At 56.8% G+C, this 226,488-nt stretch carries 220 protein-coding genes, 1 tRNA gene, 2 other RNA genes and 1 pseudogene (1 of these 224 running past the window's edge); 151 read left to right on the top strand and 73 right to left on the bottom strand.

Annotation, left to right across the window (positions count from 1 at the left end):
* Positions 1-138: 138 nt before the first annotated feature.
* A complete protein-coding gene (locus ACO0LO_RS02140; protein ID WP_422962540.1) occupies positions 139-531 on the bottom strand; it encodes a hypothetical protein in 393 nt (130 codons plus the stop codon).
* 245 nt (positions 532-776) lie between these two features.
* On the opposite strand from ACO0LO_RS02140, the gene ACO0LO_RS02135 reads away from it, so the two are divergent.
* The 4 genes from ACO0LO_RS02135 to ACO0LO_RS02120 all read left to right on the top strand — a co-directional run bounded on the left by ACO0LO_RS02135 (position 777) and on the right by ACO0LO_RS02120 (position 3,070).
* Positions 777-956, top strand: coding sequence for a hypothetical protein (locus ACO0LO_RS02135; RefSeq protein WP_422962539.1), 180 nt, complete (start codon positions 777-779; stop codon positions 954-956).
* Positions 957-1,144: 188 nt separating this feature from the next.
* Positions 1,145-1,627: a hypothetical protein gene (locus ACO0LO_RS02130; RefSeq protein WP_422962538.1), complete on the top strand. Its 483-nt coding sequence runs from the start codon at positions 1,145-1,147 to the stop codon at positions 1,625-1,627.
* Between the two features lie 193 nt (positions 1,628-1,820).
* Positions 1,821-2,405, top strand: a complete 585-nt coding sequence (locus ACO0LO_RS02125) for a DUF4142 domain-containing protein (RefSeq protein WP_422962537.1) — start codon at positions 1,821-1,823, stop codon at positions 2,403-2,405.
* A 197-nt stretch (positions 2,406-2,602) separates the two neighbouring features.
* A complete protein-coding gene (locus ACO0LO_RS02120) occupies positions 2,603-3,070 on the top strand; it encodes a hemerythrin domain-containing protein (RefSeq protein ID WP_422962536.1) in 468 nt (155 codons plus the stop codon).
* Between the two features lie 288 nt (positions 3,071-3,358).
* On the opposite strand, the gene ACO0LO_RS02115 is transcribed toward ACO0LO_RS02120, so the two are convergent.
* From ACO0LO_RS02115 to ACO0LO_RS02095, 5 genes are all read right to left on the bottom strand, one after another.
* A complete protein-coding gene (locus ACO0LO_RS02115; protein ID WP_422962535.1) occupies positions 3,359-3,496 on the bottom strand; it encodes a hypothetical protein in 138 nt (45 codons plus the stop codon).
* 57 nt (positions 3,497-3,553) lie between these two features.
* Entirely contained in the window at positions 3,554-3,952 is a 399-nt protein-coding gene (locus tag ACO0LO_RS02110) for a hypothetical protein (protein WP_422962534.1), read from the bottom strand.
* Positions 3,953-4,203: 251 nt separating this feature from the next.
* A complete protein-coding gene (locus tag ACO0LO_RS02105) occupies positions 4,204-6,414 on the bottom strand; it encodes a xanthine dehydrogenase family protein molybdopterin-binding subunit (protein ID WP_422962533.1) in 2,211 nt (736 codons plus the stop codon).
* A complete protein-coding gene (locus tag ACO0LO_RS02100) occupies positions 6,411-7,409 on the bottom strand; it encodes an FAD binding domain-containing protein (protein ID WP_422962532.1) in 999 nt (332 codons plus the stop codon). Before ACO0LO_RS02100 ends, ACO0LO_RS02105 begins: the two co-directional genes overlap by 4 nt.
* A gap of 50 nt (positions 7,410-7,459) precedes the next feature.
* Complete coding sequence (locus tag ACO0LO_RS02095) at positions 7,460-8,203, bottom strand: 2Fe-2S iron-sulfur cluster-binding protein (RefSeq protein ID WP_422962531.1); 744 nt, start codon at positions 8,201-8,203, stop codon at positions 7,460-7,462.
* Between the two features lie 405 nt (positions 8,204-8,608).
* Between ACO0LO_RS02095 and ACO0LO_RS02090 the strand changes: the two genes are divergently transcribed.
* Positions 8,609-8,737 carry a hypothetical protein gene (locus tag ACO0LO_RS02090; protein ID WP_422962530.1) on the top strand — a complete coding sequence of 43 codons (129 nt, stop codon included), beginning with the start codon at positions 8,609-8,611 and terminating at the stop codon, positions 8,735-8,737.
* Positions 8,738-8,825: 88 nt separating this feature from the next.
* On the opposite strand, the gene ACO0LO_RS02085 is transcribed toward ACO0LO_RS02090, so the two are convergent.
* A complete protein-coding gene (locus tag ACO0LO_RS02085; protein WP_422962529.1) occupies positions 8,826-9,398 on the bottom strand; it encodes a hypothetical protein in 573 nt (190 codons plus the stop codon).
* 212 nt (positions 9,399-9,610) lie between these two features.
* Between ACO0LO_RS02085 and ACO0LO_RS02080 the strand changes: the two genes are divergently transcribed.
* From ACO0LO_RS02080 to ACO0LO_RS02035, 10 genes are all read left to right on the top strand, one after another.
* The gene (locus ACO0LO_RS02080) at positions 9,611-10,714 is read left to right on the top strand and encodes a substrate-binding protein (protein WP_422962813.1); all 1,104 of its coding nucleotides are present in this window, start codon (positions 9,611-9,613) and stop codon (positions 10,712-10,714) included.
* A 178-nt stretch (positions 10,715-10,892) separates the two neighbouring features.
* On the top strand, positions 10,893-11,726 hold the full coding sequence (locus tag ACO0LO_RS02075; RefSeq protein WP_422962812.1) for a branched-chain amino acid ABC transporter permease: 834 nt from the start codon (positions 10,893-10,895) through the stop codon (positions 11,724-11,726).
* Complete coding sequence (locus ACO0LO_RS02070) at positions 11,719-13,533, top strand: ABC transporter permease subunit (protein ID WP_422962528.1); 1,815 nt, start codon at positions 11,719-11,721, stop codon at positions 13,531-13,533. The genes ACO0LO_RS02075 and ACO0LO_RS02070 overlap by 8 nt, the downstream gene beginning before the upstream one ends.
* Positions 13,530-14,243 carry an ABC transporter ATP-binding protein gene (locus tag ACO0LO_RS02065; RefSeq protein ID WP_422962527.1) on the top strand — a complete coding sequence of 238 codons (714 nt, stop codon included), beginning with the start codon at positions 13,530-13,532 and terminating at the stop codon, positions 14,241-14,243. The genes ACO0LO_RS02070 and ACO0LO_RS02065 overlap by 4 nt, the downstream gene beginning before the upstream one ends.
* A gap of 31 nt (positions 14,244-14,274) precedes the next feature.
* Positions 14,275-15,186: a DUF1028 domain-containing protein gene (locus ACO0LO_RS02060; protein WP_422962526.1), complete on the top strand. Its 912-nt coding sequence runs from the start codon at positions 14,275-14,277 to the stop codon at positions 15,184-15,186.
* Positions 15,183-16,622: an amidase gene (locus ACO0LO_RS02055; protein ID WP_422962525.1), complete on the top strand. Its 1,440-nt coding sequence runs from the start codon at positions 15,183-15,185 to the stop codon at positions 16,620-16,622. The genes ACO0LO_RS02060 and ACO0LO_RS02055 overlap by 4 nt, the downstream gene beginning before the upstream one ends.
* On the top strand, positions 16,615-17,490 hold the full coding sequence (locus ACO0LO_RS02050) for a nitrilase family protein (RefSeq protein ID WP_422962524.1): 876 nt from the start codon (positions 16,615-16,617) through the stop codon (positions 17,488-17,490). The genes ACO0LO_RS02055 and ACO0LO_RS02050 overlap by 8 nt, the downstream gene beginning before the upstream one ends.
* Positions 17,491-17,495: 5 nt before the next feature.
* On the top strand, positions 17,496-18,107 hold the full coding sequence (locus ACO0LO_RS02045; protein WP_422962523.1) for a cupin domain-containing protein: 612 nt from the start codon (positions 17,496-17,498) through the stop codon (positions 18,105-18,107).
* Positions 18,108-18,800: 693 nt separating this feature from the next.
* Positions 18,801-19,502, top strand: coding sequence for a DUF2252 family protein (locus tag ACO0LO_RS02040; RefSeq protein WP_422962522.1), 702 nt, complete (start codon positions 18,801-18,803; stop codon positions 19,500-19,502).
* Between the two features lie 174 nt (positions 19,503-19,676).
* Positions 19,677-21,335: a methyl-accepting chemotaxis protein gene (locus tag ACO0LO_RS02035; RefSeq protein WP_422962521.1), complete on the top strand. Its 1,659-nt coding sequence runs from the start codon at positions 19,677-19,679 to the stop codon at positions 21,333-21,335.
* A 119-nt stretch (positions 21,336-21,454) separates the two neighbouring features.
* Here ACO0LO_RS02035 and ACO0LO_RS02030 read toward each other — a convergent pair whose 3' ends face one another.
* From ACO0LO_RS02030 to ACO0LO_RS01990, 9 genes are all read right to left on the bottom strand, one after another.
* On the bottom strand, positions 21,455-22,222 hold the full coding sequence (locus ACO0LO_RS02030) for a GGDEF domain-containing protein (RefSeq protein WP_422962520.1): 768 nt from the start codon (positions 22,220-22,222) through the stop codon (positions 21,455-21,457).
* Complete coding sequence (locus tag ACO0LO_RS02025) at positions 22,222-22,611, bottom strand: DUF1987 domain-containing protein (protein ID WP_422962519.1); 390 nt, start codon at positions 22,609-22,611, stop codon at positions 22,222-22,224. The genes ACO0LO_RS02030 and ACO0LO_RS02025 overlap by 1 nt, the downstream gene beginning before the upstream one ends.
* 74 nt (positions 22,612-22,685) lie before the next feature.
* Positions 22,686-23,252: a SiaB family protein kinase gene (locus tag ACO0LO_RS02020; protein WP_422962518.1), complete on the bottom strand. Its 567-nt coding sequence runs from the start codon at positions 23,250-23,252 to the stop codon at positions 22,686-22,688.
* A gap of 25 nt (positions 23,253-23,277) precedes the next feature.
* Positions 23,278-24,492, bottom strand: a complete 1,215-nt coding sequence (locus ACO0LO_RS02015) for a SpoIIE family protein phosphatase (protein ID WP_422962517.1) — start codon at positions 24,490-24,492, stop codon at positions 23,278-23,280.
* A 348-nt stretch (positions 24,493-24,840) separates the two neighbouring features.
* Positions 24,841-25,602, bottom strand: a complete 762-nt coding sequence (locus ACO0LO_RS02010) for an ABC transporter permease (RefSeq protein ID WP_422962516.1) — start codon at positions 25,600-25,602, stop codon at positions 24,841-24,843.
* Positions 25,599-26,525, bottom strand: a complete 927-nt coding sequence (locus ACO0LO_RS02005) for an ABC transporter ATP-binding protein (protein WP_422962515.1) — start codon at positions 26,523-26,525, stop codon at positions 25,599-25,601. The genes ACO0LO_RS02010 and ACO0LO_RS02005 overlap by 4 nt, the downstream gene beginning before the upstream one ends.
* A 183-nt stretch (positions 26,526-26,708) precedes the next feature.
* Positions 26,709-28,805, bottom strand: a complete 2,097-nt coding sequence (locus tag ACO0LO_RS02000) for an AsmA family protein (protein ID WP_422962514.1) — start codon at positions 28,803-28,805, stop codon at positions 26,709-26,711.
* Between the two features lie 246 nt (positions 28,806-29,051).
* Positions 29,052-29,315 carry a hypothetical protein gene (locus tag ACO0LO_RS01995; protein WP_422962513.1) on the bottom strand — a complete coding sequence of 88 codons (264 nt, stop codon included), beginning with the start codon at positions 29,313-29,315 and terminating at the stop codon, positions 29,052-29,054.
* Between the two features lie 144 nt (positions 29,316-29,459).
* Positions 29,460-29,885 carry a hypothetical protein gene (locus tag ACO0LO_RS01990; RefSeq protein WP_422962512.1) on the bottom strand — a complete coding sequence of 142 codons (426 nt, stop codon included), beginning with the start codon at positions 29,883-29,885 and terminating at the stop codon, positions 29,460-29,462.
* Positions 29,886-30,305: 420 nt separating this feature from the next.
* Here ACO0LO_RS01990 and ACO0LO_RS01985 point away from each other — a divergent pair, with 420 nt between their 5' ends.
* Positions 30,306-31,001, top strand: a complete 696-nt coding sequence (locus tag ACO0LO_RS01985) for a hypothetical protein (RefSeq protein ID WP_422962511.1) — start codon at positions 30,306-30,308, stop codon at positions 30,999-31,001.
* A gap of 203 nt (positions 31,002-31,204) precedes the next feature.
* On the opposite strand, the gene ACO0LO_RS01980 is transcribed toward ACO0LO_RS01985, so the two are convergent.
* The gene (locus ACO0LO_RS01980; protein WP_422962510.1) at positions 31,205-31,690 is read right to left on the bottom strand and encodes a PEP-CTERM sorting domain-containing protein; all 486 of its coding nucleotides are present in this window, start codon (positions 31,688-31,690) and stop codon (positions 31,205-31,207) included.
* Between the two features lie 373 nt (positions 31,691-32,063).
* On the opposite strand from ACO0LO_RS01980, the gene ACO0LO_RS01975 reads away from it, so the two are divergent.
* Both ACO0LO_RS01975 and ACO0LO_RS01970 read left to right on the top strand, forming a co-directional pair.
* Positions 32,064-32,438 carry a VOC family protein gene (locus ACO0LO_RS01975; protein WP_422962509.1) on the top strand — a complete coding sequence of 125 codons (375 nt, stop codon included), beginning with the start codon at positions 32,064-32,066 and terminating at the stop codon, positions 32,436-32,438.
* Positions 32,439-32,567: 129 nt separating this feature from the next.
* On the top strand, positions 32,568-33,443 hold the full coding sequence (locus ACO0LO_RS01970; RefSeq protein ID WP_422962508.1) for a hypothetical protein: 876 nt from the start codon (positions 32,568-32,570) through the stop codon (positions 33,441-33,443).
* Between the two features lie 504 nt (positions 33,444-33,947).
* On the opposite strand, the gene ACO0LO_RS01965 is transcribed toward ACO0LO_RS01970, so the two are convergent.
* Positions 33,948-34,397 carry a hypothetical protein gene (locus ACO0LO_RS01965; RefSeq protein ID WP_422962507.1) on the bottom strand — a complete coding sequence of 150 codons (450 nt, stop codon included), beginning with the start codon at positions 34,395-34,397 and terminating at the stop codon, positions 33,948-33,950.
* A 186-nt stretch (positions 34,398-34,583) separates the two neighbouring features.
* Between ACO0LO_RS01965 and ACO0LO_RS01960 the strand changes: the two genes are divergently transcribed.
* The 14 genes from ACO0LO_RS01960 (at position 34,584) to ACO0LO_RS01895 (ending at position 42,255) form a co-directional block, all read left to right on the top strand.
* Entirely contained in the window at positions 34,584-34,877 is a 294-nt protein-coding gene (locus ACO0LO_RS01960; protein ID WP_422962506.1) for a helix-turn-helix domain-containing protein, read from the top strand.
* Positions 34,878-34,993: 116 nt separating this feature from the next.
* Entirely contained in the window at positions 34,994-35,473 is a 480-nt protein-coding gene (locus ACO0LO_RS01955; RefSeq protein WP_422962505.1) for a hypothetical protein, read from the top strand.
* Positions 35,470-37,596 (top strand): Mu transposase C-terminal domain-containing protein, encoded by a 2,127-nt coding sequence (locus tag ACO0LO_RS01950; RefSeq protein ID WP_422962504.1) that lies wholly within the window; start codon positions 35,470-35,472, stop codon positions 37,594-37,596. The genes ACO0LO_RS01955 and ACO0LO_RS01950 overlap by 4 nt, the downstream gene beginning before the upstream one ends.
* Positions 37,597-37,643: 47 nt before the next feature.
* The gene (locus tag ACO0LO_RS01945; protein WP_422962503.1) at positions 37,644-38,384 is read left to right on the top strand and encodes an AAA family ATPase; all 741 of its coding nucleotides are present in this window, start codon (positions 37,644-37,646) and stop codon (positions 38,382-38,384) included.
* A gap of 10 nt (positions 38,385-38,394) precedes the next feature.
* The gene (locus tag ACO0LO_RS01940) at positions 38,395-39,036 is read left to right on the top strand and encodes a hypothetical protein (protein ID WP_422962502.1); all 642 of its coding nucleotides are present in this window, start codon (positions 38,395-38,397) and stop codon (positions 39,034-39,036) included.
* Positions 39,020-39,361, top strand: coding sequence for a hypothetical protein (locus ACO0LO_RS01935; protein WP_422962501.1), 342 nt, complete (start codon positions 39,020-39,022; stop codon positions 39,359-39,361). The genes ACO0LO_RS01940 and ACO0LO_RS01935 overlap by 17 nt, the downstream gene beginning before the upstream one ends.
* On the top strand, positions 39,358-39,654 hold the full coding sequence (locus ACO0LO_RS01930; RefSeq protein ID WP_422962500.1) for a hypothetical protein: 297 nt from the start codon (positions 39,358-39,360) through the stop codon (positions 39,652-39,654). Before ACO0LO_RS01935 ends, ACO0LO_RS01930 begins: the two co-directional genes overlap by 4 nt.
* Positions 39,651-40,004: a hypothetical protein gene (locus ACO0LO_RS01925; RefSeq protein ID WP_422962499.1), complete on the top strand. Its 354-nt coding sequence runs from the start codon at positions 39,651-39,653 to the stop codon at positions 40,002-40,004. Before ACO0LO_RS01930 ends, ACO0LO_RS01925 begins: the two co-directional genes overlap by 4 nt.
* 16 nt (positions 40,005-40,020) lie before the next feature.
* A complete protein-coding gene (locus ACO0LO_RS01920) occupies positions 40,021-40,281 on the top strand; it encodes a hypothetical protein (RefSeq protein ID WP_422962498.1) in 261 nt (86 codons plus the stop codon).
* A 166-nt stretch (positions 40,282-40,447) separates the two neighbouring features.
* Positions 40,448-41,032: a DUF3164 family protein gene (locus ACO0LO_RS01915; protein ID WP_422962497.1), complete on the top strand. Its 585-nt coding sequence runs from the start codon at positions 40,448-40,450 to the stop codon at positions 41,030-41,032.
* A 43-nt stretch (positions 41,033-41,075) separates the two neighbouring features.
* Positions 41,076-41,294, top strand: coding sequence for a hypothetical protein (locus ACO0LO_RS01910; protein ID WP_422962496.1), 219 nt, complete (start codon positions 41,076-41,078; stop codon positions 41,292-41,294).
* Positions 41,295-41,366: hammerhead ribozyme type II (locus ACO0LO_RS01905), an RNA gene on the top strand.
* On the top strand, positions 41,353-41,811 hold the full coding sequence (locus ACO0LO_RS01900; RefSeq protein ID WP_422962495.1) for a gp16 family protein: 459 nt from the start codon (positions 41,353-41,355) through the stop codon (positions 41,809-41,811). The genes ACO0LO_RS01905 and ACO0LO_RS01900 overlap by 14 nt, the downstream gene beginning before the upstream one ends.
* 15 nt (positions 41,812-41,826) lie before the next feature.
* Positions 41,827-42,255 carry a hypothetical protein gene (locus ACO0LO_RS01895; protein WP_422962494.1) on the top strand — a complete coding sequence of 143 codons (429 nt, stop codon included), beginning with the start codon at positions 41,827-41,829 and terminating at the stop codon, positions 42,253-42,255.
* 23 nt (positions 42,256-42,278) lie between these two features.
* On the opposite strand, the gene ACO0LO_RS01890 is transcribed toward ACO0LO_RS01895, so the two are convergent.
* A complete protein-coding gene (locus ACO0LO_RS01890; protein WP_422962493.1) occupies positions 42,279-42,839 on the bottom strand; it encodes a hypothetical protein in 561 nt (186 codons plus the stop codon).
* 110 nt (positions 42,840-42,949) lie between these two features.
* Positions 42,950-44,239, bottom strand: a complete 1,290-nt coding sequence (locus ACO0LO_RS01885) for a hypothetical protein (RefSeq protein WP_422962492.1) — start codon at positions 44,237-44,239, stop codon at positions 42,950-42,952.
* Between the two features lie 175 nt (positions 44,240-44,414).
* On the opposite strand from ACO0LO_RS01885, the gene ACO0LO_RS01880 reads away from it, so the two are divergent.
* The 31 genes from ACO0LO_RS01880 (at position 44,415) to ACO0LO_RS01730 (ending at position 74,854) form a co-directional block, all read left to right on the top strand.
* A complete protein-coding gene (locus tag ACO0LO_RS01880; protein WP_422962491.1) occupies positions 44,415-44,681 on the top strand; it encodes a hypothetical protein in 267 nt (88 codons plus the stop codon).
* Complete coding sequence (locus ACO0LO_RS01875; RefSeq protein ID WP_422962490.1) at positions 44,681-45,310, top strand: transglycosylase SLT domain-containing protein; 630 nt, start codon at positions 44,681-44,683, stop codon at positions 45,308-45,310. The genes ACO0LO_RS01880 and ACO0LO_RS01875 overlap by 1 nt, the downstream gene beginning before the upstream one ends.
* Positions 45,307-45,720, top strand: a complete 414-nt coding sequence (locus ACO0LO_RS01870; protein WP_422962489.1) for a hypothetical protein — start codon at positions 45,307-45,309, stop codon at positions 45,718-45,720. The genes ACO0LO_RS01875 and ACO0LO_RS01870 overlap by 4 nt, the downstream gene beginning before the upstream one ends.
* A gap of 90 nt (positions 45,721-45,810) precedes the next feature.
* Entirely contained in the window at positions 45,811-46,050 is a 240-nt protein-coding gene (locus tag ACO0LO_RS01865; protein WP_422962488.1) for a TraR/DksA C4-type zinc finger protein, read from the top strand.
* Positions 46,051-46,061: 11 nt separating this feature from the next.
* Positions 46,062-46,418: a hypothetical protein gene (locus ACO0LO_RS01860; protein ID WP_422962487.1), complete on the top strand. Its 357-nt coding sequence runs from the start codon at positions 46,062-46,064 to the stop codon at positions 46,416-46,418.
* Positions 46,418-46,927 carry a DUF1804 family protein gene (locus ACO0LO_RS01855; RefSeq protein WP_422962486.1) on the top strand — a complete coding sequence of 170 codons (510 nt, stop codon included), beginning with the start codon at positions 46,418-46,420 and terminating at the stop codon, positions 46,925-46,927. Before ACO0LO_RS01860 ends, ACO0LO_RS01855 begins: the two co-directional genes overlap by 1 nt.
* Positions 46,924-48,720 carry a hypothetical protein gene (locus tag ACO0LO_RS01850; RefSeq protein ID WP_422962485.1) on the top strand — a complete coding sequence of 599 codons (1,797 nt, stop codon included), beginning with the start codon at positions 46,924-46,926 and terminating at the stop codon, positions 48,718-48,720. The genes ACO0LO_RS01855 and ACO0LO_RS01850 overlap by 4 nt, the downstream gene beginning before the upstream one ends.
* A complete protein-coding gene (locus ACO0LO_RS01845; RefSeq protein WP_422962484.1) occupies positions 48,717-50,312 on the top strand; it encodes a DUF935 domain-containing protein in 1,596 nt (531 codons plus the stop codon). Before ACO0LO_RS01850 ends, ACO0LO_RS01845 begins: the two co-directional genes overlap by 4 nt.
* Positions 50,312-51,520 carry a phage minor head protein gene (locus ACO0LO_RS01840; RefSeq protein ID WP_422962483.1) on the top strand — a complete coding sequence of 403 codons (1,209 nt, stop codon included), beginning with the start codon at positions 50,312-50,314 and terminating at the stop codon, positions 51,518-51,520. Before ACO0LO_RS01845 ends, ACO0LO_RS01840 begins: the two co-directional genes overlap by 1 nt.
* Positions 51,517-52,047 (top strand): phage virion morphogenesis protein, encoded by a 531-nt coding sequence (locus ACO0LO_RS01835; RefSeq protein WP_422962482.1) that lies wholly within the window; start codon positions 51,517-51,519, stop codon positions 52,045-52,047. Before ACO0LO_RS01840 ends, ACO0LO_RS01835 begins: the two co-directional genes overlap by 4 nt.
* Positions 52,048-52,180: 133 nt before the next feature.
* On the top strand, positions 52,181-52,336 hold the full coding sequence (locus ACO0LO_RS01830; RefSeq protein WP_422962481.1) for a Com family DNA-binding transcriptional regulator: 156 nt from the start codon (positions 52,181-52,183) through the stop codon (positions 52,334-52,336).
* Positions 52,337-53,128, top strand: a complete 792-nt coding sequence (locus ACO0LO_RS01825) for a DNA adenine methylase (RefSeq protein WP_422962480.1) — start codon at positions 52,337-52,339, stop codon at positions 53,126-53,128.
* 127 nt (positions 53,129-53,255) lie between these two features.
* On the top strand, positions 53,256-54,305 hold the full coding sequence (locus ACO0LO_RS01820; protein WP_422962479.1) for a hypothetical protein: 1,050 nt from the start codon (positions 53,256-53,258) through the stop codon (positions 54,303-54,305).
* 466 nt (positions 54,306-54,771) lie between these two features.
* Positions 54,772-55,887 (top strand): phage protease, encoded by a 1,116-nt coding sequence (locus ACO0LO_RS01815; RefSeq protein ID WP_422962478.1) that lies wholly within the window; start codon positions 54,772-54,774, stop codon positions 55,885-55,887.
* A 34-nt stretch (positions 55,888-55,921) separates the two neighbouring features.
* Positions 55,922-56,323: a hypothetical protein gene (locus tag ACO0LO_RS01810; protein WP_422962477.1), complete on the top strand. Its 402-nt coding sequence runs from the start codon at positions 55,922-55,924 to the stop codon at positions 56,321-56,323.
* A 36-nt stretch (positions 56,324-56,359) separates the two neighbouring features.
* Positions 56,360-57,283 (top strand): Mu-like prophage major head subunit gpT family protein, encoded by a 924-nt coding sequence (locus tag ACO0LO_RS01805; RefSeq protein WP_422962476.1) that lies wholly within the window; start codon positions 56,360-56,362, stop codon positions 57,281-57,283.
* Positions 57,284-57,359: 76 nt separating this feature from the next.
* The gene (locus ACO0LO_RS01800) at positions 57,360-57,677 is read left to right on the top strand and encodes a hypothetical protein (protein ID WP_422962475.1); all 318 of its coding nucleotides are present in this window, start codon (positions 57,360-57,362) and stop codon (positions 57,675-57,677) included.
* Complete coding sequence (locus ACO0LO_RS01795) at positions 57,674-58,072, top strand: gp436 family protein (protein ID WP_422962474.1); 399 nt, start codon at positions 57,674-57,676, stop codon at positions 58,070-58,072. Before ACO0LO_RS01800 ends, ACO0LO_RS01795 begins: the two co-directional genes overlap by 4 nt.
* Entirely contained in the window at positions 58,069-58,488 is a 420-nt protein-coding gene (locus ACO0LO_RS01790; protein WP_422962473.1) for a phage tail terminator protein, read from the top strand. The genes ACO0LO_RS01795 and ACO0LO_RS01790 overlap by 4 nt, the downstream gene beginning before the upstream one ends.
* Positions 58,485-58,694 carry a hypothetical protein gene (locus ACO0LO_RS01785; RefSeq protein WP_422962472.1) on the top strand — a complete coding sequence of 70 codons (210 nt, stop codon included), beginning with the start codon at positions 58,485-58,487 and terminating at the stop codon, positions 58,692-58,694. Before ACO0LO_RS01790 ends, ACO0LO_RS01785 begins: the two co-directional genes overlap by 4 nt.
* Positions 58,687-59,634: a hypothetical protein gene (locus tag ACO0LO_RS01780; protein WP_422962471.1), complete on the top strand. Its 948-nt coding sequence runs from the start codon at positions 58,687-58,689 to the stop codon at positions 59,632-59,634. The genes ACO0LO_RS01785 and ACO0LO_RS01780 overlap by 8 nt, the downstream gene beginning before the upstream one ends.
* Positions 59,635-59,713: 79 nt before the next feature.
* Entirely contained in the window at positions 59,714-60,055 is a 342-nt protein-coding gene (locus ACO0LO_RS01775) for a phage tail assembly chaperone (protein WP_422962470.1), read from the top strand.
* 65 nt (positions 60,056-60,120) lie between these two features.
* The gene (locus tag ACO0LO_RS01770; protein ID WP_422962469.1) at positions 60,121-60,492 is read left to right on the top strand and encodes a DUF1799 domain-containing protein; all 372 of its coding nucleotides are present in this window, start codon (positions 60,121-60,123) and stop codon (positions 60,490-60,492) included.
* Between the two features lie 26 nt (positions 60,493-60,518).
* Positions 60,519-65,561 (top strand): phage tail length tape measure family protein, encoded by a 5,043-nt coding sequence (locus tag ACO0LO_RS01765; RefSeq protein ID WP_422962468.1) that lies wholly within the window; start codon positions 60,519-60,521, stop codon positions 65,559-65,561.
* Positions 65,558-67,042, top strand: a complete 1,485-nt coding sequence (locus ACO0LO_RS01760; protein ID WP_422962467.1) for a hypothetical protein — start codon at positions 65,558-65,560, stop codon at positions 67,040-67,042. Before ACO0LO_RS01765 ends, ACO0LO_RS01760 begins: the two co-directional genes overlap by 4 nt.
* 1 nt (position 67,043) lies before the next feature.
* Positions 67,044-67,913, top strand: coding sequence for a hypothetical protein (locus ACO0LO_RS01755; protein WP_422962466.1), 870 nt, complete (start codon positions 67,044-67,046; stop codon positions 67,911-67,913).
* Entirely contained in the window at positions 67,910-70,249 is a 2,340-nt protein-coding gene (locus ACO0LO_RS01750) for a hypothetical protein (RefSeq protein ID WP_422962465.1), read from the top strand. Before ACO0LO_RS01755 ends, ACO0LO_RS01750 begins: the two co-directional genes overlap by 4 nt.
* Positions 70,246-70,800 carry a DUF4376 domain-containing protein gene (locus tag ACO0LO_RS01745; RefSeq protein ID WP_422962464.1) on the top strand — a complete coding sequence of 185 codons (555 nt, stop codon included), beginning with the start codon at positions 70,246-70,248 and terminating at the stop codon, positions 70,798-70,800. Before ACO0LO_RS01750 ends, ACO0LO_RS01745 begins: the two co-directional genes overlap by 4 nt.
* 172 nt (positions 70,801-70,972) lie before the next feature.
* Positions 70,973-73,258, top strand: a complete 2,286-nt coding sequence (locus ACO0LO_RS01740) for an AAA family ATPase (RefSeq protein ID WP_422962463.1) — start codon at positions 70,973-70,975, stop codon at positions 73,256-73,258.
* A gap of 29 nt (positions 73,259-73,287) precedes the next feature.
* Complete coding sequence (locus ACO0LO_RS01735; protein WP_422962462.1) at positions 73,288-73,815, top strand: hypothetical protein; 528 nt, start codon at positions 73,288-73,290, stop codon at positions 73,813-73,815.
* A gap of 250 nt (positions 73,816-74,065) precedes the next feature.
* Positions 74,066-74,854, top strand: a complete 789-nt coding sequence (locus ACO0LO_RS01730; protein WP_422962461.1) for a hypothetical protein — start codon at positions 74,066-74,068, stop codon at positions 74,852-74,854.
* A gap of 193 nt (positions 74,855-75,047) precedes the next feature.
* Here ACO0LO_RS01730 and ACO0LO_RS01725 read toward each other — a convergent pair.
* Positions 75,048-75,124, bottom strand: a tRNA-Pro gene (locus ACO0LO_RS01725).
* 221 nt (positions 75,125-75,345) lie between these two features.
* On the opposite strand from ACO0LO_RS01725, the gene ACO0LO_RS01720 reads away from it, so the two are divergent.
* The 3 genes from ACO0LO_RS01720 (at position 75,346) to ACO0LO_RS01710 (ending at position 77,593) form a co-directional block, all read left to right on the top strand.
* Positions 75,346-76,479, top strand: coding sequence for a M14 family metallopeptidase (locus ACO0LO_RS01720; protein ID WP_422962460.1), 1,134 nt, complete (start codon positions 75,346-75,348; stop codon positions 76,477-76,479).
* A gap of 37 nt (positions 76,480-76,516) precedes the next feature.
* Positions 76,517-77,011, top strand: a complete 495-nt coding sequence (locus ACO0LO_RS01715) for a CYTH domain-containing protein (protein ID WP_422962459.1) — start codon at positions 76,517-76,519, stop codon at positions 77,009-77,011.
* Positions 77,012-77,104: 93 nt separating this feature from the next.
* Entirely contained in the window at positions 77,105-77,593 is a 489-nt protein-coding gene (locus ACO0LO_RS01710) for a BON domain-containing protein (protein ID WP_422962458.1), read from the top strand.
* A 223-nt stretch (positions 77,594-77,816) separates the two neighbouring features.
* Here the strand turns inward: ACO0LO_RS01710 and ACO0LO_RS01705 are convergent, their stop codons facing one another.
* The 13 genes from ACO0LO_RS01705 to mfd all read right to left on the bottom strand — a co-directional run bounded on the left by ACO0LO_RS01705 (position 77,817) and on the right by mfd (position 92,937).
* On the bottom strand, positions 77,817-78,269 hold the full coding sequence (locus ACO0LO_RS01705) for a MaoC family dehydratase (protein ID WP_422962457.1): 453 nt from the start codon (positions 78,267-78,269) through the stop codon (positions 77,817-77,819).
* Positions 78,270-78,323: 54 nt separating this feature from the next.
* Positions 78,324-78,788, bottom strand: a complete 465-nt coding sequence (locus ACO0LO_RS01700) for a MaoC family dehydratase (protein ID WP_422962456.1) — start codon at positions 78,786-78,788, stop codon at positions 78,324-78,326.
* A gap of 238 nt (positions 78,789-79,026) precedes the next feature.
* Entirely contained in the window at positions 79,027-80,166 is a 1,140-nt protein-coding gene (locus ACO0LO_RS01695; protein ID WP_422962455.1) for an acyl-CoA dehydrogenase family protein, read from the bottom strand.
* A gap of 18 nt (positions 80,167-80,184) precedes the next feature.
* Positions 80,185-81,375 carry an acyl-CoA dehydrogenase family protein gene (locus ACO0LO_RS01690; RefSeq protein ID WP_422962454.1) on the bottom strand — a complete coding sequence of 397 codons (1,191 nt, stop codon included), beginning with the start codon at positions 81,373-81,375 and terminating at the stop codon, positions 80,185-80,187.
* A gap of 411 nt (positions 81,376-81,786) precedes the next feature.
* Complete coding sequence (locus tag ACO0LO_RS01685) at positions 81,787-83,043, bottom strand: DUF2863 family protein (RefSeq protein WP_422962453.1); 1,257 nt, start codon at positions 83,041-83,043, stop codon at positions 81,787-81,789.
* Positions 83,044-83,181: 138 nt separating this feature from the next.
* Positions 83,182-83,874 (bottom strand): glutathione binding-like protein, encoded by a 693-nt coding sequence (locus ACO0LO_RS01680; protein WP_422962452.1) that lies wholly within the window; start codon positions 83,872-83,874, stop codon positions 83,182-83,184.
* A 181-nt stretch (positions 83,875-84,055) separates the two neighbouring features.
* On the bottom strand, positions 84,056-85,318 hold the full coding sequence (locus ACO0LO_RS01675) for an acyl-CoA dehydrogenase family protein (RefSeq protein WP_422962451.1): 1,263 nt from the start codon (positions 85,316-85,318) through the stop codon (positions 84,056-84,058).
* A gap of 63 nt (positions 85,319-85,381) precedes the next feature.
* The gene (locus ACO0LO_RS01670; RefSeq protein WP_422962450.1) at positions 85,382-86,449 is read right to left on the bottom strand and encodes a phosphotransferase family protein; all 1,068 of its coding nucleotides are present in this window, start codon (positions 86,447-86,449) and stop codon (positions 85,382-85,384) included.
* A gap of 166 nt (positions 86,450-86,615) precedes the next feature.
* Entirely contained in the window at positions 86,616-87,329 is a 714-nt protein-coding gene (locus ACO0LO_RS01665; protein ID WP_422962449.1) for a histidine phosphatase family protein, read from the bottom strand.
* A gap of 40 nt (positions 87,330-87,369) precedes the next feature.
* A complete protein-coding gene (locus ACO0LO_RS01660) occupies positions 87,370-88,149 on the bottom strand; it encodes an oxepin-CoA hydrolase, alternative type (RefSeq protein ID WP_422962448.1) in 780 nt (259 codons plus the stop codon).
* A 45-nt stretch (positions 88,150-88,194) separates the two neighbouring features.
* Complete coding sequence (locus ACO0LO_RS01655) at positions 88,195-88,554, bottom strand: DUF4870 family protein (RefSeq protein WP_422962447.1); 360 nt, start codon at positions 88,552-88,554, stop codon at positions 88,195-88,197.
* A gap of 71 nt (positions 88,555-88,625) precedes the next feature.
* A complete protein-coding gene (gene serB / locus ACO0LO_RS01650) occupies positions 88,626-89,468 on the bottom strand; it encodes a phosphoserine phosphatase SerB (RefSeq protein ID WP_422962446.1) in 843 nt (280 codons plus the stop codon).
* 25 nt (positions 89,469-89,493) lie between these two features.
* Positions 89,494-92,937, bottom strand: a complete 3,444-nt coding sequence (gene mfd / locus ACO0LO_RS01645; RefSeq protein ID WP_422962445.1) for a transcription-repair coupling factor — start codon at positions 92,935-92,937, stop codon at positions 89,494-89,496.
* A 111-nt stretch (positions 92,938-93,048) separates the two neighbouring features.
* On the opposite strand from mfd, the gene ispD reads away from it, so the two are divergent.
* Genes ispD through ACO0LO_RS01625 form a run of 4 tightly spaced genes read left to right on the top strand, consistent with a single transcriptional unit; the run spans position 93,049 to position 95,670 of the window.
* On the top strand, positions 93,049-93,777 hold the full coding sequence (ispD, locus tag ACO0LO_RS01640) for a 2-C-methyl-D-erythritol 4-phosphate cytidylyltransferase (protein ID WP_422962444.1): 729 nt from the start codon (positions 93,049-93,051) through the stop codon (positions 93,775-93,777).
* Positions 93,778-93,813: 36 nt separating this feature from the next.
* Positions 93,814-94,818 carry a hypothetical protein gene (locus ACO0LO_RS01635; protein WP_422962443.1) on the top strand — a complete coding sequence of 335 codons (1,005 nt, stop codon included), beginning with the start codon at positions 93,814-93,816 and terminating at the stop codon, positions 94,816-94,818.
* 31 nt (positions 94,819-94,849) lie between these two features.
* Positions 94,850-95,356 (top strand): 2-C-methyl-D-erythritol 2,4-cyclodiphosphate synthase, encoded by a 507-nt coding sequence (ispF, locus tag ACO0LO_RS01630; RefSeq protein ID WP_422962442.1) that lies wholly within the window; start codon positions 94,850-94,852, stop codon positions 95,354-95,356.
* A 41-nt stretch (positions 95,357-95,397) separates the two neighbouring features.
* Positions 95,398-95,670 carry a DUF4404 family protein gene (locus ACO0LO_RS01625; RefSeq protein WP_422962441.1) on the top strand — a complete coding sequence of 91 codons (273 nt, stop codon included), beginning with the start codon at positions 95,398-95,400 and terminating at the stop codon, positions 95,668-95,670.
* A gap of 81 nt (positions 95,671-95,751) precedes the next feature.
* Here the strand turns inward: ACO0LO_RS01625 and ACO0LO_RS01620 are convergent, their stop codons facing one another.
* Positions 95,752-96,684, bottom strand: coding sequence for a LysR family transcriptional regulator (locus ACO0LO_RS01620; protein ID WP_422962440.1), 933 nt, complete (start codon positions 96,682-96,684; stop codon positions 95,752-95,754).
* Positions 96,685-96,797: 113 nt separating this feature from the next.
* On the opposite strand from ACO0LO_RS01620, the gene ACO0LO_RS01615 reads away from it, so the two are divergent.
* Positions 96,798-97,682: an intradiol ring-cleavage dioxygenase gene (locus ACO0LO_RS01615; protein ID WP_422962439.1), complete on the top strand. Its 885-nt coding sequence runs from the start codon at positions 96,798-96,800 to the stop codon at positions 97,680-97,682.
* Between the two features lie 2 nt (positions 97,683-97,684).
* The gene (locus tag ACO0LO_RS01610) at positions 97,685-98,746 is read left to right on the top strand and encodes a maleylacetate reductase (protein ID WP_422962438.1); all 1,062 of its coding nucleotides are present in this window, start codon (positions 97,685-97,687) and stop codon (positions 98,744-98,746) included.
* 10 nt (positions 98,747-98,756) lie between these two features.
* On the opposite strand, the gene ACO0LO_RS01605 is transcribed toward ACO0LO_RS01610, so the two are convergent.
* The 4 genes from ACO0LO_RS01605 to ACO0LO_RS01590 form a co-directional block, all read right to left on the bottom strand.
* Positions 98,757-100,298 carry a class I SAM-dependent methyltransferase gene (locus ACO0LO_RS01605; RefSeq protein WP_422962437.1) on the bottom strand — a complete coding sequence of 514 codons (1,542 nt, stop codon included), beginning with the start codon at positions 100,296-100,298 and terminating at the stop codon, positions 98,757-98,759.
* Between the two features lie 176 nt (positions 100,299-100,474).
* On the bottom strand, positions 100,475-101,635 hold the full coding sequence (locus ACO0LO_RS01600) for an iron-containing alcohol dehydrogenase (RefSeq protein WP_422962436.1): 1,161 nt from the start codon (positions 101,633-101,635) through the stop codon (positions 100,475-100,477).
* A gap of 142 nt (positions 101,636-101,777) precedes the next feature.
* Complete coding sequence (locus tag ACO0LO_RS01595) at positions 101,778-102,530, bottom strand: SAM-dependent methyltransferase (RefSeq protein WP_422962435.1); 753 nt, start codon at positions 102,528-102,530, stop codon at positions 101,778-101,780.
* Between the two features lie 4 nt (positions 102,531-102,534).
* Positions 102,535-103,185 (bottom strand): Maf-like protein, encoded by a 651-nt coding sequence (locus ACO0LO_RS01590; RefSeq protein WP_422962434.1) that lies wholly within the window; start codon positions 103,183-103,185, stop codon positions 102,535-102,537.
* 114 nt (positions 103,186-103,299) lie between these two features.
* Here ACO0LO_RS01590 and ACO0LO_RS01585 point away from each other — a divergent pair, with 114 nt between their 5' ends.
* The 16 genes from ACO0LO_RS01585 to ACO0LO_RS01510 all read left to right on the top strand — a co-directional run bounded on the left by ACO0LO_RS01585 (position 103,300) and on the right by ACO0LO_RS01510 (position 116,216).
* Positions 103,300-103,815, top strand: coding sequence for a YceD family protein (locus tag ACO0LO_RS01585; protein ID WP_422962433.1), 516 nt, complete (start codon positions 103,300-103,302; stop codon positions 103,813-103,815).
* Positions 103,816-103,932: 117 nt separating this feature from the next.
* Positions 103,933-104,115 carry a 50S ribosomal protein L32 gene (gene rpmF / locus ACO0LO_RS01580; protein ID WP_212678171.1) on the top strand — a complete coding sequence of 61 codons (183 nt, stop codon included), beginning with the start codon at positions 103,933-103,935 and terminating at the stop codon, positions 104,113-104,115.
* 215 nt (positions 104,116-104,330) lie between these two features.
* Positions 104,331-105,422, top strand: coding sequence for a phosphate acyltransferase PlsX (gene plsX / locus ACO0LO_RS01575; protein ID WP_422962432.1), 1,092 nt, complete (start codon positions 104,331-104,333; stop codon positions 105,420-105,422).
* Positions 105,419-106,405, top strand: a complete 987-nt coding sequence (locus tag ACO0LO_RS01570; RefSeq protein ID WP_422962431.1) for a beta-ketoacyl-ACP synthase III — start codon at positions 105,419-105,421, stop codon at positions 106,403-106,405. The genes plsX and ACO0LO_RS01570 overlap by 4 nt, the downstream gene beginning before the upstream one ends.
* A gap of 79 nt (positions 106,406-106,484) precedes the next feature.
* Entirely contained in the window at positions 106,485-107,426 is a 942-nt protein-coding gene (gene fabD, locus ACO0LO_RS01565) for an ACP S-malonyltransferase (protein ID WP_422962430.1), read from the top strand.
* The gene (gene fabG, locus ACO0LO_RS01560; protein ID WP_422962429.1) at positions 107,423-108,175 is read left to right on the top strand and encodes a 3-oxoacyl-ACP reductase FabG; all 753 of its coding nucleotides are present in this window, start codon (positions 107,423-107,425) and stop codon (positions 108,173-108,175) included. Before fabD ends, fabG begins: the two co-directional genes overlap by 4 nt.
* A gap of 133 nt (positions 108,176-108,308) precedes the next feature.
* On the top strand, positions 108,309-108,548 hold the full coding sequence (gene acpP, locus ACO0LO_RS01555) for an acyl carrier protein (protein ID WP_009664389.1): 240 nt from the start codon (positions 108,309-108,311) through the stop codon (positions 108,546-108,548).
* 33 nt (positions 108,549-108,581) lie between these two features.
* On the top strand, positions 108,582-109,823 hold the full coding sequence (gene fabF / locus ACO0LO_RS01550) for a beta-ketoacyl-ACP synthase II (protein WP_422962428.1): 1,242 nt from the start codon (positions 108,582-108,584) through the stop codon (positions 109,821-109,823).
* A gap of 83 nt (positions 109,824-109,906) precedes the next feature.
* On the top strand, positions 109,907-110,395 hold the full coding sequence (locus tag ACO0LO_RS01545) for a hypothetical protein (RefSeq protein ID WP_422962427.1): 489 nt from the start codon (positions 109,907-109,909) through the stop codon (positions 110,393-110,395).
* A 98-nt stretch (positions 110,396-110,493) separates the two neighbouring features.
* On the top strand, positions 110,494-111,096 hold the full coding sequence (rpoE, locus tag ACO0LO_RS01540; protein WP_422962426.1) for an RNA polymerase sigma factor RpoE: 603 nt from the start codon (positions 110,494-110,496) through the stop codon (positions 111,094-111,096).
* A 93-nt stretch (positions 111,097-111,189) separates the two neighbouring features.
* Positions 111,190-111,864: a sigma-E factor negative regulatory protein gene (locus ACO0LO_RS01535; protein ID WP_422962425.1), complete on the top strand. Its 675-nt coding sequence runs from the start codon at positions 111,190-111,192 to the stop codon at positions 111,862-111,864.
* A 6-nt stretch (positions 111,865-111,870) separates the two neighbouring features.
* Positions 111,871-112,884, top strand: coding sequence for a MucB/RseB C-terminal domain-containing protein (locus ACO0LO_RS01530; RefSeq protein WP_422962424.1), 1,014 nt, complete (start codon positions 111,871-111,873; stop codon positions 112,882-112,884).
* A 7-nt stretch (positions 112,885-112,891) separates the two neighbouring features.
* On the top strand, positions 112,892-114,421 hold the full coding sequence (locus ACO0LO_RS01525) for a DegQ family serine endoprotease (protein WP_422962423.1): 1,530 nt from the start codon (positions 112,892-112,894) through the stop codon (positions 114,419-114,421).
* Between the two features lie 153 nt (positions 114,422-114,574).
* Complete coding sequence (locus ACO0LO_RS01520) at positions 114,575-114,823, top strand: glutaredoxin family protein (protein ID WP_422962422.1); 249 nt, start codon at positions 114,575-114,577, stop codon at positions 114,821-114,823.
* The gene (gene rnhB / locus ACO0LO_RS01515) at positions 114,820-115,437 is read left to right on the top strand and encodes a ribonuclease HII (RefSeq protein WP_422962421.1); all 618 of its coding nucleotides are present in this window, start codon (positions 114,820-114,822) and stop codon (positions 115,435-115,437) included. Before ACO0LO_RS01520 ends, rnhB begins: the two co-directional genes overlap by 4 nt.
* Entirely contained in the window at positions 115,434-116,216 is a 783-nt protein-coding gene (locus ACO0LO_RS01510; RefSeq protein ID WP_422962420.1) for a TrmH family RNA methyltransferase, read from the top strand. The genes rnhB and ACO0LO_RS01510 overlap by 4 nt, the downstream gene beginning before the upstream one ends.
* Before the next feature lie 34 nt (positions 116,217-116,250).
* On the opposite strand, the gene ppsR is transcribed toward ACO0LO_RS01510, so the two are convergent.
* On the bottom strand, positions 116,251-117,099 hold the full coding sequence (ppsR, locus tag ACO0LO_RS01505; RefSeq protein ID WP_422962419.1) for a posphoenolpyruvate synthetase regulatory kinase/phosphorylase PpsR: 849 nt from the start codon (positions 117,097-117,099) through the stop codon (positions 116,251-116,253).
* Between the two features lie 331 nt (positions 117,100-117,430).
* On the opposite strand from ppsR, the gene ppsA reads away from it, so the two are divergent.
* Both ppsA and ACO0LO_RS01495 read left to right on the top strand, forming a co-directional pair.
* Positions 117,431-119,860, top strand: a complete 2,430-nt coding sequence (ppsA, locus tag ACO0LO_RS01500) for a phosphoenolpyruvate synthase (RefSeq protein WP_422962418.1) — start codon at positions 117,431-117,433, stop codon at positions 119,858-119,860.
* Positions 119,861-120,161: 301 nt separating this feature from the next.
* Positions 120,162-120,593: an NfeD family protein gene (locus ACO0LO_RS01495; RefSeq protein WP_422962417.1), complete on the top strand. Its 432-nt coding sequence runs from the start codon at positions 120,162-120,164 to the stop codon at positions 120,591-120,593.
* Between the two features lie 266 nt (positions 120,594-120,859).
* Here ACO0LO_RS01495 and ACO0LO_RS01490 read toward each other — a convergent pair whose 3' ends face one another.
* Entirely contained in the window at positions 120,860-122,176 is a 1,317-nt protein-coding gene (locus ACO0LO_RS01490; protein WP_422962416.1) for an ATP-binding protein, read from the bottom strand.
* On the bottom strand, positions 122,173-122,835 hold the full coding sequence (locus ACO0LO_RS01485) for a response regulator transcription factor (protein ID WP_422962415.1): 663 nt from the start codon (positions 122,833-122,835) through the stop codon (positions 122,173-122,175). The genes ACO0LO_RS01490 and ACO0LO_RS01485 overlap by 4 nt, the downstream gene beginning before the upstream one ends.
* Positions 122,836-123,013: 178 nt before the next feature.
* On the opposite strand from ACO0LO_RS01485, the gene ACO0LO_RS01480 reads away from it, so the two are divergent.
* Genes ACO0LO_RS01480 through ACO0LO_RS01465 form a run of 4 tightly spaced genes read left to right on the top strand, consistent with a single transcriptional unit; the run spans position 123,014 to position 129,598 of the window.
* Positions 123,014-124,414, top strand: coding sequence for a TolC family protein (locus ACO0LO_RS01480; RefSeq protein ID WP_422962414.1), 1,401 nt, complete (start codon positions 123,014-123,016; stop codon positions 124,412-124,414).
* Positions 124,411-125,490 carry an efflux RND transporter periplasmic adaptor subunit gene (locus ACO0LO_RS01475; RefSeq protein ID WP_422962413.1) on the top strand — a complete coding sequence of 360 codons (1,080 nt, stop codon included), beginning with the start codon at positions 124,411-124,413 and terminating at the stop codon, positions 125,488-125,490. Before ACO0LO_RS01480 ends, ACO0LO_RS01475 begins: the two co-directional genes overlap by 4 nt.
* Entirely contained in the window at positions 125,487-128,534 is a 3,048-nt protein-coding gene (locus ACO0LO_RS01470) for an efflux RND transporter permease subunit (protein WP_422962412.1), read from the top strand. Before ACO0LO_RS01475 ends, ACO0LO_RS01470 begins: the two co-directional genes overlap by 4 nt.
* 8 nt (positions 128,535-128,542) lie before the next feature.
* Positions 128,543-129,598: a YncE family protein gene (locus ACO0LO_RS01465; protein ID WP_422962411.1), complete on the top strand. Its 1,056-nt coding sequence runs from the start codon at positions 128,543-128,545 to the stop codon at positions 129,596-129,598.
* Between the two features lie 80 nt (positions 129,599-129,678).
* Here the strand turns inward: ACO0LO_RS01465 and ACO0LO_RS01460 are convergent, their stop codons facing one another.
* From ACO0LO_RS01460 to ACO0LO_RS01450, 3 genes are all read right to left on the bottom strand, one after another.
* On the bottom strand, positions 129,679-130,395 hold the full coding sequence (locus ACO0LO_RS01460) for an acid phosphatase (RefSeq protein WP_422962410.1): 717 nt from the start codon (positions 130,393-130,395) through the stop codon (positions 129,679-129,681).
* A gap of 87 nt (positions 130,396-130,482) precedes the next feature.
* Positions 130,483-130,836, bottom strand: coding sequence for a hypothetical protein (locus ACO0LO_RS01455; RefSeq protein ID WP_422962409.1), 354 nt, complete (start codon positions 130,834-130,836; stop codon positions 130,483-130,485).
* Positions 130,742-132,619 carry a TonB-dependent receptor gene (locus ACO0LO_RS01450; RefSeq protein WP_422962408.1) on the bottom strand — a complete coding sequence of 626 codons (1,878 nt, stop codon included), beginning with the start codon at positions 132,617-132,619 and terminating at the stop codon, positions 130,742-130,744. Before ACO0LO_RS01450 ends, ACO0LO_RS01455 begins: the two co-directional genes overlap by 95 nt.
* 479 nt (positions 132,620-133,098) lie before the next feature.
* Here ACO0LO_RS01450 and ACO0LO_RS01445 point away from each other — a divergent pair, with 479 nt between their 5' ends.
* Both ACO0LO_RS01445 and ACO0LO_RS01440 read left to right on the top strand, forming a co-directional pair.
* Complete coding sequence (locus ACO0LO_RS01445) at positions 133,099-133,761, top strand: response regulator (RefSeq protein ID WP_422962407.1); 663 nt, start codon at positions 133,099-133,101, stop codon at positions 133,759-133,761.
* Positions 133,758-135,071 (top strand): ATP-binding protein, encoded by a 1,314-nt coding sequence (locus ACO0LO_RS01440; protein WP_422962406.1) that lies wholly within the window; start codon positions 133,758-133,760, stop codon positions 135,069-135,071. The genes ACO0LO_RS01445 and ACO0LO_RS01440 overlap by 4 nt, the downstream gene beginning before the upstream one ends.
* Before the next feature lie 60 nt (positions 135,072-135,131).
* Here the strand turns inward: ACO0LO_RS01440 and ACO0LO_RS01435 are convergent, their stop codons facing one another.
* The 6 genes from ACO0LO_RS01435 to ACO0LO_RS01410 form a co-directional block, all read right to left on the bottom strand.
* Positions 135,132-136,490 carry a sensor histidine kinase gene (locus tag ACO0LO_RS01435; RefSeq protein ID WP_422962405.1) on the bottom strand — a complete coding sequence of 453 codons (1,359 nt, stop codon included), beginning with the start codon at positions 136,488-136,490 and terminating at the stop codon, positions 135,132-135,134.
* The gene (locus ACO0LO_RS01430; RefSeq protein ID WP_422962404.1) at positions 136,483-137,163 is read right to left on the bottom strand and encodes a winged helix-turn-helix domain-containing protein; all 681 of its coding nucleotides are present in this window, start codon (positions 137,161-137,163) and stop codon (positions 136,483-136,485) included. The genes ACO0LO_RS01435 and ACO0LO_RS01430 overlap by 8 nt, the downstream gene beginning before the upstream one ends.
* A 136-nt stretch (positions 137,164-137,299) precedes the next feature.
* A complete protein-coding gene (locus tag ACO0LO_RS01425) occupies positions 137,300-138,790 on the bottom strand; it encodes an efflux transporter outer membrane subunit (protein ID WP_422962403.1) in 1,491 nt (496 codons plus the stop codon).
* Position 138,791: 1 nt separating this feature from the next.
* Positions 138,792-141,950 carry an efflux RND transporter permease subunit gene (locus ACO0LO_RS01420; protein ID WP_422962402.1) on the bottom strand — a complete coding sequence of 1,053 codons (3,159 nt, stop codon included), beginning with the start codon at positions 141,948-141,950 and terminating at the stop codon, positions 138,792-138,794.
* Positions 141,951-141,964: 14 nt separating this feature from the next.
* On the bottom strand, positions 141,965-143,227 hold the full coding sequence (locus ACO0LO_RS01415; protein ID WP_422962401.1) for an efflux RND transporter periplasmic adaptor subunit: 1,263 nt from the start codon (positions 143,225-143,227) through the stop codon (positions 141,965-141,967).
* A gap of 118 nt (positions 143,228-143,345) precedes the next feature.
* Positions 143,346-143,672 (bottom strand): CzcE family metal-binding protein, encoded by a 327-nt coding sequence (locus ACO0LO_RS01410; protein ID WP_422962400.1) that lies wholly within the window; start codon positions 143,670-143,672, stop codon positions 143,346-143,348.
* Positions 143,673-144,040: 368 nt separating this feature from the next.
* Here ACO0LO_RS01410 and ACO0LO_RS01405 point away from each other — a divergent pair, with 368 nt between their 5' ends.
* Complete coding sequence (locus ACO0LO_RS01405) at positions 144,041-144,991, top strand: SPFH domain-containing protein (protein ID WP_422962399.1); 951 nt, start codon at positions 144,041-144,043, stop codon at positions 144,989-144,991.
* 118 nt (positions 144,992-145,109) lie between these two features.
* On the opposite strand, the gene ACO0LO_RS01400 is transcribed toward ACO0LO_RS01405, so the two are convergent.
* From ACO0LO_RS01400 to ACO0LO_RS01390, 3 genes are all read right to left on the bottom strand, one after another.
* Positions 145,110-145,508, bottom strand: coding sequence for a hypothetical protein (locus ACO0LO_RS01400; RefSeq protein WP_422962398.1), 399 nt, complete (start codon positions 145,506-145,508; stop codon positions 145,110-145,112).
* Between the two features lie 141 nt (positions 145,509-145,649).
* Entirely contained in the window at positions 145,650-146,507 is an 858-nt protein-coding gene (locus ACO0LO_RS01395) for a hypothetical protein (RefSeq protein ID WP_422962397.1), read from the bottom strand.
* Positions 146,508-146,620: 113 nt separating this feature from the next.
* Complete coding sequence (locus ACO0LO_RS01390) at positions 146,621-146,839, bottom strand: hypothetical protein (protein ID WP_422962396.1); 219 nt, start codon at positions 146,837-146,839, stop codon at positions 146,621-146,623.
* Between the two features lie 48 nt (positions 146,840-146,887).
* On the opposite strand from ACO0LO_RS01390, the gene ACO0LO_RS01385 reads away from it, so the two are divergent.
* Positions 146,888-147,163, top strand: a complete 276-nt coding sequence (locus ACO0LO_RS01385; protein ID WP_422962395.1) for a hypothetical protein — start codon at positions 146,888-146,890, stop codon at positions 147,161-147,163.
* Here ACO0LO_RS01385 and ACO0LO_RS01380 read toward each other — a convergent pair.
* From ACO0LO_RS01380 to dapC, 8 genes are all read right to left on the bottom strand, one after another.
* Positions 147,147-148,235 carry a CaiB/BaiF CoA transferase family protein gene (locus ACO0LO_RS01380; protein WP_422962394.1) on the bottom strand — a complete coding sequence of 363 codons (1,089 nt, stop codon included), beginning with the start codon at positions 148,233-148,235 and terminating at the stop codon, positions 147,147-147,149. The two genes, ACO0LO_RS01385 and ACO0LO_RS01380, sit on opposite strands and share 17 nt — an antisense overlap.
* A gap of 56 nt (positions 148,236-148,291) precedes the next feature.
* Entirely contained in the window at positions 148,292-150,301 is a 2,010-nt protein-coding gene (locus ACO0LO_RS01375) for an ATP-binding cassette domain-containing protein (RefSeq protein WP_422962393.1), read from the bottom strand.
* Positions 150,302-150,423: 122 nt separating this feature from the next.
* Positions 150,424-151,314 carry a 50S ribosomal protein L3 N(5)-glutamine methyltransferase gene (gene prmB, locus ACO0LO_RS01370; RefSeq protein WP_422962392.1) on the bottom strand — a complete coding sequence of 297 codons (891 nt, stop codon included), beginning with the start codon at positions 151,312-151,314 and terminating at the stop codon, positions 150,424-150,426.
* A 68-nt stretch (positions 151,315-151,382) separates the two neighbouring features.
* Positions 151,383-152,510 carry a succinyl-diaminopimelate desuccinylase gene (gene dapE, locus ACO0LO_RS01365; protein ID WP_422962391.1) on the bottom strand — a complete coding sequence of 376 codons (1,128 nt, stop codon included), beginning with the start codon at positions 152,508-152,510 and terminating at the stop codon, positions 151,383-151,385.
* Between the two features lie 5 nt (positions 152,511-152,515).
* Positions 152,516-152,902: an ArsC family reductase gene (locus ACO0LO_RS01360; protein WP_422962390.1), complete on the bottom strand. Its 387-nt coding sequence runs from the start codon at positions 152,900-152,902 to the stop codon at positions 152,516-152,518.
* Between the two features lie 12 nt (positions 152,903-152,914).
* Positions 152,915-154,051: a PilT/PilU family type 4a pilus ATPase gene (locus ACO0LO_RS01355; RefSeq protein WP_422962389.1), complete on the bottom strand. Its 1,137-nt coding sequence runs from the start codon at positions 154,049-154,051 to the stop codon at positions 152,915-152,917.
* A gap of 105 nt (positions 154,052-154,156) precedes the next feature.
* The gene (gene dapD, locus ACO0LO_RS01350) at positions 154,157-154,984 is read right to left on the bottom strand and encodes a 2,3,4,5-tetrahydropyridine-2,6-dicarboxylate N-succinyltransferase (protein WP_422962388.1); all 828 of its coding nucleotides are present in this window, start codon (positions 154,982-154,984) and stop codon (positions 154,157-154,159) included.
* Positions 154,985-155,097: 113 nt separating this feature from the next.
* Entirely contained in the window at positions 155,098-156,318 is a 1,221-nt protein-coding gene (gene dapC / locus ACO0LO_RS01345; RefSeq protein ID WP_422962387.1) for a succinyldiaminopimelate transaminase, read from the bottom strand.
* 343 nt (positions 156,319-156,661) lie between these two features.
* Between dapC and smc the strand changes: the two genes are divergently transcribed.
* The 6 genes from smc (at position 156,662) to ACO0LO_RS01315 (ending at position 166,535) form a co-directional block, all read left to right on the top strand.
* On the top strand, positions 156,662-160,186 hold the full coding sequence (smc, locus tag ACO0LO_RS01340) for a chromosome segregation protein SMC (protein ID WP_422962386.1): 3,525 nt from the start codon (positions 156,662-156,664) through the stop codon (positions 160,184-160,186).
* Positions 160,183-161,352, top strand: a complete 1,170-nt coding sequence (locus tag ACO0LO_RS01335) for a cell division protein ZipA C-terminal FtsZ-binding domain-containing protein (protein ID WP_422962385.1) — start codon at positions 160,183-160,185, stop codon at positions 161,350-161,352. Before smc ends, ACO0LO_RS01335 begins: the two co-directional genes overlap by 4 nt.
* A 2-nt stretch (positions 161,353-161,354) precedes the next feature.
* Positions 161,355-163,742: an NAD-dependent DNA ligase LigA gene (ligA, locus tag ACO0LO_RS01330; RefSeq protein WP_422962384.1), complete on the top strand. Its 2,388-nt coding sequence runs from the start codon at positions 161,355-161,357 to the stop codon at positions 163,740-163,742.
* Entirely contained in the window at positions 163,739-164,617 is an 879-nt protein-coding gene (gene galU, locus ACO0LO_RS01325) for a UTP--glucose-1-phosphate uridylyltransferase GalU (protein ID WP_422962383.1), read from the top strand. Before ligA ends, galU begins: the two co-directional genes overlap by 4 nt.
* A gap of 70 nt (positions 164,618-164,687) precedes the next feature.
* Complete coding sequence (def, locus tag ACO0LO_RS01320) at positions 164,688-165,221, top strand: peptide deformylase (protein WP_422962382.1); 534 nt, start codon at positions 164,688-164,690, stop codon at positions 165,219-165,221.
* A gap of 165 nt (positions 165,222-165,386) precedes the next feature.
* Entirely contained in the window at positions 165,387-166,535 is a 1,149-nt protein-coding gene (locus tag ACO0LO_RS01315; protein ID WP_422962811.1) for a type IV pilus twitching motility protein PilT, read from the top strand.
* Between the two features lie 72 nt (positions 166,536-166,607).
* On the opposite strand, the gene ACO0LO_RS01310 is transcribed toward ACO0LO_RS01315, so the two are convergent.
* The 4 genes from ACO0LO_RS01310 to map all read right to left on the bottom strand — a co-directional run bounded on the left by ACO0LO_RS01310 (position 166,608) and on the right by map (position 171,248).
* Entirely contained in the window at positions 166,608-166,820 is a 213-nt protein-coding gene (locus ACO0LO_RS01310; protein ID WP_394781965.1) for a hypothetical protein, read from the bottom strand.
* A 227-nt stretch (positions 166,821-167,047) separates the two neighbouring features.
* Positions 167,048-167,794 (bottom strand): pseudouridine synthase, encoded by a 747-nt coding sequence (locus tag ACO0LO_RS01305; protein ID WP_422962381.1) that lies wholly within the window; start codon positions 167,792-167,794, stop codon positions 167,048-167,050.
* A gap of 62 nt (positions 167,795-167,856) precedes the next feature.
* Complete coding sequence (locus ACO0LO_RS01300; RefSeq protein ID WP_422962380.1) at positions 167,857-170,418, bottom strand: [protein-PII] uridylyltransferase; 2,562 nt, start codon at positions 170,416-170,418, stop codon at positions 167,857-167,859.
* Positions 170,418-171,248 (bottom strand): type I methionyl aminopeptidase, encoded by an 831-nt coding sequence (map, locus tag ACO0LO_RS01295; protein WP_422962379.1) that lies wholly within the window; start codon positions 171,246-171,248, stop codon positions 170,418-170,420. The genes ACO0LO_RS01300 and map overlap by 1 nt, the downstream gene beginning before the upstream one ends.
* 301 nt (positions 171,249-171,549) lie before the next feature.
* Here map and rpsB point away from each other — a divergent pair, with 301 nt between their 5' ends.
* From rpsB to ACO0LO_RS01205, 18 genes are all read left to right on the top strand, one after another.
* Positions 171,550-172,299 (top strand): 30S ribosomal protein S2, encoded by a 750-nt coding sequence (rpsB, locus tag ACO0LO_RS01290; protein ID WP_422962378.1) that lies wholly within the window; start codon positions 171,550-171,552, stop codon positions 172,297-172,299.
* Between the two features lie 116 nt (positions 172,300-172,415).
* Complete coding sequence (tsf, locus tag ACO0LO_RS01285) at positions 172,416-173,297, top strand: translation elongation factor Ts (RefSeq protein ID WP_422962377.1); 882 nt, start codon at positions 172,416-172,418, stop codon at positions 173,295-173,297.
* A 232-nt stretch (positions 173,298-173,529) separates the two neighbouring features.
* Complete coding sequence (gene pyrH / locus ACO0LO_RS01280; protein WP_422962376.1) at positions 173,530-174,246, top strand: UMP kinase; 717 nt, start codon at positions 173,530-173,532, stop codon at positions 174,244-174,246.
* A gap of 182 nt (positions 174,247-174,428) precedes the next feature.
* On the top strand, positions 174,429-174,989 hold the full coding sequence (gene frr / locus ACO0LO_RS01275; protein ID WP_422962375.1) for a ribosome recycling factor: 561 nt from the start codon (positions 174,429-174,431) through the stop codon (positions 174,987-174,989).
* A 41-nt stretch (positions 174,990-175,030) separates the two neighbouring features.
* A complete protein-coding gene (locus ACO0LO_RS01270; RefSeq protein ID WP_422962374.1) occupies positions 175,031-175,783 on the top strand; it encodes an isoprenyl transferase in 753 nt (250 codons plus the stop codon).
* A 15-nt stretch (positions 175,784-175,798) separates the two neighbouring features.
* The gene (locus ACO0LO_RS01265; protein ID WP_422962373.1) at positions 175,799-176,617 is read left to right on the top strand and encodes a phosphatidate cytidylyltransferase; all 819 of its coding nucleotides are present in this window, start codon (positions 175,799-175,801) and stop codon (positions 176,615-176,617) included.
* A 5-nt stretch (positions 176,618-176,622) separates the two neighbouring features.
* Positions 176,623-177,831 (top strand): 1-deoxy-D-xylulose-5-phosphate reductoisomerase, encoded by a 1,209-nt coding sequence (ispC, locus tag ACO0LO_RS01260; RefSeq protein WP_422962372.1) that lies wholly within the window; start codon positions 176,623-176,625, stop codon positions 177,829-177,831.
* Entirely contained in the window at positions 177,828-179,192 is a 1,365-nt protein-coding gene (rseP, locus tag ACO0LO_RS01255) for an RIP metalloprotease RseP (protein ID WP_422962371.1), read from the top strand. The genes ispC and rseP overlap by 4 nt, the downstream gene beginning before the upstream one ends.
* 338 nt (positions 179,193-179,530) lie before the next feature.
* The gene (gene bamA / locus ACO0LO_RS01250; RefSeq protein WP_422962370.1) at positions 179,531-181,894 is read left to right on the top strand and encodes an outer membrane protein assembly factor BamA; all 2,364 of its coding nucleotides are present in this window, start codon (positions 179,531-179,533) and stop codon (positions 181,892-181,894) included.
* Positions 181,895-181,941: 47 nt separating this feature from the next.
* Positions 181,942-182,460: an OmpH family outer membrane protein gene (locus ACO0LO_RS01245; protein WP_422962369.1), complete on the top strand. Its 519-nt coding sequence runs from the start codon at positions 181,942-181,944 to the stop codon at positions 182,458-182,460.
* A gap of 5 nt (positions 182,461-182,465) precedes the next feature.
* Complete coding sequence (gene lpxD / locus ACO0LO_RS01240) at positions 182,466-183,521, top strand: UDP-3-O-(3-hydroxymyristoyl)glucosamine N-acyltransferase (protein WP_422962368.1); 1,056 nt, start codon at positions 182,466-182,468, stop codon at positions 183,519-183,521.
* Positions 183,522-183,523: 2 nt separating this feature from the next.
* Positions 183,524-184,012, top strand: a complete 489-nt coding sequence (fabZ, locus tag ACO0LO_RS01235) for a 3-hydroxyacyl-ACP dehydratase FabZ (protein WP_422962367.1) — start codon at positions 183,524-183,526, stop codon at positions 184,010-184,012.
* 2 nt (positions 184,013-184,014) lie between these two features.
* Positions 184,015-184,803, top strand: a complete 789-nt coding sequence (gene lpxA, locus ACO0LO_RS01230; protein WP_422962366.1) for an acyl-ACP--UDP-N-acetylglucosamine O-acyltransferase — start codon at positions 184,015-184,017, stop codon at positions 184,801-184,803.
* 8 nt (positions 184,804-184,811) lie between these two features.
* Positions 184,812-185,975 carry a lipid-A-disaccharide synthase gene (gene lpxB, locus ACO0LO_RS01225; protein ID WP_422962365.1) on the top strand — a complete coding sequence of 388 codons (1,164 nt, stop codon included), beginning with the start codon at positions 184,812-184,814 and terminating at the stop codon, positions 185,973-185,975.
* Positions 185,976-186,015: 40 nt separating this feature from the next.
* Entirely contained in the window at positions 186,016-186,795 is a 780-nt protein-coding gene (locus tag ACO0LO_RS01220) for a TatD family hydrolase (protein WP_422962364.1), read from the top strand.
* Positions 186,796-186,813: 18 nt separating this feature from the next.
* Positions 186,814-187,515, top strand: coding sequence for an ankyrin repeat domain-containing protein (locus ACO0LO_RS01215; protein WP_422962363.1), 702 nt, complete (start codon positions 186,814-186,816; stop codon positions 187,513-187,515).
* 532 nt (positions 187,516-188,047) lie between these two features.
* Positions 188,048-189,781 carry an ABC transporter permease gene (locus tag ACO0LO_RS01210; protein WP_422962362.1) on the top strand — a complete coding sequence of 578 codons (1,734 nt, stop codon included), beginning with the start codon at positions 188,048-188,050 and terminating at the stop codon, positions 189,779-189,781.
* A 9-nt stretch (positions 189,782-189,790) separates the two neighbouring features.
* Positions 189,791-191,095 carry an AAA-associated domain-containing protein gene (locus ACO0LO_RS01205; protein WP_422962810.1) on the top strand — a complete coding sequence of 435 codons (1,305 nt, stop codon included), beginning with the start codon at positions 189,791-189,793 and terminating at the stop codon, positions 191,093-191,095.
* A gap of 45 nt (positions 191,096-191,140) precedes the next feature.
* Here ACO0LO_RS01205 and ACO0LO_RS01200 read toward each other — a convergent pair whose 3' ends face one another.
* Complete coding sequence (locus tag ACO0LO_RS01200; RefSeq protein WP_422962361.1) at positions 191,141-192,055, bottom strand: LysR substrate-binding domain-containing protein; 915 nt, start codon at positions 192,053-192,055, stop codon at positions 191,141-191,143.
* A 141-nt stretch (positions 192,056-192,196) separates the two neighbouring features.
* Between ACO0LO_RS01200 and ACO0LO_RS01195 the strand changes: the two genes are divergently transcribed.
* From ACO0LO_RS01195 to ACO0LO_RS01180, 4 genes are all read left to right on the top strand, one after another.
* Positions 192,197-193,186, top strand: a complete 990-nt coding sequence (locus ACO0LO_RS01195; protein WP_422962360.1) for a YeiH family protein — start codon at positions 192,197-192,199, stop codon at positions 193,184-193,186.
* Positions 193,187-193,371: 185 nt separating this feature from the next.
* Positions 193,372-194,829: a cardiolipin synthase gene (gene cls, locus ACO0LO_RS01190; RefSeq protein WP_422962359.1), complete on the top strand. Its 1,458-nt coding sequence runs from the start codon at positions 193,372-193,374 to the stop codon at positions 194,827-194,829.
* A 52-nt stretch (positions 194,830-194,881) separates the two neighbouring features.
* A complete protein-coding gene (locus ACO0LO_RS01185; protein WP_422962358.1) occupies positions 194,882-195,373 on the top strand; it encodes a hypothetical protein in 492 nt (163 codons plus the stop codon).
* A gap of 89 nt (positions 195,374-195,462) precedes the next feature.
* On the top strand, positions 195,463-195,849 hold the full coding sequence (locus ACO0LO_RS01180) for a hypothetical protein (RefSeq protein WP_422962357.1): 387 nt from the start codon (positions 195,463-195,465) through the stop codon (positions 195,847-195,849).
* Positions 195,850-195,891: 42 nt separating this feature from the next.
* Here the strand turns inward: ACO0LO_RS01180 and ACO0LO_RS01175 are convergent, their stop codons facing one another.
* Positions 195,892-198,336 (bottom strand): DUF6600 domain-containing protein, encoded by a 2,445-nt coding sequence (locus tag ACO0LO_RS01175; RefSeq protein ID WP_422962356.1) that lies wholly within the window; start codon positions 198,334-198,336, stop codon positions 195,892-195,894.
* 515 nt (positions 198,337-198,851) lie between these two features.
* On the opposite strand from ACO0LO_RS01175, the gene ribBA reads away from it, so the two are divergent.
* The 4 genes and pseudogenes from ribBA (at position 198,852) to ACO0LO_RS01155 (ending at position 202,332) form a co-directional block, all read left to right on the top strand.
* A complete protein-coding gene (gene ribBA, locus ACO0LO_RS01170; protein WP_422962355.1) occupies positions 198,852-199,967 on the top strand; it encodes a bifunctional 3,4-dihydroxy-2-butanone-4-phosphate synthase/GTP cyclohydrolase II in 1,116 nt (371 codons plus the stop codon).
* Between the two features lie 69 nt (positions 199,968-200,036).
* Positions 200,037-200,534, top strand: a complete 498-nt coding sequence (gene ribH / locus ACO0LO_RS01165; RefSeq protein ID WP_422962354.1) for a 6,7-dimethyl-8-ribityllumazine synthase — start codon at positions 200,037-200,039, stop codon at positions 200,532-200,534.
* Between the two features lie 60 nt (positions 200,535-200,594).
* Positions 200,595-201,059: a transcription antitermination factor NusB gene (nusB, locus tag ACO0LO_RS01160; protein WP_422962353.1), complete on the top strand. Its 465-nt coding sequence runs from the start codon at positions 200,595-200,597 to the stop codon at positions 201,057-201,059.
* Between the two features lie 109 nt (positions 201,060-201,168).
* A pseudogene (locus ACO0LO_RS01155) lies at positions 201,169-202,332 on the top strand (pyridoxal phosphate-dependent aminotransferase).
* 83 nt (positions 202,333-202,415) lie between these two features.
* Here the strand turns inward: ACO0LO_RS01155 and ACO0LO_RS01150 are convergent.
* Positions 202,416-203,366 carry a transglycosylase SLT domain-containing protein gene (locus ACO0LO_RS01150; protein ID WP_422962352.1) on the bottom strand — a complete coding sequence of 317 codons (951 nt, stop codon included), beginning with the start codon at positions 203,364-203,366 and terminating at the stop codon, positions 202,416-202,418.
* A gap of 489 nt (positions 203,367-203,855) precedes the next feature.
* On the opposite strand from ACO0LO_RS01150, the gene ubiD reads away from it, so the two are divergent.
* From ubiD to ACO0LO_RS01135, 3 genes are all read left to right on the top strand, one after another.
* Positions 203,856-205,340 carry a 4-hydroxy-3-polyprenylbenzoate decarboxylase gene (gene ubiD, locus ACO0LO_RS01145; protein WP_422962351.1) on the top strand — a complete coding sequence of 495 codons (1,485 nt, stop codon included), beginning with the start codon at positions 203,856-203,858 and terminating at the stop codon, positions 205,338-205,340.
* A gap of 79 nt (positions 205,341-205,419) precedes the next feature.
* An RNA gene (gene ffs, locus ACO0LO_RS01140) (signal recognition particle sRNA small type) lies at positions 205,420-205,518 on the top strand.
* Between the two features lie 153 nt (positions 205,519-205,671).
* Positions 205,672-206,136: a cache domain-containing protein gene (locus tag ACO0LO_RS01135; RefSeq protein WP_422962350.1), complete on the top strand. Its 465-nt coding sequence runs from the start codon at positions 205,672-205,674 to the stop codon at positions 206,134-206,136.
* 73 nt (positions 206,137-206,209) lie between these two features.
* Here the strand turns inward: ACO0LO_RS01135 and ACO0LO_RS01130 are convergent, their stop codons facing one another.
* The gene (locus tag ACO0LO_RS01130) at positions 206,210-207,124 is read right to left on the bottom strand and encodes a LysR family transcriptional regulator (protein ID WP_422962349.1); all 915 of its coding nucleotides are present in this window, start codon (positions 207,122-207,124) and stop codon (positions 206,210-206,212) included.
* A 198-nt stretch (positions 207,125-207,322) separates the two neighbouring features.
* Between ACO0LO_RS01130 and ACO0LO_RS01125 the strand changes: the two genes are divergently transcribed.
* Positions 207,323-208,342: a zinc-binding alcohol dehydrogenase family protein gene (locus ACO0LO_RS01125; RefSeq protein WP_422962348.1), complete on the top strand. Its 1,020-nt coding sequence runs from the start codon at positions 207,323-207,325 to the stop codon at positions 208,340-208,342.
* Between the two features lie 97 nt (positions 208,343-208,439).
* Here ACO0LO_RS01125 and ACO0LO_RS01120 read toward each other — a convergent pair whose 3' ends face one another.
* Together ACO0LO_RS01120 and ACO0LO_RS01115 are read right to left on the bottom strand one after the other, a co-directional pair.
* Entirely contained in the window at positions 208,440-209,105 is a 666-nt protein-coding gene (locus ACO0LO_RS01120; RefSeq protein WP_422962347.1) for a DUF642 domain-containing protein, read from the bottom strand.
* A 229-nt stretch (positions 209,106-209,334) separates the two neighbouring features.
* Complete coding sequence (locus tag ACO0LO_RS01115; RefSeq protein WP_422962346.1) at positions 209,335-210,984, bottom strand: isovaleryl-CoA dehydrogenase; 1,650 nt, start codon at positions 210,982-210,984, stop codon at positions 209,335-209,337.
* 99 nt (positions 210,985-211,083) lie between these two features.
* On the opposite strand from ACO0LO_RS01115, the gene ACO0LO_RS01110 reads away from it, so the two are divergent.
* From ACO0LO_RS01110 to ACO0LO_RS01080, 7 genes are all read left to right on the top strand, one after another.
* On the top strand, positions 211,084-211,698 hold the full coding sequence (locus ACO0LO_RS01110; RefSeq protein WP_422962345.1) for a TetR/AcrR family transcriptional regulator: 615 nt from the start codon (positions 211,084-211,086) through the stop codon (positions 211,696-211,698).
* Positions 211,699-211,810: 112 nt separating this feature from the next.
* Positions 211,811-214,117, top strand: coding sequence for a DNA polymerase III subunit gamma/tau (locus tag ACO0LO_RS01105; RefSeq protein ID WP_422962344.1), 2,307 nt, complete (start codon positions 211,811-211,813; stop codon positions 214,115-214,117).
* A 33-nt stretch (positions 214,118-214,150) separates the two neighbouring features.
* Entirely contained in the window at positions 214,151-214,477 is a 327-nt protein-coding gene (locus tag ACO0LO_RS01100; protein ID WP_188568245.1) for a YbaB/EbfC family nucleoid-associated protein, read from the top strand.
* 102 nt (positions 214,478-214,579) lie between these two features.
* On the top strand, positions 214,580-215,176 hold the full coding sequence (recR, locus tag ACO0LO_RS01095) for a recombination mediator RecR (RefSeq protein ID WP_422962343.1): 597 nt from the start codon (positions 214,580-214,582) through the stop codon (positions 215,174-215,176).
* A 62-nt stretch (positions 215,177-215,238) separates the two neighbouring features.
* Entirely contained in the window at positions 215,239-216,486 is a 1,248-nt protein-coding gene (locus tag ACO0LO_RS01090) for a CaiB/BaiF CoA transferase family protein (protein WP_422962342.1), read from the top strand.
* An 18-nt stretch (positions 216,487-216,504) separates the two neighbouring features.
* Positions 216,505-217,542, top strand: coding sequence for an ABC transporter substrate-binding protein (locus ACO0LO_RS01085; protein ID WP_422962341.1), 1,038 nt, complete (start codon positions 216,505-216,507; stop codon positions 217,540-217,542).
* A 44-nt stretch (positions 217,543-217,586) separates the two neighbouring features.
* On the top strand, positions 217,587-218,396 hold the full coding sequence (locus ACO0LO_RS01080) for an ABC transporter ATP-binding protein (RefSeq protein ID WP_422962340.1): 810 nt from the start codon (positions 217,587-217,589) through the stop codon (positions 218,394-218,396).
* 15 nt (positions 218,397-218,411) lie between these two features.
* Here the strand turns inward: ACO0LO_RS01080 and ACO0LO_RS01075 are convergent, their stop codons facing one another.
* A complete protein-coding gene (locus ACO0LO_RS01075) occupies positions 218,412-219,014 on the bottom strand; it encodes a MarC family protein (RefSeq protein WP_422962339.1) in 603 nt (200 codons plus the stop codon).
* Between the two features lie 192 nt (positions 219,015-219,206).
* Here ACO0LO_RS01075 and ACO0LO_RS01070 point away from each other — a divergent pair, with 192 nt between their 5' ends.
* From ACO0LO_RS01070 to gspD, 10 genes are all read left to right on the top strand, one after another.
* Entirely contained in the window at positions 219,207-219,395 is a 189-nt protein-coding gene (locus ACO0LO_RS01070) for a DUF1289 domain-containing protein (RefSeq protein WP_422962338.1), read from the top strand.
* A gap of 332 nt (positions 219,396-219,727) precedes the next feature.
* A complete protein-coding gene (gene gspG, locus ACO0LO_RS01065) occupies positions 219,728-220,207 on the top strand; it encodes a type II secretion system major pseudopilin GspG (protein WP_422962337.1) in 480 nt (159 codons plus the stop codon).
* Between the two features lie 31 nt (positions 220,208-220,238).
* Positions 220,239-220,739, top strand: coding sequence for a GspH/FimT family pseudopilin (locus tag ACO0LO_RS01060; protein WP_422962336.1), 501 nt, complete (start codon positions 220,239-220,241; stop codon positions 220,737-220,739).
* 2 nt (positions 220,740-220,741) lie between these two features.
* Positions 220,742-221,146 (top strand): type II secretion system minor pseudopilin GspI, encoded by a 405-nt coding sequence (gene gspI / locus ACO0LO_RS01055; protein WP_422962809.1) that lies wholly within the window; start codon positions 220,742-220,744, stop codon positions 221,144-221,146.
* 25 nt (positions 221,147-221,171) lie between these two features.
* Positions 221,172-221,804, top strand: coding sequence for a PulJ/GspJ family protein (locus ACO0LO_RS01050; RefSeq protein ID WP_422962335.1), 633 nt, complete (start codon positions 221,172-221,174; stop codon positions 221,802-221,804).
* A 5-nt stretch (positions 221,805-221,809) separates the two neighbouring features.
* Entirely contained in the window at positions 221,810-222,841 is a 1,032-nt protein-coding gene (gene gspK / locus ACO0LO_RS01045; protein WP_422962334.1) for a type II secretion system minor pseudopilin GspK, read from the top strand.
* Positions 222,842-222,932: 91 nt separating this feature from the next.
* Complete coding sequence (gspL, locus tag ACO0LO_RS01040; protein WP_422962333.1) at positions 222,933-224,255, top strand: type II secretion system protein GspL; 1,323 nt, start codon at positions 222,933-222,935, stop codon at positions 224,253-224,255.
* Positions 224,252-224,791 (top strand): type II secretion system protein GspM, encoded by a 540-nt coding sequence (gene gspM, locus ACO0LO_RS01035; RefSeq protein WP_422962332.1) that lies wholly within the window; start codon positions 224,252-224,254, stop codon positions 224,789-224,791. The genes gspL and gspM overlap by 4 nt, the downstream gene beginning before the upstream one ends.
* A gap of 36 nt (positions 224,792-224,827) precedes the next feature.
* On the top strand, positions 224,828-225,601 hold the full coding sequence (gspN, locus tag ACO0LO_RS01030) for a type II secretion system protein N (protein WP_422962331.1): 774 nt from the start codon (positions 224,828-224,830) through the stop codon (positions 225,599-225,601).
* Positions 225,598-226,488, top strand: partial view of a type II secretion system secretin GspD gene (gene gspD, locus ACO0LO_RS01025; RefSeq protein ID WP_422962330.1) — the 5' end (the start) only. 1,353 nt of this gene lie beyond the right edge of the window; only the first 891 of its 2,244 coding nucleotides appear in the window; its start codon is at positions 225,598-225,600; its stop codon lies beyond the right edge, outside the window. Before gspN ends, gspD begins: the two co-directional genes overlap by 4 nt.

Genomic DNA, 226,488 nt, shown 5'->3' with positions numbered 1-226,488 from the left:
AGAGCAGGAGCCTGCGCTATATATGCGCTAGCGCACGCAAACAAGGAATCAGGAGGCCTGGGGAGCAAGACGCTAATACAGTAGCGCCGAAGGCGGGAATTGCCATTGGCCTCATGATTTTGTTGCGAAAAATCACCGTTAGTCCAGCAGCGAATCCTGGCGGTGAGGATTGCGCATTTCTTTTATCGTATTTTCAGAAGGGGGCCCGGGCGGGCTGTCAATGCGATGCACTTGCACCACAGAATAATCATTGGTTGCCAGGCATTGCCAGAAATGGACATGGATACTTTCATAGTCTCCCTGGCGGGATCGTTGCAGAAAAGCGGAAGGCAGCGCCATCAGGCAGCCGTTGACAATAGGTTCAAATTGCTGGATGGCGGACAAGGGAAGCGTATCCAGCCTGTCCATCACTGAGTTTTTGAGGTAATTTCTCGCGTCGGCTTCAGTTGCGAACCGATCCGGGAATTGCTGGGAAAGAACCCAGGACGCTTCTTCCCAGTTACCGCTTTCAAAGAAGTATTTACGCTCCACTTTTTATTACCCTTCCACAAGCTGGATATTAATAGCGTTCAATCTTTTGCCACAACCGCCTGATGAATCGAGTTTTAATTATTATATCCGCTTCGCAATGGTGCATTGAAACACAATGTAATCCCGGTCTGACAAAAAAGGCGGAGTGTCACCGATAGCGCCTCATGTAGTCATTCTCTATGATGATGTTCTGTCCCAATAAGGGAATAAAGATAGTTGCCTGGCGACATTTGAAAGAAGGAAACATGGCTGATTTTATTGTAATCAAAGAGCGCAGGTCGCCTCTGACACCGACTAGCCCAGGGAAAGAATGGGAAGACCGTATGGCCAATGCCAACGCGGTAATAGAAGATGATAAATCTCCTGCATTGAAGGACTATGTTCCGGAAAAGCGGCGGCGGACGGACAACAATAAGTTGAATTGATTTTGCTCGGACTTACAATCTTGTTTCCGAAAGAAATAGGTCGCCGTTTCCTACATGTGTGCACTCTCTCCGCTTATGCATGCAGGCCGTGCATTATTTTATCCTGAATTCTTGCAGCCCTGCGTTGGCAGTTGACAGCTTTTCTGTTCAAGCGTGCGCAACCGGGCAATTGAATCATGGAGACAATCATGCAAAAACTGAAATCACTCATTCTCGTAACGTCTATGCTGGCACTTGGTGCCGGCGCCTACGCCCAGACTGCGGGCAATGCCGGCACAACGGGCAGCACCGGCGCCGCAGGTACCGGGAGTAGCAGTGCCAATGGCATGGGGACCACGGGAACCGGTGCCAGCGGCACTTTGACTAACGGCAATTCGGGTATGTCCGGAACCTCGACTCTCAACGGCGGCACGACAAAAAACGGCAGTCTGCGCGCGCCTGACAGCACGTCGCCGTCGATGACCGGCACTACGCCGGCTCAGCGCAGCCAGGCAAATACGCGGGATCCGAATTCGACCGCTAACACCAACGCCAATCGTCAGCAGCCGCGCAACAACACGCAGACAAATTGCGACTCCCCGCAAATGACGACGGCAATGCGTCAGCAAAATAATTGTGATACAGCAAATCCCACTATCACCAATACACCGAAATCAACACATCCACAATAAGCCGGAACTTGCATCGTTCTGAAGGAGCAGGGCGATGCAGGCTGCGGCACATTCCCTGAAACGGCTTGCCGTGTATGCCGCAATGCGTGCTGCGGTTTGTTGCCTGCCTGTTTTCCTACAGAAGTTTCAATTCCATCCTACATAGCGCCCGCTTAATTTTGTCCTACTATGGAAGTTCCTGACAGGAGCGACCATGAACTTCGCCACAACTGCCATCCAGCTGACACAGCGCCATATCGGCGCCATCATTCTTATGCTGACGGTGGCAGCAGTCGGCTTCATCCTGCTGGCCAGCCCCGAGGGCATTGCGGGAAATAATCAGCCCGCGCCTGTAATCAGTGCGAAAGACAGGCAGTTCCTTATTTCAGCCGCACAAGCCGGCAATGCAGAAATCATTGCCAGCAGGGTTGCTCCAGGCAATGCAGATTCCGACGCAGTAAAAAAATTTGCCGCCGAGATGCTGGATAGCCATACCAAGCTGGCCGAGCGACTGAAGCAGCTGGCGGCTTCCAAGGACGTGCAACTGCCGGATCAGCCGAGCCGGCAACAACTTACGGCCATCGAAAAAATCAGCGGCCTCAACACCAAAAAATATGATAGGGCTTATGTCGCTTTGGCAGGCGTGGCGGAGCACAAGGATGCGGTCGATTTATTCAGGGACGCATCCCAGACATTAATTGATGACGACATCCGCGAGTTTGCCGCTGCGAGTTTGCCGATGCTGAAGCACCACCTCTTGATGGCGCAAGATCTGCAACTGAGTGTTGGCTTACCCTGATCGGATTGTCCTGATCTTACACTGGATTCTCCCCCGTAAATTAACTAGAGATAGCCTCCTACAAGTTGTGGTAAGCAGCGCTGATGTGCTGCTATTCGCTCGCAAATTATGCTTGGCGTTGCATCTTCAGATGCGTAGCGATATCCAACCACACCTTGCCACATTGCTTTAGCCATCGCCAACGAGGGAGAATTACCATGCCAAACGTCATGACACAAGACGCAGTCAGCCTGTTGAAGGCTGATCACCGGGAAGCCGAAGACCTGTTCAAAAAATACGAAACCGCCAAAGACGCCGGCAAGACAGCAGAAAAGCATGAGATAGCCCGCAAGGTATGCGCGGCGCTGCTGATCCACATGGAAATAGAAGAAAATATTTTCTACCCGGCTGCGCGTGGCGCGACAGGCGACGACGATAAGCTCAATGAAGCCGAAGTCGAGCATAGCGGCGCCAAAGAACTCATCATGCAACTGGGCGACCTGAAGCCAGAAGATCCTATGTTCGATGCGAAGGTGAAGGTTCTCAGCGAGCAGATAGAACATCACGTTGATGAAGAAGAAAACGAACTGTTTCCGGAAGTGGAGGACAGTGACCTCGATCTGGATGACCTGGGCGAGCAGATGGCGGATGCCAAGGCTGCTTTGCAGGAGCAACACGGCATGTAGACGAGTCTACCGACGCTTAAGATGAACAAGAAAGCGGCCGAGGCCGCTTTCTTATTGGGCACTTATGGCGTGAGTACGAATTTCTGCTATCGGCTTTTTTGTCGAATATCTTTTTGCCTCCGGTCGCGTCGCTCAGCCTCATGATGGGATCTGCCACGTTATCTATCCTGACGTCGCGCGATCCGTTATATCTCAACGCTTTCATGTTCGTTGCTTCATGCAAAGGGGGAAGCTGTACAAACAAAAACCGGCGTTGTACTGCAACGCCGGTATCTGCTTCTACGCTAACTACTTCTTGGTCTTTTTGGACTCGGATTTCGACTTGGACTTGTCGCTCTTGGCAGAGCTTTTCTTGTCGCTGGTCGAAGTGGAGCTTTTCTTGCTTTTCTGCGGTGCGTCATCTTTGTCGCTGTTTTTCTTAGCCATGATATGTCTCCTTAAGATGTTTACTTACTAAGCAGGATGGCGGAATTGCCAGCTTGCCTAGCGGTCCTGATTGCGGCCGCTGGATGAACCGCGGCTGCCGGAGCCTTGGTCCTGGGAATCGTCATCCGCATCGTCCTTTGCGCGAGCGGCGTCGTTTTTGTGGCTTTGCTGGCCTGCTGCCACATGCTGCTCGTGTGAACCGCCGCGGCTACCGCCCTGATTGCCCTGGCCGGACTGGTTGCCGCTCTGGTTGCCTGAGCCGGAGCTGCTGCCCTGGCGTGCGCCGCCGCTTGCCTGTGCATTGTCGTTCTTGTGACTTTGCTGGCCTGCTGCTACATGCTGCTCATGAGTACCGCCCTGGGTGGAGCCTTGGTTCGATGCCTGGTTAGACCCTTGACTGGATGCCTTGCTGGAGCCTTGGTTGCCGTCTGTGCCGGATTTGCTGTTGGAATTCATGATGGTCCTTTCACTGTGAATAAAAGCACCGTTGCCCTAGTGCAGAGCAGGCAGCGGTGTGTGAATGATGATCGGCGAAGCAGCAGGCTGGACATATCAGATTAGTCCTATAAACCCGTGGGAGCGGCGGAAGTGGAAATTGCCGCATTGGCAGCAGCCCATTTTTCGGGAGACCTCGGAGATTGATTTGGGGAAACCGCAAGAGGGAGATGCGGCACCGGCAGTGCGCCGGCGCCGCCTGGAAATAGAAATCAGACCAGCTTGTCGAGCGTAATCGGCAGGTCGCGGATGCGCTTGCCGGTGGCGTGGTACACGGCGTTCGCCACTGCGGCAGCAACACCAACGATGCCGATCTCGCCTATGCCCTTGGCGCCCAAAGAATTGATTTGTTCATCATGTTCTTCCACTACCGTAATATCAATGTTGCCGATGTCGGCATTCACGGGCACATGATATTCCGCCAGGTTGGCATTGACGGGCCGGCCGGTGCGCAGGTCGATTTCAGTTTTTTCAAACAGCGCCATGCCCAGGCCCCATACGATGCCGCCCATCAGCTGGCTATGCCCGGTCTTGCGGTTCATTAGTCTGCCCACACCGTAGGCGCCGACGACTCGCGGCACGCGGATGATGCCCAGGTCGGGATCGACAAGCACCTCAACGAATACCGCGCCGAAAGAATGCATGGCGAACTGCTTTTTCTCTTCACCCGGTTCAACACTGCTGTCTGCGCGTACTGGCGTTCCGCCATGGCGGGCGATGACAGCGCTCATCGGTTCACGCCTGTCGGGCGCAGATCGCAGGAATAGCCAGCCTTTGTCGGCATCGATGTCGTTTTCGCTGGCGCCATGCAGCGGGGACGCGGCATCGCCAACTGCCATTGCCACGACCTTGGCGCGAGCGGCGCCAGAGGCTGCATGCACGGCAGGGCCGACGCTGGCAACTGTCTGCGATCCGCCCGATACCGGTGCTTCCGGCATCAGTGTATCTCCCAGTTCAAAACGCACTTTTTCCACTGGCATGCCGAGCGCGTCGGCGGCAATCTGTGTCATGACCGTGTAGGTGCCGGTACCCAGGTCATGCGAACCGCTGCGCACCACAGCTGTGCCGTCCGCCATGATGGCAGCGGAGGCCTTGGCGCCCTTGCGGTTGGCCGGGTAAGTGGCTGTCGCCATGCCCCAGCCGACCAGGTTGCGGCCGGAACGCATGGAGCCGGGCTCCGGATTGCGGCGCGCCCAGCCGAAGCGCTCGGCGCCGACCCGGTAGCATTCGCGCAGTGACTTGCTGGACCAGGGCAGTTTCTTTTCCGGATCCTGTTCCGCATAATTTTTCAGGCGCAGAGCTATTGGATCCATGCGTAGCGCATAGGCAAGTTCATCCATGGCCGATTCCAGTGCAAAACTGCCGCTGGATTCTCCCGGCGCGCGCATGTAAATGGGTACGCCCAGGTTCAGCGTCGCCAGCCTTTGCGTGGTCTGCAGGCTGTCGGAGTCATACAGTATCCGCGTCAGCGCCGTGCAGGGTTCGGTAAAGTCGTCCAGGAAGGCGGTGCTGGAAATGGTATCGTGGCCGATGGCGGTCATCCTGCCATCCGCGGCTGCACCCAGCCGCATGCGTTGCTCGGTCCTGGGGCGTGCGCCTACCGGTCCGAACATCTGTGTGCGCTCCACCACCAGCTTGACCGGACAGCCGGCACGCTTCGCCGCCATGGCGGCCAGTATGACGTGCGACCAGGTAGCGCCCTTGCTGCCGAAACCGCCGCCGACAAAAGGGCACAGCACGCGTATATTTTCTGCATCGATACCGAAGGTTTTGGACGCGGTCTTGCGTACGCCGGAGATATTTTGCGTGGAATCGTAGATCGTCAGCTTGTCTCCATCCCATGCCGCGACGCTGCCGTGCGGTTCCATTGGGTTATGGTTTTCCAGCGGCGTGGTGTACACAGTATCGAGCTTGATGGCCGCTTTGCCCAGTCCATCTGCAATACTGCCACGGCTGGTATCGGAGGGGCGTTCCGGCTGCGGCTTCGGCGCGCGCGGGTTTTGTCTGGCGTGGTTAAAATCGGTGACTGCCTTGGCAGGCGCATAGCGTATGCGCAGGCTGTGCGCGGCATCTTGCGCATGTTCCAGCGTATCCGCAACGACTACTGCTACCGGCTGGCCATTGTAATGCACCAGATCGTCTTGCAGCAGGCTCAGCTTGGGGTTGGCAGGCTCGCCTCCGGGCTCGGGCTTGGCCTGTTTTGGCAGGTGGGGGGCATTGCGATGGGTCATCACCAGCAATACGCCACGCATGCTTTCTGCCCGTGCCGTATCAATGGCTGCGATGCGGCCATTGGCGATTGCACTCGTTACCATCACTGCATGCGCCAGACGTGGCAAGGCATGTTCGCCCGTGTATTGTGCTGCACCGGTGACCTTCTGCCTGCCGTCGGTGCGATCCATGGGTTGTCCTATATTGCTCATGCATTTTCTCCTGCATTGTGCAGTGCGCTGGCCATTGCGCTGACGATGGCGCGCTGGGCCAGTTCTATCTTGAACTGGTTGTCTTTATACGCTTGGGCTCCTGCTATAGCGCGCGCAGCAGCCTGCCGTGCCAGCTCCCGGCTGAACGGCTGGCCTGCAAGCATGGTTTCTGCCGCCGGCACGCGCCAGGGTTTGTGGGCCACGCCGCCCAGCACAATCCGGGCCTGGCTGATCACCCCGTTGCGCATTTCCAGCGCGGCTGCCACAGAGACCAGTGCAAACGCATAGCTGGCACGGTCGCGCACTTTCAGGTAATGCGAATGCGCCGCGAAAGGAGAGGGGGGTAAATCTACCGCGGTGATCAGTTCGCCGGGTGCGAGCACTGTATCCTGCTGCGGCGTGTTGCCTGGCAGTCGGTGAAAATCGGCCAGCGCAATGCGCCGCTCTCCCTGCGGGCCGGAAATCAGCACCACCGCATCCAGCGCTGCCAGCGCCACGTTCATGTCGGAAGGGTTGACGGCGATGCAGGCGTTGCTGGCGCCCAGGATTGCATGCGTGCGGCTATAACCTTCCCGTGCGGCGCAACCGGAGCCGGGCATGCGCTTGTTGCACATGTCAAAGCCGGTATCGGTAAAATAAGGGCAGCGGGTGCGCTGCATCAGGTTGCCGCCGACGGTTGCCATATTGCGCAGCTGCGGCGAAGCGCCCGACAGCAGCGCCTGTGACAGCAGCGGATAGCGCTGGCGTATCAGCGCATGGTCGGCCAGGTCGCTGTTGCGCGTCAGGGCGCCTATGCGCAGGCCGCCATCCGGCAGTTCGCTGACCAGTGCCAGCCCGACATGCGTGATGTCTACCAGCCGCATAGGCTGCTCAACACCGCCTTTCATCAGGTCCAGCAAATTGGTGCCTCCACCGATGAATTTGCTGCCCGGCTGCTGCGCCAGGCGCAGGGCATGGGCCGGATCACTGGCTCGTTCGTAAAATATGGATTGCATGAAAACCTCTATGGTCGAGTTTTACTTCAGGCTTTGTGCCGGGCGGGGTTCTATGTCTTGCGGAAAGCAACGCTGCTGATCGCTGCGACGATATTGGGATAAGCGCCGCAGCGGCACAAGTTGCCGCTCATGCGCTCCCTGATTTCATCTGCAGTAAGGGAAACACTGCGTTGCCGTACGTCAGGTGTCGCAGCACTGGCGGCGCCGGCACGCACTTCGTCCAGCAGCGCGGTAGCGGAACAAAGCTGGCCCGGTGTGCAGAAGCCGCACTGGAAGGCATCGTGTTCGATAAAGGCGCTCTGCAGCGCGCTCAGCTGTTCACCTTGCGCCAGTCCCTCTATCGTGGTGATTTTGTCGCCCTGGTGCATCACTGCCAGTGTCAGGCAGGAATTGATGCGCCGGCCGTTAACCAGCACGGTGCAGGCGCCGCACTGGCCGCGGTCGCAGCCTTTTTTCACGCCGGTAAGTCCGGCGGTTTCGCGCAGTGCATCCAGCAGCGTGACCCTGGGCTCCAGCGACAGGTGGTATTCCTTGTTGTTGACGTTCAGCAGCAGTGGCTGTGACGGTGCCATCGGCATATCCGCTGGCGCCGGCGTTGGCGCGGCATTCAGCGGTGCCGCCGAGAGTGCTGAAGGCGTGTTGGCTGCGGTTACTGCCGCCAGAGCGGACTGAATGAAGCCGCGGCGGGAAAGGCTGGCGGAACGCTTATCCGGCGTATCGGACGTATTGGACTTATTTTTGGCGGAAGCGTGCTCGCTTGCCTGGCTCGCGCTGGGGTCGGTTTTTCTGGACATTGTATTCCTGCTAGGTTGGCGTGTATCTCTGCATGTTGATGGGAGCACTGTGGGGAACTGAAAGCGTTGTAGCCGGAAGGTCGCATTGGATGTGCGCCCCGCACACACAGGATGTTAACCAACCCTGCACTTCGCGTGCCCCGGCAAATCGCCATATTCTTTGTAAGACAATAAGAGGGCTTTCTTTGGTTGCGGAAACTTGCAGCCTGCGTTTTCACTGCATGAACAGCGTGGCGGCATAGCGGCATAGCGGCATAGCAAGGGAGCACGTGGCAAGGGTGAGGCCGGCGATGCGTAAGCTATGTGCGCCAGCGCATAAACCGGGCCTGCGGGCCAATAAAATGACTTCATCGGGAGACGGGCAGGCACCGTTCCCGATCGGCCGCCGGAGATGCAAATGCCTGTGTGGTCACCCTGGTAGCACTTGACAATATCTGTGCCTGCGTCTCGCTGGCCTTTGCAGTGGCGTTCCTGTGTGCGATGAACTGGGTCATCGTGCCTGCCAGGGACAAACAGAACATGGCTCCGTATTGAAAAACGCCGCAGGAACGGTTTGCGGAAATTGCTTCCGGCCAGTCGGTTTTCTGGGCAGGCAGTTAATGCTTGAACCACCTTATCTTCCTTATCCACCGTAACTGGTTTTTCCAACATGAAAAAAAATAAAAAACATATTCCTCAGCCCTCCGAGCGTTCCGGTGTTCTGAGAGGCATCCGCAATCTGAAGATGGCCGAATCCGCACAGGCCTAAGTGCGCGGCAGCACGACATTCCCTGCATAAAAAATTTCTGACAGGCTCTACCAGGCCGATACTCAACTTTGACCCCTTTCGTTCAGCACCAATACTCTCGCTGGCATCGAACTCATTTACATGATTCGCAAAGGTCGGATGATCGTTGCTGAAGAAGACAATTCGATGTCGCTTGCAGGGCAGTTTTACGCTTGCAGTAAAAGCCCGCCCAATTTCAAGGGCTGGCGGAATTGCTCGTCCAATATTCATCGAGCGTCGGCTAATGCGACATGACTCGCGTCCCTTCACCCTCCCTAACGCCTTTATCTGGTGCGCCAGCGCTATTTTTGTGCGCCACTTCTTACATGTTGGCCCCTGGGCCGGAAATCGACGCTGCCGGCATATGGCCATCCGCCGCGTTCTCAGGCGCGCATCATAGGCTCGCATCAGTATATTTTCAGTAGGCATGTTCATTGCTTTATTCAAGTTACTTGAATTTCATGACATGTACTTTCACAAATAGGGTGCATGTGCCCATGGCAACTATTAGGCCGGCGGAAGTTCTTGATGGTTTGTGGCCCTTAAACTTTACATAGAAGGATATGCAGATGAAACTCTCGAACAAGTCGGCACGCGTCGTGCAGAAGACGACGGCTAGCCTCTCCATTCTCGCCATTTGCATGGCAGCCTCCGCGGCAGATACGATTACCATCGGCGTTCCTGTTGGCTTGAGCGGCGCTAATAGTGTAGTCGCGCCTTCGGTAGTGCAGTCCGCCCAGCTTGCCGTAGACGAAATCAATGCTGCCGGTGGCATCCTTGGCAAGAAGGTGGTGCTCGAGGTCGCCGACGACGGCAGCGGTGCAGCGGGTGCACAAAAGGCGTTCGACTCGCTGATCTTCCAGAAAAAAGTGAATGTGCTGATCTCGATGGAAACCAGCGCCGCGCGCAATGCCGCCCTGCCAATTGTCAGCCGCGGCAAGGTGCCCTATATCTATACTTCCCTCTATGAAGGCAGGTCATGCAACCGCTACCTTTTCGTTGACGCCTGGGTGCCGGACCAGCAAGTGGGGCCGATCGTTGACCATTTCATGAAGCAGTACAAGGCCAAGACCTTCTTCCTGATCGGTAGCGACTATGCTTTCGGCCGTGGCATGCTCGCCTTTACCAAGAGCTATATCGAGAAAATGGGGGGCAAGGTGGTCGGTGACGAATACTTGCCGATGGATGGTTCTGACTGGACGCCGATCTTGAGTAAGCTGCAATCCAGCAAAGCGGACGCTGTGATTACCTCTACTGCCGGCGGCGCACCGAATGTGACGCTGACCAAGCAGATGCGTGCAGCAGGCATCAAGATCCCCTACGCCAACCTCTCCGTGGATGAAGGTACTGCCAAGAGCATGGGCTCCGATGCGGAGGGCGTTTTCATCGCCGGATCCTACATGAGCAACCTAGATACGCCGGCCAACAAGAAATTCATCGCCAGCATGCAGAAGAAGTTTGGCGCTGAACTGAAGACTCCGAACGACTTGTCGGTGCCGCAATATGAAGCGGTGTACCTGTATAAGGCCGCTGTCGAGAAAGCCGGATCGGTCGATACCGACAAGGTCATCAAGGCATTGCCACTGGTTTCGTTCGATGGCCCACGCGGCAAGACCTCGATGAGCAAACAGCATCACACGCCGCTTACCATGTACCTCGGTCAGGTAAAAAAGGATGGCTCGGTGAAGATGCTGGATTCCTTTGCCAACGTTGATCCGGGTGAACAGTGCCCGAACCTGAAGTAACGACGTGAACGTTCGCGCAGGAACATCTGCATATTTTTTCCGGCCGTAGTGGGCACCTTGCATCGTATCCCCCTATGGCGCTAAAACGTGCTGCCTGTTCCCGCGCGTACCCGAACCAACGGAGGGCCGCACGGAAGTGCTCGGTCTTCCGGTTTTTTTCGAAGGAACATCGTCCGTGCTGGATATTGCCCTTAATGTAATTACTTCCTCGGCGATTCTGTTTATCGTCTCGGCCGGCCTGCTGATCGTGTTCGGCGTCATGAAGGTCATCAATTTCGCCCATGGCGCTTTCCTCACGGTCGGAGGTTACTCCGGGGTGATCGCCGCCAAATTCGGTCTCGGTTTGTGGTGGTCCTTGCCCCTGGCGGTAGTCATCGGATTCGCACTCGGCGCGGTGATAGAGCGCATGGTGGTGCGGCCGCTGTATGCCCGGCCTCTCGATGCGATCCTTGCGACCTGGGGACTCGGCATCATCATCGGTCAGGTCATCACGCTGGTATTCGGACGCGAGATTCAATTTGTCGCCAGTCCGGTCAGCGGGGCGATACCGATTTTCGGTGCGCAATATTCGGAATATCGCTTGATCCTGCTTGGCGTTGCAGTGTTGATCGCGCTGTCGCTGGGCGCGCTGCTGAACGGCACCCGCCTCGGCTTGCAGACGCGTGCGGTCATCATGAACGAATCATTGTCGCGTACTCTGGGCATCAGCAGCAGCAGGGTGCGTTTCCTCAGTTTTTGCATGGGCGCGGCGCTCGCCAGCGCAGCCGGCACCCTTATCACGCCGCTCTCAAGCGTCGACCCCAACATGGGCGTGCCCTGGCTGGTCAGCGCTTTCATGCTAGTGATGGTGTCTGGCTCGTCACTTGTCAGTCTTGCGATAGCGTGCGTCGTACTTGGCGGCGCACAAACCCTGGTCAGCAACCTGGTCAGCCCGGTACTCGGCGGCCTGACGCTGGTGGTGCTGGCTGCATTGCTGCTGCGCATACGCCCGAAAGGATTTTCGAATGAATAAGACAATCAATGCGAGCCTCCCAGCCGGCTCCGAAGCGCCGGGCCGCGCGATGCCGCCGCGGGCGATCTGGATGCTTGCAGCGGCGCTGGTATTCCTCGTAGTCAGCAGCTTCGTGCTGCCTGCGTTCCTCGTCAATAACCTGATCCGCGCCTTCCTGTTCGCCGCGGTTGCGCTGACGGTGGACCTGCTGTGGGGCTACACCGGTATTTTGACCTTCGGCCAGTCCGCGTTTTTTGGGATAGGCGCTTATGCTGCCGGGCTGGTGTTCCAGCACTATGGATTTTCGCCGCTGAATGCGGTGCTCGCATTTGTCGGCGGCCTGGTCGCGTCATGGATCGTGTCGCGTATCATCAGTTGGCTTGCGTTCTACCACGGTGCCTCGCCCCTGTATGCGTCGGTGGTGACGCTGGTGCTGCCGATCGTGTTGGTGCAGGGAATTTATTCCGGCGGCGAGTTCACCGGTTCCAGCAGCGGCCTATCCGGGTTTGACAGCTTCGATATTCCGCTCGAAACCTGGTATTTGATCAGCGGTATCTTTCTCGTACTGCTGACACTGGGTGCGTGGTTGTTCACGCGCAGCGACGCCGGCAAGCTGCTGGTCGCAACCCGCGAGAATGAGGCGCGCTGCGAATACCTCGGCATCAACATCTCGCGTTTAAAAACGCGCCTTATGAGCGTATCGTCCCTGATCGCGGCAGCGGCCGGCTTCCTGTTTGCGTGTGTGCAGATGGTGGTAGCGCCGGAGTATGCCGACTTCGTGTTCGGCACCGAGCTGGTGATCTGGGTCGCGCTTGGCGGTCGCGGCACGTTGTTCGGCCCGGTAATTGCCACAATCATGATTGATGTCGGCAGCGCCTACTTGAGCGGCGACCTGCCCTACATCTGGAAGCTTCTCGTCGGTTCCGCCTTTGTGCTGGTAATCGTAGCGATGCCGCGCGGCCTGATGCCCTTGCTCACCGGTGCGTTGCACGGTCTGCGCATGCGCGTCGGCAAAAACGCGCCGCAGCATCTGCAAGAAGCGAGCCCGCTGCCGTTCCAGGCGAAACATGAATCGGCACTGGCGCTCAATGAAGTGTCCAAGCATTTCGGCAGCCTGTCCGTGCTGAACGGCATCACCTTTTCTGCGCGGCCGGGTGAATTGCTGAGCATCGTCGGCCCCAACGGCGCGGGCAAGACCACCCTGATGCGCTGTATCAGCGACGGTGCGGAAAGTTCTTCGGGCACGATACACGTCAATGGCGTATCGACGCATTCGCTGCCGCCGGACAAATGCGTGACGCTTGGCATCGGGCGCAAGTTTCAGACCGCCACCACCTTCGATTCGCTGACGGTGGCGGAAGCCCTGCGCATTGCCCGCACGCGCATCGAGAAGCCCGACCGCTGGCGTCGCAGCCATGTCCTAAAGTTACCGAAAGCCACGCTCGACGTGTTGCGTGCCACCGGCCTCGACAAGGAGCTGGAACGCGAATGTCGCATTCTTTCGCATGGGCAGAAACAAGCGCTGGAACTGGCGATGGTGTTGGCGCTTGAGCCGCGCGTGTTGTTGCTGGATGAGCCAACCGCCGGCCTGACAAAACCGGAGCGTACGCTGATCGGCAGCATCTTGATCGACCTGTCTAACAAATACGGCCTGTGCCTGCTACTGGTCGAACATGACCTCGATTTCGTGCGCGCCATCAGCTCGCGCATTGTGGTTCTGCATCAAGGGAAGATCGTCATGGATGGCAAAGTCGATGAGGTCGTCGGCTCGGAAATCGTGCGCACCGTCTATGCCGGCGCTAATCAACACATGGAGTCCGCCCCATGAGTACCGATACAGAAATTCTGAATGTGCAGGGCCTCGAAAGCGGGTACGGCGCGGCGATGGTGCTGAAAGATATCAATCTATCGCTGCGGCCGGGCGAGGTGTTCGCCATCCTCGGCAAGAACGGCATGGGCAAATCAACCTTGCTGAAAACTCTTATGGGTTTAATCCGCCCGAAAAAGGGGGGCGTGTCCTTCTTTGGCGAAAGAACCGAAAGCTGGAGCGCTGACCGCATCGCACGCAATCAGGTCGCCTACATCTCGCAGGAACAGGCGCTGTTCCAGGATCTGACGGTGCGCGATAACCTAGGCCTGGCGTTGGCGCGCGGCAAGGACTTCGAGGCGCGCTTCCACGCCATCGCCGATCACTTTCCATTCCTGAAAGAGCGCATGGGCCAGAAGGCCGGCACTTTGTCCGGCGGCGAACAAAAAATGCTGCTGGTGGCGCGCGCGCTGATTTGCCGCCCGCGCGTCATCCTGATCGATGAAATCACCGAAGGCATGCAGCCATCGGTGATCGAACGGCTGGTCGGGATCCTGCGCGGCGACCGCGAGAAGTTTGGCACCGCAATGCTCATGGTCGAGCAGAACGTGCATTTCGCGCTGGCGGTCGCCGACCGCTATGCGGTGCTCGACCTTGGCCGCATCGTCGAAGCCGGCACGACCACCGATGTCCATGCCCATGCGCGCATCACCAGCCATCTTTCTGTTTAATTAATGGAGACTAGCTAATGGAGACTAGCAGATGACATTCTCAATTGTTGCACGCTGTCCGAGCAGCGGCGCGCTCGGTGTGGCGGTCAGCACCGCCGTGCCGGCTGTCGGCGCCACATGCCCGTATGTGCGGCCTGGTGTCGGCGCGGTTTCCACGCAGTCCTGGGTTAACCCCTATCTCGCGATCAAGGCGCTCGACCTGCTGGCCGCGGGTTGCACCGTACGCGAGGCGCTTGATGAAGTGCTGCGTACCGATGCGCAGGCCGACATGCGTCAGCTCGGCATTGTCGCGGAAAATGGGACGGCGCTGAGTTGGACCGGCAAGCAGTGTACCGGCTGGGCGGGAGAATGCACCGGCCCCGATTACGCAATACAGGGAAACATGCTGACCGGGCAAGAGACGCTGGATGCGATGCAAACGGCTTTCCTGCGCTCGGTCGGCATGAAGTTCGAGGAACGCCTGCTGCTGGTCCTTGAAGCAGGCCAGGCGAACGGCGGCGACAAGCGCGGCCGGCAATCGGCTTCACTCATTGTCTATCTCGATGAACCCTATCCGTATCTCGATCTGCGCGTGGATGAGCATGCCGATCCGGTCAGGGAATTGCGGCGCGTGTTCGGCGTGGCCGTCGTGCAGCTCCTGCCTTTCATCGAAAGCATGCCGACTGGGGCCGGCCACGCAGGCGTACCGACGAAGGAAGTGCGCGACATGCTGATGTTGCCGCCGTCCCAGCGTCCCGGTATGCCGGCAATTCCGCCAGCGCAAGTGGATTTGCTGCAGACGATCAGTGGCACCGATTTCACCCAGGATCGCGTCGAAGCGAATCTGCATGCGTTCCGGCCGATTCTTGCCGAGATCCACAAGCTGCGCGAGCTCGACCTTGCAAACATTCATCCCGCGGTGATTTTCGATCCCACCGCACCCTGGAGAGGGAGCGACAAATGAAAACAGCGCCACTGGATATGGATATCGTTGGATTGGCCGGCTTGATACGATCACGCGCGCTTTCGCCGGTCACGCTGGTTGAGTCGCTGCTCGATCGAATTGCAACAATCGATCCCGAACTGCTGAGTTTCGTCCATGTCAGCGACACTGCATTGAAGCAGGCCGCCAACGCAGAGGAAATGCTCCGGCAAGGGAAGGCCATCGGACCGCTGCATGGGATTCCGATCGCGATCAAGGACAACTACCTGACGCTGGACATGCCGACCACTGCGGGCTCCACCGTGCCGGGATATGACTTTCCGCAACGCGATGCGGCGGCCGTAAAGCGGCTGCGTGACGCTGGCGCCATTCCAATCGGCAAGACCCGTACCCATGAGTTCGCCTGGGGTACGGTCACCCACCCGACGAAGAATCCGTGGGACCTCGCCCGCGTTCCTGGCGGTTCCAGCGGCGGCTCTGGCGCTGCGGTTGCCGCGCGCCTGGTTCCGGCCGGGCTTGGCTCCGACACCGGCGGTTCGATCCGAATTCCGGCCAGTCTGTGCGGTGTGGTTGGCCTTAAGCCCACGTTCGGGCGCATCAGCCGCGACGGCATCGTTCCACACAGTTGGTCGCTCGACCATGCGGGGCCGCTCACGCGCAGCGTACGCGATGCGGCGCTGTTGCTTAATGTTATGGCTGGCTATGATCCGAACGACACCGCATGTCAGAACCACCCGGTGCCGGATTACCTGGCGACGCTGGGGCAGCCGATTGCCGGCATGAAGATTGGCGTCTGCCGTAATCATTTCTTTGGCGCTAATGAGCCGGATGTCGAGAGGGCGGTGGAGCGATCCATCGATGATCTCGCCCGTCTTGGCGCACAGATTGTCGAACTCCACATCGACCACCTTGAATACGGACTGGGGGCAATCTTTGCGATTGAACTTGCTTCGTCGAGCGCGTATCATGACCGGGGATTGCAAAGAGGTGCGACGGCAGGCATGACGGATGATGTCCGCACGCTGGTCGAGATAGGCCGCATGGTGTCTGCCTCCGACATGATCAAGGCGGAACAATTGCGGGCAATGCTGATGAAAAATTTTTTCAATGCGTTCGAAAAAGTCGATGTGATCTTAACGCCGTCAATGCCATTGACCGCCTGGAAAGCGGGCCAGACAGAGATCGACCTCACTTCGCGCAAGGAAAGTCCGCTAGAAGCTTCGTGGCGCCTGTCTTATCCATTCAACCTGACCGGCATGCCCGCCATTTCGCTGCCCTGCGGATTCGACCGCCGCGATTTGCCAATCGGCCTGCAACTCGCCGCGAAACCGTTTGACGAGGCCACCTTGCTGCGTGTCGCGCATGCATACGAAGCGATTCACCGCTGGGGCGACCGCATGCCGCCGCTGCGCAAGCCTGATCCTGCGGACCCGGCAGGCGGAGCAGAACATGTCTGATGCCACGCCTCAAAGTCCTCTGACGATTGCTTGTGTGCAGATGCATCCGGAGGTCGGCCGGAAGCAGGAGAATATCGAGAAATCCCTGCGCATGATCCGGCGCGCGCACAGCCTCGGCGCGCAACTCATCGTCCTGCCCGAGTTGTGCAATTCCGGTTATGTGTTTGCGTCGCGCAGCGAAGCCTTCGGGCTGGCGGAAACGCTGGAAGGCGAAACCGTGGCTGCATGGCTGGATATCGCGAAAGAACTGGGTGTTACGCTGGTCGCCGGCTTTGCCGAACGTGACGGCGACCAGCTATACAACTCCGCGGTTCTGGTCGGACCGGATGGCGTCCTGGGCCGCTATCGCAAGCTGCACTTGTGGGGCGAAGAGAGCCTGTTTTTCGAACGTGGCAACCTGCAGGTGCCGGTCTTCGCCACGCCGTTCGGACGGATAGCCTGCGCCATTTGCTACGACATGTGGTTCCCGGAAGTATTCCGGCTCGCTGCGTTGCAAGGGGCGGACATCCTTTGTGTGCCGACCAACTGGGTGCCGATGGCGAACCAGCCACGCGAACTGCCTGCCATGGCCAACATCCTGGCGATGGCAGGCGCACATTCGAACTCGATGTTCGTGGCTGCGGCCGACCGCGTGGGGGAGGAGCGCGGTCAGCCTTTCCTTGGTTGCAGCATCATTGTAGACTGTCGCGGCTGGCCAGTTGCCGGCCCCGCCAGCGCGTGTGATGAAGAAATTCTTGTGGCCCAGGTCAACCTGTCGGATGCGCGAAAGGCGCGCCAATTAAATACATATAATCAATTGCTGCGTGACCGCCGAACCGACCTTTACCACGAAATGCTCGGCACATCGATGCTGCGCGGACCAGGATAATCATCATGACGAGAAAGACAACCCTGGAGCAGGCGTCGGAATCCGTTCCCTCTGCACCATCCGGCCAACTCGGCGCGCGCGTACTTCATGCGCGGCTGGTGAAAGGCATGACGCTCAAGGAAGTAGCCGCTCTCGCGCAGTGCTCGGAAAGTTCCGTTTCCAAAATAGAGCGCAATCTTGCTTCACCTTCGCTGGCAATGTTGCACCGCCTCGCGCATGCACTGAATACCAATGTTTCCGAGCTGACGGCGGATAAATGGCCCAACACCGGGCCGGTACTGAAAGCGGGTGAACGGTTCGTGCATTCTTTCGGACACGGCACCGAGCATCGTGGCATCGAACTCGAAACCATTTCGACGGCCGTCAAGGGCAGTCTCCTGCAGGCCAACATTCACATCCTGCAACCTGGTGCGAAGAGCGACGGGCAAATCGAGCATGTCGGCGAAGAAGTCGGCTATGTATTGGAAGGATCAGTCATTCTGTTGCTCGGCAAGGAGCGGTACGAACTGAACGCTGGCGATGCATTTCATTTCTCCAGCCACACTGCTCATGGATACGAAAACACGGGCACGCATATCGCAAGAATTCTCTGGGTGAATACGCCTGCGACGTTTTAGTAAGGCAGAAAAATAGCCCTGCTGCCGCACGGCCAGGCTGTCGCGTTTGCACAGTCGGCGCAAAAGCGACAGGCGTCGTTTTCCGCGTTCCATGTTGATCAAGTGGCCCGCTTCGTTCACGACTGCGTCAATGAGTCGGCCGACCACCGTTTGCATCGCATAACCGCGATGGACGAAAAGTGCTTCTAGGGATTCCTGCGTGATCAACAGTAGGCCGGTGGGATTTCAGGAAATGGTGCTTGCCGCATGCGGGGATATCGCCATACCAAGTCGCGTGAAAACTGGCCAGTGCTTGTTCGATAAATGCTCCTGTGTGCCTATGTGCCTTGATGTTCCATTCTTGCCTCGGTAAATGAATGTCAACTCCAAGACGACAACCTATGCAGCCAGTGTCGTCGTGCCGACTGCGCTGGCGAACATAAAAGATCTAGGACCCGGTAGTGGCGTATTCACCAGGGTAGTTTGATTTGTGCTGAACAGGCCTATTTTTGCGGAACAAAACAAAAGGCCCTCGTTGATGAGGGCCTGGTGTTGTGTGGTGCGAGAGCTGGAAGTGAAAAGTGCCTGGAAACCCGCATGAACAGTGAGTTTTTAAAACTAGGTTTTGTTGACATATCATTTCAACCACTCAAAGGCTGCCACAAGAGCGACAAATGAGCCGAAGCGGGGGATAGCCCTTAGTGAAAAAAAGATATGTCAACAGACCCTAATATCCCGCTGGGAAAAAAATACTGGCCTATGCAGGCAAAAGAAAAGAAAGCGATACAGCAGATTTTTACACGAAAAAACGCGATCCACATGGTCAATAGCCTGCGCTGCCGCGACAGCGATGCCGATGTTGCGATCCTGGATGCGGCCTACTGGGTCAAGGGATGCAGTTCGCTGGGCAAGCTGCGCTTCGCCATTCTGCTGGACGTTGATGAGAAGGAAACTGAAGAACAGGAAATCTGTCTGATGGACATCAAAGAAGCGGTGACGGCGAAGGCGCCGCGCTACCGGGACGTATCCATGCCGAAAGCCAACGCAGATCGCGTGGTGGAAGGCGCGCGCCACCTTTCCCCTTACCTCGGTGACCGTATGCTGGCCAGCCGCATTCTTGGAAGATCCGTCTTTGTGCGAGAACTGAGGCCACAGGACATGAAGCTCAATATCGATGCACTGAATCCCCGGCAGGCTATCAAGGTGGCACGCTATTTCGGCGCCGTGGTCGGAAAGGCGCATGCGAGACAGATGGACGATGCCGTTGCCGCAACTTGGCAAAGAGAACTCCGCCGCGGCAGCTCCCGCGGCAAGGCTTCCAGCTGGCTTTGGAAAAGCACGGTGGAACTGGCATCGCTGCATGAGGCTGCTTATCTGGAACATTGCCGCCGGTATGTAACGCCGGTTTCACGTTAGCTGCTTTATTTGCAAAATATTGCAACATTTTGGCCATATTTATTCTGTAAGCGGGCAGTTTTTTATTTCCCTATTGTTTTAAGCAAGATTTTCAGCGTATGCTGGAATGAGGTCTGCATACTAAAATCACATAGCAGAATCTGTCCTGTTAAAAGAACAATGAGGGAGTTTCCAATGTTTAAACTGACGTTCCAGCAGAAGCTGTGGATTCCGCTTATCTGCAGCTTATTATGCATTTTTGGCATCTCTGTCTACAATGCCGTCCAGACTCGTAACCTGCGTATAGAAGAGCGTAGCAACGATCTCAGCAATGTAGATGATGCGGCGCTGAGCATCGTCAAGCACTTCGGTGAGATGGCAGCGTCCGGCGCCTTGCCCAAAGACCAGGCAGTGCAGAGAGCGATCAACGCCATCAGGGATTTCCGCTTCGGCAAAGACGGCTATGTGACGATAGTCAGCATGGACGGCGTGGCCGTGATGAACCCGTTCAAGGCCGAGAACAACGGCAAGAACATGATGGATTTCAAGGATGTGCAGGGGAATTACCTGTACCGCGATATTACTGCGGTCGGCAAGACCGACAGCGGCGCCGGTTTCGTGCGCTACGTGTGGGCCCGTCCCGGCGAGACCGAACCGGTACCGAAACTGAGTCGCGTCGCTACCTACAAGCCATGGGAGTGGACCCTGGTGACCGGCGTGTATATGGATGACATCGACACTGCCTTCAAAAAGTCGCTGCTGCAGTCGGGCGGTGTGTTGCTGGTGGTGTGCATACTGCTGGGGCTGATTGTCGCTGCAGTCAATCGCAGCCTGAGCCGGGCAATAGGCGGAGCGCCGGAGTATGCCGCTGAGGTAGCGTCTGAAATAGCCGCCAACAACCTCAGCATTACGGTGGATACGCGCCAGGGCGACAGCAGCAGCCTGCTGTTTGCGATGAAAAGCATGCAGCTGAATCTGTCCGCCACCATAGGCGAGATACGCCGCAGTGCCGATACTATTGCCACGGCTTCCGGCGAGATTGCGGCTGGCAATATGGACCTGTCGTCCCGTACCGAATCGCAGGCGAGTTCGCTGGAAGAAACAGCGGCGTCGATGGAGGAGCTCACTTCCACGGTTACCCAAAATGCTGACAATGCGATGCAGGCCAACCAGCTGGTGAAATCCGCTTCAGACGTCGCCCAGCAGGGCGGTGCCGTGGTATCGAAGGTCGTACAGACGATGGAAACCATCAATGCCTCCGCCACGCGCATCGTGGACATCATCAGCGTCATCGATGGCATTGCTTTCCAGACCAATATCCTGGCATTGAATGCCGCGGTGGAAGCGGCCCGCGCCGGCGAACAGGGCAGGGGGTTTGCCGTGGTCGCCTCCGAAGTGCGCAACCTGGCGCACCGCAGCGCTGCAGCGGCCAAGGAGATCAAGGCGCTGATCGGCGATTCCGTGGATAGCATTGCAACCGGTAGCGCGCTGGTGGCGCAGGCTGGTACGACGATGGACCAGGTTGTTGCCAGCGTGTCCCGGGTGACCGACATCATGGCCGAGATTACCGCGGCCTCTAGCGAGCAAAGCACCGGCATAGGCCACGTCAACCAGGCGATTACCGAAATGGATTCCGTCACGCAGCAAAATGCCGCGCTGGTGGAGCAGGCCGCCGCAGCGGCTGGCAGCATGCAGGAGCAGGCCGGCAAGCTGGCGGAACTGGTGTCGCGCTTTACGCTCAATGCACAAGATGCCGTCCATGATGGCGCGCACGCAAGGGGCGCTTCTGCACCAAGGCCGGCACAGCGCAAGGGCGCCGTCAAGGCAAGGCCGGCAGGGCTTGCCTTGCGCTGATCAAACGCTGCCGGCAGATTGTGGGTAGCATTAAAAAAGCACGCTTGTGGCGTGCTGTCTGCAAACTCTGGTAAAGATGACGGCGAAGGTGGCGGCAGCTGCTTTCGCTTTTTTTGTACTCAGCAGCCTTCTGCCGCCAGGTAGCTGTCGTTGGCGGCGCTGGCGCCATGCATGATGATGTGCGCCTGCTCCACGCGGTTGCGGCCGCGGTGCTTGGCCTGATAGAGGGCTGCATCGGCATTGCCGTAGGCTTCTTCAAAATCGCCGCCCGGCTCGCTCCAGCTTACGCCGAAACTGGCAGTCACCTGGCGTGAAGGCAGGCAGGTAAAAGCCTTGTCGGCAATGGCGCGCCTGACGGTTTCTGCAATGTCCATCGCCGCATCCAGCTCCACTTCCGGCAAGATGATCGTGAATTCTTCACCGCCCACCCGGCCTATCTCTCCTCTGCCACGCAGCGCTTCATTGAGTCTTGATACCAGCTCGCGGATCACCGCGTCGCCGGTGGGGTGGCCGAATTCATCGTTGATGCGCTTGAACAGGTCGATATCCAGCACCATCAGCGACAGCGGCGCCTTGCGCAGGACATGGTTGGCGCGCTCGAAGATGGCGCCGCGGTTCAGTGCACCGGTCAGGTTGTCGTGGCGAGCCTTGTAATCCAGCTCGGCGCTCAGCTGGTGCAGCTTGGCGTTGAGGGTATTGAGTTCCAGCTCCTTCCTGTCGCTGCGGGCGATCAGGCGGCGCGTTTCGCGCATCAGGCGCTCATAGTGTCCGACCAGTTCGGTCAGGGCAGTGCGGTAGCCGTCGGCAGGCATACCTTCCGACGCCAGGGCCTCGCGGACCCGCACCAGTGCTGCGGTTTCAACTTCGAAAAGATCGGTGGGTGCCATTAGCCTTTTACCGCATGGTCATTGAACGTCAGATCGGAAAAATCTTCGCACAGCTCCTGGCCAAACTCGAAGATGGTGTCGTCTTCTTCATCGTGGTACCAATTCAGGATGACGGGGGTGCCGCTTTTTGCTTTTTCATTCAATGCATCGAACAGCGTGAAAAGCATCTTGGTGCTGGAGCTGTTGAAATAGGCCAGCGCCACGTTGACGGTGATCGCTGTGCCCGATGTATGCGGGCCCAGGTAATCGCGGAGTGCAGCAATGATACCGCCCCAGAAGGCTGCAGCATTTTCAGGATAGGATTCCCCTTTCAGTGACAAACGATGTTCGTCGAAACGGAAGTCGACTTCCGGAGAACTTGCACTGGCCGCAATAAAAAAATTTTCCATATTCCTGTTTTTTCAAAAAATGAGGCGAACTGTGAGGGCTTGACTAGCCTTCCCGCGTCCCGCCGGACACGGCATTATATCGTTGCCTTCAAATAAAACATGACAGTGCCGTCCGCGCTGGAAGGCATGAACTCAAACTCCAGCGGTTCGCTGGCGTCGCGTGCCATTGTCAGCAGGCCCAGGCCTGCGCCCTTGCTTTCTTCCGGTGTTTCAGCGCGCAGCATCACTTTGTATTCGCTCTTGATCTCGTCTATCGTCAGTGTGCGCAGGTGCTCCAGCTTTTCGCGCAGGCGGCCGGCTACCTCGGCCTGTACCGGGTTCACGCAGTACAGGTAGTAGCGCTCGCCGCTGCCGGAAATGCAGACAGAACCGTGCCGCATCGCCCCCTCTGCCTGCTCGGCCTTTTCATAAAAATCGGCCGAGTAGTGGACCACGTTCTGCGCCATTTCAATAAACGACGAAAACAGCTTGCGTCGTGTCAGGCCTGCCGCGCCCACGTATTCGACGCGCATCTTCACCGCTTCTGCCATCGCCGCAATAATATTTTGCGAAAAATAGCCCACGTAATAAAAAATCACGTCATGGCTTTCGACGCAGTGGCAGAAATCATGCCACTGGCCGCTGATTGTTTTGTTTTCCATCTGCGGTTCTGTTCCTGTAAATTGTTCAGTCAAGGCGGAAGCCGAAAAAAGTCAGATCGTCGCGCCGCCTTTGCTGTCCCTGATAAGCCTTCTGTTCCGATGCCAGTACCTGTCCAAGCTGCTGCATCGGCAGTTTACGGTGCCGCAGCAGTGCGTCGCGCAGGCGCTGCTTGCCGAATGCGATATTTTTTGCGCCGCCAATCTGGTCGATGATGCCGTCGGTCGCCGCAAATACCATCGCACCAGGGGCCAGTTGCAGCGTCCTGTTCTTCCATATCATGTCGCCTACGGTATCGACATAACCGAGGCCCACGCGTTCTGCTTCCACGGTCTGGACTTCATCCTGGTCTTCAAGCAGGATGAACAGCGGCATCTTGGCGTTGGCGCAGGTCAGCGTGCGTTCTGCCGTGTTGAGGCAGAAGAAGCTCGCGTCCATGCCGTCATCCGATTCGGAGAGGCGCTCCGTTGCCGTATGCTGGCCCAGAGCCTGTTTCATGCTGCGGTTGACTTCGCCCATCAGCAGGGCAGGGTCGGCAGGGCCGTGCCGGTTCAGCGCCTGCGTCAAGGCAGATGAAGCAATCAGCGTCAGAAAAGCACCCGGCACGCCGTGGCCGGTGCAGTCTGCCACTGCGGCAAACCAGCCGTTTTCAAAACGTTCAAAATGGTAAAAATCGCCGCCGACGATATCGCGCGGTTCCCATACGAGGCAGGCATCGCTCAACGCAGCAGTCATCGCTTCGCGTGACACGCTCAGCATCGCGCGCTGGATCACGCTCGCATAGTCGATGCTCTGCATGACCTGGCGGTTTTTTTCCGATTGCAGCTCGACCATCATCTGCATCAGGTCCAGGCCGGACCCCACGCCGATAAACCGGTCGTCGTCCACGATCAGGAAACCGTCAGCCAGAGTTTTATCGCCGAATTTAACAGCCAGCGCCGCCAGGGTTTCTATCGGCGTATCTGCTTCCACAATCAGCGGATTCTTGTCCATGAAGGCGATGCACGCCTTTTTTTCATAGAGTTCCCTGTAATAGGGCTTGGACATTTGTGACATGAAGATATTGCGGCTGATAAGCCCCATTGGGCTGCTGCCTTCCAATACCGGCAGGCTGATCAGCTCGCGGTGCTTGTCGAACACTTCCAGTACCCGGGAGTTGGTTTCCTCGGAGGTGACAGTAGGCACCAGTACGCCCAGGTCTCTCGCGGATGGCTGCTGAATGCTACGACTTGAGGCAGGCATGATACTAAAGTCGGTATCCACTTTTGGCTGTCCTTGAGAGGCACTACATGTAGGAATTGCAATGGCGCACTAAATTCTGTGAAGCAATGCATGGTAGCCAGAATGTATTACCGGAATATGACCGCCTGCACTGACAAGCATCAAATTGCCGCTATTTCAGGTATTTTTCTGTAACGGTCTGTAGAAAGCAGTGGATTTGCTTCATATAATTTTTATTATTTCTTTTGGGAAATTATTTTCGAGGTATTGAGGCAGGCTGCTATGAGAAAAGGCGGGGATGGGTCAAGCGATGGGGAGGAATGGTATTTGAACTGAAGCCCGTCAGTTGCTGACGGGCTCCGGGGGGCCTCAGGACTTGAGCCTGTAGCCGGTTTTGAAAATCCACCATACGGCCGATGCGCACAGCGCCAGGAAAACCAGCGTCATGCCGGTGCTGACGGCAATGCTGACATCCGAGATGCCGTAGAAGCTCCAGCGAAAGCCGCTGATCAGATACACCACTGGGTTGAACAGCGCCACTTTTTGCCAGAATGGCGGCAGCATGCTGATCGAGTAAAAGCTGCCGCCCAGGAAGGACAGCGGCGTGATCACCAGTAGCGGTATGATCTGCAGCTTTTCAAACCCGTCTGCCCACACGCCGATGATGAAGCCGAACAGGCTGAAGGTGATCGCGGTCAGCAGCAGGAAGACGATCATCCACAGGGGATGCGCAATCTCAAACGGCACAAACAGCCTTGCGGTGGCAAGAATCAGCAAGCCCAGGATAATGGACTTGGACGCCGCTGCGCCCACATAACCCATGACGATCTCCATCGCAGAAATGGGCGCGGACAGGATTTCATAAATGGTGCCGGAGAATTTCGGCATATAGATGCCGAAGGAGGCATTGGCAATGCTCTGCGTCATCAGCGACATCATGATCAGGCCGGGCACAATGAAGGCGCCGTAGCGTATGCCGTCCACTTCCACCATGCGGCCGCCGATAGCGGCGCCGAACACGACAAAGTACAGCGAAGTAGAAATGACGGGGGAGGCCACGCTTTGCATCAGCGTGCGCCAGGTGCGAGCCATCTCAAACAGGTAAATGGCGCGGATAGCGTAAATATTCATGGCTGCGCCCTCACGAGATTGACAAAAATTTCTTCCAGCGAGCTTTGGCTGGAACGCAGGTCCTTGAAGTCGATGCCATGCTCGCCCAGGCTGCGCAGCAGTTCGGCAATGCCGGTCTGTTCGCTTTGCGCATCAAAGGTGTACACCAGCTCGTTGCCGTCTGCCGACAAGGTCAGCGGCTGGCCGGACAGCGCGGCGGGGATAGCCGTCAATGGATGCTGCAGGTGCAGGGTCAGCTGTTTCTTGCCCAGCTTTTCCATCAGCACGGCCTTGTCTTCCACCAGGATGATCTCGCCTTTCCGGATCACGCCGATACGGTCCGCCATCTCTTCTGCTTCTTCGATATAGTGAGTGGTGAGGATGATTGTCACGCCGCTTTCACGCAGCCCGCGCACCATTTTCCACATATCGCGCCGCAACTCCACATCCACGCCCGCGGTGGGTTCATCCAGGAACAGTATGCGCGGCTCATGCGACAGCGCCTTGGCAATCATCACGCGCCGCTTCATGCCGCCGGACAGCGTGCGGATGCGTGCATCCTTCTTGTCCCACAGAGACAGGTCGCGCAACACTTTTTCTATATGCGCCGGATTCGGCGCCTTGCCGAACAACCCGCGGCTGAAGCTGACCGTGCTCCACACGCTTTCGAAAGCGTCAGTGGCCAGCTCCTGCGGCACCAGCCCGATCTTGGCCCGTGCCGCGCGGAAATCGGAAATGACGTCATGGCCGTCTGCCATGATGGTGCCGCCGCTGGGGTTCACAATACCGCAAACGATGTTGATGAGGGTCGTCTTGCCGGCGCCGTTCGGCCCCAGCAGTGCAAAAATTTCCCCCTGGTGGATGTCCAGGTCAACGCCCTTCAGCGCCTGGAAACCGGAGGCATAGGCCTTGGTCAGATTTTGGATCGAAATGATCGCTGGCATGCGATGTCCTGATTATTTTTTTTGAATGCCGTGATTGTAGTATGAATCCCGTTTCCAAATCAGCAGAAGGCGGTGGGATGTCATTTTGCTTAATGCAGGTCGTTGGTTGCGGTACACAAAAGCGCGCTCGTTTCAGTGTGTTTGCAAATCAATACGGATGGTTTTCGCCACAGCCAGCGAGATTTATTTCTTATCCTGCTGCGCCTTCTGCACCTGCGCCTCGGTCACCGGTTTGGCTGGCGCCGCGGTGGCTTCCGACTTGGGCGCCTTGCGCACCTCGGTGGCTTTCGCCAGTGCAGCCGCACAATCGGTATCCGGCACCTTGCCCATGTTGACCAGCGGTAGCACGGCCGCCACCGGCGCGACTGCCGCCAGTGCAATCGCGGCGCCGGCCTTCAGCGCCAGTGGGCCTTTATAGGGCCCTACATCCGGATGCTTGAACGTGCCCTTTGCATATAAGGGGGAGCGCAGCGAAATGATGCGCACACCCTTGGTCTTGGGGCGCACATCCAGGTCTAGTGTTTCCTGCGCGAGATCGATGTCGCCGGTGATGTCGATGACGGCCTCATCCGTATCGACGACAAAGCGGCGTACGTTTGCCTTGCCGCTCTTGACGGCAAAGTCGCTCGCCAGGCAATTGAGGTGGACCTGCTTGTCGCCGAAGACTTTGACAAAGACGGCGTTGGCGATGTTCAGGCCGGCGGCCTCCAGGACGAATTTGCTGATCGAGCCTTCGCTGACGGTGGCGCCAAGTTCCCCGTTTGAGCTGGCAAGCATGCTTGATATCGAATTGCCGTGCCCGGTCAGTGCGGCGTCGCCATTGACCTCGCCAAAACTGGCCTGCATCGATTGCAGCGTTGGGAACAGTTCGCGGATCTTCAGGTGCCGCGCGGCCAGCTTGATCTGCGCGGCAATGGCTTTTTCCCTGCCGTCCAGTGACACGTTGGAGGTCACGCTGCCGCCTGCCATGCCGAAATTAAGCGGTGTCAGGCTGAGCACTTTATCTCGCATGTGGACTTCCGTGACCACGTTTTCCAGCGGAATATTGTGGGTGCGCACCAGTTTTTTGCCGGTAAATTTAACATCGGCGTCCAGCACGCCCCACTTGGCGGTATTGAATTGCTCCACAGGCAGGGCTTTTTCATCCGGCTGCACCGGAGCCTTGCCGCGCGCTTCTTTCTTGGCATTGCTGTCCGCACCGATAGCGGGGCCCAAATCTTCCAGCCGCAATTGCTGCGACGTTATGGTGCCGCGCAACAGCGCACGCGGTTTGCGCTGCTGGTACTGCAAGGTGCCTGCCACGTCACTCTGGCCGACTGTGCCGGTGAAATCCTGATAGGTCCAGTTCCAGGCCTTGCCTTCTTTTTTACCGAGAAGGCGGCCATGCGTGGTGTACGCGGGAGTGTCAGGCAGCAGCACGCCTGTCAACGGATACAGGTCGGCCATGCTGGCGCCGCCCAGCGTGAGTTGCAAGTCTATGCCGGACAATGAGCGCGGATCGGTTAACGTGCCATCGATGGCGGCCTTGTTCTTGCCGAGATTGGCACTCGCTTGTAGGGGGTAGGTGGTGTGCTCGTCCTTCAGCGACAGCACCGCGCCGGCTTTGCCGCTACCGGTGACGGGCGCCTTGCGGTAGCTGCCGCCGAGCTCAAACTGCAGGCCGTACTTCTGGATATCCGCCGCCTTGCCATCTTGTGCGGGTGCCGCGTCATTGGCGGCTGCAATGGACGATACCTTCGCCTTCAGGTCCAGGTTGATGCCGTCGTCCAGATAGCGGAAGTTTCCGTCGGCAAAAGCCATGCGCTGGATTTCCACAGTCCATTCCGAAGGGCCGTTGTCTTTCAGCGACCAGCTGTTGCTGCCGTCCGCGCGGTGTTCCAGCGCGATCAGTGGCGCGTTCAGCGCCAGGTCGGTCAGCACCACATGCTTATGCAGCAACGGCAGAGGATGCAGTGCAATCTGGATACGCTGTGCGCTGGCCATCTGCGGCCCTACGGTGGCCCAGCCAGGGTTGCTTATCTGTACATCATTCGCTGTAATCTCCGGCCGTGGCACGTAGCGGTGCCAGCCAGGTTCGGTCTTGAGGCCCTGCGTAAAGCGCAGCTTCAGATCGCCGCGGATGGTGAACTCGCGTCCTGTACTTTCAGATACCTTGCGGTTGATGTAGGGCCGCGCGCTGTTCCAGTCGAAGGTCAGGATAAAGACGACAATGGCAATGATCACCAGCGCCAGGCTGGCCAGCGTCCAGAGCAATATCTTTAGCGGTTTCGAATGTGTCATTGCCGTCCAATCAGGGAGGGTACGGTGGCGGGCTATCAGTATGAAGCGGCCAGAATAGTCTGATTGGCAACGGACTTCTGTGCGGTTGCAAACAGAACAGTTGCAATGGGGGAGGGGCGGTGGGAGGGGTAGGGGGTGCTGAAACTAAAAGGGCTTAGATGAAATCCAAGTCCTTGCTTCAGTACCGGGGGTAGGTATTCGGCGTAGTTTGCTTTATTTTACGGGGAGGCAAGCTCGCTAGTCTGCTCAGTTATTGTTCGTGGCAACCAGATCATGTCCACTCTTTGTTTTTGCGGCGCTGACCTTGCACTGCCTGTTGGCGGCCTGCTTCAGCGATTGCGCATTTTCTTTTGTGATGAGTCCCAGCTGAAGATTGGATAGGCCACGCGCGGACGCCAGCGTCGCCGACTCGCAATCCTCTTGCGAGGTCATCAGCGAATACACCGGAGGTCCGAAAACGCAGATGGAAGAAAGTCCTATTACCAATGACATGAGCAGATTGTTATTCATGTGAAGTATATCCATGCGGAAACAATCTGCTATTAAATCATAGCTTTCAGCTCAGTTTAAGAATTTTTTCCATGTGGCAATATTGAAAAGCAATTTCATCAATCCAAAAAAACAATTTAACCGGACATTTTTAAGTTGAGGCTGTCAATGCAAGGCGATTGCAGTATATTCGTCAGCCACCCATTCACCACGAGCAACGGGCTGCGATGAGGCACGCATCAGCAATTCGCCGCTGACATCACCGTTTGCATGACGGTTTATCGTCATCTTCAGCTGTCTGTCCAGCGCAACGAACGTATTGGGGCCGGTGGCAATAATTTCGTGCGCAGGCTGGTCTTTGACATTCGCGTACATCCGCGTTCCCTGGCGGCTGAACAGGAACAGGGTTTTGCCATTGGAAAGACCGTAAAGCCCCTTAAACTCGGCAAATTCGCGCGGCAGCATCTTGTAGGCCGAGTTTTGTACGTTACCGTTCGAGATCATCACGGTATTCGCATCTGTTGCTGTCTGTGCGGCAAGGGTCATTGGCAGCGCGCCAAAAATAGCAATTAACAAAAGTCGTTTCATCATGTTCACCATTGGTTTTATTAAAAGTGCTTCAGTCGCATCGGAGATGCGACTGAAGTTTCATCCAATCAATTTGCTTGCATAGGACTAATCGCAAAAAATTACAGCAGCAATAAAGATCGTCAGATATAAATTATTGGCAGACCGGGGATGACGAGAAATGTGAGGAAACGATTTATACGAATGGTAGGCGGACCGGCAAGAACTGCAATGCCGGCCGTGCAACTTGCTGGATTATTGTGTGGATGAAAAGTAACACGCAAATATCCGGTGTGGATGGGAAATAAGAATGTCAAAAGCCGTCAAACCCACCTCCTGGAGATGAGAGCTACGCCAGATCAGAATTGACACATTCGTTGTTAATTGAGTTACAGTTTGTGATAGCAATTATCCGCGAGTTTTCCTGTCGTTTTAGGAGCCCTGATGAACCCGTATTCAAAAGAAACCAGGACATTTTTGTTTGCGCACGTGTTTTTACTGTGCATCGTTTTAGTGGGATTTGGACGGACGTTTTATCTTCGCAGCCTGTTCACCACGCACACTTTGCCGGTTGTGTTGCAGCTGCATGGAATTGCCCTGACGCTGTGGTATGGGATGGTCGTGCTTCAAGGTGCGCTAGTTGTTAAAGGGCTGCGTGCGTGGCATGCCAGGATCGCATGGCTGGCTATTCCCATCGTCGTATGCGTCATCGTCAGCGGCATACTGGTGAATATGAATGTAGCGCGCCAGATCACGTCGGCAAGTGATGCTGAGAATATGTTCGTCTGGGCAAATTTCATGAGCCTGGTATCGTTTGCCATCCTCGTGAGTGCGGGTGTCATACGCCGGCGTCGTCTTGCTGCGCACCACCGGCTGATATTCTTCGCCTCCCTCGCCATCATCGGCCCCGCATTTGCGCGCTTCTCTTTCTGGCCTGCGATTGGGTTGGGGCTTGCCGCTGCGCCGATTTTCGCGATAGCGGGCATGCTACTTCTCGTCGCACTCGCCATTGGCTACGATGTCACCGTGTTCCGGCGAGTGCAAGCTGCAACGCTTGCCGGGTTTGCCGGCGTACTCGTTCCGCTTATCGCCGGTACGGCAGTTGCCATCTCGGGAATGGGCTTCGCACTAATGCATTGAAGATAGCGAACTTGTTCCTGTCACGGATAGAACCGTCGCACGGCTTTCCAGCGATGAGCAACCAGCGACCAAAGAGTTTTTTGCTCACTGGGGAAGTGAGGGAAGTGCTGGCGGATGCAGCGACCTGCAGCAGGCTGACTATATGGCTTGGCGAGTACAAAGCAAAAACCCGCCGAAGCGGGTTTTGTTTGGAGCTTTTCGAATTACTGCTGGCAACGACGTACAGCACCAATGCCCAAAAGGCCGATGGCGAACAGGCCCAGTGTCAGCGGCTCAGGTACGGAACCCGGCGCATCTTGGGACACCACCGTTGTGAACAGAGAGAAATTTGGCTTGGTGATTGAAGTGCCGTTGTTAGAAGAAAACCAGATCGACGAATTGGGAGACACTAAAGTGGGGGTCCATATATCAGTCTTCAGATTAAATGCGCTGAACTGCAACAATTGCGTGAGATCGACCGTCGTGGAGTTCTGAGTCAAAGTAAAGTTAAAATCAGTCAACTCATCCTTCGACAAGGAACCATCATTGTTCACATCGGTACCAGTGAAACTACCTGAGCCAATGACATTGTTGAGACTAGCGGGGCCACGCAAGACCGTAAAACTGATTACGGTTGCGTTCGCGGCAACAGACGTTACGGCCAGCATGCTAGTCAGCAGAACGGATTTCAACAGTTTGGATATCGCCACGGTAAGACTCCCTAGTTTTTTGTTAAAAGAATGGATCAGCTAAAGCAATGTTGATGCCAGGAAAATAAAAGCTTTTACTTTCAATTACTTAAAGTTTTTTATTGGAAAATATTTAACAATTTGTAAAATTTTCTGACAATCTGTTTAATACTCCTACAGCCAAATTTCCGACGGGGTGAAGATAGCCGAGCCATACGCCATAGGGGTTACCATGAGCAGCGCCTCATTCTGGAAGAAGTCACTCGCAAGCAGACGATAGCTCCTGCGCGATGAACTGAAACCGGCATCCGTCGAATGAAAGTCAACACTGCTGACAGAAACTGACATTAGTCGCCAACATACTGAGCTTCCTTTTTTTGAATTGGAACCCAATATGAAATTCGCATCTATCCGCCTTGTTACAGAGCAGTTTGAAGCCGTCCTTGCCTTCTACCAAAAATTATCCGGAATAGAAGCTAGCCGGCTTGCAGATGGCTTTGCCGAAGTGCGCTTTGAAGGCGCTACGCTCGCTATTTCTTCGCAGCAGCTGGTGGCGCGCTTTAACGCCGGAGCGGCAATAGCAGCCGCCAACCGGTCGGCCATTCTTGAGTTCGAGGTGGTTGATGTCGAAGCGGTATGCGATGGCCTTGTACAGGAAAATGTTGAAGTAGTTATGCCGGTAACACGTATGCCATGGGGTAATCTATCGCTGCTGGTGCGTGACCCTGATGGAAATCTGGTGAACATTTTTTCAAAGCCTATTGTGTAGTCTCATCGCCTTGTGTGCGCCGCTGCAGGCTAAGCCGGTTAGAAGTGGTAGATCGCTGAAATTGTTTGGTAAGCCGATAGACAAAAACCCGCTGTAGCGGGTTTTAATTCGAAGCCGAGGGACTCACAGATGACAGTGCTGCGCGTGGTGTTTGATACAAATGTGTTTCAAAAGGACTCTTTCGAACTGCTGGAGCAAAGCCCTTTCCGTCAACTAGTAGAGGAAGGGTTGGTCAATGTCATTTACAGTCACATTTTCCAAGAGGAAATTTTTAAAGCATATCGGATAGATGCAAAACGTGACGACCTATTGAATAAATGGATACCGTACGTACTGAATACCTCAGATCGCCTATGTAACGACTTCGTTCACATATGGGAGGATGAACTCATCAATAATCGCAAGCATCAAACTCCAATCTATATGCCGCCAAAGGATTATGGGGCATTAAGACGGAACGTGCGCGCACTGCCGCCCGACGGTTCATGGCATGGGTTTGAACGAGCACGGCAGGATTTAGATGAAAATGATAGAAAGCGAAAAGCGCAAAATCGAGAATGGAGGGCCATCCGACAGGCAGTAAAGGATTGGCGCCGAGCACCAGAAAATGCGGCAAACAAGCACGCACGTAGCGAGTTAGTCGACATAATGAAAACTGAATTTATTCCGTTTGGCCGTTCTTTCATCAAGCATCACTTCAAACACCGATCCCCAATAGGCTTGGCTGCTCGATGGGCAAGATCGCCTTCAGCCTATCCCTATTTTTCACAATTTGTCAGGAACATGGTCTACATGGGGTACTACGCTGCGATGCGCGACAACGATAAGATTGACCTGAATGCCCAAGCAGACCTTGATCTGATGACGCACTTGCTTCATGCCGATGTGTTGGTCTCAAACGAGACAAAGTTTATGCGACTCGCCTTTAGGGACCTTTGGGAGTCCAAAGGCAAGTTATTCTTTAACACTGAGCAATTTGTGCAGCATGTCGCTTCAATCAGGTAGCATCGCTAAATGGATTGCGGGAGGTGGAAAAAAAGTCAGGACTGGTACGTCTGAAATTCTATGTTTGTGTAAAAGTAAGCGCAACTTAGTTCAAAGTTACTGTGAGGGAGTGCCTGTTTTGACACCGGACGTTCGAGGGATAAATTGACGGGAAGCCCTGCAGTTATTAGGCTGCATTAGTTTTCGGGCGCTTTAGTCTTTTGGCGCGCAATACGCAAAAAGCGGACCGTTTCAGCCCTTTTTGCGCCTTTTTTGGCGCTCGAATGGAACGGCCCGGATTATTACTTCTTTTGGGAAGCTGCGAACCTGGTGTCGTTTGCAGCCGGCGAGCCATCATAGGCGGCGCAATGCTGCAAACAAGGGCCTCTCTTATTCGTTACGCCAGCCTCAGCTTCATCCAGCAAGCGCGAGAGTTTACCCAACCACAAGTTATCCTGCGAATCCATGCCTGTAACTAAATGTAAGAAAAGCTGCATTTTAGTTGATTTACAGAAATGTTTCTTTTTATCCAATCGCTCGTAGTACTGTGGCCAGACCTTCTTGCTCTTTGCCAGGGTGGCTGACAATGTAATCGTACAAGACGGCGATTACGGCTGGCCGGCGTTCATCGCTCACCGGCTTGCCCCTTGCTACCTCCCAGTCCGTCAGAGCCTTCACAGCGAGCTCCAGTTTGTGGACATCTACTCTTGCCGAGCCCGCCGCTACTGTTCCAACAACGGTGGCGCTTGTTTGTTCCTTCTTCGTATCCGCGCCGTCATCCCCCGTGAGCCACCACGTCACGCTTTTTCCTGTCGCATCTGCGAGCTTTTTTAGCGTTCGCTGGATGGGGCGGTAATCGTCGTTGCCTCTAGCTACCGCAGACACTAAGTCCTTCGGCAATCCGAGAGCAACCACCCATGCATACGGATGCTCGCCGGCTTCTTCCAAAAATCTTTGTTTAAAGCTCTTTTGCATACGGAAACAACCTTTCGCTAAAAGTTGTTTCTTGATCGAAGTATTTACAACTAAAAAAACAACTAAACAAATCAATCACTTAGGGAAAGTGCATAAATATTTGTTGTTTCTTTAGTTGTTTCTTGTTGCAAGAAACAACTATACAACTTAGAATGCGCTCATTGACTCACCACACAGGAGCCTTCAATGAGCGTATTAGATACCCTAAAAAAAACCGCCCAAGACGATATGCATCGGGCGGATGTCGTTGCCGCCCTTCATAAAAAAGGGTGGTCATTGCGTGCACTTTCCCGCGAAAGTGGCCTGAGTGACGGCACTCTGAAATCAGCTTTGGATCGACCTTATTTAAAGGCCGAAGGGATCATCGCTGCAGCTCTCGGGGTTACACCCGAAGCCATCTGGCCGGCGCGCTATGCAAAACGCAATTTTACGCCGGTTTTGTCACTCCACACACATAAAGCACACGGAAAGCAACCCTAAAACGGACGCTTAACAACTCCACACAACCATTTGATTTACCGGTTGGCATGGATGAAATCTTAAAGCGAACCAGCCAAAACCACCAGAAACACGTTTCTCGAAGCCGGAAAACAACTATGCGAAACAAACGATTGAAGTCAGCGCGGCCAACAAGCCTCAGCGAGGCACAGGAACTGTGTGTCGAATTTGCGGCAGAAAATCGCCGGCCAATTAAGGTAATCGCAGACCTCATGGGTATTGAGGTCAAGACGTTATACCGCTGGCTTGCAGACACGACGATGCCTCTGAATCGCGTGCGCCAATTTGAAGCTTTCTGTGGTATCGCGTTTGTAAGCGAATACCTATGCATCGCACACGGCGACAAAATTGTGGTCGGCATACCAGCAGGGAAAAAATCGGATGTCACCGAGCTGGCGGAGTTGCAAGTCACTTTCGCAGATGCGATGGCTCTGCTGGTTCGTTTCTATCAGAGCGGTGATGCTTTGGACGAGACAATTGCGTCCCTGACCGCAACTTTGACAAAGGTCGCCTACCACCGTAGCAATGTATTGAAAAATGGCACGCCTGAACTGGACTTGTTTAGGGCGGCGCAATGAATACGGGAGCGATCAGAACACATTACGACGCCGAAGCGCTGGCGGCAATGCAACTGCCGGGGCTGCCGACCACGAGACCGGCAATTTTCAAGCGGGCCAAAACTGAGCGCTGGGCGTTCATAGAGGTTCAGGGCAAAGGCGGCAAGGGAGGTGTACGCAAAGAATACGCACCGCCAGCTGAGGTAATGGAAGCCATCCGCGCCAAAGCTGCGCAGAATCTGGTATCGACCATGCCGGCAAAGCGCCTAGCGGTCGGGCCTGAGAACCAGCTGCCACTGATCGAAACCGAGGGCCAGTCCCTCAAGGCCGATGCCCGCAAGGGCGTTTTACTGGCGTTAGAACTACTGATGCAGCGCTCGGGCTACCCGTTAAAAAAGGCGGCGCGTGCATTGATCGATATGGCGCGCAAAGGCCAGGCCGACCAGCAGCTGGTCAACATGCTCAAAATGGCACGCGACGAGCGCGGCCGATCAAGCCCGGACGGCCTGCCGTCCGACCGCAGCCTGCTGCGCTTCGTCGAATACCAGCGCGGCGGCATGCTCGCCCCCAAGAAACGGGAACGTGACCTCACTATACCGGCTTGGGCGCCTGCGTTTCTAGCCTGCTATCAACGCCCAGAAAAGCCCACGGTGGAACACGCTTACCGCGAATTCCTGCGCCATACAACGGATGCGCTCGGCGAACTGCCCAGCGTATGGCAAGTGCGGCGTTTCCTGAGCAAGGTTGGCAACGTCACGCTTGAAATGGGCCGCATGGGTGACCGTGAGCTGAAGACCTTGAAACCATTCATCCGACGCGGCTTCGACAGCTTGCTGCCGGCAGACATCTACAGCGCAGACGGCCACACCTTTGACGCCGAGGTCCAGCACCCGATGCATGGCAGGCCATTCCGGCCGGAGATTACCAGCGTCGTCGATATTGCCACCCGCAAGGCAGTCGGCTGGTCGGTCGGCCTGGCTGAAAGCGCCTTCGCAGTATTGGACGCGCTGCGTGATGCGGTTTTCACAGGCGGTATCCCGGCAGTGTTCTATGTGGACAACGGCTCCGGCTACAAGAATGAACTGATGACCGACGTCGCCACCGGCCTGATGGCCCGCCTTGGCATCGAGATGAAAAACAGCTTGCCCTACAACTCCCAGGCACGCGGCGTTATCGAAAAGCTGCACCAGACCATCTGGGTCAACGCCGCCAAGGAAGTGCCCGGCTACATGGGCCGCGACATGGACCGCCAGGCCAAGCTGAACGTTTTCAAGTTATCCCGCAAGGCTATCGCCAAACCAGGGGAAGCGAACGTCATGCCGCTTATGGGCTGGCCGCACTTTGTGGAGTTCTGCAAAGCCAAGGTGGACGAGTACAACAACCGTCCACACCGCTCGCTGGACAAGACCGCCGACCCGGTCAGCGGCCGCCGCCGTCACATGACGCCGAACGAAGCCTGGGCGCTGGCCGTTAGCAAGGGCTTTGCCGCCCATACGGTCCAAGATGACGAAGCCCGCCCGTTGTTCCGGCCCCAGGTACTGCGCACGGTGCGCCGCTGCGAGATAGAACTGTTCGGCAATCGTTACTTCGCCCGCGTCCTGGAAGAGTTCCACTCCGAGCAGCTGCGCATCGGCTACGACATCCACAACCCGGACAAGGTCTGGGCCTACGACGCCGACGGCCGTTTCATCTGCACTGCCGAGCTGGACGCCAACAAGCGCGACTACATGCCTAAGTCAGTCATCCAGCAAGCGAGAGAAAAACGCGCTGCAGGCCGCGAAAAGCGGCTGGAAACCAAGCTGGTCGAGGTGCGCGAGGAACTGTACGGCCTGCTGGCGCTGGAGCAGGTCGACACCGTGAGGATGCCCGGCTTCATGACCATCACCCGCGAGCAGCTGGAAGCCCGCGCACGTCAGGCCATCCCGGTGGAAATCGTACCCGCCGCGCCTGTCGAGGCGATGCCAACGGCAATAGTCGAAACGGCAGGATGGATAGTGCCAGGCGCGCCGGAAGAGCGCTGGACCGAATGGCAAAGATTGAATGTTTTAAGAGAGGAGGAACTGGACTGCGAGAAGCAAAAGAAATGGCGGCAAACCTACCAGGCTACCGCCGAATTCCGCACTTATCAACGCAAGAGTGCTTAACAACCATGCCGCGCTAACGGCATCTACCTACTGAAAGTAAAGCAAGTATGACAAATATCATTATGCCGGTCAATCGAGTCGCTGATATCTCCAACCTCGCCCTGGTGGCGGTGGCGACAGAAAAGCTCATGTCCAGGGTGGACAGCTTGCCAGGCATCGGCGCGCTATACGGCCCACCTGGCCGTGGCAAGACGATTGCCTGCTCAGCCCTCGCCAATCAGACCCGCAGCTACTACGTGCAGATGCGCAGCGCCTGGAGCCGCAAAGCGTTCCTGGAGAAAATACTGTTTGAAATGGGCGTCAAGCCTACCGGCACCGTCTCCCATCTGCTGGACCAGATATGCGAACAGCTGGCCGCCAGCCGCCGACCACTGATCATTGACGAATTCGACTTCTGCCTGCGCAGCGACGGCATGATCGAAATGGTCAGGGACATCTACGAAGGCAGCCAGGGCACGCTGATGCTGGTCGGTGAGGAGACCTTGCCGACCAAGCTTAAAAAATGGGAGCGTTTCCACAGCCGCATCATGGCCTGGATACCCGCGCTGCCGGTCTCCTTTGACGACGCCCTCAAGCTGGCACCGATCTATTGCCCGGACATCGTCATCGCCCCCGACTTGCTGGCGCGTGTTGTGGACCTGGCGGCAGGTTCCGTGCGCCGGGTTTGCGTCAATCTAACGCGCATCCATGAAGAAGCCATGCTGATGGCCGAGCCGGAAATGACGTTGGCGCGCTGGGGTGACCGTGACCTCTACACCGGAGACGCGCCTAAGCGTCGCCTGGTCTGAGAGGTCGCACATGCCAAGGGAAACCAAGCGCAAACCTGCGCAACTAGAGCTGGTAGGAGGTAAAGGGTCTCGCGACCGTGCTTGGGAAGAAATTCGCAAACACGCTGGGCCTTTCACCTGCTATCAAATCTCCCGTAAAGCAAAAGTGGACGACGGCACGATGTATACCTACCTGATGTGCCTGGAGAAGGGCGGTTTTCTGGAAGGGCATATCGAGAAGAACGCAAAGATCGGCTCTGAAAAGACCTGGACGCTGATCCGTGACAACGGCGTCGAAGCGCCACGCCTGGACAGGACCGGCAAGCCGGTAGTGCAGGGCATGGGCACCGAATCGATGTGGCGTTCCATGCGCATCATCGCGGACTTCAATGCCCCCGAGCTGGCCGCACACGCCAGTGCGTCCGGTGTCGTCGTCAAGCCTGGCACGGCCAAGATGTACCTGATCATGCTCAAGGCTGCCGGTTACCTGCAAGTGGTCAAAGAAGCCAACAAGGGCAGAGGGAAGGGCATGGGCCTGGCGCGTTATCGGCTGCTCCCCAGCAAATACACCGGCCCGCGACCACCCATGATCCAGCGCAGCAAGTCCCTGTTTGATCCCAACCTCGCCAAGGTCGTCTACCAGGAGGAGGCATCCAATGATGACGACCTCTGAACCGCGCTGGCTGGAATTGATCAGGGCTGCGGCGGCGCAGACCAGCAACGCGGCAGTAGCGCGTTTGCTGGGGTATTCGCGCACGTCCGTCAGCCTGGCGCTGAAGGGAGCCTATCCAGGCGGTACGGCCAAGCTGGCAGCCAAGGCACTTGAAGTGCTGGAGCCGCCCGTTATCGCGGACTGCCCCTATCAGGCAAAGCAAATTCCTATCGAAGTCTGCAGGGAATTATCCAGCCGGCGCGCGCCGACCCACAACCCAACGCTGATGGGGCAGTGGCGCGCCTGCCAGCAGTGCCAAAACAAATGCAAAGGAGAACCGCAATGAGCAACGTCGCAACCGCAATACTCGCAGAACCGAAGGTGCTCAATGTCGACATGGTCAGGGCGCTGCATATCGTCAATCGCACCGTCCGCTGGCTGCGCTCTAACCGCCAGAAAGCTATCAGCATCGACATCCGCGCTGCCAGGCCGACCTTGACCGTACCGCCTGGCAATCTGGATTTTCTGATCGCTGCAGGGCATGGCTTCAATGCCCGGCCGTTCGGTGACGGCCACAAGCTGTGCAGCGTGATTGTCGACGGCTGCGCCATCCAATGGACCGAATGGAGGCGCGCATGACCGCATTCACGGTCTCCTATTCCTGGATCAAGCTGCGCGTCCAGCTGCTGCAGACATCCCAGGAAGTAGACGCCCGGTATCGCGAAGGCAGGCGGCGACGCAATGGTGAGCATGTGCATGCCTACTTCCAGGCCAGCAAGACGGAGCGCGCCAGGCACAGCGGAACTATCGTGCTGGCCCTGGACGGCCGATTGGCCGAGCTGATCCCGCACGAAGTAGCGCACGCTGTTATCCACTGCCTGCGCGGCGTCAGCGGCAACGACGATGAAGTCGCTGCCACCGCCATCGGCATGCTGTCGGCAAGCATTTTTGAACGCGTTAGAACCCTTCACAAACCATCCAAGCAATAACTGAAAGGAGTTTGATATGAGCAAAGCTTTACAGCACCTGGAAGCACTCTATGAGGCCAAGAAAAAGCCGACCTATGACGAGCTAGAGGCCGCGCTGCTTGAGTCTCTGGCTGAACGCAATGCGTTTGAAGGCATGGTCAAGGACATGAGCGGCTGGCTGTCGCGTCTGGTACATGCGCACTACCGCAAGGACAGCAAGGCCCTGGTGACTACCCTGAACGACTTTATCCAGGAACGGGTCGTCATCAGAGATGAAACGAAAGGAGCCCTGCATTAATGCCATCGCTATTTGAACCGCTGATCCCCTGGCCTAAAACAGACCAAGCTAGACCAGCCCCAACGGACAAACAAGCGCCGATCCCCATCGGCCCCACAGATATTTAACAAGGAACAACATGATGCAAACAGAAAAACAAGCAGAAAACACAGTCCCAGAAGGCTTCATGCAAAACGCCCATGGGCACCTGGTACCGACCGAACTAGTTAAACCGATAGACCAGACTCGTGACTCCCTGGTGCAGGAGCTGGTCCTGGGCGCGAAAACATTGCGCGACGAGCTGGGCCAGTTCAAGGACCAGGTGTTCAAGGATGTCGCCGCCTTCGTTGTCCTCAGCGCTGAGCAATACGACGTCGCCATCGGCGGCAAAAAAGGCAACATCACGCTGCATAGCTTTGACGGCCGCTACAAGGTGCAGCTCGCCATCCAGGAAAACATTACTTTCGACGAGCGTCTTCAAGCGGCGAAGGCGCTGATAGACGAATGCATCGCCGAATGGTCAGTCGGCAGCGATCCGAAAATTCAGGTGCTGGTGCAAGACGCTTTCAAGGCGGACAAAGAAGGGAAAATTAACACCGGCCGCGTGCTCGGCTTGCGCCGCCTGGAGATCAAGGACGATAAATGGATGCGGGCGATGACCGCCATCGGTGAGTCGCTGCAGGTAGTGGGCAGCAAGCAATACATTCGCTTCTATGAGCGCATCGGCGAGGACAAGTATGCGCCGATTAGTCTTGACGTTGCAGCCATTTAACGGGGGAACCATGGTTACTAGAAAACAAAGGATTGAGCCAGGTATGAGCGTGGTGAGCATTGGATTCAACGACTTTCTCATGCCGGCCGAGACCGGCATTCAGGTAGTAAAACTGTTGCAAAGGTCGGTCAAATGTCACGGCCAGTTTGAGGGTGACGTGATGATCTACCAAACCAGCAAGCGACCAGAGTTGCGCCTGGAGATCATAGGTGCCGCGCAAATTAAGTACCCGTCGAACACCGACGCTGAGGTCGAGCAGTAAGAGCGAAACCATTTCCCTCCCTGGGAAATGGTCTGCCCGCCGTGGTGGCCGGGTACTGATGAGCAGCCAAGACACTATGCAAAACATGAGAACCGTCGAACAGATGCGCAAGGCCGAGCTGGCGCAAATTCACATCGCCAAGCTACAGCTGGCGCTAGAGGATGACGCGTATCGCGATATTCTGCGCCAGGTCACCGGCAAGGCATCAAGTAAAGACCTGTCTTGGCAAGAGCGTAAAGTCCTGCTGGATCATTTCAAGAAGATCGGCTTTAAGCCCCGAGTGCGGTCGGGTGGCCGGGCTAAGCCCGATGTCGCTACCGACCGCGAAAAGCAAATCAAGAAGATTGAAGCGCAGCTGTCGACGGCAGGCCGGCCTTGGGAATACGCCGATAAGCTGGCACAACGCATTTGCAAGGTGGAACGCATTGAATGGTGTGACCATTCGGCACTTGCCAGCATCATCGCGGCGCTTAGCTATGACGCTGACCGCCGTGCCAAAAAAATCGCAAACTTGTAAAAATCTGGAGCCTGCGTGCAATCTGACCTGTCCCACCTCCCACAGAGTGCCCAAAAGCTGATCGCATTAATCGGCCTCCCCGCGACGTTGCGGCTGGTAGATGCGCACGGTGGCCATGCAATCAATTTGTACAACAGCGAAAACAGTTTGGAGCGCATGGCCGAGTCCGTCGGACGCGAGGCGGCGCAAAAGCTACTCAAGTTCTACGGAAACGACCCGTTTACTGTGCCGTTGTGTCACCGGGCTCTAAAAGCAGTTCGGAACAAAGAAGTGCTCGCGGAGTTTGATAGATTGACGATGGAAGAAGGGTTGTCTGCCAGAGCCAGTGTTACGCGTATCACGCGCAAATTCACCCCGTACATACACGAGCGTACTATCTGGCGCATACTTAAGACGACGGAAGAAATTCAATCCGTCGATCCGAGGCAATTGAGCTTGCTTTAAGACTACAATCTCCAATTTCTCTTCTAGTCCGGGTACCCTTCAAACAAGTTGTGTATCGACGCCAAACTTTCATTGTATTCTTTCGCCGCCCGTTTCCGTTCTTCGGTCATAACTTCCAAGGTTACGCTCCCGCGCCTAGCCCCCGGAAATGTTCGCGTAGCGGCCGTAGGAAATTGACATTTTATTTTGCCAATAAATACTTCCACCCCGACTGCGCTCCAAAGGCCATGCTTAAGTTCCGTGGCCCAAGACAACATAATATGCATCGCTATTCCACTTATTTGAATTCGGATGTGCGGATCAGTTTTCCGTTGATGAATGCCTTTCGCGATCATGACATTAATCGCTTTCGTTCCTCGTAGCTCAGCATGGATTTTTATAAGATCCGCTCCGCGGCCGGTAAGTGTGGACGGAGGAAGCTGCCAAAAAAACCTTAGGCCTTCCTCGACCAACCGCTTGACTTCTTCCAGGGGTAAGCCGCTATCGTGATTCGGGTGCGTTTTCCTTGCATTGTTTGGGTCGGGGCTTGTGCCATTCCAGCGCATTGCGCCTACCGTAGCAACAGAAAAAGTAAATGTTGGCATAAAATTCCAATGTTAAGGGGCGGCAGTGGTGAGTGCGGCCCTCATTTTTTTTGCGAAGTAGATCAAATTTCCAAAGTTAAAATTCTAAATGACTTTCCTATATGGCGTCTTCAATGTTTTGACGACGCCTCACGAGAGGCTAACCACTTTTCGAGCATTGATATTTCTGTAGATAACACTCGACTCAAATACCGATCACCTGATTCTTTAATACGGTGATCTTTATGAGTCAGATGTATTTTTGCACCGTGTACAAGTTCGGAGCGCAGTGTATAAACCTCCTTCATGTCCCTTCTTATAGCAGCGCGTTCGCTCGGGGTGCTTCCCAAAAGATAAGCACATCTATCAGCGAAGCGATCCGTTATCCGACCACGGGCGTCGGGATCTTCCGAATGCTCACCTAAAATTGCTTCTAGAGCTATACATTTTTTGATGAGACTTGGGACTATCTCGTCGTCTGCTTCAGCATCAAACGCCCATTCAAGGGCGCTTCGTAAAGACTGCGTATTTTCTGCAAAAGCATCCTGCGTTAGGAGGTGAACAAGAGGTGCTAGCGTTCTTGGTACTTCTACTGCCAATGCCTCCGGCTTAATAGGCACTTGAACAGAAATGGAACTTAATTTCCTATCCCAAAACGGTACTTCATCAGTAAATATTTCTAACTGTTCCAAATAGCGAGACATTCCCAAACCGAGTTCAACAAGAGACGTTTCTATTGTGTCTGCCCCGAGTCTGTTAACGAGGGCACATAACTTGTTTTGGTTATCGTTCGGTAACGAAATTCCTCGTGCGCCATGAACTCGATGACAAAATACTCCGCGGACGGCGCCAGCCTGTACAATCCATTTTAACTTTGATAACGCTTCACGCATGGCGGACTTTCCGCGAGTCAGACTACTGTACCCTCGAGCGGTGGTCTTAAAGTACGCCTGGACGTTTGAATCATCAAGTACAGTAAGCGCTCCTCCCTTTAATCTCGACGGACTGGTTCTACGAACCAACGATATGTTTTCAGATAGCCGTATGTCCTCAGGAATGCGTATGTTAGGAAGTGGGAATAAAATTTCATAGGTCAGAGGAATGCTATTAAAAACGGCCACGATCTCGTCAATACAAGCCGCAAGTTGAGCTTCCGTTAGGTACTCGCTTACAGTGCCACTGCTTATTTGAGCGCCGTTTTCGCGTAGGTGATGGGATGTAATTTGCATGGAAATTTGGCTAATGTCGTCCATATCCAACCACTCTTTCAGATGGGCGAATATGGTTTCTTTAACCGGCAAAAACGACTCGTCCGAATAATCAAGAAACTGGTTCATGAATACGTCAAGTGGCGGCAACGTTCGATGGAGCTGACGTTTAATCACGTTGTCGAAGGTATTTGATTCTTTCTTTTTGCTCATGCCTACCTTTTAAGTGACGGGCAGCTATTGATGTCATTGGCCCAGGTCGAATAACTCAATATGCCATAGCAACCCCCTGCTGACAACTGTCATTCTTAGCCTTATTCTCGCGCCCGCGTAAAGTCCTCAATGCCATCTTGCTGACATCCATCAGCCCACACATTGAGGAAATCCCGTGAACAAACTCCGCATGATCGAATGGCTGCTGATCGCAGCCCTGTTTTACGCGCTGGCCCTGATAATGCTATCGGCCGGCTACGGCGGCCCGCTGCAAACGCTGACCTGGAAACTCGGCCACGTCACCATGGGTGGCTTTGCCGGCTACTGGCTCGACCGTGCAGCCTTTCGCGACCGCATCACCCTGGACAGCCATGCCCTGGTCATGATCCGGCGCGCTATCGTCATCTTTGGCGCGATGTACACCCTCGGCGCAGGCATGTAATGAAGGGCTTCTTCTGGGCGCTGCTGGTCAAGTTCGCGTTGTATTGCGTCTTCATTGCGCTGATCGCCACCATCAGCAAGCAAAGCCACGCGGCCGACCTGTGTCAGCAGTACCGTGCTACATTGACACGCGAGGCGCAGGCCGTCTATGGACTGGAAGCGCCTGTGCCCATGTTGGCCGGCCAGATGCGTCAGGAAAGCAGCTGCAGGGCCGACGTCACCGCCTGGGACAAAGGCCGGGGCCTGATGCAGTTCATGGATGCGACCGCCCGCCAGGTAGCGCAGACCTATCCCGAACTCGGCGCACCCGACCCCTACAGTCCCACCTGGGCCATCCGCGCCCAAGTCCGCTACGACAACTGGCTGTATGCCCGCGTCCAGGGCGATGACGCCTGCCAGCGCTGGGCGGCGGCCCTCAAGTCCTATAACGCTGGCCTGGGATATGTCCAGAAGGCGCAGCGCCGCTCGCCCACACCCGGCACCTGGTTCAACGTTACGGAAAATATCAACGCCGGCCAAAGCCAGCAGAACTTCGAGTTCTCGCGCCGCTATCCCCGTCTGATCCTGTTCAAGCACCAACCGCTGTTCTCCAGCTGGGGCACCTCCGTCTGTGAGGGTAAAGCCGAATGACCCGCATAGTCATCATCGCCTTCCTGGCATGGTCCATCGTCCTCGGCGCTTCCGCCTATGCCTTCGGCGCCTGGGTAGAACACAACTCCACCGCCGCCGAACAAGTCAAGGAAGTTGCTCAGGACGTGAAGGCGACCAAGACCAAAAACGCCAAGGCGCTGGCGGCCGGCGTGCACGCCCAGCAGGCCCTGGACGCTACCGACGCCTTTTATCAACATCTCCGCTCTCAATATGAAACCGATCAACAACAAAACCCTGGCATTGGCTGCGTGCTTGATCCTGTCAGCCTGCAGCGCTGGAACGACGCTAACGCGCAATCAGACAGCACAGCCGCAAGCGAACCTGATGACGACGTGCCCGACGCTGCCACCACTGCAGGCGGGCCAGGACGCGGTGAAGAATCACATTGATGTCACTCGCCAGTATTACCTGTGCAGGGCAAAGGTCGGCGGCTGGATTGACTGGTACGGCAGCACCGAGGCGCCAGCGGAAGGAGCCGAATGACGGACATCTTTGACCGCGCCGCTGAACTGGAGCTGCTGCAGCGCCAGGATGCACTGGCGAGGCTGCATACCCAGGCACTGGCCCGCCAGGCCGCCGCAGAAGCACCCAGCGCCGCCGAATGCGAGGAATGCGACCAGCCCATCCCGGCAGAGCGGCAGACGGCCGCACCAGGCTGTACTCGGTGCACCCACTGTCAGCAGGCGTTAGAAGCCCGTTGCAAATTGACGAGACCCTAACGGCCATACCAATGACGCCAACACTGAACGGACAAACACGCATGGAAGTCAGCAACGACGATATCGCACGCATCCTGGGACGCATAGAAGCCAAACTGGATGAGCAGGCCCATACCTCCAAGCGCCTGGAAACCGGCATCACCAGCCTGGATAGCAAGGTTAGCCGTCGCCTGGACGAGCACGACCTGCGCCTGCGCGAACTGGAAGTCGCCAACCCCAAGAAGCTGGCCGAGACCGTCAAGGCCCACGAAGAGCGCATCCGTGAGCTGGAGAAAGGCTCCACCCGCGCTGGCGTGCTCGCTGGTTTCGGTTCCAGCGTGGCGCTGGCCGCCATCATTGAGTTGATGAAACGCAAGCTGGGTTCCTGATGACCAAGAGTGCCGACGTGCGCGCCCTGGTGCGCAAGCACTACATCTTTGACCGGCTATCGCTGGAACAAGCCGCTGCCCAGGTCAATGTCGCCTATACCACGGCCAAGCGCTGGAAAGCCCAGGCGCAAGCCGAGGGCGACGACTGGGACAAGGTCCGCAGCGCATCGACGCTCGGCAGCGGCGACGTTGAACACTTGTCACAGCAAATCCTGACCGAAATGCTGGTGCAGTTCAACGCTGTGCTGGAGCTGATCAAGGCGGACAAGGATATGCCCGCCACCAAACGCGTCGACCTGCTGTCCAGCCTGATGGACAACATCCATAAGTCCATGGCGGCGATGCGCAAGTTCCTGCCGGAAGCCAATAGCCTCTCTATAGGCATGACTGTGATACGGGGCCTGGCCGAGTTCGTCCAGGAGCGCTACCCACAGCATGGCGCTGTGCTGGTCGAGATACTGGAGCCGTTCGGCGACGTGCTGCCAAGAATCCTGGCGGACGCCAAATGAAGAGCAACGACCTCAGCGCCAAGGAATTCCATAACGAGCTGGCCGATCTGGTCAGCTCGCTGCGTAAGGACATCGAAGCCCACCAGATGGGCCTGGATGCGTCGCCGGAAGCCATCCGAGCACGCCGCAAGCGCGTGCTGGACGGCGATTTCCAGTTCTTTGCGTATACCTACTTCCCGCACCATATCAGGGGCACGCCTTCTTCCTTCCAGGCGCAGTTCTGCAAGCGCTGGCCGCAGCTGCTGCGCCAGCCTGGCGGCGTCAAGGAATGGTGGATCGCCCCCAGGGGCGAGGCCAAATCCTCCATGCTGACCAAGATCGGGCCGGTCTGGTGCGCCGTCCAGGGCTTGCTGCAGCGGCCTGAGATACGCTCGGAGATAGGCTGGACGGACGCGCTACCACCTTTCATCGACTATGTGATCCTGCTGGGCGCAGAAACCAAGTTGCCGACCAAGCTGGTCGAGGTCGTCAAGACCGAACTGACCATGAATGCCACCCTGGCCCTGGACTTCCCGGAAGCCTGCGGCAAAGGCCCGATGTGGAAGGTCGGCGAGTTCATCACGAAGACCGGCGTCAAGGTAGAACCCTTCGGCGCTGAACAAGCGATTCGCGGCACCTTCCACGGCGCCAGCCGGCCAAAGCTGTTGCTGGGCGATGACCTGATCACGGATGCCGAAGCCAAAAGCCCCACCGAGCGCGAGAACCGCTGGAACTGGCTGACCAAGGCTATCGACTACCTGGGACCGCCAGACGGTAGCGTCAAATATGGCGGCGTCGGCACTATCCTGGACAAGGACGATCCCATCAGTCGGGCCAAGCGCACCATCGGCCACGTCGTCCACCATTTCCGCGCAATCGAGTGCCTGCCGTCCAATATGGACCTTTGGGCAAAGTGCGAAGAGCTGATGCGCAATGATGATGCCCGTCTGGTCGAAGCCGCTGCAGCCCAGAACCTGGTCATTCCCGACCAGCGCCTGCCGTCTTACCTGTTCTACCTGGAGCACCAGGCGGCGATGGATGAGGGCGCAAAGGTCTCCTGGCCGTCGGTACGCTCGCTGTTCTGGCTGATGCGCCAGCGCGCTACGGCTCCAAAAGCGTTTGGTACAGAAATGCAGGGTGACCCACGCAGTGACGAAGACAAAGTCTTCAGCAAGATTACCTTCTGGGTCCAGCGTATGCGCGACTGGATCATCTTCGGCGCCTGTGACCCGTCCATGGGCAAAGGCGAGACCTCCGATCCCTCGGCGCTGGTCGTCGGTGGCCTGGACCCGGTATCGCGCCGGCTGTATGTGCTGGAAGCCTGGATCAAACGCCGCGTGCCATCCAAGTTAGAAGCTGACCTGATCGCCATGCAAAAGGAGTTCCGCTGCAGAGCCATCGCCTTTGAAAACAATAACGCCTACGAACATTCGCGCCTGACCTTCATGCAGGCAGGGTTGCATGCCGGGGTTCCCTTGCCACTGGTCGGTGTCACTGCCACGGTGCCGGCCGAAGTGCGTGTCGACTCGCTGGAACCCTACGTCACCGACCCCGCGTTCCCATCCATCCTGCTGCACGCCAGCCTGACTCAACTACTGTCTGAGCTGGACACCTGGCCGGAGAAACAAAGCAACCATCACTATGACGGTTTGACCGCGCTGCACTTGCTGTGGTGGGTGGCGATGACACGCGGGCCAGGTGCTGCAGAGGGCTTCATGAGCCAGGCCCGCGACGGCCGCTGGGCCAGCGAGGGAGGCCGTGCCGACCCAGGCAGCCGCGACCTTGATCTATCGAATACCAGGAGAATGGTGTGACCCAAATACTTGACCAGCACGGCAACCCGATTAAAAAGGAAGTGCTGAGTGAACCGCAGACCGCCAACATCATGGCGCTGCAGAACCAATATCTCCTGCCGATGCTGGGCGGGCTGACGCCAGCCAGGTTGGCCCGGACGCTGCAGGAAGCCGATAACGGCAATCTGCTGGAACAACACCGCCTGTTCGCCGACATGGAAGAACGAGATGGCCACCTGCGTGCCGAAATGGACAAGCGCAAGAATGCCGTCGTTGGTTTGCCCTGGGACGTCGTCCCACCTCGCAACGCCAGCGCCGCCGAAAAAGCGGCCGCTGCCTGGGTCAAGGAAGTGCTGCAGGACGCCATTGACCCGATAGAGGACCTGGTACTGGCGATGATGGACGGCGTCGGCCACGGCTTCGCACCGGTCGAGCTGGAGTGGCAGTCCCAGGGTAGCGAACTGCTGCCATGCTTCCATCCCCGGCCACAAGAGTGGTTCAAGCTGAACACGGCCAGAACAGAGCTGCGCCTGCAGGACACGTCGGTAGAAGGCGCGCAGCTAGTGCCTTTCGGCTGGATCATGCACACTCACGGCAAAGCCAAGACCGGCTACTTGGGCCGCATGGGCCTATTCCGCACCCTGGTCTGGCCCTTCCTGTACAAAGCCTACGCACTGGGTGACTTTGCCGAGTTCCTGGAAACCTACGGCCTGCCCATCATCATTGGTAAATACTTCGCTGGCGCCACCGCAGATGAAAAAGCCAGCCTGATGCGCGCCGTTACCGCGCTGGGCCACGATGCCCGCGCCATCATGCCGCAGGACATGACGCTGGAAGTCCAGCAAGTCGCTGCTGGCGGTAGCGGCAACTCGGCCCACCTGGCGATGATGGAATGGGCGGATAAGTCCGAATCCAAGAGCATCCTGGGCCAGACCTTGTCGGCAGATACCGGCAGCAAGGGCGGCGGCAGCTTTGCCCTGGGCAAGGTGCATAACGAAGTCAGACACGACATCCGGCGCGGCGACGCCCGCCAGTTGGCGGCTACATTGACCCGCGACCTCGTGTATCCGCTGATCGCCCTGAACAAGCCAGGCATCGCCGGCTTGGCGCGTTGCCCACGCTTCGTGTTCGATCTGGGCGAAGCGGAAGACCTGACTGTCTTCGCCGATGCTTTACCCAAGCTAGTCGGTGTCGGCTTTGAAGTGCCCAAAGCCTGGGCGCAAGAAAAACTTCACATCCCGCTGCCGCAGCAGAATGAACCCATCCTCAAAATCACGGCCCAACCGCCTGCAGCACCCAGTGACAATAATCCCGCAGAACCATCTGAAGAGTTGACGGCGGTCCTGTCTACCACTCCTGCACCAGGTGCAAGCGTGGCCGATCCGGTGGCCGGCGTCACCGACGAACTGGCATCAGCTGCCGCACCCACCTGGGCCGACCTGCTCGCCGCTATCCAAAAGCTGGTCGACCAGGCGAAGAGCTTGAACGATTTGCAGACCAGCCTAGTTTCGGCCTTCGGCGGCAAAGCACCCGATGAACTGGTCAAGGTCATGGCGCTGGCCCTGGCGCTGGCAGAATTGAAGGGCCTGGCCGACGCCGAGGACGGGAAGTAATGCCGCTCAGCGCCGACCTGCAGCAAAGCTTCCAGCAGCAGCTGGATTTCTTCAAGAACAAGCTGAACCTGCCCACCGACCGCTATGACGACATCCTGAAGTCAGCGCATGACCGGGCCTTTATCGTGGCCGGCGCAGCCAATGCTGACTTGCTGAATGACCTGAACGGCGCCATCCGGGCCAGCATTGCCGACGGCCGAGGCCTGGAAGCCTTCCGCAAAGCCTTCAACAGCATTGTGCTGAAACACGGCTGGACCGGCTGGACGGGTGAGGGCAGTGCCGCCGGTTACGCCTGGCGCACGCGAGTCATCTACCAGACCAATATGGCGACCAGCTATGCGGCCGGCCGCTGGAAGCAACTGAACGATCCCGGCCTGTTGGCGCTGAACCCGTATTTTAAATACGTCCACAACGACGCGGTCGAGCATCCCCGCCCGATCCACCAGTCCTGGAATGGCCTGGTGCTGCGCTACGACGATCCCTTCTGGCGCACCCACTTCCCGACGAACGGTTGGGGCTGTCAATGCCGCGTCACGTCCGCCAGCGAGAAAGACCATCTGCAGGCGGTAGCGGCCGGCAAGGGATCGCCGCCTGCAGGCTGGGATCGCATCGACCCACAGACCGGCGCTCCCGTCGGCATCGACCAGGGCTTTGACTATGCACCAGGTGCGGATGCCAAGCGGCCACTGGTGGATTTTATTGACCAGAAGTTGATCAACCTGGACGCACCCATCGGCGCGGCGATGTACCAGGCATTGCGGCCGGCGCTGCAGGCCGAGCAGGCGGCTGTCTACCAGGCATTCCTAGCCGATGTGCTGGCTGATTCGTTCGGCCGCGGTCGCGTGGCTGTCATTGGTGCCATCGACCAGGGGGCGCTGGATTGGCTGAGCGCGCACGCATACCCGGCCCCGGCCAGCGCTGAGGTCGCCCTGCAGGATAGCCTGGTCGCCGGCAGCGACCTCGACCCCGCCGCTTGGGCCAGATTGCCGGGGATCGTTTCCAGCCCGGCCCAGCTGCTGGTCGACAGCCAGACCGGGCGCTTGGTGTATGTCTCCCAGGAGCAGGGTATTGATATGCTAGTTCTGCAGCTTGCCTATCACCCCGAGAAGGCTCAGGGCGAGGTCAATCTGCTGGTGTCCGCGCTGAAGGTAGCGAAAGAAGCGATTGCAGCTGGCATCGCTAACGGACTATATAAGGTAATCAGATGACCAAGCCCATAGAGATTCAGAGCCTGGCCGTGGACGCGCTGCTAACGCAGCTGCACGCCAAGCTGGACGACATGTCGCCACTGCTGCAGGTCATCGGCGAAGACATGATAGAGCGCACCAAGCTACGCTTTGTGACCGCCACCGGCCCCGACGGCGTGCGCTGGCAGCCTAACGCTCAGGTCACGCTGGTGAACTATCTGCAAAAGAAAGGCGGGTTCTCGAAAAAGACCGGCAAGATCACGGCCAAGGGCCAGCAACTGGTGTCCGGCAAGCGCCCGCTGCAGGGCCAGAGCGGCGACCTGGCACGCCAGTTCAGCTACCGGGTACTGGCCGGCACGCAGCTGACGGTTGCTTCCAGTATGGTCTATGCGGCGATGCAGCAATACGGCGGCACGAAAGCCAAGTATCCAAAGCTGTGGGGCGATATCCCAGCCCGGCAGTTCTTTCCGGTCCAGGCCGACGGCCAGCTGTACCCCGATGAAGAAAACAAGATAGTCGATAGGCTGAGGGAATACCTGAGCCTGTAGAAAAAAGACAGGGCGACCGACCTGGTGCGTCAACACCCGGTAAGCCGCTCGGCACGCAGACATTCCTGCTTGCTCCGCCAAGGCCCTGCCACCCCGATCGGAGGCGGGCGAGATATTAGCACGGAGAGCAAAAATGCGTGATATTCGCTGTGGAAGATGCAATAAGAAACTGGCAGAAGGGTTTTACCTCTGTCTTACTATCAAGTGTAGCCGCTGCGGCACCTTGAACCAGCTGAGGGCCGAGAGCCCCACATCAGAGCGCCAGGAGCGCCCGAAGCAGGAAACCTAGATGGAAAGCAGTCCAATCATTCCCTGGTTAGGTGGCAAGCGCCGCTTATCAGAAAAGTTAATCCCCTTGTTCCCACCGCATGAATGTTATGTTGAAGCTTTCTGCGGCGGCGCAGCACTGTTCTTCTTGCGGCCGATGCCGGCCAAGACCGAGGTCATCAACGATGTCAACGGCGACCTGGTGAACCTGTACCGCGTGGTCCAGCATCATTTAACGGAGTTTATCGCCCAGTTTCGCTGGGCCATCAATAGCCGCGAGATCTTCAAGTGGCACCAGCTGGAGCGGCCGGAGACATTGACCGACATCCAGCGCGCCGCTCGGTTCTACTACCTCCAGCAGCATGCCTTCAGCGGCAAGGTCGCAAGCCAGTCGTTCGGTACTGCAACCACCAGTCCGGCCATCAACCTGACCAGGATAGAAGAAAACCTGAGCGCGGCCCACATGCGCCTGGGTGGCGTCTATGTCGAAAAGCTAGCCTGGGAAGACTGCGTCAAACGTTATGACCGGGCGCATACCTTCTTTTACATGGACCCGCCATACTGGGAAACCGAGGGCTACGGCGTATCGTTTGAGTTTGCGCAGTATGAGCGCATGGCGGAAGTGATGCGGAGCTGCAAAGGTAAGGTGATGGTCAGCATTAACGACCACCCGGACATACGCCAGGCGTTTGAGGGCTTCGAGATGATGGAGCTGGATATCAAGTACGCTGTCGCCAATGTGGAAGCCCAGCGAACAAGTAAAGAATTGGTAATCGCAAACTGGACGGTTAATGCGCCTGGCGGGCTATTTTAATTTGGGTTGCACTGTCAACATTAAGGCAAACGGTGTACATTCGATATCTTGCCATTGCCGCAACGGGGCCAAAGGCCGAGGAGTCAGCGGCATTCAGCTGATTTTGGAGAGTTCAAATAGAGAGGGAATGATGCGCTACAAATTCGTCGCTGCTTACTGCGCTTACGGGATGGGAATGACTCCAGATCAAGAAGACGTAACGCTTTTTCAAGATGGGGGCATCCACGTGTACCTTACTCAAGACGCGACTCGCCCTCTCACGCTTATAGATCGCCAATTAGTACTGGCCAACTTGCTTCTCAGTGGAATATTTGGAATGCCTACGGACGTTGATCGAGACGTGGCAAGGGCGAATAAACTCGCTGAAATCATCGAAGAGCGCGGCATAAAGTATAAAAATTACGGTTTCTTGATCGTAGAGATTGATGGAAGTGTTGAGGTAGTTCTTCCTGAAAACTGCATAAATGTCGACGACTTCAGAGTTTGCATGCACGCATATGATAAAGCGGCATTATCCTCGGCACTTCAGCCTAACGTTGTTAGCGCAATTTCGGCGGTTAGGATGGCTGGCGACACAGACTATCAATTTGAACTGGTTAACCAAGGGAGCGTTCTTTTTGATGGCGACGGCAAAGTTGTCCATTCGCTCAATATTAGTGGAGGCTCTGCCGAAATTATCGCAGGGAGAGCACTGAACGCAAGTCAAATTGCCGTCATGCATGAATTGATCGTACCACTGCGCCAATCGCCAGAACTTGAGCAAGCCATCGACCTCTATGCGCAGTCTTTAAACCATCGGGAGAATAAGCTTCGTGCTTTTATGGCGGCTTGGAATGCTTTGGAGTTGTTTGTAATGCGAGTGAAGGAAAGATATGGTCCTCTATGGATGAGCGACGTAGACAATCCAATTACTACTGGAGGTAGGCTCGCTGAGCTTAATTCTATTCCAGCCAATAATTCAAGAGTAGAAAGAGCATTCGGTAAAATCGCTTGCTATCTTAGTGACGGCAAGCAGGAGTCAGACATTACTGAGTTCACGGAGTTGAGAAATATTCGTAACGATCTGAGCCACGAATTGAAAGATAAAAATCTTCCTGCTGATCGCGTACGTACGCTATTCGATAAATATCTGAAAGCCCATTTGCGACACCTCTCGGCCGATTACCAGGGCCAATAGGTGTTCGCTAAATTTATTACGTTGTGGGCGATGATAATGCAGAGATTCACTGTCATTAGAATTCGGTAAAATTTGCTTTGTGGTTTCATCTTTATCTTTCACAGTTACTTTACGTTCTGTTCTCAGGGACTTTTTCGCCTCTACAAATTTGTAAAGGTAAGCCTATTTTTAACGATCAAACCATTGCGTTCCTCTTGTGGGTTTGCCGCATTGGGGTGCAAAAGGTTTTCTTTCTAGGCGGAATTTATCTTCCGCGCTTGGCACCATTTAAACCTCGCACTCTGCAGCTGACCACGATTTTTTGAGTTTCGAGGCGCTAAGGCCCGTTAGAGCCGCGTTAATTTCGATGTAAAGCAAGACCGGCTCCTTCCGTTTTCAGTTTCCCCAGCCTCCCGCTCCAAATAATGCCCCACTGCTGACATCTGTCAGTCTGCAAGTCTTGTCACGACGCTGACAAGATGGAGGCATGCAAAAACCTCCAACCACTCACCAGCCACACCCAGGCAAGCACCTGCTGGCCGTCGCCGCCTGCAGCCTGGCGCTGACTGCCGGCAGCGAACTGCAGTTACTGCCGGCCGGCACCTTCGCCGCCCGTGACGGGCGCCCCGCGGATGCTCCAGGCTGGCAGATGAATGCCGAGCTGGCCCGGACACTGATCCAGGCGGCCGGCGTGCGCGCCACTCCTTACGTCATCGACTACGAGCACCAGACCATGCTGGCAAAGCAGAACGGCCAGCCCGCGCCTGCGGCAGGCTGGTTCAGCAATCTTGAGTGGCGCGAAGGTGTCGGGCTGTTCGCTATCGACGTCGACTGGACCGACCGCGCCAAGCAAATGATTGCGGCAAATGAATATCGCTTCATTTCTCCTGTCATCGGCTACGACAAGCAGGGAGCCGTCACGGCCCTGTATATGGCCGCCATCACGAATAACCCTGCCATCGACGGCATGGAAGAAGTGCTGCTTGCTGCGGCAACCCAGCACTTCACCTCTTCGCAACACTCCCTCACTGTAAAGGAAACCGGAATGGATGAAATCCTTGCCCAACTGCGCTGGCTGCTGAACATGGCCGCCGACACCACCGCCGAACAGCTACAGCCAAAGCTGCAGGCGCTGACCGAGCTGATCAAGCAAGACAAGGCGGTCGCGGCCGCTTCGTTCGACCTGGTCACCTTCGTTGGTGCTCAACGTACGCAGATCGCCACTCTAACGGCCAGCACCACGCCAGACCCTGCCAAGTTCGTGCCTATCGAGACCGTGACTGCGCTGCATACCCAGATCGCCAGCCTGTCCACACAGCTGACCACCGGCCGCGTCGATGAGCTGGTCAAGGCAGCGCTGAAGGACGGCAAGCTGGTTCCGGCGCAGGAATCGTGGGCGCGTGACTTCGGTGCCAAGGATTACGCCGCACTGTCCGCCTATATAGAGAACGCACCGCCGATTGCTGCACTGACTGGTCTGCAGTCAGGCAAGAACCCGCCTGCAGGCGGCAAGAAGGAGCTGACGCCGCAGCAGGTCCAGCTGTGCGCCGCGATGGGCGTTTCCACCGAAGCCTACCTGAAGACGCTCCAGGGCGACGCATAGCGGTTTTCTCTTTATCCACTCTAACGGAGTAACCATGTCTCTTACTAACGACCGCAACACACCGCACAAGGACGGCGAACTGCTCGGCTTCCCGGCTGCGGCAGGCGTCAAGATTTACAGCGGCGCCCTAGTAGCCGTCAATGCTACCGGTTTTGCCACACCAGGCGCGACGTCTACCACGCTGACCTACGCCGGCCGCGCCGAGCAGTACGTCGACAACACGGCCGGCGCTGATGGCGGCAAGACCGTCCAGGTACGCCGCAAGCGGCTGTTTAAGTGGTCTAACGCTGCTGCCGACCCCATCACCCAAGCCGACGTCAACAAGACTTGCTACATCGTCGACGACCAAACCATTGCCAAAACCAACGGCGGCAACACGCGCTCGCCGGCCGGCCGCGTGCTGGGCATCGACCCGGACGGCGTCTGGGTCGAGTAACCCAGCCTAACAACCTGCAAACAGATAGGAAACCCCATGCTGGTCAATAAAGAAAACCTCGCAAACGTGTTCATCGGTCTGAAGACCACCTTTAACAACGCCTTTTCGTCCGCTCCCACCGTATGGGAAAAGATCGCCATGAAGGTGCCATCCACGACCGGTCAGAACGACTACGCCTGGCTGTCCAAGTTCCCGCGCATGCGCCAGTGGATCGGCGACAAGGTCGTCAAGGCCCTGGAAGGATTCAAGTACGTCATCGTCAATAACGACTTTGAAGCCACCGTCGAAGTCGAACGCAACGACATCGAAGACGACAACCTGGGCATCTATGCCCCGCAGGCCCAGGGCGCGGGCGAGTCCGCCAAGCAGTTGCCGGATGAAATCATTGCGGACGTCGTCAATAACTCGATGACTACTAAGTGCTACGACGGCCAGTATTTTTTCGACACTGACCATCCGGTCAAGCAAGAAGACGGAACCATTGCCAGCATCAGCAATAAAGGTTCCCAAGCACTGTCTGTCGCCAGCCTGGCCGCTGCACAGGCCAGCCTCGGCGCTGCAGAGATTGCAATGATGGAATTCAAGGATGACGAAGGCCGGCCGCTGAACGTGCTGCCCAACGTCCTGATGGTGCCGCCTGCATTAAAAGGCGTCGCCAATACCTTGCTGACCACAGACCGTCTGGAAGACGGCAAGCCTAACCCGTACAAAAATGCTTTCGAGCTGGTCGTCAACCCACGCCTGAAGTCGCGTACTGCTTGGTACTTGCTGGACACCACCAAGCCCGTCAAGCCCTTCATCTACCAGGAGCGTAAAGCCCCGGTCTTCGTCCAGCAGACCGACCCGAACGCCGACGACGTGTTCAGCCGCAAGCAGTTCAAGTTCGGTGCCGAGGCCCGCGCAGCCGGTGGTTACGGCTTCTGGCAACTGGCCTACGCCTCCGACGGCACCGTCGCTTAACCAGGCTTTGCAGGCTACCGCTTGCACTTCGGGCGGTAGCTAGCACCAGGCCCCTCTATATAGATAGGAGAAAAACGTGGGAACACCAAAAAAAGACAAGTCGGCCGCAGAACTGGGCACGGGCCAGCGCCAGGCACAAGGGAATGGCCCAGGCGTAACCGCACCCTCTGGCGCAAAAGACGCCACGAACGCCGCAAACGCAAGCATCCGTGGCCTAAAAGTGTCATCCAGGGTGGATGGTTTTCGCCGTGCCGGCCTGGTGCTGAGCACGACGCCCCTGACGATCCCGCTGTCCGATTTGACGGATGACCAGCTCGCTGCGCTTGAATGGGATGCCAACGTCTTTACCGAAGAAGTGGACCTTCCAGTGATTCAGGAGCCGGCAGCGCAATGACCTACGCCACCCGCCCTGACCTGGAAAAGCGCTACAGCGCCGATGAGATCGCCCAGCGAGAGTCAGCGTTAGAAGCTGGTGCGGTGGATAGCGCGCTGGAGGACGCCGATGCGCTGATCGACGGCTACCTGGCCGGCCGCTACAGCCTGCCCATGACGACGGTCCCCGACATCCTGGTGCAGACAGCCTGTGCTTTGGCCCGCTATGGCCTGCTGGGCGAAGCCGCAACCGACCGCGCCAGGAATGATCAGCGAGACGCGCTGGCCTGGCTCAAGGATGTGCAGGCCGGGCGGGTGCTGCTGCAGGCGGCGGTCACGGTGCCAGGCAACGCGCCGGAAGCCATCGTCATGCTGACGGCGCAGCGCCCGGTGTTTGGGCGGATGGGCCGGCCATGATCGACGCCGTAGTCGCTCGCCTGCGTGCCAACCTGCCCGAGCTGAAACTGATCGGCAAGGCCGTGGACTTCCAGAGCGCTGCGGAGAGCAACCCGAAGGCGACGCCGGCTTGCTTCGTCATCCCGATTGACGAGACGCCGGAATCTAACGGGATGGGTGACATCCTGATCCAGCGCGTGTCGGCCACCATCGGCGTGGTCCTGGTCGTGCGCAACCTGGCGGACAACAAGGGCGCGGCGGCCGGCGCCGACCTGGAGCTGCTGCGCGCCAAGGTCAAGCGCCAGGTATTCGGCTGGACAGCGTCGCCTGAGCTGGACCCGTTTGAGCGCGGCAACAGCCACCTGCTGGCGTTCAGGGACGGGCACATGTGGTGGCAAGACCTTTATAGAACTGCTTATTTTGACAAGGCGGAATGATGATCAAGAGCCAAACGGTCCGGGCTGCTGCAGTCCAGGACTTCAAGAAATGCCCGCACTGGGGCAAAGGCGGCCAGTACCTGGTCGATCCGGCGAGCGGCGCCCGCGTGCTGCAGGAGCAAGCCGAGACGGTGACGCCGGCTAGTGCAACCACAGCGGCCGCAGTAGCCTCATCCACAACCAGGAAGGACAAAACCCGTGAATAACCTGCTCAGCAAACCACGCAAGTGGAAAAACAAGGCCGTCATGTTCAAGCTGGAGACCGCCTACGGCGTCGATGCCACGCCCACCGGCGCGGTCAACTGGATAGAAGCGCGCAATGTGTCGCTGACACCCATGGACAACGACAAGGCCGAGCGCAATATCGAGATGCCGTACATGGGCAGTAGCGGCAGCGTACTGGTCAGCAGCTGGGCCAAGCTGTCGTTTGACGTTGCGCTGGCAACCTCTGGTAGCGCAGGCGTCGCGCCTAAATGGGGACCGCTGCTGCTGGCCTGCGGCACGGCAGAAACCATCACCGCGACGACATCGGTCGCCTACAACCTGGTATCGGTCGACCAGCTGAGTGTCTCCGCCTATATCAACATCGATGGCGTGCTGCACAAGCTGTTCGGCGTTCGCGGCAGCGTCAAGGGCAATATGGCCGCTAAGGGCACAGGCAAGATGAGTTTCAGTTTTGATGCCAACTACCTGACGCCCATCGCTCAGGACATGCCTACCGTCATTCGCACCGGCTGGCAGATCGAGGAGGGCATCAACAGCAAGAATACCGGCCCGGCATCGATTGGCGGCGTCGACCTGGCCTTTTCCACATTCGACTGGGACTTCGGCAACAAGATCGCCCGCAACGATCTGCCCGGCCCACAGCGCGAGGTGTCGATTACCGACCGCACGCCGACTGCCGGCATCACGGTGCTGGCCCCGTCGCTGGATGTGTTCAATCCCTTCCTGTTGGCGGAAACATCGGCCGTCGTACCGCTCAGTTGCACCCATGGCAGCGCAGCCGGCAAACAAATCCAGACCGACCTGCAGACCAGGATCACGAACGTCGAATACGACAACATCGACGGATTGCTGGCCTACAAGTTGACTTTGGAACCGCTGCCGGTCGACGGCAACGACGAGATAGCACTGACCCTGCTGTAACCAGGTGCTCCGCCCACCTGGCGGAGCACCTGGCCGGTTTCACCCTTTTATTATTTGATCACTTCTAACGGAGCATCCCATGTTTGTCATCGCAACTACTCCAACCTTTACCGTTCCCGTTCGTGTCGACATCATCGGCGACAACAACAAAACCAAAACCTCCATCTTCAAAGCCAAGTTCCTGCGTCTGGAACAAAACGAAATGGATGAAATGCGCGACGCCATCAACGACAAGACCATGACCGACCAGCAAGTCGTCGACAAAGTCTTGGTTGGCTGGGAAGACGTCACCGACGCTGCGGGCCAGCCTGTGGAATTCACCCCAGACAACCTGACCGCGCTGCTGGCGATATTCCCTACGCGCCACAGCATCGTTAGAACTTACTTCGACACCGTCAGCGGCAGCAAACGAAAAAACTAGCCGGCGCTGCAGACTGGTGGGCCAGGGCCACTTGCGGCGCATTGAAGGAATTGCCGGCAACGTTTGTGTCCGACGAACTGGCAGACGACTTGGCAGAACTCGGCCTGGCAGACGAGATCGCCGACGCGCCGGCCGAAGCGGACTATGAAGCACCGGCGTACCCGATCTGGCACGACAACATCCGCAGCTTGAATGTGTTCCTGGCGCTATCAACGCAATGGGAAATCGTGCTGGCAAACGGCTATCTGGTGCGCACCAGGATCATCTACGAAGCGATAGAGCCAGTGCTGCGCAACATGAACGGCATCGCCAGGCGGCACTGGGCGGAAACCTTCGAAGACTTGCGCGCCATGGAAAGCGCGGCCCTGGTGGCGTTCAACCAGGAACACAAGAAGCAGCTGGAACGGGACCAGGAGCAAAGCACCTGGCGTGATTGAGACGGAAAAAAAGGAAGCGTTAGCGCATGGGATCAACGGTAGAGTATGGCATTCGCATCAATATCGACGGCAATAAAGCGGCCGTCGACAGCATCAGCGATGTCACCAAGGCGACTACCGACATGGGAAATGCTGCTCAGGACGCCGGCCAGCAACTAGCCGACAGCGCAGCCAAGACCGCCGCCGCCACTAAAACCAGCGCGGCCGCCACCGAACAGGCAACCCAGACCATCACCGCAGGCCTGGACAAGTCTACTCAGGCCACCACGGCCATGGGCGCGGCGAGCGAGCAGGTCAGCCAGAAGATCATCGGCAACTATAAGACGCTCTCCAGCAGCACAGCCCAGGCCAGCGTCGGCTTCACGCAGATGAATAGCAGCGCCGCCCAGCTGGGCAGCACCAACGCCCAGTTAAGCAACTCCACCGCACAGCTAACGCTGGGGCAATTGAAGTTCCTGGACGCACTGCGTGACCAGGCTGCCGGTGTTGGCCTATCCCGCACGGAGCTGCTGAAGCTGCAGGCGGCGCAGATGGGCCTGAAAGATGTGTCTGCCGGCTTCATCAAGCAAATCGAAGATGCGACCGAGGGCCAGCACAAGTTCAGCCTGGCGAATGCGCAGTCCACGCGTGAACTGATGGTATTGAGCCATGAACTGGCAACCGGCAACTTCAGCCGTTTCGGCGGGTCGATGATGGTGCTGGCGAACGCCACAGGTGCAACCAGCATGCTGTTCACCGCCACAGCCGCCGCCGTCGCGGCCGCGCTCCTGCCGCTGGGCCTGTTCATTGCCGCAGCCATCGCTGGCGCGGGTGACATCTCCAAGATGAATGACGCGTTAATTGTCACCGGCAATTACGCGGGCGTCTCCACCGGCCAGCTGGCGGCCGCCTCGCAAAAGATCGGCGACGTCAATAACAACATCGGCAAGACCCGCGAGATCCTGACCGGCCTGGCAGCATCCGGCAAGTTCGGCGGCGACGCACTGCTGGCGACCGGCGCGGCCGCGTCCGCCTTCGCCAAGCTGACCGGTGAATCCGCCGAAGATGTCGGCAAGCAGTTTGAAAAAATGGATGACGGCGTCGCTAAGTTTGCGCAGAACTTCGACAAGCAGTATCACATGATCGATACCGCGACGCTGGAGCGCATCGACTCGCTAGAGAAGCAGGGCCAGAAAGAAGAGGCGGTCAGCACGCTGTCTAACGCCATCGCCCAGGAAACGCAGAGCCGCATCGCCGCGTTGAAGTCCAGCCTGAACGACGGCCAGCGCGCCTGGGACGCCATCGGCGAAGCCGCCAAGGGCGCATGGGAAAAAATGAAGTCGGCCGCGCAGGTGGCCATCGGTAATGAACCGATGATGCAAGAGCTGCAGGCGCGGATGAACCTGAAGCAAGGCAACCGCACAGCCGACAACTTCTTTGTCTCGCTGCGCGACTCGGTCACCGGTACCAACAACGATGACCGCATCCATGAACTGGTAACCAATCTTGACGCCCAGGCCAAGCAAAGCGCCGACGACAAGGCGCTGGCAGACATCAAGACCAAGGGCAACGCCGCTTATACCGATATCACCGGCGCGCTGGCCCAATACGACAAGAACAACGCCAAGGCCCGCGAATTGGCGAAGGTCAAGCGCGACTTTATCGACTTGCTGAAGGCGAACCCGGATTCGCCCATCCTGGATGGCGTCAGCATCGTTGACGACCAGGTCAGCGGCGGTAAGTATGACGCCATCATCGACGGCATCGCCAAGAAGTATCAAGAAAAAGGCAACGACGCCCGCGCCACTGAGCTGGCGAATGCGATGCGCGACAACCAGGCAGCCATCGCCGAAGAAAAACGCAAGTACGATGAAATGGGCAAGCTGGCCGACCTGTACCACAAGTACGGCCAGACCACGGACGAAGAGTATTACCAGCAGAAGCGCGACCAGGCGCTGGGTATCGAGCAGGCGCAGATCGACGGTTATAACAGCGACCTGACGGCGCTGAAGAGCTATAACGCCAAGACGGCCGAGGAGCGCGTCAAGAATGCCGGCCAGATCGCCGACATCACCGCCAAGAAGCTGGCGGCCGAGAGTGCCTACCAGGATCACCTGAAGTTCTTCGACGCCGAGGAATCGCTGCGCGCCCAGAAGGTGGCCCAGGATTCGACCGACGCGATGAACAAATACGTGTCCAGCCTGCAGCAGGAAGCAGAAAAGGTTGAAGACTCGGCCAAGGTCAGGAACGTCGCCAACTCGGTGCTGCAGGGCGAAGAAGCTGCCCGCATCGATGCGGCGCTGGCCGCTGCCCAGCAGAACCTGGCGCAGCAGCAGCTGAACGGTGCGACAGAGCAAGAGCTTGCCAGCAGCCAGGCCATCATTGACTACCTGACCAAGATATCCGACTTACGGCACCGCATCGTCAACGCGGAGCAGACCAAGGAATCTAACGCAGCAGCGCTGGCCGAGGCCAAGAAATACGAACAAGCCTGGCAGGCATCCAATAAGGCGATTGGCGACGGGCTGTATGACGCCATTGGCCGGGGCGGCGATTCTGCTATCAAGAAGCTGATTCAGGACGTCAAGTCGTGGTTCGCACGGCTGGTGCTGAGCCCCATCATCCAGCCTATCGCGGCCTTTGGCGCATCGCTGATCAATCCGCAGGCGGCGAGCGCCCAAAGCAGCCTGGACGGACTGTCGTCTGCCGCCGACATGATTTCCCAGGGTAAGTCGCTGTGGGACGGTTTTTCTGCAGCTGGCTCCGCATCGAGCCTGGGCACCGGCTTCCTGGGATCGATTGCGGGCGGCTTGAATGGCGCAGGCATCGGTAGCGGCCTGACTTCGTCGCTGGGTCTGTCTATCGGGAACTCGATTGCCGGCGTCGTCGGCCCTGGCATTGCCGGTGCGATGTCGACTGCCATGGCTGCTGTACCGTATATAGGTGCAGCCTACGCGGCCTATAGCATCCTGAAGTCGGGCTTTTCGATGGGCGACAAGCAAATGGTCGGCCAAAACGTGACCGGTGACCTAGGAACCAACGACATCACCCGCAATGTGGCGTGGCACCAGGACGGTGGCTGGCTGCGCGGTGATCGCAATGGCGTGTGGAATTACAACCTGGCGAACAGTACCGCTATCGCCGATGGCAAGGCGTACCAAGACATAGCCAGTGTGGCATCCGATACGGCGCTGCTGAAATCTCTGAACGACGGCTATGACGCACTGAAGCAGGCTAACGCGGATTACGCGAAGACGCTGGGCCTGAATGCCGACTTCATCGCCAACCGCAAGGACGCCATCAACTTCGATATCGGCGCGACGGCGGCCGACACCCAGGCGAATGTGCAAAAGGCGTTTGCCGATATCAGCGACTCGATGGCGACGGATATCCTGGGCAGCCTGTCATCGCTTTCTCAGGCCGGCGAGACCAGCTCGGCCACGCTGGCCCGGCTGGTATCTGACTTTACGGCCGTCAATGCGGTATTGACCGCAACCGGTAAAACGGCCGACGCTTTCGGTGCGCTCGGCGCGGCGTCAGTCGCGGCCCGCGAAGACCTGATCCAGCTGACAGGCGGCCTGCAGAACCTGCAGAACGGCACGTCCTTCTTTGTTCAAAACTTCCTTTCCGAGGGCGAGCAGATCGCGCCGACACTCAAGGCGGTGAAAGACGCGATGGCCGCGCTTGGTGAAGGCGGCGTCACGACCAAGGAACAATTCAAAGACCTGGTGCAGCAGCAAGACCTGAGCACCGAGGCGGGCCGCCAGATGTATGCGAACCTGATCGCGCTTGCCCCAGCCTTCCTGCAGGCGGCTAACTATGCCGACACGCTGACACAAGCAACCATCGATCAAGCCAAAGCGGCGGCGGATGCTGCACAGCAGGCGCTGGACCAGGCCAACCAGAAACTGGACACGGCGCGCAGCGCGCTGTCAGACGCCTATAACGCGGAATCCAGCGCGATACAGGGCGTCATCGACAAGTGGTCGCAGTTCTCGATCTCCATCAAGCAATTCAAGGATTCGCTATTGGTCGGCAACCTGTCGACCTTGTCGCCTGAACAAAAGTATGCCGAGACCAAGAGCCAGTTTGACCAGACCTACGCTCTGGCGCTGGCCGGTGACCCGACGGCGATGGGCAACCTGCAGCAAATGGCCCAGAACTTCCTGGACGCGTCACAGTCATACAACGCCAGCAACCAGGGCTATGTCGACGACTTCAACAAAGTCCAGGGCGCATTGAGCAATGCAGCGACGGCGGCCGACCAGCAAGTCTCCATCGCACAGACCCAGCTGACCGCGCTGAATGACAGCGTCAAGGGCATCCTGGACGTGAAAGATGCAGTGATGTCGGTGCATGATGCGCTGGTCGCTTATTTCAATGCGCAGAACGATGTCGTGTCGGCAGGCGGTGGGGGAGGCTACGTCGACCCGAGCACCGGCAACCCTGTCGGCAGCAAGGCATTGGCCGATGTCGCGGCCTACGGTGCGCAATACGGTGACAACGCCTATTACTTCATTCCGGTCGGCGACAAGGCGGGCGGTGCAAACCACCTGCAAGACCTGGAAGACAACGTCGACGCGATGAGGGCGCTGTATCAGCAAAGCGGCCAATCCGATGCGGCCGGTAAGTCGTTCGCCGACTATACCGACGCAGACATCTGGCAACAGTTGACCGGCCATAGCGAAGCCTACTGGGATCAGATTACCGCCATGTTCGACGCCGGTCAGCATCCAACGACGGACACCAAGGTCGACGGCTCGCATGCAAATGGCCTGGATCGAGTCCCGCGAGACGGCTACATCGCCGAATTGCATGAAGGTGAGCAAGTGCTGACGGCCGCGCAAGCCATCAAGTTCAACCGCCTGCCGTTGATCAATACGGGAGCGGCCCAAAGCGACGACAGTCGAACAGTCGCCGAGCTGCGCCGTCTGAATGATCGCATCGGCCAGCTGGAACAAAGCCTGGTATCCGTCGGCATCGCCCAATTGACGCAAAGCGCCCAGCACCACGACATCAACACCACCGATATGAAAAACCAAACCAAGGCCGTCAAAGGCGTCCGCACAGCCCTGGAGACTGCACTATGACCATCGCCGTCACCATTTCCGCCTATCGCCTGTCGACCGGCCAGATCGAATCCTTGACCTATGCCGACGACGGCTTCACAACAACGCCGAACGATACGCCGCCCAACGCTTACTTTGAGCCGCGCCTCACAGATGCACCGCGCCTGTCCCGCACGCTGTTTGACCGAACGGCCACCTATGGGGCATCTAAATCGACGCCGGGCGACATCAGCCTGGTCAACCAGGATCATGCGCTGGACGTGCTGCTAACGGACTACGCTGTCGGCGGCCGGACATTTGAAGTCCGTAGCGGGATAATTGGCACGCCGTTTGCCAGCTGGCCGGTCATCATGACAGGCCAGCTGGATGACATGAAGGAAAGCGACGGCAGCATCAGCATCGTCGTGCATGACCGCATGACTGACCTCCAAAAAACCTTGATCCGTCCGACCTATGCCGGCGACAACGTACTGCCGCTCGGCGTCGAGGGCACCAAGGATGACTTAAAAGGCCAGTACAAACCGCGTGTCTATGGCAGCGTGCTGAACATTTCGGCCAAGCGCGTCAACACGTCTAAGCTAGTCTTCCAGGTCAGCGACACGGCGACGCCGGCAACGATAGTTTATGACAATGGCTCGGCGCTGACCAAGGGCGCGGACTACACGACCCTGGACGACATGATCGCCACGGCGCCTGCAGTCGGCAATTTCCGCTGCTTCCAGGGCTATTTTCGTTTGGGCAGCAGCCCGGTTAATGTGGTCACTGCCGATGTCACCACATCCGAGACCAGGGCCGGCAGCCTGCTGCAGATGATCGCTGTCGACGCCGGCATTCCCCTCGCGGACATCAACACCGCCGATGTGGCGGCGTTGAATGCCGCCAACAGCGCGGTATGCGGGGTCTGGGCAGACACGACTACCACCGCCCAGGAACTGATGGACCAGTTGGCGTCCAGCATCGGCGCCTGGTATGCGTTCGACCGCAGTAACAAGCTGCGCATGGGCAGAGTCATCGCGCCGACCGGTACGCCAATGGCGACCTGGGGCGACGACGCGATAGAAAGCCTGAACCTACAAGAAGCCGGGATCCCCGCCTGGCACGTGATCCTGCAGTATGGCCGCAACTACACGGTGAACCAGCAGCCTGCAGGTGGCGTGGCAGAAGCACGTAAAGCCTTCCTGGCGCAAGAGTACCGCCAGGCAGAGAAATCCAATACCGACACCAAGACGCCATGGCCGGCCGCACAGGAACTGACTTTCCAGACGCAGCTGGTCAATGAAGCCGACGCCACTGCCGAATGCGCCCGGCAACTGACACTGTATGGCGCGCGCCGGCTGACCTTGTCGGTAGAAATTCCTTTGTCCGAGCTGGGCGCGGCCGACCTCGGCAACGTCGTGGGCCTGGACGTTGACCGTTACAACCTGCGCGGCAAACCACTGCTGGTCATCGGCCTGGACGGCGGGGCCGACAACGGCGTCGCCAAACTTACGCTGTGGGGCTAAAGTGACCACCCCTCTAAAATCCAACATTCTCCTGGCCTATCCCAATATGACGGATAGTGCCACGTTGAGCGGCGGTACTTGGCAGATTCCCTTAAACCGCCTGCAGGACCGCAGGCTGACGCGGGTCGCCAGGACGGCGAACTGCACACCGGCCAGCACGATGTTTGTCGCCGACCTGGGCAAACCGACCAAGCTGACGATGGTCGACATCGTGCGGCATAACATGACGACGCTGGGTAAATGGCGCGTGACGCTGTCCAATGCGGCCGATTTTTCTACCGTTGAATTTAGTTCTGACTGGATCAAAGCCTGGCCCGTGCTGTTCTCACCGGACTCGCTGGAATGGGAAGACGACAACTGGTGGGAAGGCACGGTATCGGAGGCTGACCGTGCCGGCTATCCGGGCCTGCTGTTCGTCCAGCTTCCTCGCATCTTTCTATGTCGTTATGTGCGCATTGAATTCAACGATCCGCTGAACCCTGCTGGTTACCTGGAGTTCGGCCGCCTGTTCCTGGCGTCCAGCTGGCAGCCGGCGCTGAACATGGACTATGGCAATTCATTGGCCTGGGAATTCACGTCGACCAAGTCGACGGCCGCGCTCGGCGGTACCCAATACTTTGATCGTCGTGCCGGCAAGCGCGTGTTGCGCTTCACGCTGTCCAACCTGACGCCCGAGGAGGCGCTCTCCAAGATATTTGAAATGCAGCGCGTGCTAGGCGCCGATGGTGAGGTGCTGGTGATGGCGAATCCAACTGACTTGCTCAACGTCTTGCGGCAATCGTTCATCGGCCGGCTGCGCCAGGTGTCGCCGCTGACGATGGCAAGCTTTCGACGCTTTGGAACACCCTTTGAAATTGAGGAATTACTATGACCAAACTGGTTTTTGCAAACGGCAATGCTTATTCAGATGACGGCACTTCCGGGCACGATATGCGGACAGGCGGCTTCCGTGACAACCTGATGCCGATGATCGCCGACATCATGGGTGAAGCCGGCGACAAACTGGCCGCTGCAGCTGCGCAGGCCGTGCTGGCGACGCAGCAAGCCAGCCTAGCGCAGGCAAGCGCCGCAACAGCAGTAACGGCTCCCGGTACTGTGGCCTCGTCGGAGACGCAACTCACTATCGGCATCGACGTTCAAAACCTGATGGTGGAGCCCCACAAGAGCATCGCGATAGGCGCATGGTATGTGATCGCCTGCACTGCAACACCACAGATACAGATGGCTGGTCCGGTCAAGGCATATAACGAAGCGACCGGCGCGCTGCAGATCGGTACGACGGTCTCCAAGGGAAACGGTACTTTCAGCGCCTGGACTGTCAGCTTGTCCGCACCAATTCCAAGCCTGTCCAGCTTTGTGTCGTCCATTCCGCCTGGCTATAACATCACATCGTCTGACCAGGGCAACGTGCTGAAATACACGGCGGCCGTTCCGGGTACATTGACGGCGGCGTCTGTGGTGGCGCTGGGCAGCGGCTTCAGCGGCTGGATCAGAGCAACACGCTCGTCGCTGACGCTGGACCCGTTTAGTTCTGAGCTGGTCAACGGTGCGGCCAGCTTCGTTATCAGGCCAGGCGAGCTTTGGTACTACAGCGTGACCAACGGCGCGTTTACGCTGGAGCTGGTAGAAGCGTCTGCTACGGCAGCCGTGCTGCAAATCAATACGAACCAGGTGCTTGGTGCGGCTTCTGCCCGGATTCTGAATTTCACGCCGACGGTACCGAATTTGAGCGTGACGATGGCGGACGCAACCACCGAACCGGTGGGTTCGCAAGTGCGTGTTGTGCAAAATTCTGGCTTGGTTGATCTGACGCTGCGCAACGCAGCAGGCGCACTACTGGCAACGGTGCAGCCTGGCGGCATCGCCAATTTGGCGTTGAGTGACAATAGCACTGCAAATGGCAACTGGAAACCCTGGGGCCAGGGCTTGTCGCCTTTGGCCTGGCCGCGTGTCAATTCGTCGGTGGGTGGCGCTGCGGTGACTACGAAGGCCGTTCTGAAGCTGTCGCCTACCTTGGCGGTCTTTATTACACAAGGACCGGCAAACGTGTTTGCGACGGCATACGACCTGTCCACCGATAATTTAGGTTTGCCCACTTCCCTTGGCAACTTGGGTGCCTTTGTCAATGCGCAGGTCATCACCGCAAATTCGGCGATGATCTGCGGAGCTGGTCCCGTAAACAGTATCGTCGCCTTTACCGTTTCTGGAGTTTTGGTGAGCCCCGGTGCGCCCGCTAATGCGTCGCCCGTTGGCAGTCCTGCTGGTTGCCTCGTGCTTTCGCCGACCCAGGCCGTCGTGTGGAGTGGTACCTCCAATACGCTGCCTGTGCTCGGATTGACCATTACTGGCAATGCATTGGCGATAGGCAATGTCACGACGAACGCCTTGGGAACAAATGCGTCCGTCACTTTTGTGCCGGCGATGGCGATAGCGGTCAGCGCGACCGTGGCAATGTTCCCAGCCCAGGATACGAACGGGGCCGCTCGTGTCGGGATCGTGTCGTTTTCGGGTACGGCCCAGCCTACCTTTATTGCTTGGACAGCATTGACGACGACGTCGAATTTTAACGGGATTAGTAACCTGCTTGCATCGCCTGCGGGCGTCGCAAATGAATGGTGGTACCTGGACAATACGCTGGCGCCGACGCAACTGAGGAAGGTGAGCTGGAACGGTTCTGCCTTTGCCGTTTCCTCTGTAGCAACAGCAACGGCAACGTTCGCTGCGGTCGGCACGATTACCAAATACGGAACTTCGGTCTTGTTGACCCCGACGACAACGGCTGGCAATTTCTTCGACGTATATAAGGCTGACGCTGGCGGCTTCACAAAGTTGACCGACGCGGCGGCTAGTAGTTTGAATGCGCAGGGTTCAGTAGGTGGCGGGCTCAATTTTAACTACCTGGCGATAGGCACTGCTGGTGTGACCGCGTTTGACCTGGTCAATAAAGTGCCGAGGGCGCTGATGCCCTTTGCAGGCGCGGCGGCGGTGTTTTCTAACGGCAGCAAGGATTATCTTGTCGGCCTGCAGCCTGGTGCGATTGGCGCTGCAGTGGACAATAGTTCGACCGCTGCAGCGCCGTCGATTCCTGCATCCTTCGCCATACCGAATATTGGTAGCCTGGTGTCAGCGAACATGGCACAGGTTTTTGGAAACAAGGCCGTGATGCTGAATGCATCCGGCTATATGTCTGTAATGGAGATGGCATGATCACTGACAAACTGACCAATACGATCCAGACGTTTGGTGTCGCAGAAATCCAAAGAGATTTTTACCTATGCGACGGCGCGCTATACCCAGTCGCCAATTTCAACGCGTTCAATGTCGATATCCCCGACTGGGCCGCGCTGGGCAAGACGACCTATGCCAAAGGTATGTTTGCCGATCCGTTGCCGACACCTGCCGAGCTGGCCGACGCGAAAGCCGCGAAGAATGCAGAAATCAATATTTGGCGGGAAGCAGCCAACAATTCTAGTTTCCAGTTCGAAGGCAAAGCGTTCTCGGCAGATGCCCTGAGTTTCAAAGACATCATGTCGTTTAATGGCGCAGTGCTGTTATGCGGCGATATTCCGCCAGGCTGGATCGGGCAATGGAAGGCAGTCGATAACAGCTTCATCCCGATCCCGGACAGAGCAACGTGGACAGCTTTCTACCTGGCGATGATCAATCAGGGACAGGGGAATTTCCTGCATTCCGAGGAGTTGAAAGAGACGCTGGCGAATGCCGCGACGCTGCAGCAGATTGCCGATATTGCGTGGTAAAGCAACAGATATGTCGTGTGGCATACACATTCCTTTTAGAAACCTGCAATTTAGCAAAGTTCTTTTTGAAACTGGTTGTCAGTTTAATATGTATAAGGTAGGTTAAAGATCCGGCAAAAAGTCATAGCTCCTTAATCTCGCCGATTTTATGTAACCCTGAACGGATGAGAAAATGATCACCAATTTTCAGCTCTTACGGAACGTCGGCCGCTTTCACTCCTTTGTGGCTGAGCCAGGAACAGTCTTTAAACGGCTTACTGCAATCTATGCTGAAAACGGACGAGGTAAAACGACCCTCGCAGCAATTCTGAGATCGCTGTCGACTAACAATCCGCTATATATTATGGAGCGTCAAAGGCTAGGCGTTCAGGATTCCCCTCATGTAGTCATTAATACCGATTCCAACCCACAGCAAGTCCATATTTTTCAACATGGTGGGTGGTCTCAAAATCTTCCCGATATGGCGGTTTTCGATGACGCTTTTGTAAACGAGAATATTTATTCTGGTCTCGCGGTGGGCACAGAGCATCGTCAAAATATGCATGAGTTAATTATTGGTGCTCAGGGAGTAACGCTAAGCCGGCAACTACAAGCTTGTGCGGAGCAAATTGAGGCAATAAATATAATCCTGCGGAACCAGGCAGCTGCCGTAGATGCCAACGGCCTTGGACAACTATCAGTCGATGTTTTTTGCGCGCTCCCACCGAACGAAATGGTTGATGCTGAAATATTCGAAACGGAATCTCACCTTTTGGCTGCCCAACAGCGAGTTATAATCAGCGAAAGCGTTGCCTTCGGCAGTTTTTCAGTACCCATCATTGATTTGGCTCAGATAGAACGAATCCTATCTACAACGATTCAGGATTTAGATGCGGCCGCTATGGCCCAGGTCAAATCTCATGCACTGTCAATCGGCGAGCATGGAGAAACATGGCTTCAAGATGGCATGCGCCGCCAACTAGGCCGGGCTGCACCGGATACGGCGTGTGTTTTCTGTGATCAGGACCTCGGCAATTCGCCTATCATCGCTCACTATCGGGCATATTTTAGCGATGCATACGCTGCTTTGAGATTAAACATTGAACAAGCAATCAGAATCTTGGAAAGTGACCACGGCAACGAAGCTTCAACTAGGTTCGAGCGGTCTCTTCGTACGTTCGCGGAACGCCAGCACTTTTGGTCCAGGTTCAACGTTAGGCCTGAGGTGGGAACGGTTCCAGATGACTTTATCGTTATTTGGAAAGCCTTAAGCGGTGGTTTAATTGGATTATTAAAAGCAAAATTATCCGATCCTATGGTGGCTTCCGACCTGCCGGAGGAGATTGCAACTGTTGCAGAAAATTTTGCAGAGACTTCGGTATTGTTGTGTCAATGCAATACTAATTTGGAGCAAGCAAATGCAGCAATAGCGGCGCTGAAAATTAGATCGGCCAATGCGAATGTTGGGTCAATCAATGAAACCCTGGCCCAGCTTAACGCGGTAAAAAAACGTTATACCGGAAACGTGGCCGATTTGTGCGACGCCTATATAGCCACCAAGACGTCCAAAACACAAGCAGAGGCGTCGAAAGATGCTGCCCGTGCAGCCCTCGAACAGTACAGAAACGGAATTTTTCCACTTTACCAGGCCGCAATAAATCAATATCTAAATGAATTCAACGCTGGATTCCATTTGGAAAATATTGCGCCAACAAATATTCGCGGTGGATCGGCCTGTACATACAATGTGATGATCAACAACGTACCGGTTCCGGTTAACGGTGCTGTCCAGGTGACGTCGTTTAAAAACACATTGAGTGCGGGTGACAGAAACTCCCTCGCGCTCGCATTTTTCTTTGCGTCTTTGGAATTGGACCTAAATCGCGGCAATAAGATAGTAGTGATAGATGATCCAATATCTAGCCTTGACGATCATCGATCTCTAACGACGGTTCAAGTTTTGCGTAGATTCTATTTGACGGTAAATCAAATAATCGTCCTGTCGCATAACAAAGCGTTCTTATGCCAGCTTTATGCCCACGAGCCCGCAGCAGCTAAAGCTGCGTATCAAGTGACAAGGCAGGCGAATAGCTCCAACATAACTGCTTGGAACATTCACAGTGACAGTATTACCGAGCACGACCGTCGACATGAGCTTATTAGAACCTATGTAGCAAATGGCGGTCAAAATCACCGTGAGATTGCTACAGCCATACGACCACTACTAGAGGCCTTTTTGCGGGTAAGCTTTCCTGAGCAATTTCCTCCAGAAACTTTGTTGGGGCCATTTCGAAATGCCTGCATAAATTCCCCGACCCCAATCCTCAACGCTGCGGACTTGCTGGAATTAGCTAACCTCACGGAATACGGAAACAGATTTCACCATGACACCAATCCGGCATATCTCGGCGAGCAAATTAACGCAGGGCAACTGACACAATTTGCTAATCGAGCGCTCAATTTCGCTAGGCGACGATAGAGATATCCACAGATTTGGAGTAAAACGTAATGGCGTCAATAGGTGATGTTCTTTCTGTCGCAGCGGCGCTAGTAAGCGCTGTTGGAGGCTTTTTTTCTGCTCGCGCTGCGGCCCAATCAGCACATTCTGCAAGAGAAACTCAACAGGCTGCTGCGGATGCGGAACGGAGGTCTATGCTTCGTTTAGTAGCTCTAACGGCCGCGGAGACAATTGTCGAAGCTGGAGCTATCGAAGCAAGAGGCAACGATCTCAAAAAGGCGTATCGAGCGTTATATACCCATGCCGGTCAATACGGTAGCGCCTCTCACAAAGCACATGAAGGTGTCGTCGACAGTCAAATGAAAACTTCGGTCGACAAATCAGATCATGCAGCCCTTTTTACTGGTGCGATTACAAAGCTCGCCAGCGCGCCGCCAGAAGAAATTGACAGGGTTCAGCTTTCGCTTTCGTCGGCACTTACTGAGCTAAGAGCTATCCGATTGGACTTAGAAAGAAAAAATGCAATTATCCAAGACGACATTGCCCCCTATCGAAACCGCGCCATACTAGGGAAGTGAAAGTATTAGTAAGCATGGCGATATGCAAACACCATTTTCATCTACGAGTGGTGCAAAAATGACAATAATCACTCTAATTTGATTGGAGGGGAACGGCGAAATTAACGCAAACGAGTGCCGAAAGTGCCGCCGCGCTACTTTCATGTACTTGGTCCGGTTCGAAAGATTTTGAAGCGACTGCTACAGTGCTTGCCAAACACTACTGTAAAAGGGTTGATGGTAGTGAGTCGATACACTAAATGGGCAAATTATGACAAATGGAATTCCAGGATTTTGGGACGTAGGACCGCCCGATCCGCTTCCGGTCGAGGCTACATGGAGAGATTTCGTCCGTTCGATCGAAGGAAGTGTTATTGAAGACCTAGTTCCTCCGCCACGAGATTTTCAAAATGCGGATTTTTTGTTTCCTAAGGATGCCGTCGTTGCGGAACTTAAAGAAATTCACACTGAGTTCAGCCAATCCACTTCGTTTAAGAAAGGACTTCACCTTCTAATGACACGATTAGTTAAGGAAAAACCAGAGTGGCGACCAGCTTTACTCGGCGGAGACGGCACTTATCCGGATTGGTTTCCACGGGAATTCGCACGGATATTTCGCCCAGCACTTGGTCGAATCTTAAAAAAAGCCAACAGCCAGATAAAAGAAACAAAAGAAAAATTCAATATTACTTCTCCAACTGGCGTTTTACTGTTGGTGAATGAGGAATTTACGTCAATTGATCCGACTTTAATATGCGCATTAGTCTGCGATATCTTAGCAAATTCGTACAGTTCCATTAGTGCAATGGTTTATGTAACTGTGAACCGTTACGTCAAGATACCTGGCTCTAACGAGCCTAAGCTTTTATGGGTCCCTTGTTACGCACCCAATGCTGGCAATGAATTAGTAAATTTTATCAATACATTAGGGGCCAAATGGGGTGACTTTCTGGAAGAAAAAATAGGGCCTTTTACTTCACGAATTGTGACAGGCGATTCCACAATGTTATTGAATTCGAAAGCTATTGTTCATCCCGAACTACCAGTATTAAAGCGTTAGCGGGTGCCAATAACAATGCAATCATGTAGTGACAATAAACGTGCAAATGCGACAGTAGCCCGGTGCCAAAACTATCGCAAACGGGTGACAAAACCGCCGCCGCGCTACAGTTACGCGGCGCGTTACAGCTTGACAATAAGACTCCAAAAACGAAAAAAGCCAATCCGCAGATTGGCCTAATCGTTGATTCTATTGGTCGGGGCGAGAAGATTCGAACTTCCGACCCCTTGCACCCCATGCAAGTACGCTACCAGGCTGCGCTACGCCCCGACACTGAGTTGCGGATTATAGCGGATCAATAGGTTTTTTGCCATGCTTGCGTGCAATTTATTTAGCTATTTTGCTGTGATTGCCTGTCTCTCAATTTATATTTCCTGCTTGTGCGTTGATTTGCTGGGTTTTCTTTGAGAAAAATGTCAAAAGGCGTGAAAATAGACGCCTCTGCGCTACCGCGCATTTTCCGATTCCAGAAGTTCTTACCTAGAATAGTTATGTCCATCAAAATCAGTCAACACTTTGACGCCGGCGCGATAGAAGTCGTCCGCGCGGAACAGGCAGATGCCATTGAATTGAAACTGCGCAAGGATTCGCATGCCGATATCGCGCAGTGGTTTTATTTCCGCTTGCAGGGCGCGCACGGCCAGGCTTCGGTGATGCGCATTCTCAATGCTGGCGAGTCTACCTATCCAAAGGGATGGGAGAATTATCGCGCCGTGGCCAGCTATGACCGCGAGAACTGGTTCCGTGTCGATACCGAGTTTGACGGCAAGGTAATGACCATTCGCCATACGCCGGAAGGCGACAGCGTGTATTACGCCTATTTTGAGCCATACAGCTGGGAACGCCACCTGGCGCTGCTGGGCAGCGTTGAGCATTCGGCGCTGGCGCGCGTGGTGGACCTGGGCAATACCGTCGATGGCCGCGATCTGAACATGGTGGTGGTGGGCGACCCGTCTGCGAAGAAAAAAGTATGGATCATCGCACGCCAGCATCCGGGCGAAACGATGGCGGAATGGCTGGTGGAGGGCACGCTGACTGCGCTGCTGGACCCGGCCAACCCTATTGCACGCCGCATCCTGGATAACGCGGTACTGTATATCGTGCCGAACATGAATCCGGACGGCTCCTACCGTGGCAACCTGCGCACCAATGCCGCTGGCGCGAACCTGAACCGCGAGTGGATGACGCCTTCAATGGAATCCAGTCCGGAAGTTTTCCTCGTCAAAAACAAGATCCACGAAACCGGCTGCGACCTGTTCCTGGATGTGCACGGCGATGAAGCTTTGCCATACGTGTTCGTCGCCGGCAGCGAAATGCTGGCCGGTTTCACTGACAAGCAAGCCGCGCAGCAGAAAGAATTTGTGGATAGCTTTGTGGCCGCCAGCCCGGATTTCCAGACCAAGGTGGGTTACGCCGCCAGCAAATACAATGAAGACGTGCTGAAACTGGCCTCCAAATACATCGGCCACCATTTCAAATGCGTGTCGCTGACGCTGGAGCTGCCTTTCAAGGACAACGACAACCTGCCGGATGCAGAGGTGGGCTGGGACGGTGCACGCAGCATGAAGCTGGGTGAGGCGATGCTACAGCCTATCCTGGCTTCTTTGACTTCTACATTGGTTTGAGTTGCGCACTGAGTTGTGCACATAAGGAAAGCATAGTGTGGGCATAGAAATCGAACGCAAGTTCCTGGTCGCCAATGAGGGATGGAAACGGGAGGCGGAAACTACGCCTGGCGCTAGGTCCACCTTCATGCGCCAGGGCTACCTGTCTTCCCACGCGGACCGCATCGTCCGCGTGCGTATCGATGGCGAGCAGGCATTCATGACGATCAAGGGCCGGGCACAAGGGCAGGGCGGCATCGCGCGCGGTGAATGGGAATATGCTATTCCCGTTACCGATGCGCAGGAATTGCTGGCGCTGTGCGAACAGCCGCTGATAGAAAAAATTCGCTACCGCATTCCGCACGCCGAACTGGTGTGGGAGGTGGACGAATTTTTTGCCGACAATGCCGGGCTGGTGGTGGCGGAAGTGGAGCTTGATTCGGAGGAGCAGGAGTTTGCGCGCCCCGCGTGGCTGGGCGAAGAGGTCAGCCACGACCGACGCTATGCAAATGCGAATTTGCTGAAGCATCCGTTCAGCCGGTGGGGCAAATAGCGTAGCTTGGCGGAAGATCGGGCTTCAGCGTGCTTGCACCCCATGCAAGTACGCTACCAGCCTGGTCACCATTATTGTGGAAAGGGAACGCAGATGCTGAAGAAAAGCGTATTGCTGCTGATCCTGGCTTACCCCGTAGTGGCGATGTGTGCCGACAAGCCCGATCTGCAAAACTGGTTCAACGATCCTTTTTTTCAGGTTCGCAACGCCATCCCCGCATGTCCGGTGCCGCTGGGGCCTTATCTGCATGAAGCCGATATCCGGCAGGAAGAGCACGGCAGGGTGGAGCGTGGCACCAGTTGCTGGATGGCGGGCCGCTGCGCCAAGCCCAATGCCTATATGTACGATGCCGACATCGGCAAGGCAGTGCAGGATCGGTTTGCGCGCAGCACCGGGTTTGCCGAAACTAGTTTGTGGGTAACCGTTAAACGAAAGTTTGTTTGGGTGGAGGGCTGTGTTGCCGGCGCAAACCAGGAAGCGGCTTTGCAGCAGTTGCTGCAGGACGTACCCGAGGTGGAGCATGTGCTGGTGAACGTGATGCAGGGGACGGGGAATAAGCCGCCTTACGACGTGCGGCCCTGATGCTTGCTGATAGGTTTGCTTTACGTAGCCTGGATGGAGCGCAGCGCAATCCGGGAGTTGCCCGCATGGCGGGCATTCAGCGTACGCACATGCCAAACAAATTCCGACAGTCAGCATGTGCATTCCTGTCGAGTCATTCACCCCATGCAAAGATTAAAAGCCTTCGTCCCGAGCAACACCTGGATTACGCTGCGCAACATCCAGGCTATAACCGGGAATGGTTTTAATAACGGCGGGAGATCGATTCCGCCACGCACGCGGGCTTGTCGCTGCCTTCGCGTTCTATGGTCACTTCCCAGTTCATCTGCGCGCCGCCGGTGATATCTTCCACATTCAGCAATTTCATCCTGGCCCTGACCTTGCTGCCTGCCGGCACCGGGGAGGTGAAGCGTACCTTGTTCAGGCCGTAGTTGACGCCCATCTTGACGTCGCTCTGGTGAATGGCATTGGCTGTCAACATCGGCAGCAGCGACAGCGTCAGGAAGCCGTGCGCGATGGGGCCACCGAAAGGCGATTCGCGTTTGGCGCGTTCCACGTCGATATGTATCCATTGCAGGTCGCCGGTGGCTTCGGCGAACATATTGATTCTTTCCTGGCTGATTTCGACCCAGTCCGAAGTGGCCACTTCCTGGCCGATCAGGGATTTCAATTCTTGCAGGCTGTGTATTTCACGCATGGGGTTGATCCGTATTGGGTTGGACTGCTAATAATGATGTGTGAACGAGTGCAATCAGGCAGCCGGGCGCCGGCCGAACATGCCCTTGCCCTTGATGGTGGCGACCAGCTCGCCTTTCTGGTTGAACGCGCGCCACATGGACAGCGTAACGCCGCGGTCAGGCTTGGACTGGGAGGGCGTAGCTTCCAGCGTTTCTATGGATACCGTCAGCGTATCGCCGGGACGCACCGGCAAGATCCAGCGTATTTCTTCCACGCCGGGCGAGCCCATGCTGGCTGCATCCTTGATGAAGCCATCCACCACCAGCCGCATCATCAGGCTGCAGGTATGCCAGCCGCTGGCGATGACGCCGCCGAAGATGGAATGCGTTGCGGCGTCCTGGTCGATGTGGAAGGGTTGCGGGTCAAACTGGGTGGCGAAGGAAAGGATTTCTTCCTCGGTGACAGTACGCGAGCCCACCTGGATGATGGTGCCGGGAGCGAAGTCTTCGAAATACCATTTATGCGTTTTTGGTGCCATTGCTGTTCCTGGTCGTCATGGTATGAGGTACAGGGCAGGGAGGCTCTCGCCTATCCTGCGGTATTCCCTCTCCCGCGTACGGGAGAGGCCTAGGGTGAGGGGCGTTGAATCAATGCAGAAAATTGATTGCAGCGATGGATAGCTATCCGCTGATATCGAATGCCTGGCATCCAGGTTTTTTGCATTTCTTTTGCGCCCTTCACCCTGGCCCTCTCCCGCACGCGGGAGAGGGCCAGCATCAGGCCGCCTGCTTGAAGCCAGGCTGCGCGATGAAGCGTGCCAGATGGTGGTCTGTATCACCGAGGCTGACTTCTATCATCGTCAGGCGTTTGAACATGTGGGCTGCGGGCAGCTCATTGGTCACGCCCATGCCGCCGTGCAGCTGCACGGCCTGCTGGCCGACATAACGCGCTGCCTGGCCGACACGCGCCTTGGCGGCGGATACGGTGCGGCGGCGTTCTTCCACATCGGAAGAGGATACCTTGACGGCTGCCAGTGTCGCCATAGAGCGAGCCTGTTCCATTTCCATGAACATTTCCGCCATCCGGTGTTGCAGCACCTGGAATTTGCCGATAGGCACGCCGAACTGCTGGCGGGTCTTCAGGTATTCCAGCGTGGCGGCGGTGAGGGCTTCCATCAGGCCTATCGCTTCCGCGCACAGCAAGGTTACGCCATAGTCGGATACTGCATCGATGATGTCCCATCCGGCGCCGGCCGCGCCTATCAGTGCGCTGGCGGGAACCTGCACATTGTTCAGGCTGATGTCGGCGGCACGCTGGCAATCGATGGTGCGGTAGTCGCGGCGGGTGAGGCCCGCAGTGTCCGCATCAACGAGGAACAGGCTGATACCGTCGGTATCGCGCTGCGCGCCGCTGTTGCGGGCAGAGATAACCAGCTTGTTGGCTTGGGCGCCGTGCAGCACCACGGTCTTGGTGCCGTTCAGCACATAGCCGTCGGCGTTCTTCGTAGCTGTGGCTGCGATGTCGAACAGGTCGTGGCGCGACTGCTTCTCGGACAGTGCCGCCGCCAGTTTGATTTCTCCGCCGGCTACCTGTTCAAGCACGCTGTCGTGGCCGCCGGCTTTCTTCAGGAATTCCGCGCCCAGCACGGTGGCGAAATACGGCTCGATGACGATGCCGCGGCCCAGTTCCTGCATGACCACCAGCATGTCGATTGCCGAGCCGCTGAAGCCGCCCTGGTCTTCTGGAACCGGCAGCGCAGTCGCGCCCAGTTCCGCCAGTGCTGCCCATGCGGTATCGGAAACGCCGGCTTCGGATTCGACGATTTTCTTGCGGGTTTCGAAGTTGTAGTCTTTTTCCACCCAGCGGCGTACTGCTTCCGCAAACTGCTTCTGTTCTTGAGTTAAGCTGAAATCCATGTTTGTCCCCTCTATCTTTTACAGGCCCAGAATCATTTGGGTGATGATATTTTTTTGTATCTCGTTCGAACCGCCGTAGATCGAGGTCTTGCGGAAGTTGAAGTAGTACGCGGCCAATGGCGCTGCGTCGTCATCTTCGGCGATGCTATGCTCTTCCTTGCCTTCCATGAATGCATGGTCGAAAGGCTGGCTGTAAGGGCCGACGGCTTCCACCATCAGCTCCGTCAGCCTTTGCTGGATTTCCGTGCCCTTGATCTTCAGCAGCGAAGCTTCCGGGCCCGGGCGTCCGCTGTCTTGCGAGATCACGCGCAGCACGGTGATTTCCAGTGCCATCAGTTCCACTTCCAGCGAGGCAACCTTGGATGCATAGACAGGATCGTCCAGCAGCGGCTTGCCGTTCTTCTGGTGTTCAGTCGCGATGCGTTTCAGGAACTGGAGTTCGCGCTTGGCGCGGCCTACGGCGGCGATGTTGGTGCGTTCGTGGCCCAGCAGGTATTTGGCATAGGTCCAGCCTTTGTTTTCTTCACCGATCAGGTTTTGTACCGGCACCTTGACGTTGTCGAAGAAGACCTCATTCACTTCATGCTCTTCGTCCAGCATGATGATGGGGCGTACGGTGATGCCGGGTGTTTTCATGTCGATCAGCAGGAAGGAGATGCCTTCCTGTTTGCGCGCGCCGGTATCGGTGCGCACCAGGCAGAAGATCATGTCGGCGTGCTGGGCCAGCGTGGTCCAGGTTTTCTGGCCGTTGACGACGTAGAAATCGCCTTCGCGTTCTGCGCGGGTTTTGAGCGAGGCAAGGTCGGAGCCTGAGCCCGGTTCCGAATACCCCTGGCACCACCAGTCGTCGCAATTCAGGATACGCGGCAGGTAATAGTCCTTTTGTGCCTGGTTGCCGAAAGCCATGATGACAGGAGCCACCATCGCCACGCCGAAAGGCATGATGCCGGGCGTGCCGGCGCGCGCGCATTCTTCTTCAAAGATATGCCTTTGCGTGGCCGTCCAGCCGGTGCCGCCGTATTCCTTGGGCCAGCCTGTGGCAACCCAGCCTTGCTTGGCCAGGATCTTGTGCCAGCGCACGAAGTTTTCCTTGGACAGGCGCTTATGGTTGAGCACTTTATGCTTCAGGTCTGCGGGCAGGTTTTCTGCCAGGTAGCTGCGCACCTGGTCACGGAATGCCAGGTCTTCCGACGTGTAATTCAAATCCATGTTTCTTGTCTCCTTGGTGTGTGCCTTGCTTTACGCTCGTATGCCGGCACATGATTTTATTCTAAGAGGCTGTCGCAAAATGAGCCTGGCGTTGTTGCTCCGCCCGGCCGTACTACTCGCATTGGCTTTGACGTCGCGCCTGGCCAGCCTATTTTTGCAACAGTCTCAAAAAAGCACGACCGTTCAGAACAATTGTACAATGGATTTTGGCGCGTGTGGAAAGCAAAATGCGCCGCAGAGAGTTTGCGGCAGAAATGGTGCGAAAACAACATCGGGGACGAGTGATTCCCCGTTCGTAGTCCGGATGGAGCGCAGGCGCAATCCGGAAACTCCCACAAGCCTCGGAAATACATCCCGGATTGCGCTACGCTGCATTCGAGCTACATTTACCGGTTCTATCGCCGGCAAACGTCAATGAAAGTGGCTGGACCCTTGTGGCGGCGCATCGTCCGGCATTTCCGCATGCACGAGTTCGGCATCCGGGTCGGCAAACAGCGGGGCGCCGCAATCATCGCAGAACTCCATCGCAAACATGTCGTCCAGTTTCTTGACGCGCACCACGCCGCATTCGGCCAGCACAGTCGGTATTTCTCCCAGCAGGCTTTCCGCCAGTGCGGAAGGCAGTTGCGACAGCTGGCTCTGGTCGGGTTCCACGGCGTTGATCTGGTCATCCTGCTGGTACAGCGGCCAGATGACGCCGTAGACAACTTCGGGTGCATTGCCGACGCAGAAGCTGACGCGGTATTCATCGATCTGGCCATTGCCGTCCGGATTGCCGAAGGCGGCAATGATGACGGACAGTTCAGACGCTTCCACATTGAGCACATTGCTCAGATAAAACACGGCTGCGCGGATGGATACGGGACGGATCTTGATGTCGGCTTCGCGGCATACGGTGTAATAGGCTTCCGGCATCAGCAATTCCACCGCGCAGCCGGGCAGCAGCCGGCTTAAGACCGGTGTGGCATTGTCTTGCCATAGCGACAGGATTTCACTTTTTGCAGTGGACGTATCAAATGGCGGCTTGACCAGCTGCCAGCGGAAGAAGGGCGTCAGCACCGGTGTCACCACCACCGCCAGCAGGTAGCGCACGTCAGCCAGGAAAGGGATCGTCGGCGCCAGCTCGTGCTGCGGCTTCAGCACCGCGCCTTTCAGCAGGCTCAATGCCAGTTGTTCGGTCAGCGCAAAGGTTTCGCTATGGCTGCGCGGCAGCTGATCGATCGAATACAGCGTCGGCAGTATCTGCAGCTGTGCATCGTCGGCCAGGATGTGCGATGCCATGTGCGCCGAAGCCAGCGTGACGATCTCGCCAGGGATGGGGCCTGAGGGAATGTCGAACCGGGTCCACGCCAGCACCGGCGCGGCAATCAGCATCGCATCATAGAACTTGTCGGCATATTCCAGGCGGCACGAGCTGCTGAGGGATTCCATGGTCTCCATCAGCACTTCATACGAATTCGGGTGTGTTTCAAACAAGTGCTCGGATGCGGCATCGAGCAGATCCTGATGATGGCTTTTGAGGGTCTTGACGACCAGTAAATCAAGCTGCTCTTGCCAGGATAAATCCTCCAACCGGCTGCCGGATTGGGCTACTGCCTGTGCCAGGTTGGCGATACGTACACTGTCTGCCGCGAGCTTGATTCTGTTTTTCTTGGGTGGGCGGCGCATGCTTATAAACCTGCTGTGGAAACAGCTTTGATTGTAAGACTATTTGACAAGTTGGCGGGGATTTTGTGACAGGGGAATAGGGTCCGGGGAGGAATAGAGGCGGCTGGAGCGGCATCCGTCGCTTCCAGCCGGTATGCATCAGCGTTTCTGGTATTGGGTGCTGCCGAACAGAATTTCCTTGGCCTTATCGTCTTGTAGCGGCTTGCGCAATTCTGCCAGCACGGCCACGCCACGCTGTACCGCAGGGCGCGCGTCGACCAGGTCGAACCAGCGCTTGGCATTGGGAAACTCATTCCAGTCTATGCCTTGTCCGGCGGAAGAACGCGTCCACGGAAAGGAGGCAATATCGGCGATCGTGTATTCGTCGCCGGCCAGGTATTCGGTCTTGGACAATTGCTTGTCTAGCACGCCGTAGAGGCGCTTGGCTTCATTGGTGTAACGGTCTACCGCATAGGCGATTTTTTCCGGTGCATACAGGCGGAAGTGGTGCGCTTGGCCCAGCATGGGGCCGAGGCCGCCCATCTGGAACATCAGCCATTGCAAAGTCGTATACTTTTCCCTGTCGGTCTTGCCCAGGAATTTGCCTGTCTTGCCCGCCAGATACACCAGGATGGCGCCGGATTCAAAGACGGAAATCGGCTTGCCGTCCGGGCCGTCGGCGTCGACGATGGCGGGAATCTTGTTATTGGGGGAGATCGCCAGGAAATCCGGCCCGAACTGGTCGCCGGTGCCGATATTGACGGGTATGGCGCGATACGGCAGTTCGCATTCTTCCAGCATGATATGAATCTTGTGGCCGTTAGGCGTAGGCCAGGAATAAGCATCAATCATCGATTTTCCTCTTCTCTAGTATCGTTCAGGATCTACGACGCGATAGGAGCGCAACGCTGGCGTCGGTAGGGAAAGATTTTCTTTCGTTAATAAAAAAATCCCAAACGTCATTATGCAGACGTTTGGGATTTCTCGCAGAAAGAGCTGGCGGAAAGCGCTGATTGCTGCGCTACGGCAATTGTTAACCGCGCGTGATAGGCGGGCTCAGGTCTTCACCGGGCAGGCTCATGTGCTTGGCCAGTTCCAGTTTGGCAATGGCGTTGCGATGGACTTCGTCCGGGCCGTCTGCAATGCGCAGCGTACGGTTGCCGGCCCACTGGCGTGCCAGAGGGAAGTCTTCGGACACACCGCCGGCGCCATGCGCCTGGATGGCCCAGTCCAGCACCTGTTGTGTGACATTGGGCGCCAGCACCTTGATCATCGCGATCTCTGCCTGCGCCAGCTTGTTGCCGACGGTATCCATCATGTAGGCGGCTTTCAGCGTCAGCAAGCGGGTGGTATCGATCTGGATGCGGGATTCGGCAATGCGTTCACGCCAGATGCTTTGCTCCGATACTTTTTTACCGAAGGCAACGCGGCTGTTCAGGCGTTTGCACATCAGTTCCAGCGCGCGTTCCGCCACGCCGATGGCGCGCATGCAGTGATGGATACGGCCAGGCCCGAGGCGACCCTGGGCGATTTCAAAACCACGGCCTTCGCCGAGCAGGATGTTGGACGCAGGAACACGGACGTTTTCAAACAAGATTTCGCAATGGCCGTGCGGCGCATCGTCGTAGCCGAACACCGGCAGTGGACGCTTGACGGTGATCCCCGGCGTTTTTGCATCGACCAATATCATTGATTGCTGCGAGTGGCGGGCCGCGTTGAAATCGGTTTTGCCCATCAGGATGTAGACGGCGCAGCGCGGATCGCCGGCGCCGGAAATCCACCATTTATGGCCGTTGATCACATAGTGATCGCCGTCGCGGTCAATGCGGGTTTCGATATTGGTGGCGTCGGAAGAGGCTACGCCCGGTTCTGTCATCGCAAAGGCGGAGCGGATTTCGCCGCGCAGCAGCGGTTCCAGCCAGGTGCGTTTATGTTCTTCGTTGCCGTAGCGTTCTATGGTTTCCATGTTGCCGGTGTCCGGCGCGGCACAGTTGAACACTTCTGGCGACCAGCCCACCCGACCCATGATCTCGCACAGCGGCGCGTAGTCCAGGTTGGACAGGCCTTCCGGCGCGCGCGCGGATTTAGGCAGGAACAGGTTCCACAGGCCTTGCTCGCGGGCTTTTGGTTTCAGGTCTTCAATCAGTTGGGTGGCTAGCCAGCGGTTGCCTTTTTCTGTGCCGTTCCTGTCGATCTCTGCTTTGTAGGCTTTTTCATTTGGATAGATATGCTCATCCATGAATTTCAGCAGCTTGCCTTGCAGTTCCTTGCAGCGGTCCGAGTATTCGAATTCCATGTTGTCTCCTGGTGTTGTTCTGTGGTGATGAAATTTTTACTTCACGTTATGCTTTTCCGGATGTTATTTACTGGCGTAGCTCCATCCCATTTCCGCCATGGGGCGCGCGGCTTCGCCGGATTTTTTTGCCTGGGCGCTGGATGCCGTGCCGTCCACATAGCGCTTCATGATGCCTTGCAAAATACCCGCCATGCGGAACATGTTGTAGGCCAGGTAGAAAGAAAAATCTTCCTGGCGGATGGTCTTGCCGGTGCGCTCGCAATACTTGGCGATGTATTCCTGTTCGGTAGGAATGCCGAGGGACTTGAAGTCCAGGCCGCCTATGCCGCGGAACTGGCCGTTTTCGATATGCCAGCTCATGCAGTGGTAGGAAAAGTCGGCCAGTGGATGGCCCAGCGTGGACAGTTCCCAGTCCAGCACGGCCAGAATGCGCGGCTCGGTCTTGTGGAACATCATGTTGTCCAGGCGGTAGTCGCCATGCACGATGCTGGTGTCGTCGCCAGGCGGAATGTTGTTAGGCAGCCAGGCGATCAGGTTGTCCATCGCCTCGATTTTTTCAGTTTCGGAAGCCTTGTACTGCTTGGTCCAGCGGTCGATCTGGCGCGCGAAATAATTGCCGGGTTTGCCGTAATCGGCCAGGCCGATGGCGGCGTAGTCGATGGTGTGCAGCTGGGAAATAACGCGGTTCATTTCATCGTAGATTTCGGTGCGCTGCACAGGCGTCATGTCGGGCAGTGACTGGTCCCACAATACGCGGCCGTCGACGAATTCCATGATGTAGAAGGCGCGGCCTATCACGTCTTCATCGGTGCACAGCGCATATTGTTTTGCTGCCGGAAAGCCGGCCTTGTTCAGCGCATTCATCACCTTGAATTCACGCTCGATGGCATGCGCGGAAGGCAGCAGCTTGGCAACCGGTCCAGGCTTGGCGCGCATGACGAAACGCTGGTCGCCGGCACTCAGCTTGAAGGTGGGGTTGGACTGGCCGCCTTTGAATTGCTCGATAACGAGGCTGTCGGCCGATTTGGCATCGAAGCCTTCCACGTGCTGGCGCATGTAGTCGGCAAGGGCACCGATGTCGAACTTCTGGCGTTCGCTGATCGGCATGGTGCCCATGAATTCTTCAAACATGTTGTCTCCTGCAAGGCTAAGTTTTTGTACCAGTATCGCGGACCTTGCCAATGTAAAAGCGGGTTCCGTCTGGGGATACTATTTTGGTCTATTCTATATCATTAAATCGTACGGTCGTACTATTTATTAATATTTTTCTTGAACTTGCCCGACAGAATACAAGAGTTTATTGATTGCGTGATTTCTTGTATTGTTCCAGCAGCGTTTCCATCGTGGTGGAACGGGATTCATCCTGCAGTGCAGACAATGCAGAGTAATTGACAACACGCACAACCCAGTCCTGTATCTCCGTACCGACATCCAGCACGTTGATGCAGCCGGCGGTTTGCGCCAGGTTGCCGAGAAACAGCCTTTGTCCCGTCAGCGCATACGACAGGATTGCGCGGTTGACACCGCCGTGCAGCACCAGTAGCACGCAATCCCAGTCCGGATCGGCACGCAGCTTCAATATGCTGGGGTGAATGCGGTCGATGAAACGGCCTATCGATTCACCGCCGAGGAATTGCCTGTCTTCCGCGACGACTCCTTCAAACGCGCCGAAGAAAGCGTTCTTCAGTTCAGCGTCAGAAATGGCAGACAGCTTGCCGCCGCGCAGCTCTTCCCACTCGGGCCAGATTTCCAGATCGATCTGCTGACCGGTTTCTTCCAGCACACAGTGCGCCGTTTCCACCGTACGCGGCAGGCCGGAAACGATGACGCGGTCAAAACGCACTTGCTGTTCCGCGAACACCTTGCCGGCAGCGCTTGCCTGCAGGCGGCCTTGCTCGTTCAGCGGCACGGATTCAGGCAGGAAAGGCTTGCCGGCGTCGTCGAAATAACTGACGCTGCCATGCCGCATCAGGTAGATGCGGCGGCGGGTATGTTCGATAATAGGGGGCATCAGTGTTGTGGCCGTTGTCGGGTCGCGGTATTTGTTTTATTTATTTGTAAGTGGCTTTGCGTTTTTCCAGAAAGGCTTGTATGCCTTCCAGTGCGTCTCGGTGATGCAGGCTGTCGACGAAACTGTGCTTCTCCGCTTCAAAATGCGCATGCAGCGAATTGCCTGCAGCTTCGGTGATCAGCGTCTTGATGCGGGCGCTTGCATTGGGCGATAGGGCTGCCAGTTCTTCCGCCCAGGCCAGCGCGGCAGCAAGTGCAGTGCCGTCGGGCACCAGCCTGTTGACCAGGCCGAAATCATGCAGGCGGCTGGCCGGCACGGGCTTGCCTTCCAGGATGATCTCTGTGGCCAGCTGGCGTGGTAGCGCCCGCGCCAGGAACCAGGAGCCGCCGCCGTCCGGCGTCAGCCCGACTTTGACATAGGCCATGACGAATTTCGCCGAGTTGCCGGCCACGATCAGGTCACAGGCCAGCGCCAGCGAAAACCCGGCGCCTGCGGCGGCGCCTTCCACCGCGGCGATAACGGGTTTGCTGCAATTGCGCAGCGCATCGGTCCAGCCGTTCAGGCTGTCGATGGAATCTGCCTGCACAGTCCTGTCCTTGCTACGGTTTTCCAGCAGGCGATTCAGGTTGCCGCCGGCGCAGAAGAAATTATCGGCGCCGGTCAGTATCACTGCGCGGATGCTGTCGTCACGGTCGGCGATGGCCAGCATCTCAATTGCGGCGGCATACATGTCCGGATGCAGCGCGTTCTTCGCGCTGGGGTTGGACAGGGTGAGGACAAGCGTGCCGTCCTGGCGGGAGGATTTAAGTTCTGCGGACATGGGCTTCGGAGCCTGGTATAGGCTCAGTATCGGGTTGACGGGGCCTTACGGCATGGTTTTGTTGGCGTTCAGGTCCATCAGGCCCTTCAGCAGGCGGTAAGCCTTCCATACCCAGGCAAAGAACCAGACTGCGAATGCCAGTGGAATCCCGATGACTGTAAAGAATAGCGCGAACCCTACCGTTGCCCATACCAGGTACCACCAGAAAGAGCGTATTTGCCAGCTATGGTGGCTGTACACAAAGGTGCCTGCGGCGTCGCCGCGCTTGATGTAGCTGATGATCAGCGGAATCCAGGAAAACGCGCCGAGGGAAAAGACCAGGCTGGCGCCGTGGAAGATATACAGCCACCATGCCAGGTTTTTCATTGAATTCAGTTTGTCGTCGAATACCAGTTCTTGTGACATTGATGCTCCATCATTTAGACAAAGGACTGCATGGTAGAACGATACCAGGCACCGGCAAAGCCGGCCCTGCTCTAGGCGAACAGGTTCAGGATGCCATCTAATCCGACAAAATTCAAGGCCACGCTGGCTTGCGCCCGAACCACAGGCTTGGCGCGGAAGGCGACCGACATGCCGGCGATGTGCATCATCTTCAAGTCGTTGGCGCCGTCGCCCATGACGATGGCTTGCGCAGGCTCTATGCCCATTTCTATGCAGACACGCTCAACGGTAAGCTGCTTTTCATCGGCATCGACGATGCCGCCGATGACCTTGCCGGTGAGTTTGCCGTTTTCAATTTCGAGCACATTGGAGTGCGTGTAATCGAGGCCCAGCCGGGTTTTCATGCGGTCGGTAAAGTAGGTAAAGCCGCCGGATACCAGCAGGGTTTTCAGTCCGGCCAACTGTACCGCATACAGCATTTTCTGCGCGCCCAGCGACAATTGCAGCCGTTCGTCATAGACCTTTTGCAGCGCCGATGCGTCCAGCCCTTTCAGCAGCGCAACCCGGCGTATCAGGCTTTCGCGGAACTCGATCTCGCCGCGCATCGCTGCTTCGGTGATTTCCGCCACCTGCGGCTTCAGACCCTGCATATCGGCGATTTCGTCTATGCACTCTATCGTGATCAGCGTGGAATCCATATCCATTGCCACCAGCCTGAAATCCGCGAGCGAGCGTCCGCCTTCAATGAAGGTGGCGTCCAGCTGCGCTGCGTATGCTTCTGCCTCTACCAGGGCCCGTAGTTCACTGGTATAGCTGAAACCTTCGCAGCGCACCGCGTTTTCATTGAGCGCAACTATATGTGCGGCATGGGTCAGCGCGGCGATACGGTTCAGCGTGTGCGGATCGGGATTCAGTCCCTGCAGGATCAGGTTCATGTCTTCAGTCTTCGGTTTCTACTCTTTAATGCAGCGCGCGCATCGTGGATTTGATTTGTGCCACGCGGGAGGCCAGGTCCGGCATATTGGCCGTGATACGCAATTTGTCTTGTCCGTTCAGCTTGATGTGCTTGTTCTTTTGCACCAGTTCTATGATGCGCATTGCATCCACTGGCGGCTGCGGTTCAAACTGCAGCGACGCAGCCTCGCCGTGCGCATCGATCTTGATGATGCCCAACTGCTTGGCTGCGACACGCAGCCTGTGGGTTTCCAGTAGGGCCTTGACGGGCTCCGGTAGTTTGCCGAAGCGGTCTATCAATTCTTCCTGCATGTCATCGATGCCGTCCTGCTTGCTGCAGTTGGCCAGGCGCTTGTAAATGGACAGGCGTTCATGCACGTCACCGCAGAAATCATTCGGCAGCAGCGCAGGGATGTGCAGGTTGATTTCTGTTGTGGTAGACAGCGGCGCCGCGAGATCGGGCTCCTTGCCGTTTTTCAGCGAACGTACTGCTTCATTGAGCATGTCGGAATACATCTGGAAGCCGATCTCGTGCATTTCACCGGACTGGCTGTCGCCCAGCACTTCGCCGGCGCCGCGGATTTCCAGGTCATGCATGGCCAGGTAAAAGCCGCTGCCCAGTTCTTCCATTTGCTGGATCGCGTCCAGCCGGCGCGAGGCCTGCTTGGTCAGGCTTTGCAGGTCGTGCACCAGCAGGTAGGCATATGCCTGGTGGTGCGAACGGCCGACGCGGCCGCGCAACTGGTGCAGCTGTGCGAGGCCGAACTTGTCGGCCCGGTGCATGATGATGGTGTTGGCAGTCGGCACGTCGATGCCGGTTTCAATAATGGTGGTGCACAGCAGGATATTGTGCCGCTGTGCGACAAAATCACGCATCACTTTTTCCAGGTCGCGCTCATTCATCTGGCCGTGAGCGACAACCACGCGGGCTTCCGGCAGCAGCTTCTCCAGCATTTCCTTGCGGTTCTGAATGGTCTCTACCTCGTTGTGCAGGAAATACACCTGGCCGCCGCGCTTCAGCTCACGCAGGCAGGCTTCGCGGATCACGGATTCGCCTTCACTACGGACAAAGGTCTTGATCGCCAGCCGCTTTTGCGGCGCGGTGGCGATAATGGAAAAGTCGCGTAAGCCTTCCAGCGCCATGCCCAGCGTGCGCGGGATAGGGGTAGCTGTCAGCGTCAGCACGTCCACTTCGGCGCGCAAGGCTTTCAACGCCTCTTTCTGCCGTACGCCAAAGCGGTGTTCTTCGTCGATGATCACCAGGCCCAGGCGTGAAAATTTAACGTCGTCCGACAGCAGCTTATGGGTACCGATCACGATATCGATCGTGCCGTCGCCCATGCCTTTGATTGCCTGCGTAATTTCCTTCGTCGTGCGGAAGCGCGACAGTTCTGCAATACGCACCGGCCAGTTGGCAAAGCGGTCGGCAAAGGTCTGCGCGTGTTGTTCCGCGAGCAGTGTGGTTGGCGCCAGGATGGCGACCTGTTTGCCGCCCATCACCGCGACGAAGGTTGCGCGCAAGGCTACTTCTGTCTTGCCGAAGCCGACGTCGCCGCAGATCAGCCTGTCCATCGGTTTGCCGGAAGTCATGTCTTCAATGACAGCCTTGATGGCGGCCGCCTGATCGGCGGTTTCATCGAAGCCGAAGCTTTCGGCAAAGGTTTCATAATCCCGTGCCGAGTACTCGAACGCATGTCCCTGCCGCAGCGCGCGGCGTGCATACAGGTTCAGCAGTTCGGCGGCAGTGTCGCGGATTTGCTGCGCGGCGCGGCGTTTGGCTTTTTCCCACTGGCCGGAACCCAGCGAATGCAGCGGCGCATCGTCCGGCGACGCGCCGGAGTAGCGCGAGATCACATGCAATTGCGCCACCGGCACGTACAGTTTGGTGTCCTTCGCATATTCCAGGTGCAGGAACTCGGTCTCGCCTTCGCCCAGATCCATGCTGATCAGACCCATGTAGCGGCCTATGCCGTGGTTGCTGTGCACCACCGGGTCGCCTATCTTCAGTTCAGACAGGTCGCGCACCATGTGCTCGACTTGGGTCACCGCTTCCTGTTTTTTCCTGCCGATGCGCTTGCCGGAACCAGCGTACAGTTCTGTTTCGGTGACAAAGGCCAGGCCTGTATTGTCATTACCTTCACTCAGCAGGAAACCGGCGTGCAGGGGTGCCACACCCAGCACCAGCTTGGCGTCGGACGTGATGAAATCGGTATAGCCTTCGCACAAGTCCAGCCGGATATCATATTCGCTGAAATACTGCTGCAGGGTTTCCCTGCGGCCCAGGGTCTCGGCACAGATCATCACGCGCTTGCCGGTTTGCAGCAGGAAGGCGCGCAAATTGGTCAGCGGATCGTCGGCGCGGCGGTTGACGGCGACATCGGGAATCGGGGCGGAAATTTCAGACGCCGGGCCGCCGCTTTGCAAGACCCAGCGGCCATGCGGCTTCAGCGTGGAAAAAAAATCTTCATCGCGCAGGAACAGTGATTCCGGCGGCAGGATAGGGCGCTCGCGGTCGGATTTCAGGAACTGGTAGCGCGAACGGGTATCTACCCAGAAACGCTGTATCGCTTCATCGATATCGCCGACTAGCGCAAATGTGGTTTCCTTAGGCAGATAGTCGAACAGCGTGGCTGTTTCTTCAAAAAACAGCGGCAGGTAGTATTCGATACCGGCGGATGCGATGCCGTTGCCGATGTCCTTGTAGATGGCGGAACGGGAAGGATCGCCTTCAAACTGCTCGCGCCAGCGGCTGCGGAAGGCAGTGCGTGCGGCTTCATCCATGGGGAATTCGCGGCCCGGCAGCAGGCGCACTTCCTTGACCGGGTACAGCGAGCGCTGTGTGTCGGCGTCGAAAGTGCGGATGGTTTCTATCGTGTCGCCGAACAGGTCCAGCCGGTAAGGCAGCGCCGATCCCATCGGGAACAGGTCGATCAGCCCGCCGCGCACCGAATATTCGCCTGGCGACATGACCTGCGACACATGGGTATAGCCGGCCAGCGTCAGCTGGGATTTCAGCCGAGCTTCATCCAGCGTCTCGCCCTGCTTGAAAAAGAAGGTGTAGGCGGCCAGGAAAGAGGGGGGCGCCATCCGGACCACGGCCGATGTTGCCGGCACGATCAATACGTCGCAATGGCCGCTTTGGATCTCATATAAAGTGGCGAGCCGCTCCGACACCAGGTCCTGGTGCGGCGAGAACGCGTCATACGGCAAGGTTTCCCAGTCGGGCAGCAGATGGCAGCGCAGGCCGTGCGCGGCGCCGAACCAGGGGATTTCATCCAGCAAACGCTGTGCGTCGGTCGCATTGGCGACAAAAACGGTCAGCAGGCGCTGTTGTGCTTTGAGTGCGACGGCCGCCTGCGCCAGCGCGTAAGCGTCGGCTGAGCCGTGAAGCGGGGGTAAAGCTACTCTGTGTCCGGCCTTGGGTAATGCTTTTATGAGATCAAATGACATTAGTGGATGACAGCAATGGTCCGTAAAAGCTCCACAGACCCGATTTGACTATAGAATAAGAGATACATTATAAACGAAGGTGCATTTCCAAAGCCCTCACATTCTTTATCGATGACTAATCCCCAAGAGCCCGGCCCATCAGGCAGCCCGGTACGCTATTTTGCACTGATCCCCGCTGCCGGAGTCGGCTCCCGTATGGGGGCGGCCACTCCCAAGCAATATCTGGCCCTGTCCGGTATTTCCATCCTGCAGCACACTGTCCAGGCTTTCCTGCGGGCGCCGCAGATTGCGCATACCGCAGTCGTTGTCAGTCGTGACGATGCGTATGCCGATGATGCCTTGCATGCCGCCGGCAAGCTGTCGGTACTGCGTTGTGGCGGCGATACCCGCAAGGAGTCCGTACGGAACGGCCTGCAGGCTTTGCGCCAGCTGCCAGGCCTGAGCGTTGCCGACGATGACTGGGTGCTTGTGCACGATGCGGCCAGGCCCGGCCTGACGCCGGCATTGATTGCCAGGCTGATTGCACAGATAGGCAGTCATGACGTGGGCGGTCTGCTGGCACTGCCGGTGGTGGATACGGTCAAACGGTCGGTAAATGGCGTAGTCACAACTGTTGCCAGGGAGGGTTTGTGGCTGGCGCAGACGCCGCAAATGTTCCGCTACCGCTTATTATGCGATGCACTGGATGCTGCGTCCGAAGTGACTGATGAGGCCAGCGCCATCGAGGCTGCAGGATATACACCGATGCTGGTGGAAGGGCATGCCCGCAACCTGAAGGTGACCTTGCCGTCCGACCTTGCTCTGGCGCAATTATATTTATCCGGGCAGTCCGGCGAATGAAAATCGCTGGCTGCCGGGTTATTCATTGAAGGAGCCATGATGCGCTTGATGTCCCGTTCTGCCCGCATGCTTGCCGTGGCCGCGGTTGTCACGGCTACGCTGCCTTTTGCCGCCAATGATGCGTTCGCTGCCGGCATGCCGCTTGAGCAAAGGGCCCAGGCGGCCAAAACTACGGCGGACAAAGGCAAGACCTGCCGTCCGGCGCGGCCTTTTTATTGGGAAATAGGCGATGCCGGCAAAACGCTGGCAAGCGGCCGTGTCGGCGTGCGGGCGCCGCAGGCCGATACCTTGCTGCCGGTGGCGTCGGCCTCCAAATGGATTTATGCCGCTTATGTGGCGGAACTGCGTGCCGGCAAACTGAGCGATGAAGATATAGAGTTCCTGACCATGCGCAGCGGCTATACCCGCTTCAAGCGCTGCCTGTCGTCGGATACGGTGGATACCTGCCTGCAGACTTTGGCCAATGGCAAGCCGGATGCCGCCACGAAGGGCAAATTTTTCTATAATGGCGGCCACATGCAAAAGCATGCCGGGCTGATAGGCCTGGGAGACCTGGACAACCGCGCACTTGCCGCGCAGATGCGCAAGGTGCTGGGAACCAGCGCACCGGTCAGCTACAACCAGCCGCAACTGGCCGGCGGAGTGGTGTCCAGCGCGGACGCGTATGCGGATTTCCTGCGCAAGCTGTTGGGCGGCAAGCTGGCGTTATCCTCGATGCTGGGTTCGCATGCGGTCTGCACCAACCCGGCAAACTGCGAACAGGCAGCCAGCACGCCTACGCCTGCGCGTACCAGCTGGCATTACAGCCTGGGGCATTGGGTGGAGGATGACCCGCAGACCGGGGACGGCGCTTTCAGCAGCGCCGGCCTGTTCGGCTTCTATCCGTGGATAGACGCGAGCCGCAGCTATTACGGCATCATCGCGCGCTCCAGCTTGCTGGGCACGCTGTTGCGCGGCGAAGGCGTGCGGCCGGCGCTGGAATCCGCAGAGTGCGGACGCCAGATACGCAGGGCATGGGAAACCGGTACGGCACAGGATTAATTTTTTATTTGACGATGTACACAAGGATGCAATGGCTACACAATTACCTCCATTCATACCCCCGTTTCGCGTAGGCCAGGGCTATGACTGCCATGCGTTGGTGCCGGGGCGCAAGCTGATCATCGGCGGCGTGAACATTCCTCACGTCACCGGCCTGCTCGGCCATTCCGATGCGGATGTGCTGCTGCATGCGATTACCGACGCGCTGTTCGGCGCGGCTGGGCTGGGGGATATCGGCCGCCACTTCCCCGACACCGACCAGCAATTTTCAGGCGCCGATTCGCGCGTGCTGCTGCGCGAGTGCGCGGTGCGCGTGCGCGGCGCCGGCTACCAGATCGGCAATGTGGATGCGACCATCATTGCGCAGGCGCCCAAAATGGCGCCGCACATCAGCGCAATGGCGGAAAACATCGCCGCAGACCTCGGCCTGGATGCCAGCCGGGTCAACATCAAGGCCAAAACCAACGAGCGCCTGGGTTACCTGGGGAGGGAAGAGGGCATTGCCGCAGAAGCAATAGCGCTGGTCTTTAATGCATAGTCGTACTAAACTGAAGACATCATAAAGACGGGAGGCCATGCATGGACCAGGAAAATTTGAAAGACTTGCTGAAGCAGTTGCACGAAGGCCTTAATTCGACCGACCAGGTAGATGAGGAGCTGAAGAGCCTGTTGCATGCACTGGACTCTGACATCCAGCAGTTGCTGAGTGCGGAGAAAGCGCAGGACGATCCGGTCTATGCGGGACTGACGGAGCGCTCGCAGGCATTGTCTGCGCAATTTGCCGCAAAGCACCCGCGCCTTGAGCCCGTGCTCAGGGAGTTGGGCGGCATGCTGGAAAAAATTGGCGTGTAAAGAAACGCATAGCCGGCTGGATTCTGGCGAATTCTAGCAGTGCAAAAAAACGGGAGCTCTGTCATGGCGCTCCCGTTTGCTTTATGGGGATGAATGATCCTGCCTGGTCCACTTTCGTTCGAAATCCATTTCCTGGAAATGCCGGACAATGAAGTCGATGAAGACCCTGGTCCTTGCCGGCAGGTGGCTGCGGTTCTGGTAAGCGATATTAATAGCCAGCCGCGGCAAGTCCCATTCATCCAGCACCGGCACCAGCCGCCCGGCAACGACGTCGTCATAGACGATGTAGTTGGGCTGTATCAGTATGCCCAGCCCCTCCAGCGCTGCTGCACGCAAAATCTGGCCATCATTGGCTTCCAGCAGGCTCTTGATCTTGACGACCCTGCTCTGGCTGTCGCGCGTGAAGTGCAGTTCATCCGGATTATTGGCATAGCTATAGGTCAGCAATTTATGGTTCGCCAGTTCCTCCAGGCTGGCAGGTGTGCCATGCCGCGCGAGATAGGCTGGTGATGCGGCCAGGATGCGCCGCGTCCAGGCCAGCTTGCGCACCGTAATAGCGGAGTCTGCTTCATATTCCTTGGTGCGGATTGCCACGTCGATGCCGCTTTCTATCAGGTCGAAATAGCGGTTCGCTGAATCCAGCTGGACATTGATCTGCGGATAGGCTCGCGTGAATTCCGGTAGCAGCGGCGCAATATGCTTCATGCAGAACGACAGCGAACCGGTAACCCGCAGCGTGCCGCTGGCGACCATGGCAGTGGCGCTGGCTGCGGATTCGGCCTCTTTCATCTCACCCAAAATATTTTTACAGCGGCGATAAAAATCCTGCCCCGCTTGCGTCAGGCCCAGGCGCCGGGTATTGCGCTCCACCAGCCTGACATTCAGGCGTTTTTCCAGCGATGCCAGGCTGCGGCTGGCTGCTGCATTGGACATGCTCAGCACTTCGGCTGCCTTTGTCAGGCTTCCGAGTTCCGCCGTTTGTACAAATAACTCAAATTCCGACCAGCGATCCATAGCTCCACTTTTCCATTCAGAGGAAAAGACATTTGCAAAATTGCCGTTTTCTTCCATTATTGAACGGTTTATAGTACCCCAGACAAGCAAAACAAGCTGATGGGACACTAATTATGCGCAATCTGGACGAAGACAATATTACGCAGGCCGTGCTGGCCCGCCATGCAGGCATGGAAGATGAGCGGCTGAGGGAGATCATGACCTCGCTGATCCAGCACCTGCATTCATTTGCCCGGGAGGTGAAGCTCACCGAAGCGGAATGGTTCGCCGGCATACAGTTTCTGACCCAGACCGGGCAGATGTGTTCCGACAAACGCCAGGAATTCATCCTGCTCTCCGACACCTTGGGTCTTTCCATGCTGGTGACCGCGCTGAACAACCGCAAGCCGGCGGGCTGCACCGAATCCACGGTATTTGGCCCCTTCCATGTCGAAGATTCTCCCGATTACGCGCTGGGCGACAATGTGGCCGAAGGCGTCAAAGGCGAGCCATGCTTTGTACACGGGACCGTGCGCGACGTCAACGGCAAGCCGGTGCCGGGGGCATCGATGGAGGTGTGGCAGGCTGATGCAGACGGTTTTTACGATGTCCAGTACGAACATCTGGAAGAGCACCGGGGCAGGGGGCGGCTACACAGCGGCCCGGATGGAGAATTTCATTTCCGCACTGTACGGGCAGAGGCCTATCCTATACCGTATGACGGCACCGTGGGGCGCATGCTGAAGGCATTGGCGCGCCATCCGTGGCGGCCGGCACATCTGCACTTCATGATTAAGGCGGAGGGTTATGAAACGCTGATTACGCATGTGTTTCGCGACAATGACCAATATCTGGATTCAGACGCGGTGTTCGGCGTGCGTTCCTCGCTGCTGGCAGACTGGGTGCGGCACGAGGCCGGCGTGGGGCCGGATGGTAGCCGGGTGGATGTGCCGTTCTACACGCTGGATTTCGATTTTGTACTGAATCCGGTCGGCAACGCTGTTGCCACGGCGGCCTGAACATGCAGCAGTTCACTTATACCGGCAATTCCTCGCGTGTCGTTTTTGGCGCAGGTAGCCTGCAGTATCTGTTGCGTGAGATCGATCTGCTCGGCGCCCGGCGCGCGCTGGTATTGTGCACGCCAGGCCAGCGGGCTGGCGCGCAACGCATCGCCGACATGATTGGCAGCCGCTGTGCCGGCATATTTGATGGCGCCGTCATGCATGTGCCGCTAGAGGTCGTGCGCCAGGCCAGGCATGTGGCGCAGGAGCTGGGCGCCGACTGTGCCATCGCCATCGGCGGCGGCTCCACGATAGGGCTGGGCAAGGCTATCGCGCTGGAATCTGCCTTGCCCATTCTGGCCATTCCAACGACGTATGCAGGTAGCGAGATGACGCCGATTTATGGCATCACCGAGGCCGGCCTCAAGAAGACGGGCCGCGATAGCCGGGTACTGCCGAAAGCCGTGATCTACGATCCGGAACTGTCGCTAGGTTTGCCGGCATCCATTTCTGCTACCAGCGGCATCAACGCCATGGCGCATGCAGCGGAAGCACTGTATGCGTCCGATAGCAATCCTGTAACTCATTTCTTTGCCGAAGAGGGCATACGTCTGCTGGCGCGGGCCTTGCCGGCAATCATGCAGAATCCGCGCGATGCCGGCGCCCGCAGCGATGCGTTGCAAGGAGCATGGCTGTGCGGCACCGTGCTGGGCAGCGTAGGCATGGGCTTGCATCACAAGCTATGTCATACGCTGGGCGGCAGCTATGGATTACCGCACGCGGAAACGCATACCATCGTCCTTCCGCATGTGCTGCAATACAACGCGCAGGCCGCGCCCGGCGCCATGCAGCGGATCGCCGCTGCGCTGGGCGTGGATAATGCCGCGCAAGGCATGTTCGACCTGGCGCGTTCGCTCGGCGTCCCGGTTGCGTTAAAGGATATCGGCATGCTGGAGAGTGAGCTGGCCGACTGCAGCGAGATCGCTACACAGAACGCCTATGCCAATCCTCGCCCGGTAGAAAAGGCTGCGGTACTGGCCTTGCTGCAAAGCGCATATCACGGGGCGCGGCCGGCGGGGTGACTGCGACGGATCAGGCTGTGCCTATACCCAATTTTTGCAGCATGCCGAATTTAGCTTTTGCAAAATGGATTGCCTGTACGGTCAGTTCGGATAAGTTTTCTGCGGCACTTTCCAGTGGCTTTCCATCTTTGATCAATTTTTTTTCCTGCGCCGAGAAAACCTGCCATGCATAGGCAGCCCATTCTTCCGGTTGTTTGTTGCCTTGCAGCGATGCCAATAGAAACAATTGGTCGAACTGGCTTACCCCTATGCCGCTGCCGGTGACAGGGCTGGCCAGAAACGCGATGTCAGGACTGCCGCGCGCTTTTTGCATTATCGCGATATTCAGTTTGTCGGTCATTGTTTTTACGCTGGCGATGGCCTTGTCTTCTTGCGCGATATTCAAGTTGCCGGTGCCACCCAGAATCAGGGCGGCTTGCAGTAGTTGGGGAAAGCTGATCACGCCCTGCAACGCACTTTCAATCTGACCTAAAGTCCTGGGGGCATGGTCTGACAATAGATCCAGAAGCGGTTTGTACACAGCTTCGCTCAGCGTAGCTTCACCTAGTGCGCCTTTTACCTTCAGGCTGATTTCGTTGCGGGGCCCGCACAGCACTACGCGCAGCTTGCGCAGGGCCTCCCCCCGTTCAACGGAATTCAGCTTGCGGGCTCCCTTGATCCAATAGTCGCGGCGGAATTGCTGGTTGACGATCATGTCGAATGTCGTCTCGCGAAAATTGCTGTCCGGGATGCTTTTCAATAGCGCCTGTTGCTCTGCCGTCAAGTTGATTTCGGGGACGTCGTCGATCAAATTCACTGAGCATGCAAAGCTCAGCTTGGCGGGTGCAAGCCAGTTGAGCATGGTCGAGAAGTGCATGGGATGCCAGTCGCGGTTGAAGTATTCATGCGCGACATAGTGCCGGTTTTGCGTCTTGATAGCCTTGAATCGTTCTGCGACCTGCGAATTGGCGCGCGTATATAGCGGGTTCAGTGCCAGCAGCTTGTCTGCGAACTCCAGCGCGGCGTCTATCCTGTGCACGATTCCCTGGCCGGGCGAGCCCATCGTCTCGGCGTGCTGGGTCAGCAGGTGCCGCATAGGCAGCATGGCCGCCCAGCCGGGCTGGGTGTTGTAGCTGATGTACAGCACGCCGCCGACCTTTAAGCGGCGCCCCAGGAAGTCGACAATGATGTGCCTGTTTTCATCGGAGATCCAGCTCCAGATACCGTGCAGGCCAATATAGTCGAACTCCGGCAGGTCGGTGCGGCTGCAAAATTCCTCGAAACTCTGGTCGAACAGATGGACATCGGCGCCGCTGGCTTCCGCCAGTGCGCGTGCATGGCCCGCTTGTGCCGGATTGAAGTCGGTGCCCCAGTACTGGGTGCTATGCTGCGCGGCAGCGTGTATGTTGATGCTGACGCCTTGGCCAAAGCCAAGTTCGCACACCGCCGCGTTGGCGGGAGGCACCAGGCCTGCATTCAGAAATCCCAGAGCAACCCGCAGTGGGTTCAGCTCAGAGTAATAGCCGTAGGTGTAGCCTATATCTGCAACATAGCCTGAGGTCCAGTCTGACATGAGATGCATTCTCCCTGTGATGACGTCCGGTGCTTCGAATGCGATTGATTTTATGGCAATATTGATTGAGAGGCAAGAGTCTTTGTTCGCGTAAAAAAAAGCCCACCCTCGAATGGGTGGGCTTTGGATCGGACTGGCATTCGTCTTGCCCCCATACGAGGAGAGCGGACGATTTGCTACAGGCTCATTTCCAGTACTTTACGGCTGACGTCCAGCGTCACGTCGCGCTTCTCGCCCAGCGCCACCATGCGGTGGGTTTCCAGCGCGGACAGGATGGGATCGATATTGGCAGCGTTCAGCGAATAGTCACCCAGGCGGGTTTTGACGCCGACCTGCTCAAAAAATTCCTGCGTGCGGTTGATGGCTGCGTCTATGCGGCTGTCTTCGTCGCCGTCGCGCAGGTCCCAGATGCGTTCTGCGTATTGCAGCAGCTTGGCGCGCTTGCTTTCTTTGCGTACTCTCAGCATGCTCGGCAGCACGATTGCCAGGGTCTGCGCGTGGTCCAGTCCGTGCAGTGCCGTCAGCTCATGGCCTACCATGTGAGTAGCCCAGTCCTGCGGCACGCCGGTGGCGATGACGCCGTTCAGCGCCATGGTTGCGCACCACATGATGTTGGCGCGGGTATCGTAATCTTCCGGGTTAGCCAGTGCTTTCGGGCCTTCTTCGATCAGCGTTTTCAGCAAACCTTCGGCCAGCCTGTCCTGCACCGGCGAATTGACCGGGTAGGTCATGTACTGTTCCATGATATGCACGTAGGCGTCGACAACGCCGTTGCCGATCTGGCGAACTGGCAGTGTGAACGTAGTGGTCGGGTCCAGCACGGAAAATTGCGGGAAGCAGTGGCGGCTGGAGAAAGCCATCTTCGCTTTGATGGATTTGCGTGTGACCACGCTGCCGCTATTCATTTCAGAGCCGGTGGCCGGCAGTGTCAGCACGGAGCCGAAAGGCAGGGCCTTTGTGACGTTGCTGCCGCGTTTTTCCAGGATGGCCCAAGGTTCGCCGTCTTCAAAACAGGCTGCCGCAGCAACAAATTTAGTGCCGTCGATGACAGAGCCGCCGCCAACTGCCAGCAGGAAGTCGATCTTTTCCTTCTTGATCAGTTCCACCGCGCCCATCAGCGTTTCGTAGGTAGGATTGGGCTCGATGCCGGTGAATTCCGTCACGGACCGGGAGCCGAGCGCGGCCATCACCTGATCGAATACGCCGTTCTGCTTGATGCTGCCGCCGCCGTACAGCACCAGCACTTTGGCATTGGGTGGAACCACTTTGTCGAGGTCGGCGATACGGCCTTTTCCAAACAAGATCTGGGTGGGGTTGTAAAAATCAAAATTCAGCATGCCGCTCTCCTGGAAAAATCATTATTGGTAAGACTGGTGCGTTGTGAAGATGAATAGCTTTCTTCACATGACCCGCTATGCTAGCGCATATTCGGGAAACGGGTACGACCGTGCGTACACCATTTTTTGAATGGGTCACGGCCTATTCGGCAAGAAACAGGAAGACTGTCGGTTTCTTATGGAAGTCCGGCGTTTGTCCCGCTTTCAGGCGGGTTTTCCATTCGCTCGCAGTCCGGGTCTGCACTGATTCTGTCGGCAGGCTAAGGTCGGTTGCGACACAGATAGAGGTGTTTGCCAGGCAGCTGCCTGCCAGCGCCTCCAGCATGGCAATGTTGCGGTAGGGTGTTTCTATCAGTAGCTGCGTCTGTTTTTCTTTGCGCGAGCGATCTTCCAGTTCCTTGATGCGCTTGGTGCGTAGTGCTGCGTCCGTAGGCAGGTAGCCGTGGAAAGCGAAGCTCTGGCCGTTCATGCCGCTGGCCATCAGGCCCAGCAGCAAAGAGGAGGGGCCGACCAGTGGCCGCACGGTCACGCCGCGCTGGTGTGCCAGGCGTACCAGGTTGGCGCCCGGATCCGCTACGGCGGGAACGCCAGCTTCCGAGATCAGGCCGGCATCGTAGCCTTGCAGCAGCGGAGCCAGCAGTCCTTCCAGGTCTTTCTCGGGGGTATTGACGTTCAGTTCGCTGATCTGGATTTCCTGCAGCGTTTTTGCCAGCGGGTGGTTTTGCGACAGCAGCTTGAGGTAGGCGCGGGTGGTCTTGGCATTCTCTGCGATCAGGTAGCCCAGGCCGGCGCTCATGCTCTGTACGGTATCGGGGATAATGCGCGCCAGCAAGCCTTCTTGCTGGCCTTCGGAGTAGCCCAGGGTATTGGGGATAAGGTAAAGTGTGCCTGGCATGTGTTTAAGCTGACGTGTAGGGTGCATTGCTGCTGTTGAAAAAAATCATTCCCGCGTTGCGCAGCATGGTCGTCAGCGCAATCAGCGGCAGGCCGGTCAGTGCGGTCGGGTCGTTGCTCTCTATCTTTTCTATGATGGCAATGCCCAGGCCTTCGTTCTTGGCACTGCCGGCGCAATCATACGGCTGTTCGATGCGCAGATAGGCATCCAGCTCATGGTCGGGCAGGTCGCGGAAGCTGACCAGTGTCTGCACATTCACCAGTTGCAAGCGGGATGCCGCATCCGGTGCACCTGCGTCCAGCAAGCACAGCGCGGTATGAAAGACTACCTGTCGGCCACGCATCTTCTGCAGTTGCTTCAACGCATTAGCGTGGTTGCCGGGTTTGCCTATTTGCTCTCCGTCCAGCGTGGCGACCTGGTCCGACCCTATGATCAGCGCGCCGGGCGCCTGCCTGGCGATAGCCTCTGCCTTTTGTCGCGCCAGCCTCAGCGCGGTCTGTTCGGGCGCTTCACCGGCCAGCGGCGCCTCATCGATGTCCGGGCTGATTGTGTCGAAGGAAAGTTGTAATCTGGATAATAATTCGCGGCGATATACGGAGCTGGAACCCAGGATCAGGCGCCGCGGTGACGGCAAAGGCGGGTTATTGGATGGCATTTTTATAATTGCGCTTGAATAAATGTGGCAGCTTAGCGGATAATGTTGCTAAGTCTTTGACGAGCAAGGGGCATTCCTGTTATTATCGCAGGTTTTCTGGGTTCAAATAATCCTATGCAAGCAATTGTGATCGACGCCTTCTCGTTTTGCCAGCTCAAAGAGCACCGCGAAGGCAGCATCCTGATCGCAGATTTGCCTCGTCTTTCGGCGGAAAGTGCTGCCAGTGATGGCGCTCTTGACTGGTCACTGACAGGCGGCACGGATAAGATGGGGCACCCGCAGTTGACATTGACTGTGAAGGGTGCAGTGCAATTGATGTGTCAGCGTTGCCTGACGCCATTTGCCTTTGGCCTCGACTCGGAATCAGTATTAATACTCGCCAAGACAGAAGACAGTGCTGATGAAATTGACGCATTGCTTGATGATGACGAGATTGATGTAGTAGTAGGCAGCAAGACATTCAATGTCATCGATTTGATAGAGGATGAGGCGCTGCTGGAAATACCCCAATCGCCCAAACATGCAGTATGCCCCAAAGATTCTACACAGGCGGCAGCGGTTGAAACTCATGCAAGCAGCAAGAAGGAATCTCCGTTCGCTGTGCTGAAGAATATTAATGGGCGTACCTAGTGGCATTATTCTGAAATAACACGTAGGTCGGGATTGTCAGGGATTCTTGAGAGATTATTTGGTCTTTCAGGTGTGTTAAATTTTTAGAAACAATTTTTTGAAGTATTAGGAGTTATCATGGCCGTTCAGCAAAACAAAAAATCACCATCCAAGCGTGGTATGCACCGTTCACACGATTTCCTGACTGCACCGCAGCTGGGCATTGAGCCAACAACTGGCGAAACACATATGCGTCACCACATCAGCCCTAACGGCTTTTACCGTGGTCGTAAAGTATTGAAAACCAAGAACGACGAGTAATCTGTCTGCTTGGTCAAAGGCGGCGTGGCAAGTTTAATACTTGGCGCCGCTTTTTTTGTGCGCGCAAAAAATGCGTTTTTAATGCGCCTCTCATGTGAATCTTGCAAAATTGTCATGCAAAGAGCTTTATTTTTTGTATGGGCATCAAATTATGTGATTGAAGTTCTTGAGTCTTGATAAGATGCGCGTTCCGGGATGAAGTGTTGAATTATTAAATGACAATAAAAATTTCCATTGACTGCATGGGCGGGGATCATGGCCCGGCGGTTACGGTAGCCGCAGCAGTTTCTTTTGCCAAACGTGAACCGGATTCGGAATTTATCCTGGTCGGACTGGAGTCCGACATTCATGCGGAGCTGAAAAAAAATCGCGCCGGCAATCATCCCCGCATGACCGTCGTGAATGCAACCGAAGTCATCACCATGGATGACCCGGTGGAAATTGCCTTGCGCAAGAAAAAAGACTCGTCGATGCGGGTTGCCATCAACCAGGTAAAAGAGGGGAATGCGCAGGTGTGCGTGTCCGCCGGCAACACTGGTGCGCTGATGGCGGTTTCCCGCTATGTGCTGAAAACGATGCAGGGCGTAGATCGCCCGGCCATCTGCAGCATGCTGCCGAATCAGAAAAATCTCCCCACCTATATGCTGGACCTCGGCGCCAATGTCGATTGCGAGCCGCTGCACCTGCACCAGTTTGCAATCATGGGTTCCGCGCTGGTTTCTGCCATAGAGGGCAAGGCCAAGCCCAGCATCGGCCTGTTAAACGTCGGCGAAGAGGATATCAAGGGTAATGATGTCGTCAAGAAGACCGCGCAGCTATTGCGTGCCGACCATGAAAAAGGCTTGCTGAATTTTTACGGCAACGTCGAAGGCAATGATATCTTCAAGGGAACGACCGACATCGTCGTCTGCGACGGTTTTGTTGGCAATGTGACGCTGAAGGCGGCGGAGGGGCTGGGGCGTTTCTTCAAGTCCACGCTGACGGCGGAATTCAAAAGCAATCCTCTCAACTTTTTGGGCGCTATAATTGCCCAAGGTGCGCTGAAGGCGATTTCGCGTAAGATGAATCCTTCCAACTACAATGGCGGCAGTTTGCTGGGCTTGCGCGGCCTGGTATTCAAGAGCCATGGCGGCGCAGATAAATACAGCTACGAGTGGGCAATACAGCGCGCGTTCGACGCAGTCAAGAATGACGTATTGTCCCGTATCTCGACATCGATGGCGGAGCTGATGCCTGCAGAAGCAGCGCAGCCGGCAGAGCCGGTATCGATGCAAACCAATGAACCTATAGCACAGAAAACCGCATGACTTTCTATAGCAAAATTATCGGCACAGGCAGCTATCTGCCACCTAAAAAAGTAAGCAATAACGAACTCGCGGAGCAACTGGCGGCGAAGGGCATAGAAACTTCCGATGAATGGATTTTTTCCCGCAGCGGCATTTCTTACCGTCACTACGCTGAGCCGGATGTGCTGTCCAGCGATCTGGCCATAGAAGCGTCGAAGCGCGCGCTGGAAGCTGCTGGCCTGCAGGCGAATGACATCGACCTGATCATCATGGCGACGTCGACGCCGGATCATTTTGGCGGCTTCCCCAGTACAGCCTGCGTAGTGCAGAACAAGCTCGGGATTACCAATGGCGCGGCGGCAATGGACGTGCAGGCGGTGTGCAGCGGTTTTGTGTATGCAATGGCGATTGCCGACAGCATGATCAAGACGGGCGCCCACAAGAACGTGCTGGTGATCGGCGCCGAGGTATTTTCGCGCATCCTGAATTTTGAAGACCGCACTACCTGCGTACTGTTCGGCGATGGCGCCGGCGCCATCGTGATGTCGCGCTCTGAGGAGCCTGGCGTGCTGGCGACCAAGCTGCATGCCGACGGCAGCCACGCGCATATCCTGTGCGTGCCCGGCAGCGTGAATGCGGGCGTAGTTGCCGGCAGCGCTTTCCTGTACATGGATGGCCAGGCGGTATTCAAGCTGGCAGTATCCGTGCTGGAGAAGGTCGCCAATGAGGCAATGGAAATCGCCGGCCTGGACGCTTCTCAGATAGATTGGCTGGTGCCCCACCAGGCCAATATCCGCATCATGCAAAGCACGGCGAGAAAATTGCGCCTGCCGATGGAAAAAGTGGTGGTCACGGTGGATCAGCATGGCAATACTTCGGCCGCGTCGATACCGCTGGCGCTGGATGTCGCTGTCAGGGATGGCCGCATCAAGCCGGGCCAGACCGTGATGGTTGAAGGCGTGGGCGGCGGCTTTACCTGGGGCGCCGCGATTGTGAGGATGTAAGAGGCGGGCGGCGAGCGAATACGCTGCTGCCTCGGCTTCACCGGTTTTTGTCAACGAAACACTTAAATTCTTGATTCACATGACTCAATTTGCATTTGTATTTCCGGGCCAGGGCTCGCAAGCCATCGGCATGCTGAATGGTTTTGCCGATAACCTAGTCGTGCAGCAGACCGTTGCCGAAGCATCCGAAGCGCTGAAATTCGACCTCGGCGCACTGATTGCGCAGGGGCCGAAAGAAGAGTTGGACCTGACAACCAATACCCAGCCGGTAATGTTGACTGCCGCAGTAGCCTGCTACCGCGCCTGGATCGCCGCCGGCGGCAAAACGCCTGCGATTGTTGCAGGCCATAGCCTTGGTGAATATTCCGCGCTGGTGGCTGCGGGCGTGATCGATTTCAAGGACGCAGTGCCGCTGGTGCGTTTTCGCGCGCAGGCCATGCAGGATGCTGTGCCTGTAGGGCAGGGTGGCATGGCCGCTATCCTGGGGCTGTCCGACGAAGACGTCAAGGCGGCATGTGTCGAAGCCGTTGCCGGTACACCGGGCGAAGTGGTCGAGGCGGTGAACTTCAATGCACCGGCCCAGGTCGTGATTGCCGGCAGCAAGGCAGCCGTTGAACGCGCCTGCGAAATCGCCAAGGCCAAGGGCGCCAAGCGCGCGCTGACCTTGCCGGTATCTGCGCCTTTTCACTCTTCGCTACTGAAGCCCGCTTCGGACAAGTTGCGCGAATATATGGCGAGCCTGCAGTTTTCGGCTCCGCTGATCCCCTTGATTAACAACGTTGATGTTGCCATCGTCAATGATCCTGTGGCGATCAAGGATGCCCTGGTGCGCCAGGCAGCCAGCCCGGTTCGCTGGGTGGAAACTGTGCAGAAGATCGGCGCGGGCGGCATTACCCACGTGGTGGAATGCGGTCCGGGCAAGGTGCTGGCGGGCCTGGTCAAGCGTATCAACGGTGAGCTGATCGGCGAAGCCATGTTCGACCAGGCATCTCTTGAAAAAGTAATGGAAATTCTGAAATGACTCAACAATTAGCAAATCAAGTGGCGCTCGTGACTGGCGCCTCCCGCGGTATCGGTAAGGCGATTGCCGTTGCGCTGGCAAGCGCGGGCGCGCGCGTCATCGGTACTGCGACCTCGGAATCCGGCGCGGCGGCCATCTCGGAATACCTGGCCGGGGTCGGGCCGGATGCAGGCAAGGGTATTGCCTTCAACGTCAACGACGTTGCGCGCTGCTCTTCACTTGTGGAAGAAATCCAGAAGGAATACGGCAGCCTGTCTATCCTGGTCAACAATGCCGGCATCACGCAGGATCAGCTGGCAATGCGGATGAAGGAAGAGGAGTGGGATAATGTCATCGCCACCAATTTGAGCGCAGTAGGGCGCCTGTCGCGCGCGGTGCTGCGCGGCATGATGAAGGCCAAGGGCGGCCGCATTATTAATATTACGTCGGTGGTAGGTTCATCCGGGAATGCCGGACAAATGAATTATGCTGCCGCTAAAGCCGGCGTTGCAGGCATGAGCCGCGCGCTGGCCAGGGAAATCGGTAGCCGTAATATCACGGTGAACTGCATCGCTCCGGGATTTATTGATACCGATATGACCAAGGCGCTGACGGAAGACCAGAAGACCGCGATCCTGCAGCAGATTCCGCTGGCAAGACTGGGGCAACCGGAAGACATCGCCGCCGCCACTTTGTTCCTGGCATCGCCGCAGGCGGGATATATTACCGGCACAACGCTGCACGTCAATGGCGGCATGTACCTGGGATAGAATAATTTTATACGCTATTGTAGGTAAATTCGCTGGAATTAACCGAAGATATGCGTGATAATGCAAGATTGCCTTTTCGCGCGCAAACCTGCTAAAATGCGCGCACTTTCTGTAACCTCTACTGGAGACACACATGTCCGATATCGAACAACGCGTTAAGAAAATCGTCGCTGAACAACTGGGCGTCGCCGAAGCAGACATCAAGATCGAATCCTCTTTTGTGGATGATCTGGGTGCCGATTCCCTGGATACAGTAGAACTGGTGATGGCTCTCGAAGACGAATTCGAAATGGAAATCCCTGACGAACAAGCCGAGAAAATCACTACTGTGCAACAAGCGATCGATTACGCTAAAGCACACGTTAAGGCCTAATCAGCCACTCGTTATCGACTCTAGGAGAAGCGTTTGAGCCGTACGCGTGAACGTCGTGTCGTAGTAACCGGCCTCGGTTGCATTTCCCCGGTCGGCAATAATGTTGCCGATAGCTGGAGTGCTATTACCGCAGGCAAATCGGGTATTGCGACTATTACCAAATTTGATGCAACCCCTTTCACTACGCATTTTGCGGGTGAAGTGAAGGGCTTCAAGATCGAGGATTACATCCCCGCCAAGGAAGCCCGGAACATGGATACCTTTATCCACTTCGGCGTCGCTGCCGGGATACAGGCATTCCAGGATAGCGGCCTGGTGGTAACGGAAGAAAACGCTGATCGCATCGGCGTTATCGTGGGTTCAGGCATCGGCGGCTTGCCGCTGATTGAAGATACGCACGCGACGCTGGTAGAGCGCGGTCCGCGCCGCATCAGCCCGTTTTTCGTGCCCGCCTCTATCATCAACATGATTTCAGGCCACCTGTCGATCAAGTACGGTCTCAAGGGGCCTAACCTGGCGATTGTGACTGCCTGTACTACTGGGTTGCATTGCATAGGTTCTGCAGCCCGCATGATTGAATACGGGGATGCAGACGTAATGGTGGCCGGCGGTTCCGAATCGACGATCTCCCCGCTGGGCTTGGGCGGTTTTGCCTCTGCCCGCGCGCTGTCGACACGCAATGACGATCCTGCCACCGCATCCCGCCCATGGGATAAGGACAGGGACGGCTTCATTCTTGGCGAAGGCGCCGGCGTAATGGTGCTGGAAGAGTATGAGCATGCCAAGGCCCGCGGCGCAAAGATCTATGCCGAGGTGCTGGGTTTCGGCATGAGCGGAGATGCGTACCATATCACGTCGCCGACGATGGATGGCCCACGCCGCAGCATGATCAATGCGATGAAGAATGCCGGCGTCAACGGCGACCAGATCAACTACCTGAACGCGCACGGCACGTCCACGTCGATAGGCGACAAGAACGAAAGCGACGCGATCAAGGCGACCTTCGGCGACTATGCCTACAAGCTGACCGTCAATTCGACCAAGTCGATGACCGGCCACTTGCTGGGCGGCGCAGGCGGCCTGGAATCGGTCTTTACCGTACTGGCGCTGCACGATCAGGTTTCGCCGCCAACCATCAACATCTTTAACCAGGATCCGGAGTGCGATCTGGATTACTGCGCCAACGTCGCAAGGCAGATGCCTATTCAATTTGCGATGAAAAATTCTTTCGGCTTCGGCGGAACGAACGGCACCCTGATTTTCGGCAAGGTCTGATTATCTGATTCCGGCGCCCTGTCTCCCGGCAGGGCGCCGTTTTATTTTTTCCTCCCATGTCCATTGCGATTTCCGCAAACATTGTGCCCTCGCGCAGCCTGCTGCTGGCTGTCTGCGGGATGTGCGTACTGGCATGTGTGTCAGGTATTTGCGCTGCTGCGTCTGACGATCTTCCCGCTTTGCTGAAATTGCCTGTCTGGCTGGCCAGTCTGCTTGGTTCGCTGTTTGCGTTGCTGCGTTTCCTGCGTACACGGGTTCCAGCCAGGCTGGATATTTCTGCTGCCGGCGAAATTATCCTGAGGAAGCCGGCGCTACCGCCTTTCGGTTTTCCTTTTCGCGTTGCTCCGAATGTCGCTGTACAGCATTCCTTTGCCGTCAGCCTGGGTGAAAATACCACTTTATGGCCTGGCTGCCTGCTGCTGAATTTGCGGGAAGACGACGGCACGCTACACATCCTGCCAATATTATGGGATAGTGTACAACCTGCAACTTTCAAAGCCTTGGCGGTTGCTTTTCGCTGGATAGCCGTGCGGGAACCCTCTGCGGCGCGGCAAAAAGACGACTTCCTCTAAAACATCGGCGTTTGGGGAACTTTGAAAGTGCCGGCCAATCTACCTGATAGATCGCGTGTGTTGCCAAAATGAGTTTGATAGCAATAGGATATGATTGAGTGACGACAGAACGCGACATAGATCAGCTATTAGTTGAGCGCGTCCAGCGTGGTGATAAAAAGGCATTTGAGCTTCTGGTTTCCAAATACCAAAGGAAACTAATGCGGCTCGTGTCTCGGCTCGTCCATGATCAGGCCGAGGCGGAGGATGTGGTGCAGGAGTCGTTTATCAAGGCATACCGGGCGCTGGCCAATTTTCGCGGCGAGTCGGCGTTCTACACATGGCTGTACCGGATAGGCGTCAACACGGCGAAAAACCATCTGGTGACCCAGGGCCGGCGCGCGCCCACCTCTACCGATGCCGATATAGAAGAAGCCGAAACTTTTATCGATGCCGACGGACTAAGAGATATCAATACACCGGAATCGCTATTGGCAAGCAAGCAAATCGCCGAGACGGTCAATGCGGCAATGATGGCCTTGCCGGAAGAATTAAGGAATGCGATTACGCTGCGCGAAATCGAAGGACTCAGCTACGATGAAATTGCCGAAGTCATGCTGTGCCCGATAGGGACTGTCCGGAGCAGGATTTTCAGGGCGCGTGAAGCGATTGCTGAAAAATTGCGGCCGATGCTGGGGACTGCGCTGGATCAGCGATGGTAGGCCGCCCTGTGGGAGCGCAAGACTGAATGGCGGGGGCAAGGCAGGTAAGGGATGTATTGCAGGGATGTTTGCATATAGATTGCGGGTAAGATGATGAAAACTGAATTAAATAAACAAGAGCATGTGTCGGCGCTGCTGGATGGCGAATTGCCGGATGCGGAGTGCGATGCGCTGATTGCCGGCCTGTCCGGCGCGGAAGGCCGGAAGGTCTGGGACATGTATCACCGCATCGGCGATGTCTTGCGGTCCGACGACCTGGCAGTTGAGCTGAGCGCGGATTTTTCATCACGATTTTCAGCGCTGCTGGAGGCAGAACCGGTGGTCCTGGCACCAAAGCCGCGGCCTATACATGAGCATCCCGAGGCGCCTGCAGCAACCGTGAGCGGTGCGCCGCTGGTCAAGCCGCGCTTCAGCTGGAATGTCGCCATTGCAAGCATGGCTGCCGCGGCGGCGGTGGCTTTCGTGATGGCGCCGCAGGTTACGGCGATGTTCGGCACGGGAGCGGGTGTGCAGCTGGCCGCGGGCGATGCCGGCCGCTCAGGCGTGCAGAATAGCCGTCAGAATGATGCCGTGCAACTGGTGGCCGATGCAGGCACGACAGATGCGCAGCCATCGCAGTCCAGGCCGGCCGATGAACCTGAAATGCTCAGGGACCCGCGTATCGACAGCTATCTGCTGGCGCACCAGCGCTTTTCCCCTGCGATCAGCAATGCGGCACAAACGACGCAATACGCGGCCCGCGCCACTTCTTCAGACTCGGACAAATAAATCGATATGTCGCTTCAGCGTTTAAAGCTTCCCGTCCTCGCATGCGTGCTGGGCATGGCATCGGCGGTGCACCATGTGCAGGGCGCCGAAGCCCAGGAAGACAAGCGGGACGTGCAAAATCTCTTGCAAAAAATCCGGTCGGCCGCGCAAAAGCTGAATTACTCCGGCACTTTCGTCTATCAGCAGGCCAGCCAGATCAGGACCTCGCGCATCAGCCATCTGGTCGACGCCAGCGGGGAAGTCGAAAAACTGGAAATCCTGGACGGCAAGCCCAGGGAATATATCCGGCATAATGATGAGGTTGCCTGCTATCTGCCGGACACCAAGACTGTGCAGATGGAAAAAAACGTCACGCAGGAGGTATTCCCCGCGATGCTGGCGAATAATGCCGCATCGCTGCCCGATACCTATGCGATCCACAGGAGCGACATGGGCCGGGTCGCCGGCATGCCCTGCCAGATCGTCAATTTCGAGCCGCGCGACGCTTTTCGTTATGGCTATCGGCTGTGCATGGACAATGCCAGCGGTTTGTTACTTCGCGCACAGACCGTCAACAACAAGAACGAGATCATCGAGCAAATTGCATTTACCCAGATTGCCATTGGCGACATAGACAAAAATCTCGTCAAATCGAGTTTTCCGAACACGAGCCAATGGCAAACCGAGAATCTGACAGTGCAGTCCAATGTCAATTCAGGATGGGTAGTAAAATCCTTACCAGTCGGTTTCAAAAAAACGCGTGAAATGAAGCGTTTGATCCCCATGTCGCCGGCAACCGCAGCCAATAGTGCTGAAACGAAAGCGCATCAGGTCATACAGATGATTTTTTCAGATGGTCTTGCGGCAATTTCCGTCTTTATCGAACCCGGCTCGCAAGGCCGGACCGAAGGAAGCCTGCAGCAGGGCGCGATGACCATCATGGTGAAACGGCAGGGTGATTATTGGCTGACGGTTGTCGGTGAGGTGCCATTTACGGCCATTAAACAAGTCATGAACTCGATTGAATATAAATCAAAGTAATAACGCCATGAAAACATCCAAATTTTTTCCTGTCGAAAAGCTGGTCTGTACGCTGCTGATGAGCGCCTGTGCGGGTTTTATTGCGCCTGGCATTGCCGGTGCCGTACCCCAGGCGCAAGCTGCTGCGACGTCGGCAGTGGCCGGCCTGCCTGATTTTACAGACCTGGTGGATAAGGCCGGCCCTGCAGTTGTCAACATCCGCACGAGCGAAAAAATCTCGCAGATTCAGTCGGGTGATAAAGATGAGCAGATGCAGGAATTTTTCCGCCGCTTCTTCGGCATACCCGTGCCCAAGCAACAAGATCAGCCAAGTCCTTCTACTCCCAAGGGGCGCAAGAAAACACCGCAGCCTCAGCAGGAAGAGCAGGAAGTGCCGCGCGGCGTAGGTTCCGGCCTCATCATTTCCGCAGACGGCTATATCCTGACCAATGCGCACGTCGTGGATCACGCCGACGAAGTACTCGTCCGCCTGACTGACAAGCGCGAGTTCAAGGCCAAGGTCATCGGCGTTGACAAGGTCAGGGACGACGGCCGCGGTTCCGATATTGCCGTGCTGAAGATTGAAGGCAGCAAGCTGCCGCACGTCGTCATCGGCGATTCGGACAAGATCCGCGCCGGCGAATGGGTGATAGCGATAGGCTCGCCGTTTGACCTGGAAAACACGGTGACCGCCGGCATCATTTCCGCCAAGGCACGCGATACCGGTGACGAGACCCCGCTGATACAGACCGATGTTGCCGTCAATCCCGGTAACTCCGGCGGCCCGCTGATCAATATGCGCGGCGAAGTGGTCGGCATCAACTCCCAGATATACAGCCAGTCCGGCGGCTACATGGGCATCTCTTTTGCGATTCCCATCAATGAGGCGATGCGTGTTGCAGAGCAGTTGAAAACCTCGGGCAAAGTCACGCGCGGCCGTATCGGCGTGCAGATCCAGTCGGTTTCCAAGGAAATCGCTGAATCCATCGGCCTGAAGACGCCGCAAGGCGCGTTCATTGCCGCGGTGGAGCCGGGGGCGCCGGCGGAGAAGGCTGGCCTGCAGGGCGGCGACGTGATCCTCAAATTCAACGGCGTCGCCATCGACAAGTCCATCGATCTGTCCAGGATAGTTGGCGGCACCAAGCCCGGCACCAAAGCGACGGTATCCATCTGGAGAAACGGCGCGACGCGCGAGGTGAGCGTGACCGTTGCCGAAGTCGTGGCCGATAAAGAAAAGACGCCGCAAAAAGCCGACAAGAAAAGCAAGAAGGAACCGCAGGCCAATGCCATCGGCATTACCGTCAGCGACCTGACCGATGCGCAGAAAAAAGAACTGCACGTCACCAGCGGCATTGCCATCGAAACGGTGGAAGGTGCTGCAGACCGTGCGGGCCTGCAGCCAGGCGATGTTATTCTGACCATGAATAACCTGGAAGTCAAAGACGCCAAGCAGTTTGCTGCGATGCTGGCCAAGGCAGACCCCAAGAAGGCCGTGGTATTGCTGGTGCGCCGCGACGGCATCTCTCAATTCGTGCCTATCCGCCCCAACGCGCAATAATGTAGCGCCTGGCTTGCCGTGGCGACTGAAAGCTGCCCGCATCATGCGGGCAGCTTTTTTTATATTCCTTTTTTGACAGAGGCTGCCCGGCAGGACTTATAATGCTGCCCTTAAGCGGCTTCTTTCCCTGTGGCCGGCAATCTGCCCTGCACCATGACCGAATTCACCCTCTATTCCCGTAGCTATTGCCACCTGTGCGACGATATGCTGGAAGCCCTGCAATCATACACAGCGGACCATGTGTTTACCGTGAAGCTTGTCGACGTGGACGCCGACGATGAACTGGTGGCGTTGTATGATGAACTGGTGCCGGTGCTGATCGGTAAAAAAGAAGGTGGCACCGAACAGCAGATCTGCCATTATTTCCTGGATCACGCCAAACTGAAGGAATTCCTGTCATGAGCAAAGCCAGCCCGACTTTGCCTTTATTCGACATGTTCGATTACGAAGGCGAGATCATCTGCGGAGTGGATGAAGCAGGGCGCGGCCCTTTGGCCGGCCCGGTCATGGCGGCCGCAGTAATCCTGGACCCGATGCGGCCCATCCCCGGCCTGCGAGACTCCAAAAAACTGACGGAACAAAAGCGGGATTTGCTGGCCATCGAGATCAAACAATATGCCCTGGCCTGGGCGGTTGCCGAATGTTCGGAACAGGAAATTGATGAACTTAATATCCTGCACGCCAGCATGCTGGCCATGCGGCGCGCGGTGGAGGCCTTGAAGGTCATTCCCACGCTGGCGCTGATAGACGGTAACCGCTGTCCGGTGATGACGATACGCTCGGAAGCCATCGTGCAGGGCGACGACAAGGTTGCCGCCATCTCTGCAGCCTCGATCCTGGCCAAGACTGCGCGCGACCTGGCGCTGAAGAAACTGCATGAAATCTATCCGCAATATGCGCTCGACCAGCACAAAGGCTACCCGACGGCGCTGCACCTGGAGCGCTTGCGCGAACACGGCATCTCTCCTATCCACCGCAAATCCTATGCGCCCGTGAGGGCTCTGCTGGAATCATGAAATCGATTACCTCGCGCGATAATCCTCTATACAAGGAGCTGAAACACCTTGCCTCCAGCTCGCAGGCGCGCCGCAAGGCCAGCCGCACCTTGCTGGATGGCGTGCACCTGTGCGAAGCCTATCTGCAGCATGGCGGCGTGCCGCAAACCTGCGTTGTATCGGAAAGCAGCCTTGCGCATCATGAGGTGGATCCGCTGCTGGCGCGTTGCGCCGCCGGCGGCACGCAGACGATCTGCCTGCCGGATGCGCTGTACAGCGCGTTGAGCCAGGTTGAACATGGTGTGGGACTGATGTTCATCATTGCCACGCCCATTCTCGAATTGCCTGCGGTGCTGGACCAGTCTTCCGTGCTGCTGGATAATTTGCAAGACCCCGGCAACCTGGGCTCGATATTGCGCAGCGCTGCCGCTGCAGGCATCAAGAATGTGTTTTGCAGCATGGGCACGGTATTTTCATGGTCGCCGAAAGTCATGCGCTCCGGCATGGGCGCGCACTTCCTGCTGAATATCTATGAAAACGTCAATCTGGAAAGCTTGCTGAAAACCGCCAGCATTCCCATCCTGGCGACCAGTTCGCATGCCAGCCAGACGATCTACGACGTCAACCTGAACCAGCCGGTAGCCTGGCTGTTCGGGCATGAAGGGCAGGGCGTTGCCGATGAGCTAATGCAGTTGGCGACCCACAATGTAACGATACCGCAGCGTGGAGAGATCGAATCCCTGAATGTCGCTGCCAGCGCTGCGATATGCTTCTTTGAGCAAGTCAGGCAAGGCCTGTAAGGCCTGCCTTATCAGTCGGCATGTGCCTTTGTTTCTAATAGACGCGGATATCCGATTTGATTTCCTGCAGTATCGTTGTCGAAATCTCTTCAATCGACTTTGCCGTGGAGGATAACCAGCGTATGCCTTCCCGCTTCATCATCGCCTCTGCCTCGTTGATCTCGTAACGGCAATTTTCCAGCGACGCATATTTGCTGCCAGGGCGGCGCTCGTTGCGAATCTCGGACAGGCGCTCGGGCGCAATGCTCAGGCCAAAAATCTTCCCTTTGAATTCAGGCAGCGCGGACGGCAATTTGCCGCGCTCGAAATCGTCCGGTATCAGCGGATAGTTGGCGGCCTTGATGCCGTACTGCATCGCCAGGTACAGGCTGGTCGGTGTTTTGCCTGAACGAGATACGCCGACCAGGATCACGTCGGCAGTGGACAGATTCTTGTTGGATTGGCCGTCATCGTGCGCCAGCGAGAAGTTAATCGCTTCTATGCGGTTTTTATATTCTTCGGAATCGGCGATATTGTGGCTGCGGCCTATCGTGTGCGTTGATTTCAGGCCGAGTTCCTGCTCCAGCGGCGCCACAAAGGTCTGTATCAGATCCATGTGCATGCCTCTGGATTTGAAGACCACATCGGCCAGGTCCGTTTTCACCAGCGTGGAAAAAACGATAGGGCGCTTGCCGTCCGGCGTCACGGCCTCGTTGATACGGCGCACCGCGTCGTGGGCCTTTTCAAGCGTATCGATGAACGGCAGGCGCACTTGCTTGAATTTCATGTCGAACTGCGTCAGCACCGAGTGGCCGAAGGTTTCGGCGGTGATGCCGGTGCCGTCAGACACAAAAAACACGGTACGGTTGACGGAAGGCGGGGGCGTATTGGAAGTGGCGGTCATATTTTTAAGTATAAGAAAATGATACGGTAATGCTGTGCCGATGCTGCGCTAAAGCAGTATATCTCCCGATGTTACCGCAATGGCCCGTTGCCTGATAGACATTTGATTTATCCTGATTCGCAAAAGCTTTCAGGCATGGAAATAAGTCCGTCAATTCGCTTATAAAGTTTGAAACAAAAAAGACGCAAAATCTGAGGTGCCCGCAGTCAATTTTGCAGCACACCATGTAAAATGGCAGCCAATTGTAGATATTTGTTCTATTGCCCCAGAATAATAAAAAAAGCAATGGACAATGCAGCGCGAAGATTTCTTACCATCAAAAGAGGTTGTTATGTCCAACGCAGTAACTACAGGAGCGGCTGACGGCAAGTACGTTGCTTCCTTCGAGCACTTGAGGATGACGGATGTTGAATCCGTCGGCGGCAAAAATGCATCTTTAGGCGAGATGATCAGCCAGCTTGCTACTGCCGGCGTGCGTGTACCCGGCGGCTTTGCCACCACCGCCCAGGCATTCCGCGACTTCCTGTCGCACGGTGAAAACGGCGGCGCTACACTCGCATCACGTATCGCCACCCGCCTGGAAACCCTGGATATTGAAGACGTCAAGGAATTGGCGAAGGCCGGCGCTGAAATCCGTCAATGGATCATCGATACGCCATTCCAGCCGCGCCTGCAGCAGGAAATCGAAGAGTTCTACAATAAGCTGGTTGCCGACTCCGTCGGTGAAGTGTCCTTCGCCGTACGTTCCTCTGCTACAGCGGAAGACTTGCCGGACGCTTCTTTTGCTGGCCAGCAAGAAACTTTCTTGAACGTGGTCGGCATCGAAAACGTGCTTGAAGCGATGAAGCACGTCTTCGCGTCACTGTATAACGACCGCGCTATCTCCTATCGTGTGCACAAAGGATTTACTCACGCGGAAGTGGCTTTGTCCGCAGGCGTGCAGCGCATGGTGCGTTCCGACCTTGGCGCTGCCGGCGTGATGTTTACCATCGATACTGAATCCGGCTTCAAGGACGTGGTCTTCATCACTTCCAGCTATGGCCTTGGTGAGACCGTGGTGCAGGGCGCCGTCAATCCGGATGAGTTCTACGTGCACAAACCAATGCTGGAGCAGGGCAAGCTGCCGGTGATCCGCCGCAATATCGGCTCCAAGCTGATCAAGATGGAGTTCACCGGAGAAGCCAAGGCCGGTCGTTCGGTCAAGACCGTAGATGTTCCAGTGGAATTGCGCAACCGCTATTCACTCAACGATACTGAAATCGTTGAACTGGCCAAATACGCGGTGATCATCGAAAACCATTACGGCCGTCCTATGGACATCGAATGGGGTAAAGACGGCCGCGACGGCAAACTGTATATCCTGCAGGCACGTCCGGAAACTGTGAAATCGCAGCAAAAAGCCACTGATGCGCAGCAACGTTTCAAGCTCAAGGGTACAAGCAGCGTGCTGGTCTCAGGCCGCGCCATCGGCCAGAAAATCGGCGCCGGCCGCGTGCGCGTGATCAACGACCCTTCTGAAATGGAAAAAGTGCAGCCGGGCGACGTGCTGGTCGCCGACATGACGGACCCCAACTGGGAGCCGGTAATGAAGCGTGCTTCCGCGATCGTCACCAACCGTGGCGGCCGTACCTGCCACGCGGCGATTATTGCGCGTGAACTCGGCGTACCGGCAGTTGTCGGCTGTGGCGATGCCACCGATGTGCTGAAAGACGGCACGCTGGTAACCGTTTCCTGCGCAGAGGGCGACGAAGGCAAGATCTACGACGGCCTGCTGGAAACCGAGATCACAGAAGTAGCACGCGGCGAATTGCCGAAGCTGCCGCTGAAGATCATGCTGAACGTCGGCAATCCGCAACTTGCATTTGACTTCCAGTCCGTGCCGAATGCCGGCGTCGGCCTGGCGCGTTTGGAATTCATCATTAACAACAACATTGGCGTGCATCCAAAGGCTATTCTCGAATATCCGAATATCGATGCCGACCTGAAAAAAGCGGTGGAATCGGTCGCGCGCGGCCATGCATCGCCGAAGGCATTCTACGTAGATAAACTGGCAGAAGGTATTGCCACGATCGCCGCCGCATTCTGGCCCAAGCCTGTCATCGTGCGCCTGTCGGACTTCAAGTCCAATGAGTACAAAAAACTGATCGGCGGTTCCCGCTACGAGCCGGATGAAGAAAATCCTATGCTCGGCTTCCGTGGCGCTGCACGTTACCTGGCCAAGGATTTTGCTGAATCCTTCGAGATGGAATGCCAGGCGATGAAACGTGTCCGTAACGACATGGGCCTGACCAACGTGGAGATCATGGTTCCTTTCGTGCGTACGCTCGGCCAGGCTGAGAAAGTCGTCAACCTGCTGGGCAAGAATGGCCTGAAACGCGGCGAAAACGGCCTGCGCCTGATCATGATGTGCGAAGTGCCTTCCAACGCCATTCTGGCGGACGAGTTCCTCGAATTTTTCGACGGCTTCTCCATCGGCTCCAACGACCTGACCCAGTTGACGCTGGGCCTGGACCGCGATTCCGGTATGGAATTGCTGGCGGCCGATTTCGACGAGCGTGATCCTGCGGTGCGCGCCTTATTGTCGAAGGCGATCGCCTCTTGCCTGAAGCTGGGCAAGTACGTCGGCATTTGCGGCCAGGGTCCGTCCGATCATCCTGATTTTGCCGAGTGGCTGATGAAGGAAGGGATAGAGTCAATTTCACTGAATCCTGATTCCGTGATCGATACCTGGCAAAAGCTCGCAGCAGTCGGTAAATCCTGATTACCGGCCTGTCGGCAGATAAAAACGCGGGCTGTATGCCCGCGTTTTTTTGTTGGAGCAATACAACAATGACAGCATAGCCTGTGGCGCGGGTTGTATTTCTGCAAAAATGGTCTAGACTCAAATCATCAAAACAAGACAAGAAAAATATCAATACCCAATTCTTTTTATCTGAAGCCCTCCTCACTACCTGGTGATGAGGGCTTTTTGTTTAGGATGGTAAAAGCGCAGGCTGGCGTATCATGCACGGAGAAGCGCGTTTATGGAAAAGGAAGTAAATGCTTAATATGAGAGGACGACAATGATTACGTGGATCAGTTGGATGGTGGCAGCCGGAGTGGTGCTGATTCTGGAACTGTTCACCGGCACGTTTTATCTGTTGATGATTTCCATCGGCCTGGTAGCCGGTGGCCTCGCGGCACTGCTGGGCAGCGGCCCGGAAATGCCGTACATCGTCGCCGCGATAGTCGGCGTGGCAGCGACGCTGGCGCTACACCGCAGCAAATACGGCTGGAAGAAAAATGCAGACGCCAGCCAGGACCCGAACGTCAACATGGATATAGGGCAGAGCATTGCCGTCAAGGAGTGGCAGGACAATGGCAACGGCAAATTCACTGCCCGCGCGATGTATCGCGGCGCCTTGTGGGACGTAGAGCTGAATGCGCCGATGGCAGGCGCAGGCGTATTTACGATAGTGGAAATTCAGGGCAGTCGCCTGATGGTGAGGGGCTAGGGCTTGCATCGGCAGAACCGGGAATGGCGGGCCGGATTGTGCAGCGAATAAAAGCAAGGGACTTGCCCTTTGCTTTTAAAAGCGTGTTAGAAGTTTGTACGCAGCCCTAGCCGGAATGCACGAGGCGAGCAGGGAGTGATACGGACACCCCCTGTGCGGTAAGACAAGCTGCGGCGCCTTTCCGGCGCAGGCGGCCTGCAATTTTCGCAAATACCTATCACCGTTGCAGGAACTTGCGTCAACTGCGCCAACTAAGCTGACTGAGTTTATCCTGAAGCTCTCGCCGCAGGAAAAATGAGGCTGATCGTCAAACCTGTGCCTTGTGCCGTGGCGCCGAGTTTCAGCGCCGCCCCGTGCATGTCCGCGATATTTTTCGAAATGGAAAGGCCGAGGCCGCTGCCCCAGCTGTCGGTCTGCTCGCCCCGGTAAAAGCGGTCGAATACCCGCTCATGCTCGCTGACGGGTATGCCGGGGCCGTTGTCCGCGACGCTGATCAGCGGATGTCCGTCAACGACCCTCGCGCTGATATCAACGTTCCCTCCGGCAGGCGTATAGCGCAAGGCATTATCCACCAGATTGCCGAGCAGGATGCGCAGGTCGTCGGCATTGCCGTGGACTTCGGGAAAATGCTCCGCCGTATCCAGTCCCAGTTCAATGCTGCGGTTGACGGCCAGCGGGTAGTAGTCGATGACGATTTGCCTGGCAACAGCTTGCGCGTCAACCAGCCCGAACGGCTGGGGCTCCGGTCCCGGCTCGTGGCGGGCCAGTATCAGCAATTGCTGCACCAGGTGGCTGGAGCGGTCTAGCCTGTCATGCAATTTTTCCATCGCAATCGTACGCTGCGCTTCATCGGTGGCGCGTTCAACCAGTTGCAGCTGAAGTTTGAACGCGGCCAAAGGGGTGCGCAGTTCATGCGCGGCATCGGCGATAAATGCTCTTTGTGTCGTCAGTGCCGTATCCAGTTGCCGCAGCAAATCGTTCAGCGCATCGCATAAGGGTTTTACTTCTGGCGTCAGACCTTCCGTGGACAGCGGCTGCAGGGCAGACGGAGAGCGCTTGCTTACGGCGTCGGCGAAGATATTCAGCGGTATCAGTCCGCGGCCGACGGCGACCCAGATAATCGCTGCCAGTATCGGCAACATCAATAGAAAGGGCAGCAGGCAACGCAGTGCGATTTTTGCCGCCAGTTCCTGGCGCACGTAGTCAGGCTGCGCTACCTGGATGATCAGGCCCTGCTTGTGGCGAACAAAAACACGCCAGCGCTCGGCGTCGATTGCCACAGTCTTCAAGCCCTCTCCGTGATAGCGGGGAAGGAGGGACTTTTCATCCGAAATATAAACTGCCTTGCCCGATTCATCCCAGGCCTGCAACACGACCAGTTCCTCCGGGCCGTCCTTGTCGATTTCCACTCGTTGATCCCCGATAGGTATCGGCAGTGAGTTGGCGACCTGCTTTAGCTGCGCATCAAACAGTTCGTTGGCTTCTTCATTAATCTTGAAGAATAGGGCGCCGCCCGCCAGTACCGTGCAGAAAAACGTGCCGGCGAGCAGGGTCAGCAGCAACTGTTTGCGGATAGTTCTCACGGCTGGTCCAGTACGATATAGCCGACGCCACGCACATTCTTGATAAAGTCCACACCCAGTTTTTTACGCAAATGGTGGATATAGACTTCGACTGTGTTGCTTTCCACTTCTTCTTTCCAGCCATAGAGTTTTTCCTCCAGCTGGGCTTTGGAGATCACTTGCCCTGGCGGATCGACCAGTGCCTGCAGCAGTGCAAATTCACGTGCGGACAATTGCAGCGCTTCGCCGTTCATTGTGGCGGCATGGCTGGCGGGGTTGATGACAAGTCCGCGGCAAGTAATTGCGGGCTGCGGCCGGCCGGCCGTGCGCCGCAAGATCGCGCGCATGCGGGCAAACAGTTCATCCAGGTTGAAGGGTTTGATCAGGTAGTCATCCGCACCTACATCCAGGCCCAGTATCCGTTCCGCGGAAGTGTCGCGCGCGGTCAGTATCAGCACCGGCGCAACACCGCCGAGCTTGCGGTAATCCTTGAGCACTTCAATCCCGCTTTTTTTCGGCAGGCCCAGGTCGAGCAGGACGACGTCATAGACGTCGTTGATGAGTGCCATGGAGGCGGCTTCGCCGTCCCTGACGCGGTCCACGGCGTAATTTTCGGCCTTGAGGCCTTCTTCGACACTTTCACCTATCATCCGGTCATCTTCTATCACCAGCACACGCATGACGGTCTCCCCGGCAGTTCAATCACAGCCGCTATTGTATAGTCACCAGACTTAAAGACAGCTTAACCGTGCGCGGCCCTGTCATTGTTGCCATGGCCCGCTTTTACACAGGTTTAAGAGGCGGTTAAGAATCGAAACAGTAATATGCCCTTCAACTCTCCTGATATGGGCATGTTTTGTGAATGCAAACCTGAAAAAAGAACTGAGATCGGCGGCTGCCAGGCTCGCAAGTGCCGCCATGCTTTGCTGCTCGGTAGCGGCATGCTCGACCTATCAGGCCAAACCGCTGGCCTCGGCCAGTACATTGCTTGACGCAATCCCGCGCCTGACAGTGGATGCCGCTTCGCTGCATTTCCCAGAACGCACGAGCCACGGCTTCGACCCGTCGGACGGGTTGGATATGACAGAGCTGTCCATGCTGGCTGTGACAAATAATCCGGATTTGAAAGCCGCGCGGAATGATGCAGGCGTCGCGCACGCCCAGGCCTTTGCCACAGGCCTCTTGCCTGATCCTCAGCTCGCACTGAGCCATGATCTCTCCAATACCGGCGGCCCCGGCGCTACCAAGGCTTTCAGCTACGGCCTGAGTTTCGATTTCGGCTCTCTTCTGACCCGGCCTTCAACCTCTGCGGCCGCCGAATTTGAGGCAAAAAAAACGGACCTGAACCTGTTGTGGCAGGAGTGGCAAGTGATCGCCCAGGCGCAGTTGCTGTATATCAAAATGGTGCAGGGCCAGAAAACAATGGATGTTCTGCAGCAGAGCCTGGCTCTTTTTTCAGACCGCCTGCTCAGAACCCAGACCGCATTGAGCAGGGGACTGCTGACCAGCGATGCCGTCACGCCTGACCTCGTTGCGTTCCAGGACGTGAAGAGGCAGCTGAATGACATGGAGCGCCAGGCGAATCAAAATAGGCACGACCTGCACCTGCTGCTGGGCATACAGTCCAACGTGGATATCAAACTGCAAGATGGGCCGATGCCGCCTGCACTGGACGAGCGACGGATATTGGCGGCCCTGGGCAACTTGCGGCAGAGGCGGCCCGATCTGATGGCGCTGGAGGCCGGCTACAGCGCCCAGGACCAGCGTTACCGCGCCGCTTTGCTGGCACAGTTCCCCAGCCTCAACATCGGCCTGACGCGGGCACGCGATTCCAGCGACGTTTATTCAAATGCGGTCGGCCTTACACTGTCCTTGCCTATCCTGAATCGCAACAGGGGGAATATTGCCGTCGAACAGGCAACGCGCCAGAAGCTCTACGATGACTACCAGCAAAGGCTCAATATTGCCGATAGCGACGTGCATAAAATTCTGGCCGACCAGCGCATCAATGCAGGTCAGCTGGCCGATACACGCATGGGAATAGAGTCGCTGTCGCTGGCTGTCCGGCGCACAGAAATTGCGCATCTCGCCAACAACGTCGATTCGCTGGCTTATGCCAACGTAGCCGGTGCCTTGCTGGCGAAACAAATTGAAGAAATCAACCTGCAGCAATCCATTCTGGAACAGCGCGTCGCATTGCAAGCACTGCTTGGCGGCGAGCTGCCTGTCCTGAATCCTGACAAGAGTGAAAAACGATGAAATATAAAGCCATAGTCTCGGGTGTGCTGGCGGTAGTAGTCATTGCCGGCGCTTTCTGGTGGTTCAAGACCCGTGGAAGTGAGGACACGGGCGCAGAAGCGCCGAAAGGCAAAGGGGAGGAGGTTAGCGCTCTGGTCCAGACCAAAGCCGTCGCCAGACAGCAGCTCGACAACACGCTGACAGTCTATGGGGATGTCGTGATGGGCAAGGCAACGGCGGTCGGCTTTCCGCAAGCAGGGCAGATCATGCAAATGGCCGTCGTGATAGGGCAGCAGGTGCACCGAGGAGATGTTCTGGCGACGATTGCCGGCGACCCGTCTTCGCAGGCAGCCTATACGCAGGCGCTAAGCGCGGCGACTCTGGCGGCGAATGAGTTGCGCAGGAACGAAGAGATGCTTGCCCTTCAATTGGCGACGCAGTCACAGGTGGACGCCGCGAAAAAACAGCGACAGGATGCCGAGTCGAATCTGGCTGCACAAAAAAAGCTGGGTGGGGACTCCGCGTCCGGCGTAGCGAAGGCTCCATTCGACGGTGTTGTCAGCGCGTTGTCAGCTGCCCAGGGCGACCGCATTGGCGCCGGAGCGCCGGTAATGCAGCTGGTGCCTGTGGATAGTTCGAGAATACAGTTCGGCGTGGGGCCGGATCAAAGCCGGCTGATCAAGGCCGGCACGCCGGTTTCCATCTCGACGGTGCAAAACCCGGCAAAAACTGTCGTCGCAAAGATAAAAGAAATTCAAAGCCTGGTGGATGCCAAATCGCAACTGGTGAACGCCATTGTCGAGCTCCCTCCCGGCAATGGGCTCTCTCTGCTTCCCGGCATGCATGTCCAGGGCCTTGTCCAGCTCGGGAGATACACTGTGTGGTCGGTCCCGCGGCAGGCGGTGCTGACGGATGACAAAGGCCCCTATCTTTTCCAGGTTCGCCAGGGCAAGGCAGTCAAGGTTGCCGTAAAAACCGTGGTGGACCAGTCCTCCACTCTCGGTGTGGATGGCCCGCTGGATGCGACGCTGCCGGTGGTGGTGGTCGGCAATTATGAGCTGGTGGATGGCATGGCTGTGCGGGAGGCCGCGCGATGAGCGCCAGGACCTGGACGCAGTCGCATCGCCGTTCGCTGCTTTTCCTTGTGGCCATGCTCGCGCTGGCGGGCGTCGTTGCAGCGCTGCGGCTGCCGGTATCCCTGTTTCCCACGGTCGATTTCCCGCGCGCCGTCATCGCATTGGATGCCGGGGACCAGCCGGCCGAGCAGATGGAGATGGCGGTGACTCGCCCCGTGGAGGAGGCCGTGCGCCGGGTGCCCGGCGTGCGCACGGTGCGCTCCACCACCAGTCGCGGATCGGCTGAAATCTCAGTAAACTTTGACTGGGGCCGCGACATGGCGTCGTCAACCTTGCAGATCAATGCAGCAATGGCCCAAATCCTGGCACAACTGCCCGCGGGAACCCAGGTTTCGACACGTCAGATGGATCCGACGGTCTTTCCCATCATCGCCTACAGCCTCACCACGACCACGCTGTCTCCGATACAGCTGCGCGACCTCGCTGAATACCAGCTGCGACCCCTGTTATCGGGCGTGGACGGAGTTTCGCGCGTACAGGTACTGGGCGGGGCGGTAGAAGAATATCGCGTCACGGTGAATCCCTTGAAGCTGAAGGCCCTGGACCTGAGCTTTGACGATGTTGCAAAAGCATTAGGCAGCGCCAATATCATCAGCGCCGTGGGCCGCTTGGAAGATCATTACAAGCTGTATCTTGACATTGCGGACAGCCGGCTTCAAAACTTGCAGCAAATCAGGCAGAGCGTCGTCAAGAACCCCGGCGGCGCAGTCATCCGCCTCGCGGATATTGCTGAAGTTGAACAATCGACGGTGCCAGGATGGACACGTGTTACTGCCGACGGCAAGAACGCAGTACTTTTCTCGGTATACCAGCAACCGGGCAGTAACAGCGTCCAGATCGCGGCCGACATAAAGGACAAATTAAAGACCTACGGTTCTCAATTTCCTGCGGGCGTCACCATCGCCAACTGGTATGACCAGAGCCAGCTGGTGCTGCAATCGGCCTCCAGCGTGCGGGATGCGGTGATGATAGGGATTGCACTATCGGCGCTGGTGCTGCTGTTTTTTTTACGAAATATAAAGGTGACGCTGATTGCGATCATCGTTGTGCCTGCCGTCCTGGCCACCACCGTGGTGCTGCTATTTGTGCTGGGGATGAGTTTTAACATCATGACGCTGGGCGGCATGGCTGCGGCCGTAGGGCTGATCATTGATGATGCCATCGTCATGATTGAGCATATCATTCGCAGGCTGCAAGATGACAAGGGGGACATGCATGAACGCGTCATGAGCGCCGCGTTGGAATTTTTCCGCCCCTTGGCCGGCTCCAGTGCGTCCACGCTGATCATTTTCGTTCCTCTCGCTTTTCTCACCGGCGTTACTGGCGCTTTCTTCAAGGCTTTGTCGCTAACCATGGCGGCAGCGCTTTTTATTTCTTTCCTGATCACCTGGCTTGCGGTTCCCTTGCTGGCAGACCGCTTCCTGAATGCGGGGGACGCGGAACACAAAGTGGAAACGCGGCTGGTCAAATGGCTGCATGTCCGCTACGACAGGCTGATGCAGGTGTTGCTGGCGCGGCCTTATCTGGTTCTGGCAGGAGTGTTGCCGCTTGTCCTGGCAGGCTGGTTCGCATTCCAGCAGGTCGGGTCAGGGTTCATGCCCTCTATGGATGAAGGCGGTTTTGTTCTCGACTACCGCAGCCAGCCCGGAACGGCAATGACGGAGACCGACCGCCTGGTGCGCCAGATGGAAGAAATCATTCGGGCCACGCCGGACGTGGAGACCTATTCCCGGCGCACGGGAACGGGCCTGGGGGGCGGGCTTAGCGAAGCCAATAGCGGAGATTTTTTCGTCAGGCTGAAACCCCTTCCCCGGCGGCCGGTTGATGAGGTAATGAACGATATCCGCACAAGGGTAGAACAAAATGTACCGGGCTTGAGCGTGGAGATGGCCCAGCTGATGGAGGACCTGATAGGCGATTTGACCGCGGTGCCGCAGCCGATAGAAATCAAGCTGTTTGCGGACAATCCTTCGGAGCTGAATGCGCTCGCCGACAAGGTGGCCGGCAGTATTGCAAAGATCAGCGGAGTGGTGGATGTGAAGAACGGCATCAACCCGGCGGGCGACGCACTCAGCATCCATATTGATGCAGTGAAGGCCGCGGCCGAAGGAATGGATGCCGATAGCATCACCAAAAGCCTCTCGAATGCGCTGACCGGTAACGTCGTGACGCAGGTCGCCGGCGCCGTGAAGTCTATCGGTGTGCGCGTATGGATTCCGAATGCGCTGCGTAGTACGGACAGTGATGTAGCCGCTTTACTGATCCGTGCGCCGGACGGGCATTCTTTCCCGCTGCAGCGTGTCGCCAGCGTCAGTGCGATCAGCGGGCAGCCCGAAATTGCACGCGAAAACCTGAAGCGGATGGTCGCCGTAACCGGCCGTATCAGCGGCAGGGATCTGGGTTCTGTGATTGCCGACGTCAAGACGGCAATGACACAGAAAAACCTGCTGCCCAAAGGAAGCTACTATCAGCTTGGCGGGCTGTACGAGCAGCAGCAAATTGCTTTCAAGGGACTGATGGCGGTATTTGCAGCCGCTAGTGCACTGGTGTTCCTGTTACTGCTTTTCATGTATGAAAGCTTCCGCCTGGCGATTTCCATCCTGGTGACGGCGCTCTTGGCGGTATCCACCGTATTCATCGGTTTGTGGCTGACGCATACCGAACTGAATATCTCGGCGATGATGGGAATGACGATGATCATCGGCATGGTGACCGAGGTTGCGATCTTTTACTTTTCCGAACAACAGGAATTGTCGGCCCACGAGGAAGCGCTGCATGCGGTAATCCAGGCGGGTATCAACCGCATGCGCCCCATTGCGATGACCACCATTGCTGCCATCCTGACATTATTGCCCCTGGCGTTTGCGATAGGGCAGGGCTCCGAGATGCAACAGCCGTTGGCAATTGCAATCATTTCCGGATTGATTTTCCAGTTGCCACTGGTATTGCTGGTCATGCCGGTATTGTTTTACCTCATGCGCGACAAAGCGCCAAAATCTTATTAAGGATATCTATGCTTGATCGTATAAAAAATCGTTCGCACTTGCGTTTTTCCCTGCCGCTTGTGCTCGCGGCAGGCGTTTTATGCAGCTCTGCCCCGATGGCGGCAGGCCTGAACTACCACGTTGCCGATACCCAGATACTGGACGGCGATATCAAATGGGATTACCTGACGTTCGACGCTGAGCATAAACGCCTGTTCATTACACGGGGTGACCATGTGGATGTCTTCGATATTGCGGCCAAGAAGGTCACTGCTGTCATTGCAGGCACCAATGGTGTACACGGCGTGGCGCTGGCGCCGCAGATCGACATGGGATTTACCAGTAACGGCAAGGATAATTCAATTACTATTTTTGAACTGTCCACGCTGAAGATTCTGGCAACTGTGCCTACAGATAAAAAGCCGGACGCGATCATCTATGATCCGGCCAGCAAGCGGGTATTTTCCGCCAATGGAGACTCCATGAACCTGACGGTCATCGATCCCATCAAGCAGGAACAGGTCGGAACCATAGAGCTGGGAGGGAAACCCGAGTTTACGGTGGTGGATGGCAAGGGCAGGCTGTTTGTCAATATTGAGGACAAGAACCAGCTGGTGGCGGTTGACACGGTAAAGATGGCGATGTTGAAGAAATACGATCTGTCAGCCGTCTGCGACGAACCCGCCGGCCTTTCCATCGATGTGGCTACCCAGACCCTGTTTGCCGGCTGCCACAATGAAAAAATGGCTGTCGTGAACGGAAATACAGGAAAAATATTGGCAACGCCCGCGATAGGCAAGGGAAGCGATGCGACGGTGTATGATGCCGCGCGCAAGCTCGCTTTCAGCTCCAACGGCGACGGCACATTGACTATTATCGGCGCCGGAAAAAAACAGGGGTTCGAAGTGAAGCAAGTTGTCAATACCATGCCGACGGCAAGAACGATGGCGCTTGATCCTGTATCCCACACCATATACCTAGTTGCTGCGCAGACGGAGGCGGTTACGCCGGCCGAAAAAAGTGCAGAACAGCGGCCGAAACTGAAACCAGGAACCTTTACCTTGATAACGGTTGCCCCACAATAAGCGTGCCGGTGCCGGGCGTTGGCCCGGCACATTTTTCAAGGTGTCGCCGCAAAGCGGCACTGTTTTTCAAGCGCCTAGACTCAAGGCGCCAGCGGCAAGCCCATCTGGCCCCTTAATTCTTTCCTGGCAGCTTCAAACTCGGCATTGAACTCGCTATTTGTCATCATATTGGCGATGATCAGTGTGCCGGCGATGCGGCCGGCATCGATATCGGAACGAAAATGAATGCCGGCAATAACGCGGTTATTTGCATAGTCGGCGGACCTTTGGGCAATTTCCATGCGCTTTTCCGGCAGCATATTCGCCAATAAAATCCCCACCATCGTACCGGCGGTCGCGTGTCCTGATGGATAGGAATATGATTTTGATAGTTTGACGACCGGTTTGACCAGGTCGCTGTATTGATGCGGGCGCGGATGTTTCCAGAACTCCTTGGCCGGGTCGGTCTGGGGGCCTTCCGAAGCCAGTACACGGATAAAGAAAGCGTTCAGCCTGGGTAGCTTTTCTGGTTTGAAATCTGGTCCGACGACGCCGGCGAATCTCCATACACTTTCTTCCGCGTCCGCTTGCGCGCGCGCCGTCATCTCCGGTGTACGTGTGACTTGCAGGGTCAGAACTTCGGCAAGTTCTTCCTTGTTTTTTGCAGAGTCCACCGGTGGAGGCGGAGGAAGCAGTTTGATCAGGTCAAAATCTTTGCTGACCGGGAAAGGCTTTCCTTCTTTTGCATGTGACAGAGGGGCAAATGCAATGCTCACGCCGCATACCGCGGTCAACAGCAAGCTGTAAATTTTTTTCATTAATATCTCGATGAGGGGAATAAAAAAGGCTGCGCCTGCGCTTGTGGCGGCAGACGCAGCACTGTGGCTGACTGCAGGACAGGGCGTTTAGAAATCCAGTGTCACCGATAATGAGAAGCTGCGTTCCGGCAACAGCACCAACTGATCGCCGGCGGCTGGCACGGAGGTGGTTTTGCCGGCTGGTGTGACGCCGACAATATTGTGCTTGTCAAAAAGGTTGTTGATTCCCAGTTGGATCTTGGAATTTTTAATGAAAGCGGATGGGTTCGGTATCGAATAGTTGACGAACAGGTTGGAGATGATGAACGGATCAATAGTGATGGCCTCGTGCGTTGCGCCATTGTCGTTATACATCTTGCCCACACGCTTGGTAAACCAGCCGACGTTCAGGCCGCCTTGCTTGTAATTCAGTCCCAGTGTTTCTGTGTCGCTTGGGTGCATTCTGGACCCACTGTCCCGATGAAGAGTATTTGGCGCTGCCATAAGTTCCATTGACATATAAATCGAATCCACGGCCCAGCATGATGGTGCTTTCCGCCTCTATACCTTGTGTGACGGAGCTGCCGTTGGCAAAGAAGCTCGTGTCGCCGGCGGTATCTGTCGTAGATGAATAGGCGTTGTCGAACTTGATGTGGTAGGCATCGACATCAAGTGTGAACTGGTCCGATTTCCATACGGTGCCGATCTGGAAAGTCTTGCTCTTGATCGCAGACGGCAAGACCGTGACATTCGCATTCTTGACGTCGAATACATTTGAAGGCGGGATTTCATCGCCGGTTGCGAACTGGGCATACGCAGACCAGTTCGGCTGCAGCATGTAGTGCACATCGATGGAAGGCAGCACGGCATGGTAGTTCGCCACATGGCCCACGCTGGCCGCACCGTTCAGACTGCCCACGGTTTTGCCGTTATCCGCGAATTGGGTCAGGTCCTGCTTGTAGGAGGAGTATTTGAGGCCTGGCGTAATCTTCAGGTTGCTGCCAAGATTGAATTCGTATTCGACAAACGGTTGCAGCAGGGTTGTCTTGAATGTTTCGTGGAAGTTCGGCAATACCGAGTCAACCCAGGTCAGCGGATTGGAAGGAATCTGATAGCGGTTGGTGTCTGCGATTTCCGACCACAGGCCCGTGCGCAATATGCCCATTGCCGATTCCTGGCTCAGCCTCAGTATGTTGCCGTAGGTGCGGTAGCCGTTCAGCTTATCCGTGCCGCTATTATTTGCGGTGTTGTTGGCCGTTGAGGTCGGTACGGTAGTTCCAGGATAATTCTGCTGGTTATGGTAGTAGTAGGTATAGGCTTTGTCGTCCAGCTTCCAGCCGTTGTCGAGATTTGAAGTCAGCCCCGCGTATTCGAAATCCGTATTCACATGGTAGAAATTGTAGCCGTAGAAGTTCGCTTTTGTCGGATCGCTGCTCAGCAGGTAGTTGTCGCCGAACTTGGCGATGTCGCTACGTGTCGCACCTTTGATGTTGGGCGTATTGGCGTGCACGGTGATATACGAACCGAACAAGGTCAGTACCGTATCGGCGGAAAAAGCGTATTGATATTTTGCGGAGAATGCATCCCTTTGCTGCTTGTTCAGCGTCTGGTAGCCGTCCGATTTCATTTCGTGGGCGTTGAACAGCAGGTTCGATGCTCCGTCCTGGCCAAACTGTCCTGATTCGTACTCTACGCCGACTAGTGTGGTATTCCAGGAACCGGTAGAGCCGGTTGCGGTGATGCGTTTTTGCTGTTCCAGATTACGCGAAAGCAGGTTGATGGAGCCGCCGAAGTTGGCGGGCCCTATCGTGGCTGCGGAGCCTGGGCTTCTGTCGATGACTGCACCGCCCAGGAAAGGTGCTGGGAAAAATGCCCACGAGTGATGGCTGGGGCTATTCGTGTCCTGGAAGGGAATGCCATCGAACAGGATGGAGTAGTCGCCGTCGGCGAAGCCGCGGAAAAAAGTCTTGGTATCACCAAGGCCCGGGCCGTTGGGGCTGTAGCTGTACATCGCCGGCGCCATCTGGATAATCTGGCTGAAATCTGCGGTAGGAGCGGTAAAATTGCGGACAAATTCGTCGCTGACTTCAGATTGTGCTGAACGGGCGCTAAGCGAACCTTGCGACACAGCTGCTTTTGACGCTTCTGCAACCTTGGTGCCGGCTATCACTACAGTGCCGGCGTCGCCAGCGGCTGTTTCGGCTAACTCCTCTGCAAAGGAAATCGCCGGGGTTGCGAGAGACATACAGGCGACTGCGCCCAGGATGTGCATGGTCATTGGCTTAAGTTTCGGAATCTTCATGAACTGCTTTCTCATTGATAAAAATAATTAAAATAAAACTGCAAATCTGGCGCGGGCTGTCATCGAGTTGGCCGTAGGCTTGTATCTTCGGCAAATATGTCCAATCGTCGTTATACATTTGCGAGTCATGCCCTATTGAGTCCGACGCATCTTATGGAGCATTTATGACAGCAAAAAGACATGAAAATATTGGCAAAAACAGTGTTGTTTTTGCTGAAAATTAAGGGAATATTAATTTTCAACGTAAGAAAATATGTCTCAATCTGTGGGGCTTGCGTCCAGAGGGGAAAGAAGGGCTTGGAGATAAAAAACGCCGTCCGCGACTGGGAAGGAAATTGAGCCGCGGAGATGATGCTGCGCGATCTCCTCGATGCCGATTGCCGTCGCAGCTTGCTATACCTGTTGAGAGAAAAGAAAATTACATGCAATTGCTATTGATCGAAGACGATCAGATGATAGGCGAGAGCCTGGAACAAGGATTGAAGAAGGAGAAGTATCAGGTCGACTGGGCGCGTGACGGCTTGGAGGCGGAAGAGCTGATTGTAAGGAATAGCTACCACCTGATGCTGCTGGATCTTGGGCTCCCTAAAAAGCAGGGGCTGGAAATACTGCGCATCTACCGCGATGCGAAGGGCAAGGCCGCGGTCATGATCATTACTGCCCGTGATTCCACTTTTGACAGAATAAAAGGCCTGGATACCGGAGCCGACGATTATCTCATCAAGCCGTTTGATCTGGATGAGCTTTTTGCCAGACTGAGGGCGCTCTTGCGCAGGTCAATGGTCATCGAAAGCCAGGAGATAACTCATAGCGGCCTTAGTCTGAATGTCTCATCACATGAAGCAAAGTTCAACGGAAATCCGCTCCGCCTGTCTGTCTACGAATTCAAGTTGATGCGTGCCTTGCTTGATGAGCCGGGCAAGGTCCTGTCCAGGGCCAGGCTTGAAGAAAAGATCTACGGCTGGAATGAAGAAATCGGTAGTAATACCATCGAAGTGTATATCCATTCCTTGCGAAAAAAGCTGGGGCAGGATTTTATCAAAAACGTGCGTGGTGTCGGTTATAAGGTGGCGAATAAATCATGAAGGCAGCAAAGACTATCCGCCGGCAATTGCTGGTTGGCCTGCTGGCCGGCCTTGTGCTGGCAATCTCGGTGGCGGGTTTTGCCACTTATCTCAAGATGCGCCATGAAACGAACGAATTGTTCGATTACCAGTTGAAGCAGATTGTGCGCTCCTTTCCGGCAAACATGGTGCACCAGAAGAGCGAGACGCCTGACACTCACCCCGGAAAGAAAATCGTTGTGCAGGTCTGGAATCAACAGAGGGAACTGGTGTTTACCTCCAACGCACAAAAAAATTTACCCCGATATGACGGCCGCGGTTTTTTTGAAGTGGAAGTTGGCGGCCAGCGCTGGAAAGTGTATAGCGAAGAAAACGAGCATCAAATTGTCCAGGTCGGCCAGTTGATTCTTGATCGGGAAAAAATAGAGATCAGTCTCGCACTGCGTTCACTGATTCCTTTTTTTGCACTGATACCTATCCTGGGAGTACTGATCTGGCTGCTGGTGGGGAAAAGTTTGCAGACATTGAGCCATCTGGCATCCAACCTGGATGAGCGGTCGGCAGATATGCTGAATGAACTCAGCATAGCCGGTTATGCGCCGGAGCTGACTCCCATCGTTCTCGCCATTAACGATCTCTTCAAGCGCCTGGATCATGCAATGCAGTCCCAGAAAATGTTTGTCGCGGACGCCGCGCATGAATTGCGTACGCCGCTTGCCGCACTGAAGCTGCAGTTGCAACTTGTGGAAAAAGCGGATAACGACTTTGAGCGGCAACAAAGCATCGCAAGGCTACACGAGCGCCTGAACCGCGCAATCCATCTGGTACAGCAGTTGCTTACGCTGGCGCGGCAGGGTGCGGTATCGGAGCACGTGGGGCGTGAGAAACTCAACCTGCAAGAGCTTGCAAGGAGCGTAGTGTCTGACCATGCATTCCTTGCTGAACAAAAATGCATTGACCTGGGCGTTGAGGCGCCGGACGAGGATGTCTACATTAATGGGAACCGGGAGTCCATGCACATCATGCTGGGGAATCTGGTTGACAATGCGATCCGCTATACGCCGCGCGACGGCCGGGTCGATGTCACCGTCAGCTTCACGCCGGAGGGACCACGCCTTGAAGTGCTTGATTCCGGCGCCGGCATTCCAGAAAAAGACAGGACCCGGATCTTTGACCGTTTTTACCGGGGTGAGGGAACGCGTGAATCCGGCAGCGGTCTGGGGCTGGCCATCGTCAAGGATATACTGGATCGACACCACGCAATGTTTTCTATCTTGCCCGGCGCCGGCGTCGGCGGAACCGGATTGACGTTCAGCATTTTGTTTAAATGAACTCAATGAGCCTCGCCCGTACAGCAGCAAAAGCATTTCAGACTTGCAGGACCAAAAAGGCTAGGGCCCGAAGTACAAGGTCGCTTTCAATCCAGGCTGGCTGTCTTCCAGCCGGAGCCTGCCGCCATGCAGCTTGGCGACTGCCGCCACCAGGCTGAGCCCCAGTCCCGCCCCCGGTGTGCCACGGCTGGCATCCCTGCGGTAGAACCTTTCCAGGACTTTTTCCTTCTCTGCATCCGGTATGCCGGGGCCGTCATCCGAAACGCTGAGTTCCAGCGTGCCGTCAGAGTGTTTACCGGCGTCGACTGAAATGCTGCCGTTTTCGCTGACGAACTTCAGTGCGTTATCGATCAGGTTTCCAATTGCCTGCGCAATCAGCAGCGGGTCTCCCGCCAGCGGGAGCGGACCGTGAGACAGGAACTGGAGCCTGATGTTCCTGAGCTCCGCCACAGGAAGGTAAAATTCCACTGCTTCGTCGGCGATCCGGCTGACATCGATTTCGACGAAACCGGCGCGGCGCGAGCCGCTATCGATTTCTGCCAGCCTGAGCAGCGCATTAAAAATGGCGATGACCTTGTCAACGTCAGCCGTGGCGCCTTCAATCTCAAAGAAGGTTTGATCCGGCCCGGGCCGCGTCAGGGACAGTTCCTCCAGGCGGGAACGCAGTTCCGCCAAGGGCGTGCGCAAGTCGTGGGCGATAGAATTGGAGACATTGCGTATCCCATCCACCAGGTATTCAATCTGGTCCAGCATGCGATTTTCCGTTTCGATCAGCGTGTTTAGCTCGCTGTCGCCGCCGTATGCCGGGAGGCGGTGGGTCAGGTTGCCATTCATGATGGCAAATGCCGCCTGGCTGATATCGTTTACTTTTGATAGCAGGATGCGCCGTATCAGCAGGCCACCGGCCGTTCCCAGGAGGACGACAATGCTTGCCGCTCCTATCAGCCCATAGAGGAACAGGTTTTCCAGCGACCTGTACCTGGTGACATCATTCGCAATCAACAGATGCGAACCATCGGGCAGGGCCGTATGCAACACTGCAATGCGGAGCGGTTTGTCTGCGGTATTGATGGACAGCGTATAGACGCCGGGCTTTGCAGGAATCTCGCTCGGCCAATAAGGCAGGTTGCCGGTAATTTTCTTGAACGAAGCATCCGCAAGCAGCACGATTTTTTCAGCGCCCGCAGGTTGTGTGCCAACCTGTATGTCGATCGCGCTTGCCAGCGTTTCCCTTCCGTGTCGCTGAAAGACATTAAGCAGCCGTTGCGAGTCGGCCTGGAGAAAGGCTATCCTGCCTTCTTCCACCGTTTCGCGCCAGGAAAACCATAGCGGTGTCGCAAACGCGACCAGCACCACCAGGCTAACGAGGACGTAGCTGAGTGAAACGGTGAGGGCAGAAAATCTGAAGGCGCTAGGCATTTGCAGTCAACATATAACCGGCGTTGCGGATTGTCTTCAACAAGGGGCGATCGCTTCCTGCATCAATCTTCTGGCGCAGCTTGCTGACATGGACATCGACGACGTTTGTCTGCGGATCGAAATGATAATCCCACACGTTTTCCAGCAGCATCGTCCTGGTTACCACCTGATTGGCGTGGCGCATCAGGTATTCCAGCAATTTGAATTCGCGCGGCTGTAGTGAAATCTGCTTGCCGCCGCGGGTCACCTTGTGTGTGAGAAGGTCCATATTCAGGTCCTCCAGGGCCAAGGCGGTTTCTGCGTGGCTGTCCTGTGACCGGCGAAGCAGGGCATCCAGGCGGGCCAGCATTTCACCGAAGGCAAACGGCTTGGTCAGGTAATCATCGCCGCCGCTTTTCAGGCCCCGGATCCTGTCATCCACGTCGGACAGTGCGCTCAGTATAAGGATGGGTGTTTTGTTGCCGGTTTTACGCAGGGTCTCGATAATCGCCAAACCGTCGATACCACCGGGTAACATGCGATCCATGACGATGGCATCATACGGCTCGCTCGCTGCCAGGAACATGCCGTCGCGGCCATTGGCGGCGTGGTCGGCGGTATGGCCCGCTTCCTTCAAGCCCTTCTTCAGGAAGAGGGCAACGCGTTCATTGTCTTCGACAATCAAAAGCTTCATGGCGTTATCCCCTTCAATGACGTGGCTGGCGATTGCAGTTGGCTTGGCATTTTGCCCAAGTGGAGCCTGTCTGCCGAAATGGTAACCCCGGCTTGATCAACATGCAATATTCTTGTTGTGGTGAATGGCGTCTGCATCAATTAGTGTCCTTCCAATAGGGTAGCGCTGATGCCGTTGCCGGCCGCTGTGCTGTCCGCCAGCCATCCGCCAGCCATCCGCCGCCCAGCGCCCGGTACAGATCGACAAGGCTGGTAAGCCGGTTAAGGTGTGCTGTAATCAATGACTGCTCGGCGCCATAGACATCGTTTTGAGCGCTCAGTACATTCAGGTAGCTATCGCTGCCATTGGAGAACAGCATGTTCTCCAGTTCCAGTCGTTTTTTCTGGGCGTCGGTGTATCGTTGCTGTGCTGCCAGTTGGTCGTCATAGGTGCCTCGCGCGGCAAGCCCGTCGGCCACTTCACGAAAAGCGTTTTGTACGGCCTTTTGATATTGTGCGACGCCGATATCTTTCTGCACCGTTGCGATATCCAGGTTTGCACGGTTGGCGCCCGCATCGAAAATGGGAAGCAGCAGCGAAGGCAAGAAAGACCATGCGCCGGCGCCCCCGCCAAATAGCCCGGCCAGCGTGGGGCTGGCGGTTCCGAACGAGCCGGTCAGCGATATTTGCGGGAAGAATGCTGCACGCGCTGCGCCGATGTTTGCATTTTCTGCCCTTAACGCGGCTTCCGCCTGCAATATATCGGGTCTTCGCGCCAGAAGGTCCGACGGCAGGCCCTCCGGGAGATCTGCCATCATCGTTTGCGAGGCCAGCGTTTCCGGCGAAGGCAGGTCTGCGGGCAAGGGCTGGCCCAGCAACAGCACCAGCGCGTTTTCTGCCTGGGCGCGAAGACGGGTCTGGCTGGCCAGATTGGCACGCGCTTGTTCCACCGCTGTCTGGGTCAGACTTAAATCCAGCTCCGACAAAGTGCCCACGTCGAATTGCAATTTGGCGAGCTTGTACGAAGCCTGGGCTGATTGCAGCAACTGGCGGGTTACCTGAAGCTGTTCGTCGTAGGCCAGTGTTGCGAGGTATTGGTCCGCCACCTGGGATATCAGCAACACTGTCGCCGCTTTCTGGGCGTACGAGCTTGCGGCATACTGTTCCCATGCTGCGTCGGAAAGACTGTGTGCCCGGCCGAAAAAGTCAGCTTCCCAGGCGACGTTCAAATCGCCCGAATAGCTGCGGGAAATGCTCGCCGTGCTGGAGCCTGCGGTGCCTCCGGCGCCAGATGTCTTGACTGCAGCGCCGGAAGCGAAGCTGACTTGTGGAAAAAGGGCCGAGCGCTGCAGCTTATATTGAGCCCTTATTTTCTCGACATTCAGCAATGCTATCCGCAAGTCCTGATTATTCTTGAGTGCGATCTCAACCAGCGCTTGCAGGCGCGGGTCGGTCAGGAAATCGCGCCAGCGAACATAGGCGGCGCTGCGTGCCGTGCTCCCCTTTCTGTCAGCGGGCGTTTTGTAGGCATCGCCAGCTGGAAAGGAGGTGGCTACGGATACAGGAGGGCGTTCATAGGTGGGTTGAAGCGCACACCCTGATACCGCGAGAAAGAGGATGGACGATGCTGCATAGTGACGAATTCGCATGTTAATGGTCTCCTGATACGGACAGCGGTGCGGCGGCGACTGCGGTGTCCTGCGTCGTACCCGCCTTCTTTTTTTCCAGTTTATTGGCGACCACTACATAAAACATGGGAATCATGAACGTGGCGATAAAAGTTGCCGTCAGCATGCCGCCTATCACGCCGGTACCGATCGCATTCTGGCTGGCGGAACCGGCGCCGCTGGCCAATGCCAGAGGCAGCACTCCCAGCACAAAGGCCATGGAAGTCATGACTATAGGGCGCATCCGCATGTGTGCGGCTTCCAGGGCGGCTTCAATGGCAGTCAGTCCCTGGGCATGGCGCTCACGTGCAAACTCGATAACGAGAATCGCATTTTTTGCCGACAGGCCTATCGTCGTCAGCAGGCCAACCTGGAAATAAACGTCATTGGACAGGCCGAGCAGCGAAGTCGCACCGAGCGCACCCAGTACACCCAGCGGCACGACCATGATGACAGATACCGGCACCGACCAACTCTCATACAGAGCGGCCAGGCTCAGGAAGACGACGAGAATGGAAAGCCCGTACAGAAGCGGCGCTTGTGAACTGGAGGTTTTTTGTTGCATTGAAATACCCGTCCATTCAAAGCCTACCCCATCCGGCAGCTTGCCGGCCAGCCTTTCCATTGCCAGCATGGCCTGGCCGGAACTGCGGCCGGGCGCCGACTGGCCCTGGATCTCCATCGCTTCAATACCGTTGTACCGTTGAAGCTGCGGCGGGCCATAGGTCCAGTCAGATGTGGCAAAAGCGGAGAACGGCGTCATGCTTCCTGAAGTGTTGCGGACGAAAAGCTGTTTCAGGTCATCCGGATTCATGCGGAAGGGCGCATCCGCCTGTACATACACTTTTTTAATGCGGCCGTCGGTATCGAGAAAATTGTTGACATAGCGCGAGCCCCAGGCGACGGAGAAGGTTTGATCTGCATCTCTGGCACTAACGCCCAGAGCCGCCGCTTTTTCACGGTCTATGCTGATCTTGAAGCTGGGGTTGTCGTTCTGCCCGCTAAACCTGACCTGGGCCAGGTCAGGATCTTTTTTTGCCATCGCGAGTAGCTGATCCTTCGCCTTGGCCAAGGCTTCGTGGCCCAGCCCACCCCCGTCTTCCAGTTCAAAGTCGAACCCGGCCGCCGTGCCCAGGCCCTGAATGGGAGGAGGGCTGATCGGCGTAATAATGGCGCTTTTGTCTGCGGCAAAATGCTGTGCAATGCGAGCGCTCAAGGCTTTGGCACTCAAGTGGGCAGAGGGCCGCTGATCCCAATCCTTCAGGCGGACGAACAACTGCCCCTGATTTTGTCCACGCCCTGCATTGTTAAAGCCGTTGACGATGAAGGTGGCGTCCACCACATCGGCTTCATCTTTCAGCAGGTACTCACTGACACGGTCAAGAACCGCACCCGTTCGTGCCTGGGTCGAGCCGACAGGGCCCTGAACCTGAACAAAAATATAGCCCTGGTCTTCATTCGGCAGGAACGATGTGGGCAAGCGGTAAAAAAGAATGCCTACCGCAGCGATGATGATGCCGTAAATAATCATCCAGCGTCCGGAGCGTGCCGCGACGTGTTTTACACCGTGGACGTATTTATCCCGCCCACTATTAAAAACGCGGTTGAACCAGCCAAAGAAGCCTTTTTCGGAATGGCCATGCGATGGCTTCAGCAAGATGACGCAAAGGGCGGGCGTGAGCGACAGCGCGACGAAAACCGACAGGAGCATCGATGCGACGATGGTCAGCGAAAATTGCCTGTAAATACCGCCGACGGTGCCGCTGGAAAATGCGACGGGAACGAACACCGCGCACAAGACCATTGCCACGCCTATCAGGGCGCTGCTGATCTGCCCCATTGCCTTGCGTGTTGCTTCCAGCGGTCCAAGCCCGTCCTCCTGCATTACCCTCTCGACGTTTTCGACGACCACGATGGCATCATCGACAAGGAGGCCGATGGCTAGCACCAGGCCGAACATCGATAATGTATTGATCGTAAAGCCGAGGGCAGCCATCACACCGAAAGTACCCAGCAGTACGACCGGAATCGTGATGGACGGGATCAGCGTGGCGCGGAAATTTTGCAAGAAAAGGTACATCACCAGAAATACCAGCACAATACCCTCGATCAGCGTCTTGACGACTTCCTGGATAGATATCTTTACAAACGGTGTGACATCATTCGGATAGACCACCTGCAGTCCGTGCGGAAAGTAGGGTTGCAGTTCCTTGAGCCGCGCGCGTATCGCATTGGCTGTTGCCAGTGCATTTCCGCCCGGTGCGAGCTGGATGCCGATGCCGCAGGCGGCCTGCCCATTGTATTTATTGTCTACGTTGAAGTTTTCCGGCCCCAGCTCGATGCGGGCGACATCCCGCAATCGTATCTGCGCACCGTCCGGCGCCACTTTCAGCAGGACATTGCCGAACTCTTCAGGCGTTTGCAGTAAAGTCGATTCGGTAATCGTCGCATTCAGCTGCTGGTTCTGGACAGCAGGCGCCCCTCCCAGCTGCCCACCGGAAATTTGCACGTTTTGCGCTTGCAGGGCAGCCGTCACGTCCAGCGGCGAAAGGGAATAACTGTTCAGCTTTGCCAGGTCCAGCCACACCCGCATCGCATACTGAGTGCCAAAGACATTCATGTTGCCGACGCCATTGATCCTGCTGATTGGATCTTGTACGTTGGACACGAAGTAATTGGCAATGTCGAATTTGTTCATGCTGTGGTCCGTTGAAACAAAGCCCAGCACCATAAGGAAAGAATTCGTGGATTTTGTCACGCGGACGCCGCTTTGCTGCACCTGTGCCGGCAACAACGGCACAGCGAGCTGCAATTTATTTTGAACCTGCACCTGGGCGATGTCAGGATCGGTTCCCGTGGCGAATGTGAGCGTCGTTGTTGAAACGCCGGTATCGTCGCTGGTGGAGGACATGTAAAGCAGGTTATCGATGCCGCTCATTTGCTGCTCGATAACCTGGACTACGGTGTTTTGCACGGTAACGGCGGAAGCGCCGGGATACGACGTGCCGATTTGCACCGTGGGCGGAGCCACGGGAGGAAACTGTTCTATCGGCAGAGACCACATGGCGATACCGCCGGCCAGCATGATGAGAATGGACAGGACGATCGCAAAGATAGGCCTGTCGATGAAAAATTTTGACATTGTGCGCCTTCTTCCTAGTTGGGTTGCGCGGCAGGGGCCAGCCTGGGGTTCTGCGGTGCTTGCCCCGGCAATGCGCCGGAGCCGGGGCCGGGCGAGATATTTGCAATATTCGCGCCGTTTGCGATCGCGGCGCCGACCGGGTGAACAAGCATGCCGGGGTGGGTTTTCTGCGCGCCACCCACGACGACATTGTCGCCTTCGCTCAGGCCGGCGGTAATTACCCATTGGTCCCGCAGGGTATTCGGCGCCTGCACCGTCCTTTCTGTAATTTTATTGCCTGCACTGACGACAAGCACGGTTGCCTCTCCTTTTGCGTTATGGGTGACGGCGGAAGCCGGCACCAGGAAAGCAGCATCATTGACGCCTTCTTCAATACGGGCGCGCACGAACATGCCGGGAAGCAGGACATATTTGGGATTGGGGAAGACAGCGCGCAAGGTCACCGAGCCGGTACTGGAGTCAACGGTGGTACCGCTTACCTGCAGCGTTCCCTTTAACGGATATTGTGTGCCGTCTTCCAGCGTCAATGTCAGTTTGGGTGCATCCGTTCCATCGCTTTTCAGGCGCCCGCTGGCAAGATCGCGTCTCAGCTGCATGCCGGCGATGCTGGGTTCGTTAAGGTCGACATAGATAGGATCTATCTGCTGGATGGTCGTCATCAGCGTAGCCGCGCTTGCCTGCACGTAAGCACCCTGGGTGACTTGTGAAATGTTGCTCCGCCCGGTGATAGGGGAAGTGACATTGGTATAGCCGAGATTGATCCTGGCTGTTTCGGCTGCAGCGTTCGCAGCAGCAACGTCGGCTGCGGCCTGGCCTTCTGCCGAAACGGCATTGTCGAACGCCTGTTTGCTGACTGCATTTGCACCGACAAGGATTTTGTAACGTTCTGCCTGGGCCTTGGTTGTTGCCAGGTTTGCTTCCGCCTTTTGCTGAGCTGCCTGAGCGCTGTCGAGTGCTGCGCGGAATGGCGCGGCGTCGATCTGATAAAGAGGCTGGTTTGCAGTGACGTCGGCGCCTTCCTGGAAGCGGCGTTTCTGGACAATGCCGTCCACGCGGGCGCGCACCTGTGCCACCAGGTAGGCCGTGGTCCTGCCGGGAAGCTGCTGCGTTACCGGAACACTGCTATGCCGCACGGCCAGGACGTTGACTTCGACCGGCATCGCTGCCTGTGTGTCCTGCGTCGTGTCAGGCTTCTTCGAGTCGCATCCGGCACACACCAGCGCCAGGCCGGCGATGGCGGCAGGCGCGTACCGCGACATTTTGTTAAGTGAAAACATGGTCCATTCCATTTTCGTCGTTGTGTGTTCCGGATTTGTCGAACGCCTGCTTCCGGGAGCGGAAGCAGACATAGGAAGTCTGCGCCGGCCTGGGTACTCCGGCCGGCAAAGGGTTGCTTTAGTCGACGTAGGCAGGGTCGGCTGAAATATAGGCCGTCACTGCATGGTCCATGGTGCCGGGCGGTGCAATGCGCTGGAGGTCAAAAGAGGCGACTGTGCCGTCAAAGGTCCAGGTAAAGGTTTTTCCGCCGATATTGAAGTTGATGGTTTCTCCGCCCGTGACGTTGATGTATTTCATGCCGGAGGTAATCGTCACGGTGCGTAAGCCGGATGATGCGGAGGCTGCCTCGCCCAGCAGACTGACATCGGTCGATGCCATGGAGGAGAGTGCCGAGACAGAGATGACCAGACCGAGCATGGCCTGGATAAGTGTGGTGCTTTTCATGTTGTACTCCTTAAAAGAATTACCGCGGTCACAAGTCGAAGAGTGCGGTAGGAGTACTTTGCGCCAGTGCTGTTTAACAGGATATTGGCGATTCATTAAAGATTGTTAATGTGGGAGGACTGTGGTGGGCAGAACAGGTGAGCAATTTGCACATTTAAATCAATTGCGGGTTGTAGCAGCAAACTGCAGCACCAAACTAAGGACATCATTTCTAATTGCCAAATTAATTACATATCCTTCTCTACTTCCTGTTCCTGGCAGTAGTAGAATGCACACATCTCCGGTCTGAAGCGTTTATTCCTCTATGGGTAGGCGTATAACGGAGAATCCAAGCAACCGCTCTAATGTGATCAACAAATGGAGAAGTCATGGAATATTTTGGCAGTTTTGCTTTGGTTGTATTTTTTTTCGCCATCGTGTTCGTCTTTAAAACGATCAACGTCGTTCCGCAGCAGCATGCCTGGGTCGTCGAGCGCCTGGGTAAATACCATGGCACCCTCGGGCCGGGCCTGAACATCGTTGTCCCTTTCGTGGATCGCATCGCCTACAAGCATGTGCTGAAAGAGATTCCGCTGGATGTGCCGCCGCAGGTGTGCATCACGCGCGACAATACCCAGCTGCAGGTGGACGGTATCCTCTACTTCCAGATTACCGATGCCATGCGCGCTTCCTACGGTTCTTCCAACTACATCGCCGCGATCACGCAGTTGGCGCAGACCACCTTGCGCTCGGTCATCGGCAAGATGGAGTTGGACAAAACCTTCGAAGAGCGCGACCACATCAACACCACCATCGTCAATGCAATCGATGAATCCGCTGCCAACTGGGGTGTGAAGGTACTGCGCTACGAGATCAAGGATCTGACGCCGCCAAAGGAAATCCTGCATGCGATGCAGGCGCAGATTACCGCAGAGCGCGAGAAGCGCGCGCTGATTGCCGCGTCTGAAGGGCGCAAGCAGGAGCAGATCAATATCGCGACCGGCGAGCGCGAGGCGTCGATTGCCAAATCCGAAGGCGAGAAGCAGGCATCGATCAACCGGGCGCAGGGCCAGGCGGCTGCCATCCTGGCGATTGCGCAGGCCAGTTCCGAAGCCTTGCGCATGACGGCTGCGGCAATCCGCGAACCCGGCGGCTCCGATGCGATGAACCTGAAGGTGGCCGAGCAATATGTGGCGGCTTTCTCGCAGTTGGCAAAGACCAACAACGCTGTCGTTGTACCCGCCAATCTGGGCGACATGAGTGGCCTGATTGCCAGCGCATTGACGGTCATGAAATCGCAGAAAACCGAGATCGTCAAACCGGCTTCTGCGGTCAAGTAGGCAGGCAATATGATCTGATGCGGCCTGTATGGCGTGATAGCCTTTGGACGGCACGGGATGATTCCGTGCCGTTTTTATTGATGCTGCCGTTACAAAGAAGGTCGCGGTAAAACGTCGCTTAAATGCCGACAGCGTTAGGCATGCTCCGCATTTCCTGCAACGCAAAAAAGTGGAGCGCAAACATGATGCCGAACCCGAGGATGGGCAGGCCTATGATGATGAAAGAAAGTGGAAGCCCAATGGTAGTAAGCAGCACGGCGCTCATGAGACTGGTGCCGACGCGGTCTGTATAAAAAATTCTCCCATCCTGGGTCTTGATTCCCGCTACCAAACCGGACTGGACATACAGCGTGATGGTATGGCCGACGGCGTTGCGTATTTTTCCATTCATTCCTGAGTAAACAGAGACATTTTTTATAGTCTCGTTTCCAATCTCCATATATCTGTATTTGTGGTATTGATTTCCAGGCTGTGTGCTGTCGGATATCTCTTGAAGGATGCCCTGATATTCTTTCATTTTTAACCCCTTTGTTAATCAACGCATTCATTTTTCCGTCCAGGACCAGGCGCAGTGTTGGACGAAATAAGTGTGTTGAAAAATTGAATCCCAGCCAAACCAGCCGATGCTTTCGTCCTGGCTGCGTTGCTGAATAATGCTTCACTGCTTGATGCCCGTTACCACGGTCCTGCCGTCGGCCGTGACGTAGGGAATGGCAAAATGCTTGACCTGTACCTTGATGTACCTTGTTATGCCGTTCATGTCCTTGACTTCACGCGCACCTGTCACGTCGAATACAAAATAATTCATGGCCGTGATGAACTTGTTGCCGGTGCGGGCCTGCTCCATTTCGCGGCCTCCTTGCTCGTCATCGGTCAGCCTGATACCCCACCAGCGGTCGTCCGACTTCCGAAAGTGCGGATCGTCGAATTTGTACATGATGGTTGTCGGCCGTCCTGCCTTGGGATCGGCCGGTACGTAACCCTGGGTCCAGTTCAGTCGCATCACCATGCCGCCCTGTGACAGGTCAAATGGGTCCAGCTGCACGGCAGCAGCGCGCAGATAGTAGCTATTGTTTTGGCGGAACAGCTCGATCCTGTTTTTGATCACTTCCGAAAATTCGGCAATGGTGTCCTTGCGCACAAAGGTGTCGCGTAGATCGCGTCTTTTTCCGGTAATGCCTTGATACAGGTCGAACTCAAGCAGCGCGCAATACTCGATCTCGGACTGCGACATCGGGGTATTGGATTTGGCGGCATACAGCATCGACATATCGCAATTTGCGCGGCCAACAAAGGGGCTTCCGCCAAAATTGCCGGAGCTGCCCATCCTCAGATGAAGGGCGCCTTCCAGCCGTTCGGGGTTGTAACCCACTTCATTCCACCATTCGGGCGTGATGCTTCCCGGATTCCGGATTGTCGCGCCGAAGGCATTGGCGTTTTGCGCTAACGCCGTTGAATCGGACAGGGTGCCAGCAGCGATCAGCACAGATGCGGCCAGCCAGTTTGTTTTTATCATCAGGTTTTCCTTCTATCGATATCGAATAATGTGCAGCCGTAATGCGCTCAGGATTGCGCCCGGTTTTCAAAATGCAAACCTCAGTATTTTGGGCGTGCCAGCCAATGGTGCCCTCAGCGGTCTTTCTCTGCGAATCGGTCGCTGAAGTACTGCACCTCGTCATGCAAGGCCGGGGGATGCATGAATGTGGCTGGCATAGGCCGGCGCGGTGTGCCATGGCCAATATTGCCGGCCGGCTTTGGTGCAATTCCTACGCTCGCCCACGCGACGCCGCAGAAGACGATGGCTGCTGCCATACCCCACCAGCGGGTTGCTGCATTTCTGAATGGCATGGTTTTCCTCCTTGTATTCATGCTTCAACTACAAATACGGAAATGCTTTTGAAAACCGGACATCGAATGCAGAGAAAATTGAATTTTTTTGAAAAAGCCGATGTAAACCCTGATGGCTTGGCCATGGGTTTTTCGAAGGCGAAGCTTCGATTTGGCGTTTCAGGAATGAATTACGGCCTTGGGGAGCCGGCATCAGGCCGTCGCTTATTGGATATCGCTATCATCGCCAATATGTTGGACTGGCCTGAGGAGGATGTGGATTTTTGCGCCAGGCCTATCTGGCCAAGGCATTCGTATTATCGCGTTGTCAGCGATGGAATTTGATGCCCGGCCCCGTGGCCCAGTATTCGCCTTCAGTAGGGTGGACGGCTTTCAGCGCCATGCCCCTGGCCTGGAACAGGGGGTGTTCCAGTGCTTCTTCAGTGCGTAGAATGGGTGTGACGCAGCAATCTGCGAGGGCAAATTTTTCTGTCCAGTAAGCCATGTCATGCTGGGCAAAGATGGCATCGAGCTCAGCCTTCAACGCGGTTGCATCTTCGCCGCCTACATGCTGGCCATAGGCCCAGTGCCTGGGCTTGAAGTCCGGCCTTTCCAGCACATCGCAGCAGGCTTCCCAGAACTTGGGCTCCAGCGCGCCCACCGCCATGAAGCGGTCGTCGGCGGTACGGTAGACGTTGTAGCATGCTGCCCCGCCGGTCAGTAAGTCGCGTCCGGGCAGTGCGACTTTGCCGAAATTATTGACGGCAACCAGCGGCATGATGTTGTGCGCAAACACGGTATCGGTCATTGAAATATCGACAAAGCGTCCGTGGCCGCTGGTCCTGGCGCCGATGATTGCGGCCAGTATGCCTTGCACCGCTGCCTGCGCGCCGCCCAGCAGATCGCCGATCTGCAGGTTGGGCAGGGCAGGCACGCCGTCCGGACCGGCGTTCTGATCCAGCATGCCGGCATAGCCTATGTAGTTGATGTCATGGCCTGCCAGTTGCGCGAATGGGCCATCCTTGCCGTAACCCGAGATGGCGCACATCACCAGCCTGGGGTTACGCTGCTTCAGTACATCCCAGCCCACACCCAGCTTGTCCATGACGCCGGGGCGAAAGCTTTCGACAACGACATCGGCGCTGTCTACCATGGACAGGAACTGCTCGCGGTCGGCGGCATCTTTCAAATCCAGGGTCATGAATTGTTTGCCGCGGTTCACCGCCACAAAGAATTGCGATACCGATTTGCGCACGTAGCCCATACTGCGTGCATAGTCGCCTACGCCCTTGTCTTCTATCTTGATGACTTCAGCACCCATGTCGGCCAGATGCATAGTCGCGACCGGGCCAGGCAGCAGGCGGGTCAGGTCGAGAACGCGGATTCCTTGCAGTGGTAGATCGGTCGCTGATGTCATCGGGTGTTGAGCAATAAATGACGCAATAAATGACGCAATAAATGATGCAATAAAAGTCAGGCGATAAGTTCCAGATATTCCTGCTGCTGCAGCCAGTCTGCCTCGGTTTGCTCCAGTTCTTTCAGCAGATAGGCCTGGTCTACCAGCAGGGCCTTCAGTTTTTCCTTGTTGCCGTCCTCATAGATGGTCTGGTCCGCCAGTTTGGCATCTATGTCCTGCTTGCGCAGGTTCAATTTTGCCATCTGGTCTTCCAGTTTCTTGATCAGGTTTTCTATTGGCTTTCTCTGGGCAGAAAGCCGCTGCCGCTCTTCCGCATCCAGCCGGCGTTTTTCCTTGTCATCCACCGGTGCAGTCGCCTTGGCGACAGGCGTGGCTTGCGGAAGCTTCTCTTTCTTGGTTTTTTCAGGCAAGGCCGCTGCCGGCGGCGTTGCAGATGCCGCCGTCGCTTTGGCCAACTTGCTCTTGAACAGCCAGTCGCGGTAGTCGTCCAGATCGCCGTCAAAAGGTTCGAGCTTGCCGTCGGCCACGATGATGAACTGGTCGGTGGTCGCGCGCAGCAGATGCCTGTCATGCGATACCACAACCAGCGTCCCTTCAAACTGGGCCAGCGCTTCGGTCAATGCCTCGCGGGTTTCCAGGTCCAGATGGTTGGTCGGTTCATCGAGCAGCAGCAGGTTGGGGCGCTGCCAGACTATCATCGCCAGAGCCAGGCGGGCTTTTTCACCGCCGGAAAAAGGCGCGATGGGGCTGGTCACCATATTGCCGGGGAAGTTGAACCCGCCGAGGAAGTTGCGTAACTCCTGTTCCCGCACATTCGGCGCGATATGCGCCAGATGCCACAACGGGGATTCGTCGTGCCGCAGCATTTCCACCTGGTGCTGCGCAAAGTAGCCGATGGACAGGCCTTTGCCGGTTTGCATATCGCCCGCCAGTGGCGCGATCTCGCAGGCGATGGTCTTGATCAGTGTGGATTTACCCGCGCCGTTCACACCCAGCAGGCCGATACGCTGGCCGGTTTGCAGGGAAAATTTGATGCCGGAAACAATCTTCTTTTCAGTGAAGCTGTGGTCGGTCTGTGACTCCATGCGGTAGCCCGCATCCACATCATCCATCACTAGCAAGGGATTCGGTGCGCTGAGCGGTTCGCGGAATTCAAAAGAGAATTCAGCCTGGGCGCGCAAAGGCGCCAGCTCTTCCATCTTGGCCAGCGCCTTGACCCGGCTTTGTGCCTGCTTGGCCTTGCTGGCCTTGGCCTTGAAGCGTTCAATGAAGGATTGCAGATGGGCGCGCTTGCGGTTCTGCTTTTCTATCGTACCCTGCGCCAGGATCAACTGCGCGATGCGCTGGCGTTCGAACGCGGAGTAGTTGCCCGAGTAGCGCTTCAGTTTTCTTTCATCGATATGTACGACGACGTTGACTACCTCATCCAGAAAATCGCGGTCATGGGAAATGATGATCAATGTGCCTTCATAGCGCTTCAGCCAGTCTTCCAGCCAGATGATGGCGTCCAGATCCAGATGGTTAGTCGGTTCATCAAGCAGCAGCAGGTCGGACTTGCACATCAGCGCCTGCGCCAGGTTCAGGCGCATGCGCCAGCCACCCGAGAAATTGGCGACCGATTGCTCCATCTGGTCCAGGCTGAAGCCGAGACCCAGCAGCAGTTGCTCGCCGCGCGAACGCACGGTGTAGGCGTCAGCGTCCGCCAGTGCGCCATACATCTCACCGATTGCCAGGCCGTTTTCCGGGCTCTCAGGCTGCGCTTCCAGTTCAGCCAGCTGCGCCTCCAGCTTGCGCAAGGTGACGTCGCCATCGATTGCGTAGTCGATCGCCGAGCGGTCCAGCGCCGGGGTTTCCTGCGCCACGTGGGCGAGCTGCCATTTGGCAGGGAATTCTATGCTGCCCTGGTCTGGGTGCAGTTCGCCACGCAGCATGGCAAACAGGCTGGATTTGCCGGCCCCGTTGGAGCCGATCAGGCCTATCTTGTCGCCGGGGTTGAGCGTGACATCCACACTGTCAAAGAGTGGTTTGGTGCCACGGGCCAGAACGACTTGGAGAAAACGTATCATTGAATTACTTTAAGAAGTGGGCAAGCGCCCATGTTGCGCGGGACACCCCGCGCTTTAAAAAATACTGAAAAGACTCAGCCTTGCTGCTTTTTCCCGCAGCTTATTTACAGCGTATTTGCAGCTTATTGCAACTGGCTGGCGTTAATCAAAAACACCATGTCATCGCCGGCGCTGGTCGATAGCCAGGTCAGGTCCAGGTCTGCAAACGCCTGTTCCGCGAATGCGCGCTCATTGCCTATTTCCACCATCAATATGCCGTCCGGCGTCAGGCGGCGGCCCGCACCTTCAACGATCTTGCGCACCAGATCCATGCCGTCGTCACCGCCGTCCAGCGCGATCTGCGGCTCATGCCGGTATTCCTGCGGCAGCTTTGCCATGGAGCCGGAGTTCACATATGGCGGATTGGTGATGATCAGGTCGTACTTCTTGTCCGGCACGTTCGCATACAGGTCGGACTCTATCAGCGTGATACGGTCCTGCAATTTATAGTCGCCCACATTGCGTTGCGCGACTTCCAGCGCAGATGCAGAAATATCCACCGCATCGACGTGCGCGTTGGAGAATGCATCGGCCAGCATGATGGGCAGGCAGCCTGAACCTGTACACAGTTCCAGGATGTTTTCGACGGCTTCCGCGTCTCCCACCCAAGGTGAAAAGCGCTCAGGGATCAGTTCTGCAATAAAGGAACGCGGCACGATCACGCGTTCATCCACGTAAAAGTTATAGGTACCCAGCCAGGCTTCGTTGGTGATATAGGAGGCAGGCACGCGCTCCACCGTACGGCGCTCTATGACGGCCAGGATCGCTTCTATCTCTTCCGGCAGCAGCCTGGCATCCAGAAAGGGATCGATCTTGTCCAGTGGCAGCTTCAGCGTATGCAACAGCAGGTAGGCGGCTTCATCCAGGGCGTCGGCGCTGCCGTGGCCAAAAAACAGCTTGGCGGTATTGAAACGGGTTACTGCGTAGCGCAGCATGTCCCGCAGGGTGGAAAAGGGCAGGGATGAATGTGTCATGTCAGGTTCTTCAGCAGTGTTGCAGTATTTCGTCAAACAATAAGATCAGTTCAGGTTGGCCGCTCAGCTCATGTGAGCAGGTTTTCCAGCGTGCGGCGATAGATGTTCTTCAGCGGGTCGATATAGTGTACTTCCACATGCTCGTCGATCTTGTGGATACTGGCATTCGGGGGGCCGAATTCCACTACCTGCGGGCATATCTTGGCAATGAAGCGGCCATCAGATGTTCCGCCGGTCGTGGACAGTTCCGTTTCCACACCGGTTTCTGCCAGAATCGCCGCGGACAATGCATCGCTAAGATCACCTTTCGGTGTCAGGAAGGGATGGCCGCCTATGGTCCATTTCAGCTCGTAGTCCAGGCCATGCCGGTCCAGTATTGCGTGTACGCGCTGCTGCAGGCCTTCTGCTGTGCTGGCGGTGGAAAAGCGGAAATTGAAGTCGATCACCACTTCGCCGGGTATCACATTCGATGCACCGGTGCCGCCATGGATATTGGACATCTGCCATGATGTCGGCAGGTAGTAGTCGTTACCCTGGTCCCAGACTTCTGCCACCAGTTCCGCCATGGCAGGCGCTGCCAGGTGGATGGGATTTTTCGCCAGTTGCGGATAGGCGATGTGGCCCTGTATGCCCTTCACCGTCAGCTTGCCGGACATGGTGCCGCGCCGGCCATTTTTGATGGTGTCACCCAGCCGGTCTACCGATGTCGGCTCGCCGACGATGCAGTAGTCCAGCTGCTCGCCGCGTTCCTTGAGTTTGTTGCAGACGACAACGGTGCCGTCGGTGGCCGGACCTTCTTCATCGCTGGTGATCAGAAAGCCGATAGAGCCATTGTGCGTGGGGTGGGCAGCAAGGAATTCTTCGGTGGCCACTACCATTGCCGCAATCGAGGTCTTCATATCGGCGGCACCGCGCCCGTATAGCTTGCCGTCGCGATGGGTAGGCACGAAAGGCGCCGATTGCCACTGCGCCACTGGTCCGGTAGGCACAACGTCGGTATGGCCGGCAAACACCACCAGCGGCTGTGCCGTGCCGCGGCGCGCCCACAAGTTGGTGACGTCGCCCGACTGTATGGTTTCGCAATGGAATCCCAGCGGCGCCAGCAGGGAAATCAGGGTCTGTTGGCAGCCCTTGTCTTCCGGGGTCACCGAATCCAGTGCAATCAGTTGTTCGGTCAGCGCTAAAGTTTTGCTCATGAATATTATTTCAATAGTTGTTCGTACTGCTGCGCGGAAAAGCCGACATCCACCTTTTGGACGGCTGCCGATGCAGCGCCGGATTGCTGCAAGACAGGCCGCTTGATGATCGAAGGCGAGGCCAGCATCAGTGCTATTGCCGCGTCGGTATCGGTTGCGGAAGCTTTCTGCTCATCGCTGAGCGCGCGCCAGGTCGTGCCCTTGCGATTGATCAACACATCCAGGCCGACATGCTGGAGCCAGGTTTCCACCGTGCTGCGTTCCAGCCCGTTTTTCTTGAAGTCATGGAAAACGAACTCGACCTGTTGCTCTTGCAGCCAGGTGCGCGCTTTTTTGACGGTGTCGCAATTAGGGATGCCGTATAAAACGAGTGTTGCAGCGGTACTTTGCATTTCTTTTTTCTCTTACATATTCAGCGTAAATTCAGTGAAAGACGCTTCGTCTTTCTTTTCCGGTTCTGGCTCTGCCTGCACGGGCGCCTGCACCGCTTCGTTATTCAGCAGCCACATCAGGTTGTTGGCGGAGTCTGCATTGGCAAGGCCTTCCTCCTGGCTGATCAAGCCGTCCTTGATCAGTTGCATCAGTGCGCGCTCAAAGGTCTGCGAACCTGGCGACAGGCTTTTCTCGATGGCTTCCTTGATCTGGAAGATGTCGCCTTGTTCTATCAGTTCCGCCACGTAGCGGGTGTTGAGCATGATTTCCACTGCCGGGCAACGGCCGCCTTCCAGCGAGCGGATCAGGCGCTGTGAAATGATTGCGCGTATCGATGAGGACAAATCCAGCAGCAGCGCAGTACGGCTTTCCATGGGGAAGAAGCTGATGATGCGGTTCAGCGCCTGGTAGCTGTTGTTGGCATGCAGCGTTGCCAGCACCAGATGGCCCGATTGCGCATAGGCGATTGCTGCCAGCATGGTTTCCAGGTCGCGGATCTCGCCGATCAGGATGCAGTCCGGCGCCTGACGCAGCGAGTTCTTCAGCGCGGTTTTCAGGCTTTCCGAATCGGTGCCTATTTCACGCTGGTTGACGATGGATTTCTTGCTCCTGAACAGGTACTCGATCGGGTCTTCCAGTGTCAGGATATGGCCGGTCTTGATCTCGTTGCGGTAATCCAGCATCGATGCAATGGTTGTCGATTTGCCGGAGCCGGTAGCGCCGACGACCAGGATCAGCCCGCGCTTTTCCATGATCAGCTCAGACAGTACCGGTGGCAGGTGCAGGGTATCGATCGCCGGAATATTGCCCGGCACGAAACGCAACACCGCCGAAATGCTGCCGCGCTGCTTGAACGCCGACAAACGGAAGCGGCCTATGCCGGCCGCGCCTATGCCGACATTCAGCTCGCTATCGCGCTCCAGTATCTGCATATTTTCCGGCGATACTACTTCATTGAGTAGCGACAGGATATTGGCCTGGTCCATCTTCTGCTGGTTGATGGGCAGCAGGTTGCCGTTGATTTTCAGGTGGATCGGTGAATTCATCGCAAAGAACATGTCCGATGCGTGCTTTTCCTTCATCAACTGGAATAAACGTTCCATTGCCATAGTCATTTCCTAGCTTGTTGTGTTGCCGTTGTTCACAAAATAAGATGAAGAAACAGATCGCCTGCTGACCGGCCAAAACCAGGCCGTCTGGCTGCCCAATTGCGACTAGTCGCCGCGCAGCAATTCGTTGATGCTGGTTTTGGAACGGGTTTGCGCATCCACTTTCTTGACGATGACTGCGCAATACAAGCTATATTTGCCGTCAGCCGAAGGCAGGTTGCCTGATACCACGACGGAACCTGCAGGGATGCGGCCGTAGCTGACTTCGCCAGTGGCACGATCATAGATCTTGGTGGACTGGCCGATATACACGCCCATGGAAATCACCGAGTTTTCTTCGACAATGACACCTTCCACCACTTCAGAGCGGGCGCCGATGAAGCAATTGTCTTCAATAATGGTCGGGTTGGCCTGCATAGGCTCCAGTACGCCGCCTATGCCCACGCCGCCGGACAAATGCACGTTCTTGCCGATCTGCGCGCAGGAACCTACGGTTGCCCAGGTATCCACCATCGTGCCTTCATCGACATAGGCGCCGATGTTGACGTAGGAGGGCATCAGCACCACGTTCCTGGCGATAAAGCTGCCGCGGCGCGCGACGGCAGGCGGCACCACGCGGAAGCCGCCTTTGGCGAAATCTTCGGCAGTGTAATTGGCAAACTTGGTAGGCACCTTGTCGTAGAACTGCATGTCGGCGCCGGCGGGCATTGCGACATTGTCTTCCAAACGGAAGGACAGCAGAACGGCCTTCTTGATCCATTGGTTGACCTGCCATGCGCCATCCAGCTTCTGCGCAACGCGCAGGCTACCGGTATCCAGTTGCTGCAGCACATGGGCTACGGCTTCGCGGATTTCTGCGGGAGCGGATTTAGGAGAAAAGCTGGTGCGGTCTTCCCAGGCCTGGTCGATGATTTGCTGTAATTGTTGAGTCATGTTGACGTTTTCAGTGATTGCGGTGATTAATTAAAAAGAGGTATTGCGTCTATGTTGTTTGCGGCTTGCTTATGCCTTGCTTGTGGTCTTATAGGGGCCTAGCTTCAGACAGATCAGCCGGCCGCCAGTTTTCTGGTAAAGGCGACGATGCGCTGCGCCGCTTCCATGCATTCGTCCACTTCGGCGACCAGCGCCATGCGGATGCGGTTTTGCCCCGGATTGACGCCATGCGCCTCGCGCGCCAGATAGCTGCCCGGCAATACCGTCACATTATATTCTTGGTAGAGCCGCCTGGCGTATTCCGTATCCGAAATCGGCAGCAGTTTGTCTACCTTTGCCCACAGGTAAAAACTGGCGTCCGGCAGGCTGACATCCAGCACTTCCTGCAGCAACGGCGTTACCTGGGCGAACTTCTTGATGTATTTGTCGCGGTTTTCCTGCACATGGGCTTCGTCATCCCAGGCAATCGCAGAAGCTGCCTGTATGCTCGGACTCATCGCGCCGCCATGGTAGGTGCGGTACAGCAGGAATTTTTTGATGATTTCCGCATCACCCGCAACAAAGCCGGAGCGCATGCCCGGCACGTTGGAGCGCTTGGACAGGCTGGACAGCGTAATCAGGCGCGGATACGTGCTGCGGCCCAGCGTCTGGGCGGCTTGCAAGCTGCCCAGTGGTGCTTCCGGCTTAAAGTAAATCTCCGAATAGCATTCATCGGCAGCGATGACAAAGCCGTAGCGGTCCGACAATTCAAATAATTCTTTCCAGTCCTCCAGCGTCAATACGGCGCCGGTAGGGTTGCCTGGCGAGCAGATATATAGCAGTTGCACCCGCGCCCATACCTCGGCAGGCACCGTCTTGTAATCCGGCGAAAAATTGCGGGCCGGATCTGCATTGACGAAATAGGGTTCTGCGCCTGCCAGGTAGGCCGCACCTTCATAAATCTGGTAGAACGGATTGGGGCAGATCACCAGCGGCAGGCCGCCCTTGGACTGCGTGGTGTCGATCACTGTCTGCGCCAGCGCAAACAGCGCCTCGCGAGAGCCGTTGACCGGCAATACTTGTGTCGCCGCGTCCGGGGCGGGAATGCTATAGCGCCTTGCGAGCCAGCCGGAGATGGATTTGCGCAGGGTTTCCGAACCAGCCGTTGCCGGGTAGCTTGCCAGTCCGTCCAGGTTTGCCGTCACCGCTTGCTGGATGAAGGCCGGGGTGGGATGCTTGGGTTCGCCTATGCCCAGGCTGATTGCCTTGAACTCAGGATTCGGCTTTACATCGGCAAACAGTTGCTTAAGTTTTTCAAAAGGATAGGGCTGCAGCTTGTTCAGGAAAGGGTTCACGGGTTCACGCCAGTAGAAATTAACGAATAAAATTCGGCAAAAGCCCTCTTTTCATGGCTGTGGGCCATCCATTTGCCATCCCGTATTATAGCCTTTGCATGGGCGTTGCCTAAAGGAATACTGACGGAATGCTCGCCGCAGGCTTGCTTTGATAGCTTATTCAAATGGCAAAAATGAAAAATTGACGCTTTCAAAATGATATGATGCGTTGTCTAATTGGGTATTTATTGGGTGTTTTTATACGCAGCTATAGCGGCAGGCATTCAGTGCCAGGGAAAAATTGTGGCATGCGCAGCATCATGTCGGCGAGATTTGAACATATAAAACTACAACAGCTTATAACGTGCGATTAACTTCTATTAAATTGTCGGGATTTAAATCTTTCGTAGATCCCACGAATTTTCAGGTCCCAGGCCAGCTGGTGGGCGTGGTCGGACCTAACGGTTGCGGAAAATCCAACATCATCGATGCTGTGCGCTGGGTCTTGGGCGAATCCAAGGCTTCCGAGCTGCGCGGCGAATCGATGCAGGACGTTATTTTTAACGGATCGACCAACCGTAAACCCGCTGGACGCTCGTCTGTCGAACTGGTTTTTGACAACAGTCTGGGTAAGGCCGCCGGCCAGTGGAGCCAGTATGCGGAAATCGCCGTCAAGCGAACCTTGACGCGCGACGGCACATCCACTTACTACATCAACGGCCAGCCGGTGCGCCGGCGCGACATCCAGGACATCTTCATGGGTACCGGCCTCGGGCCGCGCGCCTATGCGATCATCGGCCAGGGCATGATTTCCCGGATTATCGAGGCGAGACCGGAAGAGCTGCGCATTTTCTTGGAAGAAGCAGCGGGTGTCTCGCGCTACAAGGAGCGCCGCCGCGAAACCGAAAACCGCATCCACGATACGCATGAAAACCTGGTGCGCGTAGAAGACATCCTGCGTGAACTGAACAGTAACCTGGAAAAGCTGGAAGCCCAGGCGGTGGTTGCCAATAAATTCAACGAGCTGCAATCCGACCAGGAAGAAAAGCAGAAACTGCTGTGGCTGCTGCGCAAGAAAGAAGCTGCTGCCGAGCAGGAAAAAGTCTTTGCCGACATAGAACGGACCCAGCTGGACCTGGAAGAGCAGACTGCCAAGCTGCGCCACGTCGAAGTTGAGCTGGAGCACATGCGCCAGGCGCACTATGCAGTCGGCGACAGAATGCACCAGGCGCAAGGCCACTTGTACCAGACCAATGCCGAGATCGGCAGCCTGGAAGCACAGATCAAGTTCGTCATCGAATCGCGCAGCCGCCTGCAATCGCAGCTGAATTCGCTGACCGCGCAGCGCGACCAGTGGCAACGCCAGGGGCAGCAATTCCAGGATGATCTGGCGGAAGCGGAAATCCAGGTAGAAGAACTGGCCGAACGTTCCGAGCAGGCGTTGGAAATGGCGCAACAGCACAATGACAAGCTGCCGGCGCTGGAGCAGGTCTGGCGTGAATCGCAATTGAAGACCACGGAATCGCGCGCCAAGATCATGCAGTTGCAGCAGCAGATCGAACTGGAGTCTGCACACCAGCGCAATGCCTCTAATATCCTGGCGACGCTGACCTCACGCCGCGAAAGGCTGACGCAGGAAAAGAACGGCCTGGCGATGCCGGACAGCACCCATCTGTCCAACCTGTCCATGCAGCTGGAGGAGAAAAAACAGGTGCTGGAAGAGGAAACCATGCATCTGGAAGAGGCGCAAGAATCGCTGCCGCGGCTGGAAGAAGAACGCAAGGCCGCGCAGGAACAGGTCAACAAGGATACTGCCGCCAGCACCCAGTTGGATGCGCGCCTGCTGGCCTTGAAGCAGTTGCAGGAAAAAGTCCAGACCCAGGGCAAGGTGCAGCCGTGGCTGGAAAAGCACGAGCTCAGCGGTTTGCCCAAGCTGTGGCAAAAACTGCATATCGAAGCCGGCTGGGAGACCGCGCTGGAGTCGGTATTGCGCGAGCGGACCTCGGCGCTGGAAATGTCCAACCTGGATTGGGCCAAGGCGTTTTTCAATGACGCTCCACCAGCCAAACTGGCTTTATACACGCCGCAGGTTGCCGCTGCCGCTGCAGAGCCTATGGCCGGCCTGAAGCCTTTGCTGAACCTGTTGCAATTGAATGATGCCGGCGTGCGCAGCCTCATGCAGGACTGGCTGTACCAGGTGTATGCCGCAGAAGACGTTGCTTCTGCGTTCATGGATAGGGCCAAGCTGCCGCAGGGTGCGTGCTTTATCACCAAGCAGGGCCATGTAATCAGCAAATCCAGCGTTCGCTTCTATGCGTCGGATTCCGAGCAGGACGGCGTGCTGGCGCGCCAGCAGGAAATAGAGAACATTGGCAAGCAAAGCCGTGCGCAGCAGATGCTGGCGGACGAAGCCAAGACGCGCGCCGTCAGGGCCGAATCTGCGTATACGCAGGCCAGCCAGCGCTTGCAGGAACTGCGGCTGCGTGTCAGCACGCTGACCCAGGCAGTGCATGGCCTGCAGATAGAATTCATGAAGCTGTCCGAAGTGCAGGAGCGCTTTAACCAGCGCAGCACGCAGATCAAGAACGACCTGGCCGAAATCGCCGCACAGGAATCGGAGCAGCAGCAGGCCAAGGCAGAGTCAGAGGAAAAATTCGAGCAGCTGGATGTGGAACTGGCCGAACTGCAGGAAAGCCATGAGGATGGACAGACCATCTACCTGGAAAAAGAACAGCAGCTGAACAATGCCAGGACGCAGCTGCGTGAACTGGAAAGGGCCGCGCAGGAAGCTGCGTTCTCCGAAAAATCCCATCGCAGCAAGATGGAGGAACTGCGCCGCAGCATCGCCACTGCGCTGGAGCAGGCGGCACAGCTTTTTACCAATATGCAGCAGGGCAAGCTTGAACTGGAAACCATGGATGACCAGACTGCGCAGGCAGGTTTGCAGTCATTGCTGGAAAAACGCAGCGACCAGGAGCGCACGCTGGCTGACGCCAGGCATGAGCTGGATCAGCTGACGCAGAAGCTGCGCCAGCATGAAGAAGCCAAGATGCAGGTGGAACGCAGCCTGCAACCGCAGCGCGACCGCATCATGGAGCTGCAGCTGAAGGAACAGGCCGCGCGCCTGAGCCAGGAGCAGTATGCAGAGCAGTTGCGCAATTTCGATGTCGACGAAGAAGCGCTGTCGCAAAAACTGCATGCCGACATGAAACCGTCCTACCTGCAGGGCGAGGTAACCCGCCTGACCAATGCCATAGCAGCATTGGGCGCGGTAAACATGGCGGCTCTGGATGAGCTGGCGCAGGCAAGCGAGCGCAAGACCTTCCTGGATTCGCAGCATGCCGATCTGACCGAGGCGATCACTACGCTGCAGGACGCGATCCACAAGATCGATATAGAAACCCGCGACCTGCTGCAGGATACTTTCGACAAGGTGAATACCCATTTTGCAGAACTGTTCCCCATTCTTTTTGGCGGTGGACAGGCGAAGCTGATCATGACCGGCGACGAAATCCTCGATTCCGGCGTGCAGGTGATGGCGCAGCCTCCCGGCAAGAAAAATGCGACCATTCACCTGCTGTCCGGCGGCGAAAAGGCCTTGACGGCAACTGCGCTGGTGTTTTCCATGTTTCAGCTGAACCCGGCGCCTTTCTGCCTGCTGGATGAGGTCGATGCGCCGCTGGATGACTCAAATACCGAACGTTTCTGCAATATGGTGAAACGTATGTCAGCTAACACACAGTTTTTGTTTATTTCTCATAATAAAATAGCGATGGAAATGGCACAGCAGTTGATCGGCGTGACCATGCAGGAACAGGGAGTTTCTCGAATCGTTGCGGTAGACATGGAGTCTGCCGCAAACTTTGCTTCTGAGGCGCAAGCAGCATGACAGATCTACAAATAAGCTTATTGGCAATCGGTGGAACCATCGTCGTCGGCGTAGTTATTTTCAACAAATGGCAGGAGCACAAGGCAAAAAAGAGCGTCGAACGCGCTTTTTCTACCGGGCACGACGACGTGCTGATGAATCCGCACCATGAACCAGAAGGGCAGCAAGAGCAGCATTACACCCGGCAGGAGCCGCAGGAACCGCTGGATGGCATGCAATATCGCCAGGAACCCAGCCTGGACGTGGTGTCGATGGCGGATGATGACCAGGCCTTCGTGCCCGATGCTATCCAGACCGAAGCGGCGCCGGCGCTGCCTGCAGCGTCCGCAGCTTCCGGACCCGCAATGATGCCCGCGCAGGACGTACATGACAAAGAACTGCCGGTTGACGAACTTATCGACTGCATCATTCCGCTGGAATTCGATGCGCCGATACGCGGCGAAAAAATCCTGGCTGAGATTCACAGCCTCAGGTACGTTGGCAAGAAACCGGTGCATTTCATCGGCCAGAGCCATTCTGGGGAGCGTGACGTAATCGCGCATGGCGGTATTTACACGACCCTGTTTGCCGGCATACAGATGGTCAGCCGGGGCGGCCCGCTGAATGAACTGGAATATTCCGAATTCGTCATGAAGCTGCGCGAAATTGCGGATCGCTTGAATGCCCATCCGGATATTCCGGACATGACCCTGGTCATGTCCACGGCCAGGGAGTTGCACCAGTTCGTGTCTGAGCATGATGCACAACTCAGCGTCAACATCATGGCCAACGGAGCGCCATGGGCGATCAATACACTGCACGCAGCACTGGAAAAACAGGGTTTCGATTCCCGTCCTGACGGCAGACTGGTCATGCCGGATGGCGACGGCGGAACACTGTTTTCATTGTCCACCAACGTCGGCATCAGCGAAGCGGTTACTGCCAGGCTGACGCTGCTGCTGGACGTACCCTGTGTTGCGCCTGCGCGCGACGGTTTCGGCGCAATGGCAGCCTGTGCACGGTCTTTATCGACGCGGCTGGGCGGCACAGTCGTGGATGACGGCAACCAGCCTATCTCCAAAGCGGCATTGGATGAGATTGCCGGCCAGGTCCATGCCTTTTATGCCGCGATGGCGGAATCTGAAATCCCTGCAGGATCAACGCGCGCACAACGCCTGTTCAGCTAGCAATGGGAAACGATTTACTGGGCAAAACTGCGCCGGACGCCACAGATCCGGCCGCCAGGGCGGCACAGCTGCGCGAAGAATTGCGGCGCCATGGCCATGCTTATTATGTACTGGACAACCCCAGCATACCGGATGCGGAGTACGACCTGCTGTTCAAGGAGCTGCAAGCGCTGGAGCAGCAGCATCCTGCACTGATGACAGCCGACTCGCCCACGCTACGCGTGGGTGGAGCGCCTCTGCCTGAGTTCAAGCAAGTGCGGCACGCCGTGCCCATGCTGTCGCTGAACAATGGCTTCGAAGACGAGGACATCATCGCTTTCGACCGCCGTGCCCGCGACGGCCTGGGCACCGGCCATGAACTGGAATATGCGATCGACCTGAAATTTGACGGCCTCGCCATCAATCTGCGTTACGTGGACGGACTGTTTACACAGGCCGCCACCCGCGGAGACGGCTTTACCGGCGAAGACGTGACGGAAAACATCCGCACGATACACAGCATTCCTTTGCGCTTGAATACGCCGCATCCGCCGAAGGTGCTGGACGTACGCGGCGAAGTGCTGATGTTCAAAGCCGATTTCGACAAGCTGAACCAGCGCCAGCGCGATGCCGACGGCAAGGAATTTGCTAATCCGCGCAATGCGGCGGCCGGTAGCCTGCGGCAGCTGGATTCGCGTATCACTGCGCAGCGCAAGCTGAGTTTTTTCTCTTATGGCATAGGAGCGCTGGAAGGCGCGGATATGCCTGCTTCGCATTCCGCCCTTTTGGAATGGTATGCCGGCCTCGGATTGCCGGTGTGCGACGACAAGGCCGTGGTATCCGGCGTGCAGGGTTTGCTGGATTTTTATATTGAAATCGGCAAAAGGCGCAAGAGCCTGGCTTACGATATCGATGGTGTCGTATATAAAGTCAACCGCCTGCTGCAGCAGCAGGAGCTTGGCTTTGTGTCGCGAGCGCCGCGCTTTGCCATTGCACACAAATTCCCGGCGGAAGAGGCGACCACTGTAGTGCAGGAAATCGGCGTGCAGGTAGGCCGCACCGGTGCGCTGACGCCGGTAGCGCGGCTCGCGCCGGTATTCGTCGGCGGCGTGACCGTGACGAACGCGACGCTGCATAACGAAGATGAGGTACGCCGCAAGGACGTGCGCGTCGGCGATACAGTGATCGTCCGCCGTGCCGGCGACGTAATACCGGAAGTGGTGTCCGTTGTCATGGAGCGCAGGCCGCAGCCTGAGCATGCTCCGTTTGAATTGCCGAAGGTATGCCCGATCTGCGGTTCGCATGTGGTGCGGGAAGAGGGTGAAGCGATAGCCCGTTGCTCCGGAGGCCTGTTCTGTTCAGCGCAGCGCAAGGAGGCGATACGCCACTTTGCTGCCCGCCGCATGATGGATATAGACGGCCTGGGCGAGCGCTATATCGATAACCTGGTCGAACTGGATTACGTGCATGGCATTGCAGACCTGTATACGCTGAAACTGGACGATTTACTGGAAATGAAGCGGCGCGGCGACGAGCGCGACGGCATCACTCCAGACACGGTGCAGCAGGGAAAAATAGCGACCAAATGGGCCGAAAACCTGATCGAAGCCATTGCCGCCAGCAAAAATCCGCCGCTGGAACGGATGCTGTTTGCGCTGGGCATACGCCACGTTGGCGAGTCCACTGCCAAGACACTGGCAGACTGGCTGGGCAAGCTGGAGCTGGTGCGTCGCGTGCCGGCCCCGCTGCTGCGGCTGCTGCCGGATATCGGCAGCACGGTAGCTGAGGCGATTGCCGATTTTTTCGCCGAAGAAAAAAACCAGCAGGCTATCGATGCCTTGTTGAATGCCGGAGTGGCCCCCCGCGACGAACATGCGCCGAGTGCAAAGCTTCGTGACAGGCTGAGCCAGCCGGCATTGCTGGCGGCACTGGCCATTCCCAAATTAACCGAGACCCGGTGCAAGCAACTGGTAGATAAAGGAATGACGCTGGCTTTGCTGGCTCAGGCCGACACCGATTACTTGCATCACTATGCGATGCCCTCTGATCTGAACGCCGCGCTCACCGCATGGCTGGCAGTGCCTGGCCATCGCGAATGCGTGGCACAGCTGGAAAGTCTGCATGCCGACCTGCTGTCGCAACTGCCGCAGCAGGCCGAAGCTGAGGGTATCTTGTCAGGCAAGACCTTTGTGCTGACTGGAACGCTGCCGTCATTGAGCCGGGATCAGGCAACAGAAATCATCGAGAAAGCCGGCGGTAAAGTATCCGGCTCCGTATCAAAAAAAACCAGCTACGTGGTGGCAGGAGACGACGCCGGCAGCAAGTTGCTGAAGGCGCAGGAATTGGGTGTTATGGTGCTTACCGAAGCGGAGTTGCTACAACTTTGCGCAATTGATCTGGAGAAAAAATGACGAGAATCAAAAAGGCAGTTTTCCCTGTTGCGGGCCTGGGCAGCCGCTTCCTTCCGGCAACCAAGGCGCAACCGAAAGAGATGCTCCCCATTGTGGACAAGCCGCTGATCCAGTACGCGGTGGAAGAGGCGGTAGAAGCCGGCATTACCGAGATGGTATTTATTACCGGCCGCAACAAGCGAGCGATTGAAGACCATTTCGATAAGGCCTATGAACTGGAAAGCGAACTGGAAGCTGCCAACAAACAGGCCTTGCTGGATCTGGTGCAAAACGTCATTCCAAAGAACATCACCTGCATCTACATCCGCCAGCAGGCGCCGCTGGGGCTGGGCCACGCAGTCCTATGCGCGCGCCCGGTTGTCGGCGATGAACCGTTTGCCGTATTGCTGGCCGACGATCTGATGGATGCCGACCCTGGACACCCATCGGCGATTGCGCAGATGACGCGTTTGTACGAGCAGGAAAATGCCAGCATCATCGCGGTGCAGGACGTACCCAGGGAATTTACCCGCCAGTACGGTATCGTCAGCGGCACGCCGTACAAGGACAGGATGGAAAAAATGCACGGCATCGTCGAAAAACCGATGCCTGACGTTGCGCCTTCTACCTTGGCTGTGGTGGGGCGCTACGTATTATCGGGCAAGATATTTTCTTACCTGGAAAAGTTGGGCAAAGGCTCCGGCGGCGAGATTCAGCTGACCGACGGTATCGCGCAGTTGCTGCAATCGGATCCGGTGTACGCTTATCGTGCCGCGGCCACGCGCTATGACTGCGGTTCCAAGCTGGGCTATCTGAAAGCCAGCGTGGCGCTGGGCCTGAAGCACCCTGAGACCGGCGCCGAATTCCAGGAGTACCTGCGTTCGGTTAAAATCTGAACAGATTGATAAAGTGTTATAAGGCCAATATAGGCTCGGCGTTTTTAACCAGCGGGAAGGAGAGTCTGCAATGATTCATGAAATATTGAAAATGGGCGATTCCCGGCTGTTGAGGGTTGCCGAGCCGGTCACTGAGTTCGGTACGCCGGAACTATTGAAGCTGGTGGACGACATGTTTGAAACCATGGCCGCCGCTAACGGCGCAGGCCTGGCGGCGCCGCAGATTGGCGTCAACCTGCAATTGGTGATCTTTGGCTTCAAGAACAATCCGCGCTATCCCGATGCACCGACAGTACCGGAAACGGTGCTGCTGAATCCTGTGCTGACACCGCTGGGAGAGGAGACTGAAGCGGCATGGGAAGGGTGCCTGTCGGTACCCGGCATGCGCGGCCTGGTGCCGCGCTGGACCCGGTTGAGGTACGAGGGTTTCGATCAGTTTGGCACGCACATCAGCCGCGATGTGGATGATTTCCATGCCCGCGTGGTGCAGCATGAGTGCGATCACCTGAATGGGGTGCTGTATCCCATGCGCATCAAGGACCTGTCCCAGTTCGGTTTTACCGAGGTGCTGTTCCCAGAACTTGACCCCAATGATGACGATTAAGCATGCTATTGCTGTTTAGCAGCCGTTTTGCCTGAAATATGGTGGAAACCGTGTGTTTTTGTCGTATTTACTGAGCAAAATACGACAAAATAAAAATCTTTCCCTGATGTAAATATACTGAGTTTATAATCAGCAGTATTTTCGAATCAGGAGATTAAAGAAATGATTGAAGCTCAGGTGTCCTCGCAAATCCGTACCCTGTCATATACTGAGAATGAAGGCCATCCGGTACTTGGCACCCTGGTCGAGCAAATCCTGCATCTGCTGAACTCGCGCCTGAGTTTCAGCGACATCCTGATTCACCAGAACAGCCCCATCATGCTGCGCCAGCCGAAAGGCCTGGTGGCTGTCACCGACTCGCCCATTACCCGCGAAGAACTGGAAGAGTTTTTTGAAGTGATTGAGCCTAATTGGGCCGACCGTATTCAGGATCGGGCTTTTGACCGCTCCATCGACCTCAACACTGCGCGTATCCGCGCCAACTGCTTCACTTTCCAGGGCAAGAAGCGCCTGGGCTGCGTGATTCGCCGTTTCCCGCGTGAACCGATGGAGCTCAGCCAGCTGGGCTTGCGTCAGTGCGAGCAGGATTTCGCCAAATGCACCAGCGGCCTGGTGCTGATCATTGGCGACACCTGCCAGGGCAAATCCACTACGATCGCGTCCATGATCGACGAGGTCAACAAAACGCGGTCTGGCCACATCATCACGATTGAAGATCCGGTGGAAACGCTGATCCCGCAGCGTAAATGCATCATCACCCAGCGAGAAGTAGGTTTCGACGGCGACGTGGCGAGCTATTATCTGGGCGCACTGGATGCCTTGCGGGAGCGCCCGGACGTGATCGTCATCGGCGAAATCCGCGATGCACAGACTGCGCAGGAAGCGCTGGCGCTGGCAGAGTCCGGCCCGCTGGTGCTGGCTTCTCTGCATGCACGTTCCACTGAATTAGGCCTGCAGAAAATGTTGCGCCTGCTGGGTAACGGCGAGCCGCAGGCACAGGCGCTGGCCAAAGCCTTGCGTGGCGTATTGTGCCAGGCGCTGCTGCCGTCACTGGATGGTGCACGCTATCATCTGGCCACCGAGTGTCTGACGACCAATCCGGAAGTAGTGCGCCTGATAGAAACCGGTGGCTTTACAGGATTGCGCGCGCTGATGGATGGCGCCGGAAGCCCGGACAATGGATGTCACTCAATGAATGCAGCTTTGTTGCAATTGCTGCGCGAAAAGAAAATCAACCCGGAAGATGCGAGAAATGCGACGACTGACCGCGTTGGTTTCATGGATGCTGTCGGTGCATTAAAAACGTCAAAATAATGTTACCCAGACCACAGGCATGCATCCTTGCGATGTGTGCCTGTGGTTGCTGTAATCTTTTGCTGTAACCCCTTATTGCCTGCGTGCCATGTGGATGACCAGGCCTGCCTGCTCTTCTGCCTCAAGTTCCAGGCAAGCTTTCTGGTACACCAGCGAGCCCACCACCATCAAGGGATACAAATCCGCCTCGCTCAGCTTGTCCGATAAGTCCGAGAGCCGCTGCGCCCAGATAGCGGCCAGTTCAAGATGCGTCGGCAAATCGCCCTGGAACCGGGGCATCATCATAATTCTCAGAATCTCATTCGTTGTCATCGCAGCCCCCGTAAGTACAATTCGAGACTACTCCTTTAGTGAAATAGTGGCATCCGAAAATCTTTCAGTAAATGTCAAAGAGTGTCACGGCGGCCGGCAGGTGTCGGGGTGTTTTGCCTGATTAATAAAAAGTGGGTTTGCGATAGTCAAAAGGCCAGGGCGGAAGAACCGGCCTGGCCTTTTGACGAGGGCATTGCTGATCAGAATTGTTCGTCGTCGCGCAGATAGCGCCATTGCCCCTCAGGCAAATTACCCAGCCTGACCTTGCCTATGCGCACGCGCTTCAAGCCCAGTACTTTCAGTCCGACCATTTCGCACATGCGGCGGATCTGGCGCTTCTTGCCTTCACGCAGGACAAATTTTAGCTGGTCTTCATTCATCCAGCTGACTTTGGCCGGGATCAGCGCCTTGCCGTCCAGCGTCAGCCCATGGTTCAGTCTTTTCAGGTCGGCATCCGGCAGCCGGCCGGGCTTGCCGTACTGCACCCTGACCAGATATTCTTTTTCAACACTGGTGTCCTGGCCTATCAGGTGCTTGGCAACGCGGCCGTCCTGGGTCAGCACCAGCAGGCCCACGGAGTCGATATCCAGCCGCCCGGCCGGCACCAGGCTGCGCAGTTGCGTAGGATGGAATTGAGTTTGTACTGCACATTCAGTCCAGCGGTTTTCCGGCTTGACCAGTGTGACTGCGGGCTGGTAGCCGTCCTCGGCCTGGCCGCTGACATAGCCTACTGGCTTATTGATCAGAATGGTCACGCGCTTGGATTGCTCCGCTGCAGCCTGGCGCTCGACGGAAATTTTCTGGTGCGGCAAGACCTTGCTGCCCAGTTCGGAGATGATTTTCCCATCCACCCGGACCCAGCCGCGCTCTATCCATTCATCGGCCTCGCGGCGTGAACAGATTCCCAGTTCGGACATTCTTTTTGATAGGCGTACAAGTTCGGTCATAGTAACAACGAGGTGATTCTTTAATGTAGTGATTGCTGAAGGAATGGATACTCAGCGCGTTTTTACACGCGCAAGGATTCCAGCAGCTCCGTTTCAATTTGCAACTGGCTGCGCGGACTTTGCAGGGCGGCGCCGTCAACCAAAAATACGTCTTCCACCCGTTCTCCCAGCGTCATGATTTTTGCCGTGTGCAGGTTGATTTTGTATTTGGCCAGCACATTGGCAATTGCATACAGCAGGCCTGTCCTGTCATTGGCCGAGACCGACAGAAGGAAATACTGGCCGCGCTCGTCCGGGCGCAAATCCACGGTCGGCACCATGGGGAAGGTCCGGGATAGCCGTGACAGGCGTCCCTTGTTCGGCGAGGATAGCGGCGTCTGCTGCATCAGCACTTCTGCCAGTTCATGCTCGATCAGGTTGATGATATCGCGGTAATTGTTGGCAAATGCAGGTTCGATGACGAGGAAGGTGTCCAGCGCGTAGCCGCCCTTGGTGGTATGGATTTTTGCATCCAGGATGCTAAAATTCTTGCCGTCGAAATAGCTGCAGATACGGGCAAACAGATCGGGCTGGTCGCGCACGTAGACGGTGACCTGCAAGCCTTCGCCTATCGGCGACAGGCGGCATTTGACAACCGGCACCGGGCTGTTGATCTTGTCGTGCAGCGAACGCGTCTGCCAGGCAATGTCGGATGCGTCATGGCGCAGGAAATAGGCGACATCCAGCTGCTGCCACATCTGTTCATGGGCATTGCCGGGCAAGCCGTACAGCCTCAGCGCTTTCAATGCGTCTTCCTGGCGGTTTTTCAGTTCGCGGTCCGCAGACGGTGCTTCTCCACCCAGAACGCGCAGCGTAATGCGGTACAGGTCTTCCAGCAATTTGCCTTTCCATGCGTTCCATACCTTGGGGCTGGTGCCGCGGATGTCGGAGACTGTCAGCAGGTAGAGCGCCGTGAGGTGGCGCTCATCCTTGACTAGCCTGGCAAAAGCCTGCACCACGTCCGGGTCTGACAGGTCCTGCTTTTGCGCCACGTGCGACATTGTCAGGTGGTGCTGCACCAGGAAGATGATCAGTTCCGAATTTGCCTTGGAAATGCCGTGGTCGTAGCAGAATTTCTTGGCGTCGGACATGCCCAGCAGTGAATGGTCGCCGCCCCGGCCTTTGGCGATATCGTGGAACAGCGCGGCGATATACAGCACCCAGGGCTGCGTGAAATTGGCCATCAGCTGGCTGCAGAATGGATATTCGTGCGCATGCTCCGTCATTGCAAAACGGCGCAGGTTGCGCACCACCATCAGGATATGCTGGTCGACCGTGTACACGTGGAACAGGTCGTGCTGCATCTGGCCGATGATGCGGCGGAAATTGGGCAGGTAGCGTCCCAGGATGCTCATCTGGTTCATGCGCCTTAGCGCATGGGTCAGCCCTTGTGGGGATTGCAGTATCTGCAGGAACAAACCGCGGTTGAAAATATCATGCCGGAAACCGGCGTCTATCTGGAAGCGGGCATGCCATAGCGCGCGCAGGCTGCGGGCTGTCATTCCTTTGAGTTCAGGATGGCGGGCCAGCAGCAGGAAAATTTCCAGCAGTGCCGAAGGCTCGTTGTCGAACAGGTCGTCGCTGGCGATATCGATCAGGCCGTTGACCTCGTTGAAGCGTTCATTGATGGGGTGCGGAACCGAAGGCTGCGGAAACAGGCTGGCCTCGATATTTTGCAGCAGGATGGTGTTCAGCTGCGTGACGGCCTTGGCGGCCCAGTAATACCGCTGCATCAGGTGTTCGCTGGCGCGGCGGGATTCTGTGGTCTTGAACCCGAACGTCTCGGCGATGGCGGTCTGCACGTCGAAAATCAGCCGGTCTTCGCGCCTGCCTGCCTGGATGTGCAGGCGTATCCGTATATCCTTGAAGGCGTGTTCATTGCGTTTCAGCTGGCGCGCTTCAATGTCGGTGATCAGTCCGCGGTCTGCCAGCTCTTTCCAGGAGTTGCCGAGGTTCGCGGCCTTGGCTACCCACAATATCACTTGCAGGTCGCGCAATCCTCCCGGGCTTTCCTTGCAGTTTGGTTCCAGGCTGTAAGGCGTATCTTCGTACTTGACGTGACGCTGCTGCAGCTCCAGCAATTTTTCCTGGAAAAATCGCTGTGGGTCCATGCTGGCAATATAGCGTTCCTGCAGTTCCTTGAACAGCTTGCGGCTGCCAGTCACGAGCCGCGCTTCCAGCAGGCTGGTCTTGACGGTGATGTCGGCTTCGGATTCTTGCAGGCATTCGTCCACGGTGCGTATGCTGTGGCCGAGATCCAGGCCTATGTCCCAAAAAATCTGGACCAAGTTCTCCAGCTTTTCCCGCGTTGGCTTGTCCGGATGTTCCGCCAGCAGGATCAGCACGTCCACGTCGGAGTAGGGATAGAGCTCGCCACGGCCGTAGCCGCCAACGGCGATCAGGGCGGCGGCTTTCGGCAGGTCGAAATTTTTCCAGATTTTAGCCAGCACGCCATCCACGCCGCGGCACAGGTTCTGCAGCAGTTGTTCGGCTTTGAAGTTTTCCTTGAAGGCGGCGATGACCGTTTGCTGTCCGGCCTTCAATTCCTCCTTGAACTGTAATGCGGGTGAGGCTGTTACTGCCATTATGCGGGTACGCCTGACTGCGCCTGCGTCGTGATGAACGCGGGCGGAGGAGGGGAGCCGGCCGATAGCGTCAGCACTTCATAGCCGGTTTCGGTGACCAGGATCGTGTGTTCCCATTGCGCGGAAAGGCTGCGGTCCTTGGTTTTAATGGTCCAGCCGTCGCCCATTTCCTTGATTTCACGACGGCCTGCATTAATCATCGGTTCTATCGTGAAGATCATGCCAGGCTGCATTTTTTCCAATGTGCCTGGACGGCCGTAATGCAGGATCTGCGGTTCTTCGTGAAATACCGTGCCTATGCCGTGGCCGCAGAACTCCCTCACCACGCTGTAGCCGGCTTTTTCGGCATGCTGCTGGATCGCATGGCCGATGTCGCCGAGGTGGGCGCCGGGTTTGACCTTGGCAATGCCTATCCACATGCACTCATAAGTGATCTCGTTGAGGCGTTTGGACAGGATGGAAGGCTCGCCGATCAGGAACATACGACTATTGTCGCCATGATAACCATCCTTGATGACGGTAATGTCCAGATTGACCGAATCGCCGTTTTTCAGCACCTTGTCGCCCGGTATGCCGTGGCAGATCACATCGTTGACCGAGGTGCAGATTGCTTTCGGAAACGGTGTATAGCCTGGCGGACAGTAGTTCAGCGGCGCCGGGATCGTACCCTGAACGTTGACCATGTATTCATGGCACAATCTGTCCAGCTCGCCGGTGGTAACGCCTGCCTTGACGAAAGGGGTGATGTAGTCGAGCACCTCGGAGCCCAGCCGTCCTGCGATGCGCATTCCGGCGATGTCCTGGGGGGATTTAATAGAGATAGATGTCATGCTGGCCAACCGTGTAGGCAATAGGAAATAGGTAGGGCTGATTCCGGCCGCGGCATCGGATGCCGCAGGCAGAATGTTTCAATGCAGATTATAGTCTAGTCCGGACACGCGATGTCCGCTCAGGCAATATTGGCATAGACTTGAAAGGTGCATGATTTTCGTAGTACAATTGATGGTTAGCTTGAATGAGTTTCTTGCTAATGATTGGAAAATCATTTTATTAATGCACGAATCTGGTCTAAAAGGGTGTCTGGCAACGCCGGATCACTGACTGGATTCAAGACCTAACCCTGGAGTTATTATGTCTGTAACAATGCGCGAAATGCTGGAAGCCGGCGTCCATTTTGGTCACCAAACCCGTTTCTGGAACCCTAAGATGGCTCCGTTCATCTTCGGCCATCGCAACAAAATTCATATCGTCAATCTGGAAAAAACCCTGAGCATGTATCAGGAGGCGATGAAATACATTCGTCAGCTGGCTTCCAATCGCGGCACTATCATGTTCGTTGGCACAAAACGCCAGGCACGCGAAATCATCGCTGCTGAAGCGCAACGTGCAGGTATGCCTTTCGTCGACCAGCGCTGGTTGGGCGGCATGCTGACAAACTTCAAAACTGTCAAAACATCGATCAAGCGTCTGAAAGACTTGGAAGCTTCGGTAGAAGACGGTTCTGTAGAAAAACTGAGCAAAAAAGAAGCGCTGATGTTCCAGCGTGAAATCGTCAAGCTGCAAAAAGCTATCGGCGGCATCAAGGACATGGGCGGCATTCCTGACGCAATCTTCGTGGTTGACGTCGGCTACCACAAAGGTTCCATCACTGAAGCAGCAAAACTGGGTATCCCGGTCATCGGCGTGGTTGATACCAACCATTCCCCAGAAGGCGTAACTTACGTCATCCCAGGTAACGATGACTCCTCCAAAGCGATTGCCCTGTACGCTCGCGGCGTTGCCGATGCTATCCTGGAAGGCCGTGCCAATGCAGTCAACGAAGTAATCGAAGCTATCAAGCCTGACGCAGACGAATTCGTTGAAGTGGAAGATCAAGCTTAATTCAAGCTTTTTCTGACTGATATGCAAGTAAAAGGGGCAACAGCAGTTGGCCCCTTTTTTTAAACAGATTTTGATAATGAGCGCCTTGCGGCGCTAATTTGAACTAGGAGAAAAACATGGCGGCGATTACAGCAGCGATGGTAGGTGAATTGCGTGCAAAGACTGATGCACCGATGATGGAATGCAAAAAAGCCCTGACTGAGGCTGAAGGCAATATGGAACGTGCAGAAGAGTTGCTGCGCGTTAAGCTGGGTAGCAAGGCTTCCAAGGCTGCTTCCCGTATTACTGCTGAAGGCGTTGTTGCTGCTTTTATCTCCGGTAATGTCGGCGCGCTGGTTGAAGTTAACTGCGAAACAGATTTCGTGACCAAGAACGATGATTTCATCGCTTTTGCCAATTCCTGCGCAAAACTGGTTGCCGAAAACAATCCTGCAGATGTTGCCGCTCTGGTAGCTCTGCCTTTCGAAGCAGGCACAGTAGAATCTCACCGTGCAGCACTGATCGGCCGCATCGGCGAAAATATGTCTATCCGCCGTTTCAAGCGTTTTGATACGACTGCCAAGCTGACTTCCTACCTGCACGGCACACGTATCGGTGTCATGGTTGAGTATGACGGCGCCGAAGAGCAAGTTGGTAAAGACGTGGCAATGCACATTGCTGCGATGAAACCGGTTTCCCTGTCCGCAGACGAAGTTCCTGCCGACCTGATCGAAAAAGAGCGTTCAGTTGCTTCGCAAAAAGCTGCCGAGTCCGGCAAGCCTGCAGATATCGTTGCCAAAATGGTAGACGGTTCCGTACAGAAGTTCCTGAAAGAAGTTTCCCTGCTGAACCAGCCTTTCGTCAAAAATGACAAACAGACTGTTGAGCAAATGCTGAAATCGGTCAATGCTTCGATCAAATCCTTCGCCATGTTTGTCGTGGGCGAGGGCATTGAGAAGAAGCAGGATGATTTTGCAGCGGAAGTGGCTGCGCAGGTGGCGGCAGCAAAACAGGCGTAAGCAAAAAATGCGGGCCGAAAGGCCCGTTTTTTTAAAGCTTAATCTTGTTGGAATGGCATCTGTCATTCCAATTTGCATTACGAATAAGTGGACCGGTAGTGTGTTTTTGTTGGAGTTGTCTTCGTCTGGTTTGGCGGCGGAGCCAGAAACAGAACGTAACGATGTGGTTTTGCAGTACCGTACTTGTTTTTAATGCTAATTCTTTATCTATTTACCAGAAGGAGTCCAGACCGTGACCAAACCTGCTTATAAGCGAGTTCTTTTGAAGCTCTCTGGCGAAGCCCTGATGGGCGATGACCCGTTCGGCATCAACCGCGCCACGATAGAGCGCATGGTGGCAGACGTTGCCGAAGTGGCAAAACTGGGTGTTGAGCTGGCCATCGTCATTGGCGGCGGCAATATCTTCCGTGGCGTTGCGCCGGGTGCGCAAGGCATGGACCGCGCGACTGCCGACTACATGGGTATGCTGGCGACCGTGATGAATTCGCTGGCGCTGGCCGACGCAATGCGCCAGGCGGGCATCACCGCGCGCGTGATGTCGGCCATTGCGATTGACCAGGTGGTGGAGCCTTATGTGCGTCCCAAGGCGCTGCAGTATCTGGAAGAGGGCAAAATCGTCGTGTTTGCAGCAGGTACCGGCAATCCGTTTTTCACTACCGACACTGCTGCGGCATTGCGCGGTTCGGAAATCGGCGCCCAGATCGTACTGAAGGCTACCAAGGTGGACGGCGTCTACACTGCCGACCCTAAAAAAGATCCGACCGCAACCCGTTATTCCACCATTTCCTTCGACGAGGCGATTGCTCGCCACCTGCAGGTGATGGATGCCACCGCGTTTGCCCTGTGCCGCGACCAGAAGCTGCCGATCAAGGTTTTTTCCATCATCAAGCCGGGTGCGTTAAAGAACGTGATTATGGGTGCAGACGAAGGCACCTTAGTACACGTATAATTTATCGTTTAATATTATTTGGATGGCCGCTTAGCCAGCTTCTTAATCAGAAGCAGCTCCAGGCAGTTTGAATGGCAATACGGATCCGCACCGCACTTGTAATAGGGCGGCTGCGCGGATCGGGAGTTTTTGCCATGCCTGGAGGTTTCGGCGTTGCCAGTATCGATGCACAGGAGGACAGCATGACTGTTGTAGATGTAAAGAAAAATACCGAGCAAAGAATGCAAAAGTCGATAGAGACGCTGAAGTCGGACTTGTCCAAAGTCCGCACCGGCCGTGCTCATACCGGCATATTGGACCACGTGCAGGTGGACTATTATGGTTCGCCCACGCATATCACGCAGGTTGCCAATGTGACGCTGATCGATGCCCGCACCATAGGCGTACAGCCGTGGGAAAAGAAAATGATCTCGGCGATTGAAAAAGCGATCCGCGATGCCGACCTGGGCCTGAATCCGTCCACCCAGGGCGACATGATCCGCGTCCCTACGCCGCCGCTGACCGAAGAGCGCCGCAAGGAAATGGTCAAGCTGGTCAAGACCGAAGGCGAAGATTCCAAGATCGCGATCCGCAACATCCGCCGCGACGCCAACGAATCGCTGAAGAAATTGCTGAAGGATAAAGCCTGCTCGGAAGATGATGAGCGCCGTGCGCAGGACGACGTCCAGAAGCTGACGGACAAATTCGTCAGCGAAGTGGACAAGCTGCTGGCTGAAAAAGAAAAAGAAGTTTTGACAGTTTAAGCATTTAATCCGGCAATCGACGTTCATCATCCTGGAAATACATGACCCACGCTAGCTCCACCAAAGAAGTTCCGGCTATCGGCGCCATTCCACGGCATATTGCCATCATCATGGATGGCAATGGCCGCTGGGCGACCAAACGGTTTTTGCCGCGCGTGGCGGGCCATGCCAAGGGCGTGGAGGCCGTGCGCGCTGCAGTGGAGGCGTGCGCGCGCAAGGGCGTCGAATATCTGACGCTGTTCGCCTTCAGTTCCGAAAACTGGCGCAGGCCGGAGGAAGAGGTCTCCTTGCTGATGCGCCTGTTCGTCACCGCGCTGGAAAAAGAAGTCGCCAAGTTGCATGCGAATGACATCCGGCTTAAAGTGGTGGGCGATTTATCCCGTTTTGACCAGAAGCTGCAAAAGATGATACAGGTTGCGCAGGCAAAGACCGCCGGCAACAAGGGCATGACGGTCACTATCTGCGCCAACTATGGCGGCCGCTGGGATATCATGCAGGCAGTCAACCGGCTGCAGCAGGAAGGCAAGCTGGAAGGCGGCATCAGCGAAGACCAGCTGGCTTCCTATCTGTCGATGGCATACGCGCCGGAGCCGGACCTGTTCATCCGTACCGGCGGAGAGTCGCGCATTTCCAATTTCCTGCTATGGCAGCTGGCCTATAGCGAACTCTATTTTACGGACACTTTTTGGCCCGATTTCGACGCATCTTCACTGGACACCGCTATCCTGTCCTACCAGTCCAGGGAGCGGCGTTTCGGCCAGACCAGTGCGCAACTGGTGGAACAGGCATCCTGACCTCATAGGAACTTAATGCTTAAAACTCGCATAGCGACGGCGCTTGTATTGTTGGCAGTATTGCTGCCGATTTTGTATTTCGGAAATTTCCTGGCTTTTTCCATCGTCGCTATCCTGTTTTTCGGGGTTGCCTTGTGGGAGAGCCTGCGCCTGTTTAAAAACCCCGCTCCCGTGATCGCCGCAGTAGTCTGGGCTGCGCTGTTTGCCTACATCACACTGAGCGGCGCTGCGATTTCCTTTTCTTTCCTGTTCATGCTGTGCGCGGCCTTCTGGCTGCTGCGCCTCGTTCCCGCATTGAAGTTAGGTTTGCCGCCATTTAACGGCGCTTCCAATGCGTTTTTGAGCGGCGTCTACAGCGCTTCCATCTTCGGCTGTTTTGTCGCGATCGCCGTGCTGTTCAGGCACTCGCCGGTTTTTCTGCTGTCCGTGATGGCAATAGTATGGATTGCCGATATCGGCGCCTATTTTTCCGGCAAGGCATTTGGTAAGCGCAAGCTTGCCCCCACCATCTCGCCGGGCAAATCATGGGAAGGCGCAATAGGCGGCTGGATTGCCGTGTTATTGATCGCTTCCCTGGTGGCTGTTCAGCCGATGCTGGCCGACACCTTTCCTGCACGTATGCTGGTCAAGGGCGGCTGGGCCGCCCTGGTCGTTGTAATGAGTATTTTGTCGGCGGCCAGCGTGGTCGGCGATCTGTTTGAGTCCATGCTGAAACGCCGTGCCGGAATGAAGGACAGCAGTTCCCTTTTGCCTGGGCATGGCGGCGTGCTGGACCGTATCGATGCTTTGATACCGGTCTTGCCGGTAGCGGCTCTTTTGGATTATTGGTGGTAACAGGCATGAGCATTGATCAGCAGCGCAAACAGGTTCCAGGCACGCAGCAGTTAAGCATATTAGGTTCCACGGGTTCTGTAGGGGTCTCCACGCTGGATGTGGTGGTGCGCCACCCGGACCGCTATCGCGTGTATGCGCTGACGGCGCATACACAGGTGCAGAAACTGGCCCTGCAATGCGAGCAGTTCCGCCCCGAAGTCGCAGTGGTCGGCTCGGCCGCCGCCGCCGCCGAGCTGCAGACACTTCTGCGTGAAAAGAAAATTGCCACCCAGGTAGAGCATGGCCCCGAGGCCCTTTGCAAGGTTGCCAGCGCATCTGGCTGCGACACGGTGATGGCCGCCATTGTCGGCGCCGCCGGGCTGGCGTCGTCGCTCGCTGCAGCGCAGGCAGGCAAAAAAGTGCTGCTGGCAAACAAGGAAGCGCTGGTGATGTCCGGCCAGCTGTTCATCAACGCTATCATCGAGAACGGTGCGACGCTGCTGCCTATCGATAGCGAGCACAACGCGATCTTCCAATGCCTGCCGCGCGACTACCAGCGCCAGCCGGACCGGCATGGCGTCCGCAGGATCGTGCTGACGGCGTCCGGCGGGCCTTTCCTGAACCGCGACGTCGAATCCCTGACCAATGTGACACCGGATGAGGCGGTGGCGCATCCGAACTGGGTCATGGGCCGGAAAATCTCGGTGGATTCGGCGACGATGATGAACAAGGGCCTGGAAGTCATCGAGGCGCACTGGCTGTTCGCCACACCGGCTGAACAGATTGAAGTCGTCATCCATCCGCAAAGCGTGATCCATTCCATGGTGTCCTATGCCGACGGCTCCATGCTGGCGCAACTGGGCAATCCGGATATGCGCACGCCTATCGCCTACGGTTTGGCGTATCCTGACAGGATAGATTCCGGCGTGGCGCCTTTGGACCTGACCCAAATTGCCAAGTTGAGCTTTGAAGCGCCCGATCTGAAGCGCTTTCCCTGCCTGGCGCTAGCGTTTGATGCATTAAAAACAGGCCGCTCGGCGCCGACCATACTGAACGCCAGCAATGAAATCGCTGTCCAAGCGTTTTTGGACGGCAAAATCGGCTTCAGGATGATAGACCAGATAATTGCCCGCACCTTGGACAAAGTCGCGGTGACGGACATACAGGATCTGGCCGGCATTCTTGAGCAGGACCGGATAGCGCGCGCAACCGCAGAGGCATTCATCGCATCATGATCTTATTGCAGACCATACTGGCCTTCATGGTGGCGCTGGGCACGCTGGTGGTCATTCATGAGCTTGGACACTATACCGTCGCACGCCTGTGCGGCGTCAAGGTGCTGAGATTCTCCGTGGGCATGGGCAAAGTGGTTTTTTCCCGTAGATTCGGACCCGACCAGACGGAGTGGGCAATTTCCGCGTTGCCGCTGGGCGGCTACGTCAAATTGCTGGACGCCAGGGAACAAGATATCGGCAGTCTTTCCGAGCAGGAACTCAAGCGCGAATTTTGCCGGCAATCGGTATGGAAGCGCATTGCGATCCTGGCAGCGGGGCCGCTGGCTAACTTCCTGCTCGCGATAGTGCTGTTTTCCGGTTTATATTTCCATGGCGTACCCGAGCCGGTCAGCAAAATCCAGGTCAGTTCAGAGCAGTCTCCCGCTTATGTCGCCGGTCTGCGCGCGGGTGATCTGGTAACCAGTGTCAATAATGTTCCCGTGCTCGGCTGGTCCGACCTGCGCTGGAAGCTGATGGAGCTGGCCCTGGAAAAAGCGCCGGCCAGCCTCGGCGTCAAAAGGGCAAACCGGGACAGGGCAGGCACTTACGACCAGTTGACGCTGTCCTTGCCGCTGGACCAGCTTTCCAGCAAGGACCTGGAAGCTGATTTCCTGTCCAAGCTGGGGATGTCGATCTCCTTGCCTAAGGCGACGCTGGCCGAGGTAATGCCCGGTGGGGCTGGCATGAAGGCAGGACTCAAGCCTGGCGACGTAATCCTGCAGGCGGGTGGCAAGAATCTGGCAGATGCACAGCAGTTTACCGGGATGGTGCGGGCTTCCGCAGGACAGACACTGGATCTGCTCGTCAAGCGCGGCGTGGACGAGCTGAATATTGACGCGGTTCCGGATGTTGTGGAGGAAAACGGCACGAAAATAGGGCGCTTGCAGGTGGCAATGACCGGGCCTGAAATGCAGCTGATCCAGACTCCGTTATGGCAGTCCGTCGGGCGCGGTACCCAAAAAACCTGGGATACCAGCATCATGACGTTTAAAATGCTGGGCAAAATGCTGACGGGCGAAGTTTCCTGGAAGAACATCACCGGCCCCATTACGATCGCGGATTATGCCGGGCAGACCTCCAGAACCGGCGCCATCAGTTATATCAGCTTTATCGCGCTCATCAGTATTAGTCTCGGAGTAATGAATTTGCTGCCTATTCCACTGCTGGATGGAGGGCATTTGTTGTATTATTCGCTGGAAGTTTTGACGGGCAAGCCTGTTTCCGAACGTTTCGGCGAAATTGCCCAGCGCGCCGGGGCAGCTCTGCTGATGACCCTGATGGCGCTCGCTTTTTTTAATGACATTGTCCGACTAGTGTCATAATGCTCGGCTGAGCCGGCCGGGCATGCAATTTCTTTAAGGAAATTGGTGTTTTCGGCGCTCAGCAAGATGCGTTCAAACCAAAGCGCATGGTGGCAAGGCGGTGTACGACTGGGAGGATATCCCGGGCAGGTGCGCGATGCCCTCCAGCGTGTGTTTTGGTTTGAACTCGGAGGGGGTTGGAATAAACGTTGCGCGAAGAACATTTCAGCGCGCTGCGTGCCGGGATGATGAGGGCTGCCGCTGAAAGTGCAAGCCGGCTCTCCATTCCAGGCAGGTTTTATCCCGGCCCCTACAAAGCAATTTGATTGTCAACAGGCCCTAAGATTAAACAACAACCAATGAAATTACATATCGAGAACGTTGATCACCTTACTTTGCCTAAATTACGCCGACACGTGTTGGCATTAGCTGCACTCGCTGTATGTTCTGGTAGCGCAATGGCAATTGAACCATTCATAGTAAAAGATATACGGGTTGAAGGCATCCAGCGTACCGAAGCGGGAACGGTGTTCAGTTACCTGCCTGTACGCGTCGGCGAAACGTTTGACGATGCAAAAAGTACTGCGGCGATCAAGGCCTTGTACGCAACCACTTTCTTCAAGGATGTGCAGATTGAGGCGCAGGACGGCGTTCTGATCATCTTGCTGGAAGAGCGGCCATCGATCGCCGGTGTGGATTTCACCGGCACCAAGGAATTTGAAAAAGACAATCTGGTCAAGGCGCTGAAGGACATCGGCGTTGGCGAATCGCGTATTTTCGATAAAGCCAGCGTGGACCGTGCCGAGCAGGAATTGAAGCGGCAATACCTGTCGCGCGGCCTGTACGGCGTGCAGATTACGACTACGGTGACGCCGATCGAGCGTAACCGCGTCAATGTGACATTTGCCGTAGACGAAGGCGACATCGCCCGTATCGCGCAAATCAATATCATCGGCAACAAGGCCTTCTCCGACAGCGAGTTGCGCGACATGCTGGCCTTGAGAACGCCGGGCTGGTTCACCTGGTACACCAAGGCCGACCAATATTCCAAGCAAAAACTGTCGGGCGACATAGAAACTCTGAAGTCTTTCTATCAAAACCGCGGCTACCTGGAAATGCAGGTCGAATCGACGCAGATTTCCATTACGCCGGACAAGAAAGACATCTACATCACCATCAATATTATTGAAGGCGACAAGTACACTGTGTCGGGCGTCAAGCTGGAAGGCGAAATGTTCGGCCGCGAAGATGAGCTGGCCTCGCTGGTCTTGCTGAAAAGCGGCGATACGTATAACGCCGCGAGATTGACCGACAGCACCAAACGCATTTCCGAGCGCTTGGGCAATTTCGGCTATGCGTTTGCCAACGTCAATGCAAACCCGCTGCTGAACAAGGAAAAGAAAGAAGTTGCGTTCACGATCTTCGTCGATCCGGGTAAGCGCGTCTACGTGCGCAAGATTAATCTAGCCGGTAATACCCGCACGCGTGATGAAGTCATCCGCCGCGAATTCCGCCAATTTGAAAGCTCATGGTACGACGGCGAGAAAATCAAACTGTCGCGCGACAGGGTAGACCGTCTGGGCTACTTCAAGGAAGTCACGATTGATACGCCAGAAGTGCCGACCAGTACCGACCAGGTAGACGTCAACCTGACCGTGACTGAACGGCCAACCGGCAACATCCAGCTGGGCGCAGGCTACTCGCAGCTGGAACGCCTGACCCTGTCCGGTTCCATCCAGCAGGCCAACGCATTCGGCAGCGGCGATACGATAGGCCTGGAAGTCAACACCAGTTCGCTGTACCGCACCATTGCATTGACGCACACCAATCCGTATTTCACGGATGATGGCGTCAGCAAGAGCACCGAGGTGTATGTCCGCACCACGCGTCCCGTTATCGGCAGCGTCGGCGATTATCGCATCCAGACCACGGGCGCAAAACTGAGTTTCGGCGTGCCATTCTCGGAAGTGGATACCGTGTTCTTCGGCCTGGGTTTCGAGCGGACCAACGTCTCAACCTTCCTCGGGAGCCCATTCCGCTACCTGAAGTATGTGGCGGATTACGGCAATGCGGTCAAAGACCCAACCGACCCGAATTACGGTATCGGCGACTCCATTACCAACTCTTTCCCGCTGACAGTGGCGTGGCAGAGGGATAGCCGGGACAGCGCGCTGATTCCTACAGTGGGCCGTTATCAACGTGCCAACCTTGAACTGTCGGCTATCGGCAGCTTCAAGTACTATCGCGCGAGCTACCAGGCGCAGCTGTTCAAGCCGGTGTATAAATCCATTACACTGGCGCTGAACGGCGAGTTCGACTACGGTCATGGCATAGGCGGCAAGCCTTATCCTCTGTTCAAGAACTACTATGCCGGCGGTATCGGCTCGGTTCGCGGCTATGAATCGTCCACACTGGGCACCAAGGATCCTAACGGCGATGCACTGGGCGGCGCCAGCCGGGTCTTCGGTAATGTAGAATTACAGTCGCCTTTCCCGGGTTCCGGCAATGACAAGAGCTTGCGCTTGTTTACTTTCTTCGACTTCGGTAACGTTTTCGATGAAAACCAGAAAATACGCGTACAGGACATGAGGGCAGCGGTCGGTATCGGCCTGAGCTGGATTTCCCCTGTGGGCCCGTTGAAGCTGAGCTATGGTAAACCGGTGAACCTGAAACCTGGCGACAGGCCTGAAGCGTTCCAGTTTAATCTGGGCGGCGGCTTCTAAAGATACAATGGCGGTGTAATTTATTTTAAGCAATGCGGAGAAATATTTTGAAGCAATTTATTACCCCTAGCGGTTTGTTTCGAAGCCTGATGACGTGCGTGGTATGCCTGGGCCTGTTCGGGCAGGCGCACGCACAGGAAGTAAAGATTGGCTATGTAGATGCGCAGCGCCTGTTGCAATCGGCGCCTGCCAAGGCGGCCGAAGAAAAAATTGCACAGGAATTCTCCAAGCGCGAAAAGGATAATCAGGACCTGGGGCTGAAGCTCAAGTCCCTGGCCGAGAAATATGACAAGGATGCACCTGTATTGTCTGAGACGGACCGTATCAAGAAGCAGCGCGAGCTGCTCGATATGGACCAGGACCTGAAGCGCAGGCGCCAGATTTTCAATGAAGACCTGAATCAGCGCAAGAGTGAAGAATTGGCCAATTTCTCGGTGCGCGTCAGGAAAGCAGTGAAACAGATTGCGGAATCCGAAAAATACGATATCGTGCTGCAGGAAGAGCCTATCTATTTCAATCCCCGTATAGACCTGACTGAGAAAGTGCTTAAAGCTCTTTCCAAGTAAATAAAATGACCACCGTAAGCATTCGGCTGGGAGAATTGGTCGATCGCTTCGGTGGTCAATTGATTGGCAGCCCAGACATCCAGGTAGCCGGCATTGCTCCTTTGAGCGACGCGGACGAGCGCTACCTCACTTTCCTGTCCAACCCCAAGTTCCGTTCCCAGGCTGAATTGACAAAGGCCGCTGCGCTGATCCTGTCCGCCAGGGACCAGGACCATGTGGGCCCTGTCTATACCGGTGCCCGTATCGTCGCCGATAATCCTTACGCCTATTTTGCCCATGTAGCGCAGCACTTTGCCGCGCTGCATGCGATACCGCCCGAGCAGGGCATACACCCCACTGCCCATGTCAGTCCACATGCCAGCGTCGCTGCAAGCGCCAGCATAGGCCCGCATGCAACGATAGAGGCGGAGGCCGTCATCGGCGAGGGTGCGGTCATCGGCGCCGGCGTATTCATCGGGCGCGGCGCCAGCATAGGCGAGGGCACTCGGCTGTTTCCGAACGTCTGCGTTTATGAGTATTGCGAAATTGGCCGGCGCTGTTCGCTGCAGTCCGGCGCTGTCATCGGCGCCGAGGGTTTCGGCTATGCCAACGAGAGCGGTAAATGGATCAAGATCCCGCAAACCGGCCGCGTGCTGATTGCGGACGATGTCGAGATCGGCGCCAACACCACGATAGACCGCGGCGCGCTGGCCGACACCATCATCGAGGAAGGCGTGATCCTGGATAACCAGATCCAGATCGGCCATAACTGCCACATCGGCGCCTACACCGCCATGGCAGGCTGCGTCGGCGTCGCAGGCAGCGCGAAGATAGGCAGGCATTGCACTTTCGGCGGCGCGGCGATGGTGCTGGGCCACCTGACCATCGTCGATAACGTGCATATTTCGTCCGGGAGCATGGTCTCCCGGTCCATACTGGAAGCAGGCCAGTACACCGGGTTTTATCCATTGGCAAAAAATGCAGACTGGGAAAAGTCTGCCGCAATCGTCCGTAACTTGTCGACCATGCGCGAAAAAATCCGCCAGATGGAAAAAACAATCAAATCGCTCACAGAAAAGTAATAATGAATACCTTAGACATCAATCAAATCAAGCAGTACCTGCCGCACCGTTACCCTATGCTGCTGGTGGACCGCGTACTGAACTGGGAGAGCGGCAAATCCATTACCGCAATCAAGAATGTCACCGCGAACGAAGAGTTTTTCAACGGGCATTTTCCCAACAAGCCGGTAATGCCCGGCGTGCTGATGATAGAAGCGCTGGCACAGACCGCCGCAATCCTGTCTTTCCTGACGATGGGGCAAAAGCCGGACGAAAACACCCTGGTGTATTTCCTTGGTATAGATGGCGCGCGCTTCAAGCGGCCGGTGGAACCGGGCGACCAGTTGAAGATAGAAGTGGAAATCCTGCGCGTGGCGCGCGGGATTTGGAAATATAAAGCCAAGGGTAGCGTGGATGGACAATTGGCCGTGGAAGGCGAGCTGATGTGCACCATGCGCACTGCCAATGATGTGCCGGTGGGCTTGCCTGCAGGCGTTACACCCGGAGAATAGACATGGCGATTCACCCAACGGCAGTCGTCGACCCCAAAGCCAGCCTCGATAGTTCGGTGGAAGTTGGCCCTTATTCTGTCATCGGCCCTGATGTCAATATTGGCGCCGGCAGCAAGATAGGTCCGCATGTGGTGATACAGGGCCATACGACGATAGGCCGCGACAATACGCTGTTCCAGTTCTCGTCCATCGGCGCTGCGCCGCAGGACAAGAAGTATGCAGGCGAACCTACGCGCCTGGAAATCGGCGACCGCAACGTCATCCGTGAATTCTGCACCTTCAACCTGGGTACGATACAGGACGGCGGAGTAACCCGCGTCGGCAATGACAACTGGATCATGGCCTATGTGCATCTGGCGCACGACTGCCATGTCGGGAACAACACGATCTTTGCCAACAATGCGCAGCTGGCCGGCCACGTACATATCGGCGACTGGGTAATCCTGGGCGGCTTTACCAATATCCACCAGTTCTGCCGTGTAGGCGCGCACGCGATGACCGGCATGGGTACGACACTGACCCAGGATGTGCCGCCTTTTGTCACGCTCTCCGGCAACCCTGCAGCGGCGCACGGCATCAATGCAGAGGGCTTGAAGCGACGCGGATTCAGCCGCGAGCAGATCGCCGCAGTCCGCCAGGCCTACAAGCTGATCTACCGGTCCGGCCTGACGCTGGAAGAAGCGAAGGCTGCCCTGGATGCCGAACAGGCCGCCTTGCCAGCTGACGAGGCCTTGCACATGCAGGCCATGCGCAGCTTCCTTGACACCAGTACCCGCGGCATCGTTCGATAGTGCCGGCTGTGGATCAGAATCAGCGGCCCATCATTTCGATGGTTGCCGGCGAAACCTCCGGTGACCTGCTGGCGGGACGCCTGCTGTCCGGGCTGAGGCCGCAACTGCCTGCTTCCCTGATGCATGGCATAGGCGGCCCCAGAATGGCCGAGCACGGCTTTGTCAATGACTGGCCGATGGACAAGCTGGCAGTGCGCGGCCTGTTCGAAGTGCTGGCCCATTACCGGGAGATCAGCGGCATACGCAAGCAACTGCGCCAGCGCCTGCTGGTAGAAAAGCCCGATGTCTTTATCGGCGTGGACGCGCCGGATTTCAACCTCGACCTGGAAATCCAGCTGAAGCAGGCCGGGATTCCGACCATGCACTACATCAGCCCCTCGATCTGGGCGTGGCGCGGCGGCCGCATCAAGAAGATTGCCGAAGCGGTGTCGCACATGCTGGTCGTTTTTCCATTTGAAGAGCAGATTTACCGCGACGCCGGTATTCCTGTCACCTATGTCGGCCATCCGCTGGCCCAGGTGATTCCGCTGGAACCGGATGTGGCTGCAGCCAGGGCAGAGCTGGGTCTGCAGCCCGATGCGACTGTGGTAACCATCCTGCCCGGCAGCCGCATGTCCGAGCTTAAATACAATACCGAAGCATTCATCGCAGCCGCTCAACTGCTGGTCGAGCGCGATCCCAAGATCCAGATCGTGGTGCCGATGGCCGGCGCCAAACAGCGCAGCTATTACATCAAGCTGGTGGTCGATGCAGGGCTGGAAGAAGTGCCGGTCTTGCTGATAGATGGCCAGTCGCATGCTGCCATCGCCGCTGCCGACGCAGTGCTGGTAGCTTCCGGTACGGCGTCGCTGGAAGTGGCGCTGTTCAAAAAACCGATGGTCATCGCCTACCGGATGATGGAAGCGTCCTGGCAGGTGCTTCGTCACATGGGTTACCAGCCGTGGATAGGTTTGCCCAACATCATCGCGCGTGATTTCCTGGTGCCGGAATTTCTTCAGCGCGCGGCATCCCCCAAGGCGCTCGCAGATACGCTGTGGCAGCAATTGAATGATGCGCCGCTGCGCGATTCACTGAAGCAACGCTTCACCGACATGCACCATAGCCTGCTGCTGGATACCGCCAACGTGTCCGCGCAAGCCGTATTAGAATTGATGGCGAGCCGCAAGGCCTGATTTTTGCCGGCAGCGTCCGGCCTACCTCCCTGGTTCCTCTATGTACGTCGATTCTCATTGCCATATCAATTTCCCCGAACTGGCGGTTCGCTTGCCTGAAATTCTGGCCAAGATGGAAGAAAACGGGGTCACGCACGCCCTGTGCGTATCGGTGGACCTGCCTGATTTTCCGCAAGTGCTGGCGCTCGCCGAAAAATATCCGAATATCTATGCGTCAGTGGGGGTGCATCCGGACTATCCGGATACCGAGGAGCCGAGCGCGGAGCACCTTGTGGAATTGTCCCGGCATCCTAAAATCGTGGCGATAGGCGAAACCGGCCTCGATTATTTCCGCTTGCAGGGAGACCTGGAATGGCAGCGCGAGCGCTTCCGCCAGCATATCCGCGCATCCCGCACCACCGGCAAGCCGCTCATCATCCATACGCGGTCGGCGTCTGCCGATACGATCAGGATCATGCAGGAAGAGGGCGCCGGCACTGACAAGGGTGGTGCTGCAGGCGTCATGCATTGTTTTACCGAATCGCTGGAAGTGGCGCAGGCCGCGATAGAGATGGGCTTTTACATTTCTTTCTCCGGCATCGTCACTTTCAAAAGCGCCAAAGACCTTCAGGCGGTGGCAAAGGCATTGCCGATGGACCGCATCCTGATCGAGACCGATTCGCCCTACCTGGCGCCGGTGCCCCATCGCGGCAAGATGAATGAGCCCGGATTCGTCCGTCATGTAGCCGAATACCTGGCCGACCTCAAACAGGTTCCGCTAAAACAGATGCAAGAAGCCACGACCGAGAATTTTTTCAATCTGTTCAAGATAGCGCACTGACACCGGATGATTCATGCGATGAAAAATAACAATAGCTTGCCGTCCCTCCAGTTGAGAGCCAGACGTCTGTTCGCCATCGCTTCAGCACTGCTGTTTTGCCTGCTTACGGTGTCTGCGGCGCCCGCGGCGTTTGCCGGCGCCTACGACGATTTTTTGACGGCGGTCAAGTTCGACGATATCAAGAAACTGCAGTCTTTACTGAAAAGGGGCATGGACCCGAACACCGTAGAGACCGTGCGTGGGGAGAGCGGCATGATGATCGCGCTGCGCGAAAATTCCTCGAAGGTGTTTGATGCCTTGCTGGCAACCGAGGGCATCAACATCGAAGCGAAGTCGAAGAATGGCGATACCGCGCTGATGATCGCCAGTTACATGGGCAACGTGGATGCGGTCAACAAGCTGATCGCCGCCGATGCGGAGGTCAACCGCCGCGGCTGGACTGCGCTGCACTATGCAGCTGCGAAGGGCGATCCCGAGGTGATCGCGATCCTGCTGGAAAATTACGCCTATATCGACGCGGCGTCTCCCAACCGCACGACGCCGCTGATGATGGCGGCGCGTTCCGGCAAAACGCCCGCGGTTAAACTGCTGCTGGATGAGGGGGCGGACGTAACACTGAAAAATGACGTGGGTATGACGGCGCTCGATTTTGCCGTGGATCTGGAGCTGAAAGAGATTTCCGGCATGCTTCGTTCAGCGTTAAAACAACACGCCAAATAATCCGGCAGCGTCGTTTTTTACGGATGCCGGCGATACAAAAAAATACAATCTCAAATGATATTGCCAGCCTTTTGCCGCCGTGCTACAGTTCGCGCTTCGCTTTAATGGAGCACATTCTGTGGATAGTTATAGTAGTCGATCTTGTATCGGCCACATAATGGCAGAGTAGGCGCGCATCATATTGCCGCTCACCTGCCAACATGGCGGGTAGCGGTGTCAATCAGCTTTCAAGGCTGCATTTTTACTTACCCAATTTATTTTTCTGCGTGTCGCCGGGCTGATGCTCCGCACCCGCCTGCACTTGCGATATAGTCCGTGTCAGACTATGTCTGGCCGGTGTGAGCATGCTGGTGACCGTTTGAATTTTCCGTATTGATCGGAACCGCTTGCGATGAGTCTGCTTTGTCGCATGCCGGTAAGGGAGGTTAATTGTTTTTCTTCGTTCACATCTTCAATCGTCATCAGGCCGGATCAATTCCGGCACCATGCCTTCACGCTATTGCCGTGTCGCTGACTCACGTGGGAGCCGCGCATGTTTGAACTCTTCAATCCGCAAAAATCAGAGGACAGTGGCCAGGACCGCGGCCCCAACCGCTGGGACTGGGCTTTGTTGCCGCTGGTGCTGGCACTGCTGATCGTATTCGCGTTCGGCGCAATGCAGATGAGCCATCCGTTTTCTGTCGGCGAAGCCTCCGAGATTTCCCTCGATCCTTCGTATCTGCCTTACTACCTGCTGCGTACTATTTTGCGCATGTTTACTGCACTGGGATTTTCGCTGCTGTTCAGCCTCGCGTTTGCTGCCATCGCAGTCAAATACGCGAAGGCGGAAAAAATCATGGTGCCGATGCTGGACATCCTGCAGTCCGTTCCCATTCTTGGATTCCAGGCCATCGCCATTGCACCATTCATCGCTTTATTTCCAGGTAATCTACTGGGGGTGGAATGCGCGGCCATCTTTGCGATCTTCACGTCCCAGGCCTGGAACATGGCATTCAGCCTGTATCAGTCGATACGCACGGTGCCGCCTGAGTTGAGCGAGGCAACCCGTATTTTCCGGCTATCCAGCTGGCAGCGTTTCTGGCGCCTTGAATTGCCTTTTGCAATGCCGGGTTTGCTGTGGAACATGATGATGTCGATGTCGGGAGGCTGGTTCTTCCTGGTCGCCGCAGAGGCGATCTCGGTTGCCGGACAGGATATCAAATTACCCGGCATCGGCTCCTATATCGCCGTTGCGATAGAAGCCAAGAACGGCATGGCGATTGCATGGGCGATTGCCGCGATGCTGACCGGCATCCTGCTGTACGACCAATTGTTTTTCCGGCCCTTGCTGGCTTGGGCCGACAAATTCCGCTTTGAGGAGTCGCAGTCTGAAACCTCGCAGGAATCCTGGCTGCTGCACTGGATGCGCAGCAGCCACTGGTTCCGCGGCCTGACAGACAAGCTATGGGCAGCGCTGAGCCGTCCGCTGGGCTGGTTCGCCGTGCGGCATGACGGTACTTCCGTCAAGGCCAGCGTGCGTCCCATCAACCCTGTCTGGTCCAGGGTATGGGATGTGGCGCTGGCGCTGGCCTGCCTGTGGGCGGCGTACCGGATGATTACCTTCATCCACAGCGATGTCGGCTGGGGCGAGACCGGCCATGTGATCGGCCTGGGGCTGATCACGCTGCTCAGGGTCATGCTGCTGATCGCGCTGGCATCGGTAGTCTGGGTGCCGATCGCGGTATGGATAGGCCTGAGGCCGCAATACTCGCAGCAGGTGCAGGCGGTGGCGCAATTCCTGGCCGCTTTCCCGGTAAACCTGATGTTTCCGCTGGTGGTGTTTGCGGTTGTGTCGCTGAACCTGAGTCCGAACATCTGGCTTAGCCCGCTGATGGTCTTCGGTACCCAGTGGTATATTTTGTTTAACGTCGTGGCAGGTGCCTCGACGATTCCAAACGAGCTGCGTCTGGCGGCAGACAACCTGGGCCTCAAGGGCTGGCTCAAATGGAAACGGGTCTATCTGCCGGCGATTTTTCCTAGCTATATCACCGGCGCCATTACCGCCAGCGGCGGCTCCTGGAATGCCAGTATCGTGGCGGAATATGTTACCTGGGGCAAGACCACACTGATCGCGGACGGCCTTGGCAGTTACATCAAGCAGATGACCGAAGTCGGCGATTTTCACCGCATTGCGCTGGGCATAGGCGTGATGTGCGTATTCGTAATGTTGTTGAACCGTTTTTTCTGGCGCAAACTGTATTTGCTTGCCGAAGACCGTAGCCGTTGAGGATGCATGATGAATCAGAATTTTTTAATAGAACTGAAGGGTGTTGCCAAGTCTTTCCGTGCCGCCGATGGCACAGCCCGCAGCGTGCTGGAAAAAGTCGATTTTGAATTGAAAGAAGGCGAGATCGTTGCGCTGCTGGGTAAGTCCGGCTCAGGCAAGTCGACGCTGTTGCGCATTATTGCCGGCCTGATTCCTGCCGATACCGGCAAGGTGGAATACCGTGCCCGCCCGATCTATGGCCCGGTAGCCGGCATTGCGATGGTGTTTCAGTCGTTTGCACTGTTTCCATGGCTTACTGTGCAACAAAACGTGGAGCTGGGTCTGGAAGCGCAGGGCGTCCCCGCGGACGAAAGGGAAACCAGGGCCGATGCGGTGCTGGAGCTTATCGGCCTGGCGGGTTTCGGCGGCGCCTTGCCGCGCGAACTTTCCGGCGGCATGAAGCAGCGTGTCGGCATTGCGCGCGCACTGGTCACCAATCCTGACGTGCTTTTGATGGACGAGGCTTTCTCGGCGCTGGACGTGCTGACCGGCGAAACGCTGCGCAACGACATGCTGGAATTGTGGGATGAAAGCCGTATTCCCACCAAGGGCATACTGATCGTCTCCCACAATATTGAAGAGGCGGTCATGATGTCGGACCGTATCATCATCATGGCCAGTGATCCCGGCTGCATACGCTGCGAAGTGAAGATAGATTTGCCGCGTCCGCGCGATGTCGATTCCGCCGAGGTGAGGGCGCTGATCGATGAGGTATATGGTCTGATGACGATGCGTCCCGTGCAGGAAGCCGCCGCCGGCACGCCTGTGCCGAAATCGCAGGTGTACCGCCTGCCGGAAACCGACATCAGCCGCATCGAGGCGGTGCTGGACCTGTTGGCCGATACCCCGTTCAACGGCCGCGCCGACTTGCCGCAGCTGGCGGAGGAAGCGGAGCTTTCCGATGAAGAGCTGTTCCCGACCTATGAGGCACTGGGGCAGCTGGGTCTGGCCATCGTCGAAAAGGGCGATATCAGCCTGACGCCGCTGGGCAAGCGTTACGTGGAAGCGGAGCAGACCGAAAGGCAGGAGCTGTTTGGCCAGCAACTGCTGACCCATGTGCCGCTCGTTGCCCATATTCGCCGCAGCCTGGAAGAAGACGCCAACGGCAAGCTGCCGGAAGGGCCTTTCCTGGAGTTGCTGGAAGAATTCCTGGATGGCGAGGAAGCCAAGCGGGTATTGGGCGTTGCCGTTGAATGGGGCCGCTATGGCGAGGTGTTCGAGTACGACTACCATACCGGCCGCCTGACTTTGCCTGAGCCAGAGGAAAGCGTCTAAAGGATTTACAGGGCGTGTTAGGCATGACCGGAAGACTTGTTCCGGTCATGCATGTCCTTGATGCAGCAGGTGCAGGAAAGCCAGCGCCGCCGGGCTATGTGGGCGGCTACCCATTTCCAGCAAGTGCAGGCTGCGCGCAAATTGCAGCTTGCCGCCGTTTTCTGCCGCTACATTCACCACCTTCAGTTTGTCCAGCGCAATCAGGTCCTGCGCCAATACTTTCGGCAGCATCGCAATGCCCACGCCTTCGGCGACGATGCGCGCGATGGCCTCGTTGCTGCCCACTTCCATACTGTGTTCGGGATAAATCCGGTGTGCCTGCAGCAGTTGCTGCGTTGCTTCCCGCGTGCCCGAGCCGGGCTCGCGCACGATCCATAGCAACTTGCTCAGATGTCCGGCTTCCACCGGGCTGCGCCGGTGCAGCAGCGAATCGCCGGCTGCAACAATGACCAGTTCATCTTGCTGCCAATGGCTGGACCTGATCAGCGGATCGTCCACCGGCCCCTCCACCAGCGCCAGGTCGATGCGGCAATCCAGCAGATCCTGGCGGATGGCCTGCGTATTCCCCACGAGGATGTGCGGCGCTATATCCGGAAATTGCAGTGTGAACTGTGCAACATAATGCGGTAGCCAGTAGCTCGCGATTGTCGTGCTTGCGCCTATCGTGAGGCTGCCGCGGTGCAGGCCTACCCGGGCGCGCACATCTTCCACCGCTGCGCGTTCCAATGCAAAGATGCCGCGCGCATGCTCAAACAGCGCTTTGCCGCTTTCTGTCACCCGTATGCCCTTGCCGCCGCTGACGCCGCGCTCTATCAGCGGCAGGTCCAGCTGCTGTTCCAGCTCGCGCACCGCCTTGGACACCGCCGACTGGCTGATGAACAGCGCTTCCGCCGCACGCGAAAAACTGTTTTGCCCGGCCACTGCAAAAAATACCCTCAAGAGATGTAAATTCAAGATCATGACTATATTTCATGGTTATGTGAAAATTATCTATTCGACTCATGATAATCCAAAGGCTATCCTTACGCCATCTTCTCAAGGGATTGCGTCATGGAAAAGAATTCATCTTTAACAAGTACAGTCAAAGCCAAATTACCAGGCATGCTGCTAGCCGCTAGCATCGCCTGGCTTGGCATCCTCGCCGCCGACCATCCGCTGGCTCGCCAGTTCGGCCTTAGCGCGCTAAGCCTGGCTATTATCTTCGGCATCTTCATCGGTAATTCGGTCTTCTCCCGCTTCGCGGCGCAGGCTGCGAATGGCGTCGACTTTTCCAAGAATACATTGCTCAGGGCGGGCATCGTACTGTACGGATTCCGCATCACCTTCCAGCAGATTGCCGCCGTCGGCTGGGCGGGTGTCGTGATCGATGCGCTCATCGTCGGGCTGACCTTTACGCTGGCAGTGCAGCTCGGCACGCGCGTCTTCAAGCTGGATCGCCAGACGGCGATGCTGATAGGGGCCGGCAGTTCCATCTGCGGCGCCGCGGCAGTGATGGCAACCGAACCTGTGGTGCGCGGGCAGGAGCATAAAGTATCGGTCGCCGTGGCGACGGTTGTCATCTTCGGCACGATTGCCATGTTTGCCTATCCGCTGATCTACCCCTATCTCGGATTGTCCGAACAGGCTTACGGCATTTTCGCCGGCTCCACCATTCATGAGGTAGCACAAGTCGTGGCAGCCGGAAATAGCGTCAGCATTGCTGCGGCCAATACGGCCGTCATAGAAAAAATGCTCAGGGTAATGATGTTGGCGCCTTTCCTGCTGCTGCTGTCCGGTATCGTCAAGTCAGGCAAGGGCGGTAGTACGGAAGGTGCAAGCGGCAATATCACCATACCCTGGTTTGCCTTGTTCTTCCTTGCCGCCAGCGCCATCCATTCGGCAGGTGTGCTTCCGGCTGCGCTGGTGGATGCATTGGTCGGCCTGGATACTGCCTTGCTGGCAATGGCGATGGCAGCCCTTGGCTTACGCACTAATATAGGCGCGGTGCGCCAGGCCGGCCTGCGTCCTATCCTGCTGGCAGCGGTATTGTTCGGTTTTTTGACAATGGGCGGCTACGGTATTAATTATGTGGTCAGGCTGGCATTTCAATGAATGGTTATCGGATGCGGCTGGCTGTAGGCGTTTTCCTATGCGATGTCGCAACCTACGTCCAATTGTTTCCTTCCAATCGCTGGATTATGCTATCTCGCAATGGCATCTCCAATGTAAGTTATGTCAGTGATGTCAGCATTTTTGTGCATTGACCTCATGCACGTGTCCAGCCGGAAGAACTCAACATGACAATAGCAATAAAAAAGATTTTTTCCTTGATGCTCCATGCAGGCCACATACTTGGCCTCAGGCTGCTACGCTCGCATATAGGCGTGTGGTCGCGGCTGCTGCCGCTGACAGCGTTGACCGTGACGCTGTCAGCCTGCGCCGGCCTGCCTGAAGTTAACTATCTGGGTGAAACCTTGTCGCCCAAGGCCACGCCCACGGTAGAGGGCTCCAAAGGGACCATCCCTGCCGGCAAGGCCAGTGCGCTGCTGTCGAAACGCTGGGCCAAATCTCCCGACAACCTGAAGGCGATTGCCGCCCTTGAAGAGGCTGCTACCGGCGAGCCGCTTGTCGCCGGCAACAAGGTGACGCTGCTGCTGGACGGCCCTCAGACAATGGCCGCAATGATGGATGCAATCAGCAAAGCCAAGGACACGATCAATCTGGAAACCTATATCTTCGATGAAGACGAACTGGGAATGCGCTTCGCCAACCTCCTTATGGAAAAACAAAAGGCCGGCGTACGCGTCAACATTATTTATGACTGCGTCGGTACACTGGAAACGCCGCAGGAGTTTTTCACGAATATGCGCAATGCCGGCATCCACCTGATGCCTTTCAATCCGGTCAATCCCTTTAAGCGCTTCGGCCATTGGGATGTGAATAACCGCGACCACAGGAAGCTGCTCATCGTTGACGGCAGCGTTGCATTTACCGGTGGCGTCAATATCAGCAAGGTGTATTCCAGCAGTTCATTCTTCCGTTCCGGCGGCAACAAGCCAGCGTCAAAAGCGGGGTGGCGTGATACGCATATCCGTATTGAAGGCCCGGCAGTCGCCGCATTGCAGCTGACCTTTATCGAGGCCTGGGCCAGCCAGGAACAGGGCGACCTGCCGGATCAAAAATTCTTCCCCCCTTTAAGCCCCGTGGGAGACAAGCTGGTGCGCGTGCTGGCAAGTGAGCCGGACGGCGATTTCGATATCTACAAGGCCTACATCCTGGCGATACAGGGCGCAAAAAAGAGCATACACATCACGTCTGCCTACTTTGTGCCGGACGTGCAGATGGTACAGGCCTTGTGCGACGCGGCCCAACGCGGCGTGGATGTAAAGCTGGTGCTGCCGGGCGTGTCGGATAGCGGCCTGGTTTATCATGCGGGCCGTTCTTTCTATGCCAAATTGCTGCAAAGCGGTGTCAAGATTTTCCAGCTGCAGGTGTCTGTTCTGCATGCAAAGACGGCGGTCATCGATGGCGCCTGGTCCACAGTAGGATCTACTAATCTGGATACCCGCAGCTTTTTGCATAACCGGGAATTGAACGTCATCGTACTCGGTGATTCCTTTGGCGACGATATGGAAAAAACCTTCGATGGCGACCTGCGCGGTTCGAAGGAAATCAGCAAAGAGGAGTGGGAAAAACGCCCCTTCGGTGATAAGCTGAAAGAATGGGCTGCGATGAGAATGGGATACTGGTTGTAACCGGTCTGCCGTCTTGTCCGGCAAAAAAAGCAAAGCCGGGAAGGGGACTTAAATGAAATTCAGGACAGTAGTGGCTTTGGGGGCTTGCCTTTGCGTCGCCTGCTCGTCACGTGGACCGGATACACCCGCAAAAAGAGATGAGACGGTCAAAAAAATCACTGAAAAAGTCGACACCACGCCCGATGCGACATCAACAGCAAGCACCTTGGACGGCTACAAGCGCGACCTCGCCGAGCGGATAGCGCAGGTTAATTCCACCAAGGTGTACATAGAACGGCCGCAAGCCTTGCTGCGCGCAGTGATCGTCATCAAATATGCAGTGGCGCCGGACGGCAAGCTGCTGCGTAGCGATATCGTGCGCACCAATCACGACAAGGCAACCGAATCAACCGCACTGCTAAGCCTGAACAACACCGCGCCTTTTCCAAAGCCTGCATCGCACCTGCTGAAAAACGGGAAGGTGGAAATCTCCGAAACCTGGCTGTTCAATAATGACGGCCGCTTCCAGCTACGAACGATTGCGCTGCCGCAGATGGCAGAGTAGTGCGCCTGCAACAGCGATTGCTCCGGGCAGCATTAGTTCGTTAGAATCCTGCTTACACGGTACCTGCCGTGGATTTGATAAAGGCAACCATGAAGCATCTCGCTGCAATACTGGTATCGGGCTTTGCAAGCGCCGTGATGGCTACAATTGTTCCGTCTGCGGCATCTGCTGCGTCTCCTGCATCTCCTGCATTACCCGCGGCAGCTCCTTCGTCCACGGCGACGCCCGCTGCAATAGCACAGGCGGAGACGAATGTTTTCAGGACAGTCGATAAATGCACGTCTGCCGGCTGCGTCATCACCTGTAAAAATATCCACGGCGCCTGGGAGCGCATAGACCAGGCGGCCATGTCGATCACGACTGTCAACTACCCAAGCGGCAATGTGCGTTTTTTGCTCGATGACGGCGGCAAGGGTAAACGCACGCTGGTCTACGGCCCCAGCAACCTGGCTTGCACGATTACGGGCCACGAATAAAAAAACGGCTGGATTTTAATCCGGCCGTTTTTTCTTTGCAGGCTATTCCACTTTCTTGGGAACTCCGCGTTCGTTCTTTTCTCTGACCTCTTTTTCCTGCCTCGCAGCAGCCGGCGCAGGTGCTGGCGCCGGCATGGGCGCCGGTTGGGCAACCGGGGCTGGGCGGGGAGGCGCTTCCCTGCGGATTTCCATCGGCTCCTGGCGTTCCATGCGTCTTTGCGGTTGCACCGGCTGTTGTGGTTGCTGCTGCGGCGGTTGCGCGATCTCTTGCGGGCGCGGTTGCGGCCGTTGTGGAGGCTGTGCCGTTGGCGCCGGCTCAATATGGGCTGGCTGGGCTGGCATAGGCTGGATCTGGTTGCGCAGCGCTTCCCTCTGTTGCCGTTGTTGCTCCTGCTGTTGCTGTTGTTCCCGCTGCTCAGGCATCAGGCCATCCCTGCTTCTGCGTTCCAGTGTCGGCCGATATTCCGGTCTTGCTTCCCTGGGTGGCTGGGGTACCGCCGGACCTGCTGTGGGAGCATTGACTACAGCAGGTGTCTGAACCTGGGGCATTTGCTGTGCAGGCGTTGCCGGCATGGGCTGGCGGACGGACGGTGGTGCATTACGTCCGTCGCTGTAGGCGGGTTGCATTTGCTGGCGGTTACCGTTTTCAAAAGCCGGTGTGTTCTCCTGCCTTGGCAAATTTTGCATAGTGCCGTTCGCGCCGGGGGCCTGCGGCTGTCCGCGTCCGGCTTCCTGTTGCACTGGAGCCGGCGATGGCTGCGCGGCGCCGCGCTGTACATTACCGATGACGTTAGGCTGCCCCAAGACGGCCGGGCGGGTTTCTTCCGCATTGTTCCTGCGATCGGTCTGGGCTTGTCTTGGCGCGCCTGCGGCGATCCTGACATTGGAAGGGTCTACGCGCTGGGATGCTTGCCTACCGCGGTTGTCGGGCGGATTTCTGCTGCCTTGGCCGAGTACAGGCGCCACAGCCTGGGCGCCAGTTTGCTGCCGGACCAATGCAGGGCCTACGCCGGGGATGGCAGGACCGGCATGCTGTGCGAACTGCTGCGCCAGCGCATCCTGCCTGGCAGGCGCGACCGGTGGCGCAACGGTTGCGACGACCGGGCGCTGCCATAGGTGGGCGCCGGCCGGCATCCCTGCCGGCTTGGCGTTGCCTAATATGCTTTCCCTGACCGGCGCCAGCTGCGGTCCGGCTGTTGCTATTTCAGCCCTGTCAAATTCATGCGGCCGCATGGCGCGGGCTACCGGGCCGACCGGCTGGCCTTTGACAAAGGCGGCTGCCGGCATGGCAATGACGGCGTTGGGAATATCCCGGTTGCGGTATCCATCTCTGACGATATTATTGTTGCCGCCGCGGATGATGATTGTTTCATTGACGCGGCTGATGTAGCGCGGACTGACGCGGTAACCAGGCTGATAGCGCTCTCCCGGGGCAAGCGGAAACCAGGCCACGCCCGGGCCGCGGGCCGGGCCAGAAGAAATGGACAGGCCGAAGCTTGCCCCGTTGTTGCCGCCGACAAAAGCGACCAGCGCCGGCGCATACACCGGCGAAATATGCCGCGGGCCCGGCACCCAGCACCAGCCGGAACGGATATGGGCCCACCTACCGTAGTGAAAGGGTGCAAAGCCCCATGGTGCATCATCAATCCAGGTCCATCCCCACGGTGCCACCCAGGTCCAGTGGCCGTTGCGGTAAGGCGTCCAGGTGACAGCGACGGCGCGCGGCATCCACACGGCACCGTATTCCGGGTCGTTGCTCCAGGTGCCGTAGCTGTCCAGCTGCTCGTAGCCTATTGTCTCGCGCGATACGTAAGTGGCCGACACGGAAACCTCTTCCGCGCGGTCGCGGCCACGCGCCCAGGCGTCGAATGCATCAAATGGCGCAGCAGTGCCCAGCGCCGCCTGCGCCAGCCCGGTGCCGGAAAAGCGCATTTGCTCATTCTCATGCAGCGTCAGGCTGTCGTTGTCGCCATACGCGATGCCTATGCCTTGCCTGACCGTGACAGTGGTGGCGCTGCCGTCCGCAGCTACACTGAGACGGTATTCGCCGGGCTCCTGTATCGCAAACGCCAGGTTGGGCGTGTCGATTTCAAAATTCTGGTTATTCGGCAACGAACGGATGCGCACGCTCAGGCTGCCCTGGCTCAGCTTCAGTTGGACCATGTCGTCCGTCAGGTCAAGCACGCTCAAGCTGGTCGTGCTTTCCATACGCACGGCGCTTGAGCCTATGTGCAGTTCCGCGCGGGCACCGCTATCGGCCCACACGCTGTCGCCCACGGTCAGTGGCCGGTTCAGCTCGGCATAGGCCCACTGGTCACTGGCAGCAGGTGCAAAAGTAACGCTGCCGCTGATGTAATTGAGGCGGGCCACGCGTCCCGGAGGATCTGTTTGCGCGTGGGCTGTTCCGAGGACGCTTAGCATGGAGAGCAGTGCGGCAGCGCAGGCCAGTGATTTGAATGCTGCTCTGCTTGAGGTAAAGAGTTTCATTTCCGTCTCCTGCCGCAGTTTATCTGCGGCATTGTTTGTATCGATGTTGCGGGATCGTTCCTGCACATTGCCGGCGCGGTGAGCGGTCCGGCAAGGAAGCGCCCAGGGAGCTGCTACCTGCGCTACCTTGTTAACGCGCCAGACGCAAATCGGGATGTTACCGAATGTAAAAGGCTGCAAGCGCCAGCGATAGTATCTTAAACGTTGTCCATCAGCAAAGGTTGACCCACCCCACCCATATATACATGAGGGCTTAATTTTGTTACACTTGCGCGGCTGCGATGGATGGACGCGTTTAACGAGTTCCGAGGACCTCCTGCAAGTGCCAGGGAACGAGCGTGCCGCTTCGAAGCGGCTTTTTATTTGCCCCGGCCTGGTCTTCACGCAAGACTGGTGCTGCCCGGCAGCATCCTATACCGTAAATCCTTTAGAATAACGGCTTGAACTTCAACCTGCCGCGCGGCATAACAGACGCGGCTTTCAGCAAAACAAGCGCCTAATTCAGGATATCTTCCATGAGCATGTCAAATACCAAAGAAATCGTCGAAGAACTGCGCGCTGGCCGCATGGTCATCCTGGTCGATGAAGAGGACCGCGAAAACGAAGGCGACCTGGTGCTTGCGGCAGAGTTTGTGACCCCGGAAGCGATCAACTTCATGGCCAAGTTCGGCCGCGGCCTGATTTGCCTGACGTTGACGGAAGAGCGCTGCGACCAGCTGAACCTGGCGATGATGACCAGCCGCAACGGCACCTCCTACGGCACTAATTTCACAGTGTCGATAGAAGCCGCCGAAGGCGTCACCACCGGCATTTCCGCAGCCGACCGCTCGCGTACGGTGCAGGTTGCCGTTGCCAAAAATGCCAAAGCCAGCGACATCGTGCAGCCGGGACATATTTTCCCGCTAAAGGCGCAAAAAGGCGGCGTGCTGATGCGCGCCGGCCATACGGAAGCAGGGTGCGACCTGGCCGACCTGGCTGGACTGACGCCCGCTGCTGTCATCTGCGAGATCATGAAGGATGACGGCACCATGGCACGCCTGCCGGATCTGATGGAGTTTGCCAAGGAACACGGCCTGAAGATAGGCACGATTGCCGACCTGATCCACTACCGCAGCCAGAACGAGAGTATCGTAGAGCGCGTTGCCGAGCGCGATATGCAGACTGTGCACGGCAGCTTCAAGGCTATTGTGTACCGCGACAAGCCTAGCGGTTCCGCGCATCTGGCGCTGGTGCATGGCGACATCACGCGCAGCGAAGAAGCGCTGGTGCGGGTGCATCAGCCGGTATCGATACTGGATTTGCTGGAAAGTGAAGTCACCACGCATTCCTGGAATGTGGCTTCGGCAATGGCGGCCATCAAGGCATCCAAGGCCGGCGTGATCGTGCTGCTCAATTGCGAAGAATCTGCCGAGCAGATGTTTGAGCAGTTCAAGGCGCTGAGCACGCCGGAATCACGGCCGCAGGGGCGCGCTGCGCGCATGGACTTGCGCAACTACGGCATAGGCGCGCAGATATTGAAAGATGTCGGCGTCTGCCGGATGAAGCTGCTGGCCAATCCGCGCAAAATGCCGTCAATGACCGGATTCGACCTGGAAGTAACGAGCTATTTTGACAAGCCTTGCGCAGACTGATGCCCCTGATTTGCGTTCTTTGACACCAATCAACCCTATTTTAAGCGCTCCGGCGCAAGCGAGAACATCATGACAGTTGGACACTACGAATCAAACCTGGACGGCGCCGGCGTACGCATTGGCATTGTACAAGCCCGTTTCAATGAAAAAGTCGGCAATGGCCTGCTGAGCGCCTGCCTGGCCGAGTTGGCACGGTTGGGCGTGCTGAACGAAGATATCCTGCACGTTACCGTGCCTGGTGCGCTGGAAGTGCCGCTGGCATTGCAAAAACTGGCGGAAACACACCAGTTTGATGCGCTGATCGCGCTGGGTGCCGTAATCCGCGGCGAGACTTACCATTTTGAACTGGTATCCAACGAATCCGGTTCGGGCATTACCCGCGTGGGCCTGGATTTTGGGCTGCCGGTTGCCAATGCTATCCTGACGACAGAGAATGACGAGCAGGCTGAAGTGCGGATGAGCGAAAAGGGCGCCGATGCAGCTCGCGTTGCCGTTGAAATGGCGAACCTGACGCTGGCGCTGGAAGAATTGGCGGAGTCCACCGAGGACGCCAACTACGACGCCTGAGCTTCGCTTGGCAATCAAGGCGGCGCTACAGCAAGTAAGAATACGTTTTTTGAGAATACTATGACAACAAAAACCCAACACGCGAATCCGAGCAAAAGCCGCTCGCCCCGGCATCGCGCGCGCGAATTTGCGCTGCAAGGCCTGTACCAATGGCTGCTGAATAACGAGGATGCCGGCGCGATTGAAGCGCATATCCGCGAAGCGCACGGATTCGACAAGGCCGACAGGGAGCATTTTGATTCGCTGCTGCACGGCAGCATCAAGCAGTCGCTGGAACTGAGGGAAGATATCGCTCCGCTAATCGACCGCAAAATCTCTGAATTGTCGCCGGTGGAACATGCGGCGCTGCTGATCGGCACCTATGAGTTGAAAAACCATATAGAGATCCCTTATCGCGTCGTCATCAACGAAGCCGTCGAACTGACGAAATCCTTTGGCGGCCTGGATGGGCACAAGTATGTCAATGGCGTGCTGGACAAGATGGCGGGTAAGCTGCGCGCGACGGAAGTGAGCGCGGGCAAATAATTTCATTCCGCTTTTGCCGCTGGTGCCCGAGGCACCCGGCAGATCGGCATCAGACTGGCCGTCTTCTCCCGTGAGGGACAAGACGGTTTTTTTATGGCAGGTATCTAGTATGGAAAATAATCTCGCGTCCCGGCTGCAGCACATCGCTCCTTTTCACGTGATGGAATTGATGAAGATGGCCGCCGCGCTGGAAGCCCAGGGCCGCCACATCATTCACATGGGCATAGGCGAGCCGGACTTCACCGCGCCGCAGCCGGTCATCGATGCCGCGGCCAAAGCGATGGCGGATGGCAGGCTGCAGTATACGTCCGCGCTGGGTGTTCCTGCCTTGCGCGAGGCTATTTCCGCTTATTACCTGCGCAGCTACGGCCTGCAGGTGCCTGCCTCCCGCATTATCGTCACTGCTGGCGCATCCGCTGCGCTGCTGCTGGCCTGCGCAGCGCTAGTGCAGCCTGGCTGCGAAGTGCTGATGCCGGATCCTTGCTATCCATGCAACCGTCATTTTGTCGCTGCGTTTGAGGGCACTGCGGCGCTGGTGCCTAGCGGACCGGAACACGGCTTCCAGCTGTCGGACTAGATGGTGCGCCGCCATTGGACGGATGCCACGTCAGGCGTGCTGCTGGCATCGCCATCCAATCCCACCGGCACTTCTATTGCCGCTGACGAGTTGGCGAAGATCATTGCCACTGTCAGGGAAAAGGGTGGCTTTACGATCGTCGACGAGATTTACCAAGGCTTGTCCTACGACGCTGCGCCTGTATCCGCCTTGTCGCTGGACGAGGATGTGGTGGTCATCAACAGCTTCAGCAAGTATTTCAATATGACAGGCTGGCGCCTTGGTTGGCTGGTGGTGCCCGAGCGTATTGTGCCGCAGATGGAAAAGCTGGCGCAAAACCTGTTCATCTGCCCCTCTTCGGTGGCTCAGTATGCGGCGATTGCCTGTTTTTCAGAAGAGGCGATTGCCATCTACGAACAGCGCAAGCAAGAGTTCAAGCGCCGGCGCGACTATATAGTACCCGCGCTGCGCGAACTCGGGTTTGCCGTGCCGGTGATGCCGGACGGCGCGTTTTACGTCTATGCCGACTGTTCCGCCTTGACCGATGACGCCGACCGCTTTACCCGCGAACTGCTGAACGAGGCCGGGGTAGTGCTGGTGCCTGGCCTGGATTTCGGGCCTTTCACTGCGCACAGGTATATCCGGCTCTCTTATGCGACATCCATGGAGAACCTGAAGGAAGCGGTTGCGAGGATGGCGAAGTTCCTGAAAAAATAAGCATCCTCGAACTGGCCGTGCCAATGGAAAATGCCGCCTGGATGAAGCAGGCGGCATTTTTTATGGCAGCGTATTCTCTATAGTCAGAGCTTGGCGACCTGTTCCGGATTTTGCGGTTCAGTGGCCGTAGTCTTGACGTCCAGCACGGCTTCCGCTTTGTGCGTTTCCTGTGGGCGCGCAGGCGCGGAAGGAACCACGAAGGTAGGCACATTCTTGCCGGTGGCCACGTCCTTCAGACGTTTGTATTCTGCCAGGACGCGGCTGCCGTAGCCCGAGTCGTTTTCAAACGCTGCTGCACCTACGTACAGTTTCAGGCCGGCTTCGACTGAGCCGCCGCGGGATACATAGTCTTTCAGTATCAACGCGCCGACACGGATATTGGCAACGGGATTCAGTGCAGCCTTGATACCGCCCAGGTCTTCAAATTTTTCCTGGTGTACTTTTGACATGACCTGCATCAGGCCTTGCGCTCCCACGGGGCTTTCCGCAAACGGGTTCAGTCCCGATTCGATTGCCATGACGGACAGGATCAGCAGGGGATCCAGCTTGATTTCCTTGGCCGTCAGATATGCAGCAGAGACCAGCATGTCGGTCGCATCGCTGGCGACGCGGTAGCGCTTGGCCAGCCAGTTGGTGACCCATTGCTGCTGGCGCTGGGTGCCCAATATTTTGCTTTCTTCTTCAGTCAGGCCGGTTTTTTTGTCTGCCGGCGCGCCTGCGGGGGCCGCGGCAACCTTGGTGGCCATCAGCATCGCCAGGTTCGGCGGCGGTACTACGTTGTCTTCTTGCGCCACTTCTTCACTGATGGTGAAGGGGGACAGTGCCTTGAATTTTTCAGCCAGGTCAGGTTTGATAAACATGAGGCCCAGTGCTGTAATTGCTGCTACGCCTAATACCATCAGCAGGTGGTGAATGGTAGTGACGAACCCGTTTTTAGTATCACGGGCGAAAATGCCTACTGCTTTTGCGATGCTGGTCTTGCCGGCTGCCGACAGGCTGCCTTGTTGAACTGCTAAAATGAAACGTTGAAACATGTTACCTCCTGAATACTCGCGGCACGTGTTGAATCCTTTGCAGGAAAACAAATATGCAGATGCAGAATCTATCGCGAATCAGTACATCGTCTGTCACCGCTAGCGCGAGCCGACAGACGCCGGAGTTGTGTGCCATGTCGGCTGGTTGGCTCCTGAAGGCCTGACCAGCGGCAAACAACTTTTTTTCGGGGATAAGGCAGACGCCTTGTGAAAACAATCCTTAAAATGTTATGTGGGGCCCGAACCCCTTGAATGATGTTACCGTGTGGCGTTACTTTCTTTGTTCGAAAGCCGCGGAAGTCAAGTACCTCTTCATCAAGTTGGGCGAATTGTAGGGGCGGTTTTATATCAAGTCAATACTATAAAATGCAATCGTTATTACTTTTGGATCTTAAAATTTGTGCTGCATTGCAGCAAAGTTCAATAAAATCAAGCACTTGCCGGACTTATCTCCATTAACAAGTTCATATCATAAAAACGCTAAAAAACATGAAATACACGGATTTGAGAGACTTTATTTCTCAGTTGCAACAAAAAAGTGAATTAAAACAGATAGTTACGCCAGTTTCTCCTTTTTTGGAGATGACTGAAATCTGCGACCGCACGCTCAGGGCTGAGGGGCCCGCACTGCTTTTCCAGCATCCGACAGGCCATACGATACCGGTGCTGGGCAACCTGTTCGGTACGCCAAAGCGCGTAGCGATGGGCATGGGCGCTGATGACGTCAGCGAGCTGCGCAAGATAGGCCACGTGCTGTCTTCGCTAAAAGAGCCGGAGCCGCCGAAAGGGCTGAAAGACATACTGGGCCTGGGCTCCCTGGTCAAGGCGGTATGGGACATGGCGCCAAAAGAGTTGCGTAGTGCGCCTTGCCACGAGATCGTCTGGGAGGGCAATGATGTCGATCTGGCGCGTCTGCCCATCCAGCATTGCTGGCCTGGCGATGTCGCGCCGCTGATCACCTGGGGCCTTGTCATTACCAAGGGGCCCAACAAGAAGCGGCAGAACCTTGGCATCTACCGGCAGCAGGTCCTGGGCCGTAACAAGGTCATCATGCGCTGGCTGGCGCATCGCGGCGGCGCGCTGGATTTTCGCGAACACTGCATCGTCAACAAAGGGCAGCCTTATCCCATCGCCGTTGCGCTGGGTGCCGACCCTGCAACAATACTAGGGGCGGTGACGCCAGTGCCCGACAGCCTGTCTGAATACCAGTTTGCCGGCCTGCTGCGCGGTAGCCGGACCGAGCTGGTGAAGGCGATAGGCAGCGAGCTGCGCGTGCCGGCATCCGCCGAGATTGTGCTGGAAGGCCATATCTATCCGGATGAATCGCACCCCAGCGGTTATGAGCACGCGCTGGAAGGCCCGTATGGCGACCATACCGGCTACTATAATGAGCAGGACTGGTTCCCGGTGTTTACGATAGACAGGATCACGATGCGCCGCGATCCTATTTATCACTCCACGTATACAGGCAAACCACCGGACGAGCCCGCCGTGCTTGGCGTGGCGCTGAACGAGGTGTTTATCCCCTTGTTGCAAAAACAATTTTCAGAAATCCTGGATTTCTACTTGCCGCCGGAAGGCTGTAGCTATCGCATGGCGGTTGTACAGATCAGGAAAGCGTATGCCGGCCACGCAAAACGGGTGATGTTTGGCGTATGGAGTTTCCTGCGCCAGTTCATGTATACCAAGTTCATTATCGTTGTCGATGAAGACGTCAATATTCGCGACTGGAAGGAAGTGATCTGGGCGATCACAACCCGGGTAGATCCATTGCGGGATACGACGCTGGTGGACAATACGCCGATTGATTACCTGGATTTTGCGTCGCCGGTCAGCGGACTCGGCAGCAAGATGGGCATTGATGCCACCAACAAGTGGCCCGGCGAAACCAGCCGCGAATGGGGCACGACAATACAGATGACGCCGGAAGTAAAAAGCCGGGTGGATCAGATCTGGCAGGAGCTGGGTATATAAGAACGGCGCCGTGCTTCGGCGCTTCTTGCCATGATAAAAACCGCTGCAGGGACGCACGTTATGCGCTACAATGCGCGCTGGCGGGCCCCTGCGCATTGCGGCATGGCCAATCTGGTCAGGTCGGGAACGAAGCAGCCACAGTCATTTCCCGCAAGTGCCGCAGACAAGGCTCGCCTCTTTCTCTTTCGACCACACGGTCGCGTTTTTACTTTACATCCCCTCAAATAGTTCTCGCCAGCGTTGCACAACGGTAGCAATTCGCTTGCAATCTCTCTTGTTTAAAATTAACCTGAATTGGCAATTTTTTTCAATATCCACCTTTGGAGACGCAATGAAGACACTCAATAAAGTGCTTGCCGTATGTGTGCTGGGATTGACGATGCTGGCCCCGGCTTTTGCCGCGGATGACAAGGGCACATCGGAGCAGGCGGTGGCGATGGTGAAAAAAGCGATTGCGTATATCAAGGAGGTTGGCAAGGAAAAGGCCTTTGCAGAATTTGCCAATCCTGCCAATACGCAGTTCCATGACCGGGACCTATACCTGTTTGTCTACGACCTGAACGGCAATACGCTGGCGCATGGCAATAACCCCAAGATGGTGGGTAAAAGTCTGATCGATCTCAAGGATGGCGACGGCAAGCCCATCATCCGTGAAATGATTACGCTGGTCAATACCAAGGGCAAGGGCTGGGCCGATTACAAGTGGCCTAATCCGGTTACCAAGACGCTGAAAGCCAAGTCCAGCTACGTTGAAAAAGTGGATAATTATTTTGTCGGCTGCGGCATCTATAAATAGACAGCTGCCATAAGCATCTGCGGCAGCAAGTCCTTTCGTCGCCTGGCATGTCAACAGGCGGCGGAAACTGTGCTTATTTCATCGCCGCAAGCGAAGCTTCATATTCGCCAAATTTCTCTCGCAAGAAAGCCAGCAGCGCCCTGACCCGGGGCGATGCGCTATTCCTGTGCGGGTACACCACGTTCAGCGGTACCTCGTCTCCCCGAAACCCCGGCAGCAGCCGGACCAGCCTGCCGCTCTCCAGATCGTGTTTGACATCCAGCCATGACTTATAGGCGATGCCGAAGCCGGCCACCGCCCACTCCCGCACAACCGCGCCATCGTTGGCCATGCGGTCTCCGCGTACCTTGACCTCGATCAGCTCCTTGCCGGACTGGAAAGGCCAGGTATTGTTTAGCCCGTGCTTTAGGTAGTACAGCAGGCAATTGTGATTGGCCAGGTCGCGCGGACTCTGCAGCGGAGGATGTGTGGCTACATAATCAGGGGAGGCCACCAGGATGCGGCGATTGTCTATCAAATGCTGCGACACCAGCGTGGAATCCTGCTGCTTGCCATAGCGAAAAGCCATGTCCACGGGTTCGCGGAACAAGTCCACATTGCTGTCGGACAGCTGCAGTGTCACGGTGACGGCGCTGTGGAGGCGCTGGAAATCGTTAAGCCAGGGCAGCAGCACGGTGCGGCCCAGATCCGATGATGCGGAAATCCGGATGTTGCCGCGAATTGCATCGCGGTCAGCAGTGATCAGCGCTTCGCCTTCCTTCAGCAAAGCCAGTGCGTTGCGCCCGTATTCCAGGAAAATTTCGCCGTCCTGCGTCAGGCGCATGCTGCGGGTGGAACGCACAAACAGCCGGGTGCCCAGTTTTTGCTCCAGCCGCTTCAGGCTGGCGCTGGCGGTCGCCGTGCTCAGCTCCAGGTCGCGCGCTGCCTGGGACAGATTGCCGGTATCGGCGGTGCGGATGAATAATTGCAGGTCAGCGGTGGAATACATGGTGTTTTCCTATGAAAACAGATCGCTTCATCTTCAATTGATTATCAAATAATGTTTGAAAATAAATCAAATTTTTGCGTGTTTATCAAATTATCCGTCATAAGCATAATAGTAGCTAGCTAAACCTAAGCGCATATTCAGCACAATGTCGGGCTTGGTTGATCTGAGCCGTTTGCCGTCACATGAAAGGGAAATACCATGAAAGCAGTTGCATTGACCCACTACCTTCCTATCGATAATCCTGAATCCCTGCTTGATGTCGTGCTGGATAAACCTGTGCCGCAAGGCCGCGACCTGCTGGTCGCCATCAAGGCAATTGCCGTCAACCCGGTGGACACGAAAGTGCGTGCACCGAAAGCAACGGTAGAAAAATCACCGCGTGTATTGGGCTGGGATGCCGCCGGCGTGGTGGAAGCCGTCGGCCCGGAAGTGACAGGCTTCAAACCGGGCGACAAGGTATTTTATGCCGGCGACATCACCCGCGCGGGCAGCAACAGCGAGTTCCATCTGGTGGATGAGCGCATTGTCGGCCACATGCCCGTCAGCCTGGAGTTTGAGCAGGCTGCTGCCTTGCCGCTGACGGCGATCACTGCATGGGAATCCCTGTTTGACCGCCTGCGTGTCAGCACGCCGCCGCATGCAATGCCGCGCAAGACCATCCTGATCATTGGCGGCGCCGGCGGCGTCGGTTCTATCGCGGTGCAACTGGCATCCAAAGTGGCCGGCCTGAATGTGGTGGCCACGGCGTCCCGCCCTGAGTCTGCAAGCTGGGTGCGCGACCTGGGGGCCCACCATGTCATCAATCACCACGGTGACCTGGCAGCGCAAATGAAGGAACTCGGACATGCGCATGCCGACTATGTGCTGATCCTGAATAATACCGACCAGCATTTCGCCGCGGCGGCAGAAATCATTGCGCCGCAGGGCACTATCTGTTCCATTGTCGAGAACAGCGCGGCGCTGGATATAGGCGCGCTGAAGGGAAAAAGCATCAGTTTCGTATGGGAGCTGATGTTTACCCGTTCCATGTTCCAAACGCCGGACATGGCGGAGCAGGGTAATCTGCTTAACGAGATCGCGAGGCTGATCGATAGCAAGATCATTACGACAACGGTCAGCCAGGTGCTGTCGCCAATCAATAGTGCCAACCTGCGCAAGGCGCATGCCTTGCTGGAGCAGGGCAGCGCAATCGGCAAGATCGTGCTGAAGGATTTTTAAGCGGGAAGATCTGCATGCATTTTTTAATGCAGCAGACTTGATTTGACAGGATAAAACGGCAGGGTGGCGCAGGCAGGTGCACCACCCTGTTTTGCATTTATTTTTTGGAAGCGGCGGCTTTGCGGCGACGGGAGATAAAGGCGATCAGGCCCAGTCCCAGCGTCATCGACGCCAGCGTTGCCGGCTCAGGCACCGTGCTTGAGGCCGGTGTGTTGCGCGAGCCATTGACGTTGACGGCATCCAGATAGGAACCGTAGCTGGAATCGGACGTCGGCCCCAGCGACTGAAAGCTCAGCACAGTGCTGGCGGAAGAGGCCAGCAGATTATTGAAGCTGTACTGCACCCAGCCGCTATTGGAGGCGGCCGTGATTTTGCCCAGGTCCAGCGTGCCCCAGAATACTTCCATCGAGCTGGCCGCCTGGGAAGGGGTATCGGAACGTCCGGAAAACGCGAAAGACAGGTCGTAGCGGCCGCCTGTGCTGGTGTTCAGTGATTGCGAAATCGTGGTCAGCCCGCTGGAGTTCAACTCCAGATACTGTACGCCCTCGTCGGCAACGTCAAACACGCTCAGGCCACCGGTATTGCTGCCTTTTTGCAATTCGAAAGGGCCGGTGGATGTCCAGCCGGCAATTGAGGGCAGCGTCGTCCATGAGCCGTCAAACTGGTTCGCTTCAAAGCCGCCGTTGGTCACGATGCTGGTGGCGTGGCTTGCCGCAGAGCCGCAAAGGAGTGCAGCCAGGGCGATCAGTTTGAGTGATTTCATGAGCATGTCCCGAATAGGTAAGTAGATGTTTCCATACTACAATAAGTATCCGTGTGGAAATGTCAAACATCAATAAATAGCTGATTTTAATGAGAAAAATTATCGGGATTGCCACGACTTTATCTTTGAATATACAAAAAACAGGGCCGGTATCGTCGCAATAGCGGTCCTGGGTGTCTAATAGCAATATTAATAAGCAGTAGTAATAAGCAATATTGATAAGCGGTATTTAAAGACAGGGCCAGGCGCGTTCCAGTATGAGGGTTTGCACGTCCGCACCCACTGCCTCTCCCAAGGTGCCGTAGACCCTGCCATTTTGCCCCTCCAGACGGCTGGCAATAAACGCCTGGGCGCTCGCGGCAGGAGCGTGTTCTTGCATCAGCAGCGATTGCATCGCCAATACCAGTTTTTGCACCAGCCTGCGCGCCTGCGCTTCCCTCTGAGCCGGTTCCGCTGCCAACTGCGCGCGCAGCTCGGCCGCCTGCATGTGCAATGCGGGCAAGGCGGACTGCTCCAGCTGGCCCAAGAGCAAATGCATGCCCTCCGGGTCCCGTTCCATCGCGCGCAATACATCCAGGCACATCACATTGCCGGAACCCTCCCAGATGGAATTGACCGGCGCTTCGCGGTAGTAGCGCGCCATCGGGCCGGTCTCTACATAGCCGTTGCCGCCCCAGACTTCCATGCATTCACCGGTAAATTCCAGCGCGCGCTTGCAGATCCAGAATTTGGCGGCGGGTGTGAGGATGCGTTTCCATGCGCGTTGCAAGGGGTCGTCAGGCTGTTCCAGTGCACTGGCCAGTTTCAGCATCAGCAACGTGGCGGCTTCGCTTTCCAACGCCAGGTCGGCCAGTACATTGCGCATCAGCGGCTGGTCTGCCAGCAGACGGCCGAATGCCTTGCGGTTGCGCGCGTGGTGGATAGCCTGCGTCAATGCCTGCCGCATCAGCGCTGCGCTGCCGATGACGCAATCCAGCCGGGTAAGGTTCGCCATTTCTATGATGGTGGGTATGCCTCGTCCTTCTTCGCCCACCATGACGCCGTAGGCTCCCTGGAATTCCACTTCGCTGCTGGAGTTGGATTTGTTGCCCAGCTTGTCTTTCAGGCGCTGTATCAAGATAGGGTTCTTGCTGCCATCCGGTTTCCAGCGGGGCACAAAGAAACAGGACAGGCCGGCGTCGGTGCGCGCGAGCACCAGGTGTGCATCGCACATCGGCGCCGAGAAAAACCATTTATGTCCGGTCAGCAGGTATGCCGCGCCGCGCCCCAGACCGGATAAAGGTTCGGCCACCGTAGTATTGGTGCGTACGTCGGATCCGCCCTGTTTTTCGGTCATGCCCATGCCGATCAGGATCGATTTTTTTTGTTCGATGGGCAGGTCGCGCGGGTCGTGCTCGTTGGAGAACAGCTTGTCCTTCAGCAGCGCATACAGCCCAGGCTCTTGCGCCAGCACGGGGATGGAGGCAAAAGTCATCGTGGTCGGGCACAGCGAGCCAGATTCAACCTGCGACTGAAGGTAGTAGCCGGCAGCCCGGGCAACATGCGCGCCGGGTTTTTGTACCGCCCAGGGCATGGCATGCAGGCCTTCTCGCCGCAGCAGCGCCAGCAGGCTGTGCCAGCTGGGGTGGAAATCGACCTGGTCGATACGCTTGCCAAAACGGTCGTGCGTTTTAAGTTCAGGCAGGTGATGGTTGGCCAGTTCTCCTAGTTGAAGCACCTCCTTGCTGCCGAGTTCGGCGCCGAAGTTGCTGAGCCGGTCCGCGTGCCAGCCTGCCTCGCCACGCTGCACCCCTTCCATCAATGCCGCGTCGCTGCGGAAAATATTGTAGTCTTGCAGTTCGGGAACTTGATTGCTCACTTCGTGGGTCTGCCATTGCATGCCGGTCTCCTGATAATGTTGTAGTCCTTGTTATGCATCGTAGTGTATGCCCGATGCAACCGCCGGGTGTTCGTATTTTGTTTGCATTGCCGATTAACGATGAGCCCTGACAATAGCCCTTTAAGATCACGCCGCAAGCCGGTGCAGCAGCGCTCCAGGATGACCCAGACAGCCATTCTGGATGCCTTTGTTCGGCTTTTGGTCGAGAAAGGCTACAGCCGCCTCACAATCCGTGACATTGCGCTGGTGGCAGGAGTCGGGCTGGGGACCGTCTACGAGTATTTTCCCAGCAAAAAATCAATTGCCGCGCACTGCATCCACCAGCGTTTCAAAGGCGTGGGCGCCTGCATGCTGGCCTGCATCGACGCCAGGCGCGGTTGTTCCTTGCCGGACATGGCGGCAGCGCTGCTGGACGGCATGCTGGAACTGCACAGCCGGCATACCGAAGAGTGGTCGGCGCTGATTGTCCTGGAGCGGCAAGTATCCGATCCTTCGGCCTATAGAGCGCTGTACCAGCATATAGCCGATATCTGGTCGCAGGTTTTCAGCGCCAGCAGTGACGGCGCGCAATATGCCGGCAAAAACCCCGACGTGGTGCACGCAGCGGTGTATGGTGTGCTATACCAGCGGCTGATGACGGCGCCGGAGACCGTGCCCGGAGAAGAATTCCGGCACCAGCTGAAGTCGCTGGTGCTGGGATATTTGCTTTCATAATCAGGCGTTTACGCGCGGCTTCATCATGTCAGTGGTGGCTGCGGCAGCGTCCATTGGAACTTGCCTGGCCGGTTTGGTAGGTTTCGATGTGCGGATAGGGTAAAATCATGGGATGTCATATCAAGTCCTCGCCCGAAAATACCGTCCCAAAAGCTTTGAAACGCTGGTGGGACAGGAGCACGTCGTACGTGCATTGAGCCACGCCCTGGATCAGCAGCGCCTGCATCATGCCTACCTGTTCACAGGAACACGGGGTGTGGGTAAAACGACGCTATCGCGCATCCTGGCCAAATCCTTCAACTGCCAGGGGCCGGATGGCAACGGCGGCATTACCTCGCATCCTTGCGGCGTCTGTGAAGCCTGTGTTGCGATCGATGCCGGCCGCTTTGTCGATTACATAGAAATGGATGCTGCATCCAACCGCGGCGTCGATGAAATGGCCCAGTTGCTGGAGCAGGCGGTGTATGCGCCGTCCAATGCGCGCTTCAAGGTCTATATGATCGACGAGGTGCACATGCTGACCAACCATGCGTTCAATTCCATGCTGAAGACGCTGGAGGAACCGCCCGAGCACGTCAAGTTTATCCTGGCGACCACCGATCCGCAAAAAATCCCGGTAACCGTGTTGTCGCGCTGCCTGCAGTTCAACCTGAAGCAGATGCCGCCTGGCCATATCGTCGGCCACTTGGAAAATATCCTGGGGCAGGAACAGATAGAGTTTGAAATGCCGGCCTTGCGGCTATTGTCGCAGGGCGCGCACGGCTCCATGCGCGACGCCTTGTCGCTGACTGACCAGGCAATCGCTTATGCCGCCGGCAAGGTCACGCTGGAAGCAGTGCAGGGCATGCTGGGCGCGCTGGACCAGTCTTACCTGATCCGCCTGCTGGATGCGCTGGCCGCCAATGACGGCCGGGCCTTGTTGGACGTGGCCGACGAGATGGCTGCGCGCAGCCTGTCGTACAAGGCCGCGTTGCAGGATCTCGGCACTTTGCTGCATCAGATTGCGATTGCGCAGATGGTGCCTGCGGCTGTGGCGGACGAATTGCCGGAGCGGGAAGACGTATTGCGGCTGGCGACGGCGTTCGACAAGGAAGAAGTGCAGCTGTTTTACCAGATAGCCGTGCATGGCCGCAACGAACTGGCGCTGGCGCCTGACGAATATGCCGGTTTCAGCATGACTTTATTGCGCATGCTGGCTTTTCGTCCCGCCGAAGGAAGTAAGGATCATGTGCAGGGCGGCCCTCCATCCAGGCCGCCAGCTGGCAGGCCGGCGGCTCCCGCAGGCTCTCCACCGGCATCCGTAGCGCCGGCGCGGCCGAAGGCGGCTTCGCCCGTTCAGTCTGCTCCGGCAGCCAGTCCGCAAAAACCGCCGGGCAATATCAACGTGGTAAGCGCGCCCGTGCCACAGGCACAGATACAGGCACAGACGCCACCGGCTGCTCCTGCTGTTCAGATAAGTGCCCAGGTAAGTGTTCAGGCCGAAGCGCCGGCCGTTACCGCCAAGCCCGCGTTGAGCCCGGCGATGGCGGCGCTGGCGGCCGCGCGTTCCGGTGTGAACAAGCCGGCGACTGCGGCTCCAACGCCTCCAGTAGCTGTTTCTGCTGCGGTTTCTCCTTCAGTTGCGCCGGCACCTACCCGCGCCGCGCCGCCTGTTGCGGCAGCACCTGTAGCGGTGGCGAGCAGGCAGCAAATGGACCCCGCCGATGATATGCCGCCGCCATGGGACGACGACGTCACGCTCAGCACCACGCGCCCCTCAGTCAATAGTAATAGCGGTAACTCCGGCAGCTCCGGCAATGCGCCCGCAAGGGCGGCGAATGCCGGGTCCGATCGCTGGGATGATATTCCTGACGACCGTTTCGGCGACTCCCTGGCGGCAAGCATGGGCGCCGCGCAGCATGAGCAACAACATTCAGCGGCAGGTGAATATTCCGCTACAGAGGCTGTGACTGCCACCGCGGTTGCGGAATATGTGGCGCCGGCGCCTGCAGTTGCCGCACCGGGGCCGGCTTCGTTCGCGCCGGTGGCAGAGCTCGGCTGGGATGGCCATTGGCCTAACCTGGCGGCGGCGCTGCCGGTACGCGGTGTGGCGCAGCAACTGGCGCAACAAAGCGAACTGGTGTCTTGCGAGATCAACGGCAATGCCGTGGTGTTCCACCTGCGTGTGCCGCTGCCGACCCTGTTGTCGGCAGGCAGCGTTGATAAACTGATTGCGGCACTCGGCGAGCGCTTTGAAAGAACGGTGCGCGTCGAAACGCAGATCGGTGCCGTGGAGCAGACCGCGAATGCACAAGCCATCGCGGAACGCGCGGCGCGCCAGAAACTGGCCGAGCAGTCGATACAAAATGATTCCTTCATACAGACTTTAATGCGAGAATTCGGCGCGACTATCGTGACCGGTAGCATCAGGCCTGTATAGTCCATTCAATTAGCAGATAGCGGAGAAATTCTTATGATGAAAAACCAACTCGCCGGCTTGATGAAGCAAGCTCAGGCCATGCAAGACAATATGAAAAAAGCGCAGGACCAGCTGGCCCTGATCGAAGTCGAAGGCCAGTCCGGCGCCGGCCTGGTCAAAGTGGTCATGACCTGCAAGAACGACGTCAAACGCGTCACGATAGATCCTTCGTTGCTGGGCGACGACAAGGATATGCTGGAAGACCTGGTGGCCGCAGCCTTCAACGACGCGGTGCGCAAGGCGGAAGCGACGTCCCAGGAAAAAATGTCCGGCCTGACAGCGGGCATGCCTTTGCCTCCCGGCTTCAAGATGCCTTTCTGATCTGCTGCATCATCCTCAAGAGGCGCGCCTGCGAAAACAGCAGCCGCGCCGTCTTTCCAGGTTTATCCGTATTTTTCCCAGCATCCATCCGCGGCGAGTTTTGTGAAATCCCATACCAGCCTTGAACTATTAGCCGAAGCCTTGCGCCGTCTTCCCGGCGTGGGACCTAAATCGGCGCAGCGCATGGCTTATCACATGTTGCAGCACGATCGTGAAGGCGCCGCACTGCTGGGTAATGCTTTTACGCAGGCAGTGGAAAAGATCCGGCATTGCACCTCCTGCAATACCTTCACCGAAAACACGCTCTGCGAAACCTGCATGGATGGAGACCGCGACGCTACGCTGCTGTGCGTGGTGGAGACGCCTTCGGACCAGTTGATGATAGAGCAGACGATGACCTACAAGGGCCTGTACTTCGTGCTGATGGGGCGGCTGTCGCCATTGGATGGCGTGGGGCCAAAGGACATCCACCTGGAGAAGCTGGTCGCGCGCGCCAGCGATGGCGTTGTGTCAGAAGTCGTACTGGCCACCAATTTCACCAATGAGGGCGAGGCGACAGCGCACTACATCAGCGAAACCATGAAGGCCCGCGGCCTGAAGGTCAGCCGGCTGGCGCGTGGCGTGCCGGTGGGCGGTGAGCTGGAATATGTCGATGCCGGCACGATTGCACGCGCGATGCTGGACCGGCGCAGCACTTAGCGTTTCACCTTATTTCTGCAATCGTAATATCATCTCAGCATAACTAAAAACATAGACGAGAGATGAGTACACTTCCTAAAAACAAAGGTCCACTGGCAGGCATCAAGGTGCTGGAACTCGGCACGCTGATTGCCGGGCCGTTCTGTTCCCGCATGCTGGCCGAATTCGGCGCGGAAGTCATTAAAGTGGAGTCGCCGGATGGCGGCGATCCCTTGCGCCAGTGGCGCGTACTGAAAGACGGCACCTCGTTATGGTGGAGCGTGCAGGCCCGCAACAAAAAAAGCATCACGCTGAACATGAAAGATGCCCAGGGCCAGGAAATCGCGCGCCGCCTGGCGCTGGAAGCCGACATTATTGTCGAAAATTACCGGCCCGGCGTGCTGGAAAAATGGAATCTCGGCTATGAGCAGCTGAAGGGATTGAACCCTGCCACCATCATGGTGCGCCTGTCCGGTTACGGGCAGACCGGACCGATGAAGGACCTGCCGGGCTTCGGCGCGATAGGCGAATCGATGGGTGGCCTGCGCTATGTGTCCGGCCATGCCGACCGGCCTCCGGTGCGGGTCGGCATTTCCATCGGCGATTCAGTCGCGGCGCTGCACGGAGTCATCGGCGCCATGATGGCGCTGCGTCACCGCGACGTCACGGGCGGCCGCTGGAATGGTAAGAGCGGCGTCGATTGCATTGCGGGCCAGGGGCAGATGGTGGATGTGGCACTATATGAGTCGGTGTTCAACCTGATGGAATCGCTGGTGCCGGAATTCGACCATGCGGGCGTCGTGCGGGAACGCACCGGCGGCGCCTTGCCCGGCATAGTGCCTTCCAATACCTATACCACTGGCGACGGCGAAAATATCGTTATCGCCGGCAACGGCGATGCCATATTCCGCCGCCTGATGATCGCCATAGGCCGCGGCGATCTCGCCAACGATCCAGGGCTGGCGCGCAATGACGGCAGGGTGCCGCGCACGCTGGAGATTGACCAGGCGATACAGGCATGGTGCAGCACGCAGGACATCGATTCCGCATTGGATATCCTGAAAGGCGCCGATGTGCCGGTGGGGAAAATCTATTCAGTGCGCGACATGATGAGCGATCCGCAATTCCTGGCCCGCGGTATGTTTGAACAGCATGCATTCAGCGACGGCACACCGGTCAAGCTGCCGGCCATTACGCCCAAGCTTTCCGAAACGCCCGGGCATACGGCATGGATGGGGCCGGGGCTGGGAGAGCACAATGACGAGGTATTGCGCAGTCTCGGTTATGATGATGCGCAGATAGCACAATTCAAAAAAAATAAAACCATTTAAAGCCTGGCAGGAGACAACATGAATAAAAGCTTTTTAAAGCAGTTTGCCATTGCACTCGTCATCTTTTTATTCGGCTATTTCACGACGCAGCTGCTGTTTGCGCAGACGCTGGAAAAACCCAAGGTTTCCATTGCCGTCGGCGGCAAGAACCTGTTCTACTATCTGCCGCTGACCATCGCCGAGCAGCTGGGTTATTTCAAGGATGAGGGTCTGCAGGTAGAGATCAGCGATTTTGCCGGCGGCGCCAAGGCCTTGCAGGCGATGGTCGGCGGTAGCGCCGATATCGTCTCCGGCGCCTATGAGCACACCATCAACATGCAGGCCAAGGGCCAGGCGATTACCGCCTTTGTGCTGCAGGGCCGGGCGCCGCAAATTGTCATGCTGGCCAGTAACAAGACGCTGCCGAACTACAAAAACGTCGCCGACCTGAAGGGCAAGAAGATAGGCGTCACCGCACCCGGCTCGTCTACCAATATGATGGCCAGCTTCGTGCTGGCGCGCGCAGGGCTGAAACCAAGCGACGTGTCTTTTATCGGCGTGGGCGCCGCCGCAGGCGCCTTATCGGCAATGCGCTCCGGCCAGATTGATGCGATGGCCAACCTGGATCCGGTCATCACGATGCTGGAACAGAAAAATGAGGTGAAAGTGATCGCCGATACGCGCACGCTGAAAGATACCAACAGCATCTTTGGCGGCATGATGCCGGCGGCGACGCTGTATGCGCCGGAAGCTTTTATCAAGAAAAATCCTAACACCACGCAGGCGCTTACCAATGCCATGGTGCGTGCGCTGAAATGGCTGCAAAAAGCCGGCCCTTCCGATATCGTCAAGGTAGTGCCGGAGTCCTATCTGCTGGGAGACCGCGCCTTGTACCTGGATGCCTTCATGAAGGTCAGGGAAGCCTTGTCGCCGGACGGCGTCATCCCCGATTCCGGCACAAAGACGATGCTCAAGGCGCTGCAAACCTTTGAGCCCGACCTGGCCGGCAAGAGTATCGACCTGAGCCGTACTTACACCAACACCTTTGTCGCCAAGGCAAACCAGAAATACAAGTAATCCATATAAGCAGTTCATACAAGTAACTCAAGATGCCGACAGCCATGACTCCTGCGCTCTTGTTCGACAATATCAGTTGCACCTTCGTTTCCCGGGAAGACAGCCGGCAACGCCATACGGCGGTTGCCGATACCACGCTGGCGATTGCGCCGGGCGAGTTTGTTTCTGTCGTCGGGCCCACCGGCTGCGGCAAATCCACGCTGCTCAATATCGGCGCCGGCCTGCTGGCGCCGTCCAGCGGCAATGTGCAGGTATTCGGCGAGCCTTTGAAGGGTATCAACCGGCGCGCCGGCTACATGTTCCAGGCCGAAGCGCTGATGCCCTGGAAGACGGCGCTGGAAAACGTCACCGCTGGTCTGAAATTCAAGGGCATTGCCCAAGAGCAGGCAAAAGCGGACGGCGAGAGCTGGCTGGCGCGGGTAGGCTTGCAGGGTTTCGGCGACCGCTATCCACACCAGTTGTCCGGCGGCATGCGCAAGCGTGTCGCACTGGCCCAAACGCTGATCATGGATCCGGACATCATCCTGATGGATGAACCTTTTTCCGCACTGGACATACAAACACGGCAGTTGATGGAGAATGAATTGCTGGCGCTGTGGCAGGCGCGCAAAAAGGCGGTGCTATTCATTACGCATGACCTGGACGAGGCAATTGCCATGTCCGACCGGGTAATTGTATTGTCAGCCGGGCCTGGCACGCACCCGATAGGGGAATTCAACATAGACCTGCCCAGACCGCGCGACGTGGCGGAAATACGTACCGACCTGCGCTTTGTGGAGCTTCATGCGCAGATCTGGGCAGTGTTACGGGAAGAAGTGCTGAAAGGCTATCAGCAGCAAAAAGTCCTGGCCTGAGTGCTTCGGACAGTCTCAGGACAGGGTTTTAAGGTAGTCGCGTATGCCGGCCAGCAGCATTTCCACCGACATCGCGGTCAGGATCAGGCCCATCAGCCTTTCAAATGCCGTCATCGCCCGCTCGCCCAAAACCCGCTGCATGCGCTCCGCACTGAGCAGCACCAGCAGCCAGACGATGGCAACAGCGGTCAGCGCCGCAACGTGGACTACCACGTCCAGCTGGCTGCTGGACGAAAACAGCAGTACGGTTGCCAGCGCGGATGGGCCTGCCAGGGCAGGAATTGCCAGCGGCACGATAAAAGGCTCGTGGTCTCCCTCGATATCGCCGAAAATACCGCCTTGCTGTGGGAATACCATGCGCAATGCGATGAGGAACAGGATCACGCCGCCGCCTATGCGCAAGGAAACGTCGCTCAGTTGCAAGGCTGTCAGAAAGTGTTTGCCGAAAAACATGAAGGACAACAGCAGTACGAAGGCGATGGCGCACTCGCGCACAACCACCCTCCAGCGACGCTCGGGAGACACATGCGACAGGGCACTGACGAAGATGGGCACGTTGCCGAACGGATCGGTCACCAGGATCAGCAGGATGAAGGATTGGAAAAAATCTTGGCGCATCGGAATTATATTGTTGGGCGGTCAGTGCGCATCGTAGGGCATTCGACCATGTCCTTCAAGCAAATTCGCAGGTAAGGCTAGGGGCATCGCGCCAAAAGCGGCCGATTAAGGCTAGTATTGGCAAAATGGCGGCGGGAGCCGCATGCGCATGAGAATTTTTGTTTTAATAACCGATAGTAAATACGCAATACGATGAATGAGAAAAAAGAACGGCCGGACACTCCCTGCGTAGCAGTTTGCTCCACTACCTTTGACGATGTTTGCCGCGGCTGCGGCCGCACGGTAGCAGAAGTGGCCGACTGGGTATTCATGTCGGCAGAACAGAAAAACACGGTCTGGGAACGTATTCTGGCCGAAGGGTATCCGCGCCGGAATAGATAGCGCAAACAGGGAATGCAAAGAGCCTGCACGCATAGACCTTTTTGCAGAGCGGCTTTGCTGCCGGCCGCCTGAGAGTAGACTGTGCTGCAACAGTTCCATAACTTCCTTGAACCGCTTGTTATGGTAATGAAATATACATAGTGTAGTATGCTGGCACTCGTTGCCTTAAATTGCTGTCAGGCACATTTTTATTCGGGTTTGCCGATGTAAAGACAAGTAAAAGCGCTTGAGAATTTTGTCCCGGTTTGACAGCATGCGGCTTAATCCGTGATAGCATTTTTGTCAGCAGACTTATCACCTTTTTGTTTTTAGTATTATTATTTAATTAATTTATGAGCTATCAATTTTCAGGCGGTACATCAGGCCAGGCGCGTAGTCGTGCATTGGCAAACCGCAGCAGCCGCGGATTTACGCTGGTGGAGATCATGGTCGTGGTCGTGATCATCGGTATCATGGCGGCGTTGGTGGTGCCCAAGCTGATGGGCCGTACCGACGATGCCCGCATTACTGCGGCGAGGTCGGATATCGCGACACTGATGAATACGCTGAATCTTTATAAACTGGACAACAGCCGTTTTCCGACGACCGAACAGGGTTTGCAGGCACTGATCACCAAGCCGACCAGCGGCCCGGCAGCCAACGGCTGGAAGAGTGGTGGCTATATCGACAAATTGCCCAAGGATCCCTGGGGCAATCCCTACCAGTATCTTTCCCCCGGCATCCGTGGAGAAGTGGAAGTATTCTCGCTCGGAGCCGACGGCCAGCCGGGCGGCACCGGCAATGATGCGGACATAGGTTCGTGGGACCTGTAAATTTACCGATACAGCAAGCGGATAATCTTTAGTGGTCAACATCGGCGCGCGGCGCAAGCAGCAGGGCAGGCAAGCTGGGCAGCGCGGCTTCACGCTGCTGGAACTATTGGTGGTATTGGTGATAGTCGGCATCATGCTGGGTGTCGTCTCGTTCAACGCCTTGCCCAATAGCCGCCAGCGTCTGCAAAATGACGCACAAAGGATTGCCCTGTTGCTGCAGATGGCGCGCGAAGAAGCGATTGTGCGCAACCGGCCTATCGCCTTTGAAGCCGGGCCTGCGAGCTACCGTTTCCTGGTGCGCGGCGACCAGGGCTGGGAGCCCATACACGACGTTGAACTGCTGCGTGAGCGGGATTTTGTGCTTAGCCCGGTACAGCTGTTTATTGAGCCTGCGCTCGCCTCCAATGACGATAATTTGCGCATCACCTTTGGCCGCGAACCGGTGGACAAGCCGTTTGCGCTGACGCTGGCAGTCGGCGAAGACAAAGTCCTCATCAGGGCGGATGGCGTAGGCCATTTTGTCGTCGAATAATGATGCAAGCCCTTCCTTCCTTTCGCGCCGGCTTCCGGCCCCGCCTGCAGTCCGGCTTTACTCTGCTGGAAGTGCTGGTGGCGCTGGTCATCGTCGGCACCGCACTGGGCGCCAGCCTGCGCGCGGTCGGCAGCTTGACGCAGAACAGCAATGATTTGCGCGCCGCGATGATGGCGACCTGGTCTGCCGAAAATCGTCTGGCGCAAATACGCCTGGGCAAGGAGTGGCCGGCGCTGGGCGACCGCTCTTTCGACTGCTCCCAGGGTGAATTGAACCTGACTTGCCAGGAACAGGTATTGCCCACACCGAATGCGCTGTTTCGCCGGGTCGAGGTATCGGTGGTGGATGCGCAGCATCCTGAAAGACGTATCGTCAAGCTGACGCAGGTGGTGCCGAATGCCATCTGAGCGCGTTGTAAAGGATGGGTGTGCGGTGCCTGAAAATCAGCACGGTTTTACGCTGGTCGAGCTGCTGGTCGCCATCACGATATTGGCCATTGTGGCCGTGCTGGGCTGGCGCGGACTGGATAGTATCGTCCGGGCCAGGGTGGCCTTGACCAGCTCCATGGAGCAGACCAGGGGCACGCAGATCAGTTTTGCGCAACTGGAAAACGATAGCGAGCATGTGGCCGGTCCGGATTTGCTGCCTGTCAGGGAAACGCTGCGCGCGTCACAGCAGCGGCTGACGCTGATCCGCACTGTCTATGACGACAACCAGCCGACGCGGCTGCAAGTGGTTGCCTATAAGCTGCAGGATGGCGTCTTGAGCCGGAGGGAGTCCTTGCCCACGCGCGACCTGCATGAACTGGATTCTGATTGGCAAAACGCGCTGAGCGACAATGACAATATGCCTGTTGTCGTATTGCAGACCAATATCGCCGCGCTTGCCATGCGCACCTGGAATGTGAACGAGCTGGGCTGGCGCATTGCAGGCAGCGATCTTCCTGAAGCGGATTCCAGCGGCGGCATCAAGGCCGCGGCCTCCAAGAAGGGATTGGAAGTCTCGCTGCAGATGATAGGGCAGGAGCGGCCGATGCTGAAGGTGTTTCTGGTGGGGGCGGTATGAGCGGCGTGAAGAATACTCGCCGGCTTGCGCCAACGCCACCGGCGCGGCAGCGCGGTGTTGCCGTGGTGACGGCATTGCTGCTGACGACGCTGGCCATCACGATTGTCGCCAGCCTGTTCTGGCAGCAGCAGGTGCAGGTGCGTTCGATAGAAAACCAGCGTTTGCAGCTGCAAAAGAAATGGGTGATGCGCGGGGCGCTGGACTGGGTAAGGCTGATCCTGCGCGAAGATGCCGCGCATTCGACGGTGGACTGGCTGGGCGAACCCTGGGCGGTGAACCTGGAAGAAACCCGGTTGGACCAGTATGTGGAAAACGGCCGCAGCGACAGCGAAGACAGCGATGCAACGCTATCCGGCCATGTAGTCGATGCCCAATCCCGCTTCAACCTGACCAATCTGGCGGTGAATGGGGAGGCCAGCGCCCGCGAGACCGCTGTATTTGCCAAGCTGCTTGATAACCTGAAGATAGAAACTTCGCTGGCGCAGGCCGCGGCGTCCAGCATAGCGCTGTCGCAGGCCAAGGCTGCCGCGGCAGGGGCCAGTTCCGGTAGCGGCACGGTAGGGCCGGTCAGTACGTCCAGCGTGCCCGACTTGTCAAATACCTCATCGACGGCAGGGCTTCCTGAAGTACAATTCTTGCGTTTTGCTCAGCTGGATGATTTATTATCGGTGGCCGGCTTTACCCCGATGATGGTGCAGAAATTAAGGGATTTTGTGACGGTGTTGCCGCGCGCCACGCCGATCAACGTCAATACTGCGCCGGCCGAGGTGCTGTCGGCGCGGGTCGAGGGTTTGTCGATGTCGGATGCGGCCGCGATCGTTGCCAGCCGAGACAGGGCGCATTTCCTGAGCCTGTCCGACCTCAGGCAGCGTTTTCCAGACAAGCTGACCAGTGTGACGGACAGCGACATGGCGACCAGCACAAGTTATTTTATCGTCAACGGCAAGGTCAGGCTGAGCCGCTCCTGGCTGGACACGAATGCGCTGATAGAAAGGGCCGGCCTGACGACCACTATCCTGTGGGTGAAAGAGAACTGATGTCGATGATGACCGCGAAACCAAAGGCTGCCCAATACACATTGCGCCGCCAAAGCTGCAAGGCAGCCAGAGCAGGAAAACAGAAAATAACATGCTAAGCACACTGTATATATCGTTGCCGTCAAAAACCGTCGCCGGCGCGCAGGGCGACTGGATGTCGCTTGGCTGCCCGTTTGCGCTGATGTCGAATGAGGGGCTGTTGCAACAGCATGGCGAGCGGCCGTTTGCCCAGATGGCGGAATTTATTCCCAAGGCGCGCCAGGTAGTGATGTTATTGGCGGCCAGCGATGTGACGGTGCTGCAGATCAAGGCACCTCCTTTGTCCGCTGCAAGGCTGAAAGCAGCATTGCCCAATTTGGTGGAAGACCAGCTCGCCAGCGACCCTGCCGGCGCAGTGCTGGTATCCACCTCTGTGCAGGACGGCAGTTGCACCGTAGCCGCGGTGGATAAAAAATGGATGGAATTCCTGGCTGGCGCAGTGCTCGGCTTTGGCGCAAGAAAGGTGTCTGCTTACGCCAGCCAGCTGTGTTTTGAACTGGCGCCGGACGCCAGTAGCGTATTCATCAATAGTGACCACGGGGCTGTGGAATTCGCGTTGCGCTCGGCTGCGCTGGAGGGTTTCGGCCTGACGCTGACGCCGGAAGGCGATCAGCATGCGGTCGCGGAAGTAGTGCAGGCGCTCCAGTTGTTTGCGCCGGAAGGCAAGCTGACGCTGTACGTGCCGGCCTTGCAGCAGCCGGACTACCAGCAGGCGTGCGAGCATGATGCTTCGCTGGCGTCGCGCGTCACGGTAAAGCAGTCCAGCTGGGCTGCGCGCATTGCGACAGCGGGCGTCCTGTCGGCTGGCGGCAAGTCTGCGCTGGACCTGATGGAAGGCGTTTCTTTGCCGGATGCAAACAAGCTTGATCTGCGCGCCTGGCGTTGGCCTTTGCTGCTGGGGGCCGCGGCGCTGCTGGTCAATGTGCTGGGGCTGAATATCGAGTGGATGAGCATGAAGCGCGAGGCAAAAGGACTCAGCGATTCGCTGACACAATCCTTCCGCGCCAGCTATCCGAAGGAAACAGTGCTGCGTCCGCTGGATCAGATGAAACAAAAAATCAGCCTGTCCAGAAAACTCGCAGGACAATCGTCGCCGGATGATTTCGTGGTGATGGCGGCGCAATTTTCGCAAGTGTGGGACCGGGTATTTGCTGCGGCCGGCACGGTCAGTGTGATTTCCATGGAATATCGCGAACGTAGCCTGTTCGTCAAGGTCAAGGCGCAGGGCATGCTGCCGGTAGAGCAGTTGCGTGCTGCCCTGGCGGAACAGTCGCTGGCGCTGGTATCTTCAGCCGACGGCGTTTTGCAGATCAAGCCAACCACAGCAATCACGGCTGCCGGCGCAGGTAATGCCGCCAACAGGAGCAGGAATTGAAGACAGACCAGTTAGCCCACGAACAGCAGGGGTCCTTCCTGTCATTTGCCAGGGATAGTGCGCTTGCATATTGGCAGCAGAGGAATGCGCGCGAACGCCGCATGCTCATTATTTCTTTTCTGGTGGTGGCCGCGGCAATTGTCTACAGCGTGCTGATTGACCCGGCGCTGTCAGGCCGGGCCGACCTGCAAAAACAGATACCGCAGTTACGCCAGCAGGTTGCCGAAATGGCAGTGCTCAGCAAGCAGAGTGCGCAATTGAATACGGCCATGGCGGAAAATATTCCCGCCATCACCCGTGAAACACTGGAAACCTCGCTGGCGCGCTGGTCGGCCAAGGCGCAGACGCTGGCGGTGTCGGATGATATCGTGCGGGTGCAATTGCCGTCGATTGCCTATTCGGGCCTGATGGAATGGCTGCTGGAAATGCAGAAATCCGCGCGCCTGAGCGTGGATGAGGCACGCGTAACTTCGCTGCCTGAACCGGGTATGGTCAGTGTAAGCCTGACGCTAAGGCAGCAAAGAAATGCGGGCTGAGTGTTTGCGCCGCCGGACCGGACCGGGAGAAAAGGCGTGAGGCGTCCTTTTATCTGGATACTCGCGGCAATCCTGAGCGCCGCGCTGACGGTCGCCTGGTTCCTGCCTGCAACCTGGATGGCGGCATTGGTGGAAAAGCAGACGCTGGGCAGGATTACGCTGGGCGATGCACAGGGAAGCTTTTGGCGCGGGTCCGCTTTTATCGGCGGCGCGGCTGGCGGATCGGGCCCGGTAACGCCCTTGTTTGCAGGACGTTTTTCATGGCGGATTTCACCGCTGGTGCTGGTAGGGCAGGTAGACGTGCAGATAGAAAACCCGGTTGCGCTGTCGCAGCCGGTCAGGCTGCAAGGCAGCTGGAGCCAGTGGCAGCTTAGCCCGGCCACTCTGCTGTTACCGCCGGAACGTTTGCAGGGCCTGGGCGCGCCGTTGAATACCGTGGGCTTGTCGGGGCAGCTCAGCCTGACGTGGAATTCGCTGCAGTTTGTGCGGCAGACCGGCAAGGTCGACGTGCTGGGCGCCATGCAGCTGGAAATGAGGGACATGGCGTCGCGCCTGTCGCCTGTCAAGCCGCTGGGCACGTATGGACTGGGTTTCGACTGGCGCGGACAGACGGCGGATATCGAATTGAAGACCCTGAAAGGGCCGATGCTGTTGAGCGGCAAGGGTAATCTGGTGGACGGGCGGCTGCACTTTTCGGGGCAGGCAGAGGCAGAGGCAGGACAGGAAGACAGGTTGGCAAATTTGTTGAATTTGCTGGGACAGCGCCGTAGAGTCGGCGATAAAGACGTGATAGCGTTAGAGTTCAAATGAAAAAAAATCGATTGACCACATCCATGCAAGTTTCCTTCCATTCTGGGCACACCGTGCACTGGCGCCGCCTGCCGGCTGCTGCTGCATTGAGCGCGGCAATCCTCGCAGGCAGCGTTCCTGCCGCCTACGCGCAGGATCCTTCGCAAAATACGGTGGCGCTGAACTTTGTCAGCGCGGACATCGAATCGGTGGTCAAGGCCATCGGCCATTACACGGGAACGACCTTCATCATCGATCCGCGCGTCAAGGGGCAGATCACGATGGTGTCGGAAAAACCGCTGAGCAAGGAGCAGGCATTCAAGCTGCTGACATCGACGCTGCGCCTGCAGGGCTATTCGGTCGTGGTCGGCGACGGCTATGCGAAGGTCGTGCCTGAGGCGGATGCCAAGCTGCAACCCGCGCCGATACAGACTTCGGCAGTGAAGGGCGACCAGATCGCGACGCAGATTTTCCGTCTCGATTATGAGTCGGCCAATAATGTAGTCACGGTGCTGCGTCCGCTGATTTCACCCAACAATACGATCAATGCCAACCCCGGTAATAATTCCGTCGTCATTACCGATTACGCGGACAATCTGAAACGCCTGGGCAAGATTATTGCATCGCTGGATGTGCCTTCCATCAGTGACATGGACGTGGTGCCTATCAGGCATGCGATCGCCAGCGATATCGCGGCGATGGTCACGCGCCTGACGGATGCCGGTGGCGCAGCGGGCGCCGGCGAGAGCGGCCGCACGGTGCTGCTGGCCGACCCGCGCACCAATTCCATCCTGATCAAGGCGCCTTCGGTGGCGCGCGCCGGTCTGGTCAAGACGCTGATAGGCAAACTGGACCAGCCGACCGCGCTGCCCGGCAATGTGCACGTGGTGTACCTGAAAAATGCGGAA

The organism is Undibacterium sp. TJN25 (assembly GCF_049339885.1).
Taxonomy (GTDB): Bacteria; Pseudomonadota; Gammaproteobacteria; order Burkholderiales; family Burkholderiaceae_D; genus Undibacterium.
This window is presented reverse-complemented; position numbering and strand designations above follow the sequence as displayed.

What these genes read in the sequence shown, in the direction of transcription:
- ACO0LO_RS01610 (WP_422962438.1), top strand. Translation starts at nt 97,685, where the DNA reads ATGCAGCAGTTCACTTATACCGGCAATTCCTCGCGTGTCGTTTTTGGC.
- ACO0LO_RS01465 (WP_422962411.1), top strand. Translation starts at nt 128,543, where the DNA reads ATGCTTGATCGTATAAAAAATCGTTCGCACTTGCGTTTTTCCCTGCCG.
- ACO0LO_RS01355 (WP_422962389.1), bottom strand. Translation starts at nt 154,051, where the DNA reads ATGGCAATGGAACGTTTATTCCAGTTGATGAAGGAAAAGCACGCATCG.
- plsX (WP_422962432.1), top strand. Translation starts at nt 104,331, where the DNA reads ATGACAATAAAAATTTCCATTGACTGCATGGGCGGGGATCATGGCCCG.
- ACO0LO_RS01835 (WP_422962482.1), top strand. Translation starts at nt 51,517, where the DNA reads ATGACCAAGCCCATAGAGATTCAGAGCCTGGCCGTGGACGCGCTGCTA.
- ACO0LO_RS01070 (WP_422962338.1), top strand. Translation starts at nt 219,207, where the DNA reads ATGAATGAGAAAAAAGAACGGCCGGACACTCCCTGCGTAGCAGTTTGC.
- ACO0LO_RS01935 (WP_422962501.1), top strand. Translation starts at nt 39,020, where the DNA reads ATGATGACGACCTCTGAACCGCGCTGGCTGGAATTGATCAGGGCTGCG.
- ACO0LO_RS01885 (WP_422962492.1), bottom strand. Translation starts at nt 44,239, where the DNA reads ATGAGCAAAAAGAAAGAATCAAATACCTTCGACAACGTGATTAAACGT.
- ACO0LO_RS01220 (WP_422962364.1), top strand. Translation starts at nt 186,016, where the DNA reads ATGTACGTCGATTCTCATTGCCATATCAATTTCCCCGAACTGGCGGTT.
- ACO0LO_RS01100 (WP_188568245.1), top strand. Translation starts at nt 214,151, where the DNA reads ATGATGAAAAACCAACTCGCCGGCTTGATGAAGCAAGCTCAGGCCATG.
- ACO0LO_RS01830 (WP_422962481.1), top strand. Translation starts at nt 52,181, where the DNA reads ATGCGTGATATTCGCTGTGGAAGATGCAATAAGAAACTGGCAGAAGGG.
- ACO0LO_RS02125 (WP_422962537.1), top strand. Translation starts at nt 1,821, where the DNA reads ATGAACTTCGCCACAACTGCCATCCAGCTGACACAGCGCCATATCGGC.
- ACO0LO_RS01265 (WP_422962373.1), top strand. Translation starts at nt 175,799, where the DNA reads ATGCTTAAAACTCGCATAGCGACGGCGCTTGTATTGTTGGCAGTATTG.
- ACO0LO_RS02095 (WP_422962531.1), bottom strand. Translation starts at nt 8,203, where the DNA reads ATGTCCAGAAAAACCGACCCCAGCGCGAGCCAGGCAAGCGAGCACGCT.
- ACO0LO_RS01510 (WP_422962420.1), top strand. Translation starts at nt 115,434, where the DNA reads ATGAAATCGATTACCTCGCGCGATAATCCTCTATACAAGGAGCTGAAA.
- serB (WP_422962446.1), bottom strand. Translation starts at nt 89,468, where the DNA reads ATGAACCTGATCCTGCAGGGACTGAATCCCGATCCGCACACGCTGAAC.
- ACO0LO_RS01120 (WP_422962347.1), bottom strand. Translation starts at nt 209,105, where the DNA reads ATGAAATCACTCAAACTGATCGCCCTGGCTGCACTCCTTTGCGGCTCT.
- ACO0LO_RS01620 (WP_422962440.1), bottom strand. Translation starts at nt 96,684, where the DNA reads ATGGATCGCTGGTCGGAATTTGAGTTATTTGTACAAACGGCGGAACTC.
- ACO0LO_RS01110 (WP_422962345.1), top strand. Translation starts at nt 211,084, where the DNA reads ATGAGCCCTGACAATAGCCCTTTAAGATCACGCCGCAAGCCGGTGCAG.
- ACO0LO_RS01590 (WP_422962434.1), bottom strand. Translation starts at nt 103,185, where the DNA reads ATGCCATCCAATAACCCGCCTTTGCCGTCACCGCGGCGCCTGATCCTG.
- ACO0LO_RS01785 (WP_422962472.1), top strand. Translation starts at nt 58,485, where the DNA reads ATGATGATCAAGAGCCAAACGGTCCGGGCTGCTGCAGTCCAGGACTTC.
- ACO0LO_RS02060 (WP_422962526.1), top strand. Translation starts at nt 14,275, where the DNA reads ATGACATTCTCAATTGTTGCACGCTGTCCGAGCAGCGGCGCGCTCGGT.
- ACO0LO_RS02115 (WP_422962535.1), bottom strand. Translation starts at nt 3,496, where the DNA reads ATGGCTAAGAAAAACAGCGACAAAGATGACGCACCGCAGAAAAGCAAG.
- ACO0LO_RS01670 (WP_422962450.1), bottom strand. Translation starts at nt 86,449, where the DNA reads ATGTTTGAAGAATTCATGGGCACCATGCCGATCAGCGAACGCCAGAAG.
- ACO0LO_RS01495 (WP_422962417.1), top strand. Translation starts at nt 120,162, where the DNA reads ATGATTACGTGGATCAGTTGGATGGTGGCAGCCGGAGTGGTGCTGATT.
- ACO0LO_RS01360 (WP_422962390.1), bottom strand. Translation starts at nt 152,902, where the DNA reads ATGCAAAGTACCGCTGCAACACTCGTTTTATACGGCATCCCTAATTGC.
- ACO0LO_RS01375 (WP_422962393.1), bottom strand. Translation starts at nt 150,301, where the DNA reads ATGATACGTTTTCTCCAAGTCGTTCTGGCCCGTGGCACCAAACCACTC.
- ACO0LO_RS01440 (WP_422962406.1), top strand. Translation starts at nt 133,758, where the DNA reads ATGAAGGCAGCAAAGACTATCCGCCGGCAATTGCTGGTTGGCCTGCTG.
- ACO0LO_RS01925 (WP_422962499.1), top strand. Translation starts at nt 39,651, where the DNA reads ATGACCGCATTCACGGTCTCCTATTCCTGGATCAAGCTGCGCGTCCAG.
- ACO0LO_RS01850 (WP_422962485.1), top strand. Translation starts at nt 46,924, where the DNA reads ATGAAGAGCAACGACCTCAGCGCCAAGGAATTCCATAACGAGCTGGCC.
- ACO0LO_RS01520 (WP_422962422.1), top strand. Translation starts at nt 114,575, where the DNA reads ATGACCGAATTCACCCTCTATTCCCGTAGCTATTGCCACCTGTGCGAC.
- nusB (WP_422962353.1), top strand. Translation starts at nt 200,595, where the DNA reads ATGACAACAAAAACCCAACACGCGAATCCGAGCAAAAGCCGCTCGCCC.
- ACO0LO_RS02085 (WP_422962529.1), bottom strand. Translation starts at nt 9,398, where the DNA reads ATGCCTACTGAAAATATACTGATGCGAGCCTATGATGCGCGCCTGAGA.
- ACO0LO_RS01195 (WP_422962360.1), top strand. Translation starts at nt 192,197, where the DNA reads ATGCTGCTAGCCGCTAGCATCGCCTGGCTTGGCATCCTCGCCGCCGAC.
- ACO0LO_RS01910 (WP_422962496.1), top strand. Translation starts at nt 41,076, where the DNA reads ATGAGCGTGGTGAGCATTGGATTCAACGACTTTCTCATGCCGGCCGAG.
- fabZ (WP_422962367.1), top strand. Translation starts at nt 183,524, where the DNA reads ATGAATACCTTAGACATCAATCAAATCAAGCAGTACCTGCCGCACCGT.
- ACO0LO_RS01090 (WP_422962342.1), top strand. Translation starts at nt 215,239, where the DNA reads ATGAGTACACTTCCTAAAAACAAAGGTCCACTGGCAGGCATCAAGGTG.
- ACO0LO_RS01955 (WP_422962505.1), top strand. Translation starts at nt 34,994, where the DNA reads ATGCGAAACAAACGATTGAAGTCAGCGCGGCCAACAAGCCTCAGCGAG.
- ACO0LO_RS01920 (WP_422962498.1), top strand. Translation starts at nt 40,021, where the DNA reads ATGAGCAAAGCTTTACAGCACCTGGAAGCACTCTATGAGGCCAAGAAA.
- ACO0LO_RS01985 (WP_422962511.1), top strand. Translation starts at nt 30,306, where the DNA reads ATGAACCCGTATTCAAAAGAAACCAGGACATTTTTGTTTGCGCACGTG.
- ACO0LO_RS01765 (WP_422962468.1), top strand. Translation starts at nt 60,519, where the DNA reads ATGGGATCAACGGTAGAGTATGGCATTCGCATCAATATCGACGGCAAT.
- gspG (WP_422962337.1), top strand. Translation starts at nt 219,728, where the DNA reads ATGAGCTATCAATTTTCAGGCGGTACATCAGGCCAGGCGCGTAGTCGT.
- ACO0LO_RS02020 (WP_422962518.1), bottom strand. Translation starts at nt 23,252, where the DNA reads ATGGAAAACAAAACAATCAGCGGCCAGTGGCATGATTTCTGCCACTGC.
- ACO0LO_RS01870 (WP_422962489.1), top strand. Translation starts at nt 45,307, where the DNA reads ATGACCCGCATAGTCATCATCGCCTTCCTGGCATGGTCCATCGTCCTC.
- cls (WP_422962359.1), top strand. Translation starts at nt 193,372, where the DNA reads ATGACAATAGCAATAAAAAAGATTTTTTCCTTGATGCTCCATGCAGGC.
- ACO0LO_RS02120 (WP_422962536.1), top strand. Translation starts at nt 2,603, where the DNA reads ATGCCAAACGTCATGACACAAGACGCAGTCAGCCTGTTGAAGGCTGAT.
- ppsR (WP_422962419.1), bottom strand. Translation starts at nt 117,099, where the DNA reads ATGACCGCCACTTCCAATACGCCCCCGCCTTCCGTCAACCGTACCGTG.
- ACO0LO_RS01420 (WP_422962402.1), bottom strand. Translation starts at nt 141,950, where the DNA reads ATGTCAAAATTTTTCATCGACAGGCCTATCTTTGCGATCGTCCTGTCC.
- ACO0LO_RS02065 (WP_422962527.1), top strand. Translation starts at nt 13,530, where the DNA reads ATGAGTACCGATACAGAAATTCTGAATGTGCAGGGCCTCGAAAGCGGG.
- ACO0LO_RS01075 (WP_422962339.1), bottom strand. Translation starts at nt 219,014, where the DNA reads ATGCGCCAAGATTTTTTCCAATCCTTCATCCTGCTGATCCTGGTGACC.
- ACO0LO_RS01395 (WP_422962397.1), bottom strand. Translation starts at nt 146,507, where the DNA reads ATGATAAAAACAAACTGGCTGGCCGCATCTGTGCTGATCGCTGCTGGC.
- ACO0LO_RS01415 (WP_422962401.1), bottom strand. Translation starts at nt 143,227, where the DNA reads ATGTTTTCACTTAACAAAATGTCGCGGTACGCGCCTGCCGCCATCGCC.
- ACO0LO_RS01615 (WP_422962439.1), top strand. Translation starts at nt 96,798, where the DNA reads ATGCGCAATCTGGACGAAGACAATATTACGCAGGCCGTGCTGGCCCGC.
- ispC (WP_422962372.1), top strand. Translation starts at nt 176,623, where the DNA reads ATGAGCATTGATCAGCAGCGCAAACAGGTTCCAGGCACGCAGCAGTTA.
- ACO0LO_RS01085 (WP_422962341.1), top strand. Translation starts at nt 216,505, where the DNA reads ATGAATAAAAGCTTTTTAAAGCAGTTTGCCATTGCACTCGTCATCTTT.
- ACO0LO_RS01625 (WP_422962441.1), top strand. Translation starts at nt 95,398, where the DNA reads ATGGACCAGGAAAATTTGAAAGACTTGCTGAAGCAGTTGCACGAAGGC.
- ACO0LO_RS01710 (WP_422962458.1), top strand. Translation starts at nt 77,105, where the DNA reads ATGCTGAAGAAAAGCGTATTGCTGCTGATCCTGGCTTACCCCGTAGTG.
- ACO0LO_RS01865 (WP_422962488.1), top strand. Translation starts at nt 45,811, where the DNA reads ATGACGGACATCTTTGACCGCGCCGCTGAACTGGAGCTGCTGCAGCGC.
- gspI (WP_422962809.1), top strand. Translation starts at nt 220,742, where the DNA reads ATGCAAGCCCTTCCTTCCTTTCGCGCCGGCTTCCGGCCCCGCCTGCAG.
- ACO0LO_RS01405 (WP_422962399.1), top strand. Translation starts at nt 144,041, where the DNA reads ATGGAATATTTTGGCAGTTTTGCTTTGGTTGTATTTTTTTTCGCCATC.
- ACO0LO_RS01205 (WP_422962810.1), top strand. Translation starts at nt 189,791, where the DNA reads ATGAATCAGAATTTTTTAATAGAACTGAAGGGTGTTGCCAAGTCTTTC.
- ispD (WP_422962444.1), top strand. Translation starts at nt 93,049, where the DNA reads ATGACTAATCCCCAAGAGCCCGGCCCATCAGGCAGCCCGGTACGCTAT.
- ACO0LO_RS01600 (WP_422962436.1), bottom strand. Translation starts at nt 101,635, where the DNA reads ATGCTGAATTTTGATTTTTACAACCCCACCCAGATCTTGTTTGGAAAA.
- ACO0LO_RS01695 (WP_422962455.1), bottom strand. Translation starts at nt 80,166, where the DNA reads ATGGATTTCAGCTTAACTCAAGAACAGAAGCAGTTTGCGGAAGCAGTA.
- ACO0LO_RS01965 (WP_422962507.1), bottom strand. Translation starts at nt 34,397, where the DNA reads ATGCAAAAGAGCTTTAAACAAAGATTTTTGGAAGAAGCCGGCGAGCAT.
- ACO0LO_RS01150 (WP_422962352.1), bottom strand. Translation starts at nt 203,366, where the DNA reads ATGTTTCAACGTTTCATTTTAGCAGTTCAACAAGGCAGCCTGTCGGCA.
- ACO0LO_RS01445 (WP_422962407.1), top strand. Translation starts at nt 133,099, where the DNA reads ATGCAATTGCTATTGATCGAAGACGATCAGATGATAGGCGAGAGCCTG.
- ACO0LO_RS01815 (WP_422962478.1), top strand. Translation starts at nt 54,772, where the DNA reads ATGCAAAAACCTCCAACCACTCACCAGCCACACCCAGGCAAGCACCTG.
- ACO0LO_RS01950 (WP_422962504.1), top strand. Translation starts at nt 35,470, where the DNA reads ATGAATACGGGAGCGATCAGAACACATTACGACGCCGAAGCGCTGGCG.
- ACO0LO_RS01940 (WP_422962502.1), top strand. Translation starts at nt 38,395, where the DNA reads ATGCCAAGGGAAACCAAGCGCAAACCTGCGCAACTAGAGCTGGTAGGA.
- ACO0LO_RS02110 (WP_422962534.1), bottom strand. Translation starts at nt 3,952, where the DNA reads ATGAATTCCAACAGCAAATCCGGCACAGACGGCAACCAAGGCTCCAGC.
- ACO0LO_RS02050 (WP_422962524.1), top strand. Translation starts at nt 16,615, where the DNA reads ATGTCTGATGCCACGCCTCAAAGTCCTCTGACGATTGCTTGTGTGCAG.
- ACO0LO_RS01970 (WP_422962508.1), top strand. Translation starts at nt 32,568, where the DNA reads ATGACAGTGCTGCGCGTGGTGTTTGATACAAATGTGTTTCAAAAGGAC.
- ACO0LO_RS02045 (WP_422962523.1), top strand. Translation starts at nt 17,496, where the DNA reads ATGACGAGAAAGACAACCCTGGAGCAGGCGTCGGAATCCGTTCCCTCT.
- ACO0LO_RS01595 (WP_422962435.1), bottom strand. Translation starts at nt 102,530, where the DNA reads ATGCCAGGCACACTTTACCTTATCCCCAATACCCTGGGCTACTCCGAA.
- ACO0LO_RS01270 (WP_422962374.1), top strand. Translation starts at nt 175,031, where the DNA reads ATGACCCACGCTAGCTCCACCAAAGAAGTTCCGGCTATCGGCGCCATT.
- def (WP_422962382.1), top strand. Translation starts at nt 164,688, where the DNA reads ATGATTCATGAAATATTGAAAATGGGCGATTCCCGGCTGTTGAGGGTT.
- ACO0LO_RS01930 (WP_422962500.1), top strand. Translation starts at nt 39,358, where the DNA reads ATGAGCAACGTCGCAACCGCAATACTCGCAGAACCGAAGGTGCTCAAT.
- ppsA (WP_422962418.1), top strand. Translation starts at nt 117,431, where the DNA reads ATGTCCAACGCAGTAACTACAGGAGCGGCTGACGGCAAGTACGTTGCT.
- ACO0LO_RS01995 (WP_422962513.1), bottom strand. Translation starts at nt 29,315, where the DNA reads ATGAATAACAATCTGCTCATGTCATTGGTAATAGGACTTTCTTCCATC.
- ispF (WP_422962442.1), top strand. Translation starts at nt 94,850, where the DNA reads ATGGCTACACAATTACCTCCATTCATACCCCCGTTTCGCGTAGGCCAG.
- ACO0LO_RS02025 (WP_422962519.1), bottom strand. Translation starts at nt 22,611, where the DNA reads ATGGAAAATTTTTTTATTGCGGCCAGTGCAAGTTCTCCGGAAGTCGAC.
- ACO0LO_RS01180 (WP_422962357.1), top strand. Translation starts at nt 195,463, where the DNA reads ATGAAGCATCTCGCTGCAATACTGGTATCGGGCTTTGCAAGCGCCGTG.
- fabG (WP_422962429.1), top strand. Translation starts at nt 107,423, where the DNA reads ATGACTCAACAATTAGCAAATCAAGTGGCGCTCGTGACTGGCGCCTCC.
- ACO0LO_RS01200 (WP_422962361.1), bottom strand. Translation starts at nt 192,055, where the DNA reads ATGATCTTGAATTTACATCTCTTGAGGGTATTTTTTGCAGTGGCCGGG.
- ACO0LO_RS01945 (WP_422962503.1), top strand. Translation starts at nt 37,644, where the DNA reads ATGACAAATATCATTATGCCGGTCAATCGAGTCGCTGATATCTCCAAC.
- ACO0LO_RS01525 (WP_422962423.1), top strand. Translation starts at nt 112,892, where the DNA reads ATGAAAACATCCAAATTTTTTCCTGTCGAAAAGCTGGTCTGTACGCTG.
- ACO0LO_RS01585 (WP_422962433.1), top strand. Translation starts at nt 103,300, where the DNA reads ATGCAAGCAATTGTGATCGACGCCTTCTCGTTTTGCCAGCTCAAAGAG.
- ACO0LO_RS01300 (WP_422962380.1), bottom strand. Translation starts at nt 170,418, where the DNA reads ATGGCAGTAACAGCCTCACCCGCATTACAGTTCAAGGAGGAATTGAAG.
- ACO0LO_RS01460 (WP_422962410.1), bottom strand. Translation starts at nt 130,395, where the DNA reads ATGAAAAAAATTTACAGCTTGCTGTTGACCGCGGTATGCGGCGTGAGC.
- ACO0LO_RS01820 (WP_422962479.1), top strand. Translation starts at nt 53,256, where the DNA reads ATGATGCGCTACAAATTCGTCGCTGCTTACTGCGCTTACGGGATGGGA.
- ACO0LO_RS01775 (WP_422962470.1), top strand. Translation starts at nt 59,714, where the DNA reads ATGTTTGTCATCGCAACTACTCCAACCTTTACCGTTCCCGTTCGTGTC.
- bamA (WP_422962370.1), top strand. Translation starts at nt 179,531, where the DNA reads ATGAAATTACATATCGAGAACGTTGATCACCTTACTTTGCCTAAATTA.
- ACO0LO_RS02005 (WP_422962515.1), bottom strand. Translation starts at nt 26,525, where the DNA reads ATGCCAGCGATCATTTCGATCCAAAATCTGACCAAGGCCTATGCCTCC.
- ACO0LO_RS01535 (WP_422962425.1), top strand. Translation starts at nt 111,190, where the DNA reads ATGAAAACTGAATTAAATAAACAAGAGCATGTGTCGGCGCTGCTGGAT.
- ACO0LO_RS01430 (WP_422962404.1), bottom strand. Translation starts at nt 137,163, where the DNA reads ATGAAGCTTTTGATTGTCGAAGACAATGAACGCGTTGCCCTCTTCCTG.
- ACO0LO_RS01605 (WP_422962437.1), bottom strand. Translation starts at nt 100,298, where the DNA reads ATGTCAGACTGGACCTCAGGCTATGTTGCAGATATAGGCTACACCTAC.
- ACO0LO_RS01530 (WP_422962424.1), top strand. Translation starts at nt 111,871, where the DNA reads ATGTCGCTTCAGCGTTTAAAGCTTCCCGTCCTCGCATGCGTGCTGGGC.
- ACO0LO_RS01810 (WP_422962477.1), top strand. Translation starts at nt 55,922, where the DNA reads ATGTCTCTTACTAACGACCGCAACACACCGCACAAGGACGGCGAACTG.
- ACO0LO_RS01890 (WP_422962493.1), bottom strand. Translation starts at nt 42,839, where the DNA reads ATGCCAACATTTACTTTTTCTGTTGCTACGGTAGGCGCAATGCGCTGG.
- ACO0LO_RS01390 (WP_422962396.1), bottom strand. Translation starts at nt 146,839, where the DNA reads ATGCCATTCAGAAATGCAGCAACCCGCTGGTGGGGTATGGCAGCAGCC.
- ACO0LO_RS02030 (WP_422962520.1), bottom strand. Translation starts at nt 22,222, where the DNA reads ATGGCACCCACCGATCTTTTCGAAGTTGAAACCGCAGCACTGGTGCGG.
- ACO0LO_RS02015 (WP_422962517.1), bottom strand. Translation starts at nt 24,492, where the DNA reads ATGCCTGCCTCAAGTCGTAGCATTCAGCAGCCATCCGCGAGAGACCTG.
- ACO0LO_RS01690 (WP_422962454.1), bottom strand. Translation starts at nt 81,375, where the DNA reads ATGGATTTGAATTACACGTCGGAAGACCTGGCATTCCGTGACCAGGTG.
- mfd (WP_422962445.1), bottom strand. Translation starts at nt 92,937, where the DNA reads ATGTCATTTGATCTCATAAAAGCATTACCCAAGGCCGGACACAGAGTA.
- ACO0LO_RS01805 (WP_422962476.1), top strand. Translation starts at nt 56,360, where the DNA reads ATGCTGGTCAATAAAGAAAACCTCGCAAACGTGTTCATCGGTCTGAAG.
- ACO0LO_RS01700 (WP_422962456.1), bottom strand. Translation starts at nt 78,788, where the DNA reads ATGGCACCAAAAACGCATAAATGGTATTTCGAAGACTTCGCTCCCGGC.
- ACO0LO_RS01635 (WP_422962443.1), top strand. Translation starts at nt 93,814, where the DNA reads ATGATGCGCTTGATGTCCCGTTCTGCCCGCATGCTTGCCGTGGCCGCG.
- ACO0LO_RS01915 (WP_422962497.1), top strand. Translation starts at nt 40,448, where the DNA reads ATGCAAAACGCCCATGGGCACCTGGTACCGACCGAACTAGTTAAACCG.
- ACO0LO_RS01655 (WP_422962447.1), bottom strand. Translation starts at nt 88,554, where the DNA reads ATGTCACAAGAACTGGTATTCGACGACAAACTGAATTCAATGAAAAAC.
- ACO0LO_RS02055 (WP_422962525.1), top strand. Translation starts at nt 15,183, where the DNA reads ATGAAAACAGCGCCACTGGATATGGATATCGTTGGATTGGCCGGCTTG.
- ACO0LO_RS01730 (WP_422962461.1), top strand. Translation starts at nt 74,066, where the DNA reads ATGACAAATGGAATTCCAGGATTTTGGGACGTAGGACCGCCCGATCCG.
- ACO0LO_RS01485 (WP_422962415.1), bottom strand. Translation starts at nt 122,835, where the DNA reads ATGCGTGTGCTGGTGATAGAAGATGACCGGATGATAGGTGAAAGTGTC.
- ACO0LO_RS01435 (WP_422962405.1), bottom strand. Translation starts at nt 136,490, where the DNA reads ATGCCTAGCGCCTTCAGATTTTCTGCCCTCACCGTTTCACTCAGCTAC.
- ACO0LO_RS01960 (WP_422962506.1), top strand. Translation starts at nt 34,584, where the DNA reads ATGAGCGTATTAGATACCCTAAAAAAAACCGCCCAAGACGATATGCAT.
- ACO0LO_RS01990 (WP_422962512.1), bottom strand. Translation starts at nt 29,885, where the DNA reads ATGATGAAACGACTTTTGTTAATTGCTATTTTTGGCGCGCTGCCAATG.
- ACO0LO_RS01310 (WP_394781965.1), bottom strand. Translation starts at nt 166,820, where the DNA reads ATGATGATGCCCCGGTTCCAGGGCGATTTGCCGACGCATCTTGAACTG.
- ACO0LO_RS01720 (WP_422962460.1), top strand. Translation starts at nt 75,346, where the DNA reads ATGTCCATCAAAATCAGTCAACACTTTGACGCCGGCGCGATAGAAGTC.
- ACO0LO_RS01735 (WP_422962462.1), top strand. Translation starts at nt 73,288, where the DNA reads ATGGCGTCAATAGGTGATGTTCTTTCTGTCGCAGCGGCGCTAGTAAGC.
- ACO0LO_RS01740 (WP_422962463.1), top strand. Translation starts at nt 70,973, where the DNA reads ATGATCACCAATTTTCAGCTCTTACGGAACGTCGGCCGCTTTCACTCC.
- ACO0LO_RS02040 (WP_422962522.1), top strand. Translation starts at nt 18,801, where the DNA reads ATGTCAACAGACCCTAATATCCCGCTGGGAAAAAAATACTGGCCTATG.
- ACO0LO_RS01185 (WP_422962358.1), top strand. Translation starts at nt 194,882, where the DNA reads ATGAAATTCAGGACAGTAGTGGCTTTGGGGGCTTGCCTTTGCGTCGCC.
- ACO0LO_RS01790 (WP_422962473.1), top strand. Translation starts at nt 58,069, where the DNA reads ATGATCGACGCCGTAGTCGCTCGCCTGCGTGCCAACCTGCCCGAGCTG.
- tsf (WP_422962377.1), top strand. Translation starts at nt 172,416, where the DNA reads ATGGCGGCGATTACAGCAGCGATGGTAGGTGAATTGCGTGCAAAGACT.
- ACO0LO_RS01680 (WP_422962452.1), bottom strand. Translation starts at nt 83,874, where the DNA reads ATGATTGATGCTTATTCCTGGCCTACGCCTAACGGCCACAAGATTCAT.
- ACO0LO_RS02105 (WP_422962533.1), bottom strand. Translation starts at nt 6,414, where the DNA reads ATGAGCAATATAGGACAACCCATGGATCGCACCGACGGCAGGCAGAAG.
- ACO0LO_RS02070 (WP_422962528.1), top strand. Translation starts at nt 11,719, where the DNA reads ATGAATAAGACAATCAATGCGAGCCTCCCAGCCGGCTCCGAAGCGCCG.
- ACO0LO_RS01135 (WP_422962350.1), top strand. Translation starts at nt 205,672, where the DNA reads ATGAAGACACTCAATAAAGTGCTTGCCGTATGTGTGCTGGGATTGACG.
- ACO0LO_RS01570 (WP_422962431.1), top strand. Translation starts at nt 105,419, where the DNA reads ATGACTTTCTATAGCAAAATTATCGGCACAGGCAGCTATCTGCCACCT.
- ligA (WP_422962384.1), top strand. Translation starts at nt 161,355, where the DNA reads ATGGGAAACGATTTACTGGGCAAAACTGCGCCGGACGCCACAGATCCG.
- ACO0LO_RS01475 (WP_422962413.1), top strand. Translation starts at nt 124,411, where the DNA reads ATGAAATATAAAGCCATAGTCTCGGGTGTGCTGGCGGTAGTAGTCATT.
- rseP (WP_422962371.1), top strand. Translation starts at nt 177,828, where the DNA reads ATGATCTTATTGCAGACCATACTGGCCTTCATGGTGGCGCTGGGCACG.
- ACO0LO_RS01425 (WP_422962403.1), bottom strand. Translation starts at nt 138,790, where the DNA reads ATGCGAATTCGTCACTATGCAGCATCGTCCATCCTCTTTCTCGCGGTA.
- ACO0LO_RS01675 (WP_422962451.1), bottom strand. Translation starts at nt 85,318, where the DNA reads ATGGAATTCGAATACTCGGACCGCTGCAAGGAACTGCAAGGCAAGCTG.
- fabD (WP_422962430.1), top strand. Translation starts at nt 106,485, where the DNA reads ATGACTCAATTTGCATTTGTATTTCCGGGCCAGGGCTCGCAAGCCATC.
- ACO0LO_RS01855 (WP_422962486.1), top strand. Translation starts at nt 46,418, where the DNA reads ATGACCAAGAGTGCCGACGTGCGCGCCCTGGTGCGCAAGCACTACATC.
- rnhB (WP_422962421.1), top strand. Translation starts at nt 114,820, where the DNA reads ATGAGCAAAGCCAGCCCGACTTTGCCTTTATTCGACATGTTCGATTAC.
- ACO0LO_RS01795 (WP_422962474.1), top strand. Translation starts at nt 57,674, where the DNA reads ATGACCTACGCCACCCGCCCTGACCTGGAAAAGCGCTACAGCGCCGAT.
- rpsB (WP_422962378.1), top strand. Translation starts at nt 171,550, where the DNA reads ATGTCTGTAACAATGCGCGAAATGCTGGAAGCCGGCGTCCATTTTGGT.
- rpmF (WP_212678171.1), top strand. Translation starts at nt 103,933, where the DNA reads ATGGCCGTTCAGCAAAACAAAAAATCACCATCCAAGCGTGGTATGCAC.
- ACO0LO_RS01705 (WP_422962457.1), bottom strand. Translation starts at nt 78,269, where the DNA reads ATGCGTGAAATACACAGCCTGCAAGAATTGAAATCCCTGATCGGCCAG.
- dapD (WP_422962388.1), bottom strand. Translation starts at nt 154,984, where the DNA reads ATGACTCAACAATTACAGCAAATCATCGACCAGGCCTGGGAAGACCGC.
- ACO0LO_RS01685 (WP_422962453.1), bottom strand. Translation starts at nt 83,043, where the DNA reads ATGCGCCGCCCACCCAAGAAAAACAGAATCAAGCTCGCGGCAGACAGT.
- ACO0LO_RS01860 (WP_422962487.1), top strand. Translation starts at nt 46,062, where the DNA reads ATGACGCCAACACTGAACGGACAAACACGCATGGAAGTCAGCAACGAC.
- ACO0LO_RS01450 (WP_422962408.1), bottom strand. Translation starts at nt 132,619, where the DNA reads ATGTCTCTCGCAACCCCGGCGATTTCCTTTGCAGAGGAGTTAGCCGAA.
- ACO0LO_RS02010 (WP_422962516.1), bottom strand. Translation starts at nt 25,602, where the DNA reads ATGAATATTTACGCTATCCGCGCCATTTACCTGTTTGAGATGGCTCGC.
- ACO0LO_RS01210 (WP_422962362.1), top strand. Translation starts at nt 188,048, where the DNA reads ATGTTTGAACTCTTCAATCCGCAAAAATCAGAGGACAGTGGCCAGGAC.
- ACO0LO_RS02100 (WP_422962532.1), bottom strand. Translation starts at nt 7,409, where the DNA reads ATGCAATCCATATTTTACGAACGAGCCAGTGATCCGGCCCATGCCCTG.
- ACO0LO_RS01750 (WP_422962465.1), top strand. Translation starts at nt 67,910, where the DNA reads ATGACCAAACTGGTTTTTGCAAACGGCAATGCTTATTCAGATGACGGC.
- ACO0LO_RS02135 (WP_422962539.1), top strand. Translation starts at nt 777, where the DNA reads ATGGCTGATTTTATTGTAATCAAAGAGCGCAGGTCGCCTCTGACACCG.
- ACO0LO_RS01105 (WP_422962344.1), top strand. Translation starts at nt 211,811, where the DNA reads ATGTCATATCAAGTCCTCGCCCGAAAATACCGTCCCAAAAGCTTTGAA.
- ACO0LO_RS01455 (WP_422962409.1), bottom strand. Translation starts at nt 130,836, where the DNA reads ATGCACCCAAGCGACACAGAAACACTGGGACTGAATTACAAGCAAGGC.
- ACO0LO_RS01900 (WP_422962495.1), top strand. Translation starts at nt 41,353, where the DNA reads ATGAGCAGCCAAGACACTATGCAAAACATGAGAACCGTCGAACAGATG.
- ACO0LO_RS01840 (WP_422962483.1), top strand. Translation starts at nt 50,312, where the DNA reads ATGCCGCTCAGCGCCGACCTGCAGCAAAGCTTCCAGCAGCAGCTGGAT.
- ubiD (WP_422962351.1), top strand. Translation starts at nt 203,856, where the DNA reads ATGAAATACACGGATTTGAGAGACTTTATTTCTCAGTTGCAACAAAAA.
- galU (WP_422962383.1), top strand. Translation starts at nt 163,739, where the DNA reads ATGACGAGAATCAAAAAGGCAGTTTTCCCTGTTGCGGGCCTGGGCAGC.
- ribBA (WP_422962355.1), top strand. Translation starts at nt 198,852, where the DNA reads ATGAGCATGTCAAATACCAAAGAAATCGTCGAAGAACTGCGCGCTGGC.
- ACO0LO_RS01305 (WP_422962381.1), bottom strand. Translation starts at nt 167,794, where the DNA reads ATGACCGAACTTGTACGCCTATCAAAAAGAATGTCCGAACTGGGAATC.
- ACO0LO_RS01400 (WP_422962398.1), bottom strand. Translation starts at nt 145,508, where the DNA reads ATGAAAGAATATCAGGGCATCCTTCAAGAGATATCCGACAGCACACAG.
- ACO0LO_RS01760 (WP_422962467.1), top strand. Translation starts at nt 65,558, where the DNA reads ATGACCATCGCCGTCACCATTTCCGCCTATCGCCTGTCGACCGGCCAG.
- ACO0LO_RS02035 (WP_422962521.1), top strand. Translation starts at nt 19,677, where the DNA reads ATGTTTAAACTGACGTTCCAGCAGAAGCTGTGGATTCCGCTTATCTGC.
- ACO0LO_RS02080 (WP_422962813.1), top strand. Translation starts at nt 9,611, where the DNA reads ATGGCAGCCTCCGCGGCAGATACGATTACCATCGGCGTTCCTGTTGGC.
- ACO0LO_RS01745 (WP_422962464.1), top strand. Translation starts at nt 70,246, where the DNA reads ATGATCACTGACAAACTGACCAATACGATCCAGACGTTTGGTGTCGCA.
- lpxA (WP_422962366.1), top strand. Translation starts at nt 184,015, where the DNA reads ATGGCGATTCACCCAACGGCAGTCGTCGACCCCAAAGCCAGCCTCGAT.
- ACO0LO_RS01115 (WP_422962346.1), bottom strand. Translation starts at nt 210,984, where the DNA reads ATGCAATGGCAGACCCACGAAGTGAGCAATCAAGTTCCCGAACTGCAA.
- dapE (WP_422962391.1), bottom strand. Translation starts at nt 152,510, where the DNA reads ATGAGCAAAACTTTAGCGCTGACCGAACAACTGATTGCACTGGATTCG.
- ACO0LO_RS01470 (WP_422962412.1), top strand. Translation starts at nt 125,487, where the DNA reads ATGAGCGCCAGGACCTGGACGCAGTCGCATCGCCGTTCGCTGCTTTTC.
- ACO0LO_RS01665 (WP_422962449.1), bottom strand. Translation starts at nt 87,329, where the DNA reads ATGCCCCCTATTATCGAACATACCCGCCGCCGCATCTACCTGATGCGG.
- map (WP_422962379.1), bottom strand. Translation starts at nt 171,248, where the DNA reads ATGACATCTATCTCTATTAAATCCCCCCAGGACATCGCCGGAATGCGC.
- ribH (WP_422962354.1), top strand. Translation starts at nt 200,037, where the DNA reads ATGACAGTTGGACACTACGAATCAAACCTGGACGGCGCCGGCGTACGC.
- ACO0LO_RS01660 (WP_422962448.1), bottom strand. Translation starts at nt 88,149, where the DNA reads ATGTCCGCAGAACTTAAATCCTCCCGCCAGGACGGCACGCTTGTCCTC.
- ACO0LO_RS01335 (WP_422962385.1), top strand. Translation starts at nt 160,183, where the DNA reads ATGACAGATCTACAAATAAGCTTATTGGCAATCGGTGGAACCATCGTC.
- ACO0LO_RS01975 (WP_422962509.1), top strand. Translation starts at nt 32,064, where the DNA reads ATGAAATTCGCATCTATCCGCCTTGTTACAGAGCAGTTTGAAGCCGTC.
- ACO0LO_RS01410 (WP_422962400.1), bottom strand. Translation starts at nt 143,672, where the DNA reads ATGAAAAGCACCACACTTATCCAGGCCATGCTCGGTCTGGTCATCTCT.
- gspL (WP_422962333.1), top strand. Translation starts at nt 222,933, where the DNA reads ATGCTAAGCACACTGTATATATCGTTGCCGTCAAAAACCGTCGCCGGC.
- ACO0LO_RS01215 (WP_422962363.1), top strand. Translation starts at nt 186,814, where the DNA reads ATGAAAAATAACAATAGCTTGCCGTCCCTCCAGTTGAGAGCCAGACGT.
- frr (WP_422962375.1), top strand. Translation starts at nt 174,429, where the DNA reads ATGACTGTTGTAGATGTAAAGAAAAATACCGAGCAAAGAATGCAAAAG.
- ACO0LO_RS02130 (WP_422962538.1), top strand. Translation starts at nt 1,145, where the DNA reads ATGCAAAAACTGAAATCACTCATTCTCGTAACGTCTATGCTGGCACTT.
- ACO0LO_RS01175 (WP_422962356.1), bottom strand. Translation starts at nt 198,336, where the DNA reads ATGAAACTCTTTACCTCAAGCAGAGCAGCATTCAAATCACTGGCCTGC.
- acpP (WP_009664389.1), top strand. Translation starts at nt 108,309, where the DNA reads ATGTCCGATATCGAACAACGCGTTAAGAAAATCGTCGCTGAACAACTG.
- prmB (WP_422962392.1), bottom strand. Translation starts at nt 151,314, where the DNA reads ATGACACATTCATCCCTGCCCTTTTCCACCCTGCGGGACATGCTGCGC.
- ACO0LO_RS01875 (WP_422962490.1), top strand. Translation starts at nt 44,681, where the DNA reads ATGAAGGGCTTCTTCTGGGCGCTGCTGGTCAAGTTCGCGTTGTATTGC.
- lpxD (WP_422962368.1), top strand. Translation starts at nt 182,466, where the DNA reads ATGACCACCGTAAGCATTCGGCTGGGAGAATTGGTCGATCGCTTCGGT.
- ACO0LO_RS01130 (WP_422962349.1), bottom strand. Translation starts at nt 207,124, where the DNA reads ATGTATTCCACCGCTGACCTGCAATTATTCATCCGCACCGCCGATACC.
- ACO0LO_RS01825 (WP_422962480.1), top strand. Translation starts at nt 52,337, where the DNA reads ATGGAAAGCAGTCCAATCATTCCCTGGTTAGGTGGCAAGCGCCGCTTA.
- ACO0LO_RS01380 (WP_422962394.1), bottom strand. Translation starts at nt 148,235, where the DNA reads ATGACATCAGCGACCGATCTACCACTGCAAGGAATCCGCGTTCTCGAC.
- ACO0LO_RS02000 (WP_422962514.1), bottom strand. Translation starts at nt 28,805, where the DNA reads ATGACACATTCGAAACCGCTAAAGATATTGCTCTGGACGCTGGCCAGC.
- ACO0LO_RS01125 (WP_422962348.1), top strand. Translation starts at nt 207,323, where the DNA reads ATGAAAGCAGTTGCATTGACCCACTACCTTCCTATCGATAATCCTGAA.
- ACO0LO_RS01080 (WP_422962340.1), top strand. Translation starts at nt 217,587, where the DNA reads ATGACTCCTGCGCTCTTGTTCGACAATATCAGTTGCACCTTCGTTTCC.